Annotated in this window: 212 protein-coding genes, 3 tRNA genes, 3 pseudogenes and 1 riboswitch (1 of these 219 cut by a window edge); of the genes and pseudogenes, 150 read left to right on the top strand and 68 right to left on the bottom strand. The window is 62.5% G+C overall.

Annotation, left to right across the window (positions count from 1 at the left end):
- The 9 genes from ABIE18_RS05135 to ABIE18_RS05095 all read left to right on the top strand — a co-directional run.
- Positions 1-268 carry the end of an RDD family protein gene (locus tag ABIE18_RS05135; RefSeq protein WP_499721570.1) on the top strand. The gene continues 1217 nt to the left of window position 1, outside the view, so only the last 268 of its 1485 coding nucleotides appear in the window; its start codon lies beyond the left edge, outside the window; its stop codon occupies positions 266-268.
- Positions 265-1167: a PP2C family protein-serine/threonine phosphatase gene (locus tag ABIE18_RS05130; RefSeq protein WP_477513723.1), complete on the top strand. Its 903-nt coding sequence runs from the start codon at positions 265-267 to the stop codon at positions 1165-1167. Before ABIE18_RS05135 ends, ABIE18_RS05130 begins: the two co-directional genes overlap by 4 nt.
- Complete coding sequence (locus ABIE18_RS05125; RefSeq protein WP_499721568.1) at positions 1154-3052, top strand: FHA domain-containing protein; 1899 nt, start codon at positions 1154-1156, stop codon at positions 3050-3052. Before ABIE18_RS05130 ends, ABIE18_RS05125 begins: the two co-directional genes overlap by 14 nt.
- Complete coding sequence (locus ABIE18_RS05120) at positions 3049-4824, top strand: serine/threonine-protein kinase (RefSeq protein ID WP_499721566.1); 1776 nt, start codon at positions 3049-3051, stop codon at positions 4822-4824. The genes ABIE18_RS05125 and ABIE18_RS05120 overlap by 4 nt, the downstream gene beginning before the upstream one ends.
- Positions 4825-4872: 48 nt before the next feature.
- Complete coding sequence (locus tag ABIE18_RS05115) at positions 4873-5577, top strand: hypothetical protein (protein WP_499721565.1); 705 nt, start codon at positions 4873-4875, stop codon at positions 5575-5577.
- Complete coding sequence (locus tag ABIE18_RS05110; RefSeq protein WP_499721563.1) at positions 5574-10034, top strand: type VII secretion EssC family protein; 4461 nt, start codon at positions 5574-5576, stop codon at positions 10032-10034. The genes ABIE18_RS05115 and ABIE18_RS05110 overlap by 4 nt, the downstream gene beginning before the upstream one ends.
- A gap of 69 nt (positions 10035-10103) precedes the next feature.
- The gene (gene ligA / locus ABIE18_RS05105) at positions 10104-12401 is read left to right on the top strand and encodes an NAD-dependent DNA ligase LigA (protein WP_499721561.1); all 2298 of its coding nucleotides are present in this window, start codon (positions 10104-10106) and stop codon (positions 12399-12401) included.
- On the top strand, positions 12398-13222 hold the full coding sequence (locus ABIE18_RS05100) for an inositol monophosphatase family protein (RefSeq protein ID WP_499721560.1): 825 nt from the start codon (positions 12398-12400) through the stop codon (positions 13220-13222). Before ligA ends, ABIE18_RS05100 begins: the two co-directional genes overlap by 4 nt.
- Before the next feature lie 33 nt (positions 13223-13255).
- Positions 13256-14464, top strand: coding sequence for an AAA family ATPase (locus ABIE18_RS05095; RefSeq protein ID WP_499721559.1), 1209 nt, complete (start codon positions 13256-13258; stop codon positions 14462-14464).
- Positions 14465-14489: 25 nt separating this feature from the next.
- Here ABIE18_RS05095 and ABIE18_RS05090 read toward each other — a convergent pair whose 3' ends face one another.
- Genes ABIE18_RS05090 through ABIE18_RS05070 form a run of 5 tightly spaced genes read right to left on the bottom strand, consistent with a single transcriptional unit; the run spans position 14490 to position 19755 of the window.
- Positions 14490-15524, bottom strand: a complete 1035-nt coding sequence (locus ABIE18_RS05090; RefSeq protein ID WP_499721557.1) for an aldo/keto reductase — start codon at positions 15522-15524, stop codon at positions 14490-14492.
- On the bottom strand, positions 15524-16891 hold the full coding sequence (locus tag ABIE18_RS05085) for an LLM class flavin-dependent oxidoreductase (RefSeq protein ID WP_499721555.1): 1368 nt from the start codon (positions 16889-16891) through the stop codon (positions 15524-15526). The genes ABIE18_RS05090 and ABIE18_RS05085 overlap by 1 nt, the downstream gene beginning before the upstream one ends.
- 52 nt (positions 16892-16943) lie before the next feature.
- Positions 16944-17696, bottom strand: a complete 753-nt coding sequence (locus ABIE18_RS05080) for an ABC transporter ATP-binding protein (protein WP_499721554.1) — start codon at positions 17694-17696, stop codon at positions 16944-16946.
- On the bottom strand, positions 17672-18619 hold the full coding sequence (locus ABIE18_RS05075) for an ABC transporter permease (protein WP_499721552.1): 948 nt from the start codon (positions 18617-18619) through the stop codon (positions 17672-17674). Before ABIE18_RS05075 ends, ABIE18_RS05080 begins: the two co-directional genes overlap by 25 nt.
- A 2-nt stretch (positions 18620-18621) precedes the next feature.
- Positions 18622-19755, bottom strand: coding sequence for an ABC transporter substrate-binding protein (locus ABIE18_RS05070; RefSeq protein WP_499721550.1), 1134 nt, complete (start codon positions 19753-19755; stop codon positions 18622-18624).
- 519 nt (positions 19756-20274) lie between these two features.
- Here ABIE18_RS05070 and ABIE18_RS05065 point away from each other — a divergent pair.
- Together ABIE18_RS05065 and ABIE18_RS05060 are read left to right on the top strand one after the other, a co-directional pair.
- Complete coding sequence (locus ABIE18_RS05065; RefSeq protein WP_499721549.1) at positions 20275-20787, top strand: GNAT family N-acetyltransferase; 513 nt, start codon at positions 20275-20277, stop codon at positions 20785-20787.
- Positions 20788-20857: 70 nt separating this feature from the next.
- Entirely contained in the window at positions 20858-21238 is a 381-nt protein-coding gene (locus ABIE18_RS05060; protein WP_223948469.1) for a RidA family protein, read from the top strand.
- Positions 21239-21307: 69 nt separating this feature from the next.
- Here the strand turns inward: ABIE18_RS05060 and ABIE18_RS05055 are convergent, their stop codons facing one another.
- Positions 21308-21967, bottom strand: coding sequence for a response regulator (locus ABIE18_RS05055; RefSeq protein ID WP_431119273.1), 660 nt, complete (start codon positions 21965-21967; stop codon positions 21308-21310).
- Positions 21960-23705, bottom strand: coding sequence for a sensor histidine kinase (locus ABIE18_RS05050; RefSeq protein ID WP_499721870.1), 1746 nt, complete (start codon positions 23703-23705; stop codon positions 21960-21962). Before ABIE18_RS05050 ends, ABIE18_RS05055 begins: the two co-directional genes overlap by 8 nt.
- Positions 23706-23903: 198 nt before the next feature.
- Between ABIE18_RS05050 and ABIE18_RS05045 the strand changes: the two genes are divergently transcribed.
- From ABIE18_RS05045 to arr, 6 genes are all read left to right on the top strand, one after another.
- On the top strand, positions 23904-25400 hold the full coding sequence (locus ABIE18_RS05045; RefSeq protein ID WP_499721548.1) for a CitMHS family transporter: 1497 nt from the start codon (positions 23904-23906) through the stop codon (positions 25398-25400).
- 238 nt (positions 25401-25638) lie between these two features.
- Positions 25639-25935 carry an Asp-tRNA(Asn)/Glu-tRNA(Gln) amidotransferase subunit GatC gene (gatC, locus tag ABIE18_RS05040; protein WP_017199363.1) on the top strand — a complete coding sequence of 99 codons (297 nt, stop codon included), beginning with the start codon at positions 25639-25641 and terminating at the stop codon, positions 25933-25935.
- A 5-nt stretch (positions 25936-25940) separates the two neighbouring features.
- Positions 25941-27509, top strand: coding sequence for an Asp-tRNA(Asn)/Glu-tRNA(Gln) amidotransferase subunit GatA (gene gatA, locus ABIE18_RS05035; protein ID WP_477513710.1), 1569 nt, complete (start codon positions 25941-25943; stop codon positions 27507-27509).
- The gene (gatB, locus tag ABIE18_RS05030) at positions 27509-29017 is read left to right on the top strand and encodes an Asp-tRNA(Asn)/Glu-tRNA(Gln) amidotransferase subunit GatB (RefSeq protein ID WP_499721547.1); all 1509 of its coding nucleotides are present in this window, start codon (positions 27509-27511) and stop codon (positions 29015-29017) included. The genes gatA and gatB overlap by 1 nt, the downstream gene beginning before the upstream one ends.
- 107 nt (positions 29018-29124) lie before the next feature.
- Positions 29125-29685: a DUF5666 domain-containing protein gene (locus ABIE18_RS05025; RefSeq protein WP_499721546.1), complete on the top strand. Its 561-nt coding sequence runs from the start codon at positions 29125-29127 to the stop codon at positions 29683-29685.
- A gap of 37 nt (positions 29686-29722) precedes the next feature.
- On the top strand, positions 29723-30133 hold the full coding sequence (gene arr, locus ABIE18_RS05020) for an NAD(+)--rifampin ADP-ribosyltransferase (protein ID WP_499721545.1): 411 nt from the start codon (positions 29723-29725) through the stop codon (positions 30131-30133).
- Between the two features lie 27 nt (positions 30134-30160).
- On the opposite strand, the gene ABIE18_RS05015 is transcribed toward arr, so the two are convergent.
- Positions 30161-31174 (bottom strand): formylglycine-generating enzyme family protein, encoded by a 1014-nt coding sequence (locus ABIE18_RS05015; RefSeq protein ID WP_499721544.1) that lies wholly within the window; start codon positions 31172-31174, stop codon positions 30161-30163.
- A gap of 212 nt (positions 31175-31386) precedes the next feature.
- On the opposite strand from ABIE18_RS05015, the gene ABIE18_RS05010 reads away from it, so the two are divergent.
- The 5 genes from ABIE18_RS05010 (at position 31387) to ABIE18_RS04990 (ending at position 37421) form a co-directional block, all read left to right on the top strand.
- Positions 31387-32412 (top strand): ABC transporter permease, encoded by a 1026-nt coding sequence (locus ABIE18_RS05010; protein ID WP_499721543.1) that lies wholly within the window; start codon positions 31387-31389, stop codon positions 32410-32412.
- A 32-nt stretch (positions 32413-32444) separates the two neighbouring features.
- On the top strand, positions 32445-33368 hold the full coding sequence (locus tag ABIE18_RS05005; RefSeq protein WP_499721541.1) for a carbohydrate ABC transporter permease: 924 nt from the start codon (positions 32445-32447) through the stop codon (positions 33366-33368).
- Between the two features lie 69 nt (positions 33369-33437).
- Positions 33438-35099 (top strand): type 2 periplasmic-binding domain-containing protein, encoded by a 1662-nt coding sequence (locus tag ABIE18_RS05000; RefSeq protein ID WP_499721540.1) that lies wholly within the window; start codon positions 33438-33440, stop codon positions 35097-35099.
- A 47-nt stretch (positions 35100-35146) separates the two neighbouring features.
- Positions 35147-36199: a LacI family DNA-binding transcriptional regulator gene (locus ABIE18_RS04995; RefSeq protein ID WP_499721539.1), complete on the top strand. Its 1053-nt coding sequence runs from the start codon at positions 35147-35149 to the stop codon at positions 36197-36199.
- A gap of 28 nt (positions 36200-36227) precedes the next feature.
- On the top strand, positions 36228-37421 hold the full coding sequence (locus ABIE18_RS04990) for a Gfo/Idh/MocA family protein (protein ID WP_499721538.1): 1194 nt from the start codon (positions 36228-36230) through the stop codon (positions 37419-37421).
- On the opposite strand, the gene ABIE18_RS04985 is transcribed toward ABIE18_RS04990, so the two are convergent.
- Entirely contained in the window at positions 37418-38344 is a 927-nt protein-coding gene (locus tag ABIE18_RS04985; RefSeq protein WP_499721537.1) for a LysR family transcriptional regulator, read from the bottom strand. The genes ABIE18_RS04990 and ABIE18_RS04985 overlap by 4 nt on opposite strands.
- Before the next feature lie 107 nt (positions 38345-38451).
- Between ABIE18_RS04985 and tdh the strand changes: the two genes are divergently transcribed.
- The 10 genes from tdh (at position 38452) to ABIE18_RS04935 (ending at position 49638) form a co-directional block, all read left to right on the top strand.
- Complete coding sequence (tdh, locus tag ABIE18_RS04980) at positions 38452-39498, top strand: L-threonine 3-dehydrogenase (RefSeq protein WP_431119291.1); 1047 nt, start codon at positions 38452-38454, stop codon at positions 39496-39498.
- Positions 39499-39545: 47 nt separating this feature from the next.
- Positions 39546-40739: a glycine C-acetyltransferase gene (locus ABIE18_RS04975; RefSeq protein ID WP_499721536.1), complete on the top strand. Its 1194-nt coding sequence runs from the start codon at positions 39546-39548 to the stop codon at positions 40737-40739.
- Positions 40740-40952: 213 nt separating this feature from the next.
- Positions 40953-42050, top strand: a complete 1098-nt coding sequence (locus tag ABIE18_RS04970; RefSeq protein ID WP_499721535.1) for an NAD(P)/FAD-dependent oxidoreductase — start codon at positions 40953-40955, stop codon at positions 42048-42050.
- 11 nt (positions 42051-42061) lie between these two features.
- Positions 42062-43300, top strand: a complete 1239-nt coding sequence (gene hutI, locus ABIE18_RS04965; protein ID WP_499721534.1) for an imidazolonepropionase — start codon at positions 42062-42064, stop codon at positions 43298-43300.
- Positions 43301-43516: 216 nt separating this feature from the next.
- Positions 43517-44896 (top strand): TrkH family potassium uptake protein, encoded by a 1380-nt coding sequence (locus ABIE18_RS04960; protein WP_499721868.1) that lies wholly within the window; start codon positions 43517-43519, stop codon positions 44894-44896.
- A 200-nt stretch (positions 44897-45096) separates the two neighbouring features.
- Positions 45097-46014: an SIS domain-containing protein gene (locus tag ABIE18_RS04955; protein WP_499721532.1), complete on the top strand. Its 918-nt coding sequence runs from the start codon at positions 45097-45099 to the stop codon at positions 46012-46014.
- Positions 46015-46023: 9 nt separating this feature from the next.
- The gene (locus ABIE18_RS04950) at positions 46024-46989 is read left to right on the top strand and encodes an ROK family protein (RefSeq protein WP_499721531.1); all 966 of its coding nucleotides are present in this window, start codon (positions 46024-46026) and stop codon (positions 46987-46989) included.
- Positions 46986-47987 carry a 1-phosphofructokinase family hexose kinase gene (locus tag ABIE18_RS04945; RefSeq protein WP_499721529.1) on the top strand — a complete coding sequence of 334 codons (1002 nt, stop codon included), beginning with the start codon at positions 46986-46988 and terminating at the stop codon, positions 47985-47987. The genes ABIE18_RS04950 and ABIE18_RS04945 overlap by 4 nt, the downstream gene beginning before the upstream one ends.
- Positions 47969-48823, top strand: a complete 855-nt coding sequence (locus tag ABIE18_RS04940) for a class II fructose-bisphosphate aldolase (protein ID WP_499721528.1) — start codon at positions 47969-47971, stop codon at positions 48821-48823. Before ABIE18_RS04945 ends, ABIE18_RS04940 begins: the two co-directional genes overlap by 19 nt.
- A gap of 23 nt (positions 48824-48846) precedes the next feature.
- Complete coding sequence (locus tag ABIE18_RS04935) at positions 48847-49638, top strand: DeoR/GlpR family DNA-binding transcription regulator (protein WP_431119314.1); 792 nt, start codon at positions 48847-48849, stop codon at positions 49636-49638.
- Between the two features lie 10 nt (positions 49639-49648).
- On the opposite strand, the gene ABIE18_RS04930 is transcribed toward ABIE18_RS04935, so the two are convergent.
- Positions 49649-50305 (bottom strand): histidine phosphatase family protein, encoded by a 657-nt coding sequence (locus tag ABIE18_RS04930; RefSeq protein WP_499721527.1) that lies wholly within the window; start codon positions 50303-50305, stop codon positions 49649-49651.
- 112 nt (positions 50306-50417) lie between these two features.
- Between ABIE18_RS04930 and ABIE18_RS04925 the strand changes: the two genes are divergently transcribed.
- Positions 50418-51191, top strand: coding sequence for a CPBP family intramembrane glutamic endopeptidase (locus ABIE18_RS04925; protein WP_499721525.1), 774 nt, complete (start codon positions 50418-50420; stop codon positions 51189-51191).
- 122 nt (positions 51192-51313) lie between these two features.
- Here ABIE18_RS04925 and ABIE18_RS04920 read toward each other — a convergent pair whose 3' ends face one another.
- Positions 51314-51952, bottom strand: coding sequence for a VOC family protein (locus ABIE18_RS04920; protein ID WP_216925364.1), 639 nt, complete (start codon positions 51950-51952; stop codon positions 51314-51316).
- Positions 51953-52178: 226 nt separating this feature from the next.
- Here ABIE18_RS04920 and ABIE18_RS04915 point away from each other — a divergent pair, with 226 nt between their 5' ends.
- On the top strand, positions 52179-53495 hold the full coding sequence (locus ABIE18_RS04915; RefSeq protein WP_499721523.1) for a bifunctional o-acetylhomoserine/o-acetylserine sulfhydrylase: 1317 nt from the start codon (positions 52179-52181) through the stop codon (positions 53493-53495).
- Positions 53496-53633: 138 nt separating this feature from the next.
- A riboswitch (SAM riboswitch) is annotated at positions 53634-53748 on the top strand.
- A gap of 14 nt (positions 53749-53762) precedes the next feature.
- A complete protein-coding gene (gene metX / locus ABIE18_RS04910) occupies positions 53763-54884 on the top strand; it encodes a homoserine O-acetyltransferase MetX (RefSeq protein ID WP_499721521.1) in 1122 nt (373 codons plus the stop codon).
- Positions 54885-54912: 28 nt separating this feature from the next.
- On the opposite strand, the gene ABIE18_RS04905 is transcribed toward metX, so the two are convergent.
- Genes ABIE18_RS04905 through ABIE18_RS04895 form a run of 3 tightly spaced genes read right to left on the bottom strand, consistent with a single transcriptional unit; the run spans position 54913 to position 57496 of the window.
- Positions 54913-55404 (bottom strand): hypothetical protein, encoded by a 492-nt coding sequence (locus ABIE18_RS04905; RefSeq protein ID WP_499721520.1) that lies wholly within the window; start codon positions 55402-55404, stop codon positions 54913-54915.
- 44 nt (positions 55405-55448) lie between these two features.
- Positions 55449-56606, bottom strand: a complete 1158-nt coding sequence (locus tag ABIE18_RS04900; protein ID WP_499721519.1) for a winged helix DNA-binding domain-containing protein — start codon at positions 56604-56606, stop codon at positions 55449-55451.
- 44 nt (positions 56607-56650) lie between these two features.
- Positions 56651-57496 carry an SGNH/GDSL hydrolase family protein gene (locus ABIE18_RS04895; protein ID WP_499721517.1) on the bottom strand — a complete coding sequence of 282 codons (846 nt, stop codon included), beginning with the start codon at positions 57494-57496 and terminating at the stop codon, positions 56651-56653.
- A gap of 68 nt (positions 57497-57564) precedes the next feature.
- Between ABIE18_RS04895 and ABIE18_RS04890 the strand changes: the two genes are divergently transcribed.
- On the top strand, positions 57565-58218 hold the full coding sequence (locus ABIE18_RS04890; protein ID WP_499721516.1) for an alpha/beta hydrolase: 654 nt from the start codon (positions 57565-57567) through the stop codon (positions 58216-58218).
- Positions 58219-58288: 70 nt separating this feature from the next.
- On the opposite strand, the gene ABIE18_RS04885 is transcribed toward ABIE18_RS04890, so the two are convergent.
- Positions 58289-58516 carry an RNA-binding S4 domain-containing protein gene (locus tag ABIE18_RS04885; RefSeq protein WP_216925357.1) on the bottom strand — a complete coding sequence of 76 codons (228 nt, stop codon included), beginning with the start codon at positions 58514-58516 and terminating at the stop codon, positions 58289-58291.
- A 23-nt stretch (positions 58517-58539) separates the two neighbouring features.
- Between ABIE18_RS04885 and ABIE18_RS04880 the strand changes: the two genes are divergently transcribed.
- The 11 genes and pseudogenes from ABIE18_RS04880 (at position 58540) to ABIE18_RS04830 (ending at position 70298) form a co-directional block, all read left to right on the top strand.
- A complete protein-coding gene (locus tag ABIE18_RS04880) occupies positions 58540-59544 on the top strand; it encodes a DMT family transporter (RefSeq protein ID WP_499721514.1) in 1005 nt (334 codons plus the stop codon).
- Positions 59545-59679: 135 nt separating this feature from the next.
- A complete protein-coding gene (locus tag ABIE18_RS04875) occupies positions 59680-61065 on the top strand; it encodes a glycine--tRNA ligase (protein ID WP_216925355.1) in 1386 nt (461 codons plus the stop codon).
- 2 nt (positions 61066-61067) lie between these two features.
- Positions 61068-62030 (top strand): GNAT family N-acetyltransferase, encoded by a 963-nt coding sequence (locus tag ABIE18_RS04870; RefSeq protein WP_499721513.1) that lies wholly within the window; start codon positions 61068-61070, stop codon positions 62028-62030.
- Positions 62031-62243: 213 nt separating this feature from the next.
- On the top strand, positions 62244-63617 hold the full coding sequence (locus tag ABIE18_RS04865) for an FAD-binding oxidoreductase (RefSeq protein ID WP_499721512.1): 1374 nt from the start codon (positions 62244-62246) through the stop codon (positions 63615-63617).
- A gap of 55 nt (positions 63618-63672) precedes the next feature.
- Positions 63673-65175 (top strand): YibE/F family protein, encoded by a 1503-nt coding sequence (locus ABIE18_RS04860; protein ID WP_499721511.1) that lies wholly within the window; start codon positions 63673-63675, stop codon positions 65173-65175.
- Positions 65176-65251: 76 nt separating this feature from the next.
- Positions 65252-65347 (top strand): annotated as a pseudogene (locus ABIE18_RS04855) (DNA-binding response regulator); the annotation flags it as partial.
- Between the two features lie 86 nt (positions 65348-65433).
- On the top strand, positions 65434-66615 hold the full coding sequence (dusB, locus tag ABIE18_RS04850; protein WP_499721510.1) for a tRNA dihydrouridine synthase DusB: 1182 nt from the start codon (positions 65434-65436) through the stop codon (positions 66613-66615).
- A 65-nt stretch (positions 66616-66680) separates the two neighbouring features.
- Positions 66681-67997, top strand: coding sequence for a deoxyguanosinetriphosphate triphosphohydrolase (locus ABIE18_RS04845; RefSeq protein WP_402939669.1), 1317 nt, complete (start codon positions 66681-66683; stop codon positions 67995-67997).
- Positions 67998-68055: 58 nt separating this feature from the next.
- A complete protein-coding gene (dnaG, locus tag ABIE18_RS04840; RefSeq protein ID WP_499721508.1) occupies positions 68056-69951 on the top strand; it encodes a DNA primase in 1896 nt (631 codons plus the stop codon).
- Positions 69952-70037: 86 nt separating this feature from the next.
- Positions 70038-70110, top strand: a tRNA-Asn gene (locus ABIE18_RS04835).
- Between the two features lie 115 nt (positions 70111-70225).
- Positions 70226-70298: transfer RNA gene (locus ABIE18_RS04830), tRNA-Asn, on the top strand.
- A 46-nt stretch (positions 70299-70344) separates the two neighbouring features.
- Here ABIE18_RS04830 and ABIE18_RS04825 read toward each other — a convergent pair.
- The 5 genes from ABIE18_RS04825 to ABIE18_RS04805 all read right to left on the bottom strand — a co-directional run bounded on the left by ABIE18_RS04825 (position 70345) and on the right by ABIE18_RS04805 (position 76193).
- Positions 70345-70752: a hypothetical protein gene (locus ABIE18_RS04825; RefSeq protein WP_400279842.1), complete on the bottom strand. Its 408-nt coding sequence runs from the start codon at positions 70750-70752 to the stop codon at positions 70345-70347.
- A 43-nt stretch (positions 70753-70795) separates the two neighbouring features.
- Positions 70796-72079, bottom strand: a complete 1284-nt coding sequence (locus tag ABIE18_RS04820) for an alpha/beta hydrolase (protein WP_499721507.1) — start codon at positions 72077-72079, stop codon at positions 70796-70798.
- Between the two features lie 25 nt (positions 72080-72104).
- Positions 72105-74603, bottom strand: coding sequence for a bifunctional lysylphosphatidylglycerol flippase/synthetase MprF (locus tag ABIE18_RS04815; RefSeq protein WP_499721506.1), 2499 nt, complete (start codon positions 74601-74603; stop codon positions 72105-72107).
- Positions 74604-74729: 126 nt separating this feature from the next.
- Positions 74730-74909 carry a YMGG-like glycine zipper-containing protein gene (locus tag ABIE18_RS04810; protein ID WP_216925346.1) on the bottom strand — a complete coding sequence of 60 codons (180 nt, stop codon included), beginning with the start codon at positions 74907-74909 and terminating at the stop codon, positions 74730-74732.
- Between the two features lie 54 nt (positions 74910-74963).
- Positions 74964-76193 carry a multidrug effflux MFS transporter gene (locus ABIE18_RS04805; protein WP_431119359.1) on the bottom strand — a complete coding sequence of 410 codons (1230 nt, stop codon included), beginning with the start codon at positions 76191-76193 and terminating at the stop codon, positions 74964-74966.
- A 176-nt stretch (positions 76194-76369) separates the two neighbouring features.
- Between ABIE18_RS04805 and ABIE18_RS04800 the strand changes: the two genes are divergently transcribed.
- From ABIE18_RS04800 to ABIE18_RS04775, 6 genes are all read left to right on the top strand, one after another.
- The gene (locus ABIE18_RS04800) at positions 76370-77218 is read left to right on the top strand and encodes a phage holin family protein (RefSeq protein WP_498701737.1); all 849 of its coding nucleotides are present in this window, start codon (positions 76370-76372) and stop codon (positions 77216-77218) included.
- A 49-nt stretch (positions 77219-77267) separates the two neighbouring features.
- Positions 77268-77891 (top strand): CDP-alcohol phosphatidyltransferase family protein, encoded by a 624-nt coding sequence (locus tag ABIE18_RS04795; protein ID WP_499721505.1) that lies wholly within the window; start codon positions 77268-77270, stop codon positions 77889-77891.
- A complete protein-coding gene (locus ABIE18_RS04790) occupies positions 77891-78796 on the top strand; it encodes a DMT family transporter (RefSeq protein ID WP_499721504.1) in 906 nt (301 codons plus the stop codon). Before ABIE18_RS04795 ends, ABIE18_RS04790 begins: the two co-directional genes overlap by 1 nt.
- A gap of 110 nt (positions 78797-78906) precedes the next feature.
- Complete coding sequence (locus tag ABIE18_RS04785) at positions 78907-80103, top strand: glycosyltransferase (RefSeq protein ID WP_477513660.1); 1197 nt, start codon at positions 78907-78909, stop codon at positions 80101-80103.
- 83 nt (positions 80104-80186) lie between these two features.
- Positions 80187-80260 (top strand) — tRNA-Ile (locus ABIE18_RS04780).
- Between the two features lie 242 nt (positions 80261-80502).
- Positions 80503-81693 carry an acyl-CoA dehydrogenase family protein gene (locus ABIE18_RS04775; RefSeq protein WP_499721503.1) on the top strand — a complete coding sequence of 397 codons (1191 nt, stop codon included), beginning with the start codon at positions 80503-80505 and terminating at the stop codon, positions 81691-81693.
- 26 nt (positions 81694-81719) lie between these two features.
- On the opposite strand, the gene ABIE18_RS04770 is transcribed toward ABIE18_RS04775, so the two are convergent.
- Positions 81720-82214, bottom strand: coding sequence for a M23 family metallopeptidase (locus ABIE18_RS04770; RefSeq protein ID WP_499721501.1), 495 nt, complete (start codon positions 82212-82214; stop codon positions 81720-81722).
- 407 nt (positions 82215-82621) lie between these two features.
- On the opposite strand from ABIE18_RS04770, the gene rpsB reads away from it, so the two are divergent.
- From rpsB to ABIE18_RS04740, 6 genes are all read left to right on the top strand, one after another.
- The gene (rpsB, locus tag ABIE18_RS04765; protein ID WP_431119370.1) at positions 82622-83470 is read left to right on the top strand and encodes a 30S ribosomal protein S2; all 849 of its coding nucleotides are present in this window, start codon (positions 82622-82624) and stop codon (positions 83468-83470) included.
- 121 nt (positions 83471-83591) lie between these two features.
- Positions 83592-84428: a translation elongation factor Ts gene (gene tsf, locus ABIE18_RS04760; RefSeq protein ID WP_431119372.1), complete on the top strand. Its 837-nt coding sequence runs from the start codon at positions 83592-83594 to the stop codon at positions 84426-84428.
- Between the two features lie 121 nt (positions 84429-84549).
- Positions 84550-85287, top strand: coding sequence for a UMP kinase (gene pyrH, locus ABIE18_RS04755; protein WP_224092194.1), 738 nt, complete (start codon positions 84550-84552; stop codon positions 85285-85287).
- Between the two features lie 117 nt (positions 85288-85404).
- On the top strand, positions 85405-85962 hold the full coding sequence (frr, locus tag ABIE18_RS04750; protein ID WP_216925335.1) for a ribosome recycling factor: 558 nt from the start codon (positions 85405-85407) through the stop codon (positions 85960-85962).
- Positions 85962-86897: a phosphatidate cytidylyltransferase gene (locus ABIE18_RS04745; RefSeq protein WP_499721499.1), complete on the top strand. Its 936-nt coding sequence runs from the start codon at positions 85962-85964 to the stop codon at positions 86895-86897. Before frr ends, ABIE18_RS04745 begins: the two co-directional genes overlap by 1 nt.
- Before the next feature lie 22 nt (positions 86898-86919).
- On the top strand, positions 86920-87504 hold the full coding sequence (locus ABIE18_RS04740; protein WP_499721497.1) for a DivIVA domain-containing protein: 585 nt from the start codon (positions 86920-86922) through the stop codon (positions 87502-87504).
- Between the two features lie 11 nt (positions 87505-87515).
- Here ABIE18_RS04740 and ABIE18_RS04735 read toward each other — a convergent pair whose 3' ends face one another.
- The 5 genes from ABIE18_RS04735 to ABIE18_RS04715 all read right to left on the bottom strand — a co-directional run bounded on the left by ABIE18_RS04735 (position 87516) and on the right by ABIE18_RS04715 (position 92022).
- The gene (locus tag ABIE18_RS04735; RefSeq protein ID WP_499721495.1) at positions 87516-88178 is read right to left on the bottom strand and encodes a hypothetical protein; all 663 of its coding nucleotides are present in this window, start codon (positions 88176-88178) and stop codon (positions 87516-87518) included.
- A 77-nt stretch (positions 88179-88255) separates the two neighbouring features.
- Positions 88256-89722 (bottom strand): sodium/solute symporter, encoded by a 1467-nt coding sequence (locus ABIE18_RS04730; RefSeq protein WP_499721493.1) that lies wholly within the window; start codon positions 89720-89722, stop codon positions 88256-88258.
- On the bottom strand, positions 89719-90081 hold the full coding sequence (locus ABIE18_RS04725) for a DUF485 domain-containing protein (protein ID WP_477513652.1): 363 nt from the start codon (positions 90079-90081) through the stop codon (positions 89719-89721). Before ABIE18_RS04725 ends, ABIE18_RS04730 begins: the two co-directional genes overlap by 4 nt.
- The gene (locus ABIE18_RS04720) at positions 90078-90797 is read right to left on the bottom strand and encodes a LytR/AlgR family response regulator transcription factor (RefSeq protein WP_499721492.1); all 720 of its coding nucleotides are present in this window, start codon (positions 90795-90797) and stop codon (positions 90078-90080) included. Before ABIE18_RS04720 ends, ABIE18_RS04725 begins: the two co-directional genes overlap by 4 nt.
- 22 nt (positions 90798-90819) lie before the next feature.
- A complete protein-coding gene (locus ABIE18_RS04715; protein ID WP_499721491.1) occupies positions 90820-92022 on the bottom strand; it encodes a sensor histidine kinase in 1203 nt (400 codons plus the stop codon).
- 242 nt (positions 92023-92264) lie between these two features.
- On the opposite strand from ABIE18_RS04715, the gene ABIE18_RS04710 reads away from it, so the two are divergent.
- On the top strand, positions 92265-92645 hold the full coding sequence (locus tag ABIE18_RS04710; RefSeq protein WP_477522807.1) for a DUF485 domain-containing protein: 381 nt from the start codon (positions 92265-92267) through the stop codon (positions 92643-92645).
- Positions 92642-94273, top strand: a complete 1632-nt coding sequence (locus ABIE18_RS04705) for a monocarboxylic acid transporter (protein WP_499721489.1) — start codon at positions 92642-92644, stop codon at positions 94271-94273. The genes ABIE18_RS04710 and ABIE18_RS04705 overlap by 4 nt, the downstream gene beginning before the upstream one ends.
- Positions 94274-94373: 100 nt before the next feature.
- On the opposite strand, the gene ABIE18_RS04700 is transcribed toward ABIE18_RS04705, so the two are convergent.
- The 5 genes from ABIE18_RS04700 to ABIE18_RS04680 all read right to left on the bottom strand — a co-directional run bounded on the left by ABIE18_RS04700 (position 94374) and on the right by ABIE18_RS04680 (position 98024).
- The gene (locus ABIE18_RS04700; RefSeq protein ID WP_499721488.1) at positions 94374-95393 is read right to left on the bottom strand and encodes a PHP domain-containing protein; all 1020 of its coding nucleotides are present in this window, start codon (positions 95391-95393) and stop codon (positions 94374-94376) included.
- A 70-nt stretch (positions 95394-95463) separates the two neighbouring features.
- The gene (locus ABIE18_RS04695) at positions 95464-96060 is read right to left on the bottom strand and encodes a hypothetical protein (RefSeq protein ID WP_499721487.1); all 597 of its coding nucleotides are present in this window, start codon (positions 96058-96060) and stop codon (positions 95464-95466) included.
- Between the two features lie 46 nt (positions 96061-96106).
- Positions 96107-96514 carry a DUF4383 domain-containing protein gene (locus ABIE18_RS04690; RefSeq protein ID WP_499721486.1) on the bottom strand — a complete coding sequence of 136 codons (408 nt, stop codon included), beginning with the start codon at positions 96512-96514 and terminating at the stop codon, positions 96107-96109.
- Between the two features lie 131 nt (positions 96515-96645).
- Positions 96646-97497, bottom strand: a complete 852-nt coding sequence (locus tag ABIE18_RS04685; protein WP_499721485.1) for a hypothetical protein — start codon at positions 97495-97497, stop codon at positions 96646-96648.
- A gap of 56 nt (positions 97498-97553) precedes the next feature.
- Positions 97554-98024: an Lrp/AsnC family transcriptional regulator gene (locus ABIE18_RS04680; RefSeq protein WP_442006251.1), complete on the bottom strand. Its 471-nt coding sequence runs from the start codon at positions 98022-98024 to the stop codon at positions 97554-97556.
- 194 nt (positions 98025-98218) lie between these two features.
- On the opposite strand from ABIE18_RS04680, the gene pdhA reads away from it, so the two are divergent.
- From pdhA to ABIE18_RS04665, 3 genes are read left to right on the top strand one after another with little or no spacing between them, the layout of a single operon-like run.
- Positions 98219-99388 carry a pyruvate dehydrogenase (acetyl-transferring) E1 component subunit alpha gene (gene pdhA / locus ABIE18_RS04675; RefSeq protein WP_499721483.1) on the top strand — a complete coding sequence of 390 codons (1170 nt, stop codon included), beginning with the start codon at positions 98219-98221 and terminating at the stop codon, positions 99386-99388.
- Positions 99388-100398 (top strand): alpha-ketoacid dehydrogenase subunit beta, encoded by a 1011-nt coding sequence (locus ABIE18_RS04670; RefSeq protein ID WP_477513642.1) that lies wholly within the window; start codon positions 99388-99390, stop codon positions 100396-100398. Before pdhA ends, ABIE18_RS04670 begins: the two co-directional genes overlap by 1 nt.
- On the top strand, positions 100395-101873 hold the full coding sequence (locus ABIE18_RS04665) for a dihydrolipoamide acetyltransferase family protein (protein ID WP_499721482.1): 1479 nt from the start codon (positions 100395-100397) through the stop codon (positions 101871-101873). Before ABIE18_RS04670 ends, ABIE18_RS04665 begins: the two co-directional genes overlap by 4 nt.
- Before the next feature lie 85 nt (positions 101874-101958).
- On the opposite strand, the gene ABIE18_RS04660 is transcribed toward ABIE18_RS04665, so the two are convergent.
- The 3 genes and pseudogenes from ABIE18_RS04660 to ABIE18_RS04650 form a co-directional block, all read right to left on the bottom strand.
- Positions 101959-102831 carry an NAD-dependent epimerase/dehydratase family protein gene (locus tag ABIE18_RS04660; protein WP_499721481.1) on the bottom strand — a complete coding sequence of 291 codons (873 nt, stop codon included), beginning with the start codon at positions 102829-102831 and terminating at the stop codon, positions 101959-101961.
- Between the two features lie 252 nt (positions 102832-103083).
- Positions 103084-103749 (bottom strand): annotated as a pseudogene (locus tag ABIE18_RS04655) (HNH endonuclease signature motif containing protein); the annotation flags it as partial.
- Positions 103750-103879: 130 nt separating this feature from the next.
- A complete protein-coding gene (locus ABIE18_RS04650) occupies positions 103880-104512 on the bottom strand; it encodes an SACE_7040 family transcriptional regulator (protein WP_499721480.1) in 633 nt (210 codons plus the stop codon).
- 146 nt (positions 104513-104658) lie between these two features.
- Between ABIE18_RS04650 and ABIE18_RS04645 the strand changes: the two genes are divergently transcribed.
- Genes ABIE18_RS04645 through ABIE18_RS04615 form a run of 7 tightly spaced genes read left to right on the top strand, consistent with a single transcriptional unit; the run spans position 104659 to position 112593 of the window.
- Positions 104659-106269 carry a carboxyl transferase domain-containing protein gene (locus tag ABIE18_RS04645; protein ID WP_499721479.1) on the top strand — a complete coding sequence of 537 codons (1611 nt, stop codon included), beginning with the start codon at positions 104659-104661 and terminating at the stop codon, positions 106267-106269.
- A gap of 2 nt (positions 106270-106271) precedes the next feature.
- On the top strand, positions 106272-108473 hold the full coding sequence (locus tag ABIE18_RS04640; RefSeq protein WP_499721478.1) for an acetyl/propionyl/methylcrotonyl-CoA carboxylase subunit alpha: 2202 nt from the start codon (positions 106272-106274) through the stop codon (positions 108471-108473).
- Positions 108470-109633, top strand: coding sequence for an acyl-CoA dehydrogenase family protein (locus ABIE18_RS04635; RefSeq protein ID WP_499721476.1), 1164 nt, complete (start codon positions 108470-108472; stop codon positions 109631-109633). The genes ABIE18_RS04640 and ABIE18_RS04635 overlap by 4 nt, the downstream gene beginning before the upstream one ends.
- 20 nt (positions 109634-109653) lie before the next feature.
- Positions 109654-110442 (top strand): CoA transferase subunit A, encoded by a 789-nt coding sequence (locus tag ABIE18_RS04630; RefSeq protein ID WP_499721474.1) that lies wholly within the window; start codon positions 109654-109656, stop codon positions 110440-110442.
- A complete protein-coding gene (locus tag ABIE18_RS04625; RefSeq protein WP_499721473.1) occupies positions 110439-111191 on the top strand; it encodes a CoA transferase subunit B in 753 nt (250 codons plus the stop codon). The genes ABIE18_RS04630 and ABIE18_RS04625 overlap by 4 nt, the downstream gene beginning before the upstream one ends.
- Positions 111188-111673 (top strand): MaoC family dehydratase, encoded by a 486-nt coding sequence (locus ABIE18_RS04620; protein WP_499721472.1) that lies wholly within the window; start codon positions 111188-111190, stop codon positions 111671-111673. The genes ABIE18_RS04625 and ABIE18_RS04620 overlap by 4 nt, the downstream gene beginning before the upstream one ends.
- Before the next feature lie 44 nt (positions 111674-111717).
- Positions 111718-112593, top strand: coding sequence for an HpcH/HpaI aldolase/citrate lyase family protein (locus tag ABIE18_RS04615; protein WP_499721471.1), 876 nt, complete (start codon positions 111718-111720; stop codon positions 112591-112593).
- 85 nt (positions 112594-112678) lie between these two features.
- Here the strand turns inward: ABIE18_RS04615 and ABIE18_RS04610 are convergent, their stop codons facing one another.
- From ABIE18_RS04610 to ABIE18_RS04580, 7 genes are read right to left on the bottom strand one after another with little or no spacing between them, the layout of a single operon-like run.
- Positions 112679-113782, bottom strand: a complete 1104-nt coding sequence (locus ABIE18_RS04610; protein ID WP_499721470.1) for a Gfo/Idh/MocA family protein — start codon at positions 113780-113782, stop codon at positions 112679-112681.
- Positions 113767-114468 carry a ThuA domain-containing protein gene (locus tag ABIE18_RS04605; RefSeq protein ID WP_499721469.1) on the bottom strand — a complete coding sequence of 234 codons (702 nt, stop codon included), beginning with the start codon at positions 114466-114468 and terminating at the stop codon, positions 113767-113769. Before ABIE18_RS04605 ends, ABIE18_RS04610 begins: the two co-directional genes overlap by 16 nt.
- Before the next feature lie 56 nt (positions 114469-114524).
- Positions 114525-115529, bottom strand: coding sequence for a sugar phosphate isomerase/epimerase family protein (locus tag ABIE18_RS04600; protein ID WP_499721467.1), 1005 nt, complete (start codon positions 115527-115529; stop codon positions 114525-114527).
- A gap of 11 nt (positions 115530-115540) precedes the next feature.
- The gene (locus tag ABIE18_RS04595; RefSeq protein WP_499721465.1) at positions 115541-116800 is read right to left on the bottom strand and encodes a Gfo/Idh/MocA family protein; all 1260 of its coding nucleotides are present in this window, start codon (positions 116798-116800) and stop codon (positions 115541-115543) included.
- 45 nt (positions 116801-116845) lie between these two features.
- Entirely contained in the window at positions 116846-117751 is a 906-nt protein-coding gene (locus ABIE18_RS04590) for a carbohydrate ABC transporter permease (RefSeq protein WP_499721463.1), read from the bottom strand.
- 1 nt (position 117752) lies between these two features.
- Positions 117753-118682, bottom strand: coding sequence for a carbohydrate ABC transporter permease (locus ABIE18_RS04585; protein WP_499721461.1), 930 nt, complete (start codon positions 118680-118682; stop codon positions 117753-117755).
- Positions 118679-120004 (bottom strand): extracellular solute-binding protein, encoded by a 1326-nt coding sequence (locus tag ABIE18_RS04580; RefSeq protein ID WP_499721460.1) that lies wholly within the window; start codon positions 120002-120004, stop codon positions 118679-118681. Before ABIE18_RS04580 ends, ABIE18_RS04585 begins: the two co-directional genes overlap by 4 nt.
- A gap of 252 nt (positions 120005-120256) precedes the next feature.
- On the opposite strand from ABIE18_RS04580, the gene ABIE18_RS04575 reads away from it, so the two are divergent.
- On the top strand, positions 120257-121357 hold the full coding sequence (locus tag ABIE18_RS04575) for a LacI family DNA-binding transcriptional regulator (RefSeq protein ID WP_499721459.1): 1101 nt from the start codon (positions 120257-120259) through the stop codon (positions 121355-121357).
- Here the strand turns inward: ABIE18_RS04575 and ABIE18_RS04570 are convergent.
- Positions 121329-122807: a lipase maturation factor family protein gene (locus ABIE18_RS04570; protein WP_499721458.1), complete on the bottom strand. Its 1479-nt coding sequence runs from the start codon at positions 122805-122807 to the stop codon at positions 121329-121331. The two genes, ABIE18_RS04575 and ABIE18_RS04570, sit on opposite strands and share 29 nt — an antisense overlap.
- Positions 122808-122907: 100 nt before the next feature.
- On the opposite strand from ABIE18_RS04570, the gene dxr reads away from it, so the two are divergent.
- The 5 genes from dxr (at position 122908) to ABIE18_RS04545 (ending at position 127914) form a co-directional block, all read left to right on the top strand.
- Positions 122908-124110: a 1-deoxy-D-xylulose-5-phosphate reductoisomerase gene (gene dxr / locus ABIE18_RS04565; RefSeq protein ID WP_499721457.1), complete on the top strand. Its 1203-nt coding sequence runs from the start codon at positions 122908-122910 to the stop codon at positions 124108-124110.
- A gap of 39 nt (positions 124111-124149) precedes the next feature.
- Entirely contained in the window at positions 124150-125481 is a 1332-nt protein-coding gene (locus tag ABIE18_RS04560) for a M50 family metallopeptidase (RefSeq protein WP_431119431.1), read from the top strand.
- An 83-nt stretch (positions 125482-125564) separates the two neighbouring features.
- Complete coding sequence (locus ABIE18_RS04555; protein WP_499721456.1) at positions 125565-125858, top strand: YciI family protein; 294 nt, start codon at positions 125565-125567, stop codon at positions 125856-125858.
- Positions 125859-125906: 48 nt separating this feature from the next.
- A complete protein-coding gene (gene ispG, locus ABIE18_RS04550) occupies positions 125907-127073 on the top strand; it encodes a flavodoxin-dependent (E)-4-hydroxy-3-methylbut-2-enyl-diphosphate synthase (protein WP_216925300.1) in 1167 nt (388 codons plus the stop codon).
- Positions 127036-127914 carry a GNAT family N-acetyltransferase gene (locus ABIE18_RS04545; protein ID WP_442017069.1) on the top strand — a complete coding sequence of 293 codons (879 nt, stop codon included), beginning with the start codon at positions 127036-127038 and terminating at the stop codon, positions 127912-127914. The genes ispG and ABIE18_RS04545 overlap by 38 nt, the downstream gene beginning before the upstream one ends.
- Here the strand turns inward: ABIE18_RS04545 and ABIE18_RS04540 are convergent.
- The 3 genes from ABIE18_RS04540 to ABIE18_RS04530 are packed head-to-tail and all read right to left on the bottom strand — an operon-like array spanning position 127911 to position 130032.
- The gene (locus tag ABIE18_RS04540; RefSeq protein WP_499721454.1) at positions 127911-128522 is read right to left on the bottom strand and encodes a TetR/AcrR family transcriptional regulator; all 612 of its coding nucleotides are present in this window, start codon (positions 128520-128522) and stop codon (positions 127911-127913) included. The genes ABIE18_RS04545 and ABIE18_RS04540 overlap by 4 nt on opposite strands.
- Positions 128519-129262 (bottom strand): ABC transporter permease, encoded by a 744-nt coding sequence (locus ABIE18_RS04535; protein WP_477513621.1) that lies wholly within the window; start codon positions 129260-129262, stop codon positions 128519-128521. Before ABIE18_RS04535 ends, ABIE18_RS04540 begins: the two co-directional genes overlap by 4 nt.
- An 8-nt stretch (positions 129263-129270) precedes the next feature.
- Positions 129271-130032 carry an ABC transporter ATP-binding protein gene (locus ABIE18_RS04530; protein ID WP_499721453.1) on the bottom strand — a complete coding sequence of 254 codons (762 nt, stop codon included), beginning with the start codon at positions 130030-130032 and terminating at the stop codon, positions 129271-129273.
- Between the two features lie 487 nt (positions 130033-130519).
- On the opposite strand from ABIE18_RS04530, the gene ABIE18_RS04525 reads away from it, so the two are divergent.
- Together ABIE18_RS04525 and ABIE18_RS04520 are read left to right on the top strand one after the other, a co-directional pair.
- Positions 130520-132331: a proline--tRNA ligase gene (locus tag ABIE18_RS04525; RefSeq protein WP_499721452.1), complete on the top strand. Its 1812-nt coding sequence runs from the start codon at positions 130520-130522 to the stop codon at positions 132329-132331.
- A complete protein-coding gene (locus ABIE18_RS04520) occupies positions 132328-133122 on the top strand; it encodes a sulfite exporter TauE/SafE family protein (protein WP_499721451.1) in 795 nt (264 codons plus the stop codon). The genes ABIE18_RS04525 and ABIE18_RS04520 overlap by 4 nt, the downstream gene beginning before the upstream one ends.
- Here ABIE18_RS04520 and ABIE18_RS04515 read toward each other — a convergent pair.
- The 3 genes from ABIE18_RS04515 to ABIE18_RS04505 form a co-directional block, all read right to left on the bottom strand.
- Complete coding sequence (locus tag ABIE18_RS04515) at positions 133115-134113, bottom strand: aminoglycoside phosphotransferase family protein (protein ID WP_499721866.1); 999 nt, start codon at positions 134111-134113, stop codon at positions 133115-133117. The two genes, ABIE18_RS04520 and ABIE18_RS04515, sit on opposite strands and share 8 nt — an antisense overlap.
- A gap of 49 nt (positions 134114-134162) precedes the next feature.
- Positions 134163-134891 (bottom strand): VIT1/CCC1 transporter family protein, encoded by a 729-nt coding sequence (locus ABIE18_RS04510; RefSeq protein WP_499721450.1) that lies wholly within the window; start codon positions 134889-134891, stop codon positions 134163-134165.
- 73 nt (positions 134892-134964) lie between these two features.
- Entirely contained in the window at positions 134965-136068 is a 1104-nt protein-coding gene (locus ABIE18_RS04505) for a DUF4439 domain-containing protein (RefSeq protein ID WP_499721449.1), read from the bottom strand.
- Between the two features lie 105 nt (positions 136069-136173).
- Here ABIE18_RS04505 and rimP point away from each other — a divergent pair, with 105 nt between their 5' ends.
- Positions 136174-136785 (top strand): ribosome maturation factor RimP, encoded by a 612-nt coding sequence (gene rimP, locus ABIE18_RS04500; protein WP_224092279.1) that lies wholly within the window; start codon positions 136174-136176, stop codon positions 136783-136785.
- Positions 136785-137765, top strand: a complete 981-nt coding sequence (gene nusA, locus ABIE18_RS04495) for a transcription termination factor NusA (protein ID WP_431119447.1) — start codon at positions 136785-136787, stop codon at positions 137763-137765. The genes rimP and nusA overlap by 1 nt, the downstream gene beginning before the upstream one ends.
- 158 nt (positions 137766-137923) lie before the next feature.
- Here nusA and ABIE18_RS04490 read toward each other — a convergent pair whose 3' ends face one another.
- The gene (locus ABIE18_RS04490; protein WP_309928041.1) at positions 137924-138127 is read right to left on the bottom strand and encodes a hypothetical protein; all 204 of its coding nucleotides are present in this window, start codon (positions 138125-138127) and stop codon (positions 137924-137926) included.
- Here ABIE18_RS04490 and ABIE18_RS04485 point away from each other — a divergent pair.
- From ABIE18_RS04485 to ABIE18_RS04470, 4 genes are all read left to right on the top strand, one after another.
- Positions 138047-138301 carry a YlxR family protein gene (locus ABIE18_RS04485; RefSeq protein WP_477513782.1) on the top strand — a complete coding sequence of 85 codons (255 nt, stop codon included), beginning with the start codon at positions 138047-138049 and terminating at the stop codon, positions 138299-138301. The two genes, ABIE18_RS04490 and ABIE18_RS04485, sit on opposite strands and share 81 nt — an antisense overlap.
- Before the next feature lie 152 nt (positions 138302-138453).
- The gene (gene infB, locus ABIE18_RS04480; protein WP_477513615.1) at positions 138454-141336 is read left to right on the top strand and encodes a translation initiation factor IF-2; all 2883 of its coding nucleotides are present in this window, start codon (positions 138454-138456) and stop codon (positions 141334-141336) included.
- Positions 141337-141413: 77 nt separating this feature from the next.
- A complete protein-coding gene (gene rbfA, locus ABIE18_RS04475; protein WP_431119451.1) occupies positions 141414-141917 on the top strand; it encodes a 30S ribosome-binding factor RbfA in 504 nt (167 codons plus the stop codon).
- 88 nt (positions 141918-142005) lie between these two features.
- Entirely contained in the window at positions 142006-142506 is a 501-nt protein-coding gene (locus tag ABIE18_RS04470) for a nucleoside deaminase (protein WP_477513614.1), read from the top strand.
- Positions 142507-142512: 6 nt separating this feature from the next.
- Here ABIE18_RS04470 and ABIE18_RS04465 read toward each other — a convergent pair whose 3' ends face one another.
- On the bottom strand, positions 142513-143667 hold the full coding sequence (locus tag ABIE18_RS04465; protein ID WP_499721448.1) for a pyridoxal phosphate-dependent aminotransferase: 1155 nt from the start codon (positions 143665-143667) through the stop codon (positions 142513-142515).
- A 34-nt stretch (positions 143668-143701) separates the two neighbouring features.
- Here ABIE18_RS04465 and truB point away from each other — a divergent pair, with 34 nt between their 5' ends.
- From truB to ABIE18_RS04425, 8 genes are all read left to right on the top strand, one after another.
- Positions 143702-144640, top strand: a complete 939-nt coding sequence (gene truB / locus ABIE18_RS04460) for a tRNA pseudouridine(55) synthase TruB (protein WP_499721447.1) — start codon at positions 143702-143704, stop codon at positions 144638-144640.
- A 2-nt stretch (positions 144641-144642) separates the two neighbouring features.
- Positions 144643-144996 carry a hypothetical protein gene (locus ABIE18_RS04455; RefSeq protein ID WP_499721446.1) on the top strand — a complete coding sequence of 118 codons (354 nt, stop codon included), beginning with the start codon at positions 144643-144645 and terminating at the stop codon, positions 144994-144996.
- A 20-nt stretch (positions 144997-145016) separates the two neighbouring features.
- On the top strand, positions 145017-145472 hold the full coding sequence (locus tag ABIE18_RS04450) for a hypothetical protein (RefSeq protein WP_499721445.1): 456 nt from the start codon (positions 145017-145019) through the stop codon (positions 145470-145472).
- Between the two features lie 67 nt (positions 145473-145539).
- On the top strand, positions 145540-146523 hold the full coding sequence (locus ABIE18_RS04445) for a bifunctional riboflavin kinase/FAD synthetase (protein WP_499721444.1): 984 nt from the start codon (positions 145540-145542) through the stop codon (positions 146521-146523).
- A 158-nt stretch (positions 146524-146681) separates the two neighbouring features.
- A complete protein-coding gene (gene rpsO, locus ABIE18_RS04440) occupies positions 146682-146951 on the top strand; it encodes a 30S ribosomal protein S15 (RefSeq protein ID WP_144652206.1) in 270 nt (89 codons plus the stop codon).
- Positions 146952-147194: 243 nt separating this feature from the next.
- Positions 147195-149444, top strand: coding sequence for a polyribonucleotide nucleotidyltransferase (locus tag ABIE18_RS04435; RefSeq protein ID WP_431119461.1), 2250 nt, complete (start codon positions 147195-147197; stop codon positions 149442-149444).
- 176 nt (positions 149445-149620) lie between these two features.
- Positions 149621-150964 (top strand): M16 family metallopeptidase, encoded by a 1344-nt coding sequence (locus ABIE18_RS04430; RefSeq protein WP_477513608.1) that lies wholly within the window; start codon positions 149621-149623, stop codon positions 150962-150964.
- A 101-nt stretch (positions 150965-151065) separates the two neighbouring features.
- Positions 151066-151527 (top strand): DUF1579 family protein, encoded by a 462-nt coding sequence (locus ABIE18_RS04425; protein ID WP_499721443.1) that lies wholly within the window; start codon positions 151066-151068, stop codon positions 151525-151527.
- A 49-nt stretch (positions 151528-151576) separates the two neighbouring features.
- Here ABIE18_RS04425 and ABIE18_RS04420 read toward each other — a convergent pair whose 3' ends face one another.
- A complete protein-coding gene (locus ABIE18_RS04420; protein WP_499721442.1) occupies positions 151577-151870 on the bottom strand; it encodes a hypothetical protein in 294 nt (97 codons plus the stop codon).
- A 117-nt stretch (positions 151871-151987) separates the two neighbouring features.
- Here ABIE18_RS04420 and ABIE18_RS04415 point away from each other — a divergent pair, with 117 nt between their 5' ends.
- Positions 151988-153103, top strand: a complete 1116-nt coding sequence (locus ABIE18_RS04415; RefSeq protein WP_499721441.1) for a helix-turn-helix transcriptional regulator — start codon at positions 151988-151990, stop codon at positions 153101-153103.
- On the opposite strand, the gene ABIE18_RS04410 is transcribed toward ABIE18_RS04415, so the two are convergent.
- Positions 153100-153366: a MoaD/ThiS family protein gene (locus ABIE18_RS04410; protein ID WP_477513604.1), complete on the bottom strand. Its 267-nt coding sequence runs from the start codon at positions 153364-153366 to the stop codon at positions 153100-153102. The genes ABIE18_RS04415 and ABIE18_RS04410 overlap by 4 nt on opposite strands.
- A gap of 5 nt (positions 153367-153371) precedes the next feature.
- Complete coding sequence (gene moaA, locus ABIE18_RS04405) at positions 153372-154496, bottom strand: GTP 3',8-cyclase MoaA (protein WP_499721440.1); 1125 nt, start codon at positions 154494-154496, stop codon at positions 153372-153374.
- Between the two features lie 204 nt (positions 154497-154700).
- On the opposite strand from moaA, the gene ABIE18_RS04400 reads away from it, so the two are divergent.
- From ABIE18_RS04400 to ABIE18_RS04360, 9 genes are all read left to right on the top strand, one after another.
- Positions 154701-155432: a response regulator transcription factor gene (locus ABIE18_RS04400; RefSeq protein WP_499721864.1), complete on the top strand. Its 732-nt coding sequence runs from the start codon at positions 154701-154703 to the stop codon at positions 155430-155432.
- Positions 155419-156618: a sensor histidine kinase gene (locus ABIE18_RS04395; RefSeq protein ID WP_499721438.1), complete on the top strand. Its 1200-nt coding sequence runs from the start codon at positions 155419-155421 to the stop codon at positions 156616-156618. Before ABIE18_RS04400 ends, ABIE18_RS04395 begins: the two co-directional genes overlap by 14 nt.
- Complete coding sequence (locus ABIE18_RS04390; protein WP_499721437.1) at positions 156615-158192, top strand: molybdopterin-dependent oxidoreductase; 1578 nt, start codon at positions 156615-156617, stop codon at positions 158190-158192. The genes ABIE18_RS04395 and ABIE18_RS04390 overlap by 4 nt, the downstream gene beginning before the upstream one ends.
- Before the next feature lie 68 nt (positions 158193-158260).
- Complete coding sequence (locus ABIE18_RS04385; protein WP_499721436.1) at positions 158261-159493, top strand: molybdopterin molybdotransferase MoeA; 1233 nt, start codon at positions 158261-158263, stop codon at positions 159491-159493.
- Positions 159481-160059, top strand: a complete 579-nt coding sequence (moaC, locus tag ABIE18_RS04380; RefSeq protein WP_499721435.1) for a cyclic pyranopterin monophosphate synthase MoaC — start codon at positions 159481-159483, stop codon at positions 160057-160059. The genes ABIE18_RS04385 and moaC overlap by 13 nt, the downstream gene beginning before the upstream one ends.
- Positions 160056-160559, top strand: coding sequence for a MogA/MoaB family molybdenum cofactor biosynthesis protein (locus tag ABIE18_RS04375; protein WP_477513598.1), 504 nt, complete (start codon positions 160056-160058; stop codon positions 160557-160559). Before moaC ends, ABIE18_RS04375 begins: the two co-directional genes overlap by 4 nt.
- The gene (locus tag ABIE18_RS04370) at positions 160549-161004 is read left to right on the top strand and encodes a molybdenum cofactor biosynthesis protein MoaE (RefSeq protein WP_431119483.1); all 456 of its coding nucleotides are present in this window, start codon (positions 160549-160551) and stop codon (positions 161002-161004) included. The genes ABIE18_RS04375 and ABIE18_RS04370 overlap by 11 nt, the downstream gene beginning before the upstream one ends.
- 52 nt (positions 161005-161056) lie before the next feature.
- A complete protein-coding gene (gene dapB / locus ABIE18_RS04365) occupies positions 161057-161815 on the top strand; it encodes a 4-hydroxy-tetrahydrodipicolinate reductase (protein WP_499721434.1) in 759 nt (252 codons plus the stop codon).
- A 4-nt stretch (positions 161816-161819) separates the two neighbouring features.
- Positions 161820-162308 carry a hypothetical protein gene (locus tag ABIE18_RS04360; protein ID WP_498701694.1) on the top strand — a complete coding sequence of 163 codons (489 nt, stop codon included), beginning with the start codon at positions 161820-161822 and terminating at the stop codon, positions 162306-162308.
- On the opposite strand, the gene ABIE18_RS04355 is transcribed toward ABIE18_RS04360, so the two are convergent.
- Positions 162284-163519 carry a heparan-alpha-glucosaminide N-acetyltransferase domain-containing protein gene (locus tag ABIE18_RS04355; protein ID WP_499721433.1) on the bottom strand — a complete coding sequence of 412 codons (1236 nt, stop codon included), beginning with the start codon at positions 163517-163519 and terminating at the stop codon, positions 162284-162286. The genes ABIE18_RS04360 and ABIE18_RS04355 overlap by 25 nt on opposite strands.
- Positions 163520-163590: 71 nt before the next feature.
- Entirely contained in the window at positions 163591-164139 is a 549-nt protein-coding gene (locus tag ABIE18_RS04350) for a TOPRIM nucleotidyl transferase/hydrolase domain-containing protein (protein ID WP_499721431.1), read from the bottom strand.
- A 141-nt stretch (positions 164140-164280) separates the two neighbouring features.
- Between ABIE18_RS04350 and ABIE18_RS04345 the strand changes: the two genes are divergently transcribed.
- The 7 genes from ABIE18_RS04345 (at position 164281) to ABIE18_RS04315 (ending at position 171902) form a co-directional block, all read left to right on the top strand.
- Complete coding sequence (locus ABIE18_RS04345) at positions 164281-164565, top strand: hypothetical protein (RefSeq protein ID WP_431119492.1); 285 nt, start codon at positions 164281-164283, stop codon at positions 164563-164565.
- A 74-nt stretch (positions 164566-164639) separates the two neighbouring features.
- Positions 164640-165551: a 4-hydroxy-tetrahydrodipicolinate synthase gene (gene dapA, locus ABIE18_RS04340; protein WP_499721429.1), complete on the top strand. Its 912-nt coding sequence runs from the start codon at positions 164640-164642 to the stop codon at positions 165549-165551.
- Between the two features lie 27 nt (positions 165552-165578).
- Positions 165579-167270: a ribonuclease J gene (locus tag ABIE18_RS04335; RefSeq protein WP_442005790.1), complete on the top strand. Its 1692-nt coding sequence runs from the start codon at positions 165579-165581 to the stop codon at positions 167268-167270.
- 73 nt (positions 167271-167343) lie between these two features.
- Positions 167344-170208 carry an FtsK/SpoIIIE family DNA translocase gene (locus ABIE18_RS04330; protein WP_499721428.1) on the top strand — a complete coding sequence of 955 codons (2865 nt, stop codon included), beginning with the start codon at positions 167344-167346 and terminating at the stop codon, positions 170206-170208.
- A gap of 9 nt (positions 170209-170217) precedes the next feature.
- Positions 170218-170820: a CDP-diacylglycerol--glycerol-3-phosphate 3-phosphatidyltransferase gene (pgsA, locus tag ABIE18_RS04325; RefSeq protein WP_442017054.1), complete on the top strand. Its 603-nt coding sequence runs from the start codon at positions 170218-170220 to the stop codon at positions 170818-170820.
- Entirely contained in the window at positions 170817-171329 is a 513-nt protein-coding gene (locus tag ABIE18_RS04320; RefSeq protein ID WP_499721427.1) for a CinA family protein, read from the top strand. Before pgsA ends, ABIE18_RS04320 begins: the two co-directional genes overlap by 4 nt.
- A 138-nt stretch (positions 171330-171467) precedes the next feature.
- Entirely contained in the window at positions 171468-171902 is a 435-nt protein-coding gene (locus ABIE18_RS04315; RefSeq protein WP_216925260.1) for a helix-turn-helix domain-containing protein, read from the top strand.
- A gap of 156 nt (positions 171903-172058) precedes the next feature.
- Here the strand turns inward: ABIE18_RS04315 and ABIE18_RS04310 are convergent, their stop codons facing one another.
- Positions 172059-172616: a MarR family winged helix-turn-helix transcriptional regulator gene (locus ABIE18_RS04310; RefSeq protein ID WP_431119500.1), complete on the bottom strand. Its 558-nt coding sequence runs from the start codon at positions 172614-172616 to the stop codon at positions 172059-172061.
- A 32-nt stretch (positions 172617-172648) separates the two neighbouring features.
- Between ABIE18_RS04310 and ABIE18_RS04305 the strand changes: the two genes are divergently transcribed.
- From ABIE18_RS04305 to dapF, 6 genes are all read left to right on the top strand, one after another.
- Complete coding sequence (locus ABIE18_RS04305; protein WP_499721425.1) at positions 172649-172873, top strand: DUF3046 domain-containing protein; 225 nt, start codon at positions 172649-172651, stop codon at positions 172871-172873.
- A 268-nt stretch (positions 172874-173141) separates the two neighbouring features.
- A complete protein-coding gene (gene recA, locus ABIE18_RS04300) occupies positions 173142-174182 on the top strand; it encodes a recombinase RecA (RefSeq protein WP_223936581.1) in 1041 nt (346 codons plus the stop codon).
- Complete coding sequence (locus tag ABIE18_RS04295) at positions 174172-174714, top strand: regulatory protein RecX (protein WP_499721424.1); 543 nt, start codon at positions 174172-174174, stop codon at positions 174712-174714. Before recA ends, ABIE18_RS04295 begins: the two co-directional genes overlap by 11 nt.
- Positions 174714-176312 (top strand): tRNA (N6-isopentenyl adenosine(37)-C2)-methylthiotransferase MiaB, encoded by a 1599-nt coding sequence (miaB, locus tag ABIE18_RS04290; RefSeq protein ID WP_499721423.1) that lies wholly within the window; start codon positions 174714-174716, stop codon positions 176310-176312. The genes ABIE18_RS04295 and miaB overlap by 1 nt, the downstream gene beginning before the upstream one ends.
- Before the next feature lie 20 nt (positions 176313-176332).
- Positions 176333-177238, top strand: coding sequence for a tRNA (adenosine(37)-N6)-dimethylallyltransferase MiaA (miaA, locus tag ABIE18_RS04285; protein WP_499721422.1), 906 nt, complete (start codon positions 176333-176335; stop codon positions 177236-177238).
- 61 nt (positions 177239-177299) lie between these two features.
- Positions 177300-178268 (top strand): diaminopimelate epimerase, encoded by a 969-nt coding sequence (gene dapF / locus ABIE18_RS04280; protein ID WP_499721420.1) that lies wholly within the window; start codon positions 177300-177302, stop codon positions 178266-178268.
- Here the strand turns inward: dapF and ABIE18_RS04275 are convergent.
- On the bottom strand, positions 178249-178863 hold the full coding sequence (locus tag ABIE18_RS04275) for a class I SAM-dependent methyltransferase (RefSeq protein ID WP_431119510.1): 615 nt from the start codon (positions 178861-178863) through the stop codon (positions 178249-178251). The two genes, dapF and ABIE18_RS04275, sit on opposite strands and share 20 nt — an antisense overlap.
- 494 nt (positions 178864-179357) lie before the next feature.
- On the opposite strand from ABIE18_RS04275, the gene hflX reads away from it, so the two are divergent.
- Complete coding sequence (gene hflX, locus ABIE18_RS04270) at positions 179358-180920, top strand: GTPase HflX (protein ID WP_224092358.1); 1563 nt, start codon at positions 179358-179360, stop codon at positions 180918-180920.
- Positions 180913-182970 carry an ATP-dependent DNA helicase gene (locus ABIE18_RS04265; protein ID WP_499721418.1) on the top strand — a complete coding sequence of 686 codons (2058 nt, stop codon included), beginning with the start codon at positions 180913-180915 and terminating at the stop codon, positions 182968-182970. The genes hflX and ABIE18_RS04265 overlap by 8 nt, the downstream gene beginning before the upstream one ends.
- Positions 182971-182979: 9 nt before the next feature.
- On the opposite strand, the gene lexA is transcribed toward ABIE18_RS04265, so the two are convergent.
- On the bottom strand, positions 182980-183723 hold the full coding sequence (gene lexA, locus ABIE18_RS04260; RefSeq protein ID WP_224093932.1) for a transcriptional repressor LexA: 744 nt from the start codon (positions 183721-183723) through the stop codon (positions 182980-182982).
- A gap of 355 nt (positions 183724-184078) precedes the next feature.
- On the opposite strand from lexA, the gene ABIE18_RS04255 reads away from it, so the two are divergent.
- The 8 genes from ABIE18_RS04255 to ABIE18_RS04220 all read left to right on the top strand — a co-directional run bounded on the left by ABIE18_RS04255 (position 184079) and on the right by ABIE18_RS04220 (position 190289).
- Entirely contained in the window at positions 184079-184438 is a 360-nt protein-coding gene (locus tag ABIE18_RS04255; protein WP_431119515.1) for a LysM peptidoglycan-binding domain-containing protein, read from the top strand.
- 77 nt (positions 184439-184515) lie between these two features.
- Positions 184516-185634 carry a histidinol-phosphate transaminase gene (locus tag ABIE18_RS04250; RefSeq protein ID WP_499721417.1) on the top strand — a complete coding sequence of 373 codons (1119 nt, stop codon included), beginning with the start codon at positions 184516-184518 and terminating at the stop codon, positions 185632-185634.
- Positions 185635-185680: 46 nt separating this feature from the next.
- Positions 185681-186307 carry an imidazoleglycerol-phosphate dehydratase HisB gene (gene hisB, locus ABIE18_RS04245; RefSeq protein WP_499721416.1) on the top strand — a complete coding sequence of 209 codons (627 nt, stop codon included), beginning with the start codon at positions 185681-185683 and terminating at the stop codon, positions 186305-186307.
- Positions 186304-187065, top strand: a complete 762-nt coding sequence (gene hisH / locus ABIE18_RS04240) for an imidazole glycerol phosphate synthase subunit HisH (RefSeq protein ID WP_499721415.1) — start codon at positions 186304-186306, stop codon at positions 187063-187065. The genes hisB and hisH overlap by 4 nt, the downstream gene beginning before the upstream one ends.
- Positions 187066-187224 carry a CG2302 family histidine operon protein gene (locus ABIE18_RS04235; protein ID WP_216925244.1) on the top strand — a complete coding sequence of 53 codons (159 nt, stop codon included), beginning with the start codon at positions 187066-187068 and terminating at the stop codon, positions 187222-187224. It abuts the gene before it with no gap.
- A 34-nt stretch (positions 187225-187258) separates the two neighbouring features.
- Positions 187259-188002 carry a bifunctional 1-(5-phosphoribosyl)-5-((5-phosphoribosylamino)methylideneamino)imidazole-4-carboxamide isomerase/phosphoribosylanthranilate isomerase PriA gene (priA, locus tag ABIE18_RS04230; protein WP_442005806.1) on the top strand — a complete coding sequence of 248 codons (744 nt, stop codon included), beginning with the start codon at positions 187259-187261 and terminating at the stop codon, positions 188000-188002.
- Positions 188002-188931 carry an SseB family protein gene (locus tag ABIE18_RS04225; RefSeq protein ID WP_499721414.1) on the top strand — a complete coding sequence of 310 codons (930 nt, stop codon included), beginning with the start codon at positions 188002-188004 and terminating at the stop codon, positions 188929-188931. The genes priA and ABIE18_RS04225 overlap by 1 nt, the downstream gene beginning before the upstream one ends.
- Positions 188932-188984: 53 nt before the next feature.
- Positions 188985-190289 (top strand): MFS transporter, encoded by a 1305-nt coding sequence (locus ABIE18_RS04220; RefSeq protein WP_499721413.1) that lies wholly within the window; start codon positions 188985-188987, stop codon positions 190287-190289.
- Between the two features lie 104 nt (positions 190290-190393).
- Here ABIE18_RS04220 and ABIE18_RS04215 read toward each other — a convergent pair whose 3' ends face one another.
- On the bottom strand, positions 190394-190798 hold the full coding sequence (locus ABIE18_RS04215) for a DUF1844 domain-containing protein (RefSeq protein ID WP_431119524.1): 405 nt from the start codon (positions 190796-190798) through the stop codon (positions 190394-190396).
- Positions 190799-191027: 229 nt separating this feature from the next.
- On the opposite strand from ABIE18_RS04215, the gene infC reads away from it, so the two are divergent.
- The 5 genes from infC to ABIE18_RS04190 all read left to right on the top strand — a co-directional run bounded on the left by infC (position 191028) and on the right by ABIE18_RS04190 (position 195316).
- Positions 191028-192245: a translation initiation factor IF-3 gene (gene infC / locus ABIE18_RS04210; RefSeq protein WP_499721412.1), complete on the top strand. Its 1218-nt coding sequence runs from the start codon at positions 191028-191030 to the stop codon at positions 192243-192245.
- 119 nt (positions 192246-192364) lie between these two features.
- Positions 192365-192559 carry a 50S ribosomal protein L35 gene (gene rpmI / locus ABIE18_RS04205; protein WP_059387794.1) on the top strand — a complete coding sequence of 65 codons (195 nt, stop codon included), beginning with the start codon at positions 192365-192367 and terminating at the stop codon, positions 192557-192559.
- 119 nt (positions 192560-192678) lie between these two features.
- Complete coding sequence (gene rplT, locus ABIE18_RS04200) at positions 192679-193359, top strand: 50S ribosomal protein L20, sunset domain variant (protein WP_499721410.1); 681 nt, start codon at positions 192679-192681, stop codon at positions 193357-193359.
- 26 nt (positions 193360-193385) lie between these two features.
- Complete coding sequence (locus ABIE18_RS04195) at positions 193386-194306, top strand: TrmH family RNA methyltransferase (protein ID WP_499721409.1); 921 nt, start codon at positions 193386-193388, stop codon at positions 194304-194306.
- A gap of 92 nt (positions 194307-194398) precedes the next feature.
- Positions 194399-195316, top strand: coding sequence for a cation diffusion facilitator family transporter (locus ABIE18_RS04190; protein WP_499721408.1), 918 nt, complete (start codon positions 194399-194401; stop codon positions 195314-195316).
- Between the two features lie 92 nt (positions 195317-195408).
- Here the strand turns inward: ABIE18_RS04190 and ABIE18_RS04185 are convergent, their stop codons facing one another.
- Positions 195409-196620 carry an MFS transporter gene (locus tag ABIE18_RS04185; protein ID WP_499721407.1) on the bottom strand — a complete coding sequence of 404 codons (1212 nt, stop codon included), beginning with the start codon at positions 196618-196620 and terminating at the stop codon, positions 195409-195411.
- Between the two features lie 133 nt (positions 196621-196753).
- Between ABIE18_RS04185 and ABIE18_RS04180 the strand changes: the two genes are divergently transcribed.
- A complete protein-coding gene (locus ABIE18_RS04180; RefSeq protein WP_499721406.1) occupies positions 196754-197188 on the top strand; it encodes a (deoxy)nucleoside triphosphate pyrophosphohydrolase in 435 nt (144 codons plus the stop codon).
- 27 nt (positions 197189-197215) lie between these two features.
- On the opposite strand, the gene ABIE18_RS04175 is transcribed toward ABIE18_RS04180, so the two are convergent.
- On the bottom strand, positions 197216-198310 hold the full coding sequence (locus tag ABIE18_RS04175) for an Rv2578c family radical SAM protein (protein WP_499721405.1): 1095 nt from the start codon (positions 198308-198310) through the stop codon (positions 197216-197218).
- A 77-nt stretch (positions 198311-198387) separates the two neighbouring features.
- Here ABIE18_RS04175 and pcp point away from each other — a divergent pair, with 77 nt between their 5' ends.
- Entirely contained in the window at positions 198388-199035 is a 648-nt protein-coding gene (gene pcp / locus ABIE18_RS04170) for a pyroglutamyl-peptidase I (protein ID WP_499721404.1), read from the top strand.
- On the opposite strand, the gene ABIE18_RS04165 is transcribed toward pcp, so the two are convergent.
- Positions 199004-199636, bottom strand: a complete 633-nt coding sequence (locus ABIE18_RS04165) for an SIMPL domain-containing protein (protein ID WP_499721403.1) — start codon at positions 199634-199636, stop codon at positions 199004-199006. The genes pcp and ABIE18_RS04165 overlap by 32 nt on opposite strands.
- On the bottom strand, positions 199633-200052 hold the full coding sequence (locus ABIE18_RS04160) for a hypothetical protein (RefSeq protein WP_499721402.1): 420 nt from the start codon (positions 200050-200052) through the stop codon (positions 199633-199635). Before ABIE18_RS04160 ends, ABIE18_RS04165 begins: the two co-directional genes overlap by 4 nt.
- A gap of 163 nt (positions 200053-200215) precedes the next feature.
- Here ABIE18_RS04160 and pheS point away from each other — a divergent pair, with 163 nt between their 5' ends.
- From pheS to ABIE18_RS04135, 5 genes are all read left to right on the top strand, one after another.
- Positions 200216-201277: a phenylalanine--tRNA ligase subunit alpha gene (gene pheS / locus ABIE18_RS04155; protein ID WP_223936608.1), complete on the top strand. Its 1062-nt coding sequence runs from the start codon at positions 200216-200218 to the stop codon at positions 201275-201277.
- A 2-nt stretch (positions 201278-201279) separates the two neighbouring features.
- A complete protein-coding gene (gene pheT / locus ABIE18_RS04150) occupies positions 201280-203823 on the top strand; it encodes a phenylalanine--tRNA ligase subunit beta (RefSeq protein WP_499721401.1) in 2544 nt (847 codons plus the stop codon).
- A gap of 259 nt (positions 203824-204082) precedes the next feature.
- A complete protein-coding gene (locus ABIE18_RS04145; RefSeq protein WP_499721399.1) occupies positions 204083-204496 on the top strand; it encodes a hypothetical protein in 414 nt (137 codons plus the stop codon).
- Between the two features lie 11 nt (positions 204497-204507).
- Positions 204508-205143, top strand: a complete 636-nt coding sequence (locus ABIE18_RS04140; protein WP_499721397.1) for an ATP-binding cassette domain-containing protein — start codon at positions 204508-204510, stop codon at positions 205141-205143.
- Positions 205143-205796, top strand: coding sequence for a 4'-phosphopantetheinyl transferase family protein (locus ABIE18_RS04135; RefSeq protein ID WP_499721396.1), 654 nt, complete (start codon positions 205143-205145; stop codon positions 205794-205796). Before ABIE18_RS04140 ends, ABIE18_RS04135 begins: the two co-directional genes overlap by 1 nt.
- On the opposite strand, the gene ABIE18_RS04130 is transcribed toward ABIE18_RS04135, so the two are convergent.
- The 4 genes from ABIE18_RS04130 to ABIE18_RS04115 form a co-directional block, all read right to left on the bottom strand.
- Positions 205793-207133, bottom strand: a complete 1341-nt coding sequence (locus tag ABIE18_RS04130; protein WP_499721395.1) for a M1 family metallopeptidase — start codon at positions 207131-207133, stop codon at positions 205793-205795. The genes ABIE18_RS04135 and ABIE18_RS04130 overlap by 4 nt on opposite strands.
- A gap of 13 nt (positions 207134-207146) precedes the next feature.
- Complete coding sequence (locus ABIE18_RS04125; protein WP_499721393.1) at positions 207147-211103, bottom strand: Pls/PosA family non-ribosomal peptide synthetase; 3957 nt, start codon at positions 211101-211103, stop codon at positions 207147-207149.
- Positions 211104-211236: 133 nt separating this feature from the next.
- The gene (locus tag ABIE18_RS04120; RefSeq protein WP_499721391.1) at positions 211237-212202 is read right to left on the bottom strand and encodes a quinone oxidoreductase family protein; all 966 of its coding nucleotides are present in this window, start codon (positions 212200-212202) and stop codon (positions 211237-211239) included.
- A gap of 85 nt (positions 212203-212287) precedes the next feature.
- Entirely contained in the window at positions 212288-213376 is a 1089-nt protein-coding gene (locus ABIE18_RS04115; RefSeq protein WP_499721389.1) for a fatty acid desaturase family protein, read from the bottom strand.
- A gap of 178 nt (positions 213377-213554) precedes the next feature.
- Here ABIE18_RS04115 and argC point away from each other — a divergent pair, with 178 nt between their 5' ends.
- The 9 genes from argC to ABIE18_RS04070 all read left to right on the top strand — a co-directional run bounded on the left by argC (position 213555) and on the right by ABIE18_RS04070 (position 223175).
- Positions 213555-214586, top strand: coding sequence for an N-acetyl-gamma-glutamyl-phosphate reductase (gene argC / locus ABIE18_RS04110; RefSeq protein WP_499721388.1), 1032 nt, complete (start codon positions 213555-213557; stop codon positions 214584-214586).
- Positions 214583-215749, top strand: coding sequence for a bifunctional glutamate N-acetyltransferase/amino-acid acetyltransferase ArgJ (argJ, locus tag ABIE18_RS04105; protein WP_499721386.1), 1167 nt, complete (start codon positions 214583-214585; stop codon positions 215747-215749). Before argC ends, argJ begins: the two co-directional genes overlap by 4 nt.
- A 10-nt stretch (positions 215750-215759) precedes the next feature.
- Entirely contained in the window at positions 215760-216719 is a 960-nt protein-coding gene (gene argB / locus ABIE18_RS04100) for an acetylglutamate kinase (protein WP_499721385.1), read from the top strand.
- The gene (locus ABIE18_RS04095; protein WP_499721384.1) at positions 216716-218104 is read left to right on the top strand and encodes an acetylornithine transaminase; all 1389 of its coding nucleotides are present in this window, start codon (positions 216716-216718) and stop codon (positions 218102-218104) included. The genes argB and ABIE18_RS04095 overlap by 4 nt, the downstream gene beginning before the upstream one ends.
- Positions 218101-219108 carry an ornithine carbamoyltransferase gene (argF, locus tag ABIE18_RS04090; protein ID WP_499721382.1) on the top strand — a complete coding sequence of 336 codons (1008 nt, stop codon included), beginning with the start codon at positions 218101-218103 and terminating at the stop codon, positions 219106-219108. The genes ABIE18_RS04095 and argF overlap by 4 nt, the downstream gene beginning before the upstream one ends.
- Positions 219108-219644, top strand: a complete 537-nt coding sequence (locus ABIE18_RS04085) for an arginine repressor (RefSeq protein ID WP_216925220.1) — start codon at positions 219108-219110, stop codon at positions 219642-219644. Before argF ends, ABIE18_RS04085 begins: the two co-directional genes overlap by 1 nt.
- Before the next feature lie 89 nt (positions 219645-219733).
- On the top strand, positions 219734-220939 hold the full coding sequence (locus tag ABIE18_RS04080) for an argininosuccinate synthase (protein WP_211711897.1): 1206 nt from the start codon (positions 219734-219736) through the stop codon (positions 220937-220939).
- On the top strand, positions 220939-222354 hold the full coding sequence (gene argH / locus ABIE18_RS04075) for an argininosuccinate lyase (protein WP_499721381.1): 1416 nt from the start codon (positions 220939-220941) through the stop codon (positions 222352-222354). Before ABIE18_RS04080 ends, argH begins: the two co-directional genes overlap by 1 nt.
- Positions 222355-222437: 83 nt before the next feature.
- Positions 222438-223175, top strand: a complete 738-nt coding sequence (locus ABIE18_RS04070) for a maleylpyruvate isomerase family mycothiol-dependent enzyme (RefSeq protein WP_499721379.1) — start codon at positions 222438-222440, stop codon at positions 223173-223175.
- Between the two features lie 12 nt (positions 223176-223187).
- On the opposite strand, the pseudogene ABIE18_RS04065 reads toward ABIE18_RS04070, so the two are convergent.
- Positions 223188-224293, bottom strand: a pseudogene (locus ABIE18_RS04065) (Ada metal-binding domain-containing protein).
- A gap of 94 nt (positions 224294-224387) precedes the next feature.
- Here ABIE18_RS04065 and ABIE18_RS04060 point away from each other — a divergent pair.
- The 3 genes from ABIE18_RS04060 (at position 224388) to tyrS (ending at position 228711) form a co-directional block, all read left to right on the top strand.
- Entirely contained in the window at positions 224388-225035 is a 648-nt protein-coding gene (locus ABIE18_RS04060) for a DNA-3-methyladenine glycosylase (protein ID WP_499721863.1), read from the top strand.
- A gap of 99 nt (positions 225036-225134) precedes the next feature.
- Entirely contained in the window at positions 225135-227363 is a 2229-nt protein-coding gene (locus tag ABIE18_RS04055; RefSeq protein ID WP_499721377.1) for a HelD family protein, read from the top strand.
- A gap of 37 nt (positions 227364-227400) precedes the next feature.
- Entirely contained in the window at positions 227401-228711 is a 1311-nt protein-coding gene (tyrS, locus tag ABIE18_RS04050) for a tyrosine--tRNA ligase (RefSeq protein WP_499721376.1), read from the top strand.
- The last annotated feature ends 895 nt before the right edge of the window (positions 228712-229606 follow it).

The following is a 229606-nucleotide window of genomic DNA, read 5'->3' as shown; positions in this document are numbered from 1 at the left end:
TGGCCGCAATCCAGCACCCCAGCCTGGGGAAGCTGCCGAGCAGTTGCTGGCCGTTGCGGATCCCGGAAGGTCCATCTCCAAGACCCACTTGCACCTCCGGGTTGATGGCGATGGTGTGTGGGTTACAGACCGCAACTCAACCAATGGCAGCGCTGTCACTACGCCCGATGGCCTCCAGACCCGGCTTCATGCGGGGGAAGCAGTTTTCGTCAGACCCGGTTCCACCGTTCACTTCGGGGACCGTTCCTTCCACCTAGGACAAGCATGAACTCACAGCCGGCCAGCCCCGCCGATGCGGATGCCAACGCCGCTGGATCCGCTTTTCAACTCAGCTACGGATACGGCACGGACCGCGGACTCCGTCGCGAGCTGAACGAGGACTCCTTCATAGCCTCGGATCCCGTCTTCGCGGTGGCCGATGGCATGGGGGGCCATGAAGCAGGCGAGATCGCCAGTGGCGTGTGTGTGCGGACCCTGGGCAGTTCCCCTGTCCTGGCGGCAGGGGTCCGTTCGGCGTCGGCAGCGGACCTGCAGGAGTGCCTGTTGAAGGCCGATGCCAGCATCCGCGAAGCCACGGGAGCGCGCGCGGGCACCACGCTGTCCGGCGTCGTGGTGGTGGAACAAATGGGCGTGCCCTATTGGCTGGTCATGAACATTGGGGATTCCCGGACGTATCGCCTCAGCCAAGGCCATTTCGCCCAGATCAGTGTGGACCATTCAGAGGTTCAGGAGCTGGTGGACTCCGGTGACATCACCGCGGAGCAAGCCGCCGTTCACCCGCGCAGGCATGTGGTCACCCGCGCTTTGGGCACCGGCGACGAAACGGAGGCGGACTTCTGGTTGCTGCCCATTCAGGAGGGGGACCGGATCATGGTCTGCTCCGATGGGCTGAACGGCGAACTGGGGGATGACCATCTCTTCCGTATCCTCAGCACCGTGGCCCATCCGCAGGACGCAGTGGATGCTCTGATCCAGGCTGCCTTGCGCAGCGGCGGACGGGACAACGTCACGGTGATTGTGGTTGACGCCAAAAACGTCCTTAACGACGCCGGCATCGCCACCACCGCGCCGCGCCCGGAGACCGAATCCGAGGTGGAGGAGGACACCCTCCCCAGGGCCTGGGTGACAGGAACTGACCAGGAGGAGGGCGTTGATGGAAAGCAGTAACAACCCACCCCACGCCCGATACCAGCGGGGTGACTGGTTCGGCGTCGTCCGTCAGGGCACTGTGGTGCTGCTCGGCCGCGACACCTCGCCTGCCCTGATCGATTCCGTGTGGGAACTTCTCGCGTCGGCGCCCGAAGCCCATGAGGTCCTCCACGAAGTGACCGAGGCTTTCGGGGTTTCCCTTAGCCGCATTCCACCCTTTGGCATCATCGACTCCAAGGACGCTCTGCGCGTGTTCCTTCGCGGCGACCTTGAACTCGTTGTGAAAATGTCCGCCGGGGAAGAGGTGCTCTCTGGACGCGACGTGACCACCTGGACGGAGCGCCGGCTCACCGCGGCTGATTCGTACAGCCTGCGGATAGGCTCGGGAGCCCGTTCCCCCTCCGTCCCGGCAGACCTTGGTATCCCGGCAAAACCTGGTAAAACCTCGACGCCGGACGGCAGCTTGCCGCTGGGGGAGGGCGTGGTTCTGCTTGCCTCCCTCGACGTAGTGCTCCAACCCGGTACTGTGAACGTTCCGGCGCCGGCCGTGGTTTCCGATGAAACCATGATTGGCTACGCCGATGCGGACCTCGGTCTGACCATCGCGCCCGGACATTCAGAAGATCATGTGGATCCCGAACGTCCTGGACAGTCCGAAGGTCATGTGCAGCCGGAGAGTCCCGAACAGCCGGAGAGTCCCGAACAGCCCGAAAGCACTGAACACCCCGAAAGCGCTGAACACCCCGAAAGCGCCGAAGAATTCTCGGGCGTTCCCGTCCACACCAGCACCACGGATCCCATAGTTCCTTCGCTGGAGACCACCACCAACTATGACCACTTGTGGGACAAGACGGTGATGCGCAACATCGAAGACGCAGCTGTGCGCGTGGACGACGAATCTGACGATCACGATGCTCCGGCGGCCCAAACCCCTGCGCCACAAACTCCGGCATCAGAAGCTCGGGCACCGGAAACACCCACGGCAGCTTCTGCACCAAGTTCCGCGCGTGAGTCGGCCGAAGCGGGCAGTGACAAGGCCGCGGACGGCGGGTCCGGCGTCGGGCATGTGCCTGCACTGATCGAGTCCGTTCCGTGGCTGCGCAGCCCTGGCGAAGTGCCCGCATCTGAGGGACAGGCTGAATCGATAGCTCCGCCACAAACCCCTCCCGCTTCAGCGAATGGCAACCGGCCTGCGCCTCAGGTTCCGGCGGGATGGGAGTCGGCCCCAGCGGGTTTGGCGTCGATGCCCGCGCTTCCACCCACCATGCCAACGAACACCATGGCAACGAACACCGTGCCAACGAACAGTCCGCGCCTGGATAGTGTCCCCGCGGAGGACGATGCTGATCATGACGGGCAGACGATCATGAAGAGCAGCATCGCCAGCCAGGACGCACAGGATGTTGAGCCCGGGGTTGCCCCGAAGGATGCCCCGGCCGGCAATGGTCCCAGCGTTTTAGCACGGGTGTGCTCCCAAGGTCATGCCAACCCTCCGACGTACTCCCAGTGCGCCACGTGTGGGTTCGCGCTATCCGGTGATTCCCTCCAGGTCCCGCGACCCCGCCTGGGCAGGATGCGGTTATCCACCGGTGAACTGATCGATTTGGACCAGTCGCTTATCATCGGGAGGCAGCCGTCGGTGTCCCGTGTCCAAGGTGGCACCATGCCGCGCCTGGTCCAGGTGGAGAGCCCCGGAGGGGACATTTCCCGCTCACACGTAGAGGTTCGGTTGGAGGGTTGGCACGTCATGTTGTGCGACCTCAAAGCCACGAACGGAACCGTGCTCATTCGAGAAGGCCAAGCACCCCGCCGCCTCGCCCAAAACGAGATGGCCATCCTTTTGGACGGCGACATCGCTGAATTGGGCGACGACATTTCATTGCGTTTCGAGGAGATTCTTTGAGTTCCAAGAGGCCCCCCGCGCCGCCTCCACCCATTCCTGGATTCAAGTACATCAGCCTGCTGGGCTCCGGTGGCTTCTCTGACGTGTACCTGTACGAGCAGGACAGGCCGCGCCGTAAGGTAGCCGTCAAGGTGCTGCTGTCCGACTTGAAGACCGAGGGCGCACGCCGTCGTTTCGAGTCCGAAGCGAACCTGATGGCGCAGTTGTCCTCGCACCCGTACATCGTGACGATTTTCGAGGCGGAAATCACGGAGAGCGGCCATTCCTACCTGGCCATGGAGTACTGCTCCCGGCCCAGCCTCGATGTCCGCTACCGCCGCCAGCGCTTCAGCGTGGACGAGGTCCTGGCCGTCGGCATCCAGGTGGCATCCGCCGTCGAGACCGCCCACAGGGCCGGCATCGTGCATCGGGATATCAAGCCCGCCAACATCCTGGTTACCGACTACAACCGTCCCGCCCTCACCGACTTTGGCATTTCCGGGACCATTGGTGCCGATACCGAGGACGACGCCGGAATGTCCATCCCCTGGTCACCGCCGGAGCAATTCCGCGGCGGAGCCGTTGATGGCGTTCCGGTGGACATTTGGGCGCTCGGTGCCACGCTGTACACGCTCCTTGCGGGTCGTTCACCGTTTGTTCTTCCGGGCCAGGACAACTCGCAGCGGGAACTGATCTCCCGCATCACCAACTCGCCCTTGCCCAGGCTCGGCCGTGCCGACGTTCCGGAGTCCCTGGAACTCGTCCTGTCCACGTCCATGGCGAAGTCCCCGGAATCCCGCTACTCGTCGGCCCACGCTTTTGCCTTGGCGTTGCAGCGGATCCAGACCGAGCTGAACCTGTCCGTGACGCCCTTCGAGGTGCTCGAAGAACCGGGTCACGGAGACGAACAGCACCCTGACGACAACTTCGAGGAAACGCGCGTCCGCAGCATCGCCTCGATCGATCCCGACGCTTCGGGAACCGCGACTACTGGATCGGCTCCCACGTTCCCGGCGCGGACCTTCCCGTCCACTGTTCCCGGCGCCACTCAGGCTCCTGCACAGCCTGCCGGCCCGCCGCAAACGGTCCAGCCGGGCCAGATACGTCCCTCCCGGTCAAACCCGGCCCAGCAAGCCCAGGCTAACGCGCAGCAAACGCAACCAAGCGCCCAGCAAACCCCGCCGCAATTCCAAGTGCCAGTCAGGGATTACGGACAGGTCGGGCAACCGGACGTGGCGGAGTCGACGGTACTGCGCGGCTGGCAGCCTTCGCGTCCACAGGACGACGCAGGCGCAACGGTCCGGCGCTCCAAGGCGCTTGCCGGCGCATCGCCGTCATCCCGAGACGATGCGCCCGCCGTGGACCATGGCAAGCGCAATCTCTGGCTGGCGGCGACTGGTGCCACTGTTTTGGTGGTCGCCGTCGCGGTTGGCGTGGTCCTGGGTGCCCAGGCGCAGCCGAAAGTGGTGCCCACGGAGACGTCGAGCAAGTCAGCCGTGGACGCCCTGGGCGATGGCGGCGTTCCGGACGTGGAAGGTTTGGTCGGCAAGCGCAGGGCGGACAAGCCCGACTTCGCCGATTTCGAGTGGAAGAACCCGCAGCCCAAGAAGGGGGACACGTACAAATGGCGATACAAGACAGCCGTCCTCGACGGTGAATTCAGCAACTCCGAAGTGGAACCCCGGGCACTGGCCTATGGCACGGAATCGCCTCTCTGCATCCAGGTACTGATAGTCCGTGCTGACGGCAGTGCCTCGTCGGGCGGACAGGGATCCATTGCCTGCGTGGATTAGCAGCAGTCACCTGACACATACTTACCGCCGACTGAGGAGGCACAGATCATGGGGGATCTAGCAATAGATTTCTGTGGCGAATGGTACGAACCATCCGACGAAGACGTCTTTGACATCGGTCGGGAAGGCGACCTGGAGGTCGACGACAACCCGTACCTGCACCGGCGCTTTTTGCAGATTGCACGCTATGACGGCATGTGGTGGCTGAGCAATGTAGGCAGCATGCTCTCTGCAACCGTCGCGGACGGATCGGGCGGCATGCAGGCTTGGCTGGCTCCCGGCGCCCGGATTCCGCTCGTTTTCAGCCACACCAATGTCATCTTCACCGCTGGGCCCACCACTTATGAGTTCGCTGTGCATTTGAAGACGCCCTCCTTCCGGCATGAAGCCAGGGACGAGGACCAAGCGGGGGACACCACCATCGGGCCGGTGGTCTTTACCGACTCGCAGAAAGCACTGATAGTCGCCCTCGCTGAGCCGATGCTGCGCCGGGATGGCACCGGCTTCAGCGCTATTCCGTCCTCGGCGGAGGCGGCCAAGAGGCTTGGTTGGGCCCTGACCCGCTTTAATCGCAAGCTGGATAACGTCTGCGACAAATTGGACCGCGTGGGCGTGGTGGGCTTGCGTGGCGGTGTCGGCAAACTCGCCACCAACCGTCGCGCCCGCCTGGTGGAGCACGCCGTGACCTCACACTTGGTGACAGCCGCGGACCTATACCTTCTGGAAACCATGACTGGAGCAGACGAAGCATGAAGTTCCGCTTGACCTTGCGGCGAGACCCCGCGGAAGCAAAGGACCTCGCCGTTACGGTGGATGGTCGCGCTACGGTGGCGGATATCGCCACCGAACTTTGGGCTGCCGACCCCGCGCGCAAGGGCACCGAACCGCCGTCGAACCTGTCCATCAGCGTGGACGAAGCGTTCGTGGGTGGCGGCCTTTCCGGCCATGTTCTCAGGCCCTCGGACAACCTGCTCGAGTCCGGCCTGCGGCCCGGCTCCAAGGTTTCGCTCGCGCAGGTGAGCGAGCAGTTCGCGTCGAACGGCAACGGCGGCACCAACGGCCAAAACCGGGGACCAGCCGCGGCGACCCTGCGGGTTATGTCAGGGCCCGACGTCGGACGCGAATTTTCGCTGCCATTCGGCACCAGCTACATCGGCCGGGACAGGGACGCCGACATCCGTCTCTCGGACCCGCTGACGTCCAAACGCCACGCGCGCATCACGGTTGGCGAGACCGTGGAGATCGTGGACACGAACTCGGCCAACGGACTCCTCATGGAAGGTTTGCCGGTTACCCGGGCCACGCTTGAATCCTCGGATACGGTGACCCTGGGCGATACCACCGTTGGGGTTGTGTCACTGTCGCGGAACCATGGAGGCGGCCCATCATCGCCGCTGGTCGACTTCAACCGCTCGCCGCGTGTGCTGCCGAGGTTTGAGTCTCCCAAGCGTGTGCCGCCAGCTGGTCCCAAACGCCCTGAACACCAACCATTCCCGTACATCATGTTGATCGCACCGCTGCTGATGGGTGGCGTTCTTTTCGCATTCACCCAGAACCTGCTCTCGGTGCTTTTCATGGCCATGATGCCGCTGTTTATCGTTGGCCACTACGTGGATCACAAGATGCAGAGCAAGCGCCAGGCGAAGGAAGGACATAAGCAGTTCCAGGCTTCCATGCTTGCGTTCCGCGAGGACATTGACCGGCAACAGAACATTGAACGGGCCGTGCGGCTTCAGGAAGCGCCCTCCGTCAGCGATACCGTGGATGCCATCTACAAACTCGGCCCGCTCCTGTGGACCAACCGCCCTGAGCATCAGCATTTTCTTGGTGTCCGGTTCGGGCTCGGATCTTCGCCGTCGCGGATTCAGTTCGAAGAACCCGGCGCCAACGAAACCGAACCCCGGTACATGAGGGAAATCCAGGAATGCCTGCAGCAGGTCCGCGTCATTGATGGCGTGCCGATCGTGTCCCAGCTGCGAACTTCGGGTTCGTTCGGCGTGGCAGGGGACCGCAACGTGGTGGACGATGTCGCCCGGGGCATGGTGCTTCAGTTGGTGGGACTCCACTCGCCCGCGGAGGTGGTGTTGACTGCACTGACCTCGGCCCGCTCTCGTGAGCGTTGGGACTGGTTGCAGTGGCTCCCGCACGTTGGTTCCGGCCACAGCCCGCTTTCCGGCGACCATCTGGCCGCCGGCCCTGCTGCTGGCGCCTCGCTGCTCTCGCGTCTGGAAGACCTCGTGGAGCAGCGCGAGGCCCAGGCCACAGAGCCCGGTCCGCAGCCACGCCCCGCGCTCAAGGACGAGCACGAAGAGATTCCCGGCCCCGTGGTACCTGCTGTTCTGGTAGTCGTTGAGGACGATGCGCCTGTGGACCGGGGACGGCTGACGCGGCTGGTGGAACGCGGCCCGGACTTCGGGGTGCACGTTATGTGGGTGGCAGCGAATGTGCAGTCCCTGCCTGCTGCTTGCCGGGACTTCCTCTCCGTCGACGGTGATCACGGCACCACTACCGGCCAGGTCCGCCTTGGCCGCCACACCTACCCGGTGAGCTGCGAAAGCCTCGACGCCGGTCTCGCCACGCAGCTGGCGCGCATGATGTCGCCGTTGGTGGATGTCGGAAATCCGCTTGAGGACGATTCTGACCTCCCGCGTGCCGTTTCCTACGCCACCTTGATCGGCAAGGAACTGATGGACAACCCGCAGGCCGTTGCCGAACGCTGGCAGGAGAACAATTCAGTCCATGCCACGGCCGTGCCCAACCGCAAGGACAACGGAAGCCTGCGTGCCTTGGTGGGCTCCAAGGGCGTTGAACCGTTCTACCTGGACCTCAAGAACGAAGGACCGCACGCCCTCGTGGGCGGAACCACTGGCGCGGGCAAATCAGAGTTCCTTCAGTCATGGGTGATGGGAATGGCAGCGGCCTACAGCCCGGACCGCGTCAGCTTCCTGTTCGTGGACTACAAGGGTGGTGCTGCCTTTGCGGACTGCCTGCACCTGCCGCACACCGTGGGGCTCGTCACCGACTTGTCTCCGCACCTGGTACGCAGGGCCCTAACCTCGTTGCGGGCCGAACTTCACTATCGTGAACGCCTCCTGAACCGTAAAAAGGCCAAGGACCTGCTGGCGCTGCAGCGGGAAGCAGACCCCGAGGCGCCGCCGTACCTCATCATCATCGTGGACGAATTCGCGGCGCTGGCAACAGAGGTTCCTGAGTTCGTTGACGGCGTGGTGGACGTTGCTGCCCGTGGACGTTCCCTGGGGTTGCACCTGATCCTCGCCACCCAGCGCCCTGCGGGCGTCATCAAGGACAACCTGCGGGCAAACACGAACCTCCGGGTTGCGTTGCGCATGGCAGATGACGTGGATGCGGTGGACATCCTTGGCGTCCCCACGGCGGCCTACTTCGATCCTTCCATTCCAGGCCGCGGTGCTGCGAAGACCGGGCCAGGCCGGATCCAGGGGTTCCAGACCGGATATGCCGGTGGCTGGACCACCGAGAAGCCGCAGCGCCCCCGGATCGACATCGTGGAGATGGCCTTCGGATCCGGTCCCTCCTGGGAGCCACCGCCTGCCACAGCTGTGGAGGAAGAACCTGCAGGCCCCAACGACATCGCCAGAATGACCGGCAACATCATCCGGGCCGCGGACTTCCTGGCGATTGAACCACCCCGCAAGCCGTGGCTGAACGAACTCGCCATGACCTACGACTTCTCCAAATTGCCAAACCCACGCACGGACGAGCGACTCCTGCTGGGCGTGGCCGATGACCCTGCACACCAGGACCAGCCCACCGTGTTCTATGAACCGGACAAGGACGGCAACATGGCCGTCTACGGTACGGGTGGTTCGGGTAAGTCAGCGGCTCTGCGAGGAATCGCCATCGCGGCCGCCGTCACGCCGCGTGGTGGGCCCGTCCACGTGTATGGCATCGATTGTGGTTCTTCAGGTTTGAAGATGCTGGATGGACTTCCACACGTGGGGGAGGTCATCAACGGGGACGACGTCGAGCGGGTTGGCCGCCTTCTGCGCTGGCTCAAGGAGGTTGCCGATGACCGCGCCGCGCGGTTCGCCGAGATCCGGGCCTCCACCATTGTTGAATACCGGCAACTCGCAAACCGTCCGGACGAAAAGCGTATCTTCATCCTGGTGGACGGTATGTCCGCCTTCCGTGAAGGCTATGAGTACAGCAACCTGTCCGCACTGTGGGACATCTTCCTCCAGCTGGCAACCGATGGACGTCCCCTGGGTATCCACCTGGTAGTGAGCGGTGACCGAACCAACTCCGTTCCGGCGTCGCTACTTGCCTCGATCCAAAAGCGTTTGGTCCTGCGTCTTAGCTCCGAAGACGACTACATGACGCTCGATGTGCCCAAGGACGTCCTCAACGCAGCCTCGCCGCCCGGCCGCGGTTTGCTCGATGGCCTGGAAGTCCAACTGGCCGTGCTGGGTGGCAACTCGAACCTGGCGCTGCAGGCGCGGGAAGTGTCCAAACTCAGCCAGGCCATGGTGCGCCAAGGCCTGGAGCAGGCGCCACAGATACAGCGACTTCCGGAACTCGTCGATTTGGATATCCTGCCCACCGGTGCCCCGGACAATCCTGTTATTGGTGTGGACGACGAGACCTTGGGTTCGGCCACCATCGCTGCCAAGGGTTCGCTCTTGCTCGCGGGGCCGCCTGGTGCCGGACGCACAGTTGCTTTGGTCACGTTGGCATACGCCCTGCGGCGGTCCAACCCGCGGACAGATCTTATCTACATCGGCTCCCGCCGCTCTGCGGTTGCCTCGCTGAACATCTGGAGCAGGTCCCTGGTGGGGCCGGACGAGGTCTCGGACGTGGTGGATGACCTCATCGACAAAGCCACGGACAACCCGGGCAGTATGGCCATCTTCATCGAGGGCCTGACCGAGTTCACGGACACGCTGGCGGAATCGGGCGTGGGACGGTTGGTCACGGCTGCCATCAAGGCCGATCAGTGGGTGGTGGGTGAGTCCGAAACGTCCACATGGTCCCAGGCATGGTCCTTGGCCCAGCCCTTCAAATCGGGCAGGCGTGGACTGTTGCTCAACCCTGGAGATGTGGAAGGGGATACCCTCCTGAACACCTCGCTGGGCAGGATCAGCAAGGACTTCATCCCTGGCCGCGGGTACATCGTGGGACGTGGAAAGGTACGCAAGCTGCAGATCGCCATGCCGCCGGAGAACCGCAGCTAGGAATCGGCCGGCATGGGGCTCTCATCCTGACGGGTCAATAATGTCCGTGGGTTGCGGCAAGATAGACGTGTGAGCACACCAGAGAATCCAGATCCGGTCGACACCACAACCCAGGTTGCCGCTGCGGCCTTGGTCGCAGAAGAGGGAACACCCCCTTCGGAGAGCCTGCGGGATGAGTATGAGCAACTTGCGGACCTCGTGCGGAAGTACCGGTACGCCTATTACCAAGAGGACGCGCCCACGGTTTCCGACGCCGAGTTCGACGAACTCTACCGTCGCCTGGAAGAAATCGAGGCGCTGCACCCGGAACTCGTCTCCAACGACTCACCCACGCAGGAAGTCGGCGGCGAAGTCTCTGCCGCCTTCACCGCCGTCGCGCATCTACAGCGTATGTACAGCCTGGACGACGTCTTTTCCCTCGAGGAACTCGAGGCCTGGGTACGCAAGGCTGAAGCTTCTGTGGCCAGGCTCGGGGACAGTGTCCCGCCCATTGCCTGGCTGACTGAACTGAAAATCGATGGACTCGCCGTCAACCTGCTGTACAGGGACGGAAAATTGGTGCGAGCGGCCACCCGAGGTGACGGCACTACCGGTGAGGACATCACGCACAACGTCCTCACCATCAAGGAGATCCCGCGTCAACTCAGCGGCTCGGGTTATCCCTCGGAAGTTGAGATCCGTGGGGAAGTGTTCATTCCCTCCAAGGCCTTCGTTGAGTTCAACGAAGCCCTGGTTGCCGCAGGCAAAGCCCCGCTCGCCAATCCACGTAATGCGGCTGCGGGCTCGCTCCGCCAGAAGGACCCGGCAGAAACAGCAAAGCGTCCACTGAGCATGTTCGTTCACGGCATCGGCGCCCGGGAAGGCCTGGATGCCAAGAGTCAATCCGAAACCTACAAACTGCTGGCTGACTGGGGGCTGCCTGTCAGCCCCTACTTCAAAGTTCTGGATTCCTTTGAAGGCGTCCTGGAATTTATCGCCCATTATGGCGAGCACCGGCACGACCTCCTTCACGAAATCGACGGCATCGTGGTCAAAATTGACGACTTCGCCACGCAACGTGCCCTCGGCTACACCTCCCGCGTCCCCAGGTGGGCCGCCGCCTACAAGTACCCGCCGGAGGAGGTCCACACCAAACTTTTGGACATCCTCGTCAACGTGGGCCGCACCGGGCGCGTCACGCCGTTCGGCCTGATGGAGCCGGTGAAGGTCGCAGGTTCCACCGTGGGAATGGCCACCCTGCACAACCAGGATGTGGTCAAGGCCAAGGGCGTCATGATCGGCGACATCGTGATTCTCCGCAAGGCCGGTGACGTGATTCCCGAGATTGTTGGACCTGTACTGGCGCTGCGCGACCAACAGGATCCACCCGTGCGCGAATTCGTGATGCCCACAGAGTGCCCGTCGTGCGGCACCCCGCTGGCACCGGCAAAAGAAAGCGACGTGGACATCCGTTGCCCCAATGCCAAGTCCTGCCCGTCCCAGTTGCGTGAGCGTGTTTTCCATCTGGCCGGCCGCGGTGCGTTCGACATTGAAGCCTTGGGCTGGGAAGCGGCGATCGCCTTGACCCAGCCGGCGGAGCCGGAAACTCCGCCATTGACGAGCGAAGCTGGGCTGTTCTCTTTGACCCGGGAGGATCTGGCGAATGTCATGATCCGCCGGGAGAAGAGGTCCAAGGGCGTAGGCACGGGCCAGTATGAGCTGGTTCCGTACTTCTACTCAAGGGGGACGGCCAAGTCGCCATCGAAGCCAACGGCAACCACCGAAAAACTCTTTGCCGAGCTGGAGAAAGCGAAGAAGCAGCCCCTGTGGCGTGTCCTTGTGGCTTTGTCCATTCGGCATGTGGGACCCACTGCCTCCCGGGCCCTGGCGACGGCCTTTGGCAGCATGGACGCGATCCGGAACGCGACCGAAGAGCAGCTTGCGCATGTTGACGGAGTTGGACCTACCATCGCGGCGGCCCTCAAGGAATGGTTCGCCGTGGACTGGCACAACGAGATCGTGGACAGCTGGGCCGCTGCCGGTGTGCGGATGGAAGACGAACGCGATACCAGCATGCCGCGAACCCTGGAGGGCCTCACTATCGTGGTCACGGGAACGCTGCCCAACTTCAGCCGGGACGAGGCCAAGGAAGCCATCATCATCCGTGGCGGAAAGGCCTCCGGATCCGTGTCCAAGAACACCAGCTACCTCGTAGCTGGTGAAAGTGCTGGGACCAAGCTGGATAAAGCCGAGCAGCTCGGTGTTCCGATATTGGATGAGGACGGCTTCCGCGAGCTGTTGGCGAATGGCCCGGCCAAGGCCGACGCCGATGCTGACGCTGAAACCGAAACCGACGCTGCCGAGACAGTGGAAGCAGAAGCAGAATGACCGACGCCATTGAGTTGCTCGCCGTAGCGAAACGCGCTGCTGCTGCGGGCGCGGCTGTCCTGTCCCGGAGATCTGCCGCGGGCACAGGCGGCGTGGGGTTGGGAATATCCAACAAGGGCGATGCCGGCGACTGGGTGACTGAGTTCGACATCGCAGCGGAGAACGCAGTGCGCGAAGCAATCCTGGCGGCACGTCCCAACGACACGATCACGGGCGAGGAGCACGGTACAACGCGGCCCGAGCAAGCCTCCGGTTACCGCTGGTCCATTGATCCCCTTGATGGCACCACCAACTTCATCCGCAACATCGTCTATTACGCCACGTCAGTGGCCGTGGCAGATGCCGACGGCGTCTGGCTGGCGGGAGTAGTTCACGCGCCGGCCCTGGGCCGGGTCTATTCGGCGGCCCGGGGCGAGGGCGCCTGGTTGGAAGTTGCGGGGGAGACTACCCGCTTGGCTGGCCCCGTTCCCGGACGTACCGGCCTCATCCTTGCCACAGGATTCAGTTACGATCCCGATACCCGCGCCAATCAAGCGGAAGGCCTCGCTGAACTGATGAACGGCTTCGCGGATGTTCGGAGGCTGGGTTCCGCGGCCTTGGATCTGTGCCTGGTGGCAGATGGCACCTACGACGCCTTTGGGGAGCGCGGATTGAACGAGCATGATTTCTCTGCAGGCGCCCTGATCGCCGAAGAAGCGGGCTGTTGGGTGCGCAGGCCACGGCTTGAGAGCCCACTCGACGGCGGTCCAACCATCGAGGATCGCTTGGCCGCGTGGACGTGCGCAGGGGCCTTGGAGCTGTCAGGCAAATTTCCCCTGTGACCCTCCTGTACCCATGACCAGCATCCCCTCGCCGTGATCAAGACCCTTGCCATCGCCAACTACCGCTCCATCCGCGATCTCGCGGTTGAGCTGCATGGCCTGGACGTGGTGACAGGGGCCAACGGCAGTGGCAAATCCTCCCTGTACCGCGCGCTGCGCCTCCTGGCCGAATGCGCCGGGGGCGACTCCGGAAACGTGGTTGGATCCCTGGCCAGGGATGGCGGACTGGCGTCCACACTCTGGGCCGGTCCTGAATCAATCAGCGAGGCAATGCGGCGTGGCGAAGTTCCGGTCCAAGGCACCGTCCGCCGGGATTCTGTCAACCTGAAATTGGGCTATTCCGGGGACGACTTCGGTTACCTCGTGGACTTGGGCATGCCCGTCTCCAGTGGGGCCGGATTCGACCAGGAAACAGGCAGGCCCCGCCCTTCGGCTTTTAGCCTCGATCCCGAGATCAAGCGCGAGCAGATCTTTTCCGGACCGGTAGCAAGGCCAGGTTCCCTGTTGGTGGATCGCAAAGGAAGCCTTGCGAAGCTCCGGGGACCTGACGGGGACTGGACCGAGCTTTCGAGGCGGCTGGACACTTTCCAGAGCATGCTGACGGAAGTTTCGGACCAGGACCGGGCTCCAGAAGTACTGCGGGTCCGGGACTCCGTGCGTTCCTGGCGGTTCTACGATCACTTCCGGACAGATGCCGAAGCGCCCGCCCGGCAGGCGCAGCTCGGCACCCGCACTCCCGTGCTGCACCATAGCGGGAAGGATCTGGCAGCGGCGCTGCAAACCCTGCGTGAAGTGGGATTTGAGCGGCAGTTGGATGCCGCCGTCGATCACGCCTTTCCGGGGAGCCGCCTTGGCATTGCGGTGAGCGACGGCCGCTTCAGCGTGGAGTTGCTGCAGCCTGGCATGCTGCGGCCCATGAAGGCAGCCGAACTCTCGGATGGAACGTTGCGGTTCCTGCTGTTGACCGCCGCATTGCTCACTCCGCGCCCACCGGAATTGATGGTCCTCAACGAACCCGAGACGAGCCTCCACGTCGATCTGATGCCGGCACTGGCTGGACTCATCGTCCAAGCCAGTGCCAACAGCCAGATGATCGTTGTGACCCACTCCGAAGCACTACTCAGGGCGCTCCGGAAAAGTGGAGCGGCCCACGAGCACGAACTTTACAAGGATTTGGGCGAGACCAGGATCAAGGGTCTCGGTTCCTTGGAAGGCCCGTTGTGGAGTTGGCCCAAGCGGTAACAGCAACAACGGTGCTGACTGGTTTTTACCGCAATGAACGACGCCGCCGGGCCGGGTCGGTCAGCCATGCCGGCTCGTAGCCCGCGTCAGCCGTGTTCAGCGTTGTCCCCGGCGCCACGATCTCGTCGATCCTGTCCAGGACGTCGGGGGACAGCGTGAGCTTGTCCGCTCCGAGCGCCGCCTCGAGGTGCTCCAGTGTCCGTGGCCCGATGATCGCCGAGGTCACCGCAGGGTGCTCCAGCACGAAGGCCAGGGCGAGGTGGATCAAGGACAACCCGGCTTGGTCGGCGAGGTCGGTCAGCTCAAGCACGGCTTTGGTCTTGAGGGCGTTCTCGGGCAGGTCAGGATCATGCCGGGCCGGTTGGCGCGCGGCCCGGCTCGACGCAAGGTGTCCGCCGTCGTGCTTTATCCTTCCGGACAACCAACCGCCAGCCAGGGGGCTCCACGGAAGGACACCGAGCCCGTGCTGCTGTGCAAGCGGCAGGACCTCGCGTTCAGCGCCACGGGCCAGGAGCGAGTAGGGCGGCTGTTCGGTCACGGGCCGCTCCCGGTGGCGCTCGCGGGCCACGTACTGTGCCTCGACGATTTGCCCCGGAAGGAACGTGGACGTCCCGATGTACCGGATCTTGCCCTGCGCGACGAGATCGCTGAGGGCGCCGAGCGTTTCGTCGATGTCCGTGTCTGGATCGGGCCGGTGGACTTGGTAGAGGTCGATCCAGTCTGTTTGGAGTCGTCGCAGGCTGTCCTCGACTTCACGGATGATCCAGCGGCGCGAATTGCCGGCCTGGTTCACGTCCTCGCCGAGGCGCCCGTGGACCTTGGTTGCCAGGACAACGTCATCGCGACGCCCCTTCAAGGCCTTACCAACGATCTCCTCCGACTCGCCCTGGGAGTACACGTCGGCCGTATCCACTATGTTGATGCCCGCGTCCAGGGCCCTGTGGATGATCCGGATGCTGTCGTCGTGGTCAGGATTGCCGATGGCCCCGAACATCATGGTTCCCAGGGTCAGTTGGCTGACCTTGACACCGGTGCGCCCGAGGTTGCGGTATTCGGCCATCAGAACGCCGAGCCGATGGACGTGAGCTGCTGTGCCGCAGAACCTGCAAATCGGTTCGCAGGCCGTGCAAGCCCGTAGTGTCCCCGCAGCGTCGAAGCCGTGTATTCGGTGCGGAAGAGGCCACGCTGCTGGAGGATCGGCACCACCTGGTCCACGAAGATCTCCAAACCGGAGGGGAGAACCGGCGGCATGATGTTGAAACCGTCGGCTGCGCCCGCTTGGAACCAGTCCTGGATGGCGTCGGCTACCTGCTCGGGCGTCCCGGAGAAGGTGCGGTGGCCACGCCCGCCACCCAAGCGACCGATCAGCTGCCGGACTGTTAGCTGCTCGCGGCGGGCAAGCTCCACGATCAGCGTGTAGCGGCTCTTTGCACCCTCGATGTCGTCTTCGGAGGGAAGGTCCGCCGGTAGCTGCTGGTCCAGAGGCAGGTCCTGGGGTGCCACCCGCAGGGTCTTTGCCAACTGCTCCCGGGCATATTCAGGCTTGATCAGCTCGTCGAGTTCGCGCTCGAGCGTCAGCGCTTCTGCCTCCGTGGAACCAATCACCGGGACGATGCCCGGCAGGATCTTGATGCCTTCGGGGTCCCGTCCAGCGGCCAAGGTGCGGGCCTTGAGATCGGCGTAGAAGGACTGTGCATCCTCCACCGTCTGGTGGGCGGTGAAGACTGCCTCGGCGTACCGGGCCGCGAGCTTCTTGCCGTCCTCCGAGGAACCGGCCTGCACTATCAGCGGGTGGCCTTGTGGGGAACGGGGGACGTTCAGCGGACCGCGGACGCGGAAGTGCTTGCCCTCGTGCTCAATGGCGCGGATCTTGTGGGCGTCTCCCCACACACCCTCGGCCTTATCGGCGAGCACTGCGTCATCCTCCCAGCTGTCCCACAGTTTCTGGGCTACTTCGATGAACTCGGCCGCCCGCTCGTAGCGAACCGCGTGTGCTGGCTGGTCATCGACCCCGAAGTTCCGCGCAGCGTCCGGCCCCGCCGTCGTGACGACGTTCCAACCGGCGCGGCCCCCGCTCACCCAGTCCACCGAAGCGAAGCGGCGTGCCAGGTTGAAGGGGTCGTTGTAAGTGGTGGAGGCAGTGGCGATCAGACCGATCTTCTGTGTTGCGGCGGCGATGGCGGTCAGCAGGACCGTGGGTTCCAGCTTGCCGGCAGGGCGACGGCCCACCTCGCCGAAGAGGACAGGGGAGTCCGCGAAGAAGATGGAGTCCAGCTTCCCGCGTTCGGCCGTGCGGGCCAGGTGCTGGTAATGCTCCACCTTGGTGGCGGCGAAAGGATCGCTTTCCGGCAGGCGCCACGAGGCTTCGTGGTGGCCGGTGCTCATCAGGAAGGCGTTGAGGTGGAGCTGGCGTGGTGGGGTGGACATGTGTTTCTCCTTGGATTAAGTGAGGTGTTGGGATGAGGTGAGAGGTTTGGTTTCAGGCAGCTACGTGGACGCCGAGGGCAGCGAGGAGCTCGCCCCTCAGCGATGAATGGTCGACGTCGGTTCCGGCCTTGCGCTCCAGAGCGACGCGGCCGTCTTGGAGGACAATGACGCGGTCGGCCAACGTGATCGCTTCATCGACGTCGTGGGTCACAAGCAAGACGGCGGGACGATGAGCGGCCACGAGGTCCTTCAACAGGACGTGCATCTTCAGCCGGGTCAGCGCATCGAGGGCGCCGAAGGGTTCATCGGCCAGAAGCAGCCGGGGCTCCCGCACCAGCGACCTCGCCAAGGCGACGCGCTGCTGCTCACCTCCGGACAGTTCATGTGGCCAGGCCTTTTCGCGGCCGCCGAGTCCCACTTCGGCGAGGGCGCGGCGTCCGCGGGCACCGGCGTCGTGATCCCTGAGGCCCAACGTGACGTTGCCCAGGACGGTGTCCCACGGAAGAAGCCGCGAATCCTGGAACACTACCGAGACCTGTTCCGGGACCTTGACGATTCCGCTGCCGCGGACGTCGCGGTCAAGGCCGGCGAGGGCGCGGAGCAGCGTGCTCTTGCCGCAGCCGCTTGGCCCGAGCAGGGCGACGAACTCGCCAGGAGCGATGTCCAGGTCCACGCCGTTGAGCACGCCCTTGGGTCCGAAACTGCGGATGAGGTTGCGGACGGAGACCTCAAAGGAGGGATCTGCTGAGGAGGCTCCTGCCTGCAGCGGCTGGTCCAGAGTCAGCCTGCCAGCGTACGTTGCCATGACAATGCCTTTCGTTCAAGGAGCCGTACGGCTGCGTCGGAAAGCAGGCCAAGGACGCCGTAGACGGCGAGGCCCAGGACGATGATGTTGGTTTGGCCATAGGTGCGGGCGAGCTCCATCATGTAGCCGATGCCGCTGGTGGAGTTGATCTGCTCCACCACCACCAAGGACACCCAGGCGCCAGTGACGGCGAAGCGGAGCCCCAGGAAGAATCCGGGCAACGCCCCGGGGAGCACCACGCGGCGGATGAACCCGGACCGGGTCAGCCCGACAGTCTGTGCCAGCTCAACGTAGCGAAGGTCGATTCCCCGCAGCCCCGCGTGTGTTTGCAGGTAGATCGGGACGAACACACCCAAGGTGATGGTCAGGACCTTCATGGTTTCGTCGATGCCGAACCAAAGGATGAGCAGGGGGATCAGGGCAAGGCCGGGGATGGCGCGCTTGATTTGCACAGGGCCATCGATCAGCGCCTCACCTGCCCGGCTCAGTCCAGCCACGAGCGCCAGCAGGGCGCCCACCACAATCCCAAAGAAAAGCCCCAAACCGGCACGCTGGGCAGAAATGGCCAGGTTCTCCTGGAGCCGGCCGTCTGCGATCAGTTCGCCCGCGGTGGACACCACGGTCCACGGCTCGGACAGGATTCGCGGATCCAGCAGGCCGGTGGCCGAGGCCGCAACCCACCCAAGGATCAGCGCGGCGGGACCCACCAAACCGGCCAGGCGGTGACGCCGACCAGGTCCAAGGCGCCGGCTGGCGGGCCGGACATCCGGGCGGCCTGTTAACGCAGGATCCAGATGAGGCTCGAGACTCACATGAGGTTCGACGGCGGCCAACGGCGGGGTGCCGACGTCGCGTGTTGGCGGGGGAGCGGTGCGGGCACGGGCAGTAGCGGCAGACGCACGCTGGGCAGCAGTTGTTGTCATGGCTAAGCACCCCCTGCCGCGGCGTATGCCGTGCCGCCGATGGCCTCGAAACGCAGGTCATACAGCTTGGCGGCGTCCAGTTTCGGCTTCTTCTGTTCGCGGGCCAGCAGGTCGATGGTCTGCTGGTGGCGGGCGATGGCTTCGGTCCACGACGTGGGCAGGTCGCGCTTGCCGGCGGCGTCGATCAGGTACTGGCCGTCCTCGGCGGAGAGCCCCTGGTTCTTGACGTAATAGCCTTCAAGCCACTCTTTGGGATGGTCCTGGATCCATCGCTGTGCCTGTCCCCACAGCCCCACATACTCCGCAAGTGCTGCAGCCTTGGCCGGATCTTCCAAGACCTTGGCCGGCGCATACAGGTGGCCGGGATCGTCGCGAAGGCCATGCCGGAGCGTGGTTCCGCCGTCGGCGCCGTACTTGGCAAGGTATCTCTTGATTTGAACGCCGCCCAGTGGGGCAGCATCAACCTGCTTGCTGGACAGTGCCGTGGAATAGGTGTCCCCGGTGCTGGGCAGTTCCACGAGCTTGACGTCGCTTTGCTGCAGGCCTGCCTTTTCCAGGATGCGCAGGACAAGCGCGCCCTGCGCCTGGCCGGGGCTGTACGCGATCTTCTTGCCGCGAAGTCCTTGCAGATCCTTAATCCCGGCACCGGGTGCCACGCCCAGCTCGTAGAGCGGGTGGTTCACGGCGTCCTGGCGGAAGACGCTGGCAATGATCCGGACGTCCAGGCCAGTCCACGTGGCGTGGATAGGAGGAATGTCGGCTACTGAACCAACATCCAGGGCATTGGCCCGGAAGGCTTCGGTGGTAGCCGGGCCGCCGGAAATGTTGGCGAACTTCACGGGGAAGCTGAGTTTCTTGTCCAGCCCGGAGAGTTCCAAGGCAACCTGGACCGTGGGGTCGCCCACCACCAGGGTGGTTCCTTCCGGGACAGTTGTGGCCAGCGGCGCGGTGACCTGCGCGGCCTGGGTGGATCCGCCACCAGCCGTTGCCGAACCGCCGCAGGCAGCCAGCAGGCCGACGACGGGGAGGGCAAGGAAGGCGCCGAGAATGTGGCGGCGGTTGGGTGCAGGGCGGTTGGGTGCAGTGTGTTGATGAGGGGTGTTGATCAGTGTTCGAACGCGGGGGGACGCGGACATATGAGGCCTTTCAGGTGCGGGTAGGTCGCCGCAGCCCGGAGCCAATGGCGTCAAACGGGCGGCGGTGGTGCAAATCGCTTATTTCTGAAGGCAGGACGGACAGCAGGTGCGAGCCTGCGTCACGCTGATCTGGGCCGGGGGCATCGTTCCTCCTGTTCGGTATGTCCGAATGCCGGCATTTTCCGAATGCTGGCATGTGGCGAATGCTCGTCTTTCCGAGCTTGTCCAAGCGGGTGAACGGCAGTGTGCGGTTGCCGTGTGGCAACTCAAGCACGGTCGCAGCACCCTTCGCCAGCTCTTCGACACGTGCCCGCAACACCGGGAAACCGGGCTTCACAACACGCCATAGGACTCAATCAAGCGCCACAGAAGGCAACAGAAAAGCAGCCCGGCGATACCCGGCCTCATCAACATGACGCAACAAATCCGCCGTCGGGAATTCAGCGGCGGACTGATAGTTCGGTCACGGAAAGGGCTGTTTGGCGTGTGGTGCGGTGACCGCGCCACTACCATTGATAAGTGCATTCGTCGATTACTGTCCGCCCAGCCCTGCCCGAAGACTACGACGACGTTGCCCGCATCACGCAGGATTCATACGTCACCGCGGGGTACTACGGCAGCGCGGACCACCCGTACCTGCAGCAACTCCAGGACGTGGCAGCGCGCGCGGAGCACGCCGAGATCTTCGTTGCTGAACGGAACGGCCAGGTGATCGGTTCCGTCACGGCAGCACCAGCGGGTGGCGGTTTCTCTGACATCGGCCTGGACGACGAACTGGAACTGCGCACCCTTGTAGTAGATCCCGCGGTGCAGCGTTCCGGCGCCGGACGGGCTTTGGTGCAGGCCGTCGTCGAGCAAGCCAAAGCGATGGACGGCATTGGTGCTGTCTCCCTCACCACGGGAGCCACGTGGGAGAGTGCCAATGCCCTCTACGCCCGGACCGGTTTTGCCCGCGCTCCGCACCGCGACTGGTTCGTCCCCGGCACCGACATAAAGCTGTTCGTTTACAGGCTGGACCTCCCACAGTCATAAAGTTTTCTTTCGTAAACCCCGCTAGGTTTGTACAAACCGGGACGGGCACAGCGATCAGGAAAGGCACGGCATGCGCAAGACATATGGCACGGGTTCCGTCTGGGAACAGACCCTGGGATACTCCCGCGCGGTCCAGGTGGACAACACACTCTTCATTTCTGCCACGGCTGCCAGTGGGCCTGATGGCATTGTCGGCGATGACTTCTACTCGCAGACCAAATACATCCTTGAGAAGCTCGGAGCGGTCCTGGAAGAAGCCGGGTTCTCCTATGAGGACGTCGTTCAGTCCAAGCTGTACCTGACGGACATCAGCAAGTGGGAAGACGCTGGCCGGGCCCACGGCGAGGTTTTCGGTGAGATCCGTCCCACCCTGGCCCTGGTGCACGTGCTGCCATTCCTGGATTCCAAGATGCTGGTGGAGATCGAGCTCGTCGCGCAGAAGTCCGCCTAGTTCACCCAACTGAGTCGCAGTTGGGGTCGTTTTGACGGCTCATAACGGCCTCAACTGCGACCTGGACGGCTAGCCCGGAATGCCGTAGCGGTGTTCCGGGCGGCCCGTGCTTCCGTAGCGTAATTGGATTTCGACGGCGCCGTCGTCGGCAAGCGAGGACAGGTACCTCTGCGCGGTCGCCCGGGAAACGCCCACCCGGTCTGCGACTTCGGCGGCTGAGTACTGTTCGCCGGGAAGCAGCGATTCCAGGACCGCGGCTTCGGTTGCCGAGCGTGGCTTTTGCGTGGGCGTCACGTCACCTGGGATCAGTGCCCGTTTGGCACGCTCAATGGTGGTCTGGTCAACACCCGTTTGCTGCCCAAGGATCCGGCGATACCGTGCATAGGACCTCAGCTGCTGGGACAAGGATTCCGCTGTGAACGGCTTCAACAAGTACCCCAGGGCGCCGCGCCGAATCGCAACCCTGATGGACGGTGCATCAGAGGCCGCTGTCAGCATGATCGCATCGATGTCCAGCTGGCCCAGCAAATCAAGCCCTGAACCATCTGGCAGGTAGACGTCCAGCAATACCAAATCAGGACGCAGGCTGTGGATCGCCTGCAGAGCCTGGGACACCGAACCGGCCGGAGCGAGCGCCATGAATCCGGCTACCGAGTCCACGTAGGCTGCATGCAGTCTGGCAACGTGGAAATCATCGTCCACTATGAGCACCCTCAAATCCTCAGCCACTGCTGTCCTCCCGCATTGTCGTACCGGCTTCCGTGCCAGGTGCCGTGCCGGTTGGGGCTTCAGCGCCGCCGTCGGCCGCTCGCCCCATCACGCCAGGTATTGTCGCCATGAAAACGGCTCCGGGGCCGCCTTTCCTGCCGGTCTCCAGGACGCGGACGTCCCCACCCTTGCGCCGGGCCAATTGCCGCACCAATGCCAAGCCCAAACCTTGTCCGGCCCCCGGGCGTACCGGTTGTTCCGACGTCGTGAATCCTTCGGCAAAGACTTCCTCGGGTTCCAGGCCACCCAAACCGTCCCCGGAATCGCCGACGACGATGTGCAGCGTTCCGCTATCCTGGCCGGCATCGTCAAGCAACTCAAGTTCTACCCAGCGCTCCGAAGCGGAACCGGCGACGGCGGCACTCACGGCGTTGTCGATCAGGTTGCCGAGCACTGTAGTGACGTCCTGGGGATCGGCCACGTGTCCGCGGACCAGCGTTTCCGGCCCGATCCGCAGTGCCACTCCTCGTTCGGAAGCCTCTACACTCTTGGCGCCGACAAAAGCCTGCAAGTATGTGTCCTGAAGGAGTTCCGCCTGCTCTACAGGGAACTTCAGCGGCCCTGTGGCGGAGATCCGGGCCAGGTATTCCTTGGCTTGCTCGTGTTGGCCGATGCTCATGAAGCCGGCAATGGTGTGGAGTTGGTTGGCGAATTCGTGCCGCTGGGCGCGCAGGGCGGTGGACATGGTTCCCACCGCGTCCAACTGGCGGGTCAGTTGTTGCAGTTCGGTGCGGTCGCGGAGCATGACCACCCAGCCGAGGTCTTCCTTGCGGTGCCAGGCCTTGCGGGCACTGGCCACCAGGACCCGTCCGCCGGCTACGAGTTCCACGGCTTCGGCGTCACGGGCTGCCGGTTGTGTGAGTTGCTTGAGTGACACAGGAACGTTGGCCGTTGCCCAGTCCTGGCCGGTGGCGTCGGGCAGGTCCAGGAGTCTGGCGGCAGCTGCGTTGAACACGGAGATGCGTCCGTCCGCGGCGATCCCGATCACGCCCTCGTCCACGCCTTGGAGCACTGCCACTTGGTCGTGGACGAGGGTGCTGATTTCCTCTGGTTCCAAGCCCAACGTGAGGCGTTGCAGGCGCCGCCGGAGCAGGAATGAAGCGAGGACGCCAGCCAGGAGTGCGCCGCCCGCGGTCAGGGCAATGGGCACAATGTCCTGTGCCAGGCTCTTGCTGAGGGACTCCATGGAGTAACCCACGCTCACTTCGCCCACGATGGTGCCAGCGGTTGCAGCGCCGCCGGATGAGGGTGCGTACACCGGCACCTTGGCCCCCGCCGATGGACCCAAAGTGCCCGTGTTGCGGGTGGTGATCTCCTGGCCGGCCAATGCTACGGAGGGATCTGTGCTCACCCGTTCACCGAGCCGCGCAATTTCCGGGTGGGCCAACCGGAGCCCGGTTTCGTCCGTGATGACCACGAAGAGGGCCCCAGTGCGGATCCGGGCCGCTTCTGCCGCTCCCTGCAAGGGGCCGGCGGCAAGAACGCTGGGCGGCGGCGTTCCTTCTTCTTTGCTGATTGCCTCGACGTCTTCCCTGATGTCGGGATCCGCCGCAACTGTGCGGGCCAGGGTGAGCGCCTGGTTTTCGGCTTCGTCGCCGATCCGTTCGTAGACCAGCCACGCGTGGACGGCACCGCTCAGGAGCACCACAAGAAGAACTACCCCCAGTTGGAGGAGGAGTGTCTGGGTGGAGAAACGCATACTGACCCTGGTAAAGCGCGGCACCCTTACTCCTTTCCTCCAGCTCCATTGAAGCACTGAGCACAATGAGCAAAACGCTCGCAATGATCAGTATTCCCAACAATTCCCGGAAACCCCAGCCCGTGACGGGCGCCACTATAACGTCTGTAGTGCGCATCACATCGAAGTGGTGCCATTCACAGTAGTAAGGAGCCGGCCGTGCTGGTTTTGCTTGGATTCGCAATGATTGCGGTATTCATGGTCCTGATCATGACCAAAAAGTTGACGCCCGTCTTGGCGCTGATCATCGTCCCCACCATCTTTGGCCTCTTCGCGGGGGCCGGCTTGGGCATAGGCCCCATGGTCATGGACTCGATGAAGTCCATGACCTCCACGGCCGCGCTCCTCATGTTCGCCATCATCTACTTCGGCCTGATGATCGACGTCGGGCTGTTCGACCCCCTGGTGAAGTTCATTCTGCGCAAGCTCGGGAACGATCCTGCCAAGGTAGTCCTGGGCACAGCTATCCTCGCCGCGGCAGTCTCCCTGGACGGTGACGGCTCAACCACCTTCATCCTCACCACCGCCGCCATGCTGCCGGTCTACCTGCGCCTGAAGATGAGTCCCGTTGTCCTGACCTGCGTGGCCGGCCTCGCCAACGGCACCATGAACATCCTGCCGTGGGGCGGACCCACAGCCCGCGCTGCAACCGCACTGAAGCTGGACGTCAACGACGTCTTCGTCCCCATGGTCCCGTCCCTCATCGTTGGCCTTATCGTCGTGCTCGTCTTCTCCTGGCTGCTCGGTCTGCAGGAACGTAACCGCCTCCGCACCACCGCGCCCGAAATCTGGGGCGACGTCGCCAATCCTTCCGACGCGTTCGACGGCGGCACTGGCCGCGGCGGTTCGGCCGCCACCGGTGCTGGTACTGGTGGTTCGGGCGTCAGCAAGGGCCGCTTCGGCTTTGGCCGCACCGCACCCAAGCCGGTAACCGGCGGAGGCGCCGGCGTCGCAGTTCTTGAACGTACTGAAGAGCTGGTGGACGATCACGACACCGCCATGGCTGACACCGCTCTGGATCCCAACCGCACCACGCTGCGTCCCAAACTGTTCTGGTTCAACTTGGGGCTCACGGTCGCCGTCATGGTCACCCTGGTAGCGAACATCGTCCCGCTCCCGTTCGTCTTCATGGTGGGCTCGGCCATCGCACTGCTGGTCAACTTCCCCAAGGTCAAGGACCAGGGCGCCCAGCTGATCGCCCACGCACCGTCGATCGTCGCCGTCGTCAGCATGGTCATGGCCGCTGCAGTCCTCACCGGTGTCCTCAACGGCACCGGCATGGTCAAGGCAATGTCCGAGTGGCTCGTCCAGATCATCCCCGCGGACATGGGTCCGTTCATGGCAGTCATCACCGGCGTGCTCAGCATTCCGATGACCTTCTTCATGAGCAACGACGCCTTCTACTTCGGTGTACTTCCGGTCCTCAGCGAAACCGCAGCCCACTACGGCGTCGGCGCAGCGGACATGGCCCGCGCTTCCATCACTGGCCAGCCGTTCCACCTCCAGAGCCCCCTGGTCCCTGCGATCCTGCTGTTGGTGTCGCTGGCAAAGGTAGACCTGGGCGACCACCACAAGAAGGTCCTCTGGCGCACTGCAGTCATCTCGATCGTCATGCTTGCCGTCGGAGTCCTGACCGGCGCAATCGGCATGGGCTGACCCGAAACAAGCCCACCCCAACCCAAATCCGAGCGCCTTCTTGCGTGACGAGTTCGCGGGTTCGCTGCCAATTCGCCGTTCAGCAACGGCGAATTGAGCGGCGGACCAGCGATTTGGCGTTAAGGGAGAGCCGCCAAAGGCAACCTACCGCCTAGCGGGGTCAGCGCATCAGTTCGAAGCCGACCTACAGCCAAGTAGACTGGTTCGGAAAACCATTTGAACTTTGCAGGGGAGATCCATGGCTGCGATCAACCGTGACGACGTCGCGCATCTTGCGCGTCTGGCTCACATTGAAATGAGTGCCGAAGAGTTGGACAGGATGGCGGTTGAGCTTGCCGTCATCGTGGATTCGGTGAAGTCCGTCAGCGAAGCCGCCGGGGAGGATGTCCCGGCCACGTCCCACCCGATTCCACTGACCAACGTGTTCCGTGAGGACGTCGTGGGCCACACGTTTACGGCTGAGCAGGCGTTGTCCGGCGCTCCGGATGCTTACGAGAACCGTTTCAAGGTCCCGGCAATCCTGGATGAGGACTAATTACCATGACTGAGCTGAAGAACGAACTCATTCGCCACTCCGCTGCCGATCTTGCTGCGAAGCTTGCTGCCCGCGAGGTTTCCGCTGTTGAAGTGACGCAGGCCCACCTTGACCGTATTGCTGACGTGGACGGCCAGATTAACGCGTTCCTGCACGTTAATACGGAGGAAGCCCTGGCTGTTGCGGCCGAGGTTGACGCTGCGCGTGCCGCCGGTGGCGCCGCTGCCGGGGAACTTCATGCCCTGGCCGGAGTGCCGATCGCGGTGAAGGACTTGATCGTGACGATCGGCCAGCCGACGACGGCTGGTTCGAAGATCCTTGAGGGCTGGCACAGCCCCTATGACGCCACCGTGGTGAAGAAGCTGCGCGCGGCCAAGATGCCCATCCTCGGCAAGACCAACCTTGACGAGTTCGCCATGGGTTCCTCCACGGAGCATTCGGCGTACGGGCCCACCCGCAACCCTTGGGACCTGGACCGCATTCCTGGCGGTTCAGGCGGTGGCTCGGCTGCCGCCGTCGCTGCTTTTGAAGCGCCGCTGGCGCTGGGCACTGACACCGGTGGATCGATCCGCCAGCCCGGTGCTGTCACCGGAACCGTCGGCGTCAAGCCGACGTATGGTGCAGTTTCCCGCTACGGCGCGATTGCCATGGCGTCCTCGCTGGACCAGATTGGCCCGGTGTCCCGCACGGTGCTGGACGCGGCTCTGTTGCAGGAAGTCATCGGCGGCCATGATCCGTTCGATTCCACGTCCCTGACCGATCCCTTCGACAACCTGGCCGCTGCTGCCCGCGTCGGCAACGTTGCTGGAATGAAGATCGGCATCATCAAGGAGCTGCACGGCGAGGGCTATCAGGCCGGCGTCGAGAACCGTTTTAACGAGTCCCTTCAGTTGCTGAAGGATGCCGGCGCGGAAATCGTTGAGGTTTCCTGCCCCAACCTGAAGTACGCCCTGGGCGCTTACTACCTGATCATGCCGTCCGAGGCGTCCAGCAACCTGGCCAAGTTCGACGGCGTTCGGTATGGCTTGCGTGCCCTGCCCAAGGACGGCCCAATGACGATCGAGCGCGTCATGGGTGCAACCCGCGCCGCCGGCTTTGGTGATGAGGTCAAGCGCCGCATCATCCTGGGCACCTACGCCCTGAGCGCTGGCTATTACGACGCCTACTACGGTTCGGCGCAGAAGGTCCGCACGCTTATTCAGCGCGACTTCGACGCCGCGTTCTCGAAGGCGGATGTCCTGATTTCGCCTACGGCTCCCACCACAGCGTTCAAACTGGGGGAGAAGGCGAACGATCCTCTGGCCATGTACCTGAACGACGTCGCCACGATCCCCGCCAATATGGCTGGTATCCCGGGCTTATCGCTGCCCGGTGGCCTGGCTGACGAGGACGGCTTGCCCGTTGGCGTGCAGCTGCTGGCCCCTGCCCGCCAGGATGCCCGCCTGTACCGCGTAGGTGCTGTGCTTGAATCCATCCTGGAAGAAAAGTGGGGCGGCCCGCTTCTTGCCCAGGCTCCTGAATTGAAGACACCCGCTCTCGGTGCCGCATCCAACTCCGCCGGAGGTTCAAACTAATGTCCGTCGACGCAACCCTGAGCTTCGAAGAGGCCATGGAGAAGTACGATCCTGTTCTGGGTTTCGAGGTCCACGTGGAGCTCAACACCAAGACCAAGATGTTCTCCTCCGCACCGAACGTCTTCGGCGATGAGCCGAACACCAACGTCAACGAGGTGGATCTCGGCATGCCCGGCGTCCTCCCGGTGGTGAACAAGACGGCTGTGGAGTCTTCCATCAAGATCGGCCTTGCCCTGAACTGCAAGATCGCCGAGTACTGCCGCTTCGCCCGGAAGAACTACTTCTACCCGGACACCCCGAAGAACTTCCAGACTTCGCAGTATGACGAGCCGATCGCGTACGACGGTTACCTCGACATCGAGCTTGAGGATGGCACCATCTTCCGCGTCGAGATCGAGCGTGCCCACATGGAAGAGGACGCCGGAAAGCTCACCCACATGGGTGGTTCTGCGGGCCGCATCCAGGGCGCCGACTACTCGCTGGTGGACTACAACCGTTCGGGTGTTCCGTTGGTGGAAATCGTCACCAAGCCGATCCAGGGTGCCGGAAGCCGTGCCCCGGAGCTGGCCAAGGCCTACGTTGCCGCAGTCCGCGAAATCGTGAAGAACCTTGGTGTTTCGGACGCCAAGATGGAACGCGGCAACGTCCGCTGCGACGCCAACGTTTCCCTGCGCCCGCACGGCCAGGAACGCTTCGGCATCCGCTCGGAGACGAAGAACGTTAACTCGCTGCGCGCGGTCGAGCACGCCGTTCGTTACGAGATCCAGCGCCACGCTGCCGTCTTGGACTCCGGCCAGCCGGTGATCCAGGAGACGCGACACTGGCACGAGGACACGCGTTCGACGACGTCGGGCCGCGCCAAGTCCGACGCCGACGATTACCGCTACTTCCCCGAGCCGGACCTGGTTCCGGTGGTCGCCTCCCGTGAGTGGGTGGAGGAGCTTCGTGCCACCCTTCCGGAGCCGCCGGCCGAACGCCGCAAGCGGCTCAAGGAAGCCTGGGGCTACTCGGATCTGGAGTTCCGCGATGTGGTCAACGCCGGCGTCATGGACTCGATCGAGGAAACCATCGCAGCCGGTGCCAGCGCAGACGTTGCCCGGAAATGGTGGATGGGTGAAATCGTTGGCCGCGCCAAGGTTGCCGACGTCGATCCTTCCGCTCTGGGTGTCACACCGCAGGTCATCGTCGAGCTGAACAAGCTCGTCGAGGACGGCAAGATCAACAACAAGATGGCCACGCAGGTCCTGGACGGCGTTCTTGCCGGCGAAGGTACACCGGCCGAGATCGTTGAAAAGCGCGGCCTCGCGGTGGTTTCCGACGACGGTCCGCTGCTGGAAGCCATCGACGCCGCCCTTGCGGCACAGCCTGACGTCGCGGAGAAGATCCGTGGTGGCAAGGTCCAGGCCATTGGCGCAATTGTGGGCGGTGTCATGAAGGCAACGCGTGGCCAGGCCGACGCCGGCCGTGTACGCGAACTGATCCTGGAAAAGCTCGGCGTCGAAGGCTAGATCCGGCGGCAAATTGCCCAAGTAGCTCGCAGTTGTGGTTGTTTTGAGAGCTCAGAACAACCACAACTGCGAGCTACTTTTTTGTGTAACGGGGGCAGAATGGATGCATGGCCACCATTACACCGGGCCTTCGCAAGGCCCTTATCGCCACCGGCATCGCCGTCGCCCTGACCGGCGGCGGGGCAGCCGCAGTGTGGGCAGGCAACCAACCCAGCCCCTCGCCGTCGAGCGCCACTGCCTCACCAAGTCCCTCCGCATCTGACGGCGCCAAGCGCGCTGAGGGGCGCGCCCATGGGATCCATGGCGAGCACGTTGTGAAAGAGCAGGACGGTACCTTCCGCACTGTGGTCACGCAGGCCGGCAAGATCGAGTCCGTGAGCGATTCTGCCATCACCGTCAAGAGCGAGGATGGCTTCACGCAGAGCTATGCGATCAACTCCGGGACCCGCATCTCACGCATGCCCACTGACCTCTCAGAATTGCGCAACGGCAAGGGCAAGCCCACGCTGCCTTCGGCTACCGCGGCGGAACTCAAGGCCGGCGACACCGTCCGGATAGCAGGTACCAAGGACGGTGACACCGTGACGGCGCAGCGCATTGTGGCCGGTGAGCTTCCGGCCGTCCTCAAAGGCCACGGCCTCAAGGGGCGCGGACATCAGGGACTATAACCAGTTGGCCCGCGCGCTCTGCGATTAGGGTGTAACTGTGAATCAACACTTGGACGAGGGTCCGTTCTTTCATGGCACGAAAGCCAACCTTCGGGAAGGTGATCTCCTGAGCGCGGGCTTCAGATCGAACTACCGTCCCGAGGTCGTGATGAACCACATCTACTTCACTGCCCTGCGGGATGGCGCGGGACTGGCTGCCGAACTTGCGGCTGGTGACACTGAGCCGCGCGTTTACGCCGTCGAGCCGACCGGGCCATTCGAGGACGACCCCAACGTGACTGACAAGAAATTCCCCGGCAACCCCACCCGCTCATACCGCAGCACGGCCCCGCTCAGGGTGCTGGGCGAAGTCACTGATTGGAAACGGCTGGAACCCGAGGCGCTGCGAGCGTGGAAGGAACGCCTGGCGGCAATTCTTGCTGATGAGCGCGGCGAAATCATCAACTGACGATTATCCTCGTCCGACCCGGGAACCTTAGAGCGCCACGGTCCTGAATCCGAGGTTGGCGCTTGCCGAGTCAGGCGTGTTGGAACTCCGCGCGGCCAGCCGGTAACGGTTGCAGTAGGAATCGTGGCAAAGGTATGAGCCGCCGCGCATGACCCTTCCGCGGCCAATCGTTGGGCCCTGCGGGTCTTCTACGGTTCCGGCGGTCAGGCACGTCTTGTAGTACTTGGGCAGGAACCAATCGCTGCACCACTCCCACACATTGCCGCTGGTCTGGTACAGCCCGTAGCCGTTCGGGGCGAAGGACCTGGCCGGCGCGGTGGTGAGGTGGCCGTCCTCGACGTCGTTACGCACCGGAAACTCGCCCTGCCAGATGTTGCAGTTGTGCCGGGCGCTGCCTTCGGCGCTGTCATTGTGAAGTTCGTTGCCCCATGGATAGCGCCGTCCGGCCGCACCGCCCCGGGCTGCATACTCCCATTCCGCTTCGGTGGGCAGTCGTCGCCCCGCCCACGCGCAGTAGGCCAAGGCGTCGTTGAAGGACACGTGCGTCACTGGATGGTCCGGGATGTCCGTCCAGTGGGAGAGGGGTCCGGCCGGGTGGGCCCAGTCTGCGCCACGCACGTTGAGCCACCAAGGGACGTTGTTGACCCTGTTCAGGATGTCGTGCGGCTCGGCCTTGACTGCAAGATGGAACACCGCAGACGTCCCGAACTCTTCAGATTCCGTGCTGTGCCCTGTGGCATCCACGAATGCCGCGAACTCCGTGTTGGTGACCGTGGTGGCGCTGATGGTGAATCCGGAAACGGACACTTCGTGGACTGGCGTCTCGCCGTCGCCGTCGTAGCCTTCGCCAAAAGGATCGCCCATGGCGAAAGTCCCGGAGGGGATCTCGACGTCGCCATTAACCGCCGTCACGGCGTCGTTGCCGGAACGTACGACGCCGGCCGTCGGGTTCCGGTGTCCGCCCGCCGCGCGTAGTGGGAGCGCCAGTCCGGGTGCCGTGTTTTCCCGGGCGCCGGCGCCCGGGCTGCAGCAATCTGCCATATCAACCTTCCCTCTGCGGTTCTCCATCAATCTTAGTGGGGTGGGCCACAACGCCAATAATGATCAAAACTGATTTCTATCGTCAGTTTCAATCATGATCTTGCAAACGGGAAGGGTGTCGTTTATGGTTTGTTAAACGGTTAACGAGCGTGTTTTGAATCACACTCTTCAATCAACATTGAGAACCCTTGCCCCAGCACTGAGGAGACAGCATGAACTCGACGACGCAACAAGCTCCGGCTTTGCCGGAAGCGCGCCGCGTCCCGGAGCCATTGCCCGGAAAATCCGGCATGGGGAGGCGCAAGGGCAACAGGGCACCCCAGCAAAGCTTCCGTTCGAGGCTGAGGCGCGATAAGCAGATGCTCCTGATGATGCTCCCGGGTGTTGCTTTCCTGCTGCTCTTCTTCTACATCCCGATCCTGGGCAACGTCATCGCGTTCCAGGACTACCAGCCCTACCTCGGCATCGGGGACAGCCTCTTTGTTGGCTGGCAGAACTTTGTGGACCTGTTCGGCAACCCCGACTTCATCCACGCGTTCTGGAACACGCTCTACCTTGCGGCGTGGCAGCTGGTTTTCCTTTTCCCGGTGCCGCTGGTGCTTGCACTGATTGTGGACTCACTGATCAGCACGCGGGTCCGCAGGATTTTCCAGAGCATCGCCTACCTGCCGCACTTCTTGTCCTGGGTCCTGGTGATCGCATTCTTCCAGCAGATGTTGGGCGGTGCGGGCTTCGTCAACAACCTGCTTCGCGATATGGGCATGGATCCAATTCCGTTCATGACCAATCCAGAGACGTTCCCCATCATGGTGGTTGTCCAGATGATCTGGAAGGACGCCGGCTGGGCAATGATCATCTTCCTCGCTGCCCTGGCAAGCATTGATGCCTCTTTGTATGAGGCAGCGGCTGCTGACGGTGCGGGACGTTGGCGCAGGATGTGGCACATCACCTTGCCTGGGCTAAGGCCGGTGATCGTGCTCCTCCTGATCCTGCGCATTGGCGACATACTTTCCGTCGGTTTTGAGCAGTTCATCCTCCAACGCGACGCCGTGGGTGCAGGGGCAGCGGAAGTGCTGGACACCTTTACCTACTACACCGGTGTGGTCGGTGGCGGCTGGAGTTCAGGTGCCGCAGCGGGCCTGGCGAAGGGTGTGGTCAGTGCCCTGCTGATCTACGGCGCCAATAAACTTGCCCACCGCTTCGGCGAAGACGGAATTTTTGCTAAGCAAGCACGCTGAGCCCACACGGCTGCTGCACAAGGAGAACCCCCATGGCAACATCACTTTTCACGAGGAAATCGCGGGAATTGAGCTACAACCCCAAACGACCCGTATGGAAGGAACGCCCTTCTCCTCTCTACCAGACGGTAAAGGCCGTTGTCCTCGTCCTTTTCAGCCTGTCCATCCTGACGCCGATCCTCTTGGTGGTGTCCACGTCATTGGCGGACACTGAACAACTCGTGCAGGCCGGTGGATTCGTGCTCTGGCCTGAGCGGCCCACCTTGGAGGCTTACGCCACGATCTTCAAAGGCCCCATGGTTCTGCAATCCCTCGGCGTGAGCATGCTCATCACCGCCGTGGGCACCATCCTGGCGCTGTTCGTCACCATCACCATGGCGTACGCCACCAGCCGATCAGTCCTCTTCGGCCGCCCCGTGGTACTCGCGGTGTTGTTCACGCTCTTGTTCGCGCCGGGCCTCATCCCGTCCTTCCTCATGATTCGACAGCTCGGGCTGCTGGATTCCCTGTGGTCGCTGATCCTCCCTGGAATATTCGGCGCCTTCAACTTTGTGGTGATGCGCTCGTTCTTCATGAATATCCCGGGCGAATTGATCGAAAGCGCCAGGATCGATGGTGCCAACGACTGGCAGATCCTGTGGCGGATCGTCATGCCGCTGTCCAAGGCCGTCATCGCGGTGGTCGGTTTGTTCTATGCCGTTGGTTTCTGGAACTCGTTCTTCAACGCACTGCTCTACATCAATGACCACAGCAAATGGCCCATCCAGTTGCTGCTCCGCAACTTTGTAGTCCAGGGCAGCGGGGCGGCAGACCGGCTGGGAATCACCACCACACCTCCGCCGCAATCCATCCAGATGGCTGTAGTCGTGGTGGCGCTGGTTCCCATCCTGATGGTTTACCCGTTCCTCCAAAAGCACTTTTCCAAGGGCGTCATCACCGGCGCCGTGAAGGGTTAGCCGCTCCCGCGGCCTGCCTGCAACAAGAACAGCATCACCTACCAGTAAATAACCAGAAAGGGTTATGCCATGACGAGCACTACCTCAGGACAGGCTGGATTCAGCCGTCGCGGCTTCCTTGGCCTCGCAGGCCTGGCCGTCACCGCCGTCGGCCTGTCTGCTTGTGGGGGTGGGGGAGCTGCGAGCAGCGGAGGCGCAGCGGCCTCCGCTTCGGTCAAGCTGCCCACCTACAAGGAATTCACCGGTGTGACTCCGGACCTTGCCGGTAACGCTAAAGGCGTGCAGGCCGGCTACTTCAAGCTGCCCACCGCTGTGCAGTCCGTGAAGACTCCGCCGCTTAAGGGCAAGGTGACCGGTCTGACGGAAACCTTCGACACCATGAGCCCCGGTCTGAAGGACAACCCCTTCTGGCAACGCCTCAACGCCAAGCTCGGCGGTGACCTGGAACTGCAGATCGCCGAGGACATTGGAGACGGCTATCCAGCCAAGTTCGCCACTGTCCTTGCCAGCAATGAACTGCCGGACATGATGTGGGTGCCACCGAACCAGGGAATTCCCAATGTGGGCCCGATGCTCGAAGCGAAGTTCCAGGACCTGACGCCCTATCTCTCAGGCGACGCTGTGCTCGAGTACCCCAACCTGGCCGCGCTGAAGCCCGATTCCTGGAAGACCGCCGTCGTGAACGGCAAGATCTGGGGAGCGCCCATCCCGAGCACCCCGTTCGGCCAGGTGTACCTGGGCAACCACGACGCATGGGCACAAGTAGGTGGTTTTGAGGCTTCGAGCGCTGACGAGTTCCTGGACAAGGCCAAGGAACTGACCCGTCCTGGCGATCAGAAGTATGCCCTGGAGCCCGCGTATATCAATGCTCTGCACATGGTTACCGAGTGGTTTGGCGCCCCGAACAGCTGGGCCATCAACAAGGACCGTACGCTGACGCACTTGTACGAAACTGATGAGTACATGGCCGGCGTGGAGTTCACCGCCAAGATGTTCGCAGCCGGCGTTTTCTACCCGGATTCCAAGGCCACGGACATTCGTTCCCGCGTTGCCAATGGCAGTGTTGCCGCGCAGGTGGTGGTGGGTCCCCATGACCTCCGCAGCTACCGGGCACTGAACAAGACTGCCAAGTTCGACATCCTTATTCCGTTCAGCGCCGACGGGAAGGTCAAGCCAACCTACGACATGGGCTACGGGACGGTGGGTTTCACGCCGTTCAAGAAGGCTGGGGAGGACAAGATCCGCGAACTTCTGGCCCTCATCAACTACCTGTCGGCACCCTTCGGCACGGTGGAGTACATGCAGAAGAACTTCGGGGAGCTCGGCCAGGACTACATCCTGGATGGTTCGGGCAACCCGGTGCGTACGGAGACTGGAACCACGAATGCGCCCGGTTTGGTTTCGGCGTTGAACATCATGTCCAGCCCGGAGAACGTCATCTTCAATCCGGGATTCGACGACGACACCCGCTATGTCAGCCAGCAGGAAGAAAAATTGCTGGAGCTCGCATGGCGCAACCCCACCAATGGTTCCTACTCCGATACGAACGCCAAGGTGGGGGCGAAGATCACCAAACAGCTCCGCGACAAGGTGGTGGACATCATCACCGGACGGGCCAAGATCGATGAACTCAAGGACGCGGTCAAGCGCTGGAAGAGCGAAGGTGGTGACAAGATGCGCGACGAATACCAGGCCGCGTTGGATCCCGCTGCTCCCGCGTTCAGGAGCTAGCCTCAAAAAACAAGGCGACATCAGACACAAACAAGCAGGGGGAAATCATGGCAAAAGCGAGTAACACGGGAGTCCGGCCCACCATCCGCATGGTGGCCGAACTCGCGGGTGTTTCCACCGCCACGGTTTCCTATGTGTTGTCGGGTCGCCGGGGCGATGCGGGACCGGGAGTTTCGGATCCGACGGCGGAGAAGGTCAAGGCTGTTGCCGAGCGGCTCGGCTATCGCCCCAACCAGGCTGCCCGGGCTATCCGGACAGGGCGGACGAACACCGTCATCCTGTCATTGACGATGCTGTCCGATCCTTGGTCGTTATCCGTCATCGAGGCCGTGCAAAAGGCGGCTGCTCCGTTGGGGATCACGCCGATGATCCTTGGCGACGCCGACTGGGTGAAGGTCCTGGGCACGCATAACGCGGACGCCGTGTTCGTGGACGCAGTCCGACCTGAGCAACGGGACGCCCTTCGGCAGCTCGCGGAGCACGGGACCACGCTGGTGGTTTTCGACGAAGGGCTTGAACCCGAAGGCTTTGACGTCATCAGGTCTATTGCAGGCCCGGGTTGCCGCATGGCCGTGGAGCACCTCCTCCACGGCCATCGGAGGATCGCTTGCCTCACCCCTGCGACGGCTGCGGGCGCCTCGGGCGGCACCCGCTACCGGGCCTACTCAGATGCCTTGGTGGAAGCCGGCATCCCGGAAAACGAGGATTATGTGGGCCTCTTCGATGGCACGTCTGCCGGTGCGTATGCTGCCACAACGCGGCTGCTCAGCCTGCCGGACCGGCCTACTGCCATCTACGCCACCACGGACTTCGCCGCGGTCGCAGCCATCAACGCCGCCCAACGGCTTGGGCTCGCCGTTGGTGTGGACGTGGACATCATCGGTGTGGGCAACACGGTGGAGGGGGAGAGGATGTCGCCGTCGCTCAGCACTGTGGGCCCCGTGGATTTCTTCGGCAAGCTTGCCCGGCTGCTCTTGCAGCGGGCCACGTCACCCGCTACGCCTGACGCCAAGCGCGAGCCCGCGGTCCTGGACTTCCCGTGGCACCTGTTCGTGCGCGAATCGGCACCCCACCGCAGCTCCGCAACCAGACTTTATTAAACGAACCAGCAGAAGGAAATTGCACCTCATGGAAAAGGATTTGAAGGTCGGCATCGTGGGTTTCGGCCTGCGCTCCGGGTTGTGGAGACACGCCCATAAGCCGGGCAAGGGCTCTGAAGTCACCCTCGTCTGTGACGTGAGCGAGAGGGGACGGGCGGACGCCGCGGCGAGCATCCCCTCGGCCCGCATCACCAGCGATCTCGAGGAAGTGCTCGCCAGCGACCTTGACGCCGTCCTGGTGTTGACCCCCGATAACCAGCATGCCGCCGTCGCGGTCCGTACGCTCAAGGCGGGCATTGCGACCTTCTGCGAAAAGCCGCTGGATATCACCGTGGAGGCCGCGGACCTGATCCTGAAGACGGCGTACGAGACCGGAACGCGCTTGTATGTTGGACACAACATGCGGCACATGCCCGTTGTAGTACAGATGCGCCACATCATTCAGGAGGGCAGGATCGGTGAGGTCAAGGCCATCTGGTGCCGGCACTTTGTGGGCGATGGTGGGGACTACTACTTCAAGGACTGGCATGCCCAGCGCGCAAATGTCACCTCGTTGCTCCTCCAAAAAGGTGCGCACGATATCGATGTGATCCACTGGCTTGCCGACGGGTACACCAAGCGGGTTGCCGCCGTCGGCGATCTTGCGGTCTATGGCAACGTCACCAACCGCAGCGACAACTCCGGCAAGCGCATGGGCGAATGGTTCTCGATGGACAACTGGCCCCCCACGGAGCAGAAAGACCTGGCTGAGGTAATCGACGTCGAGGACATTTCCATGATGAACATGGTCCTGGACAACGGCGTGCTGGCCTCCTACCAGCAGTGCCACTTCACACCCGATTACTGGCGCAACTACACCATCATCGGCACCAAGGGCAGAATCGAGAACTTCGGCGACGGCCCGGGGAACACCATCAACGTCTGGACCAGCCGGACTTCCGGCTACGCGGCACCAGACGAGGTGATCACTATTGAGGACGGCGAAGGTGGCCACGGCGGTGCGGACCCTCGCCTGATTGAGGAGTTCCTGCGCTTTGCCTCCGAAGGCGGACGGACCCAGACAAGCCCGATTGCAGCGCGACAGGCGGTAGTGGCCGGCATCCTCGCCGCCGAATCGTTGCGCGACGACGGCTCGGCTCGGGAGGTACCGGAGCTCCCCGCCGAGCTAGTGGAGTACTTCGACGCCGGACAACCCGCCCTGACACGCAACACACCCAACTAGCGGGGGCTGGATAGCTCGATAAGTTCGGTCATGACGGTTTGAAGTGACTCGCAAACCGTCATGACCGATTTCCGTTTCAGCGTTTCCGGCCGGGCGAGGATGTCGATCTTGCGCACCGAGTTCACGCCGGAAAGGGGCCGCAGCACAACGCCGGCATCCAGGACGCGCCGCGCAGTGAACCTTGGCAGAAGTCCGATCGCGCCGCCCGCCGCGACAAGCGCGGCAACAGTTGAGTAGTCGTTGATGCGGTGCAGCACTTCGGCGGGCCGTCCACTCACCGCAACGACGGCGGCGAGCACATCCGCGGGGGAGTAGCCATCGCGGCTGGTCACCCAGGTTTCACCCACGACGTCGGACGGCTTCAGTTCGCGCCGGGATGCCAGTGGGTGGTCCGCGGGTAGGGCGACGTCCAGGGGTTCGTCCGCCAACGGGATCACGGCCACTTTGTCCCCGGGCCATGGCGGGCTGTTATCCATCCTGTGTGCCAGGACGAGGTCGTAGCGGGCAACCAAGCCCGGGAAATCTTCCTGGGCCACGTCCTCATCAGACAGCCGCAGACGAGGCGACTTCCCGCCGTCGGACGCCAACAACGCTGCCAACGGCGCGAACAGCGCCTGCCCCGCACTGTGGAAGGCGCTGACGCTCACCGGCGCACCCGGAGCGTCGTGATAGGCGCCGATCGCTGCCCGCGCATCCGCCATCGCGTTCACGACGGCGGCACCGGCCTCGGCGAGCACCTTGCCGGCGTCCGTCAGCACCAGGGCGCGGCCTTCCTTGCGTGTCAGTGGAACGTCCACCGATTTCTGCAGGAGCGCGAGCTGTTGCGAAACGGCCGATGGGGTGACCATAAGAGTCTCGGCCACAGCTTTAACACTCCCCAGGTCGCCGAGTTCACGGAGCATCTGCAACTGGTGGATTTCCATTAGCAAATCCTAAATCGTTGATTGAGAAGAATCTAGTTGTGCTAAATCGTTAGCGGCGCTCTAATGGAGTCAGCAGCAGCGAAGCAGCCCCAGCAGTGAGGAATCCCATGAAGGCTCTCTACAAATCCGGACCACACGCAGGGTTCGAACTCGTTGACCGTCCCGAGCCCGAAGCGGGACCCGGCGACGTCAAGATCCGTGTCATGACCACGGGCATCTGCGGTACCGACCTCCACATCCAGAGCTGGGATGCCTGGGCCCAAAGCATCATCGAAACGCCGCTCATCGCCGGCCACGAGTTCTACGGTGAAGTAGTGGAAATCGGCGAGGACGTCCGTGACGTCAAAGTAGGAGACCGGGTCTCCGGCGAAGGCCACGTGGTCTGCGGAATCTGCCGCAACTGCCGTGCCGGACGCCGCCAGATGTGCATCCACACCGTCTCCGTTGGAGTGCAGCGCGATGGCGCGTTCGCCGAATATGTGGTCATTCCGGAGACCAACGTCTGGGTCCACCACGACGAATCCGTCACGCCGGAACTCGGTGCCATCTTCGATCCCTTCGGCAACGCCGTCCACACAGCTCTGAGCTTCCCCTTGGTGGGCGAGGACGTCCTCATCACTGGCGCAGGACCCATCGGTCTGATGGCCATTGCCGTCGCCCGCCATGCTGGCGCCCGCAAGATCGCCATCACTGACGTATCCGCTCCGCGACTGGAGTTGGCCCGTCAAATGGGCGTTGACCTCGCCGTCGACGTTTCCAAAATGCGCGTCCGCGACGCACAGCGGGAGCTGGGTATGCGCGAAGGGTTCGACATCGGCCTGGAAATGTCCGGACACCCCACGGCACTGCCTGAGATGATCGACAACATGAACCACGGCGGCCGGATCGCCATGCTGGGCCTTCCCAGCCAGTCCATCGATATCGACTGGGGCAAGGTGGTTACCCACATGCTCACGCTCAAGGGCATCTATGGCCGGGAGATGTTCGAGACGTGGTACGCGATGAGCGCCATGCTTTCTTCCAACCCCGTGTTGCACCGGAACATCTCCGCTGTGGTTACCGACAAGCTGTCGGCGGCCGACTGGGAGAAGGGCTTCGACATCGCCCGAGCCGGAACCGGCGGCAAAGTAGTCCTCGACTGGACCGAACTGTAACCCCGCTGCCGCCACCGAACCTTTCCCGACGTACTCAGGAGCACGCTATGTACTCAGCCATCAAAGACCAACTCCAAGGCGAACTCGACGAGATCCGCAGCGCCGGCCTCTTCAAGACCGAGCGCCATATCGACTCCCCACAGGCCAGCCACATCGCAGCCGGCCAACTCGGCCAGCCAGCCAACACTGTGCTGAACTTCTGCGCGAACAACTACCTGGGCCTTGCCGACCACCCGGACATCATTGCCGCAGCCAAGGCCGCGATGGACGAGCGCGGCTTTGGCATGGCCTCTGTGCGCTTCATTTGCGGCACCCAGGATCTTCACCTGGAACTTGAGGCCCGTGTCTCGGCCTTTTTGGGCACCGAAGACACGATTCTGTTCTCCAGCTGCTTCGACGCCAACGGCGGCGTGTTCGAGTCCCTCTTCGGCCCGGAAGACGCCATCATCTCGGACTCCCTCAACCACGCATCCATCATCGACGGCATCCGCCTGAGCAAGGCCAAGCGCTTCCGCTACGCCAACCAGGACATGGCTGACCTTGAGGCCAAGCTCGTTGAGGCCGAGGGCTCCCGCCGCAAGATCATCGTCACCGATGGCGTGTTCTCCATGGACGGCTACCTCGCCCCGCTTGAAGCCATCTGCGACCTCGCCGAGAAGCACGACGCCCTGGTGATGGTGGACGACTCCCACGCCGTCGGCTTCATGGGACCCACGGGTGCCGGTACTCCCGAGCACGCCGGTGTTTCCCACCGCGTGGACATTTACACCGGCACGTTCGGCAAGGCCCTGGGTGGGGCATCCGGCGGGTACGTTTCAGGCCGCGGCGAAATCGTCGCGATGCTGCGCCAGAAGGCCCGCCCGTACCTTTTCTCCAACTCCCTCGCCCCGGCCATCGTGGCCGCCACCATCAAGGCGATCGAACTCGTCCAGGAATCCGGTGAACTCCGCACCCGCCTGTTCGAAAACGCAGCCCTGTTCCGCCGCCGCATGAGCGAGGAAGGCTTCGAACTCCTCGAGGGCGAGCACGCCATCATTCCCGTGATGTTCGGTGATGCTGTGATTGCAGCAAAGGTTGCCGATGAGATGCTCGGTCACGGTGTCTTCGTTACCGCCTTCAGCTACCCCGTGGTGCCGAAGGGAGCGGCCCGCATCCGCGTCCAGCTTTCAGCCGCGCACAGCAGCGACGACGTCGAAGCATGCGTTCAGGCGTTCGTGAAGAGTCGCGCCGCGGTCGCCTAACCGTCCCGACGTTCTCTCACATCCTGCAGCGTCAGGCCAGATGTTCTCTCACGTCACGCCGCTTTAGGCCCGGTGTTCTCTCACTTTCTTGACGCAAGGGAGAGAACATCGGGGCGTTGGGGGTTGGATGTGAGAGAACATCGGGGCGTTGGGGGTTGGATGTGGGAGAGGATCGATCTGTGCACCCCTCATGCCTTCTGACAGGATGGAGCCATGGCTTCGAATTATGACGTGGTAATCGTTGGCGGCGGCATTGCGGGGCTTTCCCTGGCGTCCGCGCTCGCAGGGAAGTGCACGGTTGCACTGGTGGAGGCGGAGCAGTCGTTGGCCTTCCACACTTCCTCGCGCTCAGCCCGCCAGCTGATTCCGAGTTACGGTCCGCCCATAGTGCAGGAACTCACCGTCCGGACCTTGGAGATGATGAGGGCGCGCGATGCCGAACGTCCTGAGCCGGTCCTTACCCCACGTGGCTTCATGCTGGTGGGCGATGAGGAAACAGTCCGGGCAGAGGCCAGCGGCAACATGCATACAATCACCCACGCAGAAGCCATGCAGCTCTGCCCCGTCCTGAAGCCGGACTCGTTCACGGCGGCAGGGTTGGACAATGGCTCGTTTGGTTGCAATGCACCGGCCTTGTTGGAAGATCACCGGACGAGGGCCGAAGCCGCCGGAGCCGACATCATCACCGGTGCGCGTGTCCACTCGGCCCAGAGGCTCGGAAGCGGCTGGCAGGTGGGTGCCGGAACCGAAGGTTTCCAGTCCGCCGTCGTGGTTAATGCCGCAGGTGCGTGGGCGGACGAGTTGGCCGTCATCAGTGGCGTGGAGAAGCTGGGACTGCAGCCATATCGGCGGACTGCGGCGATTGTGAACGTCGAGCAATCGCTGACGCGGCAAACGCCAATGGTGGCTGCAGCCGATCACTCGTTCTACTTCCGCGCCGAGGACAATCAGGTGCTCATCTCGCCATCGGAAACCGTGCCCAGCGGGGCCGAAGACGCCAAACCCTATGCCGGCGATGTGGACAAACTCATCAGCAGGCTCAACTCACTGACAACCTTGGGCATTCGTTCAGTGGACCGGGCGTGGACGGGGTTGCGCACAGAAGCTGCGGACGGAATCCCGGTGGTTGGTTTCGACGCCGAAGCGAAGGGCTTCTTCTGGCTGGCCGGGCAGGGCGGCTACGGATTCCAAACGTCCTCGGCCATCGCCGAACTTGCCGCAGACCTCATCCTGGGAAACGTAGAGGCCGACAGTCCGGAATCCCGGACAGCTGAGCAGCTTGCGGCCGTCCGCTGGTCCATCCGGCGCTGAACAATAGGGACATGAGCGGAATCAGCAGTCCAGGACAAAACAGCACTCTCATCACCAACATCGGCGAGCTGATGACCCAGGACCTGGAGCATCGTGTCCTCAAGGACGCCGCGATCGTGTTCGAAGGCGAACGCATTGCCTGGATCGGGTCCAGCAACGACGCTCCCGGGGCCGATACAAAGATCGATGCCGAAGGCCGTGCCGTCCTGCCGGGCTGGGTCGACTCGCACTCCCACCTCGTTTTCGCCGGTGACCGCACAGCGGAGTTTGAGGCCCGGATGGCCGGGCAGAGTTACAGTGCCGGCGGCATTGCTGTCACCACGGGGGCCACCCGAAGCGCGAGTGACGATGAGCTGACGAGGCTGGTGAGGGATCGTGTCACTGAAGCGGTTTCGCAGGGAACTACCTACCTTGAGAGCAAGACCGGCTACGGCTTGGACGTGGAGAACGAAGCCCGGAGTGCACGGATCGCCGCGGCCCTGGTGGACGAGGTCACCTACCTCGGCGCGCACCTGGTGCCGGCCGGGTCCGATCCGGAGGAGTACACGGACCTGGTCTGTGGTGAAATGCTCGACGCCGTTCTGCCGCACGTGCGCTGGGCGGACGTGTTCTGCGAGCGCGGTGCCTTCACGGAAGAGCAGTCGCGCCGGGTCCTGACGGCTGCCCGGGACGCGGGGTTGGGGCTCCGCGTGCATGGCAACCAGCTGGGCGAGGGGCCAGGTGTTGCGTTGGCCGTGGAGTTCGGGGCCGCCAGCGTCGACCACGTGAACTATCTTTCGGAGAAGGACATCGACGCGCTCGCGGGAACCTGGAAGGGCTGGGACCCGGCTACGGGCAGTGGCGTGCGTGGAACTGTCGCAACCTGCCTGCCTGCCTGTGACTTGTCCACGCGACAGCCGCTCGCGCCAGGCCGGGAGCTGATCGATGCCGGCGTTCAGATCGCCCTGGCCGCCAACTGCAACCCCGGGACGTCGTACACGAGTTCCATCGCATTTTGTGTGACCACGGCGGTCCTGCAGATGCACCTCAGTGTCCACGAGGCTGTTCGGGCGGCCACGTACGGCGGCGCCCTGGCGTTGGGCCGGGAGTCCGGGAACGACGTCGACGGCGAACGGGCGGTGGGTTCGCTCGCCGTCGGTCATCGCGCGGACCTTCACATGCTGAAGGCGCCGTCGGCAACGCACCTGGCGTACCGGCCGGGGATCCCGCTGACGCACTCGGTGTGGCGGGCGGGCGCTCGCGCCGTCTAAGTGCGGGGTGAAACAAGAAAGGGCGGCGTTCCGGTTGGGACGCCGCCCTTTCTGATTCAGTGAATGGCCCTGAGGCGTAAAGGAACCGTAAAGGATTCCCGATTTTCCTGTTTCCACATTTTCTCCGGTGCTAGGCTCCCGAAGATCATGTCGGCTAACCCAAAGCCCCGGTTCCGTGCTCCTGGACCACCCCAAGCTGGGAACGGCAACGAGCGCATGCCGTGGAAGCACCGGGACCCACAGGCGCGCCGTGAGAACGTCGTCAGGCGCGCCCTTTCGCATCCAGTCCGCTCAGTACCCCTCGCTTTCCTGGCAGTCATCCTCCTCGGCGCAGGCCTGCTGATGCTGCCCGTCTCCCGCAACGGCACTGATCCTGCCACGCTCATGACGGCCCTGTTCACGGCCGTGTCCGCGACGTGTGTCACGGGCCTGATTACCGTTGATACGGCCACCTACTGGACACCGTTCGGGCATGTCGTGATTCTGGCACTCATCCAGGTGGGCGGGTTCGGCATCATGACTCTCGCGACCCTGCTGGCCCTGCTCGTCCGCAAAAGCATCGGCTTGCGCGGGCAGCTTGTTGTGCAGTCAGAAACGCACACCCTCAACCTTGGGGATGTCCGCTCCGTGCTCTTCCGGGTTGCCAGGATCATGGTCGTTTTTGAAGCGGTAACGGCTGCAATCCTGGCTGTCAGGTTCTGGCTCGTGTACGACTCAAACCCAGCCGTTGCCCTGTGGCATGGAGTCTTCCACGCAGTATCTGCCTTCAACAACGCCGGGTTCGCGCTCTACAGCGACAACCTCATCAGTTTCCGCGAGGACCCTTACATTCTGGTGCCCATCTGTTTGGCCATCATTTCAGGTGGCCTTGGATTCCCCGTACTCATCCATTTGCTCAACGGCGGGGGACTGCGGGTCCGGAACTGGACGGTGCATTTGCGCCTCACAGTCTTCGGCACGGTCTTCCTCCTCGCGGCCGGCTTCGTGTTGTTCGCCGCGTTCGAATGGAACCGGGCCGAAACCCTGGGGCCGCTGTCCATCCCGGGAAAGATCGTCGGTTCACTCGCTGGAAGCGTGTTCCCGCGCACCGCGGGATTCAACAGCATCGACTACGGTGTGGCCTCACCAGAGACGCTCATGGTCAGCGACATTCTGATGTTCATCGGAGGGGGAAGCGCCGGAACTGCGGGTGGAATCAAGATCACGACTTTCCTCCTCCTGGCATTCGCCATCTGGAACGAAGTCCGGGGCCGGGACGATGTGACCATAGCCCACCGGTCCATTAGCCCGGCCTCGGTGCGGCAGGCCCTTTCGGTAGCCTTGCTCGGCATCGGTGCTGTCATTACTGGAACCATGCTGCTCCTCATGTTCACCGACTACAGCCTCGAGAAGGTCCTGTTCGAATCCATCTCGGCGTTCGCCACCGTCGGCATGAGTACAGGAATCACGTACAACCTTCCTCCATCGGCTGAGTGGGTACTCATGGTTCTGATGTTTACGGGCCGCATCGGGACCGTTACGGTCGCTTCGGCACTGGCCCTATCCTCCCGCCCCCGGCTGTTCAACCTGCCCGAAGAACGGCCCATCATCGGCTAACAGGGCCACGCTGGGCGTTCCCTGCTCCTCTTCACCGGTTCCCAACGTTTCCACTGCCAGCACTTTGCCAGCGTCCTGACTACTGGCCTGCCCAATTGCCGGATCCACTCCAGTAGATGATCCTTGTGAGATCGAAACTGATCGTTTAGTGTTTCTATAGATCATAAAACGTCATTGGCTGAGCAGGAGCGAAACACACGATGAGCGAGAACACACTGGGCGCCTTCATGGAAGAAGAGCTGGTATCACAGCCCGATGTCTGGCAGCGTGCCATCGACCAGGCCGGTGCTGAGAAATTGCTTCCTGCCGACGGTCAGCGGATCGCCGTCATCGGCTGTGGCACCTCCTGGTTCATGGCCCAGAGCTATGCTGCCGCCCGTGAATCCGCAGGCAAAGGCGTGACGGATGCCTTTGCGGCGTCGGAGGCTTTCCTGAACAGCAACAGTGCAGATCGCCAGTACGACGCCGTTGTGGCCATTACGCGGTCCGGCACCACCACTGAGGTGCTGGAGATCCTGGCCGGACTGAAGGGCATCGTCCCCACTGTTGCCATCATTGGCGATACGGCGTCTCCAATCGTTGATCTGGCCGACGCCGTGATCGGTCTCCCGTATGCAGATGAGCGATCCGTGGTGCAGACCCGCTTCGCGACCTCGGCACTGGTGTACTTGCTCACCAGCCTTGGGATTGACCTGAAGCAAGCTATCGAAGACGCAAGGGACGCAGTGACAGATCCCGTGGCACAGGAACTCCTGGATGCTGAGCAATTCACGTTCCTCGGTACCGGATGGACTGTTGGCCTGGCCCACGAGGCAGGACTTAAGATGCGCGAAGCCGTGCAGGGCTGGACCGAGTCCTACCCGGCGATGGAATACCGCCATGGTCCCATCTCCATCGCGGCGCCAGGACGCGTGACGTGGTTGTTTGGCGCACAGCCCGAGGGCCTTAACAAGGACATGGCAGCCACGGGTGCCCTCTACATCCACACGGACAAGCACCCGCTCGCTGAACTGGCCCGCGTCCACAAAGTGACCCTGGAACGTGCGCGCGTCCGCGGCCTCAACCCGGACTTGCCCCGGAACCTGACGCGTTCCGTCATTCTCGATCCCTCCGCCTAGGCACCCGTCATGGTTCTCGGGCACGCAGAATCAGCAGTCCTGGCATTCGACGTTGGCGGTACCGACGTGAAGGCCGGACTCGTGGATGCCTTTGGAAACGTCCTGGGCATGCGCCGGGTCCCCACGCCCTTGGATCCATCCCATCCAGGGGAAGCCGTGCTGGACAAGCTCGCAGGGCTTGCTGATGAACTCGCATCCGAGTTCCCGGACATCCCGGCCAAAGCAGCGGGCATCATCGTCCCGGGCATCGTGGATTCCCTGGGAGGAATCGGGATCTACTCCGCGAACCTCGGATGGCGTAACTTCCCCTTCACGGCAGAGGCCGAGAAGAGGCTGGGGCTTCCTGTGGCGTTCGATCACGATGTCCGCTCTGCCGCTGCCGTGGAACACACCTTTGGCGGATCCAGGGAGTTCAACGACGTCGTGGTCATGGTGGTGGGCACTGGAATCGCCGCCGCGGTCTTCTCCGGTGGTGTGGCCGTCACGGCCGGGGGTTTCGCCGGTGAACTCGGCCATGCCCAGGTACCGGACCCCGACGCCGGAACTGAAGCAGCCGGAACTCAAGCAGCCGGAACTGAAGCAACAGGGGCCACCATCCTTGAGGCCGTGGGTTCGGCAGGCGCCATCGCCAAGCGATACAGCAGGAAGTCGGGCAACACCGTGGACGGTGCCCGGGACGTCCTTCTCCGGTCCCACAATGGAGATGCCGTGGCTGCCCGTGTGTGGGCGGACGCCGTGGACGCCCTCGCCTTCACCATCTGCCAATGCGTGAACATCATCGGCACTGAAGCGGTCGTGATCGGGGGAGGCCTGGCCGAAGCAGGCGAGGACCTACTGGAACCGCTCCGGGCACGGGTCGACCAGATCCTGGACTTCCAACGACGCCCACGCCTCATCCAAGCCCAGCTTGGCCAGGACGCCGGGCTCCTTGGCGCAGCACTGAACGCACGTGCGCTCTTGGACGGTGCCCGATGACCGGCACCGCCGCGGCCGGACGCGGCACCTCCCGAAACGGCGCAACCCGCATCGTCACGGTGACCCCCAATCCAGCCATCGACATGACCTACACCGTCCACGGAATCACCGAAGGCGCCAGCCACAGGGTGCCCACACCCATCAGCCGCGCCGGTGGCAAAGGGCTCAACGTTGCCAGGGTGGTTCACCAAGTAGGCCATCCGGTGCTGGCCATTGCTCCAACAGGCGGAGCTGCGGGACAGACCCTGGCTGCTGAACTCTGGACCAGCGGCGTGCCCCACACGCTGGTGTCTGTCGCCGCAGAGACCCGCCGCAGCATCGCGCTCGTGGACACCGTCGCCGGCGAGACCTCCATCTTCAACGAGGAAGGCCAGGCACTCCTGCCGGACGATTGGCGCTCGCTGACCGCCGCCGTCGTTAACGCCGTACGCGGCGATGACGGAGAAGCTCCGGCAGCTGTGCTGGTGGGTTCCGGCAGCCTGCCACCGGACGCGCCCGCCGATTTCTACCCGTCCCTGGTGAAACTGGCACACGACGCCGGCATCCCGGCCATCATTGACACTTCGGGACCCGGAATCATCACTGCAGCCCAGGCGGGTGCCGATGTCCTGAAACCCAATCACCACGAGCTCGCGGAAGCCACGGGGGAATCGAGCGTGGAAGCCGCTGCGCTCTCGCTGATTGCCATGGGGGCCCGCACGGTCCTCGTCAGCGCCGGTGCGGACGGAATGCTCGCCTTCGATCACGCAGCACCGGGAGGGTACTGGAGCGCCAGCCTCCCCGGGCCGCTGAGCGGCAACCCCACAGGGGCGGGCGACGCCGGTGTGGCAGCTGCCGCCGTCGCCCTCGCCGAAGGCATCACCGAACCCCGCGAGATTCTCCGCCGGGCCACCGCCTGGTCCGCCGCTGCAGTGCTCATGCCCGCAGCAGGCGAGATCTCGCCGCGATACCAGGAACTTGAAGAACAACTCATCGTGACATGGAAGGAGACCCGGTGACCCTTGTCAGCACGCGGGAATTGATGGACAAGGCCGCGGCTAACGGTACGGGCCAAGGCGCGTTCAACGTCATCCATGTGGAAACAGCGGAGGGACTGGTGGCGGGTGCCGAGACCGCGGGAGTTCCACTGATCCTGCAGATTTCGGAGAACTGCGCCAAGTACCACGGTGGACTCGAGCCGATCGCGCTGGCGACTTTGGCGATCGCCCGCGACGCATCGGTGCCCGTTGCGGTTCACCTGGACCATGCCGAATCCGAGGACCTCGCTCTCGCTGCCGTGGACCTGGGCTTTGGCTCCGTCATGTACGACGGCGCGCACTTGCCTTATGAGTGGAACGTCGCAGTCACGCAACGGGTGGCCCGCTACGCCCACGAGCGAGGCGTTTACATGGAGGCCGAACTTGGCAAGGTGGGGGGCAAGGACGGTGCCCATGCACCCGGTGTCCGGACCGATCCTGCGGAGGCGCAGGCGTTTGTTGAAGCAACGGGTGTAGATGCGCTCGCTGTAGCCGTTGGCTCCTCCCACGCCATGACCGAACGCAGCGCCGCACTGGACCTGCACCTGATCACGCGGCTGAAGTCTGCGGTCGGAAAACCGCTCGTCCTGCACGGCTCTTCAGGCGTCACAGATGAGATGCTCGTAGCTGCGATCGGCGCAGGTATGACTAAGATCAACGTATCCACACATTTGAACGGGTTCTTCACCCGTGCCGTCCGTGAGTACCTCGATGCCAACCCTGCAGTGGTGGATTCCCGGAAGTACATCAAGGCCGGCCGGGACGCACTGGTGCTGGAATCCGCACGTTTGCTCACGCTGTTCGCCAAAGCGAAATAGCCAGACCCCGCGAAAGGCTTGTCATGACCCGCACCGATCGGCTGACCGCCATCCTTGACCTCCTGGCCGAATCCGGCCATGTGGAAGTCGAGGACATCGTGACGCGGCTTGGCGTGTCACCGGCCACGGCACGCCGGGACTTGGACAGCCTTGCCAAACAACGGCTGCTCAGCCGTACCCGCGGTGGCGCCACCACCGGATCCGTATCCTACGATCTCCCGGGCCGGTACAACCGTGACGACCATGCCTTGGCCAAGCAAGAGATCGCCCAGGCCGCCTCGGCCCTCATCCGCCCCGGAGCGGTGATCGGCTTGAGTGGGGGAACCACCAACACGGCGCTGGCCCAGCTGTTGTCCACCCGTGAGGACCTCAACGCGCCATCCAACAGGCCCACTCTCACGGTGGTGACCAACGCGATCAACATTGCATCGCAGCTAGCCGTTCGTCCGAACATCAAGATCATGGTCACCGGGGGAATCCTGAATCCGCGCTCCTACGAGCTCGTGGGGCCCTACACCGACGTGATCATGCAGAAGGTTGCCCTGGACATTGCGTTCATAGGGGTCAATGGTGTTGACCCGGACCTCGGCCCCACCATCACCGATGAAGGCGAAGCCATGGTGAACACGGTCATGGCGCGCCGGGCCACTGAGTCCTACGTCGTGGCTGACTCCTCCAAGGTGGGCCGCCGCTCCTTTGCGGCCATGGCCGGGTACGACTTCCGGCACCTCATCACGGACGCCGGGATCAGCGCTGAGGATAAGGCCGCGTTTGAAGCCAAGGGCACGGAAGTCATCGTCGCGCCCGGCAGCTGAGTGCACCCCGCTAGAAACGCATTCTCGGCGCGTGGAGCACTGAATCGTCAACATCCCTTGGCACCCACTGGCTGAACGGTTCGTCCAGACTGTACTGGCCGTCGTCGGTCCTTATCAGCGTGCGGAGTTCGGCGTTGTCCGGGTTGTTCAGGGATTCGAAATACTCAACAGTCCAGTGGAACCAGCGCATGCAGAACAGCCTCATGGTCAGTCCGTGGGTGACCATCAGGGTATTTGGGGCGTACGTCGGCTTTTCCCAATGGCGGTAAAGGGTCTCCATGAACGAGGACACGCGGTCGTAGACGTCCGAGCCTGACTCGCCCTCGCGGAACCTGTAGAAGAAGTGGCCGTACAGGTTTCGCAGCTCCTTCTGGTCCTCGATCTCCCCGGCGATCTGGAAGTTGGCCCAGTCCTGCTCACGTAGCCTGGGTTCTTCGATCACACGCTCGATCAGAGGTCCGAGGTCCAACGCCTCAAGGGTCTGGTACGCCCGCAAATAGGGGGACACGTAAACGCAGACCTGCTCGCCGTCGAGCTTCCGCCGGAGGCCCTCGCCTGCTATCCGGGCCTGTTCAATTCCGAGTTCGGTCAGCGGAATGCGGTAGTCCGGCACACGGTTGTAGATCGATGTGTCGGCATTCGCGGCGGACTGGCCGTGCCGGATCATGAAAATTCTCCCTGGGGCACTCATCCCACCAAGCATAGGGTCTGCCTGCGGGTGGAACCCGAAGGTGCGCAGTTCACGGCAAAGTGGCAGGAACTGCAGGCAAGATAGGTATATGCTCCTTGCTTCACGCCGCCGCCTGCGCTCCGAAGTACTCATCGTACTGGGCCTGTCTTTGGGCCAGTCCGCCGTGTACTCCGTGGTGCAGCTCCTGGACAAGATGACGCGGGCGCCGCTGTCCGAGGCAACTTCGACGCTTAACAGGTCCCAAAGCACCCGCGAGTACTTCGATCTCACATACCAACTGCTGGATATTATCTTCGCTTTGGTGCCGGTGGTCCTGGTGTTCTATTTCCTGTCATCGCATGCCCAAGGTGGCAGGGAAGGTGCAAGTGGCTCAGGCTTTGCCCGGCTGGGGTTCAACTTCGCACGCCCCGGCAAGGACCTTTTGCACGGATTGGGCCTCGCAGCCGCCATTGGCATCCCGTCACTTGGCTTGTACGCGGCCGGCCGCGCCCTCGGAATCACCACCGCCATCGTGCCCAGCGGCCTGGAAGCTTACTGGTGGACGGTGCCTGTGTTGATTCTCTCGGCGGTTCGCCACGCGATCGTTGAGGAAGTGATCGTCGTGGGATACCTCATGGACCGTTTCGGAAAATTCGGCTGGAGTTCGGCGCTGGCCATTGTCGTAAGCGCGGCCCTTCGTGGCAGCTACCACCTGTACCAAGGCTTCGGGCCGTTCATCGGCAACTTCGCCATGGGATTGGTGTTCGCCTGGATCTATACCAAGACGAAGCGGGTGATGCCTTTGGTCATTGCGCATGCGCTGCTGGACATCGTCGCGTTCGTTGGCTTCAGCCTCTTCGGCAAGGCGATCGGCCTGGGTTAGGCGCCATTAAAGAAATTCGGCCGCCATCGGTGGGTGACGTCGTTGGCACCCGCTGATGGCGGCCGAAGCTTGACCGGACACACTGGACCGGGAGGGGACCAGGGCCCCAGGGAAAGTGCGCGTCAGATGGTGACGGCTCCGGATGCGGTTTCGAAAGTGACGGACATGATGCCGGGCGTACCGTGCGGGGCCATCCACTGGACAGCGACGTCCTCAAGTGGCTTCTCCACGGGTTCGCCCAGCCATTCGGTAACGCGTTCGGCCGAGCCTGCAATGGTGAGGCTGGACATCTTGACGTCACTCTCATAGACCTTGGACGGGTGCAGTGAGGGATCGCCCTCCCACTTGAGCAGGTACGGCACCTGGGGATCGGCGATCAAGCCGAGAATGCCGATCTGCTGCCATACAAGTTCGCGGCCATCCGGGAACTTGCGGTTGCCCGGAACTGCGGACCGGCCGAGGCGTTCCTCGAAGGGGGCGAGGTCGTCAACGGCGACGCACCAGCCCATCCAACCGCCGCCAGCCGCCGAGCGTGCGCGGACTGCCTGGCCAAAGGGTGCCTTGTCAGAAGCAGGGTGGTCCAGGACCTCTACGACTTCCAGGTATTTGTTATCCGCCAAGGGAATGATCATGTTCCGGGTACCGAAGCGCGGGTGCACTCCGCCCCGGACTGCGTCCACTCCCAGAGCTGCGGAAATTCGTTCGGTAGTGGCCAAAAGGCCATCTCGTTCACAAGCGTAAGAGACGTGATCCATGCGCATGGCTTCATCTTGGCACTTTGTGATCGGGGTCTCAGCTAAGGGAAGCCTAACTAACATGGGACCTTGTTGCGCGCCGCCGGAAGGCGTCACGCCGGGTCGCGTAAAGACTGAAAAATACTGCCTTCGTCACAAAGCTGTCCAAGCACCCGGGCGCTTCCTAGACTGGCCCCAGCCCACGCCTACAGCGATCAACGGCAAACCCGCGCGCCACTAAGAGGAGAATTCAATGTCCCAAGGATGGTCTTTCGAAACACGCCAGATCCACGCAGGGCAGGAGCCTGACTCTGCCACGGGAGCGCGGTCGCTTCCGATCTACCAGACCACGTCCTTCGTTTTCCCCAGCGCAGAGAGCGCAGCCAACCGCTTTGCCTTGGCCGAGCTCGCCCCGATCTACACCCGTATCGGCAACCCAACACAAGATGCCGTGGAGCAACGGATCGCCAGCCTCGAAGGCGGACTGGGCGCATTGCTCCTTAGCTCCGGACAGGCCGCGGAAAGCTTCGCCATCCTGAACATTGCCGAGGCCGGAGACCATATCGTCGCCAGCCCCAGCCTTTACGGCGGCACCTACAATCTGCTGGCGCACACGCTGAAGAAGTTCGGCATCTCCGTGACGTTCGTGGAGGACCCGGACAACCTGGACCAGTGGCGGGACGCCGTGCAGCCCAATACCAAGCTGTTCTTCGGCGAGGTGGTGTCCAATCCGCGCCAGGACGTGCTGGACATCGAGGGTATTTCACACGCCGCGCATGAGGCTGGTGTGCCGCTGATCGTGGATAACACGCTTTCCACCCCATACCTCATTCGTCCCATCGAATGGGGAGCGGACATCGTGGTGCACTCGGCTACCAAGTATCTGGGCGGCCACGGTGCGGCGATCGCCGGCGTGATCGTGGACTCCGGAAACTTTGATTTCGGCAAGGACCCGGAGCGCTTCCCCGGATTCAATACTCCGGACCCCAGCTACAACGGACTCGTTTACGCCCGGGACCTTGGCAAGGACGGCGCGCTCGGAGCCAATCTCTCCTACATTCTCAAGGCCCGTGTGCAGCTGCTGCGCGATCTGGGTTCGGCGGTTTCCCCCTTCAACGCCTTCCTCATCGCCCAGGGGCTGGAAACCTTGAGCCTGCGCGTTGAGCGCCACGTCTCGAACGCCACTAAGGTGGCGGAATGGTTGGAAGGCCACGACGACGTCGAATCGGTCGCCTTCGCGGGTCTGCCGTCCAGCCCTTGGTACGACCGTGGCCGTAAGTATGGGCCGAGGGGTACGGGTGCAGTGGTGGCATTCAACATCAAGGGTGGCGTCGAGGCCGGCAAGCGATTCGTCGACGGCCTGGAGTTGCACTCCCATGTTGCCAACATCGGTGACGTCCGCTCGCTGGTTATCCACCCGGCGTCGACTACCCACAGCCAGCTCACGGTCGAACAGCAGCTGGTTGCGGGCGTGAATCCAGGCCTTGTCCGCCTGTCCGTGGGAATCGAGCACGTGGACGACATCATTGCTGACCTGGAGGCTGGTTTCCGGGCTGCCAAAGGCGCTTAGCGGGCGGCCGCCCGCCGACGAAAATTCGCCGGGCGGCCCTTCGCCGTGTGTGTTCCTGAACGAAGCGGCCCCAAACCGTCACACAGATGTCACATTCTTCGCCAAAACAGCGGTATTTTTCCTAGACTCTACGTATTAGGTCATGAGTGCCAGTGACAGCCCCGGCTTGCTGGCCGGCAACCCTCCTCCGCGGTGGGGTGCCCCGGGTGAAGACCTGGCCTGTCGCACGCAAGGCGGCAGGCAAGCGCGAGGTTAGGTGTCAAAGGAATGACCATTACTGCTACAGCACCCCCCAAACCGGGCAAAGAAGACGGGACGGTCAAGTACGCCGGCGTAGGTTCGCTGGAACTTGAAGCCGGCGGTTTTCTCCCGGACGTTGTGTTGGCCTATGAGACCTGGGGGCAGTTGAACACGGATGCGTCCAACGCAGTCCTCGTCCAGCACGCACTGACGGGAAGCACGCATGTGGCCCGCGGTGCCACTGATGAGGAAGGCTGGTGGGAGCAACTCGTTGGCCCCGGCGCGACGATCGACACCAACCGGTTCTTCGTTATCTCCATCAACATTGTGGGCGGCTGTTACGGCAGCACGGGCCCATCGTCCGAGGCGCCGGACGGGCGGCCCTGGGGATCCCGCTTCCCCCTGATCACTTTGCGCGACAGCACGGTGGCTGAAGCCCGCCTCGCCGACGCGTTGGGGATCAAGTCATGGCACGCCGTCCTTGGTGGTTCCATGGGTGGGGCGCGGGCACTCGAGTGGGCGGTGACGTTCCCTGAGCGTGTCCAGCGGTGCGCAGTTATTTCTGTCGGCGCCTACAGCACAGCCGAGCAAATCGCTTTCGCCCAGTCGCAGACACTCGCCATCCGCCAGGACCCGAACTTCAACAACGGCGATTACTACGGTGGACCAACTCCTGAGGCGGGCCTTGCCCTGGCCCGACGGATAGCCCACATCACGTACCGATCAGCGCTGGAGCTTGATTTCCGCTTCGGCCGGGAAGCCCAGCACCAGGAGACGCCCTTAGCCGCTCCTGTCCTGGGGGAGCGTGGCCGCTACCAGGTGGAAAGCTACCTCGACCACCAAGGCACCAAGCTGGTGCGCCGGTTCGATGCCAACAGTTACATCGCCATCACTGAGGCACTCATGTCCCACGACATCAGCCGGGGCCGGGGCACCTTGCGGGAAGCCTTGGCCAGCGCCACTGCTGAATTCTTTGTGGCAGCCGTCGACTCCGACCGCCTCTATTTCCCGGCCCAGTCATTGGAACTGGCACAAAATCTGCCTGGCGACGTGCCCGTCCACCTGATCGAGGCCCCCATCGGGCACGACGGCTTCCTCACCGAAATCGGGCAACTGTCGGCCCAACTGCATCAGGCCTTCTTCGCCTAACGGCCAGGCTTTCTTCGACTAGGCCCGCTCAGCCGTTCATGATCTCGCCGCGCTGCTTCATGTAGTCCTCCATGGCGATCTCGCCGTTGCTGAACTTGAGGTCCAGTTCGGCCAGCTTTCGCGCGCGGAAGCCTTGCTGCTCAGAGCCGCTGTTGGTGGGGAAGGCAGGTGAAGAAGCGTTCGACGGCGGTCCTGCCGGCGGTTGCGCATCGGCAGGGCGGACGGTGGCGGGCTCCCCGGGATAGCCCGGGTAATTCTGGGTGGGATACCCCTGTGCGGGATAGTTCGGTCCCGGAAGATTCTGCGGCGGGTAGCTCTGCTGCGGGTAACCCGGTCCTGGAAGATTCTGCGGGGGATAGCCGGGGCCCGGATAGTTCTGGCCAGGATAGTTCTGACCCGGGAAGCTACGGTCCTGGAAATTACGGTCCTGGAGCCGCCGCGCCCGGGACCTGTTGTAAAGACGGATCCCCATGGGAATCAGCCACGAGCAGACGATGATCCAGAAGATCAGATTGTTCACGGTGCAGGCCTCCTAGGTCTTAAACCCAGCTTAGTCCCGCCGTTTCACACCAGCTTTGTCTCCATGCCCAGGAACCTCCCGTAGCGTTCCACCTCTGCCTCCAAAGCTTGTTGTTCGGCTGTTGTGACGGGCCGGTTCATTCGGACATCGAGTTCGCAGATCCCACCGGAGAAGCCGTGGCGCCACCATCCGGCCAACCTGCCATCCAGCAACACCACGTGAATGGGAGCATCGCCCTCCGGGAAATAGGGTGCCCTTCCACCGAGGTAGTGCCTCGATTGGGAATAGCCCATCACGTATTCGTCGTAGCACTGGATGAGATCGACACGGGGGAGCAGCGGCCCATCATCAGCTGGCGGGGGAGTCGCAGCAAGTGCTTCCACGTCTTCTGCTGGCAAGTAGAAGTCCAGGCCCTCAATCGCCACAGGCACCAAGGCGCTGGGAGCGGACTCTTCAGCTATCTGTAAGCCAAGCCGTACATCCTTCATGGTCAGTCCGGACCACGCGGCACAGTCCTTGATGGTTGCAGGTCCGCGGCTGGTGAAGTATCGCAGGGCCAGCTGGCCCAAGGCCCACTCACGGTCATCGCCGATCAAGGGCGCGTTGCCAGTGGCGGGTACACGTTCCTGGAACAAGGCGTATGTCTGTTTGAGTGCACCCCCTGCAGAACGGACGGGTGCACCGCTCACCAGGATCTTGCTGATCTCCGCGTGCATGAGGTGGTAAACGAAGCCAAGGCCTTTGCCGGGGAACCCTGCCTGTTCCAGTACCCCGGCTAATTCTTCGCGTGTTTTGTGGGCTCCACCGGCCACAGCTTCAGCGAGGATGTGCCCGCTGCGGGCGGCGGCGTGCTCATCAACTCCCGTCTGCCTGTACATGCCTTTGTTGCCTTGATGAAGGCGATCCGCAGACAACCCCATCAACCAGCCGAGGTCCTCACGATGCACAAAATGCCACGTCGGCCGCAGGATATGCGTCCGGAGGATCCTGCCGTCAGCCACCGCCTGCTCCACCTCATCGGCAGTGGTACCGGGCGTTCGCTGGGCAAGGCTCCACCTCGCATAGGGAAATTCCTGCGACTGCACCGCGAGGAGGTTGCGCAGCACGTCATCAACGCCTTCGCCGTACGGAGCCCGCAACTGCTGACGCCGAAGCCTGGATTGCACAACCTCGTCCGGCGCCAGTGAAATGTCAGCGTGCATCGCGGAGCTCTTTCCGGGCGTCAGTCCTGCAAACGACCCTCACGTTAGCCGCGCGGCAGCATGGTGCCGTTGGGACCGAAGACCGGTCCCGCCGTCGGGCGTTTAGGGGTAATGCCGTCTCCGGAGGATCGATGCCGCAACCTGCGGATAACCCAGGGAACAAAGTACTCACGGGCCCACACCAGATCCGAGGAACGGGCTTCACGCCAGGTGCGAACCGGCAGGGGCTTCGGCACCAGGGGTTCGAGGGTGTGCTGGACGTTCAGCGCTTCCAGGACCATCATCGCGATGGTGTGGTGTCCCAGCGGTGAGAAGTGCAGGCGGTCTTCGTCCCACATCCGGGGATCGGCCAACTGCCTCAGGGACCACATATCGGCGACGATCGCGTCGTGCCGTGCAGCCACCGTCCTGAGGTTCTCGTTGTAAATGGCCACCTTGCCACGGATGCGGCCCAACACCGAGGACGCAGTGTCCGGTCCGTTGAACAACACCACAGTGGCACCACCGGAGCCCAGTTCCTGAACTGCAGCGTCCAGCTTCTCCGCCAACAGGTCCGGGTCGCCACCGGGCCGGATGAGGTCGTTGCCGCCAGCGGAAATCGAGACAAGGTCCGGCTGGAGTTCCAAGCAAGGACCAACTTGTTCATCCACGATCTGCTGCAGCAAGCGCCCACGGATAGCAAGGTTGGCGTAAGCGAAATCCTCATGACCGCGGCCTAGTTCTTCCGCTACACGGTCAGCCCATCCTCGGAAGCCGCCGGGGTTTTGCGGCTCGGGATCACCGATGCCCTCCGTGAAGGAATCCCCCAGTGCCACGTAACGGCTCCAAGGGTGTGTTTGAACCGGGTCGCCCGGCTTCACCAATGAATTGACGTCACTCACGCTTTCCATCCTGCCTTGAACCTGCAAACCTACGCCACCGTAGGTTGTTACCCATCAGTAACTGCAAGAATAGACCCATGACTGAAGCCGTTGCATTCCCCGCGCCCGTTGTCCTGTGGTCCCATGACGAAGCCGAACGGGAGGGCAAACCGCTCCTGGTGCTGCTGCACGGCTACGGCTCCAATGAGGACGATCTCTTCAGCCTCGCCGGCCTGCTTCCCGAGGGATTTGCAGTGGCTTCCTTGCGCGCGCCAATGCCCATGGGCCCCGGCTTCACCTGGTTCCCGCTCACGGCGTCAATCGAGTATTCCCTGGAAGCAGTAAAGCTTGCCGCTGAGTATGCCCTTGAATGGTTGGACACTGTCAAAGCCAATCATTCTTCAGTGACGCTGCTGGGCTTCTCCATGGGCATGGCCATGGCGACCACCATGCTCCGCTACCGTCCCGCGGACTTCGCTGCCGTCGTCGGGCTTTCGGGTTTTGTGGTGGACGCAGGTGACGACCCCGCCTTCCGCGATGCCGAACTGGACGGCACCTTGCCGATGTTCTGGGGCCGCGATCAGCAGGACCCCGTCATTACCCCGGACAAGATCGAATACACCATGGGATGGGTGCGCAAGCACGTGGACCTCACCAAGGTGCTCTACACAGGCATGTGGCACGGTATCAACCAGCAGGAAATCGGCCACGTGGGGGAATTCCTGACCCACAAGGTGCTGTCCACCACGTAGAAAAGCAACGCGGGGTCACTTATCGCCCCTCGGCAGCCTCACCATGGGCCATAAGTGATCCCGCGTTGCTTCAGGCGGTGGTGATCCGGACGGTCTGGCCGTTGACGGTAACGGTATCTCCGGCGTGCAGCTGGCGGCCGCGACGGTCTTCGATTTCGTCGTTGACCTTGACCAAGCCGTTCTTGATGAGCTCCGTTGCTTCAACGCCGTCCTCCACGAGGTTGGCAAGCTTCAGCAGCTGGCCGAGGCGGATCATGTCGTCGCGGATGGGGATCTCTTCGATTTCCGGGTTGCTCATAGAGCAATGATGCCTGAAGTAGTGTGGGGTCGGTGCCGCAGTCTTCGCTCCGTTCAACCCTTCCGCTCGCCGTTGGCCTCCCTGTTGCGGTAGCAACTGGCCTGGTCATTCCACTTCAAGGAAGGATTAACGGGGCGCTCGGCGCCCGGTTGAACGATGGCATCGCCGCCGCCGTGGTGAGCTTCACCACAGGCCTGGTGCTCATTGCGGCCATTTCCCTTGCCACGCCCAAAGGCAGGGCGGGCCTTTGCCGCATCGTCCCGGCTGTCCGGAACCGTAGCTTTCCCCGCTTCTACGTCATGGCCGGCGGAATCGGCGCTCTCTTCGTCTTTGCCCAGTCCTTCACCATTGGCCTGCTGGGTGTGGCCTTGTTCACCGTTGCAGCGGTCACAGGGCAGACACTGAGCGGCCTCCTGGTGGACCGCATGGGCATAGGTCCCGGCGGCAAACGGTCCATTACGGGAGTGCGGATCCTGGGCAGTGTGCTGACGGTGGCCGCCGTTGCCTGGGCTGTTTCCCCTCGGTTCGGGGGCAATACCGACATCGCCTCCCTGGTGTTGCCCGTCCTGTTGCCTCTGGCGGCAGGGTTTCTCATGAGTTTCCAGCAAGCCATGAACGGAACCGCCACTGTTCACTACGGAACGCCTGTGGCCGCCACGCTGGTCAACTTCATTGCCGGTGCCGCCATCCTCTGGATTGCCTGGCTGATCAAGCTTTCCGTGGCAGGCGCGGGCAACCCGCTTCCGGGAGAATGGTGGTTCTACCTGGGCGGCCCCATGGGCTGCCTTTTCATTGGGCTTGCGGCCCTCTTGGTCCGAAGCCTTGGTGTGCTGGTCACCGGTCTGGGTATGATCGCCGGCCAGTTGGTGGGTTCCTTAGTGCTCGACGTCGTGATCCCCAGTCCCGGTGCGGTGGTCGCCTTGCCCACGGTGTTGGGTACGGTGCTGACGCTCGCCGCGATCATCGTGGCCACGTTGCCCTGGCCCAGGGGAGCATTCGTACGAAAGGTCCCGGGCAAAGGCCGGTAGGCTAGGACACGCAGCTTTCTGCACAGTTATTATCCGCACCAATTCCCAGCCCACCCCGCCGGACAACCTCGTTCGGAATCCGGGGCAACCACCGCGGACCGCACCCAGCGGCCCTGTAGAACAAATGGAGTACCCATGGCAGCAAAATCCGTCCTTGACCAGGTCATTTCCCTCTCCAAGCGGAGGGGCTTTGTCTTCCAGGCCGGTGAAATCTATGGTGGCTCCCGTTCGGCGTGGGACTACGGACCCCTTGGTGCGGAACTGAAGGAAAACATCAAGCGCCAGTGGTGGCAGAGCATGGTCCGCGGCCGCGAAGACGTCGTAGGCCTGGACTCCTCAGTCATCCTTCCCCGCCAGGTCTGGGAAGCCTCCGGCCACGTAGAGGTGTTCTCGGACCCCCTGGTGGAATGCCTCTCCTGCCACAAGCGCTACCGTGCTGACCACCTTGAGGAAGAGTACGAGGAAAAGAAGGGCCGTCCCGCCGAGAACGGCCTGAAGGACATTGCCTGCGCCAACTGTGGCACCCGTGGCCAGTGGACCGAGCCACAGGAGTTCTCCGGCCTCCTGAAGACCTTCCTTGGCCCGGTGGCCAACGACGAAGGCATGCACTACCTGCGCCCGGAAACGGCCCAGGGCATCTTCGTGAACTTCAACAACGTCCTCACCACGTCCCGGAAGAAGCCGCCGTTCGGCATCGGCCAGATCGGCAAGTCCTTCCGCAACGAGATCACGCCGGGCAACTTCATCTTCCGTACCCGCGAGTTCGAACAGATGGAGATGGAATTCTTCGTCGAGCCCGGCACGGATGAGGAATGGCACCAGTACTGGATGAAGGAGCGCATGTCCTGGTACACCAGCTTGGGCATCCGTGAAGAAAACCTCCGCTTCTTCGAGCACCCGCTTGAGAAGCTGAGCCACTACTCCAAGGGCACCACGGACATCGAGTACCGCTTCGGGTTCCAAGGCTCCGAGTGGGGCGAGCTCGAGGGCATCGCGAACCGCACGGACTTCGACCTCTCCACGCACGCCAAGGCTTCCGGTACGGACCTGAGCTACTTCAACCAGGCCACCAACGAGCGCTACACCCCGTACGTGATCGAGCCCGCGGCCGGCCTGACACGCTCCTTCATGGCCTTCCTGATTGACGCCTACACCGAAGACGAGGCACCCAACGCCAAGGGCGGCGTCGACGTCCGGACGGTCCTGAAGCTGGATCCGCGGCTTGCCCCGGTCAAGGCAGCCGTCCTGCCCCTGAGCCGCAACGAGGACCTGTCCCCGAAGGCAAAGGCGCTGGGCACTCAGCTGCGCAAGAACTGGAACATCGACTTCGACGACGCCGGCGCCATCGGCCGCCGTTACCGTCGCCAGGACGAGATCGGTACCCCGTTCTGCATCACCGTGGACTTCGATACCCTCGAAGACCAGGCCGTGACCATCCGTGAGCGCGACACCATGAGCCAGGAACGCGTGTCCCTGGACAAGGTTGAGGCTTACCTGGCAGCACGACTGATCGGCGCCTAACCGTGGCTTTGGAATACCGCGAGTGGAAGGAAGGCGACGACCTCGCCCTCCTGGAAATCTGGGGCGGCCCGGAGACCCTGCCTGCAGAACAGTTCCGTGCTGCTTTGGCGCCTTCGAGCAACCAGCCTTGGCGCCGCTGCATCGTTGCCGAGGACGTCGTTGACGGCGTTCGCATCCCCGTTGCCGCCGGCGTGGTCCATGAAGCGTCCCTGCACCCGGAACGCCTCTGGGCTTACATCGAGGTTGCCAAGGACCATCGCCGGAACGGCGTTGGGGCCACACTGCTGACCATGCTGCGCCGCGAAGCCGGGAACTCGCCGTCGGGCGTTTCCAAGCTTCGCAGCAAAGTGGAGCCGGGAACGCCGGGGGCCGCTTTCGCCGAGGCTGCAGGTCTTGGACCCATCCAGCGTTCCCAGTTGGTAGTGGTGAAGCCTGAGCCGCTGAAGCTCCCGCGGTTCGGCGACGGTTCCGAGGAAGCTGCGTCGGAGCGCGTCGAGGACCTCGCCACCGGATCCGTGGAACTCAGCGAAGTGGTGGGCAGCTACTACTCAGCCGTCCATCACTGGGACAGCCCAGGTGAGCTCAGCATTCCTACGGTGCAGCGGCTCTTCCTGCACGATCTCACCGGGGCGCACGGGGCCATTGTGCTTCGTGCACCGAAGGCAAGCGCCTTTGGTGGGGGAGTGCCGGCCAGCCGAAAAGGCAAGATCCAAGCGTTCGCCATCAGCTACGCCCAGGGCAACTCCGAGGAGCCTTCGGATGTCTTCCTGGGTCACGATCCGAAGCTGTCCGCCGACGACGCAGAGGCTGCCGTACGGGACCTCCTGGCGCTCATTGCCTACCAGCACCCTGTGTTGTTGGAAGTGGACGAATCCATGACGGCACTGCGCAGCGTCCTGGCACCCTTGCTGGATTCGGGCAAGGCCCACGTTCGTGGCGCTGACACACTGATCGTGAGCGACTGACCACTTATCTGCATGTCCGGATCCCGCTTTGCCCATCGCCGATGGGAAGGGCGGGATCCTGGCTTTAAGCTCAGTTCGTATTCACGGTGGGAAAGTCTTGACGTGCCCATGGCGCAGGAGTAGGAAGGCGACGTAAGCCACGCGCCGGCACACTCGGAGGGAAGCGGCGTCTGTGGAACAGCTCCGGTCTCCTTTGAATCGGCGGTAACAACAATGAACGGAACGGCCTTGGACGGGCTGCGGGATCAGCTGCGTGGGCAGCTCATCACTCCCGAAGACCCTGAATATGATTCGGCACGGGCAGTCTTCAACGCCATGGTGGACAAACGTCCGGCGGGCATCGTCAGGGTGGCCCAGGTGGCGGATGTGATCGCGGGGGTGAACTTCGCACGAGAGAATTCCATGGCCCTGGCCATTCGGGGCGGCGGACACAGCGCCCCTGGATTTGGAACAGAGGATGACGCACTGGTGCTGGACTTCGTCAACCGAACAGGGGTCAGGGTGGACCCGGAGACCGCCACTGCGCGGGCGGAAGGCGGAACCACATGGGCTGACTTCAACCACGCAACCCACGCCTTCGGACTGGCCACCACTGGCGGGATCGTCGGTTCCACGGGAGTGGCCGGACTAACCCTGGGCGGCGGGATAGGTTATCTGGCCCGCAAGTACGGTCTCTCTTGCGACAACCTCGTTTCAGCCGATGTGGTCACGGCGGATGGAAAGTTCCTGGTGGCCAGCGAAGACCAAAACGAGGACCTGTTCTGGGCGCTCCGGGGCGGTGGCGGCAACTTTGGCGTGGTGACCTCGTTCGAGTTCAAACTCCATCCCGTTGATATGGTCCATGCCGGAGTCATTCTCTATGGCGCAGAACATACGGACACCGTTGCCCGGTTCTACCGCGATTACATCGCGAACGCCCCGGAAGCGTTTGGCGCCTTCCTGGGATTCCACCAAGGTCCGCCCGTTCCGTTCCTTCCCGAAGAGTGGCATGGCAAGCCTGTCTGTGTGGTGGTAGGGATGTGGACAGGGGACATGGGAGAAGGCGAAGCACGGTGGCAGCCCTTCCTGGACGCCGCTCCTGTTGCCGGCTCACTGGTAGCTCCTATGCCTTACCCAGCCCTGAACGTTGCCTTCGACGCGCTAAACCAGAAAGGAATGCAGGGCTACTGGAAAGCGAACTTCCTCCCCGAACTCAGTGACGGCGCCATCCAAGCCCACGCTGAGCATGGCGCGACGGTCACCAGCGTCAATACGGCCGTGCATATTTACCCGATCGACGGCGCCGTCTCACGCGTTGGCGTCCACGACACAGCCTTTGCGCATCGGGACATGAAGTTCGCGCCGGTCATTGCCGCGCAATGGATGGAGCCCACGGACAACGAAGCCAACATCGCCTGGGCGCGAGGGTATGCGGCGGCTCTTGCACCGCACTCGGCGCTGGGCGGGTACATCAACTTCATGGACACCGAAGACCAGAACCGCGTCACTGACAATTACGGCCCCAACTGGGATCGTCTGGTGCAGGTCAAGAGCAAGTACGATCCTGGCAACCTTTTCCATGTGAACCAGAACATCAAGCCCGCCTGAGGGAAGGCTTTGCATGTGACCCGGCTAGGCTTGAAGCCATGAGGTTTTGCAGCTGATGGGTCACGGACACTCCCACGGTCACGGTCATTCTGAAAGTTCCGAGCCAACCCCGCAGGCCATTGCGTCCCGGAAACGCGCCAACTGGCTCCTGGCTGCGGTGCTGGTTCCCCTTGGAGTGCTCACTGTCATCGCCATGATGGTCATGTGGCCCTCGGGCAGTCGGGACGGAATCTCCTTCGCGAGTCCCTACCAGGCTGCCCCGGGGGTGACGTTCGATACCGGAAAGATCCAGAGCGTGGTGCAGGAAAGTTGCACACAAACCGGACAATCCACGCAAGGACAAACGGATACTGGCCAGACTGACACCGGTCAAACGGGCCAGTCCGGCGGATCCGACTGCACTTTCGCATTCACCCAGCCCGATAAGGGCGGGGAAGCCGTCAAAGTAGTGATCAACCCCGACGTCGCCAAATCCCATGGGGTGGATGTGGGGGACTCGATCCGCTATCTGAACCTTTCCGGTGTCCAGGGCGCATCGCAAGGCAACGGCTCGCCGTCGTACGTTTTTGTGGATTTCGTGCGGAGCCTGCCAATTGCCCTGCTGGCCGTGCTCTATGCGGTGGTAGTGATCGCTGTGGCGCGCTGGCGTGGCTTCCGGGCCCTCCTGGGCCTGGTTGGCGCTTATGCCGTGCTGGTCAGCTTCATCCTGCCGGGGCTTGTGGAGGGGAAGCCGCCACTCATGCTGGCTTTGGTGGGTTCCACGGTGATCATGATCGGGGTCCTGTACTTCGCCCACGGCTTCTCGGCGCGGACGTCCACGGCCCTGCTGGGAACCATCTTCGGGTTGGGCATTACAGCGCTGTTGGCGGCGTGGGCCACGGATGCTGCCAACCTTGCAGGCGTCGGTGACCATGACGCTGCCACGCTGATAAATATGTCGGACAAGATTTCAATCTCCGGCATCATCCTGTGCGGCCTGATCATCTCAGGCCTCGGCGTCCTCAACGACGTCACGATTACCCAATCCTCTGCTGTGTGGGAACTTTACGAACTGGCCCCGAACACCAGTGCCCGGAAGCTGTTCTCCTCGGCGATGCGGATTGGCCGGGACCACATCGCCTCCACCGTTTACACCATTGCATTCGCTTACGCTGGTGCCGCCCTTCCGATCCTCATCATCGTGATGCTTTACGACCGCCCACTTGCCGAGGCCCTGACCAGTGCGGAACTGTCCGAAGAAGTCATCCGGACGCTGGTCGGCTCCATCGGGCTGGTGCTCGCCATCCCGGTTACGACGCTGATTGCCGTCCTGGTGGTCAAGGCCACGGGCGTGAAGGGGGCGGTCCCGGCGCCGGCTCTGTCCGTGAATCCGGACGACGTTGACGATACCGGTACGCTCGCAGCCGCGGCCGCCGTCGTGGGTTCTGGCCGGGTCGAAACGCTCGACGGCGGCCGGTCTTCCCGCGCGGTCGGCAAGCCTGCCCGGCCGGGGAGTCGCCGTGCCCAGCGTGAGGCGGAGCGCCGCGGCGACGATGACGGTGCGCGCGGCTCCATGTGACGGCAGGGCAATGACATTTGTCATCTTGGACCGGTGACAGCCTCCACGATTGGTGATCGCGGATGATCCAGCACTGGTGCGTAACCACCTCTCCGCGGCGATGGCCAAGACCGGCGGAAGGACACGAGCCGAGGCCGTACGAATCGCAGCCGATAACGGCTGGCTCTTGTAGTCAGTTTCTGGAACAGCCAGCCGGAACGTCCCCTGCTGAAATAGTCTCTCAATAGTCGATTTGCCCTGATTTGCAACAATGGATGGGTGACTGTAGTAGCAACGCCCCCTGCCCCAAAGCTTGAGCTTCCGCCTTTGCAGCTCGGCGGGATCACCGTGGACACTCCCGTGATCCTTGCCCCCATGGCGGGCATCACCAACTCAGCCTTCCGCAGGCTCTGCCGTGAATACGGTGGCGGCCTGTACGTGGCCGAAATGGTGACCTCGCGTGCGCTGGTGGAACGGACTCCGGAATCGTTGCGCATCATCTCGCACGACGAGGACGAGAAAGTGCGTTCAGTGCAGCTCTACGGTGTTGACCCCGTGACGGTCGGTGCGGCAGTCCGCATGCTCGTCGAGGAGGACCGGGCCGATCACATCGACCTCAACTTCGGCTGCCCCGTGCCCAAGGTCACCCGGCGTGGTGGTGGTTCGGCGCTTCCGTGGAAGATCGATCTCTTTACCTCCATCGTTCAGACAGCGGTCAAGGAAGCCTCCAAGGGCGGCATCCCGCTGACCATCAAGATGCGCAAAGGCATCGACGAGGACCACCTGACGTATCTCGACGCCGGTCGGATCGCGCGCGACGCCGGCGTGGCCGCCGTCGCCCTTCACGGCCGCACTGCCGCTCAGTTCTATTCCGGCCAGGCCGACTGGTCCGCTATTGCCCGGCTCCGTGAGGCGCTCCCTGACATCCCTGTGCTGGGCAACGGCGACATTTGGTCTGCTGAGGACGCAGTCCGCATGGTGCGGGAGACCGGCGTCGACGGCGTGGTTGTGGGCCGCGGCTGCCAGGGCAGGCCATGGCTGTTCGGTGACCTGCAAGCAGCCTTCGAAGGCAGCGACCAGCGGCATCGCCCGGGCCTCCGCGAAGTTGCTGAAGGCGTTTATCGTCACGCCGAGCTCATGGTGGAAACGTTCGGGAACGATGAATACAAGGCGCTCCGCGAGATCCGCAAGCACATGGCCTGGTACTTCAAGGGCTACGTAGTGGGCGGCGAGCTCCGTGCCAAGCTGGCCACCGTGCCCACCCTTGAGGTGCTGCGCGAATACCTTGATGAACTGGATATGGACTCGCCTTACCCGGGAGTCGATTCCGAGGGCCCCCGCGGCCGTGCGGGCTCGCCCAAGAAGCCTGCCTTGCCCAAGGACTGGCTGGTGAGCCGTCAGCTGAACGCTGAACAGAGCGCGGATATCTCGGCCGCTGAGCTGGACGTTTCGGGCGGCTAGCCTCACGCGTGTAAGACTGACTCAAGAAGCTCCAACACCCCGGCGCTTGAAGGAGGCAGATACCCATGGGAACCGAAGCGATACTTGGCCAAGACGGGACGGCTCACGATTTTGTGCTGGCGATCCCCGGTTACGCCGAGGCAGATTCCGCGCGGTGGGTCGAAGAGCCGCGCAAGAGCAACTATCGCTCGGATTTTGAACGGGACCGCGCCAGGGTCCTGCACTCCTCGGCGTTGCGCAGGCTCGGTGCCAAAACGCAGGTAGTTGCCCCGGACACGGACGACTTTGTCCGCACCCGGCTTACACACAGCCTCGAAGTAGCCCAGGTGGGCCGCGAACTTGGCCGCTCCCTGGGGTGCGATCCTGACGTGGTGGACACTGCGTGCCTGAGCCACGACCTTGGGCATCCGCCCTTCGGTCACAACGGTGAGTCCGCGCTGAACGAAGTAGCGCACACCATTGGTGGTTTCGAAGGCAACGCCCAGACACTGCGGCTGCTAACGCGGCTCGAACCAAAAGTACTCGCCGAGGACGGCAGGCCGGCAGGGCTTAACCTGACGCGTGCCAGCCTGGATGCTGCGTCCAAATACCCGTGGTCGGCCGTCGACGCCCCCGTGATCCATGGCCACCGCACCAGTAAGTTCGGCGCGTACGAAGACGATCTTCCGGTGTTCGAATGGCTCCGGGAAGGCGCTCCAGGTAACCGCTCGTGCATCGAGGCCCAGGTGATGGACCTTGCCGACGACATCTCGTACTCCGTGCACGACGTCGAGGATGCGATCGTTGCCGGTCATTTCCAGCTCAAATGGATGGAAAACCCGGACCATCGTGCGCGCGTGGTGGGCTACACCAAGCAGTGGTACCTGCCGCACAACGACCCCGCTGAAATTGATGCCGCCCTTGCACGGCTGGAGGCAACCAAGGTCTGGGTCCGCGAAGCTGATGGCAGCCGGAAATCCATGGCTGCCTTGAAGGACATGACCAGCCAACTGATCGGCCGTTTCTGCCAGAGCGCCATGGAAACAACGCGTGCCCACTTCGGACCAGCCAATCTGACCCGCTACGACGCGGAACTCATGGTCCCCGAGGACACCGTCACCGAAATTGCGGTCCTCAAGGGCTTGGCCACCACCTTCGTGATCTCCACCGACCACCGCCAGCCGGTGTACGAGCGCCAACGCGAAGTGCTGCATGCACTGGTGGGTGTCCTGAACGCCACGGGCGACCGTCACCTTGAGCCGATGTTCGCTGCGGACTGGCGTGACGCCGTAGACGACGGTGCGCGTTTGCGTGTGGTGATCGACCAGGTGGCGTCGCTGACGGACGTGTCTGCGCTGGCCATGTATGAGCGGCTCGTGGGCAGCCTTCCATCGCTCTGGTAACCCTTCCGGCATTCCGTTAACGGCGGGGACTCTTGGGGCAAGCGGCTAGGATGGTCACGTGGCTGGCTTGATCAAACGTGAAGATATCGACGAAGTACGCCAGCGCACGGATATCAAGGAAGTCGTTGACGGTTACGTCACCCTGAAGAGTGCCGGCTTGGGTAGCTTCAAGGGCCTGTGTCCCTTCCACGACGAACGCTCACCATCCTTCACTGTGCGCCCCCAAGTGGGCAGATATCACTGCTTCGGCTGCGGCGAAGACGGGGATGCCATCTCCTTCGTGCAGAAAATGGACCACAGCTCCTTCCACGAGGCAGTGGAAAAGCTGGCCGCCAGGATCGGCTATGAGCTGCGTTACGAGGACGGCGGCACCGGTCCGAGCCGCGAAGAAGTGGGCAAGCGCCAGCGCCTCCTGGATGCCCATAAGATCGCCGACGAGTTCTTCCGCGCCCAGTTGCTGACGCCCGGAGCCGCCGAGGGCCGCAACTTCCTCGATGGCAGGGGCTTTGACCGCGCGGCGGCCGAACACTTCGGCGTGGGCTATGCGCCGCAGGGCTGGGACTCGCTCCTTAAGCACCTGCGTGGCCGTGGGTTTACCGACGCTGAGCTCAAACTTACGGGCATGTTTTCTGAAGGAAACCGGGGCATTTACGATCGCTTCCGTGGCAGGCTTGTTTGGCCCATCCGGGACATCGCCGGCGACACCATCGGCTTCGGCGCCCGGAAGCTCTACGAGGACGATCAGGGTCCAAAGTACCTGAACACGCCTGAAACCACTCTCTACAAAAAGTCCCAGGTCCTCTACGGGATCGACATCGCAAAGCGCAACATCGCCAAGGACCGGCAGCTGGTGGTGGTTGAGGGGTACACCGACGTCATGGCCTGTCACCTCGCAGGAGTCACGACGGCGGTCGCCACCTGCGGCACGGCGTTCGGCACCGAACACATCAAGATCGCCCGGCGCCTGCTTTCGGACGACGGCACCGGGGGAGAAGTGGTCTTCACCTTCGACGGAGACGCCGCCGGCCAGAAGGCCGCCCTCCGCGCCTTCGAGGAAGACCAACGATTCGTCGCGCAAACGTACGTCGCAGTAGAGCCCACTGGCGCTGATCCCTGTGATCTTCGTCAACTCAAGGGCGATGCCGCAGTTCGCGAACTCATCGACAGCAGGAAGCCGCTCTTCGAGTTCGCCATCCGGGCCTCGCTCCGCAGGCACAACCTGGACACGGTAGAAGGTCGCGTCGCGGCGCTGCGGGAAGCGGCGCCCGTTGTGGCACAAATCCGCGACTCCGGCATCCGCCCGGCCTACATACGCGAACTCGCTGGCTGGTTGGGCATGCCGATTGAGGAAGTCAGCCGCTACGTTGGAGCCGCAGCCAAGCGTGCGGCATCCGGCGCTGCTCCGTCCGGCGCTGCGGAACAACCCACGACGACGGCGGCATCGTCGAACGGTCAGGCGTCGAGCGGTCAGGTCTTCAACCGTCCCGACCCGCGGGACCCCGTGGCAGGGATGGAGCGCCAAGCACTGGAAGTGGTCCTCCAGGAGCCCTCAGTCCTGGGAGACGGGGCATGGGAGCGCTTTGAGGCGTCCCATTTTGCTACCCCTGCCTACGCGGCGGTCCACGCAGCCGTGCGTGCCACAGGATTGGCCCGCACGGCTGATCCCGTGGGATGGGTGGAGCACATCCGGCAGGAAGTCCCGGAGCCTCTGCGGCCCTTGGTTTCTGAGTTGGCAGTAACGCCTTTGCCAGCCAGTACCCCGGAGGCCATGCAGCGGTATTGCCGGGACATTTTGGCGAGGCTTTTCGAACTGCAGATCACCCGCATTAAAGCGGACAAGATGGGTCAGCTGCAGCGCCTTGACGCAACTGCATTTCCAGAGGAATTCCAGCGGCTGAACCGGGAACTGATGGTGCTGGAAATGCAGCGTCGAGCCCTGCGTTCAGACTCCTGACGGTCTCTGCCGAGGGCTGTCGGAAGCGGCCGGGATGCTCGATTTCGTTTTCCGGCGGGGCCCTGTTAAGCTAGTAACCGCTTCATTCCTCCGTAGCTCAATTGGCAGAGCATTCGACTGTTAATCGAAGGGTTACTGGTTCAAGTCCAGTCGGAGGAGCGCACAATACCCCCGTTCCGGAGTCTCGGAACGGGGGTATTTTTATACCCCCAGGGGGTATCTCCGGCCGATTCGCATTCGCATAAAACCTTTGCTAAAGTCATAACCGCTTCATTCCTCCGTAGCTCAATTGGCAGAGCATTCGACTGTTAATCGAAGGGTTACTGGTTCAAGTCCAGTCGGAGGAGCGCAAGGACCCCGCGCCGGTTTCGTACTGGTGCGGGGTCCACTTTTTTACACGAAATCCATCTCCACCTGGAGGAACCGTGCCGCTTCGGCCACGGCCGCCAGGAAGGCTTCCTGTTCGGTCGGCGGTGTTCGCGGTTCGCGCGGATGCCATTCATGGGGTGCGGAGTAAACGCGCGTGAAACCTCCGCCCGGGGGCGCATAGAAGATTCCAAACCGCTGGACCGGCCACTCAGGTGAGGTCTCCGGGGCAACCAGCAACGCGGCGTCGGCTTCTGGGTTGTACCACTGGGCGATGGGCCGGCGGCGATCATCAGTGAAAAGGCCGGCGGCATACAGTGCCGCAGACTGGGGACTGGTCACGGAGCACAAACGCTCCCACCACAGCGGCAGGATGCGTTCATCCCGACGCTGCCAAGGTGCCGGAAGCGGCTGCAGCTCTTGCCAATGTGGCACATCTCAACTTTATCGCCGGGGGCGGGCCGGCAACAGGCCCTGCCTAGCCGGACAAACCAAGCCTGGGATACAGCACCTCGAACCCTTTTGTCAGGCCGGCGTTCAATGCGATGCCTACATGCCCGCCGTTTGGCACCTCGTAATAGGTCACCGTCATTCCGGAAGCTTTCGCAGCCGCGGAGACAGCCTTCGCAGCTGCAACATAAGTCACATCATCCGAGCCCACGGTGAAAACGGCAGTGGTGTCTGGAAATTGCTTACCCTTCATGATGTTGATGGGTTTCTGTGCGTCATAGGCTGCCTGGTTGCCGCCAAAGATCTCTGCAAGGTTGCCTGCAGGGTCTTCCGCCCCGGGAAACTCCTCGCCGGAGATGTCCACCACATTGCCCCACAGCTTCGGGTATTTGAGGACAAAGGAGATGGCGCACTGCCCGCCGTTGGAGTATCCGGCGATGGTCCAATGGTCGCGGTCCGGGAGGATGTTCAGGTTCGCCTTGGCCCAGTTCACCACGTCAACGTTGATGTACTTCTCCACGTTTCCGTACTTTGCTGTGTCCAGGCACAGAGTGTCGTCTTGATCCGGTCCGATCTGGTCGGCCACGATCGCGATGGGCGCCAAGCCGTTGTTTTTCGCAGCAAATTCGTCCAACGCGGCCGAAACGTACTGGGGATCAGGGAGGCCCGGCTGGCCCATCATGAGGACGAACAAAGGCAAACGGGGAGGATTCTCCGTCAGGGCAGCAGGCGGCAGGTAGATCCCGGCAGGGCGGGCATTGAAACCCGAGGCTGTGGCTGGAATGACCTGTGTTCCCACCTCGCCCTTTGTTGGCATGTTGGCGGGCGGTTTCCAGCTCTGCCAGAGGGGGCCGGAAGGGAGGGGAGCGTCCGGGTCCGGTTTGCTCAGTTGGATGGCTTCCTCAGTGGAGATCCCCAGCGCTGAGCCCAGGGTCCTGTTGAGCCCGAACTCCATGTTGACGCCCAGCGCAGTAACCAGGAGGAACACAGGAATCGATATCGCCGCCACCACCTTCCGCCACCTGGGACTGTGGCGGAAACTAACCACGGCCAGCCCAAGGGCAGCGAAGCCGGTGATCACCCAGAACCACACGCGAGGTGTCAGGCCCACGTGGAAGACGTCCAGGACATCCTCCACGATCCAGACCGTGAACCAACCCAGCGCTGCTGTCACCACAATGCCAAGCACCGCGGTGATGACCCAGCGCGAAGACGGCCTGAGGAACAGCAACAGGAAAAGCCCGACGCCGATGACCACGGCTATCGTCATGACCACCGGCCCGCTGATCTCGATTTCCAGGAGGCCCTTCATGACGGCCGCGTCTGTCCGGCGGCGGTCATGCGGCTGGTTCCCGGGCAACCATTTGCCGCAGCAAACCGGCGCTCTGTGCGCGGGACAACCCCGGCAAGTACGCCGAGCCAACGGCAAGACCTATGGAAGGCAGGGCCAGCGGGTCCCGGTAATACATGTACAGAGTGCGGTGCTCGGGCTGGAACCGCGATTTGAAAGCTGCCAGGGACTTGAAGCCGTACATGGGTTCCAGTGCATTGCCCAGCATTGCCAGGACCCGGTCCAAGGCACTGCGGTCACCGTCGTCCGTCCCGCCCCCTGTATTGGCCAGTGGGGAGCCTGACAGCGAGATCCGGGGAACGTCGTCCTTGAAGTGCGTAACGGCAGAGGCGATCAGGAATTCCATGACCCCCTTGAAACCAGTGGTTCGGCGGCGCATGAAGTCCAAGGTCCAACCCGACACCACGCCGTCGGTAAAGACCGGCAGCCAGCTCGTGACCCCGTGGACCAAGCCATCATCGTCCACCGCCACGCAACACACGACTTCGGGATCCTTCAGTTCATCGAGTCCGCCCAACGTGAACCCCATCTCGGGGAGCGCCTTGTCCGCCACCCACTCTTCCGAGATTTCGGCCAGTTGTGCCCGGATCCCCGGTGGCATTTCCGCGTAGTGGTACCAGTGGTCCTTGATGGACAGCTTCTCAGCCCTGTTCAGCGCGGTCCGGACGTTCTGCCATTCCTTGCCTTTGAACGTCATGGCCTGGATATTCAGCAGGGTTTCTTCCGCCACCTCCAGTTTGCGGAAGCCACGGGGAAGGAGGGCCTCGTCAAGCTCCGCCGTGGCCGAATAGAAGCACGATGTGAGGCCCAGTGCCGCGCAATGCGCCAGGAAGCCTGTCGCAGCCTCGGTGTGGTGCTGGCGGGCCCCGAACGGACCCGCCACCGTCAGTGCCACTCCGTTGTGCACTTGGTAGGCGAGGCCGGCCCTCCTGTCCGGAGTGAACCAGTATTGGTTGTTGTCCCACAGGGCCATCCAGGACAAGGTGCCCCCGCCGTCGTGAAGCAATTCACGGGTGTGTCCCAGATCCGCAGCAGGGTCCTTTGCCAGCGTCCGGAACCGCTGGAAATTGTTCAGGACCATCAAAAGGATGCAGAGCCAGATAACGTCCCCGCCCAGTCCGTAAAGAACTGTGCTCAGCAGTCCCTGCGGCAGTTCAACGACGAAGGGAACGGGGAAGGGGACCAGGATATGGGTCAATTGGCCTGCGAGGTCCCACAGGGATGAGCGGCCCGGGTTCCCTTCCACGAACCAGAAGACCACGTACAGGGCCGCCGCCACAGCAGCCATGATGAGGGTTGTCCTGCCCAGGACGCGATATCCGGCGTCGCTGGATTCCACCCGGAATTTGTGGCGGTTGATCACCAGCAGGACCGCGATGATCAGCGGCGCCAGAATAGCGGGAACGGCATAGAGCAGGAGGTAACCGATGTCGTCATTGCCCAGTGTCACTTCCGGATCCGTCACGTACTGCAGGATTGCCACGCTCGTCACGAACGCCAGGTAGAGCTGGATGACCAGGGTCAGTCTGTAGGCGAGGCGGCGACCACGGCGCAGCCCCTCAGCACAGACAAGCAGCAACAGCACCGGGATCACTGACAGGATGGTGGCGCCGAAACTCTGCACACCCACAACGCTCTGCAGCGTGACGCAGCTCTTGTCGTTGTCGCAGGCTTCCTTCACTTCGTCCACGCTGGGGCTTGCCTGCAGCATCACCTCGGAAACCACAGAAAGCGGCCCCACCTCCAATGTGCCCGTCAACTGGGTGAGCAACGGGCCCAGGGCGAAGACACCCACCACGGTGCCCACAAGGAACCGGGTCTCACGAAGGCTCGAGGAGTGAAGCGAGCCCGCACGTCGCCGCAGCACCAGGGCCTGAACGGCCCAACCGGCCAGAATGCCGATGACAGCGCCGGCAAGGGCCTGGAGTGTTTGTGCGACGCCTACAAACAACGCGAACATCAGCGTGGCGGCCAGCAACCACGTCCGGAGGCGACGACGCCACAGTGCCTCCAGTGCCGCCGTCGAACATCCCAACGCGGCGGCGGCACCACCGTAAGCGCCCACAACGTACTCGCCACCCAGGAAACTAAGCCATTGGTCGCTGTTGTCCGTTCCAAAAGCAACCAGCCCCATCACCACCAAGGCGCTCAGGGCAGAGCCAAAGATAAATGCCGCCAGGGCCAGCCATGGACCCATGGTGCGCTCGGCGATACCCACGCCCACCAGGATCATGACGGTGCACGCCAGATAGTCAAGCAAGGATGAGGCGAAGAAGGATGATGTGAAGATGGACCAACCCGGCCCCGGATCAAGCGCCAAACCCAGCCCGACTTGTTCCAGGAGTGCCTCGTTGGCGCCGGCGATCAGGCTCCCCGTAACTGCCCCGACAACCCACAGGAACAGCACGAGTCCCAAGGTCACCGGCAGCCGCCGTACGCTCGCCAGGCCATAAACAGTGCCCCGATATCCCACAGCCGCACTCATGTGATGTCCCCTTCACCGGCGAAGCGGGGGAAACCCCCGGCTGGCCACCATTCTGCCCTGCCAGGCGCCGTAAGGGGAGGGCTTACGCGGGCCGATAGACCCGGGGCCGGATGGACCCGGTTACGGTTAGTCCCGATTCCAGGGGCCCGGGTTCACCCGGTACAGCAGGGCCGCTCCAATGACGGCGCCAAGTATCGCCCCGAACAGTGCACTCCCAGCGAGGCGGCCCAACAGTGCCCCGACGACGGCGCCAAGCACGGCCCCGAGGAAAAGGCCCCTGCCGTTGCGGTGCGGTTTCTTGGTCATGGTCACAGCCTATGGTCCGGTTCCGGGGAATGCCGTACTAATGGATTGACGGGACTAGTGGATTGAAGGGACAGTCCGAGGCCGGACCACCAGCCACAGTGCGGCGATGGCTCCGGTGATGCAGACAGCCTGGACCGCGCCCATGGGCACCGCTGAATCGACACCAAGCCAGCCGACCACAGGGGGGACAATGCCCGCCATCATGAATTGCGCTGCGCCCAGGAGCGATGCCGCCGTCCCCGCTTGGGCTCCATGGTTCGCCAGGGAGAGGACCTGGACGCAGGGGAAAAGGAAGCCTGTGGCGCAAATGTAGAACCACAGCGGAATCAGGATGCCCCAGAGACCCACGTGCAGGAGATCGAGCACGATAATCAGGGCCGCCATCAGCAGCATGAATACCGTGGCTCCGGCCACAATCCACTGTGGAGCCACGCGCCGGATCAACCTTGAGCTGATCTGGACGCCCGCCACGATACCCAGCGAATTGACGCCGAAGAGTAGGCCGTATTCCTGGGGAGAGAATTCGTAAATGTTCTGGAACAGGAAGGTGGAGGCGGAGAGGTAGGCGAACAAACCACCGAAGTTGAGGCTGCCTACCATCAACATGCCCACGAAGATCCGGTCCGTCAGCACCGTCTTGTACCGCTGCCGCACCGTGACTGTGGATTTCCCGCGCCGTTCCGCCGGGAGGGTTTCGCGAATGAAGAAGATCGCGGCCAGTATCACCAACGTGCCGTAGCAAGCCAGGAAGTAGAAGATGCCGGGCCACGGGAACACCAGCAGCAACTGGGAACCGATGATTGGGGCCAGGATCGGGGCAAGCCCGTTGACCAAGGACATTCGGGAGAACATGCGGACCATCGAATAGCCGTGGAACAAGTCCCGGACCATGGCCATTGCGACAACGCCGCCACCCGCGGCGCCGATACCCATGAGCACACGGAAGAGGGACAGGAACCCAATGTCCGTAGCCAATGCAGCGCCCAACGAAGATCCAATATGCAGTGCAGTGGCCAGGATCAAGGGCAGGCGACGGCCAAACTTGTCGCTGAAGGGACCAACCACCAACTGTCCAAGGCCAAACCCAACGGTGGTGCCGGTCAGTGTCAGCTGGATCGCCGTGGCTGATACGCCAAAACTCTCCTCCAGCGCAGGAAACGCAGGAAGGTAGAGATCCACCGTGAAGGGCCCCAGAGCGGTCAGGGCACCGAGAAGGACAATGTAGACAAGCTTTTCGCGTCGGCTCAGGGAATCGCCCGGAGCAATTGGATTGGTCACGATCATCTATCCTATGGCCGTCACATCATATTTATGCAGCTACGTCAGGCGCGCCGCGGTGTCATCGGCGAAAGTTGAGCCGGAACCTGAATGATAGTTTTGAGGACAGGTGCCCGCGGCGATCTTTTTCCGGCCGCGTTCGCCCGACACGATGCCCAGAGGAAGCAGTTAGGCGGAACCCAATGAGTGGACGTCACACCGGCCGGACCAGCACGCGACCAGCCATCCGTACTTTGCCGAAGACCCTCAAGCTCGTTGCCCGTTTGGCTCCCAGGCAACTCAACGATGAAATCGCCCTTGCCAAGGTCGAACTCAAGCGCAAGGCCACCCAGGTTGGGGTGGCCGGAGCGTTCTTTGGCGTAGCCCTTGTTTTCATGTCCCTCCTGGTGATCGCGCTGGTGGTGGCCGCGATTCTCGGTTTGGCTACCATCATGCCGGGCTGGCTTGCAGCGTTGATCGTCGCAGCAGTCTTTCTCGTGATCGTCGCGCTCGGAGCCTTGATCGGCGTCGCCAAGTTCAAGAAGGCCATGCCCTTGATCCCGGAAGACACCATCCGTGGACTCAAGCACGATCTCGGAATTGCGAAGGAGGGCTCGGCCTTCGACGAATCGATCCTGGATCCCAATTCGCCCGCTGCCAAGGCGGAGAAAGCCGCCAAGGAAGCTGCCGCCGAAAAGGCGAAGGCAGAAAAGGCTGCAAAGGAAGCTGCCAAGGAAGCGGACGCAGCCAAGGCGCCCACGGAGGCAGAACTCCGCCTGCGCCTGAACAAGCGGCGGGAACACCTCACCGGCGTGCGCGATGAACTTGGCGAGCAGTTGGACGTCAAAAAGCAGGGCCAGGCTTTGCTGGGCACAGCCACAATGAAACTCCAGGAGGGAAAGGACTTTGCTTCGGCGAAGTTCGCTGACCTTGGGGAGGCCGTCCCCGAGGACCTCACCGGACGCCTTGCTTCCCGATGGAAGGACCTCGTGGCTTTCGCCGCCGCGGCTGCAGTCTTCGTGGTTGCCCTGCGGAAGCTGCTGAAGAAGTAGCAGCCTGCCGCGGTACAGCACACACTGGAGGAGAGGAAAGGGGGACACCATGAGGTTCATCGGTGCTGGTTCGCATCCGGACCGTCCCCAGGTGGACCACGACCTCGTCTTTACTGTTCCCAATGTGCTCACAGTTCTGCGCTTCATGGGCGTTCCGCTCTTTGTGTGGTTGGTCCTGTGGCAGAAGGAATATGGCTTCGCTGTGCTCGTCCTGGTCATCATGGGCAGCACGGACTGGGTGGATGGTTATGTCGCCCGCCGCTACGACCAAACTTCCAAGTTGGGCAGGATCCTGGACCCCCTGGCGGACCGGGCCGCGCTCATAGCCGTTGCCATCACTTTGGCGATCGCCGGCGTCGTGCAGTGGTGGTATCTGGCCGCGCTGGTGGTGCCTGACGCCATTCTTGCCATTGCCTCGCTGATTTACTTCCGCAGCCATCCAGACCTTCCTGTCAGCATCATCGGCAAGATCCGCACCGGGCTCCTGCTGGTGGGCACGCCGTTGCTGGTACTTTCCAAATTGCCGATTCCCTACACCGACGCTTACTTCGCCGCCGCTTGGGTCTTCCTCGGCCTCGGACTGTTGGGCCACTGGATTGCGGCCTACAACTACTACTGGGCCATCCTGCGTAAAGGCAAAGAACTGCGGGCCAACGACGGCGGACACGGCTGATGGTGTGGCTGGCGGTTTTCCTTGCCGTACTTGGCGCCTTTTTCCTTGCCATTGGTGCCCAACGCCAAGGAAGCGCGGTCAAGGCCGATACCGGCGGCCTGGCCCTGAGCTCCAACGGGTTCCTTCGGCTTCTGCGCAACCCACGATGGATGCTCGGGCTCTTGCTGTTGTGCCTTGGCATGGTGATGAATGCGATCGCCCTTGTATCGGCACCCCTGACGGTGGTGCAGCCCATTGGTGCGATCGCCCTGGTCATTACCACCGTGGTCAATGCCAAGGACCAGGGCCTGAGCATCAACCGCGCCACCGTGGTTGCCATTACCGCCTGCGTCACCGGATCAGCTTTGTTCGTACTGCTGGCAGTTAACGTCACGCAGGAAAACCACCATGTTAACGCTGAAGACGAACTGACAATCGTGCTGCTCCTGGCCCTGGCCGTCGGGCTTTTCGGCACCCTTGCAGTGCTGTTCAAACACCGCATGAGCGCCTTCATATACATCGTGGGAGCGGGCGTACTGTTTGGCTTCGTGGCCGTCCTGACCCGGATCATCGGCAAGCACCTCCTGGATCCCAACGGCCTGTTCCTGCTCAATGTGCAGTGGTACACGCTCATTGCCATCGCGGCCGCCGGCGGCCTTGGTTCCTGGTTCGTCCAGAGCGCGTATTCAGGCGGACCCCCGGATCTGGTTATTGCCGGACTCACCGTGGTGGACCCCATGGTGGGTATCGCCATCGGCATCGTCATCCTTGGTGAGCTTCGTCCCGATGTCCAGCCTGTGATGGCAATCGGCATGGCCGCCGCAGCTTCCCTTGCTATCGTGGGGGTTATTGCCTTGAGCCGGCACCACCCGGAAGTCACCAAGCGTAAGAAGGACGCGAAGGCGGCTGCAAGCCGGAAGGCCTAGGCAAAGCTTTAACTTGCGCCACCGCATCCCAGCGGTCCGGCAACCCGGCGACACCACAGCATTGACCCGTTCAAGGCTGTTCCGCACCGTGACCATCAGGAGTTCTCCACGTGACCATTCCCGACACCAACAAACCCCTTACCATCCTGATCGCGGCGGATACCTACCCGCCGCACTTGAACGGTGCTGCGCAGTTCGGCTACCGCCTGGCCAAGGGAATGACCGCGCGCGGACACAACGTGCACGTGTTGGCCTGCCGTCCGGACACGGGCAAGAGCTACACGGAGTTCCGTGACGAGGCCACAGTGCACCGCCTCCGCTCGCATGGAGTGTTCACCCACGAATACTTCCGCATCTGCTTTCCTTGGGAAATCAAGAAGGAAATCACGCTCCTGTTCGACAAGGTCCAACCGGACGTGGTGCACATTCAAAGCCATTACATGATTGGCGAACACGTACTGTACGAGGCCGTAAAGCGTGGCATCAGGGTTGTTGCCACCAACCACTTCATGCCTGAAAACCTGAACCCGTTCCTGCCTTTCCCGCAGTGGTTCAAGGACATCGTGGGGCGCATCTCCTGGAAGGATATGGGCAAGGTGATGGGCCAGGCGGACGTCGTCACCACACCTACCCCTCTGGCGGCCAAGGCCATGCACCAGCACGCTTTCCTCCGCAAGGTCCTGCCCCTGTCCAACGGCATCGACTCCGCAGCCTATGAACTTCAGCCCGGCGAGACAATCGAACCCCATGCCAATCCCACGGTTCTTTTCGCGGGACGCCTTGCGGAAGAGAAGCACGTCAATGTGCTCATCGACGCCATTGCCAAGACCCCGCGGGAACTCAACGTCCACCTCGAGATCGTGGGCGGCGGGGAAGTCCGCCCGGCCCTGGAAGCACAGGTTGCCAGGCTTGGCTTGGGGGATCGGGTGAAATTCCTTGGACTGGCAAGCGATGAAGAGCTGCGCGAGGCCTACATCAAGGCCGATATTTTCTGCATGCCCGGCACTGCAGAACTTCAATCGTTGGTGACGCTCGAAGCCATGTCTGCCTCCACTCCGGTGCTGTTGGCCAATGCCATGGCACTCCCGCATCTGGTCCGTGACGGCGAAAACGGATACCTCTTCACACCCAACGACAGCACGGAGCTAGCCGCGAAGATCACCAAGCTGGTGGAGCTTCCCGAGGACCAGCTGAAAGCCATGGGCAAGGTGAGCCGCGAAATGGTGGAGCCGCACAGTATCAACGGCACCCTTCAGACGTTCGAGGACCTGTACCGCGGGGCTTCCTACGAGGACATGGTGGTGTGACAACAGCACTCTCGAGTAGCTATTAGTATTGCTAGAGTGCATTTGCCCCGACTGCTGCTTCTTAGCGGCTGGAGGGGCGTCACGGGGCTATAGCTCAGCTGGTTAGAGCGCGGGACTCATAATCCTAAGGTCCTCGGTTCAAGTCCGAGTAGCCCTACCTTTACACGGGAGCCGTGGTTGGCGTTTCATACGTCAGCCACGGCTCCTTTGTGTTCCCACTGTGCGCTATCGCCGGGTAAGGGATCCCGCAGTGAAAATCCCTGAAGCCTGAATTGCTCCATTCGTCTCGTTGCGGCGAACCGGGCAACTGCGGTATGTTACTCATCAGTAACTTACTACTCGCCGGTAACTTCCGCGGCCGTGACGTGGTCGCAGGTGACCACCCTTGAAGGAGCGCACATGTCCAACGCTGCATTTGATGCCAAGAACCTCCCTTATGCCGATGGTGACTTCTACGCCTTTGAGCAGATGCTGACGGGCAAGGAGCAGGACCGCCTGGCCGAGGTTCGCGAATTCCTGGCCCGCGAGGTCAAGCCCATCGCGGTGGATTGCTGGAACCGCGCTGAGTTTCCCATGGAGCTCATCCCCAAGTTGGCGGAGATCGATCTTGTCAGCCCTGTGCGCCGGCAAGGCTATTCGAACCTTTTTGCGGGCATTCTTCATGCGGAAGTGACCCGCGCCGATGCTTCCATTGCAACGTTCATGGGCGTGCATGATGGCCTCTTCACCGGCTCCATCGAAGCCCTGGCTTCCCAGGAGCAGAAGGATGCCTGGCTTCCGGACATCTACTCCCTGAAGAAGATCGGCGCGTTCGGTTTGACCGAACCTCTGGGTGGTTCCGATGTGGCCGGTGGTACCCGGACCACCGCACGGCGCGATGGGGACCACTGGATCCTCAACGGTGCCAAGCGATGGATCGGCAACGCCACGTTCTCCGATTGGGTGGTCATCTACGCCAGGGATGTGGAAGACAACCAGGTCAAGGCATTCCTCGTGGACACCTCGCTGCCCGGATACTGGGCAAGCAAGATCGAGAACAAGATCTCCCTGCGTACCGTTCAGAACGCGGACATCATCCTGGACAACGTGGTGGTGCCGGACTTCTTCAAGCTGGCCAACGCCAACAGCTTCCGCGATACCAACAAAGTCCTCAAGGTGACCCGGCTCGCCGTCGCCTGGCAAGCCGTGGGTCTTCAGCTCGCTGCCTTCGATGTTGCCCGATCCTACGCGGTTGAGCGCCAGCAATTTGGCAGGCCCTTGGCGGCCTTCCAGCTGGTGCAGAACCAGTTGGTTCAGATCCTGGGCAACGCGGTGGCATCAATGGGCATGATGGTGCGTCTGGCCCAGCTTGAGGACGCGGGGGTTGCAAAGGACGAGCAGTCAGCCTTGGGGAAGGCGTTCACTACCGCACGCATGCGGGAAAGTGTTGCCCTTGGCCGCGGGATCCTGGGCGGCAATGGCATTGTCACGGACTACGAAATGGCCAAGATCTTCTCCGATGCGGAGGCCATCTACTCCTACGAAGGCACGCACGAGATCAACACCCTGGTGACCGGGCGGGCTATCACGGGAGTCTCGGCCATCGTCTAGATACCAGGCTCCCGTTCCAATGCCGTCTATTCCAGCGGCAGCAGGATGGATGGCCTCAGGTCCTCCACGAATCCCAAAGGGTTGACGTAATCCTCGCCGCGGCGGACGCCCCAGTGCAGGCAAGCTGTGGCGCTGCAGTGTCCGGAGGCCAGGGAGCCAATCGCCTGGCCCTTGCGCACCGTATCTCCGGGTTTTAGGTCGCTGGTGACCGGCTCAAAGCTGCTGCGTAGGCCCTCGCCGTGATCGATCGTCAGGACCGGACGGTCAACCACGACGCCGGCAAAGGTCACCACGCCATCGGACGGCGCGGTGACCGTAGCGCCGTCGAGCGCTGGCCCCAGGTCCACGCCGCGGTGTCCGCTTAGCCACGGCTTGTCCGGTGGATCGAACGTCCGAAGGGCGGCGGGTTCAGGGGAGAGGGGCCAGCTCCACCGCGCCTCTGCCGGCGATGTGGTGCCGGGGATTCCGGCCAGGGTCACGGAGAGGACAAGAGTGGACATGGAGAGTTTCAAAATGGCCATGTACCAAGGCTTTCCGCTCCCGCCCTGCCGTACCATCCCCGGACTGTCCTATGTGGACAACATCCGCGTTCGGGCGGTCAAACGAGTGGTGCCGCTGTAGTACACTTGGTGGAGCAGTTTGCTGTGCCCTCAAGCTAATTCGGGAACATGTCTCATTCAGATATGTGAGGGTCCAGAGCTGACTACGCGTATCCAGCCCTCCACCAGCGAAGCCTCTTGGCTTTAGGCTGCGGAGGATTGTGCCTCTTGCGGTCCGGTTAAGCCTTGCGGCCCCTCCGGATGAGAAGCGCAATGGATGCCAGGAGCCGCGCCCATCCGGGCAAAGGCTAAACAACCGTCAACTATTGGCAGGGTAAGAGCAGCCCTATGGGCTCTCTCATGAATGACCTGCCGGAAGGAGCGTCGGCATGCCCGTCGTAACTATGCGCCAGCTGCTTGACAGCGGCGTCCACTTTGGACACCAGACCCGTCGTTGGAACCCGAAGATGAAGCGCTTCATCTTCACGGAGCGCAACGGCATCTACATCATTGACCTCCAGCAGTCGCTGTCCTACATCGACCGCGCCTACGAGTTCGTCAAGGCTACTGTCGCCCACGGCGGCACCGTCCTGTTCGTCGGCACCAAGAAGCAGGCTCAGGAAGCAATTGCCGAGCAGGCTACCCGCGTTGGCCAGCCGTACGTGAACCAGCGTTGGTTGGGCGGTATGCTCACCAACTTCCAGACTGTCGCCAAGCGTATCCAGCGCATGAAGGAACTCGAAGAGATCAACTTCGAGGACGTCGCCGGCTCCGGTTACACCAAGAAGGAGCTCCTGCTCCTCAAGCGCGAACTCACCAAGCTTGAGTCCAACCTCGGTGGTATCCGCAACCTGACCAAGGCCCCGTCTGTTCTGTGGGTTGTTGACACCAAGAAGGAACACCTTGCTGTCGACGAAGCCAAGAAGCTGAACATCCCGGTTGTTGCCATCCTGGACACCAACTGCGATCCCGACGAAGTTGACTTCCCGATCCCGGGCAACGACGACGCCATCCGCTCCGTCAACCTGCTCACCCGCGTTGTTGCCGACGCCGTTGCTGAGGGCCTCATCGCCCGCAACCAGCGCGCCACCGGCACCACCGAGGCTCCGGAAGAGCCGCTGGCCGAGTGGGAGCGCGAGCTCCTCGAAGGCAGCAAGGCTGAAGAAGCTCCGGCCGCCGAGGCTGCTGAAGCTCCCGCTGCCGAAGCTGCATCCGGCGAAGCCGAAGAAGCCAAGTAAATCTGGACCTTCCCTGAGGCCGGAAACGGCAACGGGGGCATCTGACAGGATGGCGGCTCACATGGTGGGCTGCCGTCCTGTCAGTCCGTAAACACACAACTTTCTAGACAGAGGGGTTCACATGGCGAACTACACTGCTGCTGACATCAAGGCCCTGCGCGAGCGCACCGGCGCCGGCATGATGGACGTCAAGAAGGCTCTTGACGAGGCCAACGGTGACGCCGAGAAGGCCATCGAGATCATCCGCATCAAGGGCCTGAAGGGCGCTACCAAGCGCGAAGGCCGCTCCACCGCTGAGGGCCTGGTTGCTGCCAAGGTTACCGGCGGCGTGGGCGTAATGATCGAGGTCAACTGCGAGACCGACTTCGTCGCCAAGGCTGACAAGTTCATCCAGCTCGCTGACAAGGTCCTCAACGTTGCAGTCGAGTCCGGCGCTGCCGACCTCGAAACCCTGCTCGCCACCGAGGTCGACGGCAAGCCGCTGTCCGAGATCGTCATCGAAGAGGGTGCTGTCCTCGGCGAAAAGGTTGTTGTCCGCCGTATTTCCCGCGTTGAGGGCACCACGGTTGACGCTTACCTGCACAAGACCTCCAAGGACCTTCCTGCACAGGTCGGCGTCCTGTTCGCTGTTGACGGTGAAGGCGAAACCGCTGCCACCGCAGCACACGACATCGCCGTCCACGTGGCAGCCATGGCTCCGAACTACCTGACCCGCGAAGACGTCCCGGCCGAACTGGTCGAGTCCGAGCGCCGCATCGCTGAAGAGACTGCCAAGGCTGAAGGCAAGCCGGAAGCTGCACTCGCCAAGATTGTTGAAGGCCGCGTGACGGGCTTCTACAAGGGCGAGGTCCTGGTTGACCAGGCATTCGCCAAGGATTCCAAGAAGACCGTTGCACAGGTCCTCGAAGAAGCCGGCGTCAAGGCAACCGCAGTATCCCGTTTCCGCGTCGGAAACTAGTAATTCATGAAAAGGGGTGGTCACTTCGGTGGCCGCCCCTTTTTCATGCACCCGTCCGGGTAGTATCTGCGCGGACCCACAGCACGATAATCTAGCCAGAGTCCACCAACGGGAAGGCACCATGGAAACCGTCAATACTGCAATCCAGCCCGAGAAGACCCGCCGCCGTGTACTTCTGAAACTGTCCGGCGAGGTCATCGGCGGAGGCAAGCTCGGCGTCGATCCTGAAACCGTCCGCGCTATTGCCAAGCAGATCGCTGCTGCGGTCGCTGACGTTGAAGTAGCCATTGTGGTTGGCGGTGGAAACTTCTTCCGCGGAGCCGAACTGTCCCAGAGCGGCATGGACCGGTCCCGTGCGGACTACATGGGCATGCTTGGCACGGTCATGAACTGCCTTGCGCTGCAGGACTTCCTGGAGCAAGCGGGCGTCGAAACCCGCGTCCAAAGCGCCATCACCATGGGCCAGGTGGCAGAGGCGTACATTCCGCGCCGGGCCATCCGCCACATGGAAAAGGGCCGCGTGGTCATCTTCGGTGCAGGAGCCGGTCTGCCGTACTTCTCTACGGACACGGTAGCTGCCCAGCGTGCGCTCGAAGTCCACGCCGACGTCGTACTGATGGCCAAGAGCGGTGTGGATGGCGTCTACACCGCAGATCCCAAGAAGGATTCCTCCGCCGAAAAGCTTGATGTCCTCAGCTATGACGACGCCCTGCGCCGGGACATCCGTGTCATGGACCAGACAGCCATGACCATGTGCAAGGACAACAACCTGTCCATGGTGGTCTTTGGCATGGAGGGCGAGGGCAACGTTACCCGCGCCATCCTGGGTGAAACGCTGGGAACCCTGGTTACTCCCTAGCAGCGGCTAGGATATTTCTAGGACCGTCCGCCCTTCGTGGCGGATCTTTACTGTGCATTCCTGTAACGTGCATTGCCGCCCGCAGTTGGGCAGCGACTATTTTCTGAGGAGAAACCCGTGATCGAAGAGACCTTGCTCGAAGCCGGCGAGAAGATGGACAAGGCGGTTGAGGTAGCCAAGGAAGATTTCGCCTCGATCCGTACGGGCCGGGCAAACCCAGGGCTCTACAACAAGGTGATCGTGGAGTACTACGGCACTCCCACCCCGCTGCAGCAGCTGGCATCCTTCGCAGTTCCGGACGCACGGACCATCCTCATCACGCCGTACGACAAAACGGCACTGCGTGACATCGAGAAAGCCTTGAGCGACTCCGAAGTTGGCGCCAACCCCTCCAACGACGGCAACATCATCCGTGTCACCATTCCGGAGCTCACCAAGGAGCGCCGCAAGGAATACGTCAAGATCGTCAAGGGCAAGGGTGAAGACGCCAAGGTCTCCATCCGCAGCATCCGCCGCAAGGCCAAGGACGCTATCGATAAGTTCGTCAAGGACGGCGACGCCGGCGAGGACGAAGGTTCGCGCGGTGAGAAGGAACTCGACGCCATCACCAAGCAGCACGTCGACAGCATCGACGAACTGCTCAAGCGCAAGGAAGCCGAGCTGCTCGAGGTCTAATGAACCAGGCAGAGCCGGCACCCGCTGGGAGGGTCCCGACACGCGATACGAGCAAACGCGTCAGGCGTTTGCGAGTGAACCCGACGCCGAAGGCAGGCCGGAATCTTCCGGCTGCCATCGGCGTCGGGCTTGCCATGCTTTTCGCCGTTCTTGGGGGACTGCTGTTCCTTCCGCTTGGATTCGTCCTGCTCACCACATCGTTTGCGGTGCTGGGTGTTTGGGAAGTTTTCAGGGCCCTTGAGGCCCAGGGAACCAGGATGCCGATCATCCCTGTGATGATCGGAACTCTGGTGATGCCGGTTTCCGCCTACTTTGGCGGTTTGGAAGGCTTGTTGTTCACCATGACAGCAAGCTGCGTCGCAGTGCTGCTGTGGCGCTCCATCGAGAGTGCTGCAGGCGCTCCCCGCAGCGTTTTCGCGGGTGTCTTCACTCTCGCCTGGATACCGTTCCTGATCAGTTTCGCCGCGCTCCCGCTGCATGCAAGCGGTGGCGCGACTCCAGTCGGCTTATGGCCCGACGGCATTCCAGGGGGGGCCTGGCAGATTGCCACGATGCTGCTCCTGGTCGTATCGAATGACACCTTCGGTTACATCGTGGGCGCCTCCTTCGGGAAGCACCCCATGGCACCGAAAATCAGTCCCAAAAAGTCCTGGGAGGGATTTGCTGGTTCTGTCGCGGGTGCCATGATCATTGGCGTTCTCGCGTGTGTCCTCATTTTGGACAAACCGTGGTGGGTTGGCTTGGTGCTGGCCACCGGCATGGTTGCTGCTTCGACGGCGGGAGACCTCGCCGAGTCCATGGTCAAGCGCGAACTTGGCGTGAAGGACATGAGCAGCATCCTCCCCGGCCACGGTGGCGTCATGGACCGTTTGGACTCGATCGTCTTCGCGGCCCCTGTAGCCTATGTTCTGTTCGCGCTGCTGAGCGGCGTCTGACAACCCCGATGAAGGAAAATTAGTGGCCTTGGATATTCGTCGCCAGATTCCCGCAACGTTCGATCGCGTTGAGCGCAGCAAGTACGGCTACAACGCCAAGCAAGTGGATGCGTTCCTTAGCCGTGCCAGGACTTCTTTCGAGAACCCTGTGGGTGCCGCCGATCAAGTGGCCAGCACGGATGTACGCGATGTAGCTTTTGACCCGGTCAAGGGTGGTTACGACGCCAACAGCGTCGACGCCGCGTTGGACCGGCTTGAGGACGCCTTCGCGCGCCGGGAACGCGACGACCTCATCAGCCAGCAGGGTGAGGAAGCCTGGTTGCGGCAGATCGGTAAGCTCTCCGGCATCCTTCGTGGACGGCTGCACCGGCCCGACGGCGAACGGTTCCGCCGCCCGGCCAAGAAGAAAGTCCGAAGCTACAACGTCCAGGACGTGGATGCACTCTGTGCCGAACTCATCGGTTACCTGGAGCACGATCAGCCCCTCAGCGTGGACACCGTTCGGCGTGCAGTCTTCCGCGCCGCCAAGGGGGACGAAGGCTATGAAGAAGCCCAGGTGGATGCATTCCTTGACCGTGTGGTTGAACTGATGGCGGCCATCGACTAAGAAGCCCAAAACTACCGTGGCGTTGGCGAGATGGGTGGGTTGTTCTTCCACACTTCCAGGTAGCGTCGTCTCCCGCTGGCCAGCGCTGTAGCGAAAAAAGCCAAGGCTGCCACTATGGCAACGCTCACCGCGACAGCGGCCGGCAGTCCGGCAACCAACAGCGCCGAGCCAACCAACAAGGCGATCAGGGCTGCGTTTACGGTTGCCATGAATACCATGCTGCTGCCAGCCACCTGGCTGAAGTCCTTCCTGCCGCCGAAGAAGTAGTACGTTCGTTTCGAACCTTCCCTGTCGTCGTGGAACCCGGCCATCAGGTACCTGGCCATGTCTGGGTCCAGCTCCACGTACGCGGCCCGCAACCGGTTCATGGCGATGACGTACATCAGATCCTCCATCCCGACGCTTAAGACGCGTATGTGGGTGAGGAGGCCCACCATGAGGTCGACGGTGAGGATGGTCAGCGCGAATGCCCTGAAGGCTTCGGAAAATTGCGTAGCCTGACCCACCAGGGCCACACTCAGCAGGCTGGCCGATGTGAACGTCAGGAACATGCTGATACGCGTGAGCACCTCACCTTGCGTGGTGCTCCTTGAAGCAAGAAGGCTCCAGTGTTCGGTGGCCAGCAACTGGGCCCGGATGCTCAGGGACGCTGCCGGTTCCGGTTCTTCGGACATGGCGTCATTGTCCACCTTGCCCTATGCGCGGACAACAGGTGGCCGGTTTCAGTGCCAGTGGTCGTCTTCGCCAGTGGTCAGCGTTCGGTAGCCACTGGCCGTTCCGGAACGTGCAGGCGTGACATCACGCGGTTCACGGAAGCCGGCACGCGGTTCTTGGTCCAGACAGAAACCGCCACTGTCACTGCGAAAGCAGCCGGGACCGTCCATGCGGCCGGTTGGGCCAGCCACGCAGGAGCGTTGCCTTGGCCCATGACAGTGCCAATCACCATGGCCCCGCCGCACAGCAGGGCACCGGTCACCATCCCTGCAATTGCCCCGGCATCGGTCAGCCCACGCCACCAGATTCCCAGCAGCAATACGGGACAAATGGTGGAGGCCGTAAAGGCAAAGACGAGTCCAACACTCCCGGCCAAGGCAAGGGTGTCGGTCATGAAAGCAAAACCCAAAGGCACGACGGCGGCCAGCAACGCTGCGAGGCGGAATCCCCGGACGCTTCCTCCAAAGAGGTCCTGGCTGATGACGCCTGAGAGCGAAACTACCAGCCCGGACGTGGTGGACAGGAACGCTGCGAAAGCACCGGCGACGACGAGTGCTGAGAGGAGTTCACCGGCTGTTCCTCCCACGAGTTTGCCGGGCAACAGCAGGACCAAGGCATCGGCCTGTCCGGACTGTGCAAGTTCCGGGGCGAAGATTCTTCCCAGAGCACCGGAAAGAGTGGGGAAGAGGTAAAAGACGGAAAGCAGCCCCAGGACGATCAGTGTGGTGCGGCGTGCGGATTGTCCATCGGGATTTGTGTAGAAGCGCACCAGGACGTGCGGCAGGCCCAGTGTCCCGAATAGCAGTGCCACCATGAGTGAAATGTTCTGATATGCGCTGGCGGCTGGCTGGCCAGTGGGATTGACCGGGAGTTGGGCTTGGTGCGGGGTGTCGTTTCCAGCCAGCACCAGGAGCACGAATATCACAGGAACGGCCAACGCAGTCAGCTTGAGCCAATATTGGAAAGCCTGAACGAACGTAATGGACCGCATCCCACCAGCCACCACCGTCAGGCACACCACCAGCACCACCGCCGTCGAACCTACCCACGACGGCAGTCCCGTGGTGATGCGGATGGTGAGCGCAGCGCCATGAAGCTGGGGCACGATGTACAGCCAGCCGACGGCCACCACCACCAGGCTTGTGACGCGTCGAACCATCCTGGAATCCAGGCGCGCCTCGGTGAAGTCAGGGATGGTGTAGGCGCCGGAGCGCCGCAGGGGAGCGGCAACGAAAAGCAACAGCATGAGGTAACCCGCGGTGTAGCCAACGGGAAACCACAAGGCATCGGTGCCGGACAGCAGGATCAGTCCCGCGACTCCCAGGAAACTCGCGGCGGACAGGTACTCGCCGCCAATCGCTGAGGCATTCCACCAAGGCGGGACTGTGCGTGAGGCAACATAGAAGTCTCCCGTTGTGCGGGAGATACGCAGGCCATAGAAGCCGATGACCGCCGTCGTGATCGAAACTGCCAGAAAGGCGACCAAGCCAACAGCAGGATTCACTTGTCCTCCACAAGGTCCCGGTATCGGGCTTCATTGCGTGCGGCCGCGCGGTTGTAGAGCCAGGCACTGAGGCCGATCACAGGGTAGATCCCCAGCCCCAGCAACAGCCAGTCGAGCGGAATGCCCAGGATCCTTGTCTCAGCCACGCCCGGTCCGAAGACCAGCAACACGGCGAACGAAGCAAGGATCAGCAGGAAGCCGCAAGCCACCACCAGGGCGAGCCGCAGCTGCGAGCGGATAAGGGAACGGACGAAAACACGTCCCACATCCGAATCCTCGGCGACTTCGCCACCGTAAGGGAACCGGGTGGGGGCCGGTATCGCTGTTCGGCGTGGTGCTGTGACGCGAACGCGCGTCATCCTTGAGGCCGGATGCGGGTGGATTGCAGCTTGTCACGCACCGATGGCAGGTGGCGCCGGCTAATGGGCAGTTCCGCGCCGGCCACTCTTACGCTGGGGGCAGTGGCAGAGAGCTTCAAATGCCCTACATGGTCCAAGGCAATCAGGTAGCTGCGGTGGATCCGGATGAACCCGGCCTCGGCCCACTTTTGTTCCAGATCGCTGAGCGGGACGCGGATCAGGTAACTGGCTTCAGCCGTGTGCAACCTGGCGTAATCGCCCTGCGCCTGCACATAGCTGACATCATCCCGACGGATCATGCGGGTGGTGCTTCCCAGGTCCACCGTGATCATTTCGGGAGCAGGAGCGCCGTCCTTGATCAGCTCGCTGATCCGGTCCACGGAACGTGCCAGCCGTTCGGCACGGAGCGGCTTGAGGAGATAGTCAATGGCCGCGAGGTCGAAGGCCTCCAAGGCGCAGTCTTCGTCAGCGGTGACAAACACGACGGCGGGCGGGTTGCTGCTGCGCGCGATGGCGCGGGCGATGTCCAAACCGGAAAGGGCCGGCATATGGATGTCAAGGAACACGGCGTCAACTGACTCCCGTTCCAACATCCGCAAAGCCTCGGCCCCGGACGAGGCCCGATGGATAGTGCCGATGCGCGCATCCCGCCCCAGCAGGAAAGCGAGCTCCTCCACGGCGGGCAGTTCGTCGTCAGCGACGAGCACGTTGATCATGATTAAAGATTAGCCCCGTGTGTCAGGCGTCATGTCCTGGCTGGGATTTGGGGACCCGCATGGTGATCAGCGTCCCCTCGCCGGGGGCCGTTTCAATGACGAGGCCGTGCTCGTCCCCATAGACCTGCCGCAAGCGGGCATCAACGTTACGCAGACCCACGTGCTCACCGTCTGTATGTCCGGCAAGCACGGACCGCAGGTGCTCCGGGTCCATCCCCACGCCGTCGTCCTCGATAGTGACCTCGGCGAACGCGCCCGAATCGTTGGCACAAATGCTGATGTGTCCGGGGCCTTCCTTCGCCTCAAGGCCGTGCCTCACCGCGTTTTCCACCAGCGGTTGCAGGCTAAGGAACGGTATGACCGTGCTCAGCACTTCGGGTGCGATCCGAAGGCTGACCTGCACGCGCTCGCCGAACCGGGCCCGTTCCAGAAGGAGGTAGCGGTCGATGCAGCGCAGTTCCTCGGCCACGGTGGTGAAGTCGCCGTGCCTTCGGAAGGAGTACCTCGTGAAGTCGGCGAACTCCACCACGAGCTCCCGTGCCCGGGCAGGATCCGTATTGATGAAGGAAGCGATCGCGTTCAAGGAGTTGTAAATGAAGTGCGGGCTGATCTGGGCACGAAGAGCCCGGACTTCGGCCTCCATCAGCAGGGTCCGCGAAGCCTCCAACTCAGCCAGCTCAAGCTGGGCAGCGATCCAGTCAGCCACTTCGCTGGTGGCCCGTACCAGCCCGGCTCCAGCTGCAGGCGCCAGTGCTGCCACTGATCCGACTACTTTGGAGCCGGCACGGATGGGGGCAATGACGGCACTGAAATCGTGGTGGCCGTGCTCGGATTTTGCGGACCCCGAATGCCCGGCGTGGGGCACCACGGCAGTCCGGCCCGTCGCCAGCACTTCCGCGGCGAGACGCATGAGGGATGGCCGCAGCTCCTCCGCAACCCCGTCCCAGGCAAGGACCGAACCGGTGTCCGTGATGGCCAACGCATCGCAGCCGAGGAGCATTCGCAGTTGCTTGCTCGCCTTGGCCGCACCGGAGGCCTCAAGTCCGCCACGCAGATGCTGCCCCGCACGCGAGGCAGCATGAAGTGTGTTGTAGGTGGCCCGTTCAGCATCCGTGCCCAGGTCCCGGAAGGAGCGGATCACCTTCAGCCCAACACCCACGACGACGGCGACGGCCAGCACGATCACGGCGATCGCGGCTGCGGTGAAGAGCGGGGAGTCAGGCATAGAGCCAGCGTAGCGGGATGCCCGCTCACATCCTGCGCCGTTTTCCCCAACGTTCTCTCACATCCCCACGGGTTTTCCCCAACGTTCTCTCACATCCCACCGTTCGGCGCAGCATCCTGACCGTTGGGCGACGGTGGCAGCTGGTTCTCTGGAACCGCTGGCACGGCGCGTTCGATAGTGATTGCAGTCACATTGGCAAAGCGTGTGGAGCTGATGTGGACACATCACAATCAGGAGGAACCATGGGTAATGAGGCCCAACCCCAAGACGCAACGGCGTCCGTGGACTTCCAGGAAGTCCAGCAGACGGAACGGTTCAAGACGCTGCGCAAGCGGCACCGCAGTTTTGTCTTCCCGATGGCAGTGGCGTTCCTGCTTTGGTATTTCGCGTACGTTCTCTTGGCCGACTACGCCGTCGGCTTCATGTCCATCAAAGTTTGGGGCAACATCAACGTCGGCCTGATCCTCGGGCTGCTCCAATTTGTCACCACTTTCGGCATCACCGCTTGGTACGTGAGCTACTCCAACAGGAAGCTGGACCCCATCGCGGCCGAGATCCGCAACGAGATCGAGGGCCACCAGTTCGATAAGGACGGCAATGTGATCCGCGGGGCAGCCAAATGAACACGAACTACATCAGCACCGTTGTCCCCGCGGTCAACGTCGCCGCATTGAAGGATACGACGCTGCTCAATATGGGCATTTTCGCCCTTTTCGTGGCGGTCACCATGGTGATCGTCTTCCGGGCCAGCAGGAATAACAAGACCGCGGCGGACTACTATGCGGCAGGCCGTTCGTTCACCGGTTCACAGAACGGCACAGCGATCGCCGGCGACTACCTTTCGGCCGCCTCGTTCCTCGGTATCACTGGCGCCATTGCCATCAACGGATATGACGGGTTCCTTTACTCCATCGGCTTCCTCGTCGCCTGGTTGGTGGCATTGCTCCTCGTGGCCGAGCTCTTGCGCAACACCGGCAAGTTCACCATGGCCGATGTCTTGTCGTTCAGGCTGCGCCAGCGGCCGGTCCGCATCGCGGCTGCCCTCTCCACCCTTGCGGTTTGCTTCTTTTACCTCCTCGCGCAAATGGCAGGAGCCGGTAGCTTGATTTCGCTCCTCTTGGGCATCAGCGACTGGGGCGGACAAGCTTTGGTGATCATCGTCGTCGGCGCCTTGATGATCATGTACGTCCTCATCGGAGGCATGAAGGGCACCACGTGGGTGCAGATCATCAAAGCCATCCTGCTGATCGCAGGAGCTGCAGTCATGACTGCCTGGGTGCTCGCGATCTACGGCTTCAATCTCTCCAACCTGCTCGGTTCCGCGGCCGAGGCCGCCAACAACCCTGCCGTTCTCAACCCAGGCCTGCAGTATGGCAAGACGGAGACGTCCAAGCTTGATTTCATGTCCCTGGGCTTGGCGTTGGTCCTTGGCACGGCCGCCCTCCCACATGTTTTGATGCGTTTCTACACGGTTCCCACCGCCAAGGAAGCACGCAAATCGGTGGTCTGGTCGATCTGGCTGATCGGGCTGTTCTACCTGTTCACGCTGGTACTGGGTTACGGTGCAGCGGCTTTGGTTGGAGCAGACACCATCAAGTCGGCCCCGGGCGGCGTCAACTCTGCCGCACCCCTGCTGGCCTTCCACCTCGGTGGGCCGCTGCTGCTCGGCTTCATATCCGCCGTCGCTTTTGCAACTATCCTGGCCGTGGTGGCCGGACTGACCATCACCGCGGCAGCGTCCTTTGCCCATGACATCTACGCCAATGTCATCTCAAAGGGCAAAGCCGACGCCACCACAGAGGTGAAGGTAGCCCGGCGCACAGTTGTAGTGATCGGTATTCTGGCCATCCTGGGTGGTATCTTCGCCAACGGCCAGAACGTCGCCTTCCTGGTGGCTCTTGCCTTCGCAGTGGCAGCTTCGGCCAACCTGCCAACCATCGTCTACTCGTTGTTCTGGCGGAAGTTCACCACCCAGGGCGCCGTATGGAGCATGTATGGCGGCCTGGCCTCGGCCATCCTGCTCATCACGTTCTCCCCCGTGGTTTCCGGTGCAAAGACGTCCATGATCCAGGGAGCCAACTTCGCGTTCTTCCCGCTGAGCAACCCGGGCATCGTATCGATCCCCCTCGCCTTCCTGCTGGGCTGGCTGGGGACCGTCGTGGATAAGCGCCGTGAGGATCCGGCCAAGCAAGCGGAGATGGAAGTCCGCTCGCTGACAGGTATCGGTGCAGAGAAAGCGGTGGATCACTAAAGTTCAACAAGAATCAGGGCCAAACACGGGGGCTCCTTCTGCCAAACGGCGGGGGGAGCCCTCGGGCATAAGGCCTGCACCTCAGGCCTGCACCACTAAATCACTTCTTGAGGCTGAGCCATTCCTTCAACTGTTCCAAAGGCCATGTGGTGACGATCCGTTCCTTTGGCACCCCAAGTGCCTCGGCACGTTCGGCGCCGTACTGAAGGAAATCGAGTTGACCGGGGGCATGGGCATCACTGTCAATGCTGAAGAGGCAGCCGACATCTAACGCCATCTTGATCAGCGCGTCCGGAGGGTCCTGCCGCTCCGGCCGTGAATTGATTTCGACGGCGACACCCCACTCGGCACATTCTGTAAAGACCTTCATGGCATCGAATTCGGACTCAGGCCGGGTGCCGCGCGATCCTTGGACCAGACGGCCAGTGCAATGCCCCAGGACGTTCGTGTGTGGATCACTGATCCCGCCAAGCATCCGCTTGGTCATGGTCTTCTTGTCCGAGCGCAGCTTCGAGTGGACACTGGCCACCACCACGTCCAGCCGATCCAGCATTTCCGGCGATTGGTCCAGTGTCCCGTCCTCCAGGATGTCCACTTCGATGCCTTTGAGCAACCGGAAGCCGTCCTGATCGGCGTTGATCCCTTCCACCACGCCGAGCTGTTTTTCAAGCCGTTCAACGCTGAGGCCGTTGGCGATGGTCAGGTTGGGGGAGTGGTCAGTGAGGGCAAGGTATTCACGGCCCAGGGTTTTGGCGGCAGCTACCATGGTTTCAATCGGTGAGCCGCCGTCGGACCAATTGCTGTGGCTGTGCAGGTCACCGCGTAACGCAGCCTTGAGGGTGTCGCCACCGGACGCCAAGGATTCCGCGCCACGCTCGCGAAGGTCGGCCAGATAATCGGGGACCTTGTCTTCCATAGCCTGGGTGATGACTTCCGCGCTTCGGTCCCCAACACCTTTCAGGCTGGTGACTCTTCCGTTCCGGACGAGCCTGGCCAACTCGTCGGGCGGAAGCTGCCGAACGGCGTCGGCCGCTTTCCTGAAGGCCTGGACCTTGAAGGTGGGGGCTTGGCCACGTTCCAACCAAAAGGAGATTTCTTCGAGCGCCTCAACGGGATCCATGGCTCCATGATCCACGAACCGGGCGCACCATCAACAGTGGGCAATGCTGATGGTGCGCCGGTCCGGACTGTTACTTCTGGTGATGGCCGCCTGGAACCAGTGCTGGAGGCGTTCTTACAAGGTGGCCCTGGCCGTGTTCCCCGTGGGGCACGGCGTGTTGACCGGCCATGGATGCGGCCAATCCCGGCGTTGCCACTGATGCAACAACGACGGCGGCCCCGAACGCGGCTGCCAGAAGCCGCCCGGTCCTTGGCAGGCCGTGGGCGCCGCCGTCGTTGGTCTTTTGCTGACGGCCCAGCCAACCGCCTCCGCCAAGTGCCATCAGCGTTAGCCCCAGGGCGGCAAGATGGCTCACTTCGAGCGAGCGTTCACTGGCCGCCAAAGCCCCTGCGAGGACGGCGATGTGGGCAGCGGCGGCAACCGCCAGAGCGGGAAAGGCAAGCCGACGGAAGAGAAGGAGGTTCCGGTGGAGCCCCCACAAAGACCACGCCAGGAAGGCCAGGCCGGCTCCGAGAGCCACCACTCCGAGAACCACCAAGCCAGCCGCGCCAGCTTCTGTGAGGTAGCCGGACGCAATGGACAGCTCCACCATTCCGCCGGCCATGGCAGCGAAGTAGACGAACAACAACGCGGCGGCGTTCAGCGTGGGGTGATGTTTGACTGCCATGGCACTGTCCTCGGTCTCGATGGTTTCGCGGTCAGGGCTTCCGTGGTCAGGCGCGGGCTGAGACGACGACGGCCTTGTCCTGGGACAGGGCCACACCCAGAAGCACCACAGCGCTGGCCAGGTGCAGCACGTTATCTGCCCCGTTCAGGGCGATGATGTTCAGCGAAGTTCCCACGAGGAACAGCCCGAGGATACCCACCAGCAGGTAGACGCCGCCCACAGCCGTGTTGACGGATTTGGAAAGCGTGACACTGTTCATGCCCGCATAAAGAAGGGCTGCACCGATGGCCAAGTGAATGACGTTGTGCAGGGGGTTCACCGCGAAGATGATCAGGTTGGCACCTTCCGTGGCGAAGAACCCGGTTCCCGCGGTGACGAAGAATCCGAGCACGCCTACCAAAAGGTACACGGCTCCGAAGATGGTGGCGATCAAGCGATTGGGCGAAGTGCGCATTGGTCCGAACCTTCCGGTGATGGCCGGGGCTTTCCCAGCCGTCCTGTGGAACCCCGGACGGGGCTCTCAAACAGTGATTCGGACCATGCGTTGACGCGGATGGGTGGAATCCGGGATATTTTTTTCCGCCGTTATGGACGGAGGCGGATGCTGCTCATTTTGAGGTCGTCGGTCCCTTCGAAAACGTACTTGAGATCGATGGTCTTGCCACTGCACTGCAAGGTTCCCGCGATGTCCGCTTTATTATTGCCGTTGTTCGAGTTCACGCTCACCGAGCTGTAATTGGGTTTGCATGAGTCATCAAGTTCCAAGCTGGCAATGCCGTCGATGAAGGACTGCTTATCCAGTTCGTCCTTCAAGGCCTGGTGCAGGTAGTTGTCGTAGGCCTGCTCTGTTTGCCCTGAAACCACCAGGTTGGTGAATTCGTCAGCCAAGGACCTCGCCTTTGACGTCGCGCCGCCCACGACGTTCACCAGCACCAGGACGCCCACTACGGCCAGGACGATCACTCCTGCCACAATGCTCAGGACAATCCAGAGCACCTTCTTATTCTTGGCCGGCGGCGGAAATTGCTGGCCGTACTGTCCCGGGTACTGGCCGGGCGCATACTGTCCTTGCGCGTACTGACCCTGAGGGTACTGGTCTTGCGGGTACGGGTTTTGGTCCGGTGGGTACTGTCCCGGGGCGTACTGGCCTTGGTCCGGTGGGTACTGTCCCGGGGCGTACTGGCCTTGGGATCCCGGGGACGACGACGGCTGTTGCCACTGGGGTGGAGTCCCGTTCGGTTGGGGGTACCCGGGGCCGGGTGGGACGGGTGGTGGGTTCTGGCCGTATTCGCTTCCGCTGTGTTGGGTTCCGTCGCGACCATTCGGTTCTTGCGGGTTGCTCACTGTAGTGCCCCTTTCGGCAGCCTGCGGCAGCGCCACCACGTAGCCGGAAACCGCTGGCCGGCCCCCGATGCGTCCATCTGAATCAAATCGCATTCACAGTTCCACAGGCAAGGGCCACAAGGGTAATAACGGCAGGTGAAAGTGGGGGTTCAGCCTTCAGAGCGCCGACCCAGCAGGGGTTGCACCCGGTACGGAATCATTTCCCGCATGGCCAGGGCAGTGTCGGTGCGGTCAACGCCGTCGCAGGCGAGGATCTTGCCGTTGATTCGGTAGAGGTCTTCGGCGTCCAGCGCCACCACCCGCAAGAGCAAGTCGGCTGATCCGGTCAGCCCGAAACCTTCAAGGATTTCCGGGATGTCCGCAAGGTCCTTCGCGAGCGAGGCGAGTTTCTGTTGCTGGACATGCACGGTGATGAACGCCGTGAGGGGGTAGCCGAGGGCAACTGGATTGATACGCCGCTCAAAGGAGAGAAAAGCATGCTTCTTCTCGAGCTGGGCCATGCGTGCCTGGACAGTATTGCGTGACAAGCCAAGTCTCTGGGCAAGGGCCACAACGGTCCCTCTGGGATCCTTTGCCATCGCTGAAAGGAGCCGGGTGTCAGTGCCATCCAAAGGTTGCATAATGCGCAAGATTAGCACGGCCTGGCCTCTCCCAACATGGCAGAATGCTCAAGTTTTTCAACGGTAGTTGTACCCGATGCGTCTTGTGAGTAGGGTCACAATTAACGCTGGCGAAGGAGCCAGGGGGTCGGTCTGCGCTTGGATCACAAGTCCAGCAGGGCCGGCAAAACCTAGCCGGAAGGTTGCGATCACCTGTGTTGACGGATAAGGCGGGCAAGGGAGTGCAAAATGACGCTCCGCGCCCCGGACAAAGTGCACAAAATCCTTTGCGGACGGGGGGCAACCTCCTCCAGCTGGTGTCGCCGGAAGGCGAACGGATCAGCCACCCGGAATTTGATCTCTGGATCAAGGACATCGGCGATGAGCAGTTGGGCTCCTTGTTTGAGGACATGACAGTCATCCGCCGCATCGATACGGAAGCCACAGCCCTCCAGCGGCAGGGCGAACTGGCCCTCTGGCCGCCGCTGCTGGGACAGGAAGCAGCCCAAATCGGTTCAAGCCGTTCCTTGCGCGACGACGACTTTGTTTTCCCCAGCTACCGTGAAAGCGGCGTCGCGTACATCCGTGGAGCCCATGTCTCGGAGATCGCCCAGGTTTGGCGCGGAAATGCCCTCTACTCGTGGGATCCAAAGCGGATCAACATGGCGACACCCCAAATCATCATTGGTTCCCAGAGCCTCCACGCCACGGGTTACGCCATGGGCGTCCAACTGGACGGCGCCAGCACGGCGGTCCTTGCTTACTTCGGGGATGGCGCCACGAGCGAAGGCGACGTGAGCGAGGCCATGGTGTTTGCGGCCAGTTTCCAGGCTCCCGTGGTCTTTTTCTGCCAGAACAACCATTGGGCCATTTCCGAACCTGTGCGCGTGCAGTCCCACGTTCAATTGGCCGACAGGCCAACAGGGTTCGGCATCCCCAGCCTGCGCGTTGACGGAAATGATGTCCTCGCCGTCATGGCCGCTACCCGCTGGGCTTTGGACCGTGCCCGCAGCGGCGGCGGCCCAACCTTTATCGAAGCAGTCACCTACCGCATGGGCCCGCATACTACTGCCGATGATCCCACGCGATACCGGGACCCGAATGAGCTGGAGGACTGGGCTGCCAAGGATCCTATTCTCCGTCTGCGGAGGCTGCTTGACGCCAAAGGCCTGCTCACCGAAGAACTGGAAGGCAGAGTCAAAGCCAAGGCCGACGCCGTCGCAGCCGAGCTCCGTACCAGTTGCGTCAACATGCCCGATCCGCAACCGTTGGACGTCTTTAACCACGTCTACAGCACACCCAATTCCTGGATTGAACGCCAGAAGGATCACTATTCGCGCTACCTGAACAGTTTCAGCCAGCCCGTCGAGGAAGGTGCACTCTGATGTCCAAGCTCACATTTGCCCGGGCTATCAACGCCGGCCTCCGCAAGTCCCTGGAAAACGATCCCAAAGTCATCCTCATGGGCGAGGATATTGGTTCCCTCGGTGGTGTCTTCCGAGTCACCGACGGACTCCAGAAGGACTTTGGAAAGCACCGTGTGATTGACACGCCCCTGGCCGAGTCCGGCATCATCGGAACCGCCGTGGGCCTGGCCTACCGGGGCTACCGGCCAGTGTGCGAGATCCAGTTCGACGGCTTCATTTATCCTGCTTTCGATCAGATCGTCAGCCAGGTGGCCAAGATGCACTATCGGACGCAGGGGCGGGTCAAGATGCCCATCACCATCCGCGTTCCTTTCGGTGGCGGCATTGGCTCGCCGGAGCACCACTCGGAATCGCCGGAAGCTTATTTCACTCACACTTCAGGGCTTCGTGTGGTGGCGGTGTCCAACCCGCAGGACGCCTACACCATGATCCAGCAGGCCATTGCCTCGGATGATCCTGTTCTCTATTTCGAACCCAAGCGCCGCTACCACGACAAAGGTGACGTCGATGAGTCCATCGACCTCTCCAAAGCGATGCCATTGGACAAGGCAGCTGTGGTCAACGCCGGTTCGGACGTCACCCTGGTGGCTTACGGCCCTCTGGTAAAGACCGCCAAGGATGCGGCACAGGCTGCCGCTGATGAAGGAGTCTCCGTGGAAGTCATCGACCTGCGCTCGTTGGCTCCCGTTGACTACCCGGTGGTGGAAGCATCCGTGCGCAAGACGGGCCGGCTGGTCATCACGCACGAGGCCGGACAATCCGGTGGCCTCGGAGCGGAGATTGCGGCCAGCATTACTGAACGCTGCTTCAACTACCTGGAGTCCGCACCTGTGCGGATTACCGGCTTCGATGTTCCGTATCCCTACTCGAAGCTTGAAATGCACCATTTGCCGGACCTGGACAGGATTCTGGATGGCGTGGACCGCACGTTGGGCCGCCCCAACTCCCTGAGTGGACTGGAAGGATGACCGCCACCATGATCAAGGAATTCAGGCTGCCGGACCTTGGCGAAGGCCTGACCGAGTCGGAAATCCTGAGCTGGAAGGTCGCAGTGGGGGACACTGTCACCCTCAATCAGGTCATCGCCGAGGTTGAGACGGCCAAGGCCGTCGTCGAGCTGCCGTCGCCTTTCGCCGGCGTCGTAGCGGCCCTGCATGAGCAGCCCGGTTCCGTGGTGGAGGTCGGCAAACCGATCGTCTCCTTCGAAGTGGACGACGCCGGAGCCTCCAACGGGGGCAACGGACCTGCCGCTGGACATCAGGCTGCCGGCGAACCGGAGTCCACTGGCGAAACTGCATCAAACGGGGGATCTGGACCAAACGGCGGGTCTGGATCGAACGGCGGGCCGCAGCCAGTCGAGGCGAGTGGGGCATCCTCAAGTCCCGCCAAACGTGAGCCGAACCTGGTGGGGTATGGCGCCGTCGTCGAGCACACCGGACGGCCGACGCGCCGGGTCCGTGCCAACGTCCGAACCGCCCAAGCCGAAACTGCCCAAGCCGAAACGCCGCAGGCTCGCCCCATGGAAGTGCCGCAGGAGTCAACCCCTCACCCTGACGCAGCCACGGCTGAGCGTCCACGTTCCACACCGCCGGTCCGTAAGCTGGCGCGCGATCTTGGGGTTGACCTGCAGCTGGTTCCCGGCACCGGTCCAGGGGGACTCATCACGCGGGAAGACGTCCAGAACTTCACGGGTGGGGCGGAAGCCACAAGCGCAGTACCAACAGGACCGGCAGCGACCGGCGAGCGTGAAACGCGTACACCTATCAAGGGTGTCCGTAAATTCACTGCGGCCGCGATGGTGCAGAGCGCATTCACCGCGCCGCATGTGACGGAATTCCTGACGATCGATGTCACTGCGACCATGGAATTGCTGGCGCGGCTTCGGGCCAGCAAAGCGTTTGAGGGCTATAAGCTCACTCCGCTCACCATTGCGGCCAAGGCGGTCCTGATAGCGCTACGGAACAACCCAACGTTGAACTCGCGGTGGGACGAGGCACGCCAGGAGATCATCCAGTTCAACTACGTCAACCTTGGCATCGCGGCTGCTACGCCCCGGGGCCTGACGGTACCCAACATTAAGGATGCCGACCGCCTGACCCTGCGGGAACTTGCCACAGCGTTGTCGGAACTCACAGACACTGCACGTGCCGGCAAGACGTCTCCGTCAGATCTTTCAGGCGGCACCATCTCCATCACCAACATCGGAGTATTTGGGATCGACGCCGGAACGCCCATCCTCAATCCGGGCGAGGCTGCCATCGTGGCCTTGGGTGCTGTGCGGAAGGCGCCGTGGGTGGTCGATGATGAGATCGCCGTGCGGCAAGTGATGTCCCTGAGCTTGTCCTTCGACCACCGCTTGGTGGATGGGGAACAGGGTTCACGCTTCCTGGCGGACCTCGGCGCTATCCTGTCCGATCCCGCCATGGTGTTGACTATGGTCTAGCTTCACGAACGTAGGAAGCTGCGCCGGCCCACCCCTTTACGAGTGCTTGCAGGAAACTGCGGCTAAGGGGTGGGTCGTCGCGCGTTCAGTCTTCTGTGGGCGTGGTCCGATTGGAGTGGACATCGCGCCAGCTGTGTTCCGGCTCGAAGCCCAGGAGCCTGCGGGCTTTGTCGATGGACAGCATCGTTTCGTGCTGGCCCAGTTCCTTGACAACCTCGACGCCGGGAAAGACTTCCGCGGCAAGCCCGGCGCTGCTTCGGCTCATCACGGTGTCAGAAGCGGCGATGATGAAGGTCTCGAAACCGGGGGCTCCTTTCTCCAAGGTGCGGACAACGGCTTGGGCGCCGTCGCGGGCATCGATATAGCCCCAAAGATTCCACTTGCGCAGGGTGGCGTCCGAGTCAAAGGACGGGAATGCGTCGTAGTCTTCGGGGTCCATCACGTTGGAGAACCTGAGCGCGGTGATGCTTAGAGCTGGGTCCCAGCGCGTGAGCTGGATGGCCATCTGCTCCTCCAGGTGCTTCACCAGGGAGTAGGTGCTTTCCGGCCTCGCCGCATACTCCTCATCCACGGGAATGTAGGGAGGGTCGATATCGAAGGGGAGTCCCAAGACCGTCTCGCTGGAGGCATAGACCACCTTCTTGATGCCTGCTCTCCGTGCTGCCTGGAAGACGTTGTAGGTGGAGAGCATATTGTTTTCAAAAATGGCGGCGTCCGGAGCCAACCCCGGTGCGGGGATGGCGGCCAAATGGACGATCGCGTCCAAGCCGCTGTGTTGGTCGTCCAAGCCGAGGATGACATCCAGGACCTGTCCATAATTGCGGAGGTCCACGTTTACGTAGCCGCGGGCCTTCTTGCCTGCGCGGTCAATGTTGAGCACGTGATGGCCATCCTGCGTCAGCCGGCGGACCACGCTCCTGCCCAGTTTTCCGCTTCCGCCGGTTACGGCAATCCTCATGGTGCGCTCCTCGATAGTGGCTGGTACCAACCCTGTTGCTTTATGGATTCAGTATGGGTTCGAGCTTCAGCCTAGGCTCCACTTCCGCCCCGCGCAGCCCCTGAAACTGGCACTGTGAGTCCTAGGAATACTGGAACGGCCCAAGAACATACGAGCGCACGCATCCGGCATCCATGAGCATCCGGCACCCTTCCGCATACCCGGGGCACCGCCCTGGCCGCGGGCCGTACCCGGCATCGTTGTCGGGCACTCTTATGTTCGGAGGGGTGTGTGGTGGTGGTTGCGTCGTGGTGTTTGGTGGGGGTCGATGTGTGGTGGTGGGGTGAACCAGGGCACGCCGGTGGTCATGTCGATCCGCCATTGTTCTTTGTGGATGAGGTGGTGGTGGTGGCTGCAGAGCAGGGTGCCGTTGTCGGTGGAGGTGGTGCCGCCGTGTGAGCAGTAGGTGATGTGGTGGGCTTCGCACCAGGGGGCGGGCATGGTGCAGTCGGGGAAGGCGCAGCCGCCGTCGCGGGTGGTGATGGCTTTGCGGATGTGGGGTGGGAAGATCCGGGTGGTTCGGCCGATGTCCAGGACGCGGGAGTCGCTGCCGAGCAGGACGGGGAGGATGTCCGCGTCGCAGGCGATTTTGCGGATGGTGTTGGGGTGCATCGGCCCGACGAAGGTGGCGGTACCGGAGCTGAGCCGGGGGTGGTGCGCGTCAGGTCCAGTGGTCCGGGTGGTGGCTGCGCCGGTGCTGAGTCGTTGGTCGTCGGTGAGTCGTTCGAAGAGGTCGCGTTCGTCGATGGTGAAGGTGAGTTGGGGTCGGAGTCCGCCGTTGGAGGGCAGTTTCCCGGTGGTCATCGCGACGGCACAGACTCCGACGAGGCCGTTGAGGAGTTTCTGGGCCCGCGTGCGACGGTCCAGATCCGGTCCGCCTGACCTGTGTTCGGGTCTGGGGTGGAGTGCTGTTCCGGTGCCATCGTCTCGGCTGGTGCTGGTGCTGGTGCTGGTGCTGGTGCCGGTGCTGCCGTCGGGTGCGGTGCCGGGCCCGCCGTTGTTGCCACAGTCAGGCTGACGTCAGAGCGGCCAAAGCCATCTGTTCCAGGATCGGCCTGGCCGACTTCACGGCGATCTTCCGTCCGTGATGGCGGACGGAGTGAGGCGTGGAATTGATCAGGCCAAAGGCTGCATGTGCCCGGACGCGGAGGCCGGCGACATCCGCGTTGGAGTGGATGCGTGCCAGGACGTCCACCCAGGTTTCAACGTAGGCGCGTTGCAAGGACCGGACTTCGGCTTGGTCCGTGCTGCTGAGGCTGCCGAAGTCGCGGTCCTGAACGCGTATGACGTCCGGGTTGCTCAGCGCAAAGTCCACCTGGAACTGGATCAAGCCCTTCAGCGCGTCCATGGGGTTCTCCGCTTCCGCGACCACGCGGAGGCCGCCGTCGAGCAGGTCGCGGCTGACGCTGAGGAGAAGCTCGCCGAGGACAGCCTGCTTGCCGGGGAAGTGCCGGTAAACGGCAGGCCCGCTGACGCCTGCGGCAGCACCAAGATCTTCAAGCGAAACCCGGGTGAAGCCATTTTCTGCAAAGAGTCCCGCGGCCGCTGAAAGCAATGCCAGCCTGCGGAGTTCCTTGGCTTGGCCTCGCTGTGTTGCTGCGGCTGGGCTGCGGACTGTGCCTGTTTCCGGGCCTCCGGTCACGTTCTCCTCCTTGGTGCCACTGCCAGAGATGTGGGTTTGCGCGGGTCCCACTGTGCTGGACATCACAGTTAATAAAGACTAACCTAAATTTCAGTTACGTGGCACTAACCGAAATGGCCTGGTGGTCGGGAATGGAACAGTGGTCAATGGAGACAATTGCCGGCTTGGCAGGACCCAACAGCGGCACCTTTGAAGCCAATCAGGAAGCACAGCTGGCCCTCGTAGGGGAACTGAAGGAACGTCTTGCCGCTGCAGCCCTCGGGGGACCAGCGAAGTCCAGGGAGCGTCATGTTGCCCGAGGCAAACTATTACCCCGGGAGCGAATTGACTACCTCCTGGACGAGGGCAGCCCCTTCCTGGAGATAGCGCCCCTGGCCGCACATGGCATGTACAACGATGATTCGCCGGGCGCAGGAGTGATTGCCGGTATTGGGTTGGTCCATGGCCGGCACGTCCTGGTGATTTCCAACGATGCCACGGTCAAAGGCGGCACGTATTACCCCATGACGGTCAAGAAGCACCTCAGGGCCCAGGAAATCGCCTTGGAAAACAGGCTTCCGTGTATCTACCTTGTGGATTCCGGGGGAGCGTTCCTGCCCAAGCAGGATGAGGTTTTCCCCGACAAAGAGCACTTTGGCCGGATCTTCTACAACCAAGCGCGCATGTCGGCGGCGAAAATTCCGCAAATCGCCTCGGTGATGGGTTCGTGCACAGCCGGCGGAGCATATGTGCCGGCCATGAGTGACGAAACAGTGATCGTCCGCAACCAGGGCACCATCTTCCTCGGGGGTCCGCCATTGGTGAAGGCAGCGATTGGCGAGATTGTCACCGCTGAAGAACTGGGTGGCGGCGAGGTGCACTCCAGGATTTCCGGAGTTACGGACCACCTGGCCGAGAACGACCAGCATGCGCTGGAGATCGTCCGGGACATCGTCGGCACGTTGCCCAAGCCGGCCGCGCCGGCGTGGGACGTGCTCGACGTCGTCCTGCCGCCCGTCGTCGACCCTTCCGGGATTTATGGCGTGGTCCCCACAGACGTCAACGCCCAGTACGATGTCCGCGAAGTAATCGCCCGGCTCGTGGACGGATCCCAATTCCATGAGTTCAAGAAGAACTACGGCACCACGCTGGTGACTGGATTCGCTCATCTCCATGGACACCCCGTTGGCATCGTGGCCAACAACGGGGTCCTGTTCAGTGAGTCCTCGCTCAAGGGCGCCCACTTCATCGAACTCTGCGATCAGCGCGGGATCCCGCTGATCTTCCTGCAGAACCTCTCCGGTTTCATGGTGGGCAAAGACTACGAGCAAGGCGGCATTGCCAAGAACGGCGCAAAGATGGTCACCGCCGTCGCAACGGCGAGGGTCCCCAAGCTGACAGTTGTCATCGGCGGCTCCTTCGGCGCTGGAAACTACTCTATGTGCGGGCGGGCCTACTCGCCGCGTTTCCTGTGGATGTGGCCCGCTGCCCGTATTTCGGTGATGGGTGGAAACCAGGCATCCAGTGTCCTTGCAACGGTCAAACGGGACCAGTACGAGGCCGCTGGCCAGGAATGGTCCGCCGAGGAAGAGGAGGCCTTCAAAGCTCCCATTAAGGAGCAGTACGAGGAACAAGGCAGCCCCTATTACTCCACCGCCCGGCTTTGGGATGACGGCATCATCGATCCCGCAGACACCCGACAGGTCCTGGGCATGGCTTTGGACGTCATCTCCCGCCAGCAACTGCCCGAGACCTCCTTCGGCCTCTTCAGGATGTGACCATGACTCTGCCAACCACCACAGCATCAGCCGCCACCGTGGCGTCCCGTCCCTTCAGCGCCGTCCTCGTTGCCAACCGTGGTGAGATCGCTTGCCGCGTGATCCGAACCCTCCGGGACATGGGCATCCGCTCCATTGCCGTCTTTTCGGACGCGGACAAGCACGCCAAGCACGTGGCGCTTGCCGATACCGCAGTGGCAATCGGGGGGACGGCGCCCTCGGAGAGCTACTTGAAAATCGACGCCATCATCGATGCCTGCCGCCGCAGCGGTGCGGTGGCAGTCCATCCTGGCTACGGCTTCCTGTCCGAGAATGTGGAGTTCGCCAAAGCCCTTGACGCGGCGGGGATCACGTTCATCGGACCGGGCGTTGACGCAATCGAGGTCATGGGAGACAAGATTCGTTCCAAGAATCACGTCATGGCCTACGACGTCCCGTGCGTACCCGGAATTGCGGTACCCGGCCTCACTGATCAGGAACTGATCGACGCTGCGCCGTCGGTGGGCTTTCCTTTGCTCATCAAGCCCTCGGCAGGCGGCGGCGGCAAGGGGATGCACATCGTGGAGCGGCCCGAAGACATGGCTGCCACACTGCAGACCGCACGGCGCGTGGCAGCTTCGGCGTTTGGGGATGACACGCTGTTCCTGGAACGGCTCATCAAGGCACCCCGCCACATCGAGGTCCAGGTCCTCGCGGACAACCATGGCAACGTCATCCACCTGGGCGAGCGCGAATGTTCCCTCCAACGCCGCCATCAGAAAGTTATTGAGGAAGCTCCTTCAGCACTCTTTGAGTCGCTGGCGGACGGCCCTGCCGAACGGGCCCGCATTGGAGAGGCAGCCTGCAACGCAGCACGTTCGGTCAAATACAGCGGCGCCGGCACGGTGGAATTCCTGGTGTCCGACGAACATCCCGATGAGTTCTTCTTCATGGAGATGAACACGCGCTTGCAGGTGGAACACCCCGTCACCGAAATGGTCACCGGGATGGACCTCGTTGAATGGCAGGTGCGGATCGCCGCCGGTGAGGTACTCACCGTTGCGCAGTCCGACGTCGTTCTTGAAGGCCACGCCGTAGAGGCGCGCGTCTATGCCGAAGTGCCGGAGCGGAACTTCATGCCCTCGATGGGGCGCCTCGTGGCGCTGGCCGAGGATGGCGGGACGGATCCCAAGGTGCTCGGCGAGCAACGTTCCCACGCGAACGTCCGGATCGACTCCGCGATGCGCGAGGACCTTGAGATCACCGGCGACTACGATCCCATGCTGGCCAAGGTCATCGCCTGGGGCGAAAACCGCGCCGCTGCGCTGGACACCTTGGACGCTGCCTTGGGCAGGTACACCCTGCTGGGCTTGGACACGAATGTGGAATATCTCCGGCTGCTGATCAATGATCCTGACGTCCGCGCCGGCCACCTGGATACGGGGCTGATCGAACGCAAACTGCCGTCCATGGAATTCAGGCACGCAGGCGCCAACGAGTTGATCGCCGCCGCCCTGACGCTGTGGCTCGAAAAGAAGGCAAACTCTGGGGCTTCTGCCCATGCCGGCAACGCCTGGAGCTCGCTTGATTCCTGGCGCCTTGGCGCCCGCGGCGCCTGGAGTGCCACGTTCGGACTGCCGGGTGGCGGCACCTCCACCGTTGCTTTGACTGAGGACTCCGGCACCTTCTCGGCAGCCATCGACGGCGGCCCTGACGCGGGCCGTTCGGCCAAAGTCAACGCCGTGGAACGGGCCGGGGACGGCATCGTCCTGGAGTTCGACGGCGGTCGGGTCACCTATGCGGTGGGGCTGCCACCAGCCGAGGCGCACGGAATCCGGGCGATCTACCTTGGCAACAACGGCTGGTCCTGCCGCCTGGAAGTCCTGGACCGCGCCGAACGTCTTCAGAGGATGCTGGCAGGCATCCAGCGCGAAGAAGGTGCTGCAGACCCGGAGGTGCGCTCGCCGATGCCGGGAACGGTGGTTTCGGTGGCAGTGGCCAACGGAGACATGGTCCAAGAGGGGCAGCCGCTCCTGGCAGTGGAAGCCATGAAAATGGAGCACCAACTGGTGGCATCGGTTTCCGGAACCGTGCACCTCACCAGCAAACCGGGCGACTTGGTCAAAGCCGACCAAGTGCTCGCCACTATTCACGCAGCAGACCCTTTTGAAGGGCCTGTAGAGATAGACAAGCCCGCAGAGACAGACAAGGAAGTCCAGCCATGAGCAGTTTTGACCTGAACGAGGAATACCAGGACCTCAGTGATTCCGTCCGCGAATTCGCCGACGAAGTGGTGGCACCCGTATCTGCCAAGCACGATGAAGAACACAGCTTCCCCTATGAAGTGGTCAAGCAGATGGGGGAGATGGGGCTGTTCGGCCTGCCGTTCCCGGAGGAGTTTGGTGGCATGGGTGGGGACTACTTTGCCTTGGCGCTGGCCTTGGAACAGTTGGGCCGGGTGGACCAGTCCGTGGCAATCACGCTTGAGGCCGGTGTGTCCCTGGGCGCCATGCCGGTGTACCGTTTCGGCACGCAGGAACAGAAGGAGCGCTGGCTTCCGGAGTTGGCATCCGGACGATCCTTGGCGGGATTCGGGTTGACCGAGCGTGAGGCCGGTTCCGATGCAGGTGGTACCAAGACCCACGCCCATGTGGAGAACGGCGAATGGGTCATTAATGGCAATAAGGAGTTCATCACGAACTCCGGCACGGACATCACCACGTTGGTGACCGTCACTGCCGTCACCGGTAAGACGGAAAACCCCGATGGCAGCGCCAAGAAAGAAATATCCACCATTCTTGTGCCCACCGAAACCGCGGGCTTCAAGGCAGAGAAGGCTTATAACAAGGTGGGCTGGAACGCGTCGGACACGCATCCACTGACCCTGGACAACGTCCGGGTTCCTGAAGCGAACCTCCTGGGCCAGCGGGGCAGGGGCTATGCCAACTTCCTGTCCATCCTCGACGAGGGCCGCATTGCCATTGCCGCCTTGGGCACAGGCGCGGCACAGGGTTGTGTGGACCTTTCGGTGAAGTATGCCAAGGAACGCAGCGCCTTTGGCCAGAACATCGGCAAGTACCAGGCCATCCAATTCAAGATCGCCAGGATGCAGGCCAGGGCCCATACGGCTCGTTTGGCCTATTACGATGCAGCAGCGAGGATGCTGGCCGGCAAGCCGTTCAAGACTGAAGCGGCCATCGCTAAGATGGTCGCAGGCGAGGCAGCCATGGACAACGCACGGGACGCCACCCAGGTGTTCGGTGGCTATGGCTTCATCAACGAATTCACAGTGGCGCGCCATTACCGCGACTCCAAGATTCTTGAAGTCGGGGAAGGCACCACTGAAGTCCAGTTGATGCTCATCGCCCGCGAGCTGGGTCTGTAACCGTAGGGGAAGGATCAAGGATGATTGACAAGGTTGTTGCCAGCGCCGCGGAAGCGGTGAAGGACATCCCGGACGGCGCCTCGCTCGCTGTCGGCGGTTTTGGCCTATGCGGAATCCCCGTGTCGCTGATCGACGCGCTCCACAGCCAAGGCACCACGGACCTGGAGACCGTGAGCAACAACTGTGGCGTGGACGATTGGGGCCTCGGAATCCTCCTGAAGGATGGACGAATCCGCCGCACCATCAGCTCGTACGTGGGGGAGAACAAGGAGTTTGCCAGGCAGTACCTCGCCGGCGAACTGGAGGTGGTCCTCACCCCGCAGGGCACCCTGGCCGAGAAACTGCGCGCAGGGGGTGCCGGAATTCCCGCGTTTTACACGAAGGCCGGCGTGGGAACCCAGGTGTCCGAGGGCGGCTTGCCGCAAAAGTACGACGCCGAAGGGAACGTTGCGATCGCCTCCGCCCCCAAGGAGGTGCGCACTTTCCAGAACGCCGACTACGTGCTGGAAGAATCGCTGACGCCGGACTTTGGGCTGGTCCATGCGTGGAAGGGCGACCGCCACGGCAACCTCGTCTTCCATGCAACAGCCATGAACTTCAACCCCCTGTGTGCCATGGCCGCCAAGACAACCATTGCCGAAGTCGAAGAGCTCGTGGAAACCGGCGAGCTGGACCCGGAACACATCCATACGCCCGGCATTTTCGTGCAAAGAGTGGTGGTGGCGCCTGCCACGGAGAAACGGATTGAAAAACGGACGGTGGCTCTGACCACCAGCCAAGCAACCGGGCAGGCAGGAGCAGCACAGTGACCGACAACTCGTACCATGACATCCCGCCCCGCCCCGAAGCCGTGCGGCACGAGTATCGACGTGCCGACATCGACCATCACGAAGCCAAAGGCTGGAGCCGCAACGAACTTGCTGCGCGGGTAGCCCAGGAACTCACCAACGGCCAGTACGTGAACCTGGGGATTGGGATGCCCACCCTGATTCCCAACTACATTCCTGCGGGTGTGGAAGTGATCCTCCATTCCGAGAACGGCATCCTGGGCGTCGGGCCTTATCCGGCCGAGGACCAGGTTGATCCGGACCTCATCAACGCCGGCAAGGAAACTGTCACCATCAAACCGGGCGCTGCGTTCTTCGATTCGGCCTCGTCCTTTGGCATGATCCGGGGCGGCCATGTGGATGTGGCGGTCCTGGGTGCCATGGAAGTGGCGGCCAACGGCGATCTTGCCAACTGGATGATCCCCGGAAAGATGGTCAAGGGCATGGGCGGTGCCATGGACCTCGTGTTCGGCGCCAAGAAGGTAATCGTCATGATGGAACACGTGGACCGCAACGGCCGGCCCAAAATCGTCAAGGAGTGCACCCTGCCCCTGACGGGCAAGGGCTGCGTGGACCGGATCATCACCGACCTCGCTGTGATCGATGTCGTCAAGGACGAGGGGGAGCCGCGGCTGGTCCTTCGCGAACTGGCCCCCAACGTCACTTTGGACGACGTCGTGGCTGCCACCGGGGCTGAACTCTTCGAAGAGGACCAGGAACTCACCGTATGACCCGGGTTGTTGAGCAGCGTGGACTGTACTTCGATGAGCTTGAAGAGGACGTGATCTACGCCCACAAGCCCGGACGAACCGTGACGGAAGCAGACAACGTCCTGTTCACTACCTTGACCATGAACACCCAGGCGCTGCACCTGGACGCAGCTTGGAGCTCCGCGCAGCCGTTCGGGCAGCGGCTGATGAATTCGATGTTCACCTTGTCCACAATGGTGGGGCAGTCGGTGACCCAGCTGACGCAGGGCACCATCATCGCCCAGCTGGGGCTGACGGATGTCACCTTTCCCCACCCGCTCTATCACGGGGATACCCTGTACACGGAAACGGTGATCACCGCCAAGCGGTTGTCGTCCTCGCGTCCTGGCCAAGGTGTGGTGACCATGCAACATACTGGCAGGAACCAGGACGGAGTGGTGGTGGCACTTGCCACGCGTACCTGCCTGATGTGGACCCAGGAAGCACACGCCGCGCAGTCCTAGGCTGTTTTCCGCATTTGTCAGCATTCCAGCAGCAAGGAACCCTCATGCCTTCTCCCGACTCCTCCCTGCACGTTACGGTTACGCCATTCACCATGGGGCCGGCACTCCTCTTTTGCCCCGCTGACCGGCCGGAGCGTTTCGGCAAGGCTGCGGAGCGCTCGGACGCAGTGATCCTGGACCTCGAAGATGCCGTGGCTCCGGGGGACAAGCAGCGGGCCCGGGGCGCGATCCTCGCCCAGCTCGGATCCGAAGGAGACACTGCTGAGCTGGACCCGAGCCGGACGATTGTCCGCGTCAACCCTGTGGGCTCCGCGGAATTCGAGAAGGACCTGCACAGCCTGGCGCACACTCCCTATCGCACAGTCATGCTCGCCAAGGCGGAGAGCGCCGGGCAGCTCAGGGCACTTGAGGGCTACCGCGTGATCGCACTCTGTGAAACGGCCGCCGGCATCGTTAATGCTTCAGCCATCGCCGCGGAACCCAACGTTGTTGCCTTGATGTGGGGCGCCGAGGACCTGCTCGCTTCCCTGGGCGGTCTCTCCAGCAGGAACGGCGACGGCGGCTACCGGGCCGTGGCCCTGCACTCACGGTCCGCGGTGCTGCTTGCCGCTAAAGCCGCTGGCAAGGAAGCAATCGACTCCGTGTATGTGGACATCCCCGATCTCGAGGGCCTGTCTGTGGAATCCCTTGACGCCGTGGCCAGCGGTTTCGGTGCCAAAGCCTGCATCCACCCCAGCCAGGTTGCAACAGTGCGGGAAGCCTATGCACCAACACCTGAAGCCGTGACCGAGGCCGCCGAGCTTCTCGACGCAGCATCTGCGGCCGGAACGGGCGTCTTCCAGTTCAAAGGCAAGATGATCGACGGCCCTATCCTTAAGCACGCCGAGGCAACACTGCGCCGGGCCCGGCACACGAGATGACAGTTGAACCCCATGTTTTGCTGCCGGAACATGGGGTTCAACTGTCACTTCGGCGTGCCCTGCGGCACTCCTCAATTCATGTTGTCTAGGCGCGTACCGGCGTCGAAAGTTCTGCCAGTTCCACCATGTCCGGGCGGCTAACAGTGCTCTGGATGGCTACCGCCTGTCCTGTCTTGGCGGATTCCAGCACGGACTCCATGACCTCAAGGGCATGGAAAGCGAGTTGGCCACCGGCGCGCGGCTCTTGTCCGGCGGGAGTGGCTGACAAATCGGCGATGCCAAAGCCGCGGCCGGCGTCAACGTAACCCGCAGATACAGGGAGTGTTTTCCACTCCTCGGCTCCCAACTCGAACAGCTGCACATCGCCGTCGAAGTGGTTGGGATCCGGAACAACGAGCGAACCTTTCTCTCCGTGGATTTCGATGTTGGGGCTCTTGGTCTTGACGGCGTCGAAGCTCATGAACAGCGTAGACAGCGCGCCGGAAGCATGGACAAGGACACCCGTGACGTGGGAGTCGATGTCCACGGGCACTTTTTGCCCTTGCCGAGGACCGGAACCGATGGTGCGTTCGTTGCGGGTGTGGCTGGCCGCCCCCACTACCGACACTATGGGGCCAAGCAGCGTGACCAGAGCGGACACATAGTAAGGGCCCATATCCAGCAGCGGGCCGCCGCCGGGTTGGTAATAGAAGTCGGGATTCGGATGCCAGCGCTCATGCCCTGGCGTAGCCATGGTGGCCGTTGCCGAAACCGGAGCGCCAATCAGGCCGTCGTCGATCGCTTTTCGGGCAGTTTGGATACCGGTGCCGAGGACTGTATCCGGAGCGCACCCCACAATCACTCCCGCCGCGTTGGCCGCCTCGAGTACCTGCCGGGCCTCAGCTGTGGTTGCCGCCAACGGCTTCTCGCCATAAACGGACTTGCCCGCCGCGATTGCCTTGAGCGCGATGTCAGCATGCGCTGCCGGGATGGTCAGGTTGAGGACAAGTTCGACGTCGTCCGCCTCAAGCAGCCCATCCACGGACAATGCACGGACGCCGTCGTAGGAGTCGGCAACTGCCTGGGCGCGGGCGGGATCGAGGTCCGCAACGGCTACGAGGTTGATGGAATCCAACCGGCGGAAGTTTGTCAGGTACTGGGCGATAATGGCGCCGCAGCCAATGATTCCTACATTCAGCGGGATGCCCACAGCATGCCCCTTTCGATGATGGTGCGGACGTTGCTGTCCTGGAGGATTTCCACGCGGTGGCCGGGAGTGGAGACGAAGATTCTTCCCTTGCCCCATTGCCTGGTCCAAATGGCGGGGGAAGTGACCTCGCGGTTCCACGGGTCCCATTCGCGGACCTTTTGCGTGGTGGTCGCCAGGACGTCGATGTAGTCATCGGCCAGAACCCAATACTGCTCGGTGACGAGGTCAAAGTCGGCGATTCCCTGGGTAATGGGATGCTCTGCTGCGGCAGGGAGCATGTTCACCGAGTAGGGAACATAGTTATCTGACTGTTCGCCGATCCGTTCGTCCTCATGCTTGCCGGGGTGGCAGGCGAACTGGCCCCCGATCAAGTGCAGGTAGTCCGAAGTGTTGCGGTAGGAATCGGCGATCCCGCCGTGCCATCCGGCAAGTCCACTGCCATTTTCGACGGCGGCGCGGAGCCCCGCGAACTCGTCCTTTTCGATGGTGGACATCGTCATGCACTGCACGATCAGGTCCACTCCGGCCATGTATTCAGTGTCCGCGTAGATTTTGGGGGATTCCTCCACCCTGACCTCATAGCCGTTCGCTTTGAGGAAGGGGAGGAACAGTTCGGTGGCTTCCACCGGCTGATGTCCGTCCCAGCCGCCTCGAACCACAAGTGCGGTCTTGTTCTTGCTTGTCATGTTTTCCTTCGTATTCGTAAACGTCCGGGTGAGTCTGTTGGCTGTTCAAAATCAGTTCAGCGGGCGGCAAAGGCGGCATCGAAAGCTGCAGCCGGGGGCCGAATGGCTGCCAGACGGCGGACCATGTCCAGCGCTTCCGGAGCGCCGATCAGCCGATCCATGCCCGCGTCTTCCCATTCGATGCTGGTGGGTCCGGTATACCCGATCGAGTTGAGCGTCCGGAAAATGGGTTCCCAGTTCACGTCGCCATGGCCGGCAGTGACGAAGTCCCAGCCACGGCGGGGATCAGCCCACGGCAAGTGGGATCCAAGGCGCCCGTTGCGTCCATTGAGTTGGCGCACGGATTCCTTCACGTGAACATGGAAGATCTTGTCCGCGAAGTCCTGGAGGAACATCACCGGGTCCAGGTCCTGCCAGATGAAGTGGGAGGGGTCAAAGTTAAGGCCAAAACTGTCCCTGTGCCCGATCGCTTCCAGTGTGCGTTTGGCAGTCCAGTAGTCGTAGGCGATCTCAGAAGGATGGACTTCCAAGGCAAAACGTACTCCTACCTCGTCAAAGACATCCAGAATGGGGTTCCAACGGTCTGCGAAGTCCTGGTAGCCGCGCTCGATCATGCCTTCTGAAGCCGGCGGGAACATCGCCACGCACTTCCAGATGGACGAGCCCGTGAACCCCGTGACGGTCTTGACGCCAAGCCTTGCCGCCGCACGCGCCGTGGTCTTCATCGCTTCGGCAGCACGCTGACGGACGCCCTCAGGATCGCCGTCGCCCCACACGTCGGGTGTCAGGATGTCCCGGTGACGTTCATCGATGGGGTCATCGCACACTGCCTGTCCGGTGAGGTGGTTGGCGATCGCATGGACGGAGAGATGGTGCTTCTCCAGAATGTCCAGCTTGCCTTGAAGATACGAGTCGTCTTGGACGATGCGCAGAGGGTCCAGATGATCGCCCCAGCAGGCAATCTCCAGGCCGTCGAAGCCCCACTCGCCAGCCAGGCGCGCTACTTCCTCAAACGGCAGGTCGGCCCACTGGCCGGTAAAAAGGGTGATGGGTCGGGTCATCATCATTCCTCTCAGACGTTCTGCCAACGGCTCGCGTTGCCCGCGCTCGCCTCAACGGCGGCCAGCACCTTTTGGACCTGCAGCGCATCAGCAAACGACGGCGAGGGCTGCTCCCCGGCGCCGATGGCATTCACCAGGTCCACCACTTGGTGCGTGAATCCATGCTCGTAACCAAGGCCGTGCCCGGTGGGCCACCAATTGCCCGTGTACGGATGGGACGGTTCGGTGACAATGATCTTGCGGAATCCGGCGTCAGGTTCCAGTGCCGAATCGTAGAACTGGAGCGAGTTCATGTCCTCGAAGTCGAAAGCCAGCGAGCCCTTGGTCCCGTTGAGCTCCAGGCGCATGGCGTTCTTGCGGCCCAGGGCAAAACGTGTCGCTTCGAAGATGCCGATTGCCCCTGCCACAGCGCCGGAATCAGTGCCGGAAGAAGTCCCGACGGCGGTGCCTTCCTTGGCGGTGGTGGCGGCAGCATCGGCGTCGTGCTTTCCGCCAAACCGGGCGGTGAACAGCGCGGCGTCGTCCACGGTGACCGGGCCCTTGGCGGCGTCCGAACCGCCGCGGCCGCCGAGGCCCACGTAGTCTCCACCCACAGGCCGTTCCTTCACGAAGGTTTCCAGCAGCGCCGAGACTCCGGTGATTGGGGAGCCCGTGATCCACTGCGCGGCGTCGATGCTGTGGGCGCCGATATCGCCCAGTGAACCGGAGCCGGACTTGGACTTGTCCAGGCGCCACGTGAGCGGCGCATCCGCGTCACTGAGCCAGTCCTGGAGGTATTGCGCCCGGACGTGGCGGATGTCGCCCAGGCGCCCTTCCTCCACCATCCGCTTTGCCAAAGCCAAAGCCGGAGTGCGTCGGTAACTGAAGCCGCACATGGACAGTACGCCGCGCTCGGCTGCCGCCTGGGCAACCGCTGTCATTTTCTCCGCCTCTTCCACTGAATTGGCCAGTGGCTTTTCGCAGAGCACGTGCTTGCCCGCTTCCAAGGCGGCGATGGCGATCTCGGCGTGCGTGTTTCCGGGGGTGCAGATATCGATGAGGTCAATGTCATCGCGCTCGATCAGGCGGCGCCAGTCGGTTTCCACAGAATCCCAACCGTACTTGGTGGCAGCTGCACGCACGCCGTCCGGGTTGCGGCCGGCGACGGCAGTCAGTTCAGGTATCAAGGGGAGGTCGAAGAATCGCGGGGCTGTCCGCCAGGCATGCGAGTGGGCAGCGCCCATGAAGGCATAGCCCACCATGCCCACGCGGAGGCGTTTGGGTTCTGACATGTGAAAGTCCTTTCTTGTCTGAGCTGGCGCCTGGCTGGCGGCCGGCTACTTGCTGAAGCCTGCCGTAAGGCCACTGACCAGCTGACGGCGTCCGAGGACGTAAATCACCAGGATTGGCAGGGTGCTCAGGACAACGGAGGCCAGCACTGCGGGGATGTTGACGCTGAACTCGCCCTGGAAAGTCCACAGTCCCAACGGGAGGACGCGGAGTCCGGGGCTTTGGGTGAGTACCAGGGGCAGCAGGAATCCGTTCCAGACATGCAAGCCGTTGTAAATTGCCACGGTTACAATCGCCGGACGGGTCAAGGGCAGCGCCAACCTCCACATCGTTTGCCAATCACTGCAGCCATCCAGGCGCATTGACTCGAACAATTCGTTCGGCACATCGCGGATGAAGTTGGACAGGATCAGAACCGTCAACGGAATGGCGAACGCTATGGAGGGAAGCATGATGGCAAGGAGGCTGTCATACAGGTTCAGCCGGATGATCATCAGGTAGATCGGAATGATGGTTGCCTGGAGCGGAATCGCCAAGCCCATGAGGAACATGCCGTTAACAAACTTCAGGTATCGGCCGCGACCACGAACGATCGCGAAGGCAGCCATGAAGGAGATCAATACCGTGGGGATCACGGAGCCAAGTGTGACGATCACGCTGTTCATGAAGTACGTGGTGAAGTTGGCCTCGAGAACCAGTTGGTAGTTCTCCACCGTAGGAGCCGTCGGGAGGGCCAACGGATTCTGCCCAAAGTACCCTTCGGACGTCTTCAAGCTGGTGATGACGATGTAGTAGATCGGCACAATGATGATGGCCAGCCATATCCAACCGCCAAGGCCTCCGGGAATGTTCAGCCGCCTGACCCGTGAACCAAGGCTCTGCTTGGCCTTGATGGAATGGCCCGGGGGAGTGGCTGGAGCGGTTTTCGAATCGCTGTGAAGGACAGTGCTCACCTTACAAACCTTCCAATTGGCTGCCCTGCTTGTCCTTGCCTCCAAGGCGCTGGAGGAACAAGGCAAGGACAAGGCCGATGACGACGAGGATGACCGCGATGACACTTGCCGGGCCCATCAGGTTGGCCCGGAAGCCGCGCAAGTACATGTCAAGCGCCAGGATGCGGGTGGAATTACCCGGCCCGCCACCGGTCAGGACAAAGATGAGGTCGAAGTACGTCAGCGATCCGACCACCATCAGGGTGGACGAAGTGATGATGGTGTATTTCAGCTGCGGAAGCGTGATGTGGAAGAACTGCTTAATGATGCCCGCACCATCGATCTGTGCTGCCTCATACAGGGACTTGGGGATTTGCCGGACACCACCTTGGTAGATGAGCGTATGGAAGGGCACGAACTGCCAGGCGATCACAAAGATGACCAGGCCCAATGCCAACTGTGGGACGCCCAGCCAGTCTTGGGCAAGGAAGGGCAAACCCAGCCCCATGGCCAGCCCAAAGTTAGGGTCCAACAATGCTTTGTACGCAATAGCAACTGCCGCGGAGGAGAGGAGAAGCGGCAAGAAGTACAACACCGCCAAGGCAGCCCTGTAACGCTGTGTGCCGGCGGTGAAGACTCCCAGGAGAAGGCTGATGGGAGTCTGAACCAGCCAGGAGAGGATCATGATCAGGAAAGTCAGGCCCAGTGCGTTGTACAGTCCGGGGTCGCTGAGAACTGAGGACCAGTTCTCCAGGCCGGCTGCTCCGATGGCGCCGATGCCGTCCCAGTTGGCGAAGCTCAGAACCAGGACACCTACCAGTGGCGCAAGTGCGAACACCACGAAGAAGATCAAAGCCGGCACCGTCAGCCACGCAAGTGCAGATTTTTGCTTCCCGCTCTGCTCGATTTTCCGCGATGCAGTGGCAGCCCTTTGAGTGGTTGTTGAGCTCATTTGCCCAGGGTGGCATTCATGTTCTCGGCGAACTGCTGTGGCGTGATCGACTTGAGGAAGAGCTGGTCGATGTTGTTAAGCAGGGCCTCGGCCGCAGTCGGGCTCAGGGCTTGATCCCATGACTGCTGGAAGTTCGGGGCATTTTTGGCCAGATCGTAGACGAAGTTCAGGAAGTCCTTGTCCGGGGACGTTGCGAGCTTGTCTTCAATTCCGTTGACGATCGGGACCGAACCGGAGTTGATGTAGGCGTCGATGACCGTATCCGTCATGATGCCGTCCTTGAAGAACTTCTTGGCCGTTTCCTTTTCCTTGTCGGTGGCCTTGGCCGAAATCGACATGTACTGGGCGGGGTTGCCTACGCCATTCTTCGGATCTCCCTTGCCTCCCGGGATCGTCGGGAAGGTGACGAAGCCCAGTTTTCCGTCCTGGACGAAGTTCTGGCCTTCCTTCTTCATGGGTCCGTACGTCCAGGAGCCTTGAAGCAACATTGCTGCTTTGCCCGTGAACAGCAGCGCCTGATCCGCTTTCGAATCTGCCGTAATGGAGGAGAAGCCCTTGATGAAGCCATCGGCGGACACCAGTTCCTGGATCTTGGTACCCGTTTCGATCACGGCCGGATCCATCCAGGCATTGGGCTTGCCTTCGAAAATCGAAGTGAACACCTCGGCCCCTCCGATGCGGTCCAGCAGGTATTCCAGCCACATCATGGAGGTCCAGCGGGATTGACCGCCCAAGGAGAACGGGGCTACTCCCATGTCGTTGAAGGTCTTTACCAGCGACATGACGTCGTCCCAGGTCTTGGGTGGCTGCACCCCGGCCTTTTCAAAGAGCTCTTTGTTGTAGAACAGGACAACAGGGGCCACGTACTGGTTGGGGAGGGCGTAGATCTTGCCGTTGACGGTGGCTGCACCGAAGGAAGCGGGGAAGAACTTGTTTTTCAGGTCCGGGTTGGCCTCGAACCAGCTGGTGAGGTCTTCCACCTGGTTGGCCTCGGCGTAGGTCTTCAGAGTCCCGCCACCCCATCCATAAACAATGGTGGGGGCCTGGCCCGCGCCGATCGCGGTTTTGATCTTCGTCTTGTAAGCATCGTTCTGGAAGTACGTCACAGCGATCTTGTTATCGGGATTCGATGAGCCAAAAGCATCGACGGCTTTCTGGATGGTGGTCTGGTTCGGCTCACCGGAGAGGAACCACATGCTGGCGCCTCCTCCGCTCGCGCTGCCCGGTCCGGACGTACCGCAGGCACTGGTTGCCATGACTGCGAATGGCGTAACTGCCGCTAAAGCCAGAAAAGAACGCCGTGATGATTGGAACTGCTTCATTGCTTCTCCATGTGTAGTCGCCTCGTTGGGCACGTTGCGGTGCCCATCTCCCAAAAGGAGTGACCATTGCCCGAAAAATATCGAAATATTTCGCGAATGCTGTTTAGGTCACGGTCTAAACTAAAGTGCAATTCATCACACGTCAAGGCTTACTTTGGCTCTGATTGGCTCGATGTTGCAGCTCTCTTGAGCTTTCCATCGGCTTCCCGCATACTCGAAGCAAGCCGAAATATTTCGAAAGCAGGGGGATTCATGGAACGCGAGCAACGTCCGCTCAAGCTCACACTGGCTGCGGTAGCGAAAGAAGTGGGTGTTTCAGCGCCCACGGTTTCCAAAGTGGTGAATGGCAGGGAGGACGTCGCTGAGGAAACCCGGGCGCGCGTGCTGGCGGCCTTGCAGCGAACCGGATACAAGTCGCCCCTGCAACGCAAGAGTCCTCCGCCCCAGCAGTCAGTTGAGGTGGTTTTCGACTCCCTGAACTCGGCCTACTCCGTGGAAGTCCTCAACGGTGTCATGGAGCACGCGGCGGTCTCGGACATGGAGGTCATTCTCTCGGTGACCAGCAGGCAAACAGCGTCGCCGTTGGGCCCCGAAGAGCGGGCCCAGCGCATCATCGACGAAGGCCGCAGCGGAATGATCGTGGTCACTTCCGCCTTTGGGTCCGCACAGTTGGAAGCCTTCCAACGCCGCCGGATCCCCATCGTGGTGGTTGACCCCCTCAATCCGCCGCCGGCAGACGTCTTCAGCGTGGGTGCAAGCAACTGGGCCGGGGGCAAGGCCGCGGCGACGCACCTGCTCGAGTTGGGACATCGAAGGATCGCCTATATAGGCGGACCGGCCACGGCAGAATGCAGCCAGGCACGGCTCCACGGCTATATGGCGGCACTCATGGCAGAGGGCATCACCGTGGACGACGACTATGTGTCCTCCGGCGCGTTCCGGCCCGAGAACGGTGTAAGAGGCATGAAGGCCCTGCTGGCACTTGAGGATCCGCCCACGGCAATATTCGCTGGAAGCGACAGCATCGCGCTCGGTGTCCTGGCAGAAGCGCGAAGGCAGAACATCCGGATTCCGGAGGACATGAGCCTCGTCGGTTTCGACGGCACACACCAAGCGGAAGAATCCGTTCCACCCCTGACGTCCGTGTCACAGCCACTGCAGGAGATGGGCCGTTCGGCCCTGCGGTTCATCCTGCGCCAGGTCCGTGGCGAGGACATCGACTCCCGCCGGGTGGAGCTGGCTACGCATCTGGTGGTTCGTGAGTCCACAGCGCCACCGCCCGCATCGAAGGCCAAACCCGCGTCCGAGGCCAAATCAGACAACGCTAAAGCTGCCGCCGCCGTCGAGGCGTAAGGGCGACCGGCGGAATGGCGTCATACAGTAACACCCGCACCCAACGCTCACCCGTCTCACGGAACTCCGCACGGCTGGCGAAACGGTAAAGATAGCTGCGTGCACGCACCCAACGCGGGCGTTCGCCGTCGAACGGGTCATGGCGAAGCAGCCCAAGAGTTGGCTTGTCCGCCTCCAACAGCTTCTCAAGGAAGGCGTAGAACCACCCCTCGTGGACGGTCCGCAGCGGCAGGAACCACATGAGCCAATCAAGCCTGAGGTGATACGGGGCCCATTGCCGCGGCAGGCGGCGCACGTCCCCGGGTTTGCCTTTGAAGCCGTACCCCAGCCAGTGCTCGTCAGCTGCATCCGGCTCTTCAGCCATGGTGCCTTCAACGACGATCTCGATCCGCTGCTTCGTCACCGTACCGAACGCACCATAAGCATTGACCAGGCGCCAGCGATTGAAGCTCGCATTCATGAGTTGCTGGCGCGAGAAGAGGTTCAGGAGCGGTCGGTAACTGAGGACCAGCAACAGGAGCGTCACGGCAAGAACGACGACGAGCCACCACACCGGAGTTTCGGCACCTGTGTGCCACTCGAGCGGGATGACGGGAAGAACCGCATGCGCCACCGGATCACTCACGGCAGCGAAGGCGAGAACGATTGCCATCCAGTTCAGCCAGGCAAAATTGCCGCTGCCCACCAACCAAAGCTGCGTCACGATGATGACTCCTGCCGCGATACTCGCCAGCGGTTGGGGCGCGAACAGGAAGAACGGAACCACCAACTGCGCGAAGTGGTTTCCCACCACTTCCACTTTGTGCAACGGGCGGGGGAGGAGATGGGCCTGCCGGCTCAGCGGTCCGGGCATCGGCTGTGTCTCGTGGTGATAGAACATCGCCGTAAGGTCGCGCCACTCACGGCCTCCCCTGATTTTGATCATTCCCGCGCCGAACTCAAGCCGGAACACCAGCCACGCAATCAGGATCAGGATGGTGGTGGGTGGCGGAACCTGGTCCGAGCCAAGGAAAGCTACGGTGAAACCGGCCTCCAGCAGCAGGATCTCCCAGCCAAAGCCGTAGAACGTCTGGCCCACATTCACGATCGACATGTACAGGAACCAGAGGGTGAGGAACGCCAGCATCGGCAGCCACGGTGGTCCCAGCTGCGGCAAGCCCAGCACCAGCAAGGCGGACACCGCAATTCCCGCCCAACAGACTGCCCGCAGCAGGGCATCGGAGTACCGCCACTGGAAGAGAGTAGGCCGGGCGGGACGGCGCGCCATGTCAAGGAATGACGGGACGGGAAGCAGGCCGTGCTCGCCAAGGAGTGCAGGAAACTGGTTCATGGTGGAGAGGAACGCAACCAGATAAAGGGCGGCAGTACCGCGTTGCAATACCTGCCGCGCGAATTCGTAGTCCCGCGCGTTAAACCAGTCCTGCGCGTCAAACCAGGCCAGCCACTCCACAATTCCACGTTACGCGCGGGAAAGAAGTGGTCAAGCGGGGTTTTCCACTTACCCGGGTGCTACGTTCGCACCCTTCTGCGGCTGCTGGGATACTTAAGCAATGCAGCCGCGCAAGATCGTCATCCTCGGGTCCACCGGTTCCATCGGCACACAGGCGATAGACGTCGTCGACGGCGCCCCGCACCTTTTCGAAGTGGTGGCACTGAGCGCCGGCGGCGGGAACCTGGAATTGCTCGCCCACCAAGCTGTGCATACGCGGGCGCAGGCCGTTGGCATTGCCCACGGCGATCCGGAAGCATTGCAGAACCTGATTGACGCCGCGGCGGCCCGAGAAGGCTTGCGCAACTTCGCCCCGGAAATTTTCGTTGGACCGGACGCGTCCACCCGCATCGCCGAAGTGGAATGCGACGTCGTTCTCAACGGCATCACCGGCTCCATTGGCCTGGCGCCAACCCTGGCCGCGCTGGCATCCGGCGCCACCTTGGCGCTCGCCAACAAAGAGTCGCTGATTGTCGGTGGTGCCCTGGTGAAAGCAGCTGCCCGCCCCGGCCAGATTGTGCCTGTCGATTCCGAACATTCGGCCATCGCCCAGTGCCTGCGCTCGGGTACTGAGCAGGAGGTGGAGAAGTTGATTCTCACGGCGTCCGGCGGACCTTTCCGGGGCCGCAGCCGTGAGCAGCTTCACGATGTCACACCCGCCGAGGCTCTGGCGCATCCCACCTGGGATATGGGCCTCATGGTCACCACCAACTCGGCGAGCCTCGTTAACAAGGGCCTTGAAGTGATCGAGGCCCATCTGCTGTTCGACGTACCCCTGGACAGGATCGACGTCGTGGTCCATCCACAGTCGGTGGTCCACTCGATGGTCCAGTTTGTGGATGGGTCCATCATTGCCCAGGCGTCGCCGCCTGACATGCGGCTTCCCATCGCCTTGGGGCTGGGCTGGCCCGGGAGGGTTCCAAGGGCTGCCCAGCCATGTGACTGGACCCAAGCCACAAGTTGGACATTCGAACCACTGGACTCGGTTGCGTTTCCGGCAGTGGAACTCGCCAAGGAGGCCGCGAAGCAGGGCAGCACCTACCCTGCCGTCTTCAACGCGGCCAACGAGGAAGCCGTGGAGGCTTTCCACGCCGGTCGCATCCGCTTCACGGACATTGTGGACACGGTGGAGTCCGTCCTCAGCGAACATTCAGGTTCTTCGGAGCTTACGGTGGAGTCCGTGCTGGATGCTGAGAGTTGGGCACGCACGCGCACCCATGATCGTTTAGCCAACAGCGCGGTTCAGCTCAGAAGTGCCCAGTAGAAACCCAGTATAAAAACCCATGGAAGCAGTCCCGTCGGCATGAGTCCCGTCCTTCTTTTCATCCTCGGAGTCGTCTTCGTCGCCCTTGGCGTCGCAGTGTCCATCGCCTTGCATGAGGTTGGCCACCTGGTCCCCGCGAAGCTCTTTAAGGTGCGCGTGACCAAGTACATGATTGGCTTCGGGCCCACCTTGTGGTCCAGGAAGAAGGGCGAAACGGAGTACGGCTTCAAGGCCCTTCCGTTGGGTGGCTACGTTGCCATGATCGGCATGTACCCGCCCAACAAAGAAGATGGCGGGGTACGTCCCTCCAGCACGGGCATGTTCCAGACGCTTGCCAGCGAGGCCCGTTCCGTCGCGCACGAAGAAGTAGGCCCCGGGGATGAAGGCAGGGTCTTTTACAAGCTGCCGGTCTGGAAGAAGATCATCATCATGCTCGGCGGCCCGGCCATGAACATGCTGATCGGTTTGGTTCTCCTTGCCATCCTGCTCATGGGTTTTGGCGTTGCCACGGCCACCACAACCATCGCGGACGTCTCAAAGTGCCAGGTGGCTGCGGGGAAAACGGTGGATCCTGATTCGGCGGACTGCAAGCCAACCCCCGCGGCGGCTGCCGGCCTGCAGCCGAACGACACCGTCAAGACTTTCGACGGCAAAGCCGTCACCAGCTGGGATGAACTCACCGGCTGGATCCGGGCCTCGGCCGGCAGGGAAGTACCCATCACCGTAGAACGCAACGGCTCGGAAGTTTCCACCACCGTTACTCCAGTCTTGTCCTCGCGGCCGGTTGTGGGTGCCGATGGCCGCCAGGAGCAGGACGCCAACGGCGTGCTGAAGTACCAGGAGGTTGGCTTCCTGGGAATCGGCGCGCAGAGCGCCTTGGTTCCCCAGCCGGCGTCGTCGGTTCTTCCCATGGCGGGGGAGAACATCAAGCAGATTTCCGGAGTAATCCTTAACCTGCCTGCCCGTGTGGTTGGTGTGGCGAAGGCCGCCTTCAGCGAGGAACCCCGCGATCCGAACGGGCCCATCAGTGTGGTGGGCGTCGGTCGGGTGGCCGGCGAAGTTGCTGCGATGGAAGAGGTACCGCTCCAAGCACGCATCGGAACCTTGGTAGGGCTGCTTGCCGGCCTGAACTTCGCGCTGGCCATCTTCAACCTTGTACCCCTGCTGCCTCTCGACGGCGGCCACGTGGCAGGTGCACTGTATGAGGGGGCCCGGCGCCAAGTGGCCAGGCTGAGGGGAAAGCCGGATCCAGGTGCTTTCGATATCGCAAAGCTGCTTCCCGCCACGTATGTGGTGGCAGCGCTGCTGATGGCCATGGGCGCGCTCCTGATTTACGCGGACATCGTCAAGCCGGTGAATATCTTTGGCTGAGACCGCTGACCGGGACCGGGGGCCTGCAGAGTGAACTGGAATGGATGGCGGATCATCGCCACGCGGCGGGATAGGCTAGTTTCATGACTGTTTTCGCTGTTGAGTATGTATACGTCGCCGAATCCGGCGCCCTCCGCGACGAAGCCCGCGCGGCGCACCGTGCCTGGCTGGGCGATCTCGCAGCGGATGGCACGCTGCTTGCGAGCGGACCCTACGGTGATGGTGCCGGCGCACTGCTCATCTTCAAGTCAGCAGATGAAGCCGAACTCAATGACCTCCTGAAGCAGGATCCGTTCGCTGAAGCCGGAGTGATAGCCGGCATCCGCACCACGGAATGGGACCCCATCATCGGCGTCCTGGCTGCCCACGCGTCCTAGCTCCGGCGTCCTCACCACAACGATCCACCCCAAACCCAAGGAGTCCACGTGACCTCGGTCAGCCTGGGAATGCCAGCCGCCCCACCCCCCGTCCTTGCCCCGCGCCGTAAGACGCGGCAGATCAAGGTTGGGTCTGTTGGCGTTGGCTCCGATTCGCCCATCAGCGTGCAGTCCATGACTACGACGCCCACCACGGATATCAACGCCACGCTTCAACAGATCGCTGAACTGACGGCCTCCGGCTGCGACATCGTCCGCGTTGCCTGTCCGTCAGCCGACGACGCCGAGGCGTTGCCGATCATTGCCCGCAAATCCCAGATCCCCGTGATCGCCGATATCCACTTCCAGCCGAAGTACGTTTTCGCGGCCATTGAAGCGGGATGCGCAGCGGTCCGTGTGAACCCCGGCAATATCCGGAAGTTCGATGACCAGGTCAAGGAAATCGCGGCAGCCGCGAAGGACCACGGCACATCCATCCGGATTGGCGTCAACGCTGGTTCCCTGGAGCCGGGCATCATGAAGAAGTACGGCAAGGCCACCCCTGAAGCACTGGTGGAGTCCGCTGTCTGGGAGGCCTCGCTCTTCGAAGAGCACGGTTTCCACGACTTCAAGATCTCCGTGAAGCACAACGACCCCGTGATCATGGTTGCTGCCTACGAGATGCTCGCCGAAAAGGGCGACTGGCCCCTGCACCTTGGCGTGACCGAAGCCGGTCCGGCCTTCCAGGGAACCATTAAGTCCGCCACTGCTTTCGGGGCCCTGCTGTCCCGCGGCATCGGTGACACCATCCGCGTTTCCCTCTCGGCGCCGCCCGTGGAGGAAATCAAGGTTGGCAACCAGATCCTGCAGTCGTTGAACCTGCGCCCGCGCAAGCTTGAGATTGTGTCCTGCCCGTCCTGTGGCCGCGCCCAGGTGGACGTGTACACGTTGGCTGAGCAGGTAACCGCCGGCCTTGAGGGGATGGAAATCCCCCTCCGCGTGGCCGTCATGGGTTGTGTAGTCAACGGCCCGGGCGAGGCCCGCGAAGCAGACCTCGGTGTGGCTTCCGGAAACGGCAAGGGCCAGATTTTCGTGAAGGGCGAAGTCATCAAGACAGTGCCTGAAAGCGAAATTGTTGAGACACTGATCGAAGAGGCCATGCGTATCGCTGAAGAGATGGGGGAGGCCGATGGCGAAGATGCTGTCAAGGGTAGCCCCGTGGTTAGCGTCTCGTAACGAGACAGGCCTGGGGGTCAGGGTGCTCGGCAGTGCCGACACCTTGGCCCTTCGCGCGCTTGCCAGCGAAGATCCCGTTGCCAACGTCTTCATCCTTGCGCATCTGGACAGCGTAGGAACGGCAGCGCCCACCAGCGGCGGCGCCAGCGTCTTTGGCGTGTTCGACGACGACACCCTCCTTGGAGCCTGTTGGGCCGGGGCCAATCTGGTCCCGGTGCAACTCGACCCAGGGCTTACCGGATATGTAGCTACGGCGGCCCACCAATCCGGCAGGCGGTACGCCTCCATCTTCGGGCCGGCGGAAACAGTCCTGGCGCTCTACTCCCGCTTTGAGCAGTTGGGCCACTTCGCGCACGAAGTCCGCTCCAGGCAGCCCCTTTTGACCATTTCCGGCGGGCCGGCCATCGAAGCCAATCCGCTGCTGACCTTCGGCACTATGGCGGACTTCGAACGCATCCTGCCCGCCTGCGCCGCCATGTTCGAAGAAGAAGTTGGCTACTCGCCGTTCCTGGGCGGCCAGGACTTCTACAGCAGGCGCGTTGCCGGGCTTATCCGCCAAGGGCATTCCCTGGTCCACATCGACGCTGCCGGAACCGTGGTTTTCAAGGCAGAGTTGGGTGCAGTGACCCAGGACGTCACGCAGGTCCAGGGCGTATGGATGAATCCGGAGATGCGTGGACACCACCAAAGCGCCGGTTACATGGCCGCCGTCGTAAATCTTTCACGTACCTTTGCGCCCGTAACGAGCCTGTACGTCAATGACTACAACGCTAAAGCGCGGGCCACCTACGAAAGAGTCGGCTTCGAGCAAGTGGGTACGTTCGCCACGGTCTTGTTCTAGCCGGGGGAGTTCAGGTTCCCGGTGAGATACCGCTGGATGGTGGGTGCCACCATGCTCACTACTTCCTCCTGATCGGCACTCGCCAGAGGTTCGAGCCGAATCACGTAGCGGAGCAGCATCAGTCCCACCACTTGTGTCGCCACCAGATTGCCACGCAGGCGGACTTCCTCAGCAGGACCTTGCACGCCCACCATGACCCGGGACAGGATGGTCCGGCTTACGGTCTCCCGCAGCAGTGCTGTTTTGGCCTTCGATCCGATGGTTCCCCGAACGAATGCCACCAGGCCGGGTTGCGCCGGGCCCTCCCACAACCGGACTACCGCACGGACAAGTGCTTCAGCCCTCGCCCAGGGTTCCAGGGTTTCAACGCCGGCCAGGACCTCTTCAGGATCAGCAGGCAACTCCACGCTGGAGGCGAACAATTCGTCTTTGCCTTTGAAGAAGTGATGCACCATGGCCGGATCCACTGAAGCTTCCCTCGCCACTTGCCGAAGACTCGTGCCGTCGAACCCTTGCTCTGCGAACAACTTCCGGGCCGCCACCAGAATGGCTTCGCGCGAATGGTCGCTCCCGCTTCGACGGCCGCGACGCAGGGGTTCCAGGCTCATGAGGTCTGCCTCCTCAGCGTCAATGAGGCAAGGACAAGGACCCCCACCACGATTCCGCCCATCACCATGGTGTCCTGCCACATGGTTTCAGTGGCATCGATGTTCCCTGCGATCTCCTGAAGGGCATCAACAGAAAACGTCAGGGGAAGAACTCCGGAGATGGCCTCGAGGACGTCGTTCATCTGCTCCCGGGCCACGAAGAGTCCGCAGAGCAGGATCTGTGGCACCACCACTACCGGCATGAACTGCACAGCCTGGAACTCGGTGCGTGCAAAGGCCGAACACAGCAGCCCCAGGGCCACTCCAAGGACAGCGTTGATGACCGCGATCAGCACGACGAACCCGGGACTGCCCTTGATGTCCAGATCGAAGATCCAGTATGCAACAGCCGTGGCCACCAGCGACTGCAAAGCCGCCATGATGGAGAAGGCAATGGCGTAGCCGAACAAGAGGTCCGCTTTATGGATGGGTGTAGTGAGGAGCCGCTCCAAAGTGCCGGAGGTTCGTTCCCGCAGCATGGTGATGGACGTGACCAGGAACATGACGACGAACGGGAAGATCGCCAGCATCATGAGGCCAACGCGGTCGAAGGTGCGCGGAAAGCCCGGGGGCAGTGTTTCGTTCTCGAAAAGATAATAGACGGCGGTGAGCAGCAGCGCCGGAACCACCATAATGAGCGCCACACTGCGGTGATCGTGCCGCAATTGACCAAGGACCCGGGCAGTGGTGGCAAAGGTCATCCGAAGATTCATGATGCCACCTGGCTTTCCTTTGCCGGCTGACCGCTGTCCGGGCCACGTTCGGCGTCTTTGATCATGTTCAGGAACGCGCGCTCAAGGTCGTTGCTGCGTCCCCGGCTTGCGAGCTCGGCGGGTGTGAGCTGCGCCAGCAGCAGGCCGTCCCGCAGAAGCAGCAACGAGGAACAATGCGACGCTTCTTCCATCACATGACTGGAAACCAGGAGCGTTGTTCCGCCGGCGGCCATATCAACGAACCGCTCCCACAACTCTGCACGCAGCACCGGATCCAGGCCCACCGTCGGTTCGTCCAGGACCAGGAGCTTGGGGTGCGCCACCAGCGCGCACGCCAGGGACACGCGGCTGAACTCCCCGCCCGAGAGGTTCCCGGCTTTCTGCCTGGCAAACGATTCGAGCCCGACGGCGGCAATCGACTCCGCGACGTCCGTCGCCGTTGCCTTGTGCATGGCGCCGAAGTACTTGACGTTGGCTTCGACGCTGAGGTCCGCGTAGACGCTGGCACCTTGGGTGACGTACCCGACGTCGTGCCTCAACGGTGCGCTGCCGGCTGGGCGGCCCAGGACGCTGATGGATCCACGGGTGATCCGCTGGACCCCCACGATGCCGCGCATGAGTGTTGTCTTGCCGCTTCCTGACGGGCCTAGAAGCCCCGTGATGCGCCCGCTGGCCACGGCGAAATCCAGGCCCCGCAAAATTCTTGTCCGGCCCCGGGAGATGTGCAGGCCCGTGGCCTCTATTGCTGCTTGTGACATGGCGGCCTCCGGCACCGTCCAGTAATTCACCATGTGATGAATTAACGCTAAGTCCGGCCAGCGGGGCGGTCAATAGGCCTTTGCCATCAAAATCCTTGAAAACGTGTCCGCTATCACATAGGTTTTTCCCAAGCCGTGTCGATGGGGCACGGGTGGTTACAGGGGGAATCATGGCAAAGACCTTGAAGGATGCCTTTGGCAGCCGCACCATCCGTGAGTTCGGCAGTCACCAATGCGTCCCAGTCGCAGGCGAACCCGTTCCGCTGGAGGGAACGGGGGACTAGTCCCCGGACAGAGTCTGCGGCCGGCCGGCCGCTGAGCCACGCCATCGCAGGATGACCAGCCGATCTTTGGCCAGGGGCTTCCAGACGCGACGGCGTGGCTCTTCTCTGTGCTAAGCCGTTCTGTGCGAAGCCGCCCGCTGGCAGCCGGTAGATTAGTAGACAGTTGTTTTTGCCACATCTGCCATAGAAACGGATACGTACCCGTGGTCCTTCGCCTTTCCCAGTTGTTCCTGCGCACCCTGCGTGAAGATCCCGTCGACGCCGAGGTCGCCAGCCACAAGCTCCTGGTCCGGGCCGGTTACATCCGCCGTGCCGCACCTGGCATTTACACATGGCTGCCGCTGGGACTCAGCGTCCTGCGCAAGGTGGAGGAAATCATCCGGCAGGAAATGTCCGCCATCGGCGCGCAGGAAGTCCACTTCCCGGCACTGCTGCCGCGCGAACCCTACGAGGCCACCAACCGCTGGACCGAGTACGGAGAGGGCCTGTTCAGGCTTCAGGACCGCAAGGGTGCCGACTACCTTCTGGCTCCGACGCACGAGGAAATGTTCACCCTCCTGGTCAAGGACCTGTACTCCTCGTACAAGGACCTGCCGTTGAGCCTGTACCAGATCCAGAACAAGTACCGCGATGAAGCGCGCCCCCGTGCAGGTCTCCTCCGTGGGCGCGAGTTCATCATGAAGGACTCCTACTCGTTCGACGTTGACGACGCCGGCCTGGACGCAAGCTACGCCGCCCACCGCGCCGCATACCTGAAGATCTTCGAACGCCTGGGCCTGGAAGTCATTCCGGTTGCTGCCACGGCAGGCGCCATGGGCGGCTCCAAGAGCGAAGAATTCCTCTTCCCCACGGAGATCGGCGAGGACACCTTTGTGCGCTCGGCCGGCGGCTATTACGCCAACGTCGAGGCCGTCACCACGGTTGTCCCTGAGGATATTGATTTCACGGACGCGCCGGCTGCCCAGGTTCTGGACACCCCGAACACCCCCACCATCGAGACGCTGGTTGACGCAGCCAACCAGCTCGCACCCCGCGGCGAGGTCGATGACGGCGCCTGGACTGCCGCTGACACGCTGAAGAACGTCGTCCTCGCCGTGACTCTCCCCACCGGTGAACGCCAGATCGTTGTCCTCGGCGTTCCGGGTGACCGTGCCGTGGATCTCAAACGGGTGGAAGCGAACATAGGATCGTTCCTTCCCATTGCCGGCGAGATCGGCCTGGAGGCAGCCAACGAGGAAGACCTCAAGAAGCTGCCGTGGTTGGTGAAGGGCTACATCGGGCCTGGTTTGTCCCTGGATGAAGCAGTGCTGGGCCTGGAAGGCTCTTCCAAGCTGCTGTACCTCGTGGATCCCCGCGTCGTCTCAGGCACAACCTGGGTGACGGGCGCCAACATCGATGGCAAGCACGTCTTCGGACTGGTAGCGGGCCGCGACTTCACCTGGGACGGCGTCATCGAATGCACCGACGTCCGCGCAGGGGATCCGGCGCCCGACGGCTCCGGACCGCTTGAAACTGCCCGTGGCATCGAAATGGGCCACATCTTCCAACTCGGACGCAAGTACGCCGAGGCGCTGGATCTGAAGGTACTGGACCAGAACGGCAAGCAGGTAGTTGTCACCATGGGCTCCTATGGTGTTGGTGTCACCCGTGCTGTCGCAGCCCTTGCAGAAGCCAACCATGACGACCGCGGCCTCGTGTGGCCACGCTCGGTGGCCCCGGCCGACGTACACGTTGTGGCTGTGGGCCGCGGTGACGAAATTTTCGAAGCTGCAGAGAAGCTGTCGGCGGAACTCGAGGCCGCAGGCCTCGACGTCATCTTTGATGACCGGCCCAAGGTTTCTCCCGGCGTCAAGTTTGGCGATGCCGAGCTCGTCGGCGTGCCCACTATCTTGGCCGTCGGCCGTGGACTGGTGGACGGCGTTGTGGAGATCAAGGACCGTCGCAGCGGTGAAGCCGAGAACATCTCGGTGGAAAAAGCCGTGGATTACGTGGTCAACGCTGTCCGTAACCGGTGATTTCCGGCTTCGAGACCATCCAGCTCACCACCATCATCCTGATTGTGGTGGCTGGATTCGCAGCCGGCTGGGTTGACGCGGTAGTAGGAGGCGGGGGGCTGATCCAGCTCCCCGCACTGCTGCTGGTTCCTGGCATCACCCCCGTCCAGGCCCTGGCCACGAACAAGATGGGTTCCATCTTCGGCACCACCACCAGTGCCACAACGTATTACCGGCGAGTGGGACCGGACCTCAAAACGGCAATACCCATGGCGGTGATTGCGCTGGCGGGGAGCTTTGGCGGTGCCATCCTCGCTGCTTCGCTGCCGGCCAGCGTCTTTAAGCCCATCATTGTCGTGGCGCTGATCGCCGTCGCGATTTTCACGGCACTCCGCCCCAGCGCGGGCGAGCTGACTGCTCTGCGGCACGATGGGCACAAGCACTATGTGGTGGCCTGCGTGATCGGTGCCGTGATCGGTTTTTACGATGGCCTGATCGGTCCCGGTACGGGATCATTCCTGGTGATCGCCTTGGTCTCGGCCATGGGCTACGCCTTCCTTGAAGCCAGCGCCAAGGCCAAGATCGTCAACATGGCCACCAATGCCGGTGCGCTCATCTTCTTCCTCCCTCACGGTTCCTTGTTGTGGGGAGTGGGCCTGGTGCTGGGGCTGGCGAACATGGCGGGCGGATACCTTGGTGCCCGGACCGCTGTAGCCAGGGGGAGCAGCTTTGTACGGATCGTCTTCCTGATCGTCGTGGCGGCACTGATCATCAAGCTCGGCGTGGACGTCTGGAACGACAACGTCAGCTGACTGCGTCCCCGGGCTCGGGCAAATCATGTGCTGCTGGAAGTCCTTCGAGCGTCCTGCCCGCCAGTGTGCTCGCCACCCACAGGGAACGGGCCAGATCGCCTTCGTGTCCTCGTTTTCCCGCGTACCACAGGGCGTTGTCCACTTCGCGGGCAACGCTCCACTGTCGCGCGACCTCCGGATCAAGCCCAGCGGCGAGGCTGAAATCCCTGCATCGCTCCCGCAGGGCAGCTGCAGGGTCGCGATGTGACAGATCCTTGATCCGGTTCCACAGAACAGGTGCCACCGCAAATTCGGCCTCACCGATCTGCGGCTGGGGATCGATGGCCAAGTATTCGCGGCGGCCGGTGCCCAAGATGGCGAGGATGTTCATGAAGTGGAGATCGGTGTGTACCAGGACGTCCCTGCCGGATCGGCGGCCAACAGCACCGCGGGTCTGGCACACTTCCAGCGCGGCTTCCAATAACCATCGCGGGAAGGGCCGGTCCTGCAGCTCCCACTCCGAAGGCATTTCGTCGCTCCAGCGCTCGGCCGTGGCAGCGATGTGATCGAATCCCCGCCACTCGGGACGATCATCCGGGGCAATTGAAAGCTCGCGCATGATGTCACCCCAGACCTGCCGGGCTTCATCCATGGGGGCATCCTGCAGCCACCGGAACGCGTCAAGGCGTTCCAGCAGCATGGAGCAACTGGCGGCGTCGGCGGCCAGGAGCCGGACAGCTCCGTGGCCATCCCACAGGGCCAAGGCATGGCGCTCTACAAGTGCTTCCTCATGCGGATAGGCGATCTTCAGCGCAGCCTGCCTGCCGTGCTGGAGAACGGGCACAACCAAGGCTCCGTGTCCGTTCCACGGCTCTTCACCGGGTGCGAGGTCCACGGACAACTGCCAACGGTCCAAAGCCTCACGGATAAGCCCCGGAAGGCTCGCGAGCCAGTCCCGCCCCGCAGAATTGCGGTTGTAGCGGGCGTGCAGGTCGCCCGGAATCGGAATCATGGCGTGAAGGGTCACGCCATCAGCCTAGCTCTGCCCGGCGGTAGTACCCTCAGAAAACGCCGCTGGCGCCCAAGAGGCTTCCGATCGAGAACGTGGCTGCAAGCGCCAAGGCTCCGCCCAACACCACCCGGGCTGCAGCGCGGAACCTCGGTGCCCCACCAATCCAAGCCCCCACGGCTCCCGTGATCGCGAGAGCCAGCAGAACGGCAACGAACGTCAGCGGAACCCGCATTGCGGGGGGAGGGAGCAGGATGGCAAGCATGGGAAGCACGGCGCCCAGGGTAAACGCCACTGCCGATGCAAGGGCGGCGTTCCACGGACTCACGATGTCGTCTTCGTGGATATTGAGCTCGGCGGACAGATGGGCGGCAAGAGCATCATGCTTCGTCAGTTCTTCCGCCACTGTCCGGGCGGTACGCGCGGTGAGCCCCTTCGCCTGGTAGATCGCGGCGAGCTCTTCGAGTTCCTCCTCCGGCTGTTCGGCGAGTTCCCGGCGTTCCTTCTCGATGAGCGACTTCTGCGTGTCGCTCTGGCTGCTGACGGATACATATTCGCCCAACGCCATGGAAATTGCTCCACCGACCAGGCCAGCCGTGCCGGCGGCAAGGATGCTGCCGGTGTTGGTCGTGGCGCCGGCCACGCCGACGACGATTGCGGCGACGGAGACGATGCCGTCGTTCGCACCCAAAACTCCGGCGCGCAGCCAGTTCAGCCTGTGGGCAAGGTCATCGCGATGCGGTTCGTTCTCGTGCGTGGTGGCAGTTTCTGCGGAAGCCATGTTTCAAGCCAAGCACCGGCGGGCCGCCTTGACCAGCATGGCTAGGCTCGCCTATCCCATCCGCCGCTTGGACTCACCCGGGGGTGGGCGTCGGCAGGGGAGGCAAGTCATCGCCGTCGAACTCCAACCCCGGCAAGGCGGCAAGCGTGGCGCCCCAATCCAGGCTCCTGCGGACGGCGGCCAGCAGGCTGCTGGCAGCCCAGTCCCGGGTCTCTCCTGTCGAAAGCGCGATGAGGTCGCCAAATCCCTGCAGGGAGTCCGATTCCAGGGCTCCCAAGCCCGCGGCCGGGTCTTCAGCGAACTGTGCAGGCAGCCTGTATCCGGCCTCCCGGGTAGGGACGTCGCCACAGTTACGGCGGGTCAGGGCTTCTGCTTGTTGAAGGAGACGCTCGTGCACCGCAAGGTCCTTGGCGGCTTGGGCCGTTGCGCCAGCGTCCAATCGCTTCAGCGCCACCTGATAGATGTAGACGGCTTCCTGTTCGGAGCGGACAGTGGCCGCAAGAGCCGCATCGGTAGTGGCAGCGGTTGCATCCGGGGTGGGGCTGACTGAAGGGCACTGGTGCACAGCTGGTGTTGTGGCAGGCGGGTTACCGCTCGACGTCGGCGACGGTACCGGCAGCTGCCACATCGCAGCCAGTTTTTCGCCCTGGAGAAGTTGGGCGGATCCGACGGCGGCGAGCAACCGGGCGATCCCGCCGTCGGCCTCGCGGGCGTCCTGCAGTCGTTGCCGGCCGCTGGCGGTCAGGCCAGCCACGACCGAAACAGGCGTCGTTTCCGGGGCCGCATCATCTTCAGCCGGGTCATCTTTATCGTCTGCCGTCGAGGCTGCGGAGGAGGCAGAAGTATCAGCAGTGCCGGCCATGGCGCTGGCTGCGGCAGAAGGTGGAAGGAGGGCCCGTGACTGTGTTGTCAGCAATGTCACAGCATCGTCCAGTGCGGCCGTTTGGGAACCGGATCCTGCAGCTGCCATCAATCCAGCAGTCGATTCCCGCAACCTGTGGGTATCGGCGAAAGCGTCGGCGAGGGCAGACTCGGAGAACGAAACCTCAGGGGGAGTCCCGGAATCCCGCGGTAGAAGTACGATTCCCGTGCCCGCAACGAGCAGCCCAACCACGGAAATGAGAAGGAGCCGACCCCAAGCTGGTGATCGTCGTTTTTCACTTGTCTGCTCGTCCACAACACACCATGGTGTCATGTGGACGGGAAACTCCGTGCACCATGTGCTGCCGAAAATCGTTAGGCTAGTAGTCACAACAACATCTATCGGGAGGCGGCGGGCAACGTGAGTGACTCGGAAGCCACGACTTCAACAGACCGTACTGAGTCGAATTCAACGGCCACCATCCACAACCCGGAAGAGCGCAGGCTAAAGGCGCTGCTCGAACCGGCAGTCCTTGCCAACAGGCTCTACCTCGAGGATGTTTCCATCCACGTCGCCGGTTCACACCGCACGGTCCACGTCGTCGTGGATCTTCCGCAGGAGGAGACCGGAGGCGTCAGCCTGGACGCCATCGCAGATGTCTCGCGTGGGTTGTCCGATATTCTGGACAACGATCCCCACGACGACGGCCGTCCCTACGACCTCGAAGTTTCTTCGCCAGGAGTAGGCCGTCCGCTGACGGAACCACGCCACTGGCACAGGGCCCGCGGCCGCATGGTCAGGGTCAACGTCATCCAGGGTGAGAACGTCCTTGGCCGGATTGCGTCAGTAGATGACGCCGGTGTGACCCTCATTCCGGAGCACGAGGTCAAAAAGGGCATGAAGCCCAAACAGGGCGACCCCATCACTATTCCTTTCGACAGGATCCGCCACGGAAAAGTCGAGATTGAATTCAGCCACCTCCACGAGGCCGGGCTGGCAGACGAACACAATGGACCTTCCGAGGAGGCCTAATGGATATTGACATGAGCGCACTGAGACTCCTGGAGCGTGAGCGTGAAATCCCGCTGGACCTCCTGATTCCCACCATCGAGCAAGCGCTCCTGGTGGCCTATCACAAGACGCCCGGTGCCTTCGAGAAGGCCCGCGCCGAGCTGGACCGCAAGAGCGGCCACGTGACCATCTGGGCAACGGAAATCGACGACGACGGCGAGGCCATCGGGGAGTTCGAGGACACCCCGGCCGGTTTCGGCCGCATCGCTGCAAGCACGGCGCGCCAGATCATCCTGCAGCGTCTTCGTGACGTTGAGGACGATAACGTATTGGGCGAATTCAAGGGTCGCGAAGGCGAACTCGTCGCCGGCATGATCCAGCAGGGCAACAACCCGCACATGATCCAGGTAAACCTCGGATCGGTGGAGGCCCTGTTGCCGCCACCGGAGCAGGTTCCCGGCGAGAAGTACATTCACGGCAGCAGGCTTCGTGCCTTCGTGGTGGATGTCCACCGCGGGGCGAAGGGTCCGTCCATTACGTTGTCGCGTTCGCACCCGGGCCTGGTCCGTAAGTTGTTCGAAATGGAAGTTCCGGAAATCGCGGACCGTTCCGTCGAGATCGTGGCACTTGCCCGGGAAGCCGGCCACCGCACCAAGATCGCCGTCAAAGCGAACACCCCCGGTGTCAACGCCAAGGGCGCTTGCATCGGCGAAATGGGCTCCCGCGTCCGTGCAGTCATGACTGAGCTCAATGACGAAAAGATCGACATCGTGGACTTCAGCGAGGATCCTGCGACCTTCATCGCCAACTCCTTGTCGCCGTCCCGGGTGAATTCGGTCACTATCACGGACGAGGCAACGCGCTCGGCCCGGGTAGTTGTGCCGGACTACCAGCTCTCCTTGGCGATTGGCAAGGAAGGCCAGAACGCACGCCTTGCTGCGAAGCTGACCGGATGGCGGATCGATATCGTGTCCGACGCCGCCCCGGCCAAGACCGACTAGCGATCGTTCCGGCGGCCTCGCCGTCGGGAGCCGCGCCGCGCTGGCGGTGCGGCCGGTTTCGGCTGTCCGGGGCCGGGGGGCTAGAATAGATGGAATCGGGCTTACGTCCGGTATCCGCGCGCTTTGACGTGCCTTATCTGCATGTGCAGTATCGGCCGTCAGCGCAAGTTTGCAGAGGCAGGTAAGGACACGTCGTGGCTGAACTGCTTGAACGCGGCCATGGCCCTGTTCGTACGTGCATCGGATGCCGGAAGCAAGGCTCCCGGTCCGAGCTTGTCCGGCTGGTCGCCCAAGGTCGTGGTTCGTCCACTGTCCTTGTCGATGTTCGACGCCGGATGGCCGGCAGGGGTGCGTGGCTGCATCCCAGCGAAAAGTGCTTGGCATTGGCAATCAAGCGGCGTGCTTTCGGAAGGGCCCTTGCGGGCGCTGCTGAAACGGGCGCCGTCGAAAGCTACTTCATGTCAGGCGCGCCACTTGTGGAGGCCCCGGCTGCCACAGGAAAACCGTCCAAACCTGAAAGCGGGTCAGAAAACTGATGGAAACCCGATGAGTTCCCAGCGATGAGTGCGTAACGATGACAACTTTGTTGCGCTCTGCAATGGGCCTTTCAGTCGCGCTAGCGGCAGGGGCCCGCAGTAAGAAGTAGACGGTTCGTGCCTGGCTCGGTGCGGACCGAGACAGGAGAAATGTGGCCAAGGTCCGCGTACATGAGCTCGCCAAAGAGCTCGGTATTACTTCCAAAGATGCAGTAACAAAACTGCAGGAATTGGGCGAATTCGTTCGCTCCGCCTCTTCCACCATTGAGGCCCCCGTCGTGAAGAAGCTTCGCGACGCCTACCCCGGTGCAGGCGCTGCAAAGGCAGCTGCCCCCGCACCTGCAGCCGCCCCCAAGGCTCCGGCTGCTCCCGCAACATCCCGTCCGGCCGCTCCGGCTCCGGGTCCCGCTGCACCCAAGGCTCCGGCTCCGGCAGCACCCGCCGCGGCGGCACCTGCTGCCCCCGCTGCACCTGCTCCTGCGGCGCCTGCCCCGGCAGCGCCCTCGGCTCCCGCCGCATCCACGACGCCGTTCTCGGCCAAGCCCGGTGCCCGTCCTGCTCCCAAGGCAGAGACTCCGGCTCCGTCCCGCCAGGGCGGCCAGGCCCCGCGTCCAGGCGGTCCCCGTCCGGGCAACAACCCCTTCGCCACGTCCCAGGGCATGCCCCGCGGCCGTGGTGGCGATGGCGAACGTCCGCCGCGCCCGGGTAACAACCCGTTTGCAACCTCGCAGGGCATGCCCCGTGCAGGTGGCCGCAACGATGGCGAACGCCCCGGTGGTCCCCGTCCCGCAGCAGGTGCCGGTGGTCCCCGTCCCGCAGCGGGCAGCGGTGGTCCCCGTCCGGGTGCTCCGCGTCCCGGTGCACCCCGTCCCGGTGGTGCTCCGCGTCCGGCTGGTGGCCCCGGTGGAAACCGGCCTACTCCGGGCATGATGCCCAACCGCACTGAGCGTCCTGCGCCCGGTGGCGCAGGTCGTCCCGGTGGCGCAGGCCGTCCGGGTGGCGGACCGGGTCGTCCCGGTGGCGCACCAGGTGCAGGTACCGGTGGCGGCGCTCCCGCCGGCGGTGGCTTTGGCAAGGGTGGCCGCGGTCGCGGTGGTACCCAGGGTGCCTTCGGCAAGGGCGGCGCCGGTCGTGGCAAGCAGCGCAAGTCGAAGCGTGCAAAGCGCCAGGAACTGGAGCAGATGAGTGCTCCGTCGCTGGGCGGCGTGTCCGTACCCCGCGGCGATGGCGAGACCATCATCCGTTTGCGCCGTGGTTCCTCCATCACGGACTTTGCAGAGAAGATCGATGCGAACCCCGCGTCGCTCGTGACCGTTCTGTTCCACCTCGGTGAGATGGCAACGGCTACGCAGTCCCTCGACGAAGACACCTTTGGACTGCTTGGTGCCGAACTTGGCTACAAGCTCCAGGTTGTTTCGCCGGAAGACGAAGAGCGCGAGCTGCTGGACCAGTTCGACATCAACATCCAGGACGAGCTTGACGCCGAGGGTGACGACGTCCTTGAGGCCCGCCCGCCGGTTGTCACCGTCATGGGTCACGTTGACCACGGTAAGACCCGCCTGCTTGACGCCATCCGCAACTCCAACGTTGTGGCCGGCGAGCACGGTGGAATCACCCAGCACATCGGTGCTTACCAGATCAGCCACATCCACGAGGGCACGGCCCGCGACATCACCTTCATTGACACCCCCGGTCACGAGGCCTTCACGGCCATGCGTGCACGTGGTGCCAAGGTCACCGACATCGCGATCCTGGTTGTTGCAGCCGACGACGGCGTTATGCCGCAGACGGTGGAAGCACTCAACCACGCCCAGGCAGCCAACGTGCCGATCGTCGTGGCAGTGAACAAGATCGACAAGGAAGGCGCCAACCCTGACAAGGTCAAGGGTCAGCTCACCGAGTACGGCCTGGTTCCCGAAGAATACGGTGGCGACACCATGTTCGTTGAGGTTTCTGCCCGCCAGAACCTCAACATCGACGAACTGATCGACGCCGTCCTGCTGACGGCTGACGCCGCACTGGATCTGCGCGCCAACCCGGACAAGGACGCTCGAGGCATTGCCATCGAAGCGAACCTGGACAAGGGCCGCGGTTCCGTGGCCACCGTCCTGGTGCAGTCCGGTACCTTGGCCGTGGGTGACACGATCGTGGCAGGTACGGCCCACGGCCGCGTCCGTGCAATGTTCGACGAAAACGGCGAGGCCCTCGATGTCGCACTGCCGTCGCGTCCGGTCCAGGTCCTCGGCCTGTCCAACGTGCCGCGTGCAGGTGACACCTTCCTGGTGACGCCGGACGAGCGTACGGCCCGCCAGATCGCCGAGAAGCGTGAAGCTGCCGACCGCAACGCCGCACTGGCCAAGCGTCGCAAGCGCATCAGCCTGGAAGACTTTGACCAGGCCGTTGCTGAAGGCAAGATCGACACCCTCAACCTCATCCTCAAGGGTGACGTCTCCGGTGCCGTGGAAGCCCTCGAAGACGCCTTGCTCAAGATCGATGTCGGAGACGACGACGTTCAGCTCCGTGTCATCCACCGCGGTGTGGGTGCCATCACGCAGAACGACGTCAACCTGGCAACGGTGGACAACGCCATCATCATCGGCTTCAACGTCAAGCCGGCTGAGCGCGTCGCTGAACTGGCTGACCGCGAAGGCGTGGACATGCGCTTCTACTCCGTCATCTACGCAGCAATCGATGACATCGAGATGGCCCTCAAGGGCATGCTCAAGCCGGAGTACGAAGAAGTCCAGCTCGGTACTGCCGAAGTCCGCGAAGTCTTCCGTTCCTCCAAGTTCGGAAACATCGCCGGTTCGATCGTCCGCACGGGCATCATCCGCCGTAACACCAAGGCACGTGTTAGCCGCGACGGCAAGGTCATCGGTGACAACCTCACCGTTGAGACGCTCAAGCGCTTCAAGGATGACGCAACCGAAGTCCGTACTGACTTCGAGTGTGGTATCGGTCTTGGCTCGTTCAACGACATCACCGAAGGCGACATCATCGAGACCTTCGAGATGCGCGAAAAGCCGCGCGTCTAGGTTCCGCTTGGAGCGGGTCCGTCGGGTAGCCCCGGCGGACCCGTTCCGTACCCGTTTCTACTTTCCAGGAGGAAGTCATGGCCGATCCGGCACGCGCTGCCAAGTTGGCGCAGCGGATAAAGGTCGTCGTCGCCGAGGCCCTCGGCCGCCGGGTCAAGGACCCGCGCGTCGAGTCCATCACGATCACCGACGCCCGCGTCACCAACGACCTTCAGCACGCCACCATCTACTACACCGTCTTTGGTGACGAGATAGCCCACGCCGATGCCGCCAGGGCATTGGAGAAGGCCAAGGGTGTGCTGCGACAGGAAGTCGGCCGCAATATCACCGTCCGGCTCACTCCCACCCTCGAGTTCGTTGCTGACCAGATCCCGGTCAACGCATCGAACCTTGAGGAGCTGCTCCGTGAAGCAAAGCGTCGCGACGCCGAGGTAGCCGCTTTGGCTGCCGGCGCCAAGCACGCAGGCGAGGCTGACCCCTACAAGGGCGAGGCCTCCGAAGAAATCGACGAAGACGACTTCGACGAAGAAGACATCGACCTCGCGGACGATGACGAACTCGACGAAGACGCCAACCGCTAAAAGTCTTTTTGAGTTTGTGTACACCTAATGCCCTTGGGACGCGTTCCCAGGGGCATTACGTGTACTCAAAGTCGTTAGTATCGAAAGCATGTCCGCGCACAATGCACAGCAGCATGATGAATTCCTGAACCGCGATGAATTCCTGAACCGGGCCATACGGCTTGCTGTCCAGAACGTTTCCGACGGCGGTGGGCCGTTCGGCGCTGTTGTCGTTACCCCGGATGGCAGCGTCCATGAGGGCGTGAATCGGGTAACGCGCGACAACGATCCCACGGCGCATGCCGAAGTGGTGGCCATTCGCCGTGCCGCAGCGGACATGGGCAACTTCGATCTCAGCGGCTCGGTACTCTATGCCAGTTGCGAGCCATGCCCTTTGTGCCTCTCCGCCACACTCTGGGCCAGGATTGGCCGCGTGTATTTCGCTGCGGACCGGCACGGAGCCGCCAGGGCCGGTTTCGATGATGCAGTGTTCTATGAGTACTTCGCCGGTACCCGGCCTGAGCTGCTTCCCGTGGAACATGCGCCGGTAGCAGCCTCCGAGGCACCCTTTGAGGCCTGGCGTAACAACACCGAACGCACCGACTACTAGCGGCTCCTAGGGCCGGGCAGGAAGCCGGCTGACGCCGTCGAGCAGTTCCTGCTGATCGCCGCACAGCGCAATCCGGATCCAATCCTCGCCGATCGACCCAAAAGCGGTGCCCGGCGCGAAGGCAACACCCGAATCGGCCAGAAACGCGTGGACCCAGGCCCGGACATCGCCGCCACTGACGTGGGAGACATTTGCCCACAGGTAGAAAGCTCCCTGTGCGCCAAGGAACGGAATGCCCTTGCCTTCCAGGATGGCGGAGGCGGCATCACGGTTGCTCCTGTAGTGGTTGCGCGCGTCCGTCACGTACTCCTGGGGGCCGGTCAACGCGGCCAAGGCCGCATACTGCGATGGCGAGGCAACGCAGGAAACGATCGCTTCCATGACATTGTTCATCTTCTTTTCCATGCCCGGCGGACAGATCAAGGCTCCGATCCGGAGGCCCGTGAGCCCGTAGGTCTTTGACAGCGTCAGTGATGTGAAGACGCGTGCCTCACCGGGTATGTCGCTATCGAACCGGGCAGGGCTGACATGCGGGACGTCAAAGGTGAAGGCTTCATAGCACTCATCAGAGATGATCCAGAGATCGTGCCGCACGGCGAGTTCCACAAGCTGCCGGGTTGCGGCCTCGCTGATGACGGCGCCCAGGGGGTTGGAGGGCGAGTTCAGCATGAGGACCCGGGTCTGCGGAGTGATGAGGGCTTCAATGTCCTCGATGTCCGGCTGGAAGTCGTTATGCGGGTAGAGGGGGTACGGAACGGGGACCGCGTGGAGGAGCCGGCTGGTCATGGCGAAGGTGGGGTAGCCGGGGTTGGGCAGGAGGATTTCATCGCCGGGGGAGAGAAGCAGGCTCATCGCGAAGTGCAGGCCTTGTTGGGCTCCGTCCACCACGTAGACGCGTTCGGCTCCGATATCCACGTGATGATGCTCACGGAACCTCTTGGCGAAGGCTTCGCGGAGCGCTGGGATTCCTGCGTTCGGGGTGTAGTTGGTTTCGTCCCGTTCAAGGCATGCTATTCCGGCGTCGAGGACGTGCCGTGGGAGTGCAAAGCCCGGCTCGCCGATGCTGAGCACGATCGCCCCTGGGGTGGTCCAGGCGGCCTCGGTGATTTCTCGGATCTGGTTCACGGGGACGTCGCGGACGTGTGTGGCAAGCTCAGGCATGGGAGCTATCCTAGCCACCCATATACTGGTAAGCGTGCTTTCTGGACTGGTAATCGTTGACAAACCGCAGGGATGGACCAGCCATGATGTGGTTGGCCGGATGCGGCGGCTGGCTGGCACCCGGAAAGTGGGGCATGCGGGCACGCTCGATCCCATGGCTACCGGCGTGCTGGTCCTTGGGATCAACAAGGCCACCCGGCTCCTGACGTACATAGTGGGAACGTCCAAGACGTATACGGCCACTGTCAGGCTCGGCGAAACCACCATCACCGATGACGCCGAAGGCGAAGTCACTCAGGCGCGCAGCGCAGTGGAGGTCAGCGACGAGGCCATTGGACAAGGCGTCGCCGCCCTCACCGGCCCCATTCAGCAGGTACCAAGCAGCGTCAGCGCGATCAAGGTCAACGGTGAACGCTCCTATGCCCGTGTCCGCTCCGGCGAAGAAGTCAAGCTTGCGGCCCGGCCCGTGACCATCCACCGCTTCGACATCCACTCAATTACCAGGATCGACGGCGGCCGCGTAGTTGACGTCGATGTCACCGTGGAATGTTCTTCCGGCACCTACATCCGGGCTTTGGCCCGTGACCTCGGCATCGCTTTGGGCGTCGGTGGACATCTCACTGCCTTACGGCGGACCCAGGTGGGCCCTTACACGATCGAGCAAGCGCGGACGTTGGAAGAACTCGCCGGGGAACTCGAAGTCCTGGACATGTCCCTTGCCGCGCGCTCCCTGATGCCCAATCGCGAATTGAGTGACGAGGAAACTACCGAGATCTCCTTTGGCAGGCGCATTGCCGCAGGCCCTGGAGCCGGAACGCCAGATGCTGCCACCGCTGAGAATCCTGCCGCAGCGTTCGCGCCTTCGGGAGAGTTGGTGGCCCTGCTGGCCGATACTGGAAGCTTCGCGAAGCCTGTGTTGGTCTTTGCCCCCGGAACCGGAACCGGAACCGCTAGAATCGGCGGGGAAAAGTAGGCATGGACGGTTATTTCTACTCCATCCTCATCGTTGGTTTGGTATCAACGATCGCGTGCGTCGTGGCAGGTTTGATGAAGAAAGCCCCCAACGACGTCACAATCTTTTCCGTGTTGGCAGTGGAGCTGGCCCTGCTGGTCTACTTGGTTGGCTCGATTGTCCGCGTTGCCATCGGTGAACAGATGGCGGGCGAAGCCTGGGAGTTCTGGGGATACCTGATCACGGCGTTGATGATCCCGCTGGGGGCCGTGTATTGGGCCATCCTTGAACGGACCCGCTGGAGCAACTTCGTCCTGGCGGCGGTAGGCGTCACCGCGCTCGTCATGGCCGCCCGCATGAACCAGATCTGGTACTGACCTTGAAGGAAAAACGCAAAATGACTGGAACCGAGACTGAGGCAAATGCCGGCCGGATACCCCAAAAAGACACACGGAACACCGGCCCTGGGCGCTTGCTGATCGCGGTCTATGCCGTCTTCGCACTCTCGGCCACTGCCCGTGCCGGCTACCAGATTGCCACCAAGTTTACCGAAGCTCCGCTGGCGCATATCCTCTCGGCGTTCGCCGCCGTCGTCTATGTCGCAGCGACCATCTCGCTGGCAAAACCGGGCCGCACATGGTTCAAAGTGTCGTTGGCCGCGGTACTCGTGGAACTCCTCGGCGTGCTGGTAGTTGGCGCCATAAGCCTGTTCGATCCGGTGGCCTTCCCGCATGACACTGTGTGGTCGCTGTTTGGACGCGGTTATGGTTTCGTCCCGCTCGTGCTGCCCATCCTTGGACTCCTGTGGTTGAACAAGAGGCGGCCGTCCAAGGCGAACAGCCACAGCGGGTAACCTTAGAATGTTCCGGCGCCGGGAGGTTGCCGGGCGGAACGAATATCTGCAGTAAAAGGCGAGGTTGATGGTCCACATCTGGAACGATCCCACCGAAGTCCCCGGGGACTTCGGACCAACAGTCGTTACCATCGGGAACTTTGACGGCGTCCATCGTGGCCACCAGCATGTTCTCGCGCAACTGACAAACACCGCCAAACGGCACCACATCCCTTCAGTGGCCGTGACCTTTGATCCGCACCCCGCCCAGGTCCACCGCCCGGAGTCGGCGCCGGAGCTGATCATGGGCCTTCAGGACAAACTGGACGCCCTTGGCGAAACAGGCGTGGATGCCGTCCTGGTCATGAAGTACACGCTGGACCTCGCCTCCATGACACCCATAGAGTTTGTCCGCCAAATCCTCCTCGAGGCCCTTCATGCCGAGCACGTCGTGGTCGGCCACGACCTCCGCTTCGGCGCAGGGAACGTCGGCGATGTCGTGACCATGCAGGAACTCGGCGAGCAGCTCGGCTTTGGCGTCCAGGTGGTCAATGAGTATGGCGCAGGAGGCTTCCCGGTCCACGACGACGGCGATGCCGACCGCCGTTGCTCCTCCACCTGGGTGCGGGAAGCCTTGTCCGAAGGCGACGTCGTCACTGCTGCCGCCGTTCTGGGACGCCCCCACCGCATGCGCGGCGAGGTGGTTCATGGAGCTGCGCGCGGGAGGAACCTCGGTTTCCCCACCGCGAACCTTTCCCACGATTCCACGGGTTACGTCCCGGCGGACGGAATCTATGCAGGCTGGTTGATAGACCAGTCCGGAACCCGGTGGCCCGCTGCAATTTCCGTCGGCTCCAACCCCACATTTGACGGTGTGAGCCGTCAAGTGGAGGCCCACGTCATTGACCGTCCCGAGGAGAATGTGGAGGACTTTGACCTCTACGGCCAGACTGTTGCGGTCGAATTTACCCAGCGCCTCCGCGGCATGGTGGCATATCGCGGGCCCGAGGCCCTGGTGGAGCAGATGTGCCTGGATGTAGCCCAAGCACACGAGCTGCTGACCCAGCGCTAGCGGTATTTCGACAACAATGCTGACCTGCCGGTAAACTGTTACTGGATCCGGCTGCAGTCCGTGGCGGCTGGACCTGTTTTTGTGTGCGGAGACGCACCGGAAGCAACCCGTCAGCGAGGCGCTGCACCGGGAGGCACGGCACAACTCTAGGAGTTCACGTGGCACTTGACGCCGCTGTAAAGCAGTCCATCATCAAGGAATACGCAACCTCTGAAGGCGACACCGGTTCGCCCGAGGTCCAGGTTGCAGTCCTGACCCAGCGGATCAAGGATCTGACTGAGCACATGAAGGAGCACAAGCACGACTTCCACACCCAGCGCGGTCTGCTGGCCATGGTTGGTCGTCGCAAGCGCATGCTTTCCTACCTGAAGAACACTGACATCGCCCGCTACCGTTCGCTCATCGAGCGCCTCGGCCTGCGCCGCTAGTCTGCCTTTAGGGGCGGCCCGATCCCTCGCGGAACGGGCCGCCTTCTTCAAAAACAACTAAAAACAGGAAATCAACCGCATCGCGCATTCGCGGTCCTCGGTAGTGATTCCCGGGAGGGTCATCGGCGACGATGAAGCCCGTGGATCTCGATCGATGACCGGGTGTCGTACAGGCCAGGAATAAAGAAGAGGCCTGGGTTGATGCGGCGGACTTCCGCTAAATCAGAAACGGAGGTGACTCTCATGGAGGGTCCCGAAATCCAGTTCTCCGAAGCGATTATTGACAACGGCCGTTTTGGCAAGCGTGTCATCCGCTTTGAAACCGGCCGCCTTGCCAAGCAGGCTGCCGGCGCTTCGATGGTCTACATCGACGAAGACACCGCACTCCTCTCGGCAACCACCGCAGGAAAGCAGCCGCGCGAAGGCTTCGACTTCTTCCCGTTGACGGTAGACGTCGAAGAGCGCATGTACGCTGCCGGACGTATCCCGGGTTCGTTCTTCCGCCGTGAAGGCCGCCCGTCCACGGAAGCGATCCTGGCTTGCCGCCTGATGGACCGCCCGCTGCGCCCGGCCTTCGTCAAGGGCCTGCGCAACGAGGTTCAGATCGTCGTAACCGTCCTCGCAATCAACCCGGACGAGCTCTACGACGTCGTAGCCATCAACGCGTCTTCCATGTCCACCCAGCTCTCCGGCCTCCCGTTCTCCGGCCCGATCGGCGGCGTCCGCGTTGCCCTCATCGCCGACGAACAGGGTTCGCAGTGGGTTGCCTTCCCCAAGCACTCGCAGCTTGAGAACGCCGTGTTCAACATGGTTGTTGCCGGCCGCATTGCCGGTGACGACGTCGCCATCATGATGGTTGAAGCCGAAGCAACCGACAACTCCTGGAACCTCATCAAGGAACAGGGCGCAACTGCTCCCACCGAAGAAGTTGTTTCCGAGGGCCTCGAAGCCGCAAAGCCGTTCATCAAGGCTCTCTGCGAAGCCCAGGCCGATCTTGCTGCCCGTGCAGCGAAGCCGACCGTCGAGTTCCCGGTCTTCCTGGACTACCAGGATGACGTCTACGCAGCTGTGGAAGCCGCTGCTGCCGACAAGCTGGCTGCGGTCTTCCAGATCGCTGACAAGCAGGAGCGCGACAACGCTTCCGACGAGCTCAAGGACGAAGTCCTGGGCGCACTCGCCGGAAACTTCGAAGGCCGTGAGAAGGAGCTGTCCGCAGCTTTCCGCTCGGTCACCAAGCACGTTGTCCGCCAGCGCATCCTCAAGGACCAGGTCCGCATCGATGGCCGTGGCCTGACGGACATCCGCCAGCTGACCGCCGAGGTAGAGGTTCTGCCCCGCGTTCACGGTTCTGCGATCTTCGAGCGCGGCGAGACCCAGATCATGGGTGTCACCACGCTGAACATGCTCAAGATGGAACAGCAGATCGACTCGTTGTCGCCGGTGACGCGCAAGCGCTACATGCACAACTACAACTTTCCGCCGTACTCCACCGGTGAAACTGGCCGCGTCGGTTCCCCGAAGCGCCGCGAAATCGGTCACGGCGCCCTGGCAGAGCGCGCCCTCGTGCCGGTTCTGCCTTCCCGCGAGGAATTCCCGTACGCCATCCGCCAGGTATCCGAAGCCCTCGGTTCCAACGGTTCGACGTCCATGGGCTCGGTGTGTGCTTCGACCCTGTCCATGCTCAACGCAGGTGTCCCGCTGAAGGCAGCTGTTGCCGGTATCGCCATGGGCCTGGTTTCCGACCAGGTTGACGGTCAGACCCGCTACGCAGCCCTGACCGACATCCTCGGCGCCGAAGACGCATTCGGCGACATGGACTTCAAGGTTGCCGGTACGTCCGAGTTCGTCACGGCCATCCAGCTGGACACCAAGCTCGACGGCATCCCCGCTTCCGTGCTGGCAGCAGCGCTGAAGCAGGCCCGCGAAGCACGCCTCCACATCCTCGAGGTCATCAACGCAGCGATCGACACCCCGGACGAGCTCTCCGAGTTCGCCCCCCGCGTCATCGCCGTCAAGATCCCCGTAGACAAGATCGGCGAGGTCATCGGCCCCAAGGGCAAGATGATCAACCAGATCCAGGAAGACACGGGCGCGGACATCTCCATCGAAGATGACGGCACGGTCTACATTGGCGCCACCAACGGTCCGTCTGCTGATGCAGCACGTTCCGCCATCAACGCCATCGCCAACCCGCAGGTACCGGAAATCGGTGAGCGCTACTTGGGCACGGTCGTCAAGACCACCACCTTCGGCGCTTTCGTTTCCCTTACCCCGGGCAAGGACGGCCTGCTGCACATCTCCGAGCTCCGCAAGCTGGCCAACGGCAAGCGCGTGGACAACGTTGATGACGTCGTCTCGGTGGGCCAGAAGGTCCAGGTCGAGATCACCAAGATCGATGACCGCGGAAAGCTTTCCCTCTCCCCGGTTGTTGCCGAGGAAGAAGGCGCTGCCTCCGAGGAAGCTCCGGAAGAAGCTGAAGTTTCCGCAGAGTAGTCTGTAAGCAGTACCCGGAGGGGCCGGTGGGCTGAAAGGTCCACAGGCCCCTCCGGCTTTTAACAACCTTGGCTGTGTTTGGGTCCCGCTGTCTGGGCCCTCGGTTAATCCTCCCGCTGATACGATTGCAGGGCAGATTTGACTGCCCGCAGCGCCCCTGAACCCGAAAGGTCTTAATGACTGTCGTACCCTTGCCGTTGGAGCAGACACTTCCCGGCGGCGACCTGATCCATGGTGCCGAGGGCGGTTCCGTCGTACGGCGTTCGGTCCTGCCCGGCGGCGTTCGCGTCCTCACCGAGGCAATGCCCGGGCAGCGTTCGGCCACCATCGGATTCTGGGTGGCAGTCGGTTCCCGCGATGAGGCCGATGGCCAGCATGGTTCAACTCACTTCCTGGAACACCTTTTGTTCAAGGGCACCAAGCGTCGCACCGCCCTGGAAATCGCCTCAGCCTTTGATGAGGTGGGTGGTGAGTCCAACGCTGCGACTGCCAAGGAGAGTACCTGTTACTTTGCCCGGGTCCTGGATTCGGATCTGCCGATGGCCATCGACGTCATAGCGGACATGATCACCGGTGCTGTCCTGGATCCGGCGGAGCTGGAACAGGAACGGGACGTCATTCTTGAAGAAATCGCCATGGACAGCGATGACCCAACAGACGTCGCCCACGAAAAATTCGTTGCAGCAGTACTCGGCAGCCACCCGCTCGCGCGTCCTATTGGCGGAACTCCGGACGCTATCAAGGCGGTCGCCAGGGACTCGGTCTGGGAGCACTACCAGCGCTACTACCGTCCGGAAGAACTGGTCATCACCGCGGCCGGCGGGTTGGACCATGACGTCGTCTGCGATCTCGTGCAGAAGGCGTTGGAAGCGGCAGGCTGGCAGTTGGATCCGGAAGCAGCTCCGGTAGATCGCAGGGCTACCAACCGCGCCGTGATCACCGGCACATCCGGCCTTCACGTGGTCAAGCGTCCCGTGGAACAGGCAAACATCATCATGGGTTGCCCCACCATCGTGGCAACGGATGATCGCCGATTTGTCATGAGCGTGCTTAACGCCGTGCTCGGCGGCGGAATGTCCTCCAGGCTTTTCCAGGAAATCCGCGAGAAGCGTGGCCTTGTCTACTCCACGTATTCTTTCACCGCCGCCTACGCCGATGCCGGCTATTTCGGCATGTATGCGGGCTGCACGCCGTCAAAAGTGCGCCAAGTGCTCGATCTTCTTGGTGTTGAGTTGGACAAGCTCGCCAAGGAAGGCATCACAGAGGAGGAACTCCGGAAGGCCGTGGGACAACTCAGCGGCGGCATCGTCCTCGCCCTCGAGGACACGGGCTCGCGTATGTCCCGACTCGGCCGGGCGGAACTCGTATCCGGGGAGTTCCAGGATATTGACGAGACATTGGCCCGGATCAAGGCAGTCACTGTGGAAGAAGTCCAGGAACTCGCGCGGGAACTTGCCGCAGCTCCCCGTACCATCACCGTCGTCGGGCCGTTTGAGGAAAGTGAGACCTTCGGTCTTTAGGACACAGCGCGTTCAGCTGGTCTACCATCTCTGGACTCCCGCACTGTAAACAGGGCAGCATGATCACACGATGATGCTGCCCTGCTCACATTGGAGTCGTGATGGATCTGCCCCCAAAAGGACATGCCGCAGAACTGCTGAAAGACTTCATCGGACATTGGCGGGGCATCACGGAAATAGCCCAGTCTCCTTGGGGTGCAGCGCGGACTGCGGAGGCGGAAGCCGTTTTCACGCAAGCCGCGGGGGGATACGCCGTTGTGCAGAGCTACCGTCACCGTGAGCCGGATGGAACGCACTTCGAAGGGCACGGGATGTTCACGGTGGATCCGGCCCATGGGGACACGCTCTGGTATTACGTGGACAGCATGGGCCGGCCGCCAACTGCCCCGGTGCGCGGTACATGGCATTCCGGGACCCTGACGGTGGAACGGCGAACCCCGGAGGGTGTAGCCCGGCATACCTTCCGTGTTGAAGACGGCGTCCTGGTGCACACCGCGGAACTGCGACTCGAGGGCACGGCCGAGTTCAGTCCCTTGCTCAAGAGTGTGTTCCGGAAAACCTGACGGCGGCATGAGGGAAACCGCCCAGCGCTGCGGCCAGGCAGGTACTCCGTCAATATGTTCCCGTATACACCGTTTCGGCAATCCGCGTCTTTGGCGCACCTTGAAGGGCGGGTGCGTTGGCTGGGGAACTCCAGACCGTCGCGTGTAGTCGCTCCACCATGTCCGATGCCTGTTCTGCACGCTCGAAATCCATTTCAACCAGCACATAGCGGGCATCTTCCAGGGGCGTCCCCACCCGGAACTGTTTCACTCCTGAAGCGGCTCGGTCCAGTGGATCTCGGTCAAAGGCGGCTTTCCACTGGGTGAAGTCCTTGATTCCGTGTTCGATGTACAGGGTGTACATGGCAATCCCTCCTGTGGAGTCCGCGTTGGTGGTGCCAGCCTAGGAGGCGAGGGACGGCCGCCGATATCCCTGATTCATGGGGGTCAGGAACCGCCGGCGGCGGCGCATACTTGCTCCATGGCCAGTTCATGGGCAACCCACCGGACACGGGAACGGATTGAGGACCTGTTTCTCTCCGCCGGGGATGACCATGCCCTTCGCGAGGCTGCTTTGGCGGAGCTCGGGCACGTGGTGGGTTTCAGCGCTTTCGTCTGGCCCCTGACTGATCCCGAGTCGGCCACCGGTGTTGCGCCCATGGCGGCGGTGCCGTGCCCCAGCGAAGTGCCGCTGGTCATCAAGGCCAGATATGCCAGCCGAATAAACCGTTGGACAGTCCTCTCTGAAGCCGAACGGCCAGCCGCCTCGCTCTTTGCGGCCACAGGTGGAGATCCCGCCCGGCACCCGCTCTGGGACTCCATCCTGCGCGGCTATGGAGTGGGTGATATTGCGTCACTGGCATTGGCGGACCAGCACGGTATCTGGTCATGGCTTGATCTCTGGAGGCAGGACACAGACCCGGCATTCAACGAGGAGGAGCTCGAATTCCTTATTTCACTCGCACCGGCGATGACCCGCGGGCTGCGCCGCAGCCGGGCCCGGCAATTCGCCGCATCTCCGGTTGGGTCACAAGGAACCATGCCCGCCCAAGCGGTTCTGGTCATGGACGAAGACATGCAGGTCCTCGGGCAGACAAGCAGCGCCAGCAACTGGTTGTCCCTTCTGCAACGGGCGCCCCGGCCACATGCCGGAATCCCGGCAGAGGTGTACAACGTCGTGGCGCAGCTGTTGGCCAAGGAAGCGCATATTGACCATCGCGCCTCTGCAGCGAGAATCCATATCGGAGGAGGACAGTGGGCCTCCTTGCGGGCTGCACGGATGCACGGTCCCGCTCACACGCCAAATAGTCCGGCCATCGCCGTCACCATCCAGGAGTGCCTGCCCGCAGCCCGGCTTGGTGTGTTTGTTCGGGCCTACGGATTAACGGCACGCGAAAGGCAGGCTTTGGCTTTGTTGGCGGCAGGAATGGAGAACGAGGTCCTCGCCGGACGGATGGGAATTTCGCCCCTCACGGCACAGGATCATTTCAAGAGCATCTTCGCGAAAACCGGAATGCACAGCCGTGCCGGCGTCTTGGCGTTGGCTCTTGGAAACGCCGGAGCAGGTCAATCCGGGTTTGTTGGCTCTGCCGTTTAGCCGCCCGCGAACGGAGGAAGGACATCGATAACATCCTCGGCGCCCAGAGGAGCCGAAGGGTCTCGAACCGCTACTTCGTTCCTGAGGAAGCTGCTACGGGCCACGATGCGGGCAAGCGTTGGTGTCCCTTCCGGAGGCACAGGACGTTCGACGGCGAGGGCAGCTTCCAGCAACGCCTCGAGGCTGGATCCTTCCGGGAGCGGGTGGATCTCCTCTTCGACACCTGCAGCGGCGCGTGCGGCAGCGAAGTAACGTACAAGCAAGGGGTTCAGCCTCCGATTGCGCTCATGCTGCGGTCCGGCTGCACGAAGTCCGGTGCGCCGAGGCCGGTATGGTCCATGCCGTGGGCTTTGGGTTTGACCCACATGGCGTCCTGCCAACGTTGGGCAAGCTCGTCATCCGTTGCGCCCTCCCGAAGCAGTCCGAGGAGATCGAACTCCTCACGGGAGAACAGGCAGCTCATGATCTTGCCTTCAGCAGTAATGCGGGTGCGGCGGCAGTCTGAACAGAACGGTTCGGTGACCGATGCAATGATCCCGACCGTACCGAGGACGGCCCCGGTGGCTTCACCGGTTGCCTGGTCCCGGCGTCGTACTTCAAAACGTTCGGCAGGGGCGCCGTCGCGTTCCCGTTGGTCCGGACTGAGGACAAAGTCCTTTGACAGCAATTCCCGGATTTCAGCCGCGGTGATCATGTTGCGCCGGGTCCAACCGTGGTCTGCGTCGAGCGGCATCTGCTCGATGAAGCGAAGTTCGTAGCCGCGGCCCAAGGCCCAAGCGAGGAGGTCCGGAGATTCGGCATCGTTGATGCCCCTCATCAGCACGGCATTTAACTTGACCGGACCCAGACCGGCGGCCCACGCGGCGTCCACGCCGGCGAGGACACGGTCCAGGAAAGGCCGGCGCGTGAGCTTGGTGAAGGTTTCCTCGTGGAGCGAATCCAGGGAAACGTTGATCCGGGTGAGTCCTGCGGCCTTGAGGGCGGCCGCTTTCTTGTCCAGGCCCACGCCATTGGTGGTCATCGAAATGGGAAGTTCAGGGTGCTCGTTCCGGAGGCCTGCTATGACGTCAACCAGATCAGCCCGGACCAGCGGCTCACCTCCAGTGAGGCGCAGTTCCCGGACACCCAGGGCGTTAACGCCTACACGCACAATCCGAATGATTTCGTCTTTGGTCATCACCGCTTGCTTGGAGAGCCATTCCAACCCTTCCGCAGGCATGCAGTACGTACAGCGGAGGTTGCACTTGTCTGTCAGGGACAGGCGCATATCAGTCGCCCGGCGTCCGTAGCGGTCCCACAAACCGGTGGGCGTGCCAGCCGGACGCGGCGGCGGGACCGAGCCGCCTACAGCGCTGCCCGAAGGAGGCACAGGCATGCCTAGCTGAACACTCATGAATTCAGGCTACGCCACCCTGGCCTGAACAGTGATACCGGCTACATTTCGTTTCACTCATCGGACATTCGTTCGGATGCTCCTGGGAAGGTCGCAGTAATGTTCCGTGCCGTCGTCAGTTCTTACGGAATGCGGACATTCGCCTGGAAGTGACCCGTATCCCGTGCCGGGCAGCTCCGGCGTACCTATGCTGAAAGCGTGACCATGCAATCGGCATCATCAGCGGCAGAGCCTGGTAATCGCCGCATCCTCCTCGTCGAAGACGAGCAGACCATTGCTGATGTTGTGCGCGACTATCTCCTGCAGGCCGGATTCCAGGTTGACGTAGCCGGGGATGGGTTCTCGGCGCTGAGCCTCGCTGCAACCCGACAGCCGGATCTGGTGATCCTGGACCGCATGTTGCCAGGACTGGACGGTGTGGAAGTGTGTCGTCGGCTCCGCCAGAGCATGAGCGTGCCGGTCATCATGGTTACGGCCCTGGGAACCGAAGATGACCGCATCCTTGGTTTGGAGATGGGCGCGGACGATTACGTCACCAAGCCGTTCTCGCCGCGGGAGCTAGTCCTTCGCGTCAAGTCCGTTCTTCGCCGCAGCGTCAAGGAATTCTCCCCTGAACCACCTGTTGAACTGGCAGGCTTTGAACTGGATCCCGCATCCCGGACCGTCACTCACCGTGGAGCGCCGCTGACGTTGACAGTGCGTGAATTCGATCTTCTGGCCTTCATGCTGCGCAGGCCCAACCAGGTCTTCAGCCGGGAAGAACTCATCAAGGCAGTCTGGGGCTGGGACTTTGGCGATCTTTCCACCGTGACCGTCCATGTCCGGCGCCTCCGCGAGAAGATCGAAGTCAACCCCACCAAACCTGAGCTCCTTAAGACCGTTTGGGGCGTTGGCTACAGGTTCGACGCCAAGGGGGATGGCCATGGAGGGCACTGAGCTTGCCACCATCCTTGCCTGGGTGCTCCTGTGGGCAATGGTCATCGGTGCAATCACGCTGCTGCTGCTGCGTATCCTGCGCAGGGCATCCGTGTTGGCGCAGATCTGCCTGGTTGTGGTGGCTACCGTGGCAGTCCTCGTGGCAGGCATGGTCAGTGCTTTCAACGCCATGTTCATTTCTGCCAGGGACCTTGAGGTCATGTGGTACATCCTGGCCATGGCTTCGGCAGTAGCAGTGGCCTTATCCCTCGTGCTGGGAGCCGGGGTATCCCGGAACGCGGCGCGCCTTGTGGCGGCGGCCAGGAGACTCGGCCGGGGCGAAACCCTGGACCACAGCAGTAAAAACGGAAAGCGGGCCGAACCTGCCATGACCTCGGAACTCGCTGAACTGGCCCAGGAACTGGAGGCCAGCAGCCGCAACCTTGCGGAGTCGCGGGCCAGGGAAGCCGCCGTTGAAACCGCACGGCGCGAACTCGTCTCGTGGATTTCACATGACCTCCGCACTCCACTTGCCAGCATGCGCGCCATGACCGAAGCCCTCGAAGACGGCATGGTCGCCGATATCCCGGAGTACTACCGGAAGATCATCGGGCAGACCGAACAAATGACTGCCATGGTCAACGATCTCCTGGAGTTGTCCAAAATCCAGGCGGGGAGCCTTCGCTTGCGCGCCGAGTCACTGGACCTCTATGACCTTGTCAGTGATGCTCTGTCCGATCTGGCGCCGCTGGCCGCCCAACGCGGCATTACGCTCACCGGCGGGGGAGACCGCGAGTGCATGGCCGTAGCCGACGGACCCAGCATGGCCAGGGCAATCCGGAACGTGCTGCTCAACGCGATCATTTACAGCAGGCCGGACACGGACGTACACACCAGCGTTGGGCGCGAGAACGGAAACGCCGTGGTCGCAGTCCAGGACCACTGCGGGGGCATCCCGGAGGAGGACCTTCCCCACCTGTTCGAAACCGGCTGGCAGAAGGACCCTTCACGGGGGAGCCCGGCGGGATCACAGGGAAGCTACAGCGGAGCAGGAATCGGACTGAGCATGGTGGCCGGCATCGTAAAGGCGCATGGGGGAGCTGTGAACGTGGAAAACGTCGACGGCGGTTGTCGGTTTGCGCTGTCGCTTCCGGCTGGCTCCCTTCCGGCAGGATCCGTCGTGGATCGCCAAGGAGGCGCAGCATGAGAAAACCTGGATTCTGGGCAGCGGTTGCCGGGGTGGCTGCCGGGGCAGCAGGTATCGCAGCAGGCGAACTGAGCGCCGGCTTCCTCAGCCCCCTCGTCTCGCCAGTGACGGCACTGGGCGGTGCCGTCATCGATTCCGTTCCTCCCGGAGTGAAGGACCTCGCCGTGCAGCTCTTCGGCACGGCGGACAAGATCGTGCTGGTCGCTTCCATCCTGATCGTGGCCGTGGTTCTGGCTGCCCTGGCCGGGATTCTGGAGCGCCGTCGAACCGGACTCGGACTTGTTCTGGCGGCCTTGGCAGGTGCGGCGGGCCTAAGCGCCGTCCTGACCCGGGCCCAAACAACACCGCAGGCGGCCATCGCGCCCATCGTGGCCGCCGTCGTCACCATGCTGCTCCTCCGCATGCTGATTCGCCGGCTGGGCACCTGGGCGCCGCCACGTGAATCGTCTTCCGGTGTGGTGGCATCAGCTCCAGCCAGTGCCTCACCCTCGCCGGAACCTGCACCTCTGGCACGGCGGAGCTTCCTGAACGCCCTGGCGGCCACATCGCTTGCGGCAGCGGTGGGCGGAGCGGTCACCAGTATCCTTACGCGGGCCACGACCGTGGCTTCCGGTTTCAGGGGCTCTTTGACGCTGCCAGCTCCAGCGACGACGCAGCAGGCTATCCCTGCAGGGGCATCGCTGCCACTGGAAGGGATCAGTCCCTTGGTGACACCGAACCCTGACTTCTACCGTATCGACACCGCATTGACGGTTCCGGCCATCGACCCTCCACAGTGGAAATTGAAAGTGACCGGAATGGTGGATCGAGAGATTGAACTCGACTTCGCCACGCTCCTCACCAAGCCCATGACGGAGCGGCACATCACTATCGCGTGCGTGTCCAATGATGTGGGCGGCGATCTCATCGGTAATGCCCTGTGGCTTGGCTGGCCTGTTCGGGAACTCCTGGCCATGGCGGGTCCCAAACCAGGGGCGGACATGGTGCTTTCCACCAGCAACGATGGCTGGACAGCAAGTACGCCCCTGGAAGCGCTCACAGACGACCGCGACGCCCTTCTTGCCGTCGGCATGAACGCCGAGCCGCTGCCCCTGGAACATGGATTCCCAGTGCGGATGATCGTGCCGGGACTCTACGGCTTCGTCTCAGCAACTAAATGGCTCACCGAACTCAAGGTCACCCGTTTTGCGGACGATACTGCTTACTGGACTCCCCGCGGCTGGAGCGATCACGGCCCCATCAAGACGCAGTCCCGCATCGATGTCCCGCGCAGTGGCCGCACGGTCAAAGCAGGCAAAGTCCAGTTTGGTGGCGTTGCCTGGGCCCAGCATCGTGGAGTGGACCACGTGGAGCTCCGCGTCAACCGTGGTCCTTGGCGACAGGCGATGCTTGCACCAGGGATATCCACGGATACCTGGTACCAATGGCAGCTGGGACTTGACCTCACGCCCGGCGACTATGAAGTCCAAGTGCGTGCCACAGACTCCACGGGCAAACCACAAACCGAAGACCGGACCCCGGTAGCTCCCGACGGCGCCACCGGCTATCACACCATCAACGTCAAGGTCACTTAAGGCCCTACTCTGGGTACGTCCGAATAATCTCCGGACACGAGCGTGATCCAGCGTGACCACACAGGAGGATGTCCTTGCCCAGATCCGTTGCTGCCCACCGCGACGCCGTGGTGGAACTACTGAGCGGTCCGGCCGCCACCATGGCCACTGAACAGCTGCCACTGCTTGAAGCTCTGGGCAAGGTGCTGGCCGTGGACCTCCACGCGCCACTTTCCCTGCCGCCGTTCGCCAACTCCCAAATGGACGGCTTTGCCGTCAACTCTGCCGACATTCCCGACGGCGGCGCGAAGCTACGGGTGGCGTCACCTGTTCCGGCGGGGGCCGCTCCGGAGGCGTTGAAGCCGGGCTTTGCCGCGCCCATCATGACCGGCGCCATGATTCCCGAGGGTGCGGACGCCGTGGTTCCCATTGAGCGGGCACGCCCCGGCACGTTCCCGAATCCTGAGGCCAGGGACGTTCAGGTTGAACTCCCCACCACTGCTCCGGGCACCTATGTTCGAAACGCGGGCAGCGATATCAACGAAGGGGACCTGGCCCTTCCCGCGGGGACCTGTTTAGGACCGGCGCAGCTTGGCCTGTTGGCCGCGCTGGGGTTGACCGCCGTCGAAGTCCGCAAGCCCTGGCACGTCCTGCTGGTCACCACGGGCGATGAGGTCCTGGAACCGGGCCGGAATCTCACACCAGGCAAGATCTACGACTCCAACGGAACCCTCCTGGAAGCATCCATGCGCCAGGCGGGCCTTGACGTTGTACGAAGCCGAATCTCCGATGATGATCCCGCACAATTGCTCGAACTACTTCACAGCCACCTTGGAAACGTTGACGGCAAGCACCCGGTAGACCTGATCGTGACCACGGGTGGCGTCAGCAAGGGGGCATACGAGGTTGTCCGCCAAGCCATGGCCGCCCAGCACGTGGATTTCCTGCCAGTGGCCATGCAGCCAGGAGGCCCACAAGGAATCGGCCGCTTTGAAGGGGTTCCGTTCCTCGGCTTTCCGGGCAACCCTGTCAGCTGCCTCGTTTCCTACGAAATGTTCCTGCGCCCTGCCCTTTCGCTGATCCACGGCGCACCGGCACCCCGGCCGGTACAGCGGGCGCGCTTGGTGGAACCACTGCATTCACCAGAGGGCAAGCATCAAGTCCGCCGCGGAACGGTGCTGCCTGACGGCTCCGTCCGAATGGAGGGTGGCGCGGGAAGCCATCTGGTGCACGCCTTGGCGCGCTCGAACGCCCTGGTGCAGATCCCCAGCGACGTCACGGAACTCGCGGAGGGAAGCGAAGTGGAAGTATGGATGCTGTGAATGAAACTCCCACGAACACGTCCAGCAACACCGGCGGCCTGACCCATCTCCGGCAAGACGGTACTGCCCAGATGGTGGATGTCTCAGAGAAAGCAGTTACCACGCGTGAGGCAACCGCCACGGCCACGGTGCGCAGCACTGCCGAAGTCCTGGCCCTTCTCGGCGCCGGCGAACTTCCCAAGGGCGACGCGCTCGCAGTGGCACGCGTGGCCGGGATTATGGCCGCTAAGAAGACACCCGAATTGATCCCGCTGTGCCACCCGTTGCCGATTTCCAAAGTCACCGTCGATTTTGAGTTGGGAGCCGACTCGATCGAAGTACTGGCTACCGTGAAGACGCGCGGTGTCACCGGCGTCGAAATGGAAGCTCTTACGGCTGCCTCTGTAGCGGCCCTGAGCGTCTACGACATGATCAAGGCCGTGGATAAGCACGCAGTCCTGACAGACATCCACGTGCTGGCAAAAAGCGGGGGCAAAAGTGGGGATTGGAAACACGGTGACTGGAACCGGGGCAGCTCTGCCCCGGAATCTGCCCCGGAATCCGCCCCGGAAGGAGCCCAAGCATGAGTGCGTGTGAACCAAACGCCCACGGGCCGCGGAAGGCCGGCGTCGTTATAGCGTCCACGCGTGCGGCAGCGGGAATCTACGCCGATGAAACCGGCCCCGTCATCCTGGACTGGCTCAAGGAGCATGGCTTTGATGCTTTCCCCACCATGGTGGTGCCGGATGGCGAGCCTGTTGGCGCGGCTTTGAGGGCGCTCCTGACCCAGCAGCCCGCCGTCGTCATTACCAGTGGTGGAACGGGCCTGAGCCCGGACGACCAGACGCCGGAAGTAACGTTGCCGCTGCTGGATCGTGAGATCCCGGGCATCATGGAAGGTATTCGGCGGGCGGGCACTGCAAAGACGCCCATGGCAATGCTGAGCCGTGGGCACGCAGGAACAGCAGGAAAGACATTCATCATTAACTTGCCCGGTTCCCCGAAGGGTGTCATGGACGGCTTGACTGTCCTGGATCCGGTGATCGGGCACCTTTGCGATCAATTGGAAGGAAGCCATGGGCACTGAAACAGACTTTGAAGTTGTTAGCGCGGTCCTGAGCGCCGAGCCTATCTCCGTTGACCAGGCAATTGCCGCGGTGGAGTCTGACACCGCCGGGGCAGTAGTCAGTTTCAGCGGCGTGGTGCGCAACCACGATTCCGGTAAGCCCGTGGACCGCCTGAGTTACAGCGCGCATCCCACGGCGCACCGGATCATGTCCGACGTAGTCGCGCAGCTGGTTGCGGAGCACTCCGGCGAAGCAGAGCAACCCGTCAGGATTTGGGCCGCACACAGGATCGGGATGCTGGAGATCGGGGATCCCGCGCTGGTGTGTGCCGTGGCGGCCGCCCATCGGGGCCAGGCTTTTGCCGTTTGTTCGGAACTTGTGGACCGGGTCAAAGAACAGGTGCCTATTTGGAAGGAACAGTTCTTCAGCGACGGCACCGTGGAATGGGTCGGGGCCGGGGAGTAAGCGCGGAGTCACGGTTCCTGCCGTACCCCGGCCCGGCGGTAGGGTTAAAGGCATGACCGAACAACTTGCCGTTGCAGTGCTGGGCGCCTACGGGCGCATGGGAATTGAAGCCGTGAAGGCTGTTGAAGCAGCCGACGATATGAAGCTGGTAGCGGCTCTCGGTCGAGGCGATTCCCTGCAGACACTGCTCGACGCAGGAGCCGAGTATGTTGTGGATCTGACTGTTCCGGATACTACCGAGGCCAATGTGCGCTTCGCGGTTGAACATGGCATTCATGCAGTGGTTGGGACCACGGGTTGGGATGGGCAGCGCCTTGGATCGTTGCGGAAGCTCTTGGAACAGAAGCCGGAAACAGGCGTTCTGATCGCCCCGAATTTTGCTTTGGGTTCTGTGCTGGCTTCGGCGTTTGCGGCGAAGGCTTCGCAGTACTTCGAGTCTGTGGAGATCATTGAACTGCATCACCCGAACAAGGTAGACGCTCCTTCAGGTACGGCCGTGCGTACGGCACAGCTGATTGCCCAGGCCAGGCAGGAAGCGGGTGTGCCGGCAAGTCCTGACGCCACGGAAACGGCCTTGGACGGCGCCCGGGGCTGCGACGTGGAGGGTGTGCGTGTCCACAGCGTGCGGCTCCGCGGGCTGGTGGCGCACCAGGAGGTGCTCTTCGGCGGGCCTGGTGAACAGCTGACGTTGCGCCATGATTCCTTCGACCGTGCCTCGTTCATGCCCGGTGTCCTGCTCGGGCTGCGCAAAGTTGCGGACCACCCAGGCCTGACCGTGGGCCTGGATGGCTACTTGGACCTGGGGCTTTAGGATCATGGGAACTCTCTGGGAGTCTGTGAAGAAAAACCGCACCAAAATCTGGGTTGGTGCCATCACCTTGCTGTTGGTGTTGTATCTCGTGGTGTCCCTTCAGCGGTCCATCCTGTTGCTTGGTGATCCCAATCTGGTGGCTAAGGGTATCGGCGCTGCCTACCTCGTTTTGCCTGTGATTGGCGCTTGGGCGCTCATTCGTGAGCTGTTGTTTGGGGCGCGGACCGAACAGATGGCCAAGGTCTTGGAGGCCGAGGGCGGCCTGCCTGTGGACACCCTGCCGCGCACGCCCGGTGGCCGGATTGTCCGCGCTGCTGCTGACGCCGAGTTCGAAAAGTACCGTGCGGAGGCTGAGGCGGCACCCGGGGATTGGCGTTCCTGGTTCCGGTTGAGCTGCGCCTACGACGCCTCCGGCGATCGCAAACGTGCCCGTGCTTCAATGCGCGACGCCGTGAAGCTGTTCCGCTCTCAGCCCACGGCGGCCGGACGGTAACTGCCCAGGCGCGACGCCTGGTGGGCCAGCCACTCCAGTGGTCCCCGGCGTCGGAAGAGGGCAAGGCACACGCCGATGCCTACCGCGGCCAAGGCCTGTGTCCAATACATTCCTTCGTCAGTCCACCCCGCTGGCAGTGGCTTGTTGTGGAAACCGGATACCACCCACACATGGAGTGAGTACAGCGTGAGGGTCATGGCGCCCGGACCGCTGAGGAGTATGAGGAAGTTGACCTTGATGCGTTCGGCAAGGGTGCCGAGCATCAGGAAGAACCCGACGACGGCGGCAGCCACCCCGCCGGTATGAAGCAGGTCCAGGGTGGTGCCGGCATGTGGTGCCGCGCTTGCCAGCCACCACCACGAATCCACCTGCTGCAATCCGGTCAGGTTCACTTGGAGCATGCTCTCCAGCGGGTATCCCCGTGTTCCAGGCAGTGCTTCCAGTGCGGCGCGGCCGCCCCACACCTCCATGGCCAGGGTTCCTGCGACCTTCGACAAAGCGGCCACGGCGAATCCGCAGGTGACGAGCAGCAACTGGACGTTCGCCGTCGTGAGTGCCAAACGGCCGATCGCCAGTCCGATCAGCAAATAAGCGATCCATTGGAACACAGGGTAGTAGCCCGTGAAGAACAAGTCGGCGACCAAGCGTCCCGGTGTCTCAAGATCCTCGCTGTTTGGGTTGTGCCCCAACTGCAAGGGAGGGTTGGCGTCGAGCAGCCAGGGTCGGACGACGTAGGCGATCAGGGGTGACACCAGTACCCAGCCGAGCGCCCACAAGAAGAGCGCTTTCAGCCGCAATCCCAGAAACGGCAGGATGCACAGGAACAGGACGGCATAGTGCACCAGGATGATCGCGACGTTGACGTCCAGACCCCCAAGAGTCAGCCCGACGACGGCAATCACCAAGGCGCGCATAGCGACACCGCTTCTCGCCGCCCAGAGGTCCAGGCCCTGGCGCGGCTCCTGCTTTCCGGTGGTGAGTGCCAACCCGATTCCGGCGAGGACTGCGAACAGCGCAGCGGACCTGCCCGAGAAAACCAGTCCCACCCACGTGGGTTCCCACTGGGGGGAGGGGCCGAACGTTGGCATCAGATGGGTGGCCATCATTCCGAGCAAGGCCAGGCCGCGGGCGGCATCTATGCCCGTAAGGCGGGTGGAGACTTTGCGTCCCCTGGGCACCTTCCGGGCTGGCGCCGTCTCTTGCGAAGTCATGCTGCGATCGTCTCACAAGGGACTGTGGCCCTGCTGTTAAGCGGGCCGGAAGCATCTTGGCGGCAGATGGCTCATTGCGGAAATGATCCCACGAGGCGGGCGAGCGGCGGGGGTGCCTGTCCTGCCGGCAGTGCGTCGACGAGCAGGGAGGCGTATCGGATTTTGTTGCCGCTGCGTCCCCCGAAGAACCGGCGCAGCTGCGCCGATGCCGGCTTGCCGCGCTGTGACGGCTGGCGTTGGAGGAGCCGGAACGAGGCAAGCTCTCCTTGGGCCGCAATGACGTTGAGCACGGCATCGACGCCAAGGCAGCGGATGAGTTCGTCCTCCAGATCCGCCTGGCAGACGTGGAAGCCGTTCTCGGACAAGGAGCCGGAACCGAGGCCTGCCCGGGTGAGTGCGCGGGCGATGCCATGTGCTTCGCCTGCATCGCAAAGTCCGAGTATCCGGTGGTCCGTGCCTTTTGGGCCGTAGCGGTCAAGGAAGCGGACGATGTTGGTCGCGCCTCCCATCGGCACCACAGAGACGCGCTCAGCCATCAGGTCATGGCCAAGGTGAACGGCCAGTGTCTCCACCGCAAGCCGGTCACTTTCGCCCTCGACCAACACAGTTGTCACCCGCATGGAACCAGTATGTAGGACGCGCGGTGCTGGCTCACAGGTCTTGTCTTCGAATATATGTTCGAATAACATGGCTTCATGAACGATGCTCCAAAGCCTCTGCCTCCAAATCCTCGGCAAGGCCTCCAGGGACCCATGAGGGCGATGAGTCCAGGTGTTGTCGACTTCCTTTTCAGGCAACTCGTGGCAGGCGAACCGCCAGAAGATGTCCAGTGGCGCCGCGAGGGAACGGTCCTTGCCGAGCAGGCGCCAGGTGCTGAACTTGCACGTCGCCTGGCTGAAACAGACCTTGAGGCCCTCACGCCAAGGGAACTCTTCGACTACGTCCGCGCTTCCCAGCGTTTGGTCGCTTGGGCGGAACAGTTGAAGGAAAAAGCGGTGGCGCAATATTGCTCGGAGGGCACGGCGAGGACGCCCAAGCCCGCATAGTCAGCAGCGCCGATGACGACCATCACGCGGAACCCATTCCCGGAACATGGCCGTGACAGGGTAACGTTTTTCTTATGTCTGACTCCCGCGCCCACATTCCCGCACTTGGTACCCTGCTGACCGCCATGGTCACCCCGTTCACCGAGGATGGCAAGGTCGACTACGACCAAGCTGCGGCGTTGGCGGAGAAGCTGGTCCAGGACGGTTGCGACGGACTCGTGGTCACCGGTACCACTGGAGAGACCTCAACCCTTACTGACGAAGAAAACCTCGGCATGTTCCGTGCGGTCAAGGAAGCCGTGGGGGGCAAAGCTGCCATCATTGCCGGAACCGGCACCAACGACACCGCGCACTCGGTGCATCTGTCCCAGCGCGCGGCCCAGATTGGCATCGACGGCCTTCTGATCGTCACTCCTTACTACAACAAGCCCAGCCAGGCCGGCGTTCGGGCCCACTTTGAGACGATTGCGTCCTCTACGGACCTGCCGGTCATGCTCTACGACATCCCCGGCCGCTCGTCCATTGCCATCGCGCCCGAGACCATGATCGGGCTTGCGAAGCACCCGAACATCGTGGCCGTCAAGGACGCCAAGGCGGACTTCGCAGCAGCCACCCGCGTCATGGCCGAGACCGATCTGGTCTTTTACTCCGGCGACGACGGCCTCACCCTGCAGTGGATGGCGCTGGGCGCAGCAGGCCTCGTGGGCGTGACCACGCACGTGGCCACGCGCCAATTCCGCGAACTCATTGACGCTGTCAATGCCAATGACCTTGCCAAGGCGCGGGCCATCAACTTTGAACTGGAACCCGTGGTGCGTGCAACCATGACGCGGGTCCAAGGCGCCGTAGCCGCCAAGCAGATTCTCAAGTGGCAGGGAGTCCTGCCCAACTCGGTTGTCCGTTTGCCCCTCGTGGAGCCGGACGAGGCCGAGATCCAAACCATCCGCGGGGATTTGGCGGAAGCCGGAATGGACTTCAACGTCTAGGACGGTTCCGCCGGAAAGAAGCACAATATGACCCAAACAGCCCTTCCTGGACTGGTTACTCCGCCGAAACTGCCCCAAGGCACACTGCGGATTGTTCCGCTGGGTGGACTGGGGGAGATAGGCCGCAACATGGCGGTCTTCGAAATCGACGGCAAGTTGCTGATCGTTGACTGCGGCGTACTTTTTCCCGAGGAAACGCAGCCCGGCGTTGATTTGATCCTTCCCGACTTCTCTTACATCGAGGACCGGCTGCAGGATGTTGTTGGTGTGGTGCTCACGCACGGCCACGAAGACCACATCGGTGCTGTTCCCTATCTGCTGCGCCTCAAAGCAGACATTCCGCTGATCGGCTCCCAGCTGACGCTGGCCTTGGTGGAGGCGAAGCTTCAGGAGCATCGGATCAAGCCGTACACGCTGACCGTTACCGAGGGCCAGGTGGAGCAGTTCGGCCCGTTTGAATGCGAATTCATCGCAGTGAACCACTCGATCCCGGACGCCTTGGCTGTCTTCATTCGCACCGCGGGCGGCACTGTCCTGCATACGGGCGACTTCAAGATGGACCAACTGCCCTTGGACGGCCGCATTACCGACCTCCGGCACTTCGCCCGTTTGGGTGAAGAAGGAGTGGACCTTTTCATGGCCGACTCCACCAACGCCGACGTTCCCGGGTTCACCACCGCCGAGAAGGAAATCGGCCCCACCCTTGATCGATTGTTCGGGCAGGCGAAGAAGCGCATTATCGTGGCTTCCTTCTCTTCCCACGTTCACCGCGTACAGCAGGTTCTCGACGCCGCAGCCAAGCACGGCCGCAACGTTGCGTTCGTCGGCCGTTCCATGGTTCGGAACATGGCCATCGCGGCCAAGCTGGGCTACCTTGACGTGCCCAACGGGATCCTGGTGGACATCAAGAACATTGACAACCTCCCCGATGACCGCGTGGTCCTCATGTCCACCGGCTCTCAGGGCGAGCCCATGGCAGCACTGTCACGCATGGCCAACGGCGACCACCGCGTGGTTGTTGGCCAAGGCGACACCGTGATCCTGGCCTCCAGCCTTATTCCAGGCAACGAGAATGCCGTGTTCCGCATCATCAACGGATTGTTGAAGCTCGGTGCCGATGTTATCCACAAGGGGACGGCCAAGGTTCACGTCTCCGGGCACGCCGCTGCCGGCGAATTGCTCTACTGCTACAACATCCTTGAGCCCCTCAATGCGATGCCTGTTCACGGTGAAACGCGTCACTTGATTGCCAATGGAAATATCGCCGAAGAATCCGGGGTGCCCTCCGACGGCATCATCCTCAGCGATAACGGCACTGTCATTGACCTGAAGGACCACAAGGCCAACATCGTTGGCCAGGTGGAGGTCGGCTTCGTTTATGTGGACGGTTCCAGCGTGGGTGAAATCACCGATGCGGATCTGAAGGACCGCCGTATCCTAGGCGACGAAGGCTTCATCTCCATCATCACGGTCATTAACCGGACCACAGGCAAGATCGTCTCCGGACCGGAAATCCATGCACGCGGTGTGGCGGAGGACGACGCCGTCTTCGACGAAATCATCCCCAAGATCAACGCCGCGTTGGAAGAAGCTGTGCTCAACCACGCAGACCACACCAACCACCAGCTGCAGCAGGTTGTGCGCAGGATCATCGGAACGTGGGTGAACCGGAAGCTTCGTCGCCGTCCCATGATCATTCCGGTGGTCCTGGAAGCGTAGTCCACCGGCAACATGCATCCCAGGGGGCCTGAAATCCGCGGATTTCGGCCCCCCTTGGGGTAGCGTGGCAACCATGGCGACCCGTACTTCCTCCACGCCACGAGGCAGCTCCAGTAGTAAATCCGGCGGCACAGGCCGGGGCGCAGCTGCATCCAAAAGCAGTGCAGCCACACCCAGGAACGGTCGGGGCGCCAGTGCCCGCAGCAAGCAGCCCGCCGCCGTCGAGCCCCATGCGCCGCTCCCATTGCGCATGCTCGCAGGCGCCTGGCAGGGTATCGGCCACGTCGTTGGCGCAGGAGTCCGCCGGATCGGGTACGACGTCAGCGATCTCGATCCCGCCGATCGCCGCGACGGCGCAGCCCTGTTCAACCTCGTGCTGGGCATTGGTATTGCAACGTTCGCCTGGTGGGGCCTGACCGGATGGCTGCCTGACGCGGTCTACAGCGTGGTCAATGGCACTTTCGGCTGGATGTCGCTCGTTTTGCCTTTCATGCTTTTCATCTGCGCTTTCCGCCTCTTCCGCAAACCCCAGGACGGCCGCGGCAACAACCGCGTTGGCATCGGCTTCATGATCATGACTTTTGCCGGCTCCGGCTTGGCCCACGTCATCGGCGGCCAGCCAACTGTGGCTGATGGCTTCGATGGACTGCGCAGGGCGGGCGGAATGCTGGGCTTCCTTGCAGCGTCTCCACTTGCTGCAATTCATGCCGCTGTTCCGGTGATCGTCTACAGCCTGTTGGCGTTCGTGTCAGTGCTGATCGTGACGGCCACGCCGTTCGGTGCGATCCCCTCCAGGATCCGCTCCGCCTACGAACACCTCATGGGCGTGGACCTCATGGATGCCGGGTCCGGCAGGGATGCCCATGATCGCAGCTACCTCTATGAAAACGGGGCTGTCGCAAAGCCCAAGAAGAAGCGGATGCGTTTCTTCGGCAAGGACGAGGATACCGACGCCGGTTTGGAAGGCTACGTCGGTGACGAGGCCTTTGAGCACGCAATAGTCGACGACGACGACGAAACACCTCCAGCGTCTGCGCCCCGCGTTCCACCGGGCGTACGCCGCCCCACCCAGGCCGAGATAGCGGTGGGTAAGATCAAGGCTGCCCAGGGCTTGGGCGCTGCTCCCGGCATCGACAACCCCACAGAGGCCATTCCCGTCCTCACCCCGGAGATGACCGCACCCACAGTGGCGCAGGTTCCGGCCAGGCCGGCAACGCCACCTCCGCCCCCCACGCCAATTCCGCAGCGCACAGAGCAACTGTCCCTGGCAGGGGACGTCACGTATACCTTGCCTGCCTCTGACTTCCTCACACCAGGTTCCATTCCGAAGGAGCGCACCGAAGCGAATGACGCCGTCGTGGCCGCCCTGACGGACACGCTGACGCAGTTCAACGTCGATGCCGCCGTAACCGGCTTCAGTCGCGGCCCCACAGTGACACGCTATGAAATCGAACTGTCTCCCGGCACCAAGGTGGAGCGCGTAACGGCGTTGTCCAAGAACATCTCCTACGCGGTGGCATCCAGCGACGTACGTATTCTGAGCCCGATTCCCGGCAAGTCCGCAATCGGCATCGAGATTCCCAACACGGACCGCGAAACGGTCTCCCTGGGCGATGTGCTTCGGAGCCAGAACGCACGCCGGACCGACCACCCCATGGTCATGGGTGTCGGCAAGGACGTCGAGGGTGGTTACGTCGTTGCCAACCTTGCCAAGATGCCCCACCTCCTGGTGGCCGGCGCTACAGGTGCTGGTAAATCCAGCTTCGTGAACTCCATGATCACCTCGATCCTCATGCGCGCTACGCCTGACGAAGTCCGCATGGTCATGGTGGACCCAAAGCGCGTGGAACTGACTGCGTATGAAGGCGTTCCGCACCTGATCACGCCCATCATCACCAATCCCAAGAAGGCCGCCGAAGCCCTGCAGTGGGTGGTTCGCGAGATGGACGCCCGGTATGACGATCTCGCCAACTACGGTTACAAGCACATCGACGATTTCAACAAGGCGGTCAGGGCAGGTAAGGTCACGCCGCCGGTTGACTCCAAGCGTGTCATCAAGCCCTACCCGTACCTGTTGGTCATCGTGGACGAGCTCGCGGACCTCATGATGGTGGCGCCACGCGACGTCGAAGATTCGATCGTCCGCATCACCCAGCTGGCACGTGCCGCGGGCATCCATCTGGTGTTGGCTACCCAGCGACCTTCCGTGGATGTCGTCACGGGCCTTATCAAAGCCAACGTGCCCTCCCGCATGGCGTTCGCCACCTCGTCCGTTACGGACTCCCGCGTGGTACTGGACCAGCCGGGCGCTGAAAAACTTATTGGCCAGGGTGACGCCCTCTTCCTGCCGATGGGTGCTTCCAAGGCCATGCGTGTGCAGGGTGCGTGGGTGACGGAATCCGAAATCCATAAGGTTGTGGAACACGTCAAGGGCCAGTTGCAGGCCGTGTACCGGGACGACGTCGCTGCTGAGGCTCCCAAGAAACAGATCGACGACGACATCGGAGACGACCTCGAGGTGCTGCTGCAGGCCACCGAATTGGTGGTCACCACCCAGTTCGGTTCCACCTCCATGTTGCAGCGCAAGCTTCGTGTCGGCTTCGCCAAGGCCGGGCGCCTTATGGACCTCCTGGAGTCCCGCGGCGTCGTGGGTCCCTCCGAAGGGTCCAAGGCCCGGGATGTCCTGGTCAAGCCGGATGACCTCGCGGCCGTCCTTGCTGCCATGAAGGGGCAGGAATCCCCGGCTGCGCCTGACGCCCACACCGCCGCCCTGAGCGATAACGCGAACTCCAACATCGCCGTCGGCGGCTATGCCGAGGACCTGGTGGCAGCGGATCTGGAAAACCGGACCCAAGCTGTTGAGTATTTCGATGGCGCCGACGCTCCAGATGACGAGGACGACGGCGGCGAGGACGCCTGGTCGCTCACCGGACGGTAGCCTAGAGGGGTGACTACAGCCGAGGGTGACAACGCCTCTTCCACCAGCTCCGATGTCTGGAACCTTCCCAATATTCTTACGATGCTCCGCATCGTCCTGGTTCCGTTTTTCGTCTGGTTCCTGGTGGCGGATGACAACCACCAAGGTATTTGGCGGTGGGCGGCTGTTGTGGCCTTCGCCGTAGCGATCTACACGGACAAGCTCGACGGCGACATCGCCCGTGCGCGTGGCCTCATCACCAACTTCGGCAAGATCGCGGACCCTATAGCGGACAAACTGCTCATCGGTTCCGCACTGGTGCTTTTGTCCATCCTCGGGGAGTTGCCCTGGTGGGTGACGATCCTCATCCTGGTCCGCGAGTGGGGCATCACGGCACTGAGGTTCTTTGTGATCCGATACGGCGTTATGCCGGCTTCCCGCGGCGGAAAGCTGAAGACCGTCATCCAGACAGTGGCCATCTTCCTGTACATCCTTCCGCTCGAGGCGATCGCACCGTGGCTGGTCATTGTGGCCTTCTGGGTCATGATGGCGGCCCTTGCCATCACGCTATGGACCGGAGCGGAATACGTCGTCCAGGCGCTCCGCCTTCGTGCCGCCGGCCGCCGCGCATGAGCCATCCCGCAGACGCTGCCAAAGCGGCAGAGCTGGCGGCAACGGCAGTGGCGCTGGCGCTGGGAAAGAGCCTGACCGTGGCCACGGCGGAGTCGCTGACCGCGGGAATGGTGGCGGCCGGCCTGGCCAACACGCCTGGTGCGTCCGGAATGTTGCAGGGCGGCGTGGTTGCTTACCAGAACTCCGTGAAGGCCTCCGTCCTCGGTGTTTCGACGGAGCTGATTGCTGCAGTTGGTTCAGTGGATGGCGCAGTAGCTGAGGCGATGGCCGAGGGCGCCAGGCGCGCCTGCATGGCCGACGTCGGAGTATCCACTACAGGGGTGGCTGGTCCGGAGCCCCATGACGGCAAAACCGTGGGAACCGTCTTCGTCGGCGTCGCTACGAGTACGGGCACGGGTTCGTTTGAATTCAGCTTTTCGGGGGACAGGCAGAGTATCAGGCAACAAGCCTGTGAAGCTGCGCTGGCGCGCCTGATTGATGCACTGGAAGGGGTTGGTTACCGTTCGTAAAGTAGCCGGGAACAAAAACTCATTGCCAATAGTTGTGTCATTGTGTCGCTTCGGAACAGCCGGGGCGCCTAGGATGTAGAAAACCACACCGGTCCGCCAGCCAGCGAACCGGATGAACGAGGGAGCAAGGCGATACAGATGGTAAAGCAGCCCGTATCCGTAAACGGCGTTGTCCGCTGGAAGGATGTGGGCTTGGCTAAGCAGGCACAGAGCGAACAGAAGGAGCGCAAAATGGTTGTACTACGCCACGAAATCGGTGATGTACTGCGCGATGTCCGCCAGCGTCAGGGCCGTACCCTCCGCGAGGTCTCGCACAGCGCCCGTGTCTCACTCGGATATCTGAGTGAGGTTGAACGCGGCCAAAAGGAGGCTTCTTCCGAGCTCCTGTCCTCTATCTGCACCGCCCTGGACGTTCCGTTGTCCAGCATGCTGCGCGAAGTCAGTGACCGCGTGGCCGTTGCGGAGGGCGTAGCTGTTCCGGACACCGTTCCGCAGGAATTCTCCCAGCGCTACGGTCGCGATCTTGACCTTACCGACGACTTCCCGCAGGGCATGCTCTCCGGAGCCCGGTAAACGGTCGCACCCACACCAGTAATTATCACGAAAGGTCCCCAGCCTACGGCTGGGGACCTTTTGCGTCCGATGACATTTCGCTTCTGGTGACGTTTCGCATGGTGCTGACTTTTGGGATGTGCTGCTGCTCGGTCTGAAGCCGGGTTGGGAGGCGCGTCAGTCCTCGGTGGGATTGGCAGTCTCCGCGGACTCGGTCTCCTTCAGAGTGGCGTCCTTGATGATGCTTTCGCCGTAGACGGCGTTGAGCCGGCCCATGTAGTCGGCCAAGGTTTGGACGTCTTCCAGCGGCCACTCACCGAGTCGCTCACGGAAGACCTGGCGGCGGGCGTCCTGGACTTGATGCATCTTCTCCTCGCCTTTTTCCGTCAGGCGGATGGACTGAGCCCGTCCGTCCTGCGGATCTGCCTCCTTGTAGACCAGGCCAATACTTTCCAGAAATGCGATCTGGCGGCTCACTGAGGGCTTGCCCACCCCGATGCACGAGGCAAGGTCCGTCAGGCGGATGGGGCCTTCGCGGCGAATGATCGTCAGCAGGCCGTACGCGGCAGGCTCCATGTCGGGATGGACCTGGCGGGACAACTGATGCGAGATGGAACGGGCACGGCGCCAGAGCAGACTCAGCTGGTGTTCCACCTGCTGAAGGGCGTCGTCTATGGTGTCACCTGGCACGGCCTCGGGGGGCGTGCTCTGGAGAGGATTGCTCATGGCAACCATTCTAGAGTCCGGCGTCGTGAGAGACTCTATCCGTGAGGGCAAGTGACTTCTGGCGTTTAATGGACGATGAATTTGGGGCAGGCTATTCCCGCGTCCTGGCCAATTCCCTGGTGCTGGCCGGGGTGGGAGGGCGGACCGCCGTAGAGGCGCTGGCTGCCGGCTACCAGCCACGGGAAGTCTGGCTAGCGATATGCGAAGTCCAGGATGTCCCCATGGAGCGCAGGCTCGGCAGGGATATCAAGCCTGCGGCCAACTGAAGTCCGGCCATGTTTGCTCAGGACTTCCAGCTCTGTGATGGTGACACGCCCGCACGCATTGTTCGAATATCTGTTCGGATGGGGATATGCTCCTGTGAGAGGAAAATTGTTCCTGAAGGACGCATTCCACGGGCAATCGGAGGGCGTGGTTATCCACATAGCCCACGTCGGCTCCACAAAATGTCAGGCAGCCGTAATAGCGTCTGACATGACAGGAAAGCGGCCATTCAGGCCACTCCACAGCGAGAAAGCATCAGAGGTGTGAACCATGGCGGCAACCCCGGATCGTGAGAAGGCGCTCGAAGCAGCGCTTGCCCAGATCGACAAGCAGTTCGGCAAAGGCTCCATCATGCGCTTGGGTGATGACACCCGCGCCCCGATCGAAGTCATTCCAACTGGATCCATTGCATTGGATGTTGCCCTTGGCATTGGCGGCCTGCCCCGTGGCCGCGTCGTGGAGATCTACGGCCCGGAATCCTCCGGTAAGACCACAGTGGCCCTGCATGCTGTAGCCAATGCGCAACGTAACGGTGGCATCGCGGCCTTCATCGACGCTGAGCACGCCCTTGACCCCGACTACGCCGCCAAGCTTGGGGTGGACACGGACGCCCTGCTCGTGTCGCAGCCGGACACTGGTGAGCAGGCCCTGGAAATCATGGACATGCTGGTGGGCTCCGGCTCCCTGGACGTTATCGTCATTGACTCCGTGGCTGCCTTGGTCCCCCGTGCTGAAATCGAGGGCGAAATGGGCGACTCCCACGTCGGCCTTCAGGCGAGGCTCATGAGCCAGGCCCTGCGAAAGATCACCGGCCGCTTGAGCCAGACCAAGACCACCGCCATCTTCATCAACCAGTTGCGTGAGAAGATCGGCGTCTTCTTTGGATCGCCCGAAACCACCACCGGTGGTAAGGCTCTGAAGTTCTACGCCTCAGTGCGCATCGATGTCCGTCGCATTCAGACACTGAAGGAAGGTGCTGACTCCGTCGGTAACCGGACCAAGGCCAAGATCGTCAAGAACAAGATGGCCCCGCCCTTCAAGATTGCTGAATTCGACATCATCTACGGCCAGGGCATCTCCCGCGAGGGAGGCATCATTGACATGGGCGTCGAGCACGGCATCATCAAGAAGTCCGGCTCGTGGTTCACGTACGACGGCGATCAGCTGGGCCAAGGCATGGAGAATTCACGGCGCTTCCTGCGTGATAACCCCGAGTTGGCTCAGGAACTTGAGCGCCTCATCAAGGAAAAGCTTGGCGTGGGTGTCAAGCCGGAGGCTGATTCCCCGAAGCTGAAGGCCGTTGACGGCTAGAACCGGGCCGGACCCGGACTCCTCCGTATCCGGCGATCCTGAGCCTGATCCCGAATCCGTGGCCCGCGCCATCGTCCTGCGGCAATTGACGATGGCGCCACGGAGCCGGCTGCAGCTGTCCCGCAAGCTGGCCGAGCGGAATGTCCCCCTGGACGTTGCTGAGGCTGTGCTGGACCGCTTCGAGGAAGTCCAGCTCATTGATGACGCTGAGTTTGCCAGAATGTGGGTACGCAGCCGCTCCCAAAGCAGAAAACTGGCCAAAGGTGCCATTCGCCGTGAACTGACGGAGAAAGGTATCGAGCTCGAGGATGCCGAGGAAGCACTCTCACAGCTCAGCGATGAAGATGAGGAAATCGCCGCCCGTGAGCTTGTTGAGCGCAAACTGAGGCCAGGCGTGGATCTTTCCGATCGTGCAGAACGTGACAAGTACACCCGCAGGCTGGCATCCATGCTGGCACGGAAGGGCTATGCCCCTTCAATGGCCTTCCGGATCGTCGGTGAGGTACTTGCCCAAGCCGGTACCCTTGAGTAGTGAGTTTGACCATTCCTTCCCCCTCAGCAGAAACCACGCCTTCGGCCGTAGCATTGGCAACCAATGCTGATGCCCAAGTGACGGATGCCTCTGCCCCGTTTGAACCGGCCCCGTTTGAACCGAGGACGTATCAGGTCCGGACTTTCGGCTGCCAGATGAACGTCCACGATTCCGAACGTATGGCCGGCCTCCTTGAGGACGCCGGATACGTGCCCGCGGAGGGTGAGGTCGCGGACATTGTGGTGTTCAACACATGTGCCGTTCGGGAAAATGCCGACAACAAGCTCTATGGGAACCTTGGCCAGCTTCGGCAGGTCAAAGCAGCCAACCCTGGCATGCAGATCGCCGTTGGTGGCTGCCTCGCCCAGAAGGACCGGGAAACCATCGTCAAGAAGGCTCCTTGGGTTGACGCTGTGTTTGGCACCCACAACGTAGGAGCACTTCCGGCATTGCTGAAGCGGGCGCGGCACAACAACGAGGCCCAGCTCGAAATCCTGGAATCGCTGGACGTCTTCCCCTCCACCCTTCCCACCAAGCGCGACTCCGTCTATTCCGGCTGGGTTTCGATTTCAGTAGGTTGCAACAACACCTGCACGTTCTGCATCGTGCCATCGCTCCGTGGCAAGGAGAAGGACCGGCGTCCCGGAGAAATCCTGGCTGAAATTCAGGCCTTGGTGGACGACGGCGCCGTGGAAGTAACTTTGCTGGGCCAGAACGTGAACTCCTACGGCGTTGAGTTCGGTGACCGCTTGGCCTTCTCAAAGCTTCTCCGTGCCTGTGGGGACATCGAAGGCCTTGAGCGCGTACGCTTCACCAGCCCGCACCCTGCCGCATTTACCGACGACGTCATCGATGCGATGGCCGAGACACCCAATGTGATGCCCCAGTTGCACATGCCCCTTCAATCGGGCTCGGACAAGGTCCTCAAGGATATGCGGCGCTCGTACCGCTCCAGCAAGTTCCTTGGCATCCTGGACATGGTGCGTGAGCGGATCCCGAACGCGGCCATCACTACGGACATCATTGTTGGCTTCCCCGGAGAAACCGAGGAGGATTTCCAAGCGACGCTTGACGTCGTGGAGAAATCGCGGTTTGCCTCAGCCTTCACCTTCCAGTACTCCAAACGGCCTGGTACGCCTGCTGCCGAGCTCCCGGAGCAACTTCCCAAGGCAGTGGTCCAGGAGCGTTTTGAACGGCTGACCGCCCTTCAGGACCGTATCGCGGCGGAGGAGAACGCCAAGCAACTGGGTCGCCGTGTGGAAATTCTGGTGACAGCGCAGTCCGGCCGCAAAGCAGAGGAAACCCACAGGTTGTCTGGCCGGTCCAAGGACCAGCGACTCGTTCATTTCTCAGTGCCTGAGGGTGCGGAAACCCCCCGTCCCGGTGACTTTGTCACCGTGACCATTACCGAAGCCGCTGCATTCCACCTGGTTGCCGATCCTGCCGGCCTGGACGATTACATGTTGCGCCGGTCGAGGGCGGGTGACGCCTGGGATCGTTCGCAGGCAGATTCCTGCGGTGTTCCCAGTGCGGGTGCGGCCCCAGGCAAGAAGGGTGTGTCTTTGGGCATGCCGTCGCTGCCTGTCCGCAGCGCCTGACGCCGATTATTCGAGATCGAATGGCTCTTTCCCATGCCGCGCCGCCGGTAATTGCAGTCGTCGGCCCAACCGGTTCGGGTAAATCGGACCTGGGCGTCGAGCTGGCCCTTGCGCTCAATGGCGAGGTCATCAACGCTGACGCCCTGCAGTTCTATCGGGGCATGGACATCGGTACGGCCAAGATCACTGTGGACGAGCGCAAGGGTGTGCCACACCATCTGCTGGACACAAAAGACGTCACGGAGGAAGCCAGCGTGGCGGACTTCCAGGCGGAATGCCGCGCCGTCATTGATGACGTCCACGCCCGGGGCAAGCGCGCCATCATGGTGGGAGGCTCTGGCCTCTATGTGCGGGCTGCCCTGGATGTACTGGAGTTCCCCGGCACGGATCCTGACTTGCGGAAACGGCTTGAGGATGAATGGGAAACTTTCGGTCTGGCGCCGTTGCGGGCCCGGCTTGAAAAGGTGGATCCCATCTCGGCAGGCCGTCTGGGGGATGCCCGGCGGGTGATCAGGGCCCTGGAGGTCTATGGCATGACGGGACGCCCGTTCAGCTCGTTCATGCCGCAACGCGAGTACTTCCAGGCAGCCATACAGATTGGCCTGTCTGTGGACCGCGAGGTTCTGAGGGAGCGGCTGGCGATCCGCGTACACCGGATGGTGGATGCGGGGTTGCTGCAGGAAGTGGAACGGCTTGATGCGGCTGGGCTGCGGCGCGGCAAGACAGCCTCGCGTGCCCTGGGATATGCGCAGTTCCTTAGAGTGCTCGACGCCGAAGCCAGCGTCCCGGAGGCAGCCGAGGAAACCATTGTGGCCACCAGGCAGTTCGCCCGGCGACAATTGACCTGGTTTCGGGCCGATCCCCGCATCGCCTGGCTCGATTGGCAGGATGCGGAGCTCGTGTCCAAAGCAGTGGCGCTGGCCTAGCCGGGCTGGCACTCCATACAGCAATTTCTGGCCGAACCCGCCCGGCGGGTAGCCTAGTCCCATGGATCAAACCGCCGCAGTTCCCGCCCAGCAGTCCGCCGCTGCCGGCGCCCCCGTGCCCACTGCCAGCCTTTCCGGTTTGGCGTTTTCCAAGGGCCATGGAACGGGCAATGATTTCGTCCTGATTGCTGATCCCGGTGATGTCCACGAGATCTCTCCCGAGCAAGTAGCACAGCTGTGCGACAGGCATCGGGGGATAGGTGGCGACGGCCTTATCCGGGCTGTCCCATCCCGGTATTTGCCCGAAGGCCGCGTCCTGCTTGAACAGGACGACTCTGCGGAATGGTTCATGGACTACCGTAACGGCGACGGGTCTCTGTCCGAGATGTGCGGCAACGGCGTCCGCGTGTTCGTGCATTTCCTGATAGCCCAAGGGCTGGTTGAGCTCGGACTGGGTCAGTCCTTGACCATCGGAACACGTGGCGGCATTAAGAAGATTGTGCGCACGGCGGACGGCTATGCCGTGGATATGGGCCCTTGGGAATTCATTTTCCCTGCAGAAGCACAAAGCAAAGCCATGGATGCCTTGGTCAGCGCAGACGGTCTGGAGGTGGCCCGGCCCGGACTCTCAGTCAGCATGGGGAATCCGCACACGGTGGTAGCGCTTGCCGAGCTTAGCGAGCTCTCCGCCACGAAGTTGTTCACCGCGCCGGCAGTGGATCCCAAGCCTGCCAATGGCACCAATGTCGAGTTTGTAGTGCCCTCAGAGCCGCTGGTTCACGACGGCGTGGGAACCATCACCATGCGCGTCCACGAGCGCGGAGTCGGCGAAACCCAATCGTGTGGCACCGGGGCTTGTGCCGCCGCCGTCGCGATCCGTCATTGGGCTGGCAGCAGCGCCCCCAACTCTTGGCACGTCAACGTTCCCGGTGGCGTGGTGGATGTCACGTTCTTCCCGGGGGAGGATGGCCGCGAACACGTTGAGCTCAGCGGCCCTGCAGTCATTGTGGCTAGTGGGACGCTTTCCTGACCCGAAGGATCCTGAAGGACTTCGAAGTGCTCTCGCGGGAGACTGTGAAGGACTTGTCCAGTTCGTTGGCCAGCCAGCGTTGGAGGGAGTCTGAGCCCAGGTTCTTCTGAACCACCATCCACGCGTTGCCGCCCGGTGCCAGCCGGGGCAGCCACGTCAGGAGCAGCGAGTGTAGTTCGTCCTTGCCGATGCGGATCGGCGGGTTGGACCAGATCGTATCGAATTCGACGCCGGGGTCTACCTCTTGCGGGAGGCTGGCCTTCACGTTGTTCAAGCCCAGGGCAACCGCGTTCTCATTGGTCAGGGCGATGCAGCGCTCGTTGACGTCCACGGCGTAGACCTGTGCCAGGGGCGCCATGAGCCCCATGGTGAGGGCAACAGGGCCCCAACCACACCCGATATCCAGCAGGTTGCCCCGGGGTGAAGGCGGTGGAACCTCGGCCAAAAGTACCTTGGTGCCCTTGTCCACACCGTCGGGGCTGAAGATGCCCGACGAGGTCTGCACATGGCGGGTAGCTCCAGCGAGTTCCACGGTGAGGGGCTTGCGGGTGAAGGGACCGGCCGGTTGGGCGCTGAAATAGTGTGCAGACTCCATAATTTGCCAGATTAGTTGGCTATCGGCGGCTTGGGAAACTGCCCTCGGGCAGGGACGGTTTGACACTGCTGCTAATGTTGAAGGCATGTTCTTGATCTTTGAGTAATCAGCCCGAGCCGACCAAACACATCGGCAAGGCACCTGCCCGCGATGCAGGCCCGCTTGGCGTACTAGCCCGGCGCATGGCCATTCCGCCCGCAGGTTCCGTCCGGCAGACTCCGCACCGCCCATTGTTGGTGGATCGCGGTTGCTCAGCAGAACATGTCCCACCCCAGCTGTCGCGAAAGCAGTGGCCCAGCCATCTGCTGTTAGCTCCTGGCTTATGGTTTGGCGATGAATTCTCCTGTAGGACAGGACCTCCCGCGGACCAACCCGCTCGATTCATGCACCACAGGAGGCCCTATATGGCCGAAGCTCGTCAGCCCACCGCGAATACCGTCCCATTGGACACCAAACAGCACTATTCTGGATATGCCGAACAGTCTAAGGAGACCATGACCACCCAGAAGCACTCCGGATCCGATTCCGACGCCCAGGACATGAGTCCTGAACAAATCCAGGCCGTCATCGACCGGATTCTTTCCAAGGATGTACCCGCACAGGCATCCGATGACAATGATGCCAAAGGCGTTTTCGGCAGGGCACAAGCGATCTCCACGCTTGACCATGAACACAGCATTTATGACGGCGACCAGGAAGACCTGGCCGAGCGCCGTGCCCTCCGCCGTACCGCGGGCCTTTCCACCGAACTCGAAGACGTCACCGAGGTTGAATACCGGCAGCTGCGCCTGGAGCGCGTTGTCCTGGCTGGCCTGTGGACAGAAGGCACTTTGGCTGACGCCGAGAATTCGCTCCGCGAACTCGCAGCACTGGCAGAAACTGCCGGATCCGAGGTCCTTGACGGCCTGGTTCAGCGCCGCACGAAGCCGGATCCCGGAACGTTCCTTGGGTCGGGCAAGGCCCAGGAGCTCAAGGACATCGTGGCCGCCACGGGAGCCGATACCGTGGTGGTCGACACCGAGCTTTCCCCCTCGCAGCGACGCGGACTTGAGGACATTGTCAAGGTCAAGGTGGTGGACAGGACCACGCTGATCCTGGATATCTTCGCGCAGCATGCAAAGAGCCGTGAAGGTAAGGCACAGGTTGAGCTCGCACAGCTCGAGTACCTGCTCCCCAGGCTTCGTGGTTGGGGTGACTCCATGTCCCGCCAGGCCGGTGGCCAGGTGGGTGGAGCCGGTGCCGGTATGGGTTCCCGTGGTCCCGGTGAAACAAAGATCGAGCTCGATCGCCGCAGGATCCGGACACGCATGGCCAAGCTCCGCCGGGAGATTGCCGCCATGAAGCCGGCGCGCGAGACCAAGCGGGCCAACCGCCGTCGTAATGCCGTACCTTCGGTTGCCATCGCCGGCTACACCAACGCTGGAAAGTCCTCGCTCCTGAACCGGCTGACCGATGCTGGTGTGCTGGTGGAGAACGCCCTTTTCGCCACCCTGGACCCGACTGTCAGGAAGGCGCAGACGCCGGATGGCATTGGTTACACGCTGGCTGACACCGTTGGATTCGTCCGCTCGCTGCCTACGCAGCTGGTGGAAGCCTTCCGCTCCACGCTGGAGGAAGTAGCGGATGCAGACCTGATCCTGCATGTCGTGGACGCCTCCCACCCGGACCCGGAAGGGCAAATCGCGGCAGTGCGTGCTGTCTTCACCGAGGTCGACGCCCGCAAGGTTCCGGAAATCATCGTCCTGAACAAGGTGGACGTAGCGGATCCTTTCGTCGTGGAGCGCCTGAAGCAGAAGGAGCCGCGGCACGCCGTCGTTTCCACCCGGACCGGCCAGGGTATTCCTGAACTCCTGGAAGAGATCAGCCGATCCATTCCCCGGCCGGGAGTCCGCCTCGAGGTCCTCATCCCGTATGACCGCGGTGACATGGTCAACAAGCTGCACAACTCCGATTCGGAAATCCTGAGCCTCGAGCACGAGGAAAACGGAACCCGCGTGGTGGCCATGGTTCGTGAAGGATTGGCCGCCGAGCTGGAGTCATTCGTCAGCAATGGTTGAGAAGGTGGCGGCGGACGTCGTCGAGTCAGTGGGGGAGAAGTTCACCCTCGAGCTGTTGGACAAAGCTGTTGCCGGGATGGGCGGTCAAAGCCGTTCAGGCCAGCACGAGATGGCAAGGCAAGTCACCAGGGCCATCGAGTCCGGTGAGCATTTGCTGGTCCAGGCGGGAACGGGAACGGGTAAGTCCCTGGCTTACCTGATTCCGCTGATCGCCCATTCCATGGACAGCGACAAACCGACGCTTGTGTCCACCGCTACCTTGGCCCTGCAAACACAGATTGTGGGCAGGGACCTGCCCCGGCTGTTGGAGACCATAAGCCCGGCCCTTGAACGTCCTGTGAACGTGGCACTCGTCAAGGGCCGGGCAAATTATGTTTGCCTGCAAAAGCTGGAGGGCGGCTTCCCCAGCGAAGAGCCGTCCGAGGGCCAACTTTTTTCCCTGGGTGAGGACACCAGCGTGCCGCATTTCGCAGCGGCGGTTGGCGGCCCGTCGTCGCAATTGGGTAAGGAAGTGGTCCGGCTCCGTGAATGGGCCGAAAAGACGGCCACGGGCGACCGCGATGAACTGATGCCGGGCGTTACCGACCGCGCCTGGAGGCAGGTCTCCGTGACGTCCATGGAGTGTCTGGGAGCGCAAAAATGCCCACTTGCCGAGGAGTGCTTTAGCGAGCTGGCACGGGCCAGGGCGGCTGAGGCTGACGTCGTGGTGACCAACCATGCCATGCTGGCCGTTAGTGCCTTCGAAGGACTTGCTGTCCTGCCCGAGTACGACGTCGTGGTGGTTGACGAAGCGCATGAGCTGCAGGACCGGGTCACGGGGGCCGTTGCAGGTCAGCTGTCCGTGGCAATGGTGCATGCTGCCGCTTCGAGCGCGCGCAAACACACCGCTATTACCGTAGACGCCCTGAACGCGGCAGCTGATCGACTGGACATGGCCATTGCCGGAGTCCCCAACGGTCTGCTGCCCAATGGGCTCAACGACGAACAACTGGATTGCCTGGACCAATTGCGCGATGCCACACGCGCCGCATTGTCTGACTCGAAGACTGACTCGTCAAACGCGGTCGACGGCGGCAGGCAGCTTGCGCGCTCACGGCTCATGCTCATTCTGGAACTGTGCGAGCGGATGCTCGCAGCCAAGGAGAACAGTGAAGTGGTGTGGTTTTCCAGGAACAGCACCTTCGATCCCCAGCAGGGGTACTCTCACCCGGACGAGACCGCGCCCGCACTGATCAACATCGCCCCGCTTAGCGTTGCCGGCCGGCTGCGGGAAGGCCTTTTCGCGGGGCACACAGTGGTGCTTACTTCTGCCACGCTGGCTATTGGATCCGCCTTTGAGCCCGCAGCAGGTGGCCTGGGCCTCATTGGAGATGGGGCGCCCAGCTGGACCGGGTTGGACGTCGGATCGCCTTTTGATTATCCGAAGCAGGGTGTCCTTTATGTGGCCAAGCACCTGCCCAAGCCCGGCAGGGGCACTTCTCCCGAGGCACTGGATGAGCTTGAAGACCTCATCCGTGCATCCGGTGGGGGAGCCCTGTGCCTGTTCTCCTCACGTCGGGCGGCCGAGGAAGCCGCAGACGCGATGCGCCCACGGCTGGATGTGGACATCCTCTGCCAGGGGGAATCCACTATGGCAGCACTGGTGAAGCAGTTTGCCGATGAACCTGACACCTGCCTCTTCGGCACCATGTCCCTGTGGCAGGGCGTGGACGTCCCTGGCGGTTCATGCCGCCTTGTGGTGATTGACCGCATTCCGTTCCCGAGGCCCGATGACCCGCTGATGACCGCACGCTCGCGAGCCGTTGCACAGTCCGGGGGCAACGGGTTCATGGCGGTGTCAGCTACGCACGCGGCAATTCGTCTGGCGCAGGGCGCAGGACGGCTCATTCGCTCCACCGGCGACAAAGGCGTGGTCGCCGTCCTGGACTCACGGCTTTCGACCGAACGGTACGGCGGGTTCCTGCGTGCCGCTTTGCCGCCATTTTGGGCAACGACGGACCGCAACGTGGTGCGCGGCGTCCTGGAACGCTTGGGCGCAAAGAAAACGTAGGCGAACGCCCTAGAGGGAGCGCAGGACCGAGACGACCTTGCCCATAATGGTGGCTTGGTCTCCAAGTATCGGCTCGTACTGCGTGTTCTGGGGGAGCAGCCAGGTGTGGCCGTCCCGCTGGCGGAAGGTTTTTACTGTGGCTTCGTCATCCAGGAGTGCTGCCACGATGTCACCGTTGATGGCGTCATTCTGGCGGCGGACAACCACCCAGTCACCGTCACAAATTGCGGCATCGATCATTGAGTCCCCAGCGACCTTCAGCATGAACAGTTCGCCGTGGCCCACCAGTTGCCGGGGCAGGGGCAAGACGTCCTCAATAGTCTGGTCAGCCAGGATGGGCCCACCGGCTGCGATGCGTCCCACCAAGGGCACCATCGCGGTGTCGCTGGCGCTGGCCAATTCCGTCACGGCAAGTCCACCTGCGCTGCGCAGTGTAGTAGCTGCTTCCACTCCGGGAATTGTGCCGCCGTCAAGGGTCAAAGGCATGAGTACTTCCATGGCGCGGGGGCGCTTGGGATCTCTGCGCAAGTAGCCGAGCTTCTCCAACTGGGAGAGCTGGTGCGTGACGCTGGAGAGGCTCGCGAGACCAACGGTGTCGCCGATCTCGCGCATGCTGGGCGGATACCCGTTGTCATTGACAGAGCGCTGGATGGTTTCCAGGATTTTCTTCTGCCGGACAGTCAGGCTTTTGGGACTCTTTTGAGGCTGCTGGCTCCGCAGGGGTGCCCCGCCGCCGGTGGCTTTCGCTGCCATGTTCGCCAATGCCCTTCCGTTCCGCCCGGTCACGGTCTGAAGTGCGCCCGGGGATGTTGGATCTGAAAAAATGTCAGACCCTCCTGTTCCACTGAAACAGTGCCTGTTTCTTCACTCAAACCTAGGCCAGGCCCAGGCGTTTATCAAACATTCGTTCTAGCGAGTCTCGACACCGTTCGTTGATAAGTGCTAAAAATGTCATAGCAAGGTTCGAATATGTGTTCTATAAAAGTTGAACCGAGCTCGGATGTTCGAAGAAAGTGTTCGAACATTCGGGCCGGGTCCAACGAACACAAGGAATTGGCAGCCGGCAACGGGCATCCGATGCAGGCAATCGCTCAGAAGGGCTCAGCTCATGTCCGCAATCTCAACGTTCCATGAATTCCGCAACACCCCGGCTCCTGCGCGTCTCCGGCTTACCCAACGCGGCAGGATCGTCTTCTTCGGAATCCCCACCATGCTGCTCCTTGCCGCGCTGCTGAGCCTTGCCGGCTTCATTAACTCCCCGGCCAAAGCTTCTGATTCCCAAGGCCAGCTGCAGCCGCCGGTGGCCGTTACGGTGACTGTCCAACCCGGGCAGTCCCTGTGGGGCATCGCCGGTGCGGCCGCGCCGGAGCGGGACCCCCGTGATGTCATCGCAGAAATCATCCAGTTGAACGATCTCCGCGGGGGACGCATCCAGCCGGGCCAGCAGCTGTTCGTTCCCGCCAATTGAGCGGCCAAGGGGTTATGGGTCGGCGTCCCCGGCGTCACAGTTACTCTGCAGTCGCACCGGCACCTTAAACTGTCTTGGTGAGTGACCAGCTTGAGCGACTTGACCGACTTCCCCTCCGGACCAACCTGCGTGGACTGAGCCCCTATGGCGCACCGCAGCTTGACGTCCCCATTTTGCTCAACGTCAACGAAAACACCCATGGCGTGCCGGCAGATGTCCAAGCGGCCATTACCGAGGCCGTGGCGGCCGCGGCCACGGGCCTGAACCGGTACCCTGACCGCGAATTCACGGAACTCCGCGAATCCCTTGCCGATTACCTCGGACACGGGCTTTCCGCGGAGAATATCTGGGCGGCCAACGGCTCCAACGAGGTCCTGCAGCAGATTCTGCAGGCCTTTGGAGGGCCGGGGCGCAAGGCACTGGGCTTCCCTCCCACGTATTCCATGTACCCGCTGCTTGCCAGTGGCACGGACACTGAGTATCTCCGTGGAGTGCGGGCTGATGACTATGGCTTGGATGCGGCTTCTGCTGCTGCCCAGGTGAAGGAGACTGGCGCAAATATCGTGTTCCTGTGCTCTCCGAACAACCCCACCGGAACGGGACTGGGCCTGGACGTGGTCGAAGCCGTGTACGAAGCCGGCGAGGCCAGCCAAGCCATCGTCATCGTGGACGAGGCCTACCACGAGTTCGCGCACGACAACACGCCCAGCGCGCTGACGCTGCTTCCCGGGCGGGAGCGTTTGATCGTCTCTCGCACCATGAGCAAGGCCTTTGCCCTGGCAGGTGCGCGCCTGGGCTACATGGCTGCCGCACCTGAGGTTACCGATGCCATCAGGCTCGTTCGGCTGCCCTACCACCTCTCAGCCGTCACACAAGCCACGGCCCTCGCCGCTCTCAACCACCGTGAAGCGCTCATGGCCGATGTCGAGGACATCAAGGTCCAACGGGACCGGATTGTGACCGAGCTCCTCCGAATGGGACTCAAGCCGGCAGCCTCGGACTCTAACTACGTGTTCTTCGGTGGGCTTTCGAACCCGCACGCGATCTGGCAGGGCTTGCTGGATGCGGGCGTCCTGATCCGCGACGTCGGCATTCCAGGGCACCTGCGGGTGACTGCGGGAACAGAAAAGGAAACAACGACCTTCCTTGAGGCCTTGGAAGCCCTTCTGGACAGCCCTGCGTCCCAGCCCAACTAAACTTGTCAATAGACCCACCCCATTCTTCGTGTATAAGGACGTCCCAATGAGCGAAACCGGCGCCAAGCCGTCCGCTGACCGCACTGCGCGCATGGAGCGCACCACCAGCGAATCCTCCGTCCTGGTGGAGATCAACCTGGATGGCACCGGTGTCTCGGACATCAGCACCACGGTTCCCTTCTATGACCACATGCTGACGGCGTTGTGCAAGCACTCCCTGATTGACATGACCGTCAAAGCCACGGGTGACACGCACATTGATGCCCACCACACCGTGGAGGATGTGGCCATTACCTTTGGTGAGGTCTTGCGTACTGCCTTGGGCAACAAAGCCGGAATCCGCCGCTTCGGCGAAGCAACGGTTCCTTTGGACGAAGCCTTGGCGCACGCCGTCGTGGATGTTTCGGGGCGCCCGTATCTGGTGCACGGAGGAGAACCTGCAGGGCAGGAGTACCACCTGATTGGTGGCCACTTCACGGGTTCGCTGACCCGCCACGTCTTTGAGGCCATCACGTTGCACGCCGGTATCTGCCTGCACATGAACGTTCTTGCGGGCCGCGATCCTCACCACATCGTCGAGGCCCAGTTCAAAGCCTTTGCGCGGGCTCTTCGCTCGGCAGTGGAGTCTGATCCCCGCGTCGACGGCATTCCATCCACCAAGGGGGCGCTATGAGTGGGCAAATCCTGAAGGACGGTGCGGTTACGGACCCTTCGGCTATCGTCAAGCCGGAGTCGCCTGAAGGTAAGCCCACGGTTACGGTGCTGGACTACGGTTCGGGCAACGTCCGTTCGGCCGTTCGCGCCCTTGAGCGTGCAGGCGCCGAGGTGGTTCTCAGCTCCAAGCCTGAGGACGTGCTGAATGCCGATGGGCTGTTGGTCCCCGGCGTGGGTGCCTTTGAAACGGTGATGAGGGAACTCAAGGCCGTCGATGCCATACGCATGATTGGCCGCCGCGTCGCAGGTGGACGGCCTGTCCTGGCAATCTGCGTTGGGCTGCAGGTGCTCTTCGAAGCCGGAGTCGAGCACGGCACCGAGTCCGAGGGCATGGCCGAATGGCCCGGCAAGGTCGAACTCCTTCCCGCCCCCGTGGTTCCCCACATGGGTTGGAACACGGTGGACGTGCCTGAAGGATCCAAGCTTTTCGCAGGCGTCGAGCAGGAACGCTTCTACTTCGTGCACTCATACGGCGTGCAGGAGTGGAACTTCGACGTCGTTCAGCCCCGGATGGCTCCACCTTTGGTGACGTGGTCCGAGCACGGTGCCCGCTTTATCGCTGCTGTTGAAAATGGCCCCCTGTGCGCAACCCAGTTCCACCCCGAGAAATCCGGAGACGCCGGGGCGCGCCTCCTGCGCAACTGGGTGGACGGGCTTCGCAAACCTGGATCCACGGTGGCACAGGCTCCGGCAGCGGATGATCGTGGTGCAGCCTAAGTGTGGTCGGTAGTGCTTATGGGCCTTGCCGGCGTGCTGGTGGGTGGAGGTATCTCTTTCCACCAGCAGAAGAAGCCACTGTGGGTTTCCGTTTCCTTCTATGTGCTGGCGGGGATGTCCCTGCTTGCCGCCTATCTCCTGACGCTGCCGGGCAACTGAACGCCTCGCGTCCCCATCAACTCCTAGGACACACATGACCACCTCTGCCCAGTCCGTTCTGGAACTTCTCCCCGCTGTCGACATCGTTGATGGCCAGGCAGTCCGCCTGCTGCAAGGCGAGGCAGGCTCGGAAACCAGTTACGGAACGCCTCTGGAAGCCGCCCTGAACTGGCAGAACGCCGGTGCTGAGTGGGTGCACATGGTGGACCTCGACGCCGCTTTTGGCCGTGGGAACAACGCGGACCTCATCAGCGAGGTCGTCTCCCAGCTCAACGTCAAAGTTGAGTTGTCCGGCGGTCTGCGGGATGACGAGTCGCTGGAACGCGCCCTGGAATTGGGCGTGGAGCGGGTGAACCTCGGTACAGCAGCATTGGAGAACCCTGAATGGACACGGCGCGCCATTGACCGCTTCGGTGACAAGATCGCCGTCGGCCTCGATGTCCGTGGTACCACCCTGGCGGGTCGCGGCTGGACCAAAGAAGGCGGCGACCTCTGGGAAGTTCTTGCCCGCCTGGAGGACGCCGGCTGCGCACGCTACGTGGTCACCGACGTCACCAAAGACGGAACGCTGCAGGGCCCGAACGTTGACTTGCTGCGCCAGATGGTGCAGAAAACGGGCAAGCCCGTGGTGGCTTCAGGCGGTATCTCCAGCCTTGAGGATCTTCGCGTGCTCCGTGAACTCGTGCCCCTGGGCGTTGAGGGCGCGATTGTCGGCAAAGCCCTTTATGCAGGTGCTTTCACTCTGCCCGAAGCCCTGGATGTAGCCGGTCGTCGCTGATGGCTGCTTCACGTCCCACAGATTCCGGTCCGGAAAACCACCCGGAGCACCGCGATGCCGGACGACGCGAACTTCCAGGCCACATTGCCGCTGCCTTGGCTGGCGCCGGTGGTGCCACAGACTCGGCGGGGCAACCCTGGGAAGGCCGCAGCCTTAGTGGTGACGATGCCAGGATCCACAATTTCGAAGACGACGACGGCACGGCTGACTCCGGTTACCTCGCCGCCGTTGCTGCACTGCTGAATGGGACGGGCAGTGAGGCAGGGGTTGTAGCTTCACTCGCTACCGCCCGGGTCTTCGTTCCCGTGGTAGCCCAGCTCGCCGAGGAAGCCGAAGGTGTTGATGGGCTGCACGCGGACAAGCAGGCCGATATGGCATTAGTCACACTCAAGGCGCCTGATGGTCGGAAGGCAATGCCGGTCTTCACCACTGCCGCCGCTCTTGAAGCGTGGCATGCGCAGGCCCGTCCCGTAGCTGTTTATGCGGCAAGGGCGGCCCTTTCGGCCGTTTCCGAAGACGCACAATTGTTGGTGCTGGACCCCGGTTCAGCGTTCACCTTCGTGGTTCGGCGGCCAGCCATGTGGGCGTTGGCGCAGCAGCGGGACTGGACGCCGTCATACCTTGATGATCAACTGGAGTTTGCTCTCGCTTCACAGGCCGAGGCGTTTCCGGCAGTGCGCCGGCTCGAAACACAGACCGGTGGTGGCGTCGCTTCCCTGACTGCGGACGGCCGCATGGTCCCGGGCGGAGGCGCTGGCCCGGAACTGCGAATAGTGCTCTTCCTTGAGGACGGACTCGACGCCGCTGCCGTCCAATCGCTGGTGGCTGACCTGAACGAGGCGTGGGCGCAGGTGGAATCGTTTGCCGAGGGCGTCGATTCCATTGAAGTAAAACTGCAACGTGCGGCGCAGGAGCCTGGGCGGCACTAACGGCAGTACCCGTCCACCGGGGACTGCCCCGGGGGAACAAGAGGAATTAGCCCGTGAACTTCGCTCTCTACAAAGAGATGCTGTCCATCCGCCCTGTCCGGCGGCTCCTGCTGGTGGGCATGATCGCCCGCATTCCGCATTCGGCGGCTGGCGTGCTCCTGACGTTGCACATTGTCCTGTCGCTGGGGGAGGGGTATGCCGCCGCTGGCGCTGCTGCTGCCGTCATGACCATAGGGATTGCCTTGGGGGCGCCTTGGCGTGGTCGGCGCGTTGACATGGTGGGCCTGCGGAAAGCCCTGATCCCATCCGTCATCTCGGAAACAGTGATTTGGTCCATTGTTCCGCACGTCCCGTACGCCTGGTTGCTTCCCTTGGTCTTCGTGGGGGGCTTGTTCACGTTGCCGATCTTCAGCGTGGTCCGTCAATCTCTGGGTGTCATGGTGGACGGCGACCAGCGACGCTCGGCGTTTGCGCTCGATTCCATCGCTACTGAGCTCGTGTTCATGATTGGTCCCGCCGTTGGTGCGATCGTCGCCACGAGCGGCTTCTCGGCCGTGGGACTTACCGCGGTGGGAATTTCTGTCTCCGTGGCTGGCCTGTTTTTGATCTGGTTCAACCCTCCGACCCGCACCGATGCCAATTGCACTCCGGAGGAAGCCGCGGCACGGGCCGCCGCGGACCTTGCCGCTGCCGAGGCGGCCATGGTGGCCTCCGCACCGGGCCATGTGCAGGAGGCGGCGTCTGAGATGGCGCCGGCAGCCACGTCCCGCACAGCAGGACTTCGGAACCGCGTGGCCCGCAATTTCACGTGGTTTACGGTTTCCGTTGCGGCACTTTTCGCCGTAGCTGCGGGATCGGGGATGGTACTTAGCGGCTCGGACGTCAGTATTGTTGGCCTGTTGGAGCGCGGCGGCCACCAGAACGAGATTGGCATCGTCTTCTTCTTCTGGTGTGCGGCATCGGTTGTGGGTGGACTCATCTACGGAGCCATGAATCGCTCGGTCTCTCCCATGCTGCTGTTGTTGGGCATGGCCGCGCTCACCATCCCGATGGGTTTCGCACACGATACCTGGACGCTGGCGGTGCTCTCGATTCTCCCTGGCCTTCTTTGCGCTCCGGTGTTGTCGGCGTCATCGGAGAAGGTGGCGGACCTCGTAGATGAGGAACGCCGCGGCGAGGCCATGGGCTGGTACGGATCCGCGCTGACGGCCGGTATTGCCTTCGGCGCGCCCCTTGCCGGGATATTTATTGACACTGTTGGGCCGTCCGGAGGGTTTGCCTCCGTCGGTTCCGCAGGAGTCGTACTGTGCATCGCGGGATTCGCCCTCATGTCCAGGCGGCGCCGCGCCCGGGTGTAGCTCCAGCGCCGGTAAATCTTCAGTAATCGCACGGCATTAACGACGACGGCGGCCCGACCACATGTGGTCGGGCCGCCGTCGTATGTACTTGGGGCAGTTCCTGGCTAGTTCACCGGCCCGGTGAACTTCTCACCGGGTCCCTTGCCCGGTGCGTCGGGGATAAGGGAAGCTTCGCGGAAAGCCAACTGGAGGGAGCGCAGTCCATCACGCAAGGGCCCGGCATGCTGCGAGCCGATTTCGGGGGCAGCCGCCGTTACGAGGCCGGCCAATGCAGTGATGAGCTTGCGGGCCTCGTCAAGGTCTTTGAGGTCTTCTGCGTTGGGGTCATCGGCAAGGCCGACCTTCACAGCGGCGGCGCTCATCAGGTGGACCGCGCCGGTGGTGATGACTTCTACTGCCGGAACTTCCGCGATGTCACGGATCTGCTGGGATACCCCGGCATCGGCGGCGGGGGCTGTGGCGGTGTCCTCGGAGTAGGAGTTGCGCGAATTGCTGTCTTCAGTGCTCATACTGGTAAGCTTGTCATAGACCGACTGGAAGTCGTTATTCGCATTAAATGCTCCCGCCGCGTGCAATGTGCGCTTGGCGGGTTATTTCTGTAGAATTGATTTTCAGTTTGCAAGCGGAGTTCTCTCCCACCCGCGTCAGCCGTTTTCCCTTCGGGGAACAGGATTCCTTCACGGAACAAGAGGTTGCCGGGTACAGGTCGGACACACGGAGGCGTAGCCTCTGGAGTGCGTGCTTCTCTTCAAGGGAGCACACCCGATCCTTGAGGCCTTCGATTGCACCAGCAATTGGAGGCCTTCTCTATTTGCCGGTGAAACTCACCACAACCACAGGAGCTTTAACATTAGCGAGCCAAGAATCAATGAGCGTATCCGCGTCCCCGAGGTGCGGCTGGTCGGCCCTGCCGGCGAACAGGTAGGAATCGTCCGCATCGAGGACGCCCTGCGTCTTGCTGCCGAATCCGATCTCGATCTCGTTGAAGTTGCCCCGCAGGCTAAGCCTCCTGTTTGCAAGTTGATGGACTTCGGCAAGTACAAGTACGAAGCTGCCGTGAAGGCGCGTGAGGCCCGCAAGAACCAGACCAACACGGTTCTGAAGGAAATCCGTTTCCGCCTCAAGATCGACAAGCACGACTACGAAACCAAGCGCGGACACGCACTTCGCTTCCTCGGCGCCGGTGACAAGGTCAAGGCAATGATCCAGTTCCGTGGCCGCGAACAGCAGCGTCCGGAGATGGGCATCCGCCTGCTTCAGAAGTTTGCTGAAGACGTCGCCGAGGTAGGCATTGTTGAGTCCAGCCCGCGCATCGATGGCCGCAACATGGTCATGGTGATCGGTCCGCTGAAGAACAAGGCCGAAGCCAAGGCTGAAGCCCGGCGTGCAGCCCAGCGTGCCGAAGCCAAGGCCCAGAATGAGGCCAAGGCATCCGGACGCGTGGACACCACGGGTGACCAGGCTCCGCTGACGCAGACCTTGGGCGACCTTCTTCCGGCAGGCCTGCTGGCTTCCGAAGAAGAGCCTAAGCAGGAAGGTGTGAAGGCTTCCGAGGTTGAAGCACCCGTTGCCGAAGAGGCTCCGGTTGTTGAAGAAGCACCCGTAGCTGAAGAAGTTCCGGTTGTTGAAGAAGCACCCGTAGCTGAAGAGGCTCCGGCAGTCGAAGAGGCTCCCGTAGTCGAAGAGGCTCCGGTTGTTGAAGAAGCTCCGGTAGTCGAAGAAGCACCCGTGGTTGAGGAAGCCCCGGCTGTGAAGGCTCCACCGGCGGCGAAAGCCCCGGCCCCCAAGGCAGCCCCCGCACCGGCAGCTCCGAGGCCAGCTGTTCCGGCTGCTGCCCCGAAGCCTGCAGTTCCTTCGGCTCCGAAGCCCGTCGCCAAGCCGGCAGCTCCCAAGCCGGCAGCTCGGCCCGCAGCCCCCAAGGCTGGGCCCAAGCCTGCATCACGCAAGACCAACTAGTTCAACGCCGCGGCGGCCCTGGCCTCCAACGGCAAGCAACCAGCACGCCGGCCCTTGTAGGCCGGCTGCACGAAAGAACTGCGGACTTTGTCCGTGGACACGTAAGGAGATCGGTTCCCATGCCGAAGATGAAGACCCACAGCGGTGCTAAGAAGCGCTTCAAGCTGACCGGCACCGGCAAGCTGAAGCGTCAGCAGGCCAACCGCCGCCACTACCTGGAGCACAAGTCCTCCACACTGACCCGTCGCCTCGCCGGCGACAAGATCGTCTTCAAGGGCGATGCCAAGGTCATCAAGAAGATGCTCGGCGTCTAAGTTCCAAGTTCTTTGGTTGCTGCCATCCGGTAGCGGCCGACTACACCAAAAGCCTTCTCAGGCCGGCCGGATTTCCGGCAGTAGCAGCTTGGGATAAAGATTTCTGAAGGAGTACGCACGTGGCACGTGTGAAGCGGGCGGTAAACGCCCACAAGAAGCGCCGGGTTATCCTCGAACGCGCCAAGGGTTACCGCGGTCAGCGTTCGCGCCTGTACCGCAAGGCCAAAGAGCAGCTGCTGCACTCGTTTGTGTACAGCTACGGCGACCGCCGCAAGAAAAAGGGCGACTTCCGTCGCCTCTGGATCCAGCGCATCAACGCTGCATCCCGCGCCAACGGCCTCACCTACAACCGCCTGATCCAGGGCCTGAAGGCCGCTGAGGTTGAGGTTGACCGCCGCATGCTGGCCGAACTGGCTGTTTCGGACGCCAACGCATTCGCCGCACTGGTGAACATTGCCAAGGCTGCCCTCCCGGCCGACACGTCTGCTCCGGCTGCCAAGGCCGAGGCTGCAGCTCCGAAGGCTGCCAAGGTTGCTCCGGCTGCTGCTACCGCAACGGCTGTCATGGCTTCTGTCTCTGAGAAGCCGGCCATCGATGGTGCTATCGCTGCCGTTGAGGGCGAAGGTGCTCCGGAAGGCCACGCCATCAAGGGCAACGCCGAGTCCAAGAAGTACCACGTACCGGGTTCCACCTGGTACGAGAACACCGCTGCTGAATACTGGTTCTCCACGGTTGAGGCTGCAAAAGCTGCTGGCTTCGAGCCGGCCGGCGGCGAAGCCCGCCAGCAGATCAAGAACTAGTCGCAACTGCCACTAAAGTTCTTTATATGAACCAAACCGGGCGCCCGCAAGACTTTCCGATGACCAACCCCCGAGCAGATCGGGTGAGGGACGTCGCCAAGCTTGCCGGGCGCCCGGCCCGTTTAAAGCGCGGCCGTTTCCTGGCTGAGGGTCCACAGGCGGTTCGCGAGGCTTTGACCCTTCACCGGGAGCGCACTGCGGCAGGGCGTTCCGCCGTCGTGCATGAAGTCTTTGCGAGCGAGGCCTGCCTGGAGCGGCTCCCGGAACTGGCGGACCTTGCAGAAGGAACACAGCTTCGACTGGCCAGCGACGACGTCCTGGCCGCCATGGCGGACACCGTCAACCCGCAGGGCATTGTTGCCGTGTGTAGTTTTGTGGATGTCAGCCTCGAATCAGTGCTCGACGCCGGTCCTCGCCTTATTGCGGTTATGTGCCAGGTTCGGGACCCGGGCAACGCAGGCACCGTTTTGCGCGCGGCCGACGCTGCAGGTGCCGACGCTGTGATCCTGACGGGGTCCAGCGTGGACATCTACAACCCCAAGGCGGTACGGTCCACGGCCGGTTCGTTGTTCCACCTGCCAGTGGTCCTGGGGGCTGATGTTGAAGATCTCGTAGCGCGCTTCCGGGAACAGGGAATAGGGGTCCTGGCTGCCGACGGCTACGGGACGGTAAACCTGGACCAACTCCAGGACGAGAATGCTGCCCGCAGGCTCGGAAACGGCGACGTGGCCTCTGACTATGCCCTTGAAGCACCCACAGCATGGTTGTTCGGGAACGAAGCTCAAGGGCTGTCCGATGCCGAACTGGCACTCGCGGATCACCGCGTAGCCGTGCCTGTCTATGGCGCAGCCGAGAGCTTGAATCTGGGTACAGCGGCCACCGTTTGCCTCTATGCAAGCGCCCGTTCGCAGCAGGGCGCCCGGGTCCGGAATGTAGAAATAGCCTGACGCCCGGTACGGTATTTCTTGCAAGATCGTCACGATGACGACTCTTCCTGGCCCATTCCAAACTTTCCCAAAACCGAAGAGGTGAAGCTTTCGTGGCTGCAAGTGGCGGTACCAAAGCGATCGTGGCGGCCCTCGCCGCGAACCTGACCATCGCTGTCCTGAAGTTCGTTGCATTCGTCCTGACGATGTCATCGTCCATGCTCGCTGAGGCCATTCACTCGGTAGCTGACTCCGGCAACCAGATCCTTCTCCTGGTAGGTGGCAAGCGCGCACAGCGTGCGGCAAGCCCCGAGCACCCCTTTGGCTACGGCCGTGAACGGTACATCTACGCGTTCATCGTTTCCATCGTCTTGTTCAGCGTGGGTGGCCTCTTCGCCCTGTACGAAGCGTGGGAGAAGTTCCAGCACCCGCACGGCATCGAAGGCGACTTCTGGTGGGTGCCGTTGGCCGTCCTGATTGGCGCCATCGTTGCCGAGTCATTCTCCTTCCGAACCGCCATCGTGGAATCGAACCATATCCGGGGCAAGCAGACGTGGGCCAAGTTCATCCGCAACGCCAAGCAGCCCGAGCTGCCGGTCATCCTCCTGGAAGACTTCGGCGCCTTGCTGGGCCTGGTGTTCGCGCTCTTCGGTGTCAGCATGACCCTCGTAACCGGCGATGGCATCTGGGACGCCTTCGGTACAGCCATGATCGGCCTGCTGCTTGTCGCCATAGCCGTCATCCTTGCGGTCGAGACCAAATCGCTCCTGCTGGGTGAGTCGGCCACTAAAGACGACGTCGCACGCATCACCGAGGCGCTGCAGGCGGATGGCACCCGGATCATCCATCTCAAGACCATGCACCTGGGGCCGGAAGAACTGCTGGTTGCCGCCAAGATCACCATGGGTGCCGCCGATACCGGTCAAGCAATTGCCCGGGTGATTGACGACGCCGAGCAACGGATCCGGGCGGCCGTTCCGATTGCGCGGGTCATCTATCTTGAACCCGATGTAGAGCGCGTACAGGCTTAGTCAGGTCAGCATTAACCAAAGATGGGCTCTTCAAACTGAAGAGCCCATCTTTTTTGCAGCGGCATCCAGCAGGTGGATGACGCTCTAGCGGTTCATGAGGTAGCCAACGGCCTCTTGCGTTCCAGCAGGCCGCTGATGATGGCGACTCCCAGGCCGAGAATGGCGAGGACGGCACCCACGAGGGCCGGAGCCACGTAGCCCCAGCCCCAGGCGATCACGGTACCGCCGAGGAAGGCGCCCAGTGCGTTGGCAATGTTGAGGGCGGAGTGGTTCAGGGACGAAGCGAGCGAGGCTGCGCCTGGAGCAGCATCCAGGAGACGAGTCTGCAACGCTGGCGTGAGCATGGAGCCTATGCCACCAACGACGAAGGCCATGATGAAGGCGGACCAAGCCCAGTGGGCTGCGATGGCGTAAACCACCAGTGCTGCGGCGATGCCCGGCATGACCCAGTAGATGGTGCCCATGACCGACTTGTCCGCGATGCGGCCACCGATGATGTTGCCCGCAACCATGCCTAGCCCGTAGAGCGCCACCACTGCCGGAATGAGGCTTTCGGGTATGCCTGCCACGCCCGTCATGGTGTGCGCGATGTAGGTGTAGACGGCGAAGAACCCACCAAAGCCAATGATGCCGATCAGCAAAGCAAGCCATACCTGAAGCCGTTTGAGGGCACCGAGTTCGCGCCGAATACTGGCCTCAGGGTGCGCCGCTTCGAAGGGGACGAATTTCCAGACCATGACCACGGTCAGCAGGCCTATGGCCCCCACGATGATGAACAGAAGGCGCCAGCCAAAGGTCTGCCCCACCCAGGTGGCCAGAGGCACGCCGATGACGTTGGAGACCGTGAGGCCTGCCATCACCATGGAGATGGCCCAACCCCGTTTTGTGGGTGCCACCAAGCCGGCAGCGATGACAGCAGCCACACCGAAGAATGCTCCATGGGGGAGGCCGGAAGCGAAGCGGGAGAGCAGCATCAAACCGTAGTCGGGCGCAATGAAAGAGGTCAGGTTGGCGATGGAGAGGAACAGCATCAAACCCAGCGCCAGGTGCTTCCTGGGAAGTTTAGCTCCGAATGCAGCGAAGATGGGCGCTCCGATGACAACGCCCAAGGCATAGGCGGAGATGAGGTTGCCAGCCTCGGGAGTGCTGATGCCCAATCCTTCCTCAATTTCCTTGAGAAGACCCATCATGGCGAACTCGGTGGTGCCGATGGCGAACCCGCCCGTGGCCAGCGCGAGGATAGCCAAGCCTAGGTGGCGCCTTGCTTTTTTGGCGACGGCGGGTGGGGACACAGTGATAGTCATGAGCCTGCTTCGTGAGGTGCCTTGAGGGCCGGGAAAAGGTGGAGAAAATCCGATAACAAGCTTAGTCCCGTGACAGTGTCTTGACGTCGCTATGTGACGATGCCCATGATTCCCACACCCATAGACTGTTTCAGTGACTGGACTGATAAACGTGGTGGGCGCCGCCGTCGTCGACTCCCTGGATGCCCCGGCCCGACTCCTCGTAGCACGTCGGACTGCGCCCCCGCAGTTCGCCGGAATGTGGGAATTTCCCGGCGGCAAAGTAGAGGAGGGCGAGTCGGCCGAAGCTGCCCTTCATCGGGAGCTTGCGGAGGAGTTGGGAGTTAATGTTCGGCTCGGGCCGGAGCTGGAGTCCGGTGAGGCCGAGGGGTGGCCCCTCAATGAGCGCGCGGCAATGCGTGTCTGGTTGGCGGAACTCGCTGAAGGCACACCTCGTGCCCTTGAGGATCACGACGAGCTGCGTTGGGTATCCCTGGTTGATGACGAAGAAGCTCTTGGCCTTGCCTGGATCCCGGCTGACTTCCCTATAGTCCGGGCGTTGCTGGAACGCGTGACTGCACGGGCCTAGCTGCCGTTACTGCAGTGGCCCAGCGGCTCAGAAAAGTGGTTCCTGCCCTGGCAACGGCGTACCAACCGCAGGCTCCGTGCCCGAGGCTGGAGTGGTGGCTGGCCGGGCATTGCGGTGGCTGAAGCCTTGCGTTCCGGTAAAGCCATGCTTGGCTTTGAAGTGATTGATCCTGGCCGACAACCAGGAGCGGTACTCTTTTGACGCATACGATCGCTGCCCGTACAGGCGACGGTACCGTCCTGCAAGTTCGGGATGGTGGGCGGCGAGCCACTTCATGTACCACTCACGTGTACCGGGCTTGAGGTATAGGGCTCCTGCAGTGACGCCCGTGGCGCCGGCCTTGGAGAGTTCCGAGAACAAGGACTCAAGGGCTTCGTCTGAATCCGTGAGCCAAGGCAGGATGGGCATGGCCATGACTCCGCAACCCAGACCTGCCTCACGTAGCCGCGCAATGAGCTTGAGGCGGGCTCTCGGCGAGGGGGTGCCGGGCTCAACAATCTCGGCAAGGTCCTCGTTGGTCATGGCCAGTGAGATGCCCAGGTCCACTGGGACCTGGGTCGCCGCGTGCTTGAGCAGGGGAATGTCCCGGGCAAGCAACGTGCCTTTGGTCAGGATGGAAAACGGTGTGCCGGAATCGGCGAGGGCCCGGATGATCCCTGGCATCAGCGCGTATCGGCCTTCGGCCCGCTGGTAGGGGTCTGTGTTGGTTCCGAGGGCAACCTGGTGCCGTTCCCACGATGGTTTGGCCAGTTCCTTCCGAAGGACCTCCGCCGCGTTGATCTTCACTACCACCTGGGAGTCGAAGTCGCGTCCGGCGTCGAACTCCAGGTAGGTGTGCGTCTTCCGGGCAAAGCAATAGACGCAGGCATGGCTGCAGCCCCTGTAGGGATTTACGGTCCATTCGAAAGGCATGTTGGAACCGGAAGGCACCTTGTTGAGCACTGACTTTGCGGTGACCTCATGGAAGGTGACTCCGGAGAATTCGGGTGTTGAGATGGAACGCACAAGCCCGGCCAGCGGCAGCAGGGCGTCCATGGCCGGGGCAGGGCCAGGTGCCATACTGTCAAGGCTTTCGGACGCCGATCCATGCGTTGGCGAAAGTGCTTGTGCGTCCCATCTCATGCACTCCATTCGAATGTATGTTCGAACGAATGTCAAGGACTACGAATGCCGATTCCGGACATTGCTAAGGTTGGCCCATGATTCTGCTGACTGGCTTCGAACCGTTTGGCGAAGAGAACGTCAACCCTTCCTGGCAGGCTGTCCTGCGCGCTCGCGACATCCTTCGTTCGGAGGGGCAGAAGGTGGAAGCTTTAGAGCTGCCCTGCGTGTTCGGTGAAGCGGCGACCCTCCTGCTGGCCGCCGTCGAAACCCTGACGCCGGGCGTCGTGGTGTGCACTGGATTGGCGGGAGGGCGGGAAAGGGTCTCCCTGGAGCGTGTAGCCATCAATTGCGATGACGCCCGCATCCCGGATAACAAGGGCAAGCAGCCCATCGACGAGGAAGTGGTTCCTGGCGGCCCGGCTGCTTACTTCTCGACGTTGCCGATCAAAGCCGCGCTACGGAACCTGCAGATCGAAGGCATCAAGGGTGAGATCTCACAGTCTGCAGGAACCTATGTCTGCAACCACGTGTTCTATGCGCTGATGCATGCCCTCGCAACCAAAGACGGCATCCGGGGAGGATTTGTCCATCTTCCCTACCTTCCAGAGCAGGTACCCGAGGGGAGCGCGACGCCGTCCATGCCGCTTGAGGCCATGGCTGCTGGCATCGCAGTGGTGGTGCGGACGGCAGTCCAGGCGCCGGTGGATGGACCTAAGGCTTCAAGAGTTCCCATTCCACAGTGACGCTTGCCGCTACGGACGACTCGCCGGCCTGGATGGGAAGTCCTTCAGCAGCAGAGGCCCTGACGAGTCCACCCATCGGAATGGGGGAGCCCGGCAGAGGTTGCTGGGAAATGGAAACCACCGAGCCCAGCCGGACGGACGCCAAGGACGCGTACTGCTCCGCCCGATGGAGCGCGTCCTGCCATGCCGCCTCCTGCGCCTGGCTCGTGACCGCAGAGGCATCTGCAAAGCCTTGCTCTATCCCGTTGATCCGGATGTCGTCCCCACCGGCGGCCACCGCCGCAGCAATGGTGGCAGGCGCTTCCGTTGGCGAGCGGATGCCGACGCGCACATTGGTGGACGCCACATAGGCAGCGACCTTCTGTCCCTGCCCCTCCACCCACACCAGGTCTGCTCGAAGGTTTAAGCCGCTGGTGTGCAGATCTGCATCCTGCACGCCAGCCGCACGCAAACTGGCGGCGACGGCGGCCGCTGCCTTGCCGGCGTCGTCATATGCCTTGGATGCAGTCTCCCTTCGCGTCTCGACGCCCAAAGTCAGTGTCACCAGGTCCGGAACTGCCTTGGCGCTCGCCGTTCCCGTGACGGTAATGGTGCGTTTCATGCTTCGGCCTCGATTCGATGGTCAATGTAGCCGCCCGCTGCGAGTCCAGCCTGCCGTTCAAAGAAATTCCTCGACGCCGGATTGCCAGCACGCAGCATGGACCAGCCGGCGGCGACACCGTAGAAAACAAGGAATGGCAACCCCAGGCAGTAGGCGTACTGAGTGCTGTGCCGTTCCTCGTGGGCAAGGAGCAGCTCGTTGCGTCCTGCCACGCCGTGGGCTGCGCGGTAGAGGATGACGTTCCCCACCGTAAACGCCCCGGCGTGTGGAAGCTTCCACGCATACCCTGCTGCTATCAGCAGTCCCCGGGGCCCACGCGAAATGCGCGATCGGGACCTCCGCGCGACCAACAGCCCCAACGGTGTGGTCAGGTTCAGGATGTTGGCAACTTGCCGTAAACGCTGCCCGGGAGTCATGAAGCCATGCTAGACCCGTGGCGCACATAAACCCGGGGTTAAATGGCGCCTGTGAGCTTCAACTAGACTGAAGGGTAGTGCCTGCCGTCCGTGGTGAGCACTGCCCTTTCGTTTTGCAGGCCAGCCATGCCGGCCGCTCCCGACTCGTAGCTAAGAACAGTAGATGACTGACACTTTGCCAGGCGCTGCCATCCCGAATCCGCTGGATGAAGCCGCCATCAACGCCGCCGTTGAGGATGCGATCGCCGCGATTGCGGCTGCCTCCTCCCTCGAAGAACTCAAGGCTGTCCGCCTCGCCCACACCGGAGAGAAGTCGCCCCTGAGCCTGGCCAACCGTGAAATCGGTGGCCTCGCCAAGGAGCACAAGGCTGCCGCCGGAAAGCTCATGGGATCCTCGCGCGGCCGGGTCAACCAAGCGCTCGCAGCCCGGACCGAAGTCCTGGAAGCCGAGAACGACGCCCGGATCCTCGTGGAGGAAACCGTTGATGTCACGGCTGCTCCGCGTCGACGCCGGGCGGGAGCGCGTCATCCGCTGTCCACGCTGCAGGACCGTGTTTCGGACATCTTCGTCGGCATGGGCTGGGAAATTGCCGAAGGCCCTGAGGTCGAGTCCGAGTGGTTCAACTTTGACGCCCTGAACTTCAAGCCGGACCACCCGGCCCGTGAAATGCAGGACACGTTCTTCGTGGAGCCTCCCGAGGCACACCTGCTCATGCGTACGCACACGTCTCCGGTGCAGGTGCGTTCCATGCTGGAGCGAGAAGTTCCCATCTACGTGCTGTGCCCGGGCAAGGTGTTCCGCACGGATGAACTCGATGCAACGCACACGCCTGTCTTCCACCAGTTCGAAGGTCTGGCGATCGATAAGAACCTGAGCATGGCCGACCTCCGTGGAACGCTGGAGCACTTCGCCCGCCAGATGTTTGGCGACGAAGCCTCCATTCGCCTGCGCCCGAACTACTTCCCGTTCACCGAGCCCTCTGCTGAGCTGGACATCTGGCACCCCGGTGCCAAGGGTGGTCCCCGCTGGATCGAATGGGGTGGCTGCGGCATGGTCAACCCCAACGTCCTCCGGGCTGCCGGCATCGATCCGGACGTCTATTCAGGTTTTGCCTTCGGCATGGGCATCGAGCGCACGCTCATGTTCCGCAACGAGGTCGGCGATATGCGCGACATGATCGAGGGCGATGTACGTTTCAGCGAGCACTTCGGGATGGAGATCTAACAGTGCGTATCCCACTTTCCTGGCTGCGTGAATTTGCGCAGGTTCCGGCCGATGCTACGGCCGAAGATGTCATGGCGGACCTGGTCAAGGTCGGTTTTGAAGAAGAAGAAGTCCACCGTCCCACGGATGAACTCACGGGTCCCATTGTGGTTGGCCAGGTGCTGAGCTTGGTCAAGGAACCGCAATCCAATGGCAAGACCATCAACTGGTGCCAGGTCCGTGTTGTCCCTGAAGGGCAGGAACAGACCCTGACGGGCGAGGGAATCGATCCCTCCGGCGTGCAGGGCATCATTTGTGGTGCCCACAACTTCGTGGAAGGCGACAAAGTTGTTGTCACGCTTCCCGGGGCTGTGCTGCCCGGAAACTTCCGGATTTCGGCGCGGAAGACTTACGGTCACCTGTCTGCGGGCATGATCGCTTCCGTCCGCGAACTGGGCATCGGCGATGACCATGATGGAATCCTGGTCCTCTCACGGATCGGGCTGGATCCGGAAATCGGCACGGACGCGATGAAACTCCTTGGGCTCTATGACCAGGCTGCAGAAATCAACGTCACCCCGGACCGCGGCTACGCCTTCTCCATCCGTGGTGTGGCACGTGAGTACGCCCACGCAACCGGGACGTCCTTCGTGGATCCAGCCTCCAAGGTCAACGCGCCGGCGGGTCTGCAGGGCGGGTACGGCGTCAAGCTCAATGACGACGCCCCGATCTACGGCAAGCCTGGCTGCGATCGCTTTGTTGCCCGCACTGTCCGTGGCGTGGACGCTTCGCGTCCCACGCCGCCGTGGATGTCCGCACGTCTCCGTCTGGCTGGTGTGCGCTCCATTTCACTTCCGGTTGACATCTCCAACTACGTCATGCTTGAGCTCGGGCAACCGAACCACTGCTACGACCTGGACAAGCTTGCGGGCGACATCGTGGTTCGCCGTGCCGTGGCGGGGGAGAAGATCACCACGCTCGACGACAAGGAACGCACGCTCGACGTCGAGGACCTGCTGATCACTGACGACTCCGGAGCCATCGGTATCGCCGGTGTTATGGGCGGTGCCCACACTGAGGTTTCCGATTCCACCACGAACATCCTGGTGGAAGCCGCACACTTCGACGAAGTATCGATTGCCCGTTCCCGTCGCCGCCATAAACTTCCGTCCGAAGCATCCAAGCGCTTCGAGCGGGGGGTCGACTGGCACGTTGCGAACATCGCCGCGCAGCGCGTGGTGGACCTCTTGGTTGAACTCGCTGGTGGCACCGCTGACGAGACCGGTACCGACGTCGGAACCGCTCCTGACGCCGTCACCATTGAACTGCCCGCAGAGTTCGCTGCCGCCCGTATCGGTATCGACTTCACAGAAGAGCAGATCACTACGTCCTTGGTGGATCTTGGTGCTGCGGTGGAAAAGACCGCCTCCGGCTATCTGGTGACGGCTCCCAGCTGGCGCAATGACCTCGAAACCAAGGAGGACCTCTCCGAGGAAATAGCCCGCCTGGTTGGTTATGACAACATTCCGGCAACACTGCCCGTGGCGCCTCCGGGCCGTGGTCTGAGCCGCAGCCAGCAGCAGAAGCGCCGCGTCGTGCAGGCACTGGCTGATGCCGGATTGACGGAGGTCTTGTCCTACCCGTTCGTCTCCAAGGCATCCAACGACACCTTCGGCGTTGCCATTGAGGGCCAGGCGCGTCCCGCGCTGAAGCTGGCCAACCCCATCAGCGAGGAACACGGTTACCTTCGTACCTCGATCCTGCCGGGCCTGATTGAGGTGGCACGCCGCAACCACTCCCGCGGTTTCCGCGACCTCGCCGTGTACGAGGCCGGCTCGGTCTTCCTCCCGGGCGAGCAGTTGGGCACGGATTCCATCCCGCCGCTGGGCGTCAAGCCTGCCGATGAGGTACTGGATGCGCTGTACGACGGCGTCCCGCACCAGCCGCTGCACATCGCGGCTGTCTTGACTGGCCACGATTCTCCAGCTGCTGCGACGCACACTCCGCGTGCCTGGGACTGGGCCGATGCTTTGGATGTCGCCCGGCTTATCGCAGATGTACTCGGCGTTGAGCTTGTCGTCAGCCAGGGAAGCCACCAGGCATTCCATCCCGGACGTGCCGCACAGCTCGCGCTGCGGTCAGGCGACGTGGTGGGCTACGCCGGCGAACTGCACCCGAAGCTCCTTGCAGCCCACGACATGCCGGCACGCTCCGTGGCGGTTGAGGTCAACGTGGAGGCGCTCTTCGAAGCTGCCGCCGATGTCATTGTCGCCAAGCACATCTCCGGATTCCCGGTGGCCACCCAGGACGTGGCCCTGGTTGTTCCGCAGGACGTGCCGGCTGACCAGGTGCTTGCCGCGTTGCGTGAAGGTGCCGGCGAACTCCTCGAAGACGTCGCGTTGTTCGACGTCTATGTCGGCCCGGGCATCGAGGAAGGCAAGAAGTCTCTGGCATTCGGCCTCCGCTTCCGTGCTGCTGACCGCACGCTGACCGCAGACGAAGCTTCGGAGGCCCGCGCCGCAGCCGTATCCGTAGCAACGGAACGGTTCGGAGCAGTCCAGCGCTGATCCACCCGCTGTGAGCGAGATCCCCGGAACCTGAGGGTTCCGGGGATCTTTTCTTTAGAGAGGTTTGTCTTTGGCGCAACTATGCCTGGGTCTGGGTCGAAGGCCGCCAGGTTCCAGATATCGGGCTGTGCAGGCCACGTAACCTTTGCTTCCTTACCATATTGGCTGGTTGTAGCAACCGTGAAACCTTAAGAAATATTTGAAAAGGCGCATCACGATTTCACCCTAAGTGACACTAATGCGGATTAAGGAGCGGGACATGGGTGCGGAAGTCCTGTCGATTGACCGCATAGCCGACTTGCGTCTTTATGACGCCCAGTCGAAGCAACGCAACGCTCAACTCGGCGCAGGGGCCATCGCTCTCGCTGTACTTGCGCTCGTTATGTGCGTGAGCGTAACCGCTTGGATCTTCGCGCTTCTTCGGCGACGTCGCTGGTTCGTACAACACACAGCCGGGAAATCGTGGGGTTCAATCCTCCTGCCGAGACTGTTGTGGGAAACAACTACCTCTTTGTTGTTCGGCGCCGTCATGGCCCTGTCGTTCGCAGCACCAGATCCTTCAAGCATTGGGATTTCCGGATTTGCCCCGCTGGTCTACCTTGCCGTCGCATGGTTCCTGCATCAATGGGCGGCAACGACGACGTTCCGCACGACACTCGCACGAAGAGGATAAATCATATGCAATTGAGCGCCGACCGTGTTTCGGTTGTTATCGATGGAAAGGCCGTTTTGAACTCTGCTTCCGTGAAGGCGGAGCCAGGCCGCATGCTCGTACTTGCCGGGAAGAGCGGCAGCGGTAAGACGACGCTCTTGAATGTTCTTGGCCTGTTGGGTCGAGTCGGGACGGGCAGCGTAGTAGTCGGCGGTCAGGACGCCACCAACTGGAACGATGCCCGGCGCCGCCGGTTTTGGCGGGACCACATCGCTTTCGTCTTTCAGGACTACGGGCTCATTGAAGAGGCCAGTGTTGACTACAACGTGACGGTCGGGCGTAGGGGTCTTTTCGGGCTGCGTCAGCCAGAGCTCGATCGAGTGGAGCAGATCCTCGACCACGTCCTGCTTTCGAACCGGGGGAAGGAGCAGACAGCCCGGCTAAGTGGTGGTGAGAAGCAACGCGTTGGATTGGCCCGAGCGATGTTCCGCGGGGCAGATGTAGTCCTTGCCGACGAACCAACAGCGTCGTTGGATAGAAAGAATCGTGAATTAGTGATCAACTTCCTCATAGAAGAGGCCCGGCGCGGTGCAACGGTCGTCGTAGCCACCCACGATGAGGATCTCATGGCAGCAGGCGACGACCTCGTCCGTCTAGGTAGGGCGTGATGCAGAACCCTGTGTTCGAGCTGCTCAGGCTCGACGAACTGCTTGTTGCGGGCGCCCGCCTTCAGGAGCTGGGGCGGCCAGCCTTGGAACGGGCGCGCCGTTTCGCCAGTGCCAATGATCGGGAAGAATTCATTGGCGGCCGGTTCGCCCTTCTGCACTTCGCCGCATCGCTCCTCGACGTGGATCCCGCCCGGCTCGTGCCCGAATACAGCTGCCCGCAGTGCGGACCAGGCCAAGACCACGGCCGGCCCGGTTTCATGCTCGACGGCGCCCCTGCGCCTCTGGTTTTGAGCGCTTCACGGGCGTCGGGCTGGGTGTTGCTGGCCGGCGTCGTGCATCCACCCGAGGGCGCCCGGCTGGGCGTGGACCTTGAAGCGACTGATCATGCAGCGTTCGAAGGCTTTGATGATGTTGCCCTGACCGCAGGGGAGAAGCACTTCCTGATGACTGTGCTGGAAAATCAACAGGCCGTGCAGCGCGCACGCTTGTGGGCGCGCAAGGAAGCCTGGTTGAAAATGACCGGGGAGGGCCTGCGCCGCAACCCGGCAGAGCTCGATGTTCTGGACCGGCCCGGCCTATGCGATATCACCAGCATGCATGAAAGCGGCCAGGAACTGCCGGATGGGCTCGTGGCGGCGGTAGCGATTTCCTAGGCTTGGGGCAAAGGCGGGAGGGTCGTTTCGTAGAGCCAGGGCTGCAGCAGTGCGGCGGCGTCGAACCCCGGGATGAACGAATCAACCGCTTCGATGAAGGACGCTGTGGAAATGGAGCCGTGCCGGTTCCGCTCCGTCCAATGCTGCAGGAGCCCGAAGAACGCTTCGTCCCCGGCTGCCAGTCGGACGGCGTGGACAGCAAGGGCGCCGCGCTTGTACACGCGGTCATCGAACATCAGCTCCGGACCGGGGTCGCCAACCAGCAGGTCCTGCGGCCCGGCGTCGAGCTTTTTCCAAGCAGCCAAGGCACGTGCCGCAACTGGCATGGTTCCGGACTCCTCGGACCACAACCACTCGGCGTAGCAGGCGAATCCCTCGTGGAGCCAGATGTCCTTCCAATTGCTGACGGTCAGGGAGTTGCCAAACCACTGGTGAGACAATTCATGGGCGATCAATCGTTGGGCCTCCCACGTGCCGCGCATGTGATTGCGGCCAAAAATGGAGACGGTCTGTGCCTCCAACGGAATTTCCAACTCATCTTCGGTGACAACCGAGGTGTAATCGGTGAACGGGTAGGGGCCGAAGCAGTCCTCGAAGGTCTTCATCATGTCGGGCTGGCGTTGAAGCCCCTGGCGGGCGTCGTCAGCCATGTCTGCGGTGACCGCGGCGAACTGTGGGACCCGATGGTGGGTGTCTGCCGGGTTGAGCGGGACCATGACATAACGGCCGATCTGCATCGTGGCGAGATATGTGGCCATGGGCTCGGAATGTTCATAGACCCAGGTCTCGCGGCTTGATTTTCGTGATCTGGACACCAACTGGCCGTTGCACACCGGCCGGTAATTGTCATCCGTGGTCACTGAAATCCGGAACGAGGATTTGCTGCGGGGATGATCGTTGCAAGGAAACCACGACGCAGCGCCGTTGGGCTGGCCGGCCACCAGGACGCCGTCATTCAGTTCTTCCCAGCCAACCTCGCCCCACAAGCCACGGCGCGGTTGCGGATTGCCCTCATAGCGGATCTCGAGGACGAACGGCTGACCGGCCTTCAAGGGCGACGCAGTGGTGACCACGAGGTGTTCGGCCCGTTGGCTGAACCTTTGGACCTTCCTGCCATCCATCTGGATTTTGGACGCCCGCAGGCCCACCAGGTCCAGGATCATCTGGGAAGCCGGCTCCAGGGCAGTGCAGCGGAGGATCGCTTTTCCGATCAGCTTGTTACTGCCGAGCCTGACATCGAGATCCAATTCATACCGATCCACACGGTAGCTCGTGCTGCCGTGGTCCAGGGTATAGGGGTCAGCAGGGGTCACAAGTTTGGTGATCGGTTCTGTCATGATCTGCCCCAATCTACTTGAGCCGCGCGGCCAGTGCCGCAGGACCCTCCCAAGGGCTCACCGGATTTCCCATCCAGTATGTTCCGGCCGGCACGGTTTCGCCGCGCATGACCAACGACGCCGGCCCAACAGTTCCGCCGTTCCCGATGCTGGCCGCGGGGAGGATAACGCCGTGTGGTCCCATCGTGGCACCATTTCCCAACGTGACGGTATCCAAGCTCATCACCCTGTCGTGGAAAAGATGTGTTTGGACAACGCAGCCCCGGTTGACGGTGGAGTTCTCTCCAAGTGTCACGAGGTCAGCCTCAGGAAGCCAATAGCTTTCACACCACGTTCCCCGCCCGATTTTCGCCCCGAGGCCGCGAAGCCACCACACCAGGGCCGGAGTGCCTGCCGCCGAACGGGCGAACCAGGGTGCACTCACCATCTCAATGAAGGTGTCCACTACCTCGTTCCGCCAAATGAACGAACTCCAGAGTGGGTGCTCGCCGGCTCGGATGGCACCCACCAGGACCCACTTGGCAATGATGGAACTGAACGCGGCCACGGCGCCGGCTGCCAAAACCACAACACCGCCGAGCAGGGCCGCCACCCAATAACCCCAGCCCCGTGCGATCCAATCCAAAGCCAGCATGACGCCGGCTGCGATAGCCACTGTGAGGATGACCGGGACAAGCCGGCAGGCCTCCCAGAGTGCTCTGGCAACTTTGAGTTTCAGGGGCGGCTGGAACGTGCGGGTCTGGTCGGCGTCGACGGCAGTGCGGCGCAGCCTGACAGGTGGGCTGCCCAGCCAGGAGGTCCCTGATTTTGCTTTTGCTGGCGTTGCGGACAGCACCGCCACGAGCGAATTCTTGGGCACGTTCCGTCCAGCTGCCGTCATCCCGGAGTTGCCCAGGAATGAGCGTTTTCCGATCTTGGCAGGGGCAATCCTCATCCAGCCGCCGCCGAGTTCATAGGATGCGACCATGGTGTCGTCCGCGAGGAAAGCACCATCGCCGATGGTGGTCATCCTGGGCACCAACAGCACGGTTGATGCCTCTACGTTCTTGCCCACTTTTGCTCCCAGCAGTCGTAGCCATAGTGGAGTGAACAGGCTCGCGTAGATGGGAAAGAGCAGGTCCCTCGCCATGTCCAGCAACCGCTCGGTGGCCCAAACCTGCCAGCCAATGCGGCTTCGGACCCGGTAGTAGCCTTCCTTCAACCCCAGGCCAAGGAGCCGCGCCACGGCCAGGATGAGGATGAGGTTGCCGAAGAACCAGACGAGGGCTGCAAGAGGCAGCGCCAGGGCAACCCGAGGAACTGCAGTCTCCAGGGAGTCGTGGCCCCGGATGAAAGCAAGGACCACCATCGCGCCCGCGAAAGCTGAGACGTAGGGGATCAATGCCAGCAATGCAGACGCAGCAGCGAAGGCGGAGAACCAGAGCCGGTCCATCAGGGAACGCCGGCTGCTGGGCTCAGGCCAGTCGTGTTTTGCTTTTCCGCGGCGTCGGGCCGGGGAGCCGGCCACGAGGTGCCCGGCCTTCACCTTGCCCAGCACGGCAGACCCTGCTTCAACGTGTGCGCCAGCGCCGATGGTGGCACCAGGCATGAGCGTACTTCGGGAGCCCACCACTGCTCCTGCTCCAACATGGATTTGGCCGATGTGGACAGAATCGCCGTCCACCCACCAGCCGGAGAGATCCACCTCGGGCTCAATGTTGGCCCCTGTTCCCAAGGACAGCAGGCCGGTGACCGGCGGCAATGAATGCAGATGGACGTCCCTTCCGATCTTTGCCCCGAGGGCCCGTGCGTAGTAGGGCACGAAGGGTGCGCTGGCCAGACCAATGGCACCGGAGAGGTCCTGTACTTGCTCTGCCAGCCAAAGCCGCAGGTGCGTCTTGCCGGACCGCGGATATGTTCCTGGCTCAACCTTGCCCAACAGGATGCGGGCAGCCACCACCGAGATAACCATGCGTCCCAGCGGACTCACAAAAACCAGCCACGAAGCCCCGATCCACCACCAGGAAACAACGGGGGCTGCGGTGAACCCAGCGAAATCGGCCAAAAGCCTGTTGGCAGCCATGAGGTAGGTCAACCACCGCATTCCGACCAGGATGTGCAGTGGTATTCCCATGAGCACCTGGAAGAGCTGTGACTTAAAGGCTGTGGGCCGTACGGTGCGCTCCGCAGCGGGACCGGGCATGCCGCCGTCGGGAAGAGACTGCCGCGCAGTATCTATGAGCGCGCCCACCCGCGGTGTCGCGTAGATGTCCGCCACCGTGATGATCGGGTAGCGGACACGCAAAGCGGAAACAAGCTGTGCAGCGGCCAATGAGCCGCCACCGTACGCGAAGAAGTCCGCGTCAAGGGAGCTCACAGGGCTGCCGAGGACCGACTCCCACTGCTCCACAATCCATCGGGCGTCGTCCGGCAGATTCAGCGGTGCTTTGCTTGCCTCCTTTGCTCCGGCGCCAGCAAGAGGCCATGGAAGCGAATGACGGTCCACTTTGCCGCTGGTCTTTGTCGGCAACGAAGCAACAACCGTCAGCAGGGGGACCAACGCTGCCGGCAGGCTCTCGCCCAACTGTCTACGTGCTTCGTCCAGGTCCAGTACGCAGCCCTCGGTGGGCGCCAGGTAACCGACAAGAATTTGGTTACCTGCCGCCGTCGTTTGCACCGCGGCGGCCGCACCTCCCACCCCAGGCAGCGACTGCAGTGCGGCATCGACTTCGCCCAGTTCGATCCGTCGGCCACCCAGCTTGACCTGTTCATCGGCCCTCCCGATGAAGACCAGCCCCTCGGCCTCGAAGCGCACAAGGTCCCCGGACCGGTAGGCGCGTTCCCAGCCCAGGGTCGGCATGGCTGCGTACTTCTCAGCGTCCTTGCCGGGATCAAGGTACCGGGCCAGCCCGACTCCGCCGATGATTAATTCCCCAATTTCGCCTTCGGCCACGGGAACGCCGGCGGAATTGACGACGGCGAGGTCCCAGCCGTCCAGCGGCAGTCCGATCCGAACCGGGCCAGGTCCGCCCAGGGGAGCCGCGCAGGCGACCACCGTGGCCTCGGTGGGCCCGTAGGTGTTCCAGACTTCACGGCCGTCGATGGCGAGCCGTTCGGCGAGTTCAGGCGGGCAGGCCTCGCCACCAAAGATGAGGAGACGCACATTCTCAAGGGCTTCGGCTGGCCACAAAGCAGCAAGGGTGGGCACCGTGGAAACAATGGTGATGCCATGGTTGATGAGCCATGGGCCCAGATCCATGCCGGTCCGAACAAGGGCGCGTGGAGCCGGCACCAGGCAAGCCCCGTGCCTCCAGGCCAGCCACATCTCCTCACAGGAAGCATCGAACGCGACCGATAGGCCAGCCAGGACCCTGTCCTGCGGGCCGATGGGATCTCCTTGCAGGAAGAGACGGGCTTCGGCGTCCACAAAAGCGGCCGAGGAGTGGTGCCTGACGGCCACGCCTTTCGGCGTGCCAGTGGAACCCGAGGTGAAGATGATCCACGAGTCATCATCCAGCCCAGGTTTCTGCAGCTCCGTGACAGCCTCCCGTGCCTCGACTGCCAGCTCAACGGCCAGACCGGCCCCAATCACGGCGGCCACCTTTGCTTCGCCAAAAACCAGCCGGGCGCGCTCCTCGGGGTCGTCGGCATCCACGGGGACGTAGGCTGCCCCGGCCATGAGGATTCCCAGGATGGCGACGTAGAGATCACTGGTGCCTGAAGGGATGCGGACGCCGATCTTGTCCCCTCGGCCAAGACCAGCGGCGTTCAGGACCCGCGCGAACGCGCGGACTGCTCCAAGCAGTTCGGTGTAGCTCAGTGACTTCCGGCCATCGTCCAGTGCCGAGGACTCCGCAAAAGCGGCTGCGGTCGCTTCGAGGATATCCACCAGAGTCCGCTGGGCCGGTGCTGCAGACGCGCCCGGAAACTGGGGGCCGTAGCTGGCCAAGGCATGTATGTTCCCGGCCACGGCAGATTGTTCTGTGCTCACGCAGTCAGCTTTGCCCAGAAAGGTGAACAAAAGGTGTCGGACGCTTCCTGCCTGTCACCGTTTGTTGCACAGATGTTCGCTTTGCCGTTACAGCTGCCCGGCCCACTGGAGGTTCATTCGTTAAGCGGGGCGATCAGGGAAGCAGGAGGACTTTCCCCGTGGTGAGGCGCCCTTCAAGGTCCCTGTGCGCCTGCGCCGCTTCGGCCAAGGGGTAGGTAGCGCCGACTCGAACCGCCAGCGTACCGTTCGCTGCGGCCTCAAAGATCTCAGCTGAACGCCAACGCCGCTCGTGGGTGTTCTGGACGAAATGGCCCATCGTGGGGCGGGTCAATGACAGGGACCCGCCGGAGTTCAGGCGTTGGGGATCGAACGGGGGGACGGGCCCTGAAGCGGCGCCGAAAAGCACCATGGCACCCCTGATGCGCAGGCTTCGCAGGGAGTCGTCGAACGTATCCTTGCCCACGCCGTCGTACACCACGTTGACGCCCTCGCCGTCGGTGAGTTCGCGGACCTTGTCCGCGAAGCCTTCATAGCGCAGGACTTCGTCGGCGCCGGCGAGCTTGGAGAGGTCGGCCTTTTCGTCGGAAGAAACCGTGGTGATGACCCTTGCGCCACGTGCCTTCAACAGTTGGGTCAGGAGCAGTCCCACACCACCGGCTCCCGCGTGCAGCAGCACCGTGTGCCCGGGTTCCACACGGAAGGAGGAGTTCATCAGGTAGTGGGCGGTGATTCCCTGCAGCGGCAGGGCAGCGGCAGTGTGATCGTCGACGCCGGCCGGCACGGGGAGCGCCTTTGAAGCGTCCACAAGTGCGTAGTCAGCGTAGGTCCTGGAGCCTTCGGCCGTGGCAATCCTGTCACCTACCGAGAAGTCCTCGACGCCCTCACCGATTGCTTCAATCGTTCCGGCGGCTTCCGCGCCGGGTGTGAAGGGGTAGGCAACCTTGTAGGTGCCGCGGCGCTGGTAGGTTTCGATGAAATTGACCCCGGCAGCTGCGACTTTGAGCAGCAGCTGCCCGGGACCTGGTACGGGTGGCTCCACGGAGGCGTATTCGAGGACTTCAGGTCCTCCGGGCTCCTTGGCAACAATGGCGTGCGTCATGGCGGCTCCTTACTCCGGGACGGTCCTTCCGGTGCCCGGTTCCAGAACCCATCCTATGAAGGATGCCGCCTTTGGTTGTGGAGGCCTAGAAGCGTCCGTGCGTCGAAGCCACGGGGCAGTCGAAGCCACGTCCAGCTGCCAGGCCTACCTCGTTGAGGTAGCTGACTACTATCCCATAGGACTGAATCAGCGTGGTTTCCGTGTATGGGATGGAGTGCTTCGTGCAGAACTCGCGGACGATCCCTGCGGCCTTGTGAAGCTGGGGCCGGGCCATGTCAGGGAACAAGTGGTGTTCCACCTGACGGTTCAGCCCGCCCAACAGGAAGTCCATGAACCGTCCGCCTGAGATGTTGCGGGAGGTAAGGATCTGGCGGTTGAGGAAGTCGACGCGGCTGTCCTTGGGAAGGACCGGCATGCCCTTGTGGTTGGGGGCAAACGAAGCACCCATGTAAAAGCCGTAGACCATGATTTGGACACCGAGGAACGCAAACGCCATACCGATGGGCAGGAAGGTGAAGGCAAGGACCGGAAGTGCGGTAAGACGGGCAACCAGGATAGGCGTCTCCACCCAGCGGTGGCGTACCTTCTGCTTGCCGAAGACAAAGCGAAGAGAGTCGAACTGCAGGCTCAGGCCAAGGAGTGTGAGGAGCGGGAAAAAGAACCAGCCCTGTTTCTTGGTCAGGAAGGCAAGGCGTCCCTTGCGTTCGGCGGCTGCATCTTCATAGAAGACCAGCGCGTTGTTCCGGATGTCAGGGTCCTTGGAAATGACATTGGGATGGTTGTGGTGGGCACCGTGCTTTTGCTCCCACCAGGAGTAGCTGATGCCTGCGATTCCTGTTGCCAGGAGGCGGGCTGACCAATCGTTGGCACGACGCGAAGCGAAGATCTGCTTGTGTCCGGCCTCGTGGGCCAGGAAGCTCAACTGTGTACAGAAGATACCCACGGCGGCGGCGATCAGGAGCTGGAACCAGGAATCACCCAAGAGGGCGAAGCCTGTCCAGGTGGCGGCCATGAGGATCATGAGGGCTACGAAAAGCCAGATGTAGAACCCGCTGCGCCGTTCGAGGAGACCGGCAGCTTTCACGCTCTTAAGGAGCTCCGAATAGCTTTGAACAACGGGGTTTGGCTGAATTGCGCGTGTCTTGGGGCGCTCAGCGGTGGACGTGGGTGCCATATATGTGCCCCGTATCGCTAACGGGCAACGCTGCAGCCGACGTTCGGACTGCACGGTCTGGATCACCCTCCACTAAGCATACGCCGTCGGCACTAACCTATGTGACGCCGTGCACTTACCAGAAGACGGCATGCATAAATATCGGCAACCATGAATAGTTTTGCTGTACAGTGGAGCTATGACTATTTCTGTTGCCGTCTCCGGTGCCAGCGGCTACGCCGGGGGAGAAGTGCTGCGCCTGCTGGCAGGCCATCCGAACGTCACTATCGGTGCGATCACTGCGCACAGCAACGCCGGTTCCAGACTAGGGGAGTTGCAGCCGCATCTCCACGGTTTGGCCAGCCGGATTCTCGAAGACACCACTGTGGAGAACCTGTCCGGGCACGATGTCGTCTTCCTGGCCCTCCCGCACGGCGCTTCTGCGGAGATCGCTGCCCAATTGCCGGAGGGCACAGTAGTCATCGACGCCGGGGCGGACCACCGCCTGCAGGATGCGGCTGCATGGGAAAAGTTTTACGGCTCGGCCCATGCCGGCACCTGGCCGTATGGGCTCCCTGAACTGCCGGGACAGCGCGACGCCCTCAAGGGTGCCAAGCGCATCGCCGTTCCCGGGTGCTACCCGACGTCGGCCCTGCTCGCCTTGACGCCCGGGTTCGCCAACAATCTCCTCCTGACGGACGACGTCGTCATTGTCGCGGCGTCCGGTACTTCCGGTGCCGGCAAGGCCGCAAAGGTCAACCTGATCGGTTCCGAAGTCATGGGTTCCATGAGTCCCTACGGTGTTGGCGGCGGCCATCGGCACACGCCGGAAATCGAGCAGGGACTGTCCAATGCCGCCGGCGAGCCGGTGACGGTGTCCTTTACTCCTACCCTGGCGCCGATGAGCCGCGGCATCCTCACCACGGCTACTGCAAAAGTTGGCCACGGCGTTACGTACGCGGAGCTGCGCCAAGCCTGGGCGGACTCCTACGACGACGAACCGTTCGTCCACCTCCTGCCTGAAGGCCAATGGCCCACTACCAAGTCGGTGCAGGGTTCCAACCATGCCGTCATGCAGGTGGCTTTTGATCAGCACGCTGGCCGTGTGATCGTGACGTGCGCCATCGACAACCTCACCAAGGGAACTGCCGGCGGAGCCGTGCAGTCCATGAATATTGCCCTCGGCCTGGACGAAACCGCCGGCCTGAACCTGCAGGGAGTTGCACCGTGACCATTACCGCACCCAAGGGATTCCGGGCTTCCGGCATCAAAGCCGGCATCAAAGCATCCGGCAACCCGGACCTGGCCCTTGTCGTCAACGACGGTCCGCAAAAGTCCGCTGCTGCAGTCTTCACCTCAAACCGCGTAGCCGCTGCTCCGGTTCACTGGTCACGCCAGGTGGTCAGCGATGGACGTGTGGACGCCGTGATCCTGAACTCCGGGGGAGCCAACGCCTGCACTGGTCCGCAGGGATTCCAGAACACCCACGCCACGGCCGAGAAAGTGGCGGAAGTGCTGGGAGTCTCAGCTTCCGACGTCGTTGTTTGCTCCACTGGCCTGATCGGCGAGCAATTGCCGATGGATAAGATCCTTCCGGGCGTTGAAGCCGCATTCGGCGAGCTGTCCGCAGACGGCGGTTCGGCTGCCGCAACAGCCATCATGACTACGGACAGCGTGTCCAAGGAAGCCGTGTTCTCAGGGACTGATGCGGAGGGCAATCAATTCACCGTTGGCGGCATCGCCAAGGGTGCCGGCATGCTGGCCCCCGGCCTGGCAACGATGCTGGTTGTCCTCACCACCGACGCCGAGGTACCGGCGGACGAGCTCGACGTCGTCCTCCGCGACGCCACGCGTGTCACCTTTGACCGCGCCGACTCCGACGGCTGTATGTCCACCAACGACACCGTGGTGCTGCTGGCATCAGGTGCCTCGGAAGCTTTGCCTTCAGCGGAGCAGCTGAGCGAGGCCATCACGAAGGTCTGCGCCGAGTTGGCCCGTAAGCTCATCGGCGACGCCGAAGGTGCAAGCCACGACATCGCCATACGTACCTTCAATGCAGCAAGCGAACGCGACGCCGAGATCGTTAGCCGCGCCGTTGCACGCTCCAACCTCTTCAAAGCTGCCATCTTCGGCAAGGACCCCAACTGGGGACGGGTGCTCTCCGCCGTGGGCACCACCGATGCTGTGTTCGAGGCGGATCAGCTCAACGTGTCCATGAACGGTGTGCAGATCTGCCGCAACGGCAGCATCGGCGAGGACCGTAACCTTGTTGACCTGGAACCCCGTGAAGTGCTCGTCGACATCGACCTTCAGGCCGGCGACGCCGAGGCAACCATCTGGACCAATGACCTCACGCACGACTACGTGCATGAGAACAGCGCATACTCGAGCTGAGCGGATGACTATGACTGCGCACACCCGTGAAACCACCTCTACGAGCCACGTCTCGGCGGAAGCAGCCCAGGACAAAGCGGGCACGCTGATCGAGGCACTGCCGTGGATCCAGCGTTTCGCCGGCACCACCATGGTGATCAAGTACGGCGGCAACGCCATGGTCAACGATTCCCTTCGCCGTGCCTTCGCCGAGGACATCGTGTTCCTCCACCACGTGGGCATTCACCCTGTGGTGGTCCACGGCGGCGGCCCCCAGATCAACTCCATGCTGGGCAGGCTTGGTATCGAGTCCGAGTTCAAGGGTGGATTGCGCGTCACCACTCCGGAAGCCATGGACGTGGTGCGCATGGTCCTCACCGGTCAGGTGGGACGCGAACTGGTGGGCTTGATCAATTCCCATGGTCCGTACGCTGTTGGCATGTCCGGCGAGGATGGCGGCCTGTTGCGCGCAGTCCGCACCGGCACCGTGGTGGACGGCGAGGAAGTTGACCTCGGCCTGGTGGGCGAAGTCGTAGGCGTGGACCCCGCCGGTATCAAGGACATCCTCGACGCCGGTCGCATCCCGGTGATCTCGACGGTCGCCCCGGAAATCCTCGACGACGGCAATGGTTCCGGTCCCACTACCGGCCAGGTCCTGAACGTCAACGCGGACACTGCAGCTGCCGCCGTCGCCTCCGCCCTGGGCGCCACCAAGCTGGTCATCCTGACCGACGTCGAAGGCCTGTACGCCAACTGGCCGGACAAATCATCGCTGATCTCATCACTGACCGCATCGGAACTCCGTGAGATGCTGCCCAGGCTCGAGTCCGGCATGATCCCGAAGATGGCCGCGTGCCTGAAGGCGATCGACGAAGGTGTGGAACAAGCACACATCGTTGACGGCCGTCTGGCGCACTCGATGCTGCTGGAAACCTTTACCACTGCGGGTATCGGCACGCAGGTAGTACCCGACGAGGAAGTAAACGCATGAGCGAAACTGTTGGCCTCAGCCCGACCGGCGATGGGACCCCCGCCCGTCCCCAGCCGCTCCCCATCCTCGCAAGCTCGGACGGGGACCCCGGCGGCAGTGGGCCCATCGCGGTGCCCGACCACACCCGGGGCCCCATCGCCGGATCGGATGCCAAAGCTTCCGTCATAACTGGGGTTAGTAATGGAGCCGACTGGCTTGCCCGTTACTCGTCGTCCCTCATGGGTGTCTTCGGCACGCCTCAGCGGGTCCTGGTCCGCGGTGCAGGCTGCCTCGTGTGGGACGCGGATGGGAAGGAGTACCTGGACCTCCTGGGCGGTATTGCCGTGAACGCCCTGGGCCACGCCCACCCGTTCGTCACCTCGGTCATTTCCAGCCAGCTCGCCACGCTTGGACACGTGTCCAACTTCTTTACGAGCCCCACGCAGATTGCCCTGGCTGAAAAGCTTCTGGCCATCACCAACGCTCCCGCCGGTTCCAAGGTTTTCTTTGCCAACTCCGGCACGGAAGCCAACGAGGCAGCGTTCAAACTGGCCCGCCGGAACAGCGACGCCAAACGCACCAGGATCATCGCCCTTGAAGGCGCTTTCCATGGCCGCACCATGGGTGCCCTCGCGCTCACGGCCAAAGAGGCTTACCGGGCACCGTTCGAGCCCCTGCCCGGCGGCGTGGTCCACATCCCGTTCGGTGACATCGAAGCCCTGCGCTCCGCCGTCGACGAATCCACAGCAGCCGTCTTCCTGGAACCAATCCAAGGCGAAGCGGGTGTCCGGCCGCTGAGCGCCGAATACCTGCAGGCAGCCCGCGAAGCCACGACGGCAGCAGGTGCCTTGTTGATTTTGGACGAGGTCCAGACCGGCATCGGCCGGACGGGCAAATGGCTGGCCAGCGAAGATGCCGGCATCGTGCCCGACGCGATCACGCTTGCCAAGGGACTTGGTGGCGGGTTCCCGGTCGGCGCGCTGATTACTTTCGGAAGCACGACGTCGGCCCTGCTCACCGCCGGACAGCACGGAACCACTTTCGGTGGAAACCCCGTGGCCACGGCGGCCGCTCTTGCCACGCTGCACGCGATCGAGAGCCAGGGTGTCCTCCAGAATGTCCTGAGTGTTGGGGCATACCTACGCGAGGGCCTTGCCCGAGTGGACGCCGTGACCGAGGTTCGCGGTGAGGGCCTGTTGATCGGGTTCGACGTGGACGCACCCGTTGCGCCCGCCATGGTCACCGCAGCACTGGACGCGGGATTCATCATCAACAGCCCCGGGCCAAAGACCATCCGGCTGGCACCTCCGCTGATCCTCACGATCGAACAGGCGGACCGATTCCTGGCGGCGCTGCCTGAGCTGATTGCCACGGCTACCGCCCAAACTGCTAAGGACGCACAGTGACTATATCCACCACCACCCGTCACTTCCTCAAGGACACGGACCTGAGCCCGGCTGAGCAAGCCGAGGTCCTTGAGCTCGCTGCCCGGATGAAAGCGGCGCCGTACAGCGTCCAACCCTTCGCCGCCGATGGCAACGGCCGTAAGACCGTGGCTGTCATCTTCGACAAGACCTCCACCCGTACCCGTGTTTCCTTCGCCACCGGCATTGCGGACATGGGCGGGAACGCCCTCATCATCAATCCCGGTGAAGCGCAGATTGGCCACAAGGAATCCGTGGAGGACACCGCCAAGGTCCTGGAGCGCATGGTCTCCACCATCGTGTGGCGTACAGGGGCCCACTCCGGCCTGGTGGCCATGGCGGAAAATTCCAAGGTCCCCGTCATCAACGCCCTGTGCGACGATTACCACCCCTGCCAGCTCCTCGCGGACCTTCTGGCGGTCAAGGAGCACAAAGGTGAACTGAAGGGCCTGAGCATGGCCTACCTCGGTGATGCGGCCAACAACATGGCCAATTCCTACCTTCTGGCTGGCGTCACCGCTGGCATGCACGTCCGCATTTCAGGACCCGAAGGCTACCTGCCCGCAGCCGAAATCGTTGCTGCAGCAGAAGAGCGTGCTGCCGAGACCGGTGGCTCTGTGCTCATCACGAGCGATGCCGCAGAGGCCCTCAAGGGCGCCGACGTCGTGGCCACGGATACATGGGTGTCAATGGGACAGGAAGCGGAGAAGGAAGCCCGGATGCAGTTGTTCCGCGACTACTCCGTCGATGAGGCAGCCATGGCACAGGCCGCACCCGACGCCGTCGTTCTTCACTGCCTTCCCGCTTACCGTGGCTATGAAATTTCCGCCGGCGTCATCGACGGCCCGCAGTCCATCGTCTGGGACGAGGCGGAGAACCGCCTCCACGCCCAGAAGGCACTCATGGCATGGCTGATGCACCGTTCCGGACTCGCGTTCGTGGACGGGCTGTCTCCCGTCGAAGGCACTGGGGAGAGCACGTTCTAGTGTCCACGAATCCGTCGGTTCCGGGCGCAAGCCCGGCCACCAAGACTGCCCGTCAGGCGCGTATCACCGCGATTCTGACGGGTGAGTCCGTGCGTTCCCAGGCAGAGCTTGCAGCCCTGCTGGCGGACGACGGCGTTCAGGTCACCCAAGCCACGCTGTCCCGGGACCTTGTGGAACTTGGCGCGGTGAGGGTCCGTGGCAAGGAAGGCGCCCTGGTCTATGCCGTTCCGGGGGAGGGCGGGGACCGCAATGCCAAGAGCGGCGTCACGCAGGAGATCCTGGACGCACGGCTTTCCCGGCTATGCGGTGAGCTGCTGGTTACTGCCGAGGCCTCGGGCAACATTGTGGTCCTGCGAACACCTCCGGGGGCCGCGAACTTCCTGGCACTGGCCATCGATCACTCCGTAATGCCGTCGGTATTGGGTACGATCGCAGGCGACGACACTCTGCTGTTGGTTGCCAGGGATCCCGACGGCGGGGCGGAACTCGCGGCTCGCTTCCTCCAGCTGGCCGAGGAAGCCGGACCCGGAAACTAAACGCCGTGCACGCGGCCCATGACTTTCACAGCATTGATTCACACAGCATTGATTTCAAATGAACCAAGCAACAACAAAGGAGCACTCTCGTGACTGAGCGCATTGTTCTGGCCTACTCCGGTGGCCTTGATACGTCCGTAGCCATTGGCTGGATCGGTGAAGCCACCGGCGCCGAGGTCATCGCTGTGGCCGTCGACGTCGGACAGGGCGGCGAGTCCCTGGAGACCATCCGCCAGCGCGCCCTCGGTTGCGGCGCCGTCGAGGCTTACGTGGCCGACGCCCGCGACGAGTTCGCCAATGAGTACGCCATGCCCACGCTGAAGGCCAACGCCCTCTACCAGGGCCACTACCCGCTGGTCTCGGCTATCTCGCGTCCGGTTATCGTGAAGCACCTCGTGAAGGCTGCCCGCGAATTTGGTGCCACCACCGTCGCTCACGGCTGCACGGGCAAGGGCAATGACCAGGTTCGCTTCGAAGTTGGCATCCAGACCCTCGGCCCGGACCTGAAGTGCATTGCACCGGTCCGCGACCTCGCACTGACCCGCGACAAGGCCATCGCCTTCGCCGAGGAAAAGGGTCTGCCGATCGAGACCACCAAGAAGAACCCGTACTCGATCGACCAGAACGTCTGGGGACGCGCCGTCGAGACCGGTTACCTCGAGGACATCTGGAACGCTCCCACCAAGGACATCTACGACTACACCGCCACCCCGGAGTTCCCGCCGGCGCCGGATGAGGTCACCATCTCCTTCCAGGCCGGCGTGCCGGTAGCCATCGACGGAGTCAAGGTCACCCCGCTGCAGGCCATCCAGGAGCTGAACCGCCGTGCAGGCGCACAGGGCGTTGGCCGCATCGACGTCGTCGAGGACCGCCTGGTGGGCATCAAGTCCCGCGAAATCTATGAAGCACCGGGTGCCATGGCGCTGATCACCGCGCACAAGCACCTCGAGGACATCACCATTGAGCGCGAGCAGGCCCGCTTCAAGGCCACCGTTGGCCAGCGCTGGGCCGAACTGGTGTACGACGGCCAGTGGTTCTCCCCGCTGAAGCGCTCGCTGGACGCCTTCATCGAGGACACCCAGAAGTACGTTTCCGGTGACATCCGCATGGTCCTCCACGGAGGTCAGGCAATCGTCAACGGTCGTCGCTCCGAGACCTCGCTGTATGACTTCGACCTCGCCACCTACGACACCGGCGACACCTTCGACCAGTCCATGGCACGCGGCTTCATCGAGCTGTGGGGCATGTCCTCCAAGGTTGCCTCTGGCCGCGACCTGCGCGTCGCAGGCGAGTAATGACGTCGGCAACAAACGAAGGTGCACTGTGGGGCGGCCGGTTCGCCGGCGGCCCCGCGGATGCGCTGGCAGCATTGAGCAAGTCCACGCACTTTGACTGGCGGCTGGCCCGCTATGACATCGCCGGCTCCAAGGCGCACGCCCGCGTGCTGGCCAAGGCCGGTCTGCTGGACGACGCCGAGCTTGAAGGCATGCTCGCAGCCCTCACCCAGCTGGACGAGGACGTGGCAAGCGGCGCCTACCTGCCGGCCGAGAGTGATGAGGACGTTCACGGTTCACTGGAACGTGGCCTGATCGAGCGTGCCGGAACACAGTTGGGCGGCAAGCTCCGTGCCGGCCGTTCCCGGAACGATCAAGTGGCAACGCTCGGCCGCATGTTCCTGCGCGATCACGCAAGGATCATTGCCGGTGGGGTTCTTGCCACCATTGATGCCCTGGTGGACCAGGCCCAGGCCCACCAAGGTGTGGCCATGCCTGGCCGGACGCACCTGCAGCACGCCCAGCCGGTATTGCTGAGCCATCACCTTCTTGCCCACGCGTGGGCATTGCTGCGCGATGTGCAGCGCCTCCAGGATTGGGACAAGCGTGCTGGCGTTTCGCCATACGGTTCGGGTGCCCTGGCAGGTTCGTCGTTGGGACTGGACCCAGAGGCCGTTGCGGCTGATCTTGGCTTCTTCTCGGCTGTGCACAACTCGATCGACGGCACCGCCTCCCGCGATGTCTTCGCCGAGTTCGCATGGGTCTGCTCCATGATTGGCGTGGATCTGTCCCGGATCTCCGAGGAAGTCATCTTCTGGGCAACCAAGGAATTCTCCTTCGTGACCCTGCACGACTCGTACTCCACGGGGTCCTCGATCATGCCGCAGAAGAAGAACCCGGACGTTGCCGAGCTCGCGCGCGGCAAGGCAGGACGCCTCATTGGCAACCTGACCGGACTGCTGGCAACGCTCAAGGGCCTGCCGCTCGCGTACAACCGCGATCTTCAGGAGGACAAGGAACCGGTGTTCGACGCCGCCGACACCCTGGAGCTGCTGCTTCCGGCTGTGTCCGGCATGATCGCGACCCTCAAGTTCAACACCGAGCGCATGGAATCCCTGGCTCCCCAGGGCTTTGCGCTGGCCACGGACATTGCAGAATGGCTCGTCCGCCAGGGCGTTCCCTTCCGTGAAGCACACGAGCTGTCCGGTGCTGCCGTCAAGCAGGCCGAAGGTCGTGGCGTGGAGCTGTGGGACCTGACGGATGAGGAATACGCAGCAATCTCGGAGCACCTCACTCCAGAGGTTCGCAGCGTTCTGAGCACTGAAGGTTCGCTCAACAGCCGCAACTCGCAGGGCGGAACTGCACCGGCCGCCGTCGAACGCCAATTGGTGGCGCTCAAGGCAGAACTGGACGCAGCGCGCAGCTACGCCAGCTGAACCACGACGGGACGGCACCCCGCAGGCAGGCTTCCAGCCTATCTGCCACGGGGTGTCGTCCCGCTGTGCGTTAACATGGCGCTATGACCGCAATCACAGCTGAGACGCTGCCCGCAGAGCTTCACAAAGCCGCTGACGTCGTCACCCGCATCCTTGCCAAACTCGACGACTCTTCGATCCCGGAACCGTCCGAGCTCCCGGACTGGACCCGCGGCCATGTTCTGGCCCACCTCGCCGGAATTGCGAATGCCATGGACAGGCAACTGGAGTTCGCCCGGCGTGGCGAAACCATCGACCTGTATGACGGTGGAGTTCAAGGCCGCACGAAAGCGATCGAACTTGCCGCCGGGCACAGCCTTCAGGAACACAAGCAGTCCGTGGAAACCGCCTTGGCGCGGGCGCTCTCAGCGTTCGACGCCTTGGGACCCGACGACTGGGCTGCGCGCATCAGTTACCGGGACGGAACAGTCCTCGACGGCGGTCTGGCGCTGTGGCGCGAACTCGTCATCCACGCTTCGGACGTGGGTTTGGGCTACGGCCCGGAAACCTGGAGCCGCCCCTTCTGCGAGCACCTGTTCACTTTCCTCGAAGCACGCGTCCCGGAGACGTACAAATTTGTCTTGCAGCCCACGGGACTGCCGCAGCGGGTCATTGGCCACGGGGGCACATCGATTGCCATTACGGGCATGCTCACGGACATTGCTGCATGGCTCGCCGGCCGCGAACCTAGCCTGGGAAGCCTGCGAGCTACCGCGGCTGCCGACGGCGTCGACTTGCCGGACCTGCTCCCATGGCCCGCTGCACTTCCCGCACCCCGCTAGGCCGATCTTCTCTCACATCCTGACGCTTTTGGGGCGATCTTCTCTCACGTCCTGACGGGTTTCAGGCGATGCGTCGTTGGGCTTTGCTGCCGCCCGCCACAAGTGCATGGTGGCGTAGGACCGCCAGGGGCTCACTTCCCGGAAGTCAGAGCTGAGGCCCGGGCCAGGCGGGAGGACTTTCAACCCGTTTCGAACTGCCGCGTCATTGCCCAGGAAAACGTCCGGCGCTCCGAGCACCCGCATGGCGACGTACCCTACAGTCCACGGCCCAACTCCTGGCAATGGCAGCAGCTTGCGCTCCAGCGCGGCAACGTCGTCGCCGTAGCCAAACTCAAGGGCCCCTGTGGCCATAGCTTCGGCCGCAGCAATGACGGACTCGATGCGACGCCGGGGTCCCCGCAGCCATAGCTCCTGGTTCCGTCGGCTTCCGTACGTGCCACCTCAATTCCGGGCACTGCACGGACGGCCAGGAAGTCGAAGATGCCTGGATCAAATGGTTCCCGGTAAGGCAGGTTAAGCGTCAGGGCAGTCGGCGCGGCAGCACCCCGGCGAACGCCGGACTTTGCGCCTGTGGCACGCAACGCCGTCGGGGTCATCGCAAAAACCTCGCCGATGGTGTCGTTGAATTGCCGCACGCTATTGAACCCCGAGGCGAAGGCGACATCGGCGAGGAGCATGTTTGTTGAGACCAACAGCGTCCTGGCCGTCTGCGCCCTGCTGGCCCGTGCCAGTGAGAGCGGGCCGGCGCCCAGCTCATGGCTAAGGATCCGGTTGAGCTGGCGCGCTGAATAACCCAGACGGTGGGCCAGACCGTCGACGCCCTCGCGGGTGATCACGCCGTCGTTGATCAAACGCATTGCACGGCCTGCAACGTCAGATCGGATGTTCCAAGCCGGTGTTCCGGGGACGGCTTCAGGGAGGCATCGCTTGCAAGCGCGATACCCGGCTTCGTGGGCAGCGGCCGAGGTCTCGTAAAACGTGACGTTCTCGGCCTTCGGCGTCCGGGCGGGGCAGGACGGCCGGCAGTAGATACCAGTCGAGCTGACGGCCGTGAAGAACTGCCCGTCGAAGCGGGTGTCGCGGGCGTCAATTGCCCTGTAGCGCTGCCAGAAGTCCATTCCCTCATCCTGTCAGGAGTCCACGTCCGCTGCTAGCGGAAATCGGACATGGCCGTTCCACGATTTTTGCTAGGGTCTGGGCATGAGCTCGTCCATGGAGAAGGGAGTCAGCGATCCCGAAAAAGTACGTAAGTTCCTTGAGGGCGACCCACGTGCCATCGCTCCACTGATCCTCGGTGCCGTGCTCACCCACCACTCCGAAGCCGGCCCGGTCGCGGTGAGGCTTACTGAAGTGGAGGCGTACATGGGCCCACGCGATTCCGAACACCCCGATCCCGGATCGCACACTTTCGGCGGTCCCACGGCCCGTAACGCACCCATGTTCGGACCGCCAGGATTCCTGTACGTCTACTTCACCTATGGCATGCACTACTGCGCCAACATTGTCTGCGGCCCCAAGGGTTCACCGTCTGCGTTGCTCTTGCGGGCCGGCGAGATTGTAGAAGGGGAGGGGCTTGCCACTGTCCGAAGGCCTGCCTCCAAAACGCACAAGGACTTGGCCAGTGGACCTGCACGCCTGGCATCGGCGCTGGCACTTACGACGGCGGACACGGGCCGTGACGCGCTCGCCTCACCGTTCAGCTTCTGGCTGCCTAAGACGCCGGCACCGGCCGTGGCCAGCGGACCGCGGGTTGGGGTGGCTGGCCCCGGTGGAAGTACGGACTATCCCTGGCGTTTCTGGATCGAAGATGATCCAACGGTGTCACGGTACAAAGCGGCGCGGCCACGCAACCGGGCGTGAACTTTGGCCGCTGGTCCGCCATATGACCTGGACCCCACGCGTTTACCAAAATCGCTGTAGAATGGACGGTCTGTCTTTTGCGATAGGGGTTACGGTTCGATGCACGACGCTGATTTGGTCCACGAGCAGGAATACGTTGCTGGGCTATACGCCCGGCTCGATGAGCTGCGCGAAGAAAAGCGCGCCCAGCTGGCCCAGGTGCGCAAGGCTGGTGCAGTGGGAACCATGCAGAACGTGTCCGAACGTGACGCGTTCGCCGCGCTGTATGAGGACCGCCTTGCCCAGCTCGACGCCGTCGACGACCGTCTGGTTTTCGGCCGCCTGGATCTGGACTCGGGTGAGGCTCAGTACATTGGCCGCATCGGGTTGTCTACGGCCGATCTGCAGCGGCTCATGGTTGACTGGCGCGCGCCCGAAGCCGGCCACTTCTACCAGGCCACCGCATTCGACCGACAAGGTGTGCGCCGCCGTCGACACCTGATCCTGCAAGGCCGCGACGTGAAGGCGATCGAGGACGATGTCCTGGATGCCGGGATGCTCGCGGACAACGATTCCCTGCAGGGCGAGGGCGCGCTCCTTGCGGCCCTGAATTCCAAGCGCACGGGCCGCATGTCCGACATCGTGGGAACCATCCAGTCGGAGCAAGACAGGATCATCCGTTCCTCGATCTCGGGGGCGCTCGTCGTACAAGGTGGTCCAGGAACGGGTAAGACCGCAGTGGCACTGCACCGCGCCGCCTACCTCCTGTACACGCACCGTGATCGCCTTAAGAGTGCCGGCGTCCTGCTGGTGGGGCCGTCGTCGTCCTTTATGCACTACATCGAGCGTGTGCTGCCGTCGCTGGGCGAGACCGGCGTCGTCATGGCCAGTCTTGGGCGGCTCATGCCCGGAATCCACGCTGTTCCCGAGGAAGATCCCGACGTCGCGGCCCTCAAAGGCAAGCTCGACATGGCCACGGTGGTGGCCAACGCTGTAGCGAACCGCCAGCGCACGCCTGCAGAAGACCGCATTCTCGAAGTGGATTCCCGCAAGCTGACGCTGACCGTCCGCCAGGTCCGCCGGGCACGGGAAAAGGCCCGGGCCACCGGCAAACCCCACAACGAAGCCCGGCTGACGTTCGTCAAGATCCTGCTCCGTGAGCTCACGGAGCAACTGACGGACCTCGTCGAGGAATCGAACATCGGCAATAACGCAGATCGCGCTTACCTCGCCGAAGACGTCCGGTCTGCCCGGGACGTCCGTATCGCATTGAACCTGTGCTGGATGCCGATGACACCGGAGAAACTGATCTCCGAGCTCTTCAGCAAGCCTGCCATCCTGGAAGCCTGCACGCCGCACCTCACACCGGAACAGCGATCCCTCCTGCAGAGGCCCGTCGATGCTCCCTGGACCGAGGCGGACGTGCCGCTCCTGGACGAAGCTGCCGAGCTGCTCGGTGAGCTGGACCCTGCCGCGGGCAGGGGACTGGCCCAGCAGGAAGCCGACCGCGCCCGCGATCTCGCCAATGCCAAGCAGACCCTGGCCAACATGGAAGCCATGGGCGTGGATGTCCTGGTGAGCGCCGAAGAACTGGCAGACCAGAACCAGGAACGCGAGAACCGGCTCACCGCAGCCGAGCGCGCCACGAGTGACCGTTCCTGGGCTTTCGGCCACATCGTGGTTGATGAGGCACAGGAGCTTTCGGCCATGCAGTGGCGGCTCCTCGTGCGTCGCTGCCCGTTGAAGTCCTTCACGATCGTGGGGGACATCGCCCAAACGAGTGCCGCGGCCGGCGCCAATTCGTGGCAAAGCGCGCTGGCGCCGTCGTTCGGTGACCGCTGGCAGCTCGAAGAGCTCACCGTCAACTACCGCACGCCGTCCCAGATCGCGGAAGCCGCTGTCAGGATGGCCAACCGCGCAGGCCTTGTGGTCTCAGCTCCGAAGGCCGTGCGCGAAGGCAAATGGTCGCCCATTGTGGACCGCGTCGAAGCGGACGGAATTGTCTCCCGGCTGGTCGAGGTCCTGCCCGAGGAAGTGGAAGCAATCGACGGCGGCCTGCTGGCTGTGATCGCCGATGGCCCACTGCTGCCGCAGGCGGCTGCGGCGCTGCGTGAAATCTACGGCCGGCGCATCGGCTCGGGAGCCGGAAGCTACGAGCAGGACATCGTGGTCATCAGCCCCAAGGAAGCGAAGGGCCTGGAATTTGATGGCGTCATCGTCCTGGAACCAGCCGCCATGCTCAATCACGAGCACGGCAAGGTGGGCGACCTCTACGTCGCTATGACCCGACCCACGCAACGGCTCAGGCTCATCGCTGCGGCACCGCTGCCTGCCGGCATTGAACGCTAGGAAAAGCAGGCTCAACAATCCTGCTAACTTAGAACTCGTGTCACACGTAAACAACATCGAGTCCCAGCACAACGATCCCGCCTTTGCCAACATCTGGCAGGAGCTCAAATGGCGCGGCCTTGTCCACGTTTCCACCGATGAAACGGAACTGGAAAAGCTGCTCGCCGGGGACCCGATCACGTATTACTGTGGCTTCGACCCCACCGCCCCGTCCCTTCACCTGGGTAACCTGGTGCAGCTCCTCCTGATGCGTCGATTGCAGCTGGCCGGCCACAAGCCGCTCGGCCTGGTTGGCGGGTCCACGGGCCTGATCGGCGATCCACGTCCGACGGCGGAACGCACCTTGAACACCAAGGACACCGTTGCGGAGTGGGTCGGCTACCTCCAGGGCCAGGTGCGCCGTTTCCTCAGTTTTGAGGGCGACAACGCGGCGCGCATGGTCAACAACCTGGACTGGACGGCGCCGCTGAGCGCCATCGATTTCCTGCGTGAAATCGGCAAGCACTTCCGCGTGGGCACCATGCTGCGCAAGGATGCTGTCGCCTCGCGGTTGAGCTCCGACGAGGGCATCAGCTACACCGAGTTCAGCTACCAGATCCTGCAGGGCATGGATTACCTCCAACTGTTCCGCGACTACGGCTGTGCACTGCAGACCGGTGGGTCGGACCAGTGGGGCAACCTCACCAGCGGCACCGAACTCATCCGCAAGGTGGAGGGCAAGAGCGTCCACGCCCTGGGTACGCCGCTCATCACCAACTCCGACGGCACCAAGTTCGGCAAGAGCGAGGGCAACGCCATTTGGCTGGACCCCGAAATGTGCAGCCCGTACGCGTTCTACCAGTTCTGGCTGAACACGGCCGATGCCGATGTTGTCGATCGGCTGAAGGTCTTCACCTTCCTTTCACGTGCGGAAATTGACGAGCTTGGCCAGTCTGTTGCTGAGCGGCCCTTTGCCCGCGAAGGCCAGAAGAAGCTTGCGAGCGAAGTCACCTCGTTGGTACACGGGATCGATGCGACCGAAAAGGTCATCGCAGCCTCCGCGGCCCTATTTGGCAACGGCGACCTCACCGTCCTGGACGAGCACACCCTGGAATCAGCGACGGCGGAACTTCCATCGGCGAAGATCAGTGCCGACGGTCTAGGCATCATTGACTTGCTCGTGGCCTCCGGTTTGTCCGACAGCAAGTCGGCAGCCCGCCGGACCGTGGGGGAAGGCGGCGCCTACGTGAACAACACGAAGGTGTCCGATCCCGACGCCGTCATCGCCCAGGACGAGCTCCTGCATGGCCGGTACCTGCTCCTTCGCCGGGGCAAGAAGAACCTGGCGACCATTGAGGTTTCAGCCTAACTTTTCTCAGTAGTCCAGTTTTGAAAGGGCCGGTAACCGTTATGGTTGCCGGCCCTTTTGCGTTTGATTTGCCGCCCGGGGTTGTTCTCTCACATCGTCGGTGTTTTTGAGCATTCTTCTCTCACGTCGGGACGTGTTTTGGGGATCGTTCCGTCACATCCCGAGGTGTTTTGGGGTTTGTTCTCTCATGTCTGTTGTTTCTTGGTGGCGGGGTTGGGAATGTTCGACGGCGGTGGTTGGGTTTGGTGTTGGGCGGCCGGGGCGTGGGTTTTGGTTGGTGTGACGGGCTTCACGGGTGGTTGTTTTGGTGGTTTTGGGGTGGTTTTGGGTTTGGGTGGCCCTGTTTGGCTTGTGTTTGCGGGGGTTTTTGGGGGTGTGGGGGTGGATTTGTGTCTGGGTTGGTGGGCGTGTAATGTCTTCTGAGTCGCCGCGAGTGAGACAGCTTGGTGCTGGGAACTGCGGGGGCCAACCCCTTTGATAACAGCCTGGAATATGGTGCGCTTTTGGGCGTGCCGGTGCCGGGTGGGGCCGAAGATCGGATCGAAAATCGCGGAAACGTTGATTTGCATGGATCGGGTTGATCGGGTAAGTTTGAAAAGTTGCTCCGGAGCGATCCTGTGGCCCTGTAAGGGTCCGGTGGTGCCGGTTAGTGTCTGTTGTTTGAGAACTCAATAGTGTGCCAAGTTTGTTGATGCCGATTGTTTTATTGATTGGTTGAAATTATGGCCAGGTTGCTGCGCACCCCCGTGTGTGGTGGTCTGGTTTTCAGCTGGTTTCGAATTTTGTGCAGCCGTGTCCGTCGTTATTTCCGGTGGGTGTGGTTGTGTCTGTTTGATTTGTTTTACTTCAACGGAGAGTTTGATCCTGGCTCAGGATGAACGCTGGCGGCGTGCTT

The sequence above is a fragment of the Arthrobacter sp. 2762 genome, assembly GCF_040548745.1.
Lineage (GTDB): Bacteria > Actinomycetota > Actinomycetes > Actinomycetales > Micrococcaceae > Arthrobacter.
Note: the sequence above shows the minus strand (reverse complement) of the source record. Positions and strands in the feature narration are given on the sequence as shown.

Bases quoted from the DNA above. Each gene is read 5' to 3' on its own strand.
- ABIE18_RS04665 (WP_499721482.1), top strand. From the start codon at position 100,395: ATGACCGCCACCATGATCAAGGAATTCAGGCTGCCGGACCTTGGCGAA.
- ABIE18_RS04770 (WP_499721501.1), bottom strand. From the start codon at position 82,214: ATGGCCATTTTGAAACTCTCCATGTCCACTCTTGTCCTCTCCGTGACC.
- ABIE18_RS04535 (WP_477513621.1), bottom strand. From the start codon at position 129,262: ATGACCTTTGCCACCACTGCCCGGGTCCTTGGTCAATTGCGGCACGAT.
- ABIE18_RS04955 (WP_499721532.1), top strand. From the start codon at position 45,097: ATGAGCGAGAACACACTGGGCGCCTTCATGGAAGAAGAGCTGGTATCA.
- ABIE18_RS04690 (WP_499721486.1), bottom strand. From the start codon at position 96,514: ATGCGCACTTCGCCCAATCGCTTGATCGCCACCATCTTCGGAGCCGTG.
- ABIE18_RS04055 (WP_499721377.1), top strand. From the start codon at position 225,135: ATGCACGACGCTGATTTGGTCCACGAGCAGGAATACGTTGCTGGGCTA.
- nusA (WP_431119447.1), top strand. From the start codon at position 136,785: ATGGATATTGACATGAGCGCACTGAGACTCCTGGAGCGTGAGCGTGAA.
- ABIE18_RS04595 (WP_499721465.1), bottom strand. From the start codon at position 116,800: ATGTCAGAACCCAAACGCCTCCGCGTGGGCATGGTGGGCTATGCCTTC.
- ABIE18_RS04470 (WP_477513614.1), top strand. From the start codon at position 142,006: ATGTCCGCGCACAATGCACAGCAGCATGATGAATTCCTGAACCGCGAT.
- ABIE18_RS04920 (WP_216925364.1), bottom strand. From the start codon at position 51,952: ATGCGCATGGATCACGTCTCTTACGCTTGTGAACGAGATGGCCTTTTG.
- ABIE18_RS04900 (WP_499721519.1), bottom strand. From the start codon at position 56,606: ATGCACGCTGACATTTCACTGGCGCCGGACGAGGTTGTGCAATCCAGG.
- ABIE18_RS04735 (WP_499721495.1), bottom strand. From the start codon at position 88,178: ATGTCCGAAGAACCGGAACCGGCAGCGTCCCTGAGCATCCGGGCCCAG.
- argH (WP_499721381.1), top strand. From the start codon at position 220,939: ATGACGTCGGCAACAAACGAAGGTGCACTGTGGGGCGGCCGGTTCGCC.
- rbfA (WP_431119451.1), top strand. From the start codon at position 141,414: ATGGCCGATCCGGCACGCGCTGCCAAGTTGGCGCAGCGGATAAAGGTC.
- ABIE18_RS04160 (WP_499721402.1), bottom strand. From the start codon at position 200,052: ATGACTCCCGGGCAGCGTTTACGGCAAGTTGCCAACATCCTGAACCTG.
- ABIE18_RS04745 (WP_499721499.1), top strand. From the start codon at position 85,962: ATGAACCAGGCAGAGCCGGCACCCGCTGGGAGGGTCCCGACACGCGAT.
- ABIE18_RS04555 (WP_499721456.1), top strand. From the start codon at position 125,565: ATGACTGTTTTCGCTGTTGAGTATGTATACGTCGCCGAATCCGGCGCC.
- ABIE18_RS04070 (WP_499721379.1), top strand. From the start codon at position 222,438: ATGACCGCAATCACAGCTGAGACGCTGCCCGCAGAGCTTCACAAAGCC.
- hisH (WP_499721415.1), top strand. From the start codon at position 186,304: ATGAGTGGGCAAATCCTGAAGGACGGTGCGGTTACGGACCCTTCGGCT.
- ABIE18_RS04490 (WP_309928041.1), bottom strand. From the start codon at position 138,127: ATGCAGCCACGCACCCCTGCCGGCCATCCGGCGTCGAACATCGACAAG.
- ABIE18_RS04820 (WP_499721507.1), bottom strand. From the start codon at position 72,079: ATGAAGGGCCTCCTGGAAATCGAGATCAGCGGGCCGGTGGTCATGACG.
- ABIE18_RS04225 (WP_499721414.1), top strand. From the start codon at position 188,002: ATGGCTGCTTCACGTCCCACAGATTCCGGTCCGGAAAACCACCCGGAG.
- ABIE18_RS04530 (WP_499721453.1), bottom strand. From the start codon at position 130,032: ATGTCACAAGCAGCAATAGAGGCCACGGGCCTGCACATCTCCCGGGGC.
- ABIE18_RS04445 (WP_499721444.1), top strand. From the start codon at position 145,540: ATGGTCCACATCTGGAACGATCCCACCGAAGTCCCCGGGGACTTCGGA.
- ABIE18_RS04705 (WP_499721489.1), top strand. From the start codon at position 92,642: ATGAACACGAACTACATCAGCACCGTTGTCCCCGCGGTCAACGTCGCC.
- ABIE18_RS04875 (WP_216925355.1), top strand. From the start codon at position 59,680: ATGGCAGCAAAATCCGTCCTTGACCAGGTCATTTCCCTCTCCAAGCGG.
- ABIE18_RS04790 (WP_499721504.1), top strand. From the start codon at position 77,891: ATGGTGTGGCTGGCGGTTTTCCTTGCCGTACTTGGCGCCTTTTTCCTT.
- ABIE18_RS04660 (WP_499721481.1), bottom strand. From the start codon at position 102,831: ATGAGGATTGCCGTAACCGGCGGAAGCGGAAAACTGGGCAGGAGCGTG.
- ABIE18_RS04370 (WP_431119483.1), top strand. From the start codon at position 160,549: ATGGGCACTGAAACAGACTTTGAAGTTGTTAGCGCGGTCCTGAGCGCC.
- ABIE18_RS04335 (WP_442005790.1), top strand. From the start codon at position 165,579: ATGACCCAAACAGCCCTTCCTGGACTGGTTACTCCGCCGAAACTGCCC.
- ABIE18_RS04795 (WP_499721505.1), top strand. From the start codon at position 77,268: ATGAGGTTCATCGGTGCTGGTTCGCATCCGGACCGTCCCCAGGTGGAC.
- ABIE18_RS04425 (WP_499721443.1), top strand. From the start codon at position 151,066: ATGGATCTGCCCCCAAAAGGACATGCCGCAGAACTGCTGAAAGACTTC.
- ABIE18_RS04775 (WP_499721503.1), top strand. From the start codon at position 80,503: ATGTCCAACGCTGCATTTGATGCCAAGAACCTCCCTTATGCCGATGGT.
- ABIE18_RS04645 (WP_499721479.1), top strand. From the start codon at position 104,659: ATGGAGACAATTGCCGGCTTGGCAGGACCCAACAGCGGCACCTTTGAA.
- ABIE18_RS05025 (WP_499721546.1), top strand. From the start codon at position 29,125: ATGGCCACCATTACACCGGGCCTTCGCAAGGCCCTTATCGCCACCGGC.
- ABIE18_RS04865 (WP_499721512.1), top strand. From the start codon at position 62,244: ATGAACGGAACGGCCTTGGACGGGCTGCGGGATCAGCTGCGTGGGCAG.
- metX (WP_499721521.1), top strand. From the start codon at position 53,763: ATGACCATTACTGCTACAGCACCCCCCAAACCGGGCAAAGAAGACGGG.
- rpsB (WP_431119370.1), top strand. From the start codon at position 82,622: ATGCCCGTCGTAACTATGCGCCAGCTGCTTGACAGCGGCGTCCACTTT.
- ABIE18_RS04710 (WP_477522807.1), top strand. From the start codon at position 92,265: ATGGGTAATGAGGCCCAACCCCAAGACGCAACGGCGTCCGTGGACTTC.
- ABIE18_RS05130 (WP_477513723.1), top strand. From the start codon at position 265: ATGAACTCACAGCCGGCCAGCCCCGCCGATGCGGATGCCAACGCCGCT.
- ABIE18_RS04845 (WP_402939669.1), top strand. From the start codon at position 66,681: ATGGGAACCGAAGCGATACTTGGCCAAGACGGGACGGCTCACGATTTT.
- hflX (WP_224092358.1), top strand. From the start codon at position 179,358: ATGACCACCCAGAAGCACTCCGGATCCGATTCCGACGCCCAGGACATG.
- ABIE18_RS04605 (WP_499721469.1), bottom strand. From the start codon at position 114,468: ATGACAAGCAAGAACAAGACCGCACTTGTGGTTCGAGGCGGCTGGGAC.
- ABIE18_RS04925 (WP_499721525.1), top strand. From the start codon at position 50,418: ATGCTCCTTGCTTCACGCCGCCGCCTGCGCTCCGAAGTACTCATCGTA.
- ABIE18_RS04960 (WP_499721868.1), top strand. From the start codon at position 43,517: ATGCCGTGGAAGCACCGGGACCCACAGGCGCGCCGTGAGAACGTCGTC.
- lexA (WP_224093932.1), bottom strand. From the start codon at position 183,723: ATGGCAGCGAAAGCCACCGGCGGCGGGGCACCCCTGCGGAGCCAGCAG.
- tdh (WP_431119291.1), top strand. From the start codon at position 38,452: ATGAAGGCTCTCTACAAATCCGGACCACACGCAGGGTTCGAACTCGTT.
- rpmI (WP_059387794.1), top strand. From the start codon at position 192,365: ATGCCGAAGATGAAGACCCACAGCGGTGCTAAGAAGCGCTTCAAGCTG.
- ABIE18_RS04120 (WP_499721391.1), bottom strand. From the start codon at position 212,202: ATGACGCACGCCATTGTTGCCAAGGAGCCCGGAGGACCTGAAGTCCTC.
- ABIE18_RS04345 (WP_431119492.1), top strand. From the start codon at position 164,281: ATGAGTCCAGGTGTTGTCGACTTCCTTTTCAGGCAACTCGTGGCAGGC.
- ABIE18_RS04515 (WP_499721866.1), bottom strand. From the start codon at position 134,113: ATGATTCCGATTCCGGGCGACCTGCACGCCCGCTACAACCGCAATTCT.
- ABIE18_RS04330 (WP_499721428.1), top strand. From the start codon at position 167,344: ATGGCGACCCGTACTTCCTCCACGCCACGAGGCAGCTCCAGTAGTAAA.
- ABIE18_RS04465 (WP_499721448.1), bottom strand. From the start codon at position 143,667: ATGCCTGAGCTTGCCACACACGTCCGCGACGTCCCCGTGAACCAGATC.
- dapA (WP_499721429.1), top strand. From the start codon at position 164,640: ATGTCTGACTCCCGCGCCCACATTCCCGCACTTGGTACCCTGCTGACC.
- ABIE18_RS04885 (WP_216925357.1), bottom strand. From the start codon at position 58,516: ATGAGCAACCCGGAAATCGAAGAGATCCCCATCCGCGACGACATGATC.
- ABIE18_RS04950 (WP_499721531.1), top strand. From the start codon at position 46,024: ATGGTTCTCGGGCACGCAGAATCAGCAGTCCTGGCATTCGACGTTGGC.
- ABIE18_RS04450 (WP_499721445.1), top strand. From the start codon at position 145,017: ATGACTGGAACCGAGACTGAGGCAAATGCCGGCCGGATACCCCAAAAA.
- ABIE18_RS04945 (WP_499721529.1), top strand. From the start codon at position 46,986: ATGACCGGCACCGCCGCGGCCGGACGCGGCACCTCCCGAAACGGCGCA.
- ABIE18_RS04315 (WP_216925260.1), top strand. From the start codon at position 171,468: ATGGTAAAGCAGCCCGTATCCGTAAACGGCGTTGTCCGCTGGAAGGAT.
- ABIE18_RS04630 (WP_499721474.1), top strand. From the start codon at position 109,654: ATGATTGACAAGGTTGTTGCCAGCGCCGCGGAAGCGGTGAAGGACATC.
- ABIE18_RS04175 (WP_499721405.1), bottom strand. From the start codon at position 198,310: ATGAGATGGGACGCACAAGCACTTTCGCCAACGCATGGATCGGCGTCC.
- ABIE18_RS05080 (WP_499721554.1), bottom strand. From the start codon at position 17,696: ATGGCAACGTACGCTGGCAGGCTGACTCTGGACCAGCCGCTGCAGGCA.
- ABIE18_RS04725 (WP_477513652.1), bottom strand. From the start codon at position 90,081: ATGACGCGCGTTCGCGTCACAGCACCACGCCGAACAGCGATACCGGCC.
- ABIE18_RS04715 (WP_499721491.1), bottom strand. From the start codon at position 92,022: ATGCCTGACTCCCCGCTCTTCACCGCAGCCGCGATCGCCGTGATCGTG.
- ABIE18_RS04990 (WP_499721538.1), top strand. From the start codon at position 36,228: ATGGAAAAGGATTTGAAGGTCGGCATCGTGGGTTTCGGCCTGCGCTCC.
- ABIE18_RS04455 (WP_499721446.1), top strand. From the start codon at position 144,643: ATGGACGGTTATTTCTACTCCATCCTCATCGTTGGTTTGGTATCAACG.
- ABIE18_RS05070 (WP_499721550.1), bottom strand. From the start codon at position 19,755: ATGTCCGCGTCCCCCCGCGTTCGAACACTGATCAACACCCCTCATCAA.
- ABIE18_RS05015 (WP_499721544.1), bottom strand. From the start codon at position 31,174: ATGGCAGATTGCTGCAGCCCGGGCGCCGGCGCCCGGGAAAACACGGCA.
- ABIE18_RS04145 (WP_499721399.1), top strand. From the start codon at position 204,083: ATGGGTGCGGAAGTCCTGTCGATTGACCGCATAGCCGACTTGCGTCTT.
- ABIE18_RS04580 (WP_499721460.1), bottom strand. From the start codon at position 120,004: ATGAAGCAGTTCCAATCATCACGGCGTTCTTTTCTGGCTTTAGCGGCA.
- ABIE18_RS04970 (WP_499721535.1), top strand. From the start codon at position 40,953: ATGGCTTCGAATTATGACGTGGTAATCGTTGGCGGCGGCATTGCGGGG.
- ABIE18_RS04390 (WP_499721437.1), top strand. From the start codon at position 156,615: ATGAGAAAACCTGGATTCTGGGCAGCGGTTGCCGGGGTGGCTGCCGGG.
- ABIE18_RS04400 (WP_499721864.1), top strand. From the start codon at position 154,701: ATGCAATCGGCATCATCAGCGGCAGAGCCTGGTAATCGCCGCATCCTC.
- tsf (WP_431119372.1), top strand. From the start codon at position 83,592: ATGGCGAACTACACTGCTGCTGACATCAAGGCCCTGCGCGAGCGCACC.
- ABIE18_RS04185 (WP_499721407.1), bottom strand. From the start codon at position 196,620: ATGACTATCACTGTGTCCCCACCCGCCGTCGCCAAAAAAGCAAGGCGC.
- pheS (WP_223936608.1), top strand. From the start codon at position 200,216: ATGACTGACACTTTGCCAGGCGCTGCCATCCCGAATCCGCTGGATGAA.
- dapF (WP_499721420.1), top strand. From the start codon at position 177,300: ATGGATCAAACCGCCGCAGTTCCCGCCCAGCAGTCCGCCGCTGCCGGC.
- ABIE18_RS04265 (WP_499721418.1), top strand. From the start codon at position 180,913: ATGGTTGAGAAGGTGGCGGCGGACGTCGTCGAGTCAGTGGGGGAGAAG.
- ABIE18_RS04975 (WP_499721536.1), top strand. From the start codon at position 39,546: ATGTACTCAGCCATCAAAGACCAACTCCAAGGCGAACTCGACGAGATC.
- ABIE18_RS05010 (WP_499721543.1), top strand. From the start codon at position 31,387: ATGAACTCGACGACGCAACAAGCTCCGGCTTTGCCGGAAGCGCGCCGC.
- ABIE18_RS04060 (WP_499721863.1), top strand. From the start codon at position 224,388: ATGGAGAAGGGAGTCAGCGATCCCGAAAAAGTACGTAAGTTCCTTGAG.
- ABIE18_RS04700 (WP_499721488.1), bottom strand. From the start codon at position 95,393: ATGGATCCCGTTGAGGCGCTCGAAGAAATCTCCTTTTGGTTGGAACGT.
- ABIE18_RS04435 (WP_431119461.1), top strand. From the start codon at position 147,195: ATGGAGGGTCCCGAAATCCAGTTCTCCGAAGCGATTATTGACAACGGC.
- ABIE18_RS04810 (WP_216925346.1), bottom strand. From the start codon at position 74,909: ATGACCAAGAAACCGCACCGCAACGGCAGGGGCCTTTTCCTCGGGGCC.
- ABIE18_RS04930 (WP_499721527.1), bottom strand. From the start codon at position 50,305: ATGATCCGGCACGGCCAGTCCGCCGCGAATGCCGACACATCGATCTAC.
- ABIE18_RS05060 (WP_223948469.1), top strand. From the start codon at position 20,858: ATGCGCAAGACATATGGCACGGGTTCCGTCTGGGAACAGACCCTGGGA.
- gatA (WP_477513710.1), top strand. From the start codon at position 25,941: ATGACTGAGCTGAAGAACGAACTCATTCGCCACTCCGCTGCCGATCTT.
- ABIE18_RS04940 (WP_499721528.1), top strand. From the start codon at position 47,969: ATGGAAGGAGACCCGGTGACCCTTGTCAGCACGCGGGAATTGATGGAC.
- ABIE18_RS04685 (WP_499721485.1), bottom strand. From the start codon at position 97,497: ATGCGATTTGATTCAGATGGACGCATCGGGGGCCGGCCAGCGGTTTCC.
- ABIE18_RS04585 (WP_499721461.1), bottom strand. From the start codon at position 118,682: ATGAGCTCAACAACCACTCAAAGGGCTGCCACTGCATCGCGGAAAATC.
- dapB (WP_499721434.1), top strand. From the start codon at position 161,057: ATGACCGAACAACTTGCCGTTGCAGTGCTGGGCGCCTACGGGCGCATG.
- ABIE18_RS04805 (WP_431119359.1), bottom strand. From the start codon at position 76,193: ATGATCGTGACCAATCCAATTGCTCCGGGCGATTCCCTGAGCCGACGC.
- ABIE18_RS04095 (WP_499721384.1), top strand. From the start codon at position 216,716: ATGAGCGAAACTGTTGGCCTCAGCCCGACCGGCGATGGGACCCCCGCC.
- ABIE18_RS04355 (WP_499721433.1), bottom strand. From the start codon at position 163,519: ATGACTTCGCAAGAGACGGCGCCAGCCCGGAAGGTGCCCAGGGGACGC.
- ABIE18_RS04600 (WP_499721467.1), bottom strand. From the start codon at position 115,529: ATGACCCGACCCATCACCCTTTTTACCGGCCAGTGGGCCGACCTGCCG.
- ABIE18_RS04320 (WP_499721427.1), top strand. From the start codon at position 170,817: ATGAGCCATCCCGCAGACGCTGCCAAAGCGGCAGAGCTGGCGGCAACG.
- ABIE18_RS04575 (WP_499721459.1), top strand. From the start codon at position 120,257: ATGGAACGCGAGCAACGTCCGCTCAAGCTCACACTGGCTGCGGTAGCG.
- ABIE18_RS04395 (WP_499721438.1), top strand. From the start codon at position 155,419: ATGGAGGGCACTGAGCTTGCCACCATCCTTGCCTGGGTGCTCCTGTGG.
- ABIE18_RS04420 (WP_499721442.1), bottom strand. From the start codon at position 151,870: ATGTACACCCTGTACATCGAACACGGAATCAAGGACTTCACCCAGTGG.
- moaA (WP_499721440.1), bottom strand. From the start codon at position 154,496: ATGAGTGTTCAGCTAGGCATGCCTGTGCCTCCTTCGGGCAGCGCTGTA.
- ABIE18_RS04540 (WP_499721454.1), bottom strand. From the start codon at position 128,522: ATGAGCCTGGAACCCCTGCGTCGCGGCCGTCGAAGCGGGAGCGACCAT.
- ABIE18_RS04255 (WP_431119515.1), top strand. From the start codon at position 184,079: ATGTCCGCAATCTCAACGTTCCATGAATTCCGCAACACCCCGGCTCCT.
- ABIE18_RS04995 (WP_499721539.1), top strand. From the start codon at position 35,147: ATGGCAAAAGCGAGTAACACGGGAGTCCGGCCCACCATCCGCATGGTG.
- ABIE18_RS04165 (WP_499721403.1), bottom strand. From the start codon at position 199,636: ATGAAACGCACCATTACCGTCACGGGAACGGCGAGCGCCAAGGCAGTT.
- ABIE18_RS04890 (WP_499721516.1), top strand. From the start codon at position 57,565: ATGACTGAAGCCGTTGCATTCCCCGCGCCCGTTGTCCTGTGGTCCCAT.
- ABIE18_RS04130 (WP_499721395.1), bottom strand. From the start codon at position 207,133: ATGACAGAACCGATCACCAAACTTGTGACCCCTGCTGACCCCTATACC.
- ABIE18_RS04510 (WP_499721450.1), bottom strand. From the start codon at position 134,891: ATGGCTTCCGCAGAAACTGCCACCACGCACGAGAACGAACCGCATCGC.
- ABIE18_RS04375 (WP_477513598.1), top strand. From the start codon at position 160,056: ATGAGTGCGTGTGAACCAAACGCCCACGGGCCGCGGAAGGCCGGCGTC.
- ABIE18_RS04620 (WP_499721472.1), top strand. From the start codon at position 111,188: ATGACCCGGGTTGTTGAGCAGCGTGGACTGTACTTCGATGAGCTTGAA.
- ABIE18_RS05115 (WP_499721565.1), top strand. From the start codon at position 4,873: ATGGGGGATCTAGCAATAGATTTCTGTGGCGAATGGTACGAACCATCC.
- ABIE18_RS04275 (WP_431119510.1), bottom strand. From the start codon at position 178,863: ATGGAGTCTGCACACTATTTCAGCGCCCAACCGGCCGGTCCCTTCACC.
- ABIE18_RS04135 (WP_499721396.1), top strand. From the start codon at position 205,143: ATGCAGAACCCTGTGTTCGAGCTGCTCAGGCTCGACGAACTGCTTGTT.
- ABIE18_RS05125 (WP_499721568.1), top strand. From the start codon at position 1,154: ATGGAAAGCAGTAACAACCCACCCCACGCCCGATACCAGCGGGGTGAC.
- ABIE18_RS04800 (WP_498701737.1), top strand. From the start codon at position 76,370: ATGAGTGGACGTCACACCGGCCGGACCAGCACGCGACCAGCCATCCGT.
- moaC (WP_499721435.1), top strand. From the start codon at position 159,481: ATGGATGCTGTGAATGAAACTCCCACGAACACGTCCAGCAACACCGGC.
- argC (WP_499721388.1), top strand. From the start codon at position 213,555: ATGACTATTTCTGTTGCCGTCTCCGGTGCCAGCGGCTACGCCGGGGGA.
- ABIE18_RS04385 (WP_499721436.1), top strand. From the start codon at position 158,261: ATGTCCTTGCCCAGATCCGTTGCTGCCCACCGCGACGCCGTGGTGGAA.
- ABIE18_RS05000 (WP_499721540.1), top strand. From the start codon at position 33,438: ATGACGAGCACTACCTCAGGACAGGCTGGATTCAGCCGTCGCGGCTTC.
- dxr (WP_499721457.1), top strand. From the start codon at position 122,908: ATGCAGCCGCGCAAGATCGTCATCCTCGGGTCCACCGGTTCCATCGGC.
- recA (WP_223936581.1), top strand. From the start codon at position 173,142: ATGGCGGCAACCCCGGATCGTGAGAAGGCGCTCGAAGCAGCGCTTGCC.
- hisB (WP_499721416.1), top strand. From the start codon at position 185,681: ATGAGCGAAACCGGCGCCAAGCCGTCCGCTGACCGCACTGCGCGCATG.
- miaA (WP_499721422.1), top strand. From the start codon at position 176,333: ATGGCTCTTTCCCATGCCGCGCCGCCGGTAATTGCAGTCGTCGGCCCA.
- gatC (WP_017199363.1), top strand. From the start codon at position 25,639: ATGGCTGCGATCAACCGTGACGACGTCGCGCATCTTGCGCGTCTGGCT.
- ABIE18_RS04350 (WP_499721431.1), bottom strand. From the start codon at position 164,139: ATGCGGGTGACAACTGTGTTGGTCGAGGGCGAAAGTGACCGGCTTGCG.
- ABIE18_RS04670 (WP_477513642.1), top strand. From the start codon at position 99,388: ATGTCCAAGCTCACATTTGCCCGGGCTATCAACGCCGGCCTCCGCAAG.
- ABIE18_RS05100 (WP_499721560.1), top strand. From the start codon at position 12,398: ATGACCGACGCCATTGAGTTGCTCGCCGTAGCGAAACGCGCTGCTGCT.
- ABIE18_RS05090 (WP_499721557.1), bottom strand. From the start codon at position 15,524: ATGGCCGAATACCGCAACCTCGGGCGCACCGGTGTCAAGGTCAGCCAA.
- ABIE18_RS05085 (WP_499721555.1), bottom strand. From the start codon at position 16,891: ATGTCCACCCCACCACGCCAGCTCCACCTCAACGCCTTCCTGATGAGC.
- pyrH (WP_224092194.1), top strand. From the start codon at position 84,550: ATGGAAACCGTCAATACTGCAATCCAGCCCGAGAAGACCCGCCGCCGT.
- ABIE18_RS04415 (WP_499721441.1), top strand. From the start codon at position 151,988: ATGGCCAGTTCATGGGCAACCCACCGGACACGGGAACGGATTGAGGAC.
- ABIE18_RS04815 (WP_499721506.1), bottom strand. From the start codon at position 74,603: ATGAGTGCGGCTGTGGGATATCGGGGCACTGTTTATGGCCTGGCGAGC.
- ABIE18_RS04640 (WP_499721478.1), top strand. From the start codon at position 106,272: ATGACTCTGCCAACCACCACAGCATCAGCCGCCACCGTGGCGTCCCGT.
- gatB (WP_499721547.1), top strand. From the start codon at position 27,509: ATGTCCGTCGACGCAACCCTGAGCTTCGAAGAGGCCATGGAGAAGTAC.
- ABIE18_RS04615 (WP_499721471.1), top strand. From the start codon at position 111,718: ATGCCTTCTCCCGACTCCTCCCTGCACGTTACGGTTACGCCATTCACC.
- ABIE18_RS04635 (WP_499721476.1), top strand. From the start codon at position 108,470: ATGAGCAGTTTTGACCTGAACGAGGAATACCAGGACCTCAGTGATTCC.
- ABIE18_RS04310 (WP_431119500.1), bottom strand. From the start codon at position 172,616: ATGGTTGCCATGAGCAATCCTCTCCAGAGCACGCCCCCCGAGGCCGTG.
- ABIE18_RS04430 (WP_477513608.1), top strand. From the start codon at position 149,621: ATGACTGTCGTACCCTTGCCGTTGGAGCAGACACTTCCCGGCGGCGAC.
- ABIE18_RS05005 (WP_499721541.1), top strand. From the start codon at position 32,445: ATGGCAACATCACTTTTCACGAGGAAATCGCGGGAATTGAGCTACAAC.
- ABIE18_RS04215 (WP_431119524.1), bottom strand. From the start codon at position 190,798: ATGAGCACTGAAGACAGCAATTCGCGCAACTCCTACTCCGAGGACACC.
- ABIE18_RS04545 (WP_442017069.1), top strand. From the start codon at position 127,036: ATGCTGTCAAGGGTAGCCCCGTGGTTAGCGTCTCGTAACGAGACAGGC.
- pcp (WP_499721404.1), top strand. From the start codon at position 198,388: ATGATTCTGCTGACTGGCTTCGAACCGTTTGGCGAAGAGAACGTCAAC.
- ABIE18_RS04935 (WP_431119314.1), top strand. From the start codon at position 48,847: ATGACCCGCACCGATCGGCTGACCGCCATCCTTGACCTCCTGGCCGAA.
- priA (WP_442005806.1), top strand. From the start codon at position 187,259: ATGACCACCTCTGCCCAGTCCGTTCTGGAACTTCTCCCCGCTGTCGAC.
- ABIE18_RS04695 (WP_499721487.1), bottom strand. From the start codon at position 96,060: ATGGCAGTCAAACATCACCCCACGCTGAACGCCGCCGCGTTGTTGTTC.
- ABIE18_RS05110 (WP_499721563.1), top strand. From the start codon at position 5,574: ATGAAGTTCCGCTTGACCTTGCGGCGAGACCCCGCGGAAGCAAAGGAC.
- ABIE18_RS04560 (WP_431119431.1), top strand. From the start codon at position 124,150: ATGAGTCCCGTCCTTCTTTTCATCCTCGGAGTCGTCTTCGTCGCCCTT.
- hutI (WP_499721534.1), top strand. From the start codon at position 42,062: ATGAGCGGAATCAGCAGTCCAGGACAAAACAGCACTCTCATCACCAAC.
- ABIE18_RS04720 (WP_499721492.1), bottom strand. From the start codon at position 90,797: ATGATCAACGTGCTCGTCGCTGACGACGAACTGCCCGCCGTGGAGGAG.
- ABIE18_RS04195 (WP_499721409.1), top strand. From the start codon at position 193,386: ATGAACCAAACCGGGCGCCCGCAAGACTTTCCGATGACCAACCCCCGA.
- ABIE18_RS04680 (WP_442006251.1), bottom strand. From the start codon at position 98,024: ATGCAACCTTTGGATGGCACTGACACCCGGCTCCTTTCAGCGATGGCA.
- ABIE18_RS04860 (WP_499721511.1), top strand. From the start codon at position 63,673: ATGGGTCACGGACACTCCCACGGTCACGGTCATTCTGAAAGTTCCGAG.
- ABIE18_RS04985 (WP_499721537.1), bottom strand. From the start codon at position 38,344: ATGGAAATCCACCAGTTGCAGATGCTCCGTGAACTCGGCGACCTGGGG.
- ABIE18_RS04115 (WP_499721389.1), bottom strand. From the start codon at position 213,376: ATGGCACCCACGTCCACCGCTGAGCGCCCCAAGACACGCGCAATTCAG.
- ABIE18_RS05050 (WP_499721870.1), bottom strand. From the start codon at position 23,705: ATGCGTTTCTCCACCCAGACACTCCTCCTCCAACTGGGGGTAGTTCTT.
- ABIE18_RS04915 (WP_499721523.1), top strand. From the start codon at position 52,179: ATGTCCCAAGGATGGTCTTTCGAAACACGCCAGATCCACGCAGGGCAG.
- argB (WP_499721385.1), top strand. From the start codon at position 215,760: ATGACTGCGCACACCCGTGAAACCACCTCTACGAGCCACGTCTCGGCG.
- ABIE18_RS04360 (WP_498701694.1), top strand. From the start codon at position 161,820: ATGGGAACTCTCTGGGAGTCTGTGAAGAAAAACCGCACCAAAATCTGG.
- ABIE18_RS04895 (WP_499721517.1), bottom strand. From the start codon at position 57,496: ATGGAAAGCGTGAGTGACGTCAATTCATTGGTGAAGCCGGGCGACCCG.
- ABIE18_RS05075 (WP_499721552.1), bottom strand. From the start codon at position 18,619: ATGACAACAACTGCTGCCCAGCGTGCGTCTGCCGCTACTGCCCGTGCC.